This window comes from Streptomyces sp. AK02-01A, assembly GCF_033795305.1.
In the GTDB taxonomy this organism is placed as follows: domain Bacteria; phylum Actinomycetota; class Actinomycetes; order Streptomycetales; family Streptomycetaceae; genus Streptomyces.
Genome location: NZ_JARBAE010000001.1, coordinates 1 through 229,966 on the forward strand (window position 1 = coordinate 1; position 229,966 = coordinate 229,966).

The window sequence follows — 229,966 nt, forward strand, 5'->3', positions numbered from 1 at the left end:
ACTGGGTTGATAGGCCAGATGTGGAAGACCGGTAACGGTTGAAGCTGACTGGTACTAATAGGCCGAGGGCTTGTCCTCAGTTGCTCGCGTCCACTGTGTTAGTTCTGAAGTAACGAACGGCTGTGTTGTTGTCCGGTGTTCGATATTTTCATAGTGTTTCGGTGGTCATTGCGTGAGGGAAACGCCCGGTTACATTCCGAACCCGGAAGCTAAGCCTCACAGCGCCGATGGTACTGCAGGGGGGACCCTGTGGGAGAGTAGGACGCTGCCGAACAATTGTTGTGGGAATGCCCTGTGCCTTTAGGTACAGGGCATTCCTGCGTTCAAGGCCAATTTACGAGTGCCTTTGCGGTGTGGGCGGTCCGCATCTCTGCCGACTGCCCACACCGCTCCGTCTCAGAGGCGGCCCGCGGCCTTCAGGGCGAGATACGCGTCGGCGAGAGCCGGAGCCAGTTTGTCCGGGGTGGCGTCCACGACGGTGACGCCATAACGCTGCAACTGTTCCGCCGTACGGCGGCGCTGGACCTGTGCCTGTGTGCCGGCGGCAGCCTCGTAGACCGCGTCCACTGTGCCCCGGCCCGCGCTCATCTTCTCGATGTGGGGATCGGCGACCGAGGCGACCACGACCGTATGCCGTTGAGTGAGCTGGGAGAGGACCGGCAGGAGCCCTTCCTCAATGGGCGCTGTGTCGAGGCTCGTGATCAGCACGATCAGCGAACGACGCGGTGCGCTCCTCAGCACGGCCGAGCTGAGCCCGCGAGCGTCCGTTTCCACGAGCTCGGGCTCAAGCGGTGTCAGCGCGTTCACGACTGCGGGCAGCACATCTCCTGCGGAGCGGCCCTGCACCTGCGCACGCGTTCGGCGGTCATAGGCAAGGAGGCCCACGCGGTCGCCCGCGCGTGAGGCGAGCGCGGTGAGGAGAAGCGTGGCGTCCATGGCCGCATCGAGGCGAGGTACGTCGCCCACCCGGCCGGCCGAGGTGCGGCCGGTGTCGAGCACGACGAGGATGTGCCGGTCGCGCTCGGGCCGCCAGGTCCGTACAGCGACCGTCTGCCGCCGTGCGGTCGCCCGCCAGTCGATGGACCGGGTGTCGTCCCCGGGCACATAGGCGCGGAGGCTGTCGAACTCGGTGCCCTCGCCGCGTGTGAGCACACTGGTACGACCGTCCAGCTCCCGCAGCCGAGCGAGTCTGGACGGCAGGTGTTTGCGGCTCGTGAAGGGCGGCAGCACGCGGACGGTCCACGGAACCTCATGGTTGCCCTGGCGGGATATCAGGCCCATCGGCCCGAACGAGCGAACAGTGACGAGTTCCGCGTGCCGGTCGCCGCGGCGCGTGGGGCGGAGAAACGTGGTGAGCCGTCGGCGTTCACCCGGCGGGACCGTCAGCGTGTGGCGGGACGCGGACTGTTCGGAACCGGCGAGCCAGCTACTCGGTGGCCACGCGTCGCGAAGATGTGCGCGAAGACGGCGGCCCGATGGGTTGGTGACGGTGAGATGGACCTCTGCGCCTTCGCCGAGTCGAACTGACGTATCACCACTTCGGGTGAATCGGAGCGTTCGCACTGGTGCGGCGAGGGCGTAGTCGCACAGAATTGCTATCGAGAGCGGTGCGTTGACGGCGAGGATGCCCGCCCAGCTAGGTGCCAGGACGCCGACGGGGAGAGAGCCGAGGGCGGCGAGGAGAGCGGTTCGTCCGGTGAGGGCCACGGTTCACCGTCTCATCGGGGGACGGGGACATGGGCGAGGATCGCGGTGATGACGGAGTCGGCGGTGACTCCCTCCATTTCGGCCTCGGGCCGGAGCTGGACGCGATGACGGAGCGTGGGAAGGGCCAGGGCCTTCACATCGTCCGGGATGACATAGTCACGGCCGGTGAGCCAGGCCCAGGCGCGTGCGGTGGAGAGCAGGGCGGTGGCGCCTCGTGGGGAGACGCCCAGTGCGAGTGAGGGGGATTCACGAGTGGCACGGCAGATATCGACGATGTAGCCCGCTATCTCGGGCGAGACAGCGGTCTTGGCCACCGCGGCGCGAGCCGCGTCCAGGTCGGCGGGCCCGGCGACGGGTCGCACCCCTGCGGCTTGGAGGTCACGCGGATTGAAGCCTTCCGCGTGGCGGTTCAGGACGTTGATCTCGTCATCGCGGGTGGGGAGCGGGACGGTCAGTTTGAGGAGGAAGCGGTCGAGCTGGGCCTCGGGGAGAGGGTAGGTGCCTTCGTATTCGACCGGGTTCTGGGTGGCCGCGACCAAGAATGGATCGGGCAGTGAGCGCGGCGTGCCATCTACCGTGACCTGGCGTTCTTCCATCGCTTCCAGAAGTGCCGACTGGGTCTTGGGCGGCGTGCGGTTGATCTCGTCTGCGATCAGCAGATTGGTGAAAACAGGACCGGGCTGAAAGGAGAACTCTGCGGTTCGGGCGTCGTAGACAAGGGACCCGGTGATGTCGCCCGGCATCAGATCAGGAGTGAACTGGACACGCTTCGTGTCGAGTTCGAGGGACGCGGCGAGTGCCCGGACGAGAAGGGTCTTCGCGACGCCGGGGACTCCTTCCAGGAGGACATGGCCGCGGCAGAGAAGAGCGACGACAAGCCCGGTGACGGCGGGGTCCTGGCCGACCACCGCCTTCGCGATCTCGGTGCGCAGGGCCTCCAGGGAAGCGCGGGCGCTGTCCGAGCTCTCAGCGGTCTCTGTGGTCGGGGCACTCATGAGGTGCGTACCTCTCTTTCGAGGGCGTCGAGTTGGTCCGCCAGGCGGAGGAGAGCGGTGTCGCCGGCCGGGGCCGGGCCGAAGAGCAGAGTACGGAGGTCGAGAGTGGTGTCCGGGAGCCGGGCCGATACGGCGGAGACCAGGGCTTCCGGGGAGTGGGCGTCGGCAGCGGAGACGCCCAGGAGGGGAGCGAGGCGGTCGCGGGTCGCCGAGCGCAGGACCGCGGCGGCGCGATCCCTGGCGTTCGCCCTGCGGTAGAGGCGTGCGCGGCCCTCCGTGGACTCCGAGGCCCGGATGGCGACGGGGAGTTGTTCGGCCACGAGCGGGCCCAGCCTGCGGGCACGCCAGGCGGCGGCCAGCACCGCGGCGAGGAAGAGCTGGAAGGTGCCCCAGAGCCAGCCGGAAGGGATCAGATCCAGGAAGCCGCTGCCGCTGTCGTCGCCGCTGCCTCCGGAGGCAGCGGCATCACCGAGTGAAGGGAGGTACCAGACGAGATGGGGCCGGGATCCGAGGAGTTGCAGGGCGAGCGACGCGTTGCCCCGTTTGTCGAGGCGGTCGTTGTAGAGGAGATCAGGAGAGCCGAGCAGCACCGTGTCACCGGCGTCTGTGTCCGTGTCCGTGTCCGTGCCGGTATTGGTGCCGGCGATTCTGAGCAGGGTCGGCAGACCGTCACTCATGTAGCAGCCGTCGGCGTCGGGCGAGGTGGTGAGATAGCGCTCACCGCCGATGTCGACCGTGCCCGCGCGGCCGGCGGCGGGCAGCGAACAGCCGGGAGCACGGGCGGAGACCGGTGCCGGGGTGTTCGTACGCACGCCGGGGGCCAGGAGATCGACGGAGGGCGGTCCGGCGCCGAGCAGCACGGTGCGTCCTCCGGTGGCCGCCGTCGCGTCGCGCAGGGACCGCTGTTGGTCGCGGGTCAGCAGGTCGGGGTTGGTGACCAGCAGCGTGGTGTCCGGGCCGGTGGTGGCCGTGGCCTCGGTCAGCGTGGTCGCGACATCGATGGAGACCCCGCTGTCCTTGAGCAGTTCGGCGGTGGCGCGGCTGCCGAAACGGTCGGCGGAGCGCGGGTCGAGCCGGCCGTGCTGGTCGCCGGAGCGCAGAGCGGCCATCGCGGTTCCCGCTGCCAGAAGAATCACGAGCGCGAGGAGGAGTCCGCGGCCACGGGTCCAGATCTGACGGACGCCTGGGGAGACCGAGGTGGAGCTGGTCGTGGCGTTCACTCGGCCGTTCCTCCGGCCGTGGCGCTGAGCCGCGACCTCGCCTGTTCCAGGTCGAGGTCGAGTGCGCGCAGACGGAGATATGTCTGCTGGTCGGTGGTGCGGCCTCCGTATGTGACGTCGTCGAACTCCCTGGCGGCCGTGCGAAGCCGGTCCGCCTGGGCGGGAAGCTGGCGCCCGGCTTCGGAGGCGGCCTCGTCCGCGGTGCGGCCCGGGCGCGGGACGAGCAGGACCCGTTTCTCCAGGGAGCGGACGATGGCACGCATCCGCTCCTGGACGGCTTCGTTCCAGCGGCCGGCGGCCGCGTGTGTTTCGGCGGTGGCGCGGTGTTCCGCGGCGCTCTGGGGTCCGTCGTCGAACAGCGAGCCGCCCGCGCTGCCGGGTACGCGGCGAGGGGTCCCGAGACGCCAGAAGAGCGCGGCGAAAAGGGCCATGACGATCAGTGCGATGACGACAAGACCGAGTGGACCGCCCGGGGCGGCGCCGGAAAGGGAGTCGAAGACCTTGCCGATCCACTCCCAGAAGCTGTCGAGTGCGCGTTGGAGGAGATTCGGGTCGTTCTCGTGGTACATCGGCTTGGACAGCTCCCGCTCCGCCGCCTCACGGGCGGGGAGACGGGGAGTGTCCACCGGTACGTCGTCGCTTGCGCCGAGCATCAGCCGTGCTGTTGTCACGCCCCCCGTGATGAACACCGCGTCAGTCCCTGGAGGCGTCGGGGCCCGACCGGTCGGAGCCGTAGCCGGGAACACCGGCGGCCCGTGCCAGTTCGAGGTCGAGGGCCTCGCGACGGATGCGCTGGTCCACATAGAGGAGGACGGTCACCCCGGCGGAGATCGGGTAGGTGAGCGCGGAAGCGATCACCGTGCCGATGCCGGTGATGATCAGCGAGGGCCATCCGAAGTCCGGGCCGGTGTTCGAGATCAGGCCGCTGAGGCCGTCACTGTCGACCGCTGCGGCGACGATGGCGAACGGCACCGCGATGACCATGGAGACCAGGAAGGTCAGCAGCATCGTCAGGGCCAGCACGCCGAAGGTGCGCCACCAGGCGCCGTTCACGAGCTTGGCGGAGCGGCGGATGGACGCCAGCACACCCTGCCGTTCCAGCATGAGGGCCGGCGAGGCCAGGCTGAAGCGGACCATCAGCCAGACGATGACGACGAATGCCGCGAGCCCGCCGAGCAGGGAGAGCGCGACTCCCGCGGCGGACCCCAGCACAAGGCCGGGGACGATGCCGACGGCCATGACGGCGGCGCTCATCAGCGGCAGCAGCAAGGTCAGGCCCAGAAGCTGGGGGAGGCGGGGCCGGGCCTCGGCCCAGGCCTCCGAGAGAGTGACGGTGCGTCCCAGCACGGAGCGGCTGACGACCACGGTGAGTACCGCTGTGGTGAAGAGGGTGCCGATCAGTGTGATGGCCAGCGACGGCGCCAGGCCCAGAAGGCTCGACTGGGCCGCGTCCCCGGCCTGCCGCAGGGCCTCCGACGGGCTCGCGTTGGGATCGGCCTCCACCGGCTCGGGAAGGAGATAGCGCTGGACGAGTATGTCGCCGATCTGCGAGACCACGGCGACGGCGATGGTGACGCCCAGCACCGTGCGCCAGTGGGCGCGCAGGGTGGACACCGCTCCGTCGAGGATCTCCAGTCCACCGAGAGGACGGAGCGGGATCACCCCGGGCTTGGCCGCGGGCGGACGGCCCCAGCCTCCGCCCTGTCCACCGCCGCCCTGGGCGGGACCACCACCGCCCCAGCCCGGTGCGGGCCTGGGCGTGGCGGGGCCCGCGCCAGGAGCGCTGGGCGGCGACCACTGTCCGGGCGGCGGCTGGGCGCTGGACCACTTGGAAGGAGAGCCGGTGTCGTCGGCTGGTTCGGCGGGCCTGGGCACGGTGGCGTCCTGGCCGTCGGACGGGGCGGATCCGGGCGAGGCCCAGCCCGGAGTGTCGTTCACGGTCGTCCACCTCGTGGATTGGTTGGGGATCCGGCTCGGCGAGCCGGCGCTTCAGCGGCGCCTGTCCGCGAAGCAGAGCGGCGGTCCGGCAGCCATCGTGCCACGGGTGGCGTCCTGGTGGACCGGGGACCGTATGCCCTTGTCGCGGTCGTGCTCACCTTCTTTGTCGGTGGCGCAGCGGGCAGACTGGGCGGATGGCTGATCAGTACGCACAAAACGCGGTCGGCGCAGAGCCGTCCATGCTCCCGTCACTTCGCTGGGACGAGCCTCCGGAGGGGCCCGTACTGGTGCTTCTCGACCAGACGCGCCTTCCGGTGGAGGAAGCCGAGCTGGTCTGCACGGATGTGCCCGCTCTGGTGGGGGCGATCCGGACGCTGGCGGTGCGTGGGGCGCCGCTGCTGGGTCTCGCGGGCGCCTACGGCGTGGCCCTGGCCGCGGTGCGGGGCTATGACGTGGAGGATGCGGCGGAGCAGCTCGCACAGGCGAGGCCCACCGCGGTGAACCTCGGGTACGGGGTGCGGCGGGCACGTGACGCGTACCGCTCCGCGGTCGACAAGGGAGCGGATCTGGAGCAGGCGGCCGCCGCGGCGCTCGCCGAAGCCAGAGAGCTGCACCGGGAGGATGCCGAGGCCAGCACGCGGATGGCGGCGATGGGGCTCGCGCTCCTGGACGAACTGCTGCCGGGTGGCGGGCACCGGATCTTGACGCACTGCAATACCGGAGCACTCGTCTCGGGTGGCGAGGGCACGGCGTTCGCCGTGGCGTTGTCGGCCCACAGGGCCGGCCGGCTGCGGCGCCTGTGGGTGGACGAGACACGTCCGCTCCTGCAGGGCGCCCGGCTGACGGCGTATGAGGCGGCCCGCAGTGGGATGGCGTACACATTGCTCACGGACAACGCGGCCGGCTCCCTCTTCGCGGCGGGAGAGGTGGACGCCGTCCTGATCGGGGCGGACCGGATCGCCGCCGACGGCTCGGTGGCGAACAAGGTCGGAAGCTATCCGCTTGCCGTGCTGGCCAAGTACCACCATGTGCCGTTCGTCGTGGTCGCCCCCACCACGACGATCGATCTCGAATGCCCGGACGGTGCGTCGATCGAGGTGGAGCAGCGGCCCGGTCAGGAGGTGACGGAGTTCACGGCGCCGCGGTCGGCGGTTGCGGGAGTGGACGGTGGCGGCGGGATACTGGTGGCGCCGCTGGGAACGCAGGCGTACAACCCGGCCTTCGACATCACGCCTCCGGAACTGGTGACGGCCATCGTCACCGAGAACGGCGCGCTGTCTCCGGTCACCGGGGACGGAATCGCGGAGCTGTGTGCCAGGACACGCCAGGCAACGACAGCCCGTGGGACGACGTCGAGCTGAGCGACGGACGCGGCCACTGTCTGCGCTGACACGTGGAAGAGGGGCCGTGTGACGCCGCTGGGTCGAGGCCGGCTCTGCCGGGTCTCGTCCTGTTCCTCCTCGCCGCCGTCGGCCTCACGTAGGTGGCAGCCGTTCTGTCCGGCCCCGCAGACGATGAGACCGACTCGGAGGGAGACCGTGAGCACGACCCGAAGCACGATGAAGAGTTGGGCGTCCACCGCTCTCGATGTCATCGCGGATGTGTCGGTCGGCTACGCGGGAGGAGCAGCGCCGAGCTGAGCCCAGCGGTGTGCTCGCGTGCGCCGCCAGGGGCCGAACCGGGGCCATAGGGCTTCGACAAGGTCGAGAGCCGTCCAACTGACCTGCGGACGATGGGTCTCTGAGGTCCTGTCAGGAGAACGGCGACCGGCGGGTGCGTTTCGCTACGAGGGCACACGGAGCGGTGTGCCCCGGTCCGGATGCCTCTGAGGACATCGGGAGGGCCGATCTCCGTCGTGCCGATCCCGGAGTCCACCACCGGGCCGTCCAGGACAGGACCCGGCGGACGGGCCGGGTCTCAGAGTCCGGAAGTGCCCGCTGCTCCACTACGGTGTGGGAGCGACGGGAGGCGGGACGGGGACGGGACGGCGCTGTGACAGCCGGCCGGGGCCCGGATCGATGGTGACGGGTTGGACATCAGTGGTTGACATCAACGGCAGCGGACGACAGCGGTCAGTGACGGGCATCGGCACATCGCCGCCGGTCGGTGAGCTGGGTCACGCATGTCTACTCAACGGAAATGAAAATGGGATGATGTCGGTATGAAGGGACGCGTCCTTGTCGTCGATGACGACACCGCACTGGCCGAGATGCTCGGCATTGTGCTGCGTGGTGAAGGGTTCGAGCCGTCGTTCGTAGCTGACGGTGACAAGGCGCTTGCCGCCTTCCGTGAGGCGAAGCCGGATCTGGTGCTGCTGGATCTCATGCTGCCCGGCCGGGACGGCATCGAGGTGTGCAGGCTCATCAGGGCTGAGTCCGGAGTGCCCATCGTCATGCTCACGGCCAAGAGCGACACGGTTGATGTGGTGGTCGGGCTGGAATCCGGGGCCGACGACTACATCGTCAAGCCGTTCAAGCCCAAGGAGCTGGTGGCCCGGATCAGGGCGCGGCTGCGGCGGTCGGAGGAGCCTGCGCCTGAGCAACTGGCCATAGGCGATCTGGTCATCGACGTGGCGGGTCACTCGGTGAAGCGGGACGGGCAGTCGATCGCCCTGACGCCGCTGGAGTTCGACCTGCTGGTCGCGCTGGCCCGTAAGCCGTGGCAGGTGTTCACCCGTGAGGTGCTCCTGGAGCAGGTCTGGGGCTACCGCCACGCGGCGGACACCCGGCTGGTCAATGTCCATGTTCAGCGGCTGCGCTCCAAGGTCGAGAAGGACCCCGAGCGGCCGGAGATCGTGGTGACCGTCCGGGGTGTCGGCTACAAGGCGGGACCGAGCTGAGATGGCCGGTGGCAGCGCTGCTCCGAAACCCGGGGAGCCGGGAGTCCGTGCGGAGCGGGCTGCCGGGCCGGGCCATGCGTTCTGGAGGTTCGGCCGGCTGTTCCGGGGCGACCGGCTGCTCCAGGACGGTTCGCCGGGCGGACCGGTGCTGCGGCTCCTGGTGCGCTGGGTGAGGCGTCCGCTGCTGCCGGCCGTCCGGCTGTGGCGGCGGAACATCCAGCTCAGGGTTGTCGCCGGCACGCTGCTGATGTCGCTCGGAGTGGTGCTGCTGCTCGGCTTCGTCGTCATCGGCCAGGTGCGCAACGGTCTGCTCGAAGCCAAGGAGAAGGCGGCTCAGAGCCAGGCGGCGGGCGGCTTCACCGTCGCGAAGGAGAAGGCCGACGCGACGGCGGCGCCCGGCGGCCGGGAGGACGACGGCGCGAGCGGCAGGCCGGGCAGGAACTCCGTCAACTGGCGGTCCGACCTCGTCGAACAGCTCGCCAGCGGCGGTCCCGGTGCCTTCAATGTGGTGGCGCTGAGTCCCGACTCGGAGGACGCCGCCTCCACCAGCCGTGCTCCCCGGGTCTCGGGCGGAGTCGACCTGGCCAGCGTTCCCGCCGATCTGCGGTCCGCGCTCGCGCAGGGCACCGGGCCCTTCGAGACATACGCCCAGATCACCTACACCGGTGCCACGGACGACCGGGAGTCGGAGCCGGGGCTGATCGTCGGCAAGCGGCTGAATGACGTCGACGGCAACGCGTACGAGCTCTACTACCTCTTCCCGCTGACCCAGGAGGAGCAGTCGCTCAACCTGGTCAAGGGGACTCTCGCCACGGCCGGGCTCTTTGTGGTCGTTCTGCTCGGAGCCATCGCCTGGCTGGTGGTGCGCCAGGTCGTCACGCCCGTGCGGATGGCCGCGGGGATTGCCGAGCGGCTCTCCACCGGACGCCTTCAGGAGCGGATGAAGGTCACCGGTGAGGACGACATCGCCCGCCTCGGTGAGGCATTCAACAAGATGGCGCAGAATCTGCAGCTCAAGATCCAGCAGTTGGAGGAGCTCTCCAGGATGCAGCGGCGCTTCGTCTCGGACGTGTCGCACGAGCTGCGCACCCCGCTGACGACCGTACGGATGGCCGCCGACGTCATCCATGAGGCGCGCGGTGACTTCGATCCTGTGACGGCGCGCTCTGCCGAACTGCTCGGGGACCAGCTCGACCGCTTCGAGTCGCTTCTTTCCGACCTGCTGGAAATCAGCCGGTTCGACGCGGGCGCGGCGGCGCTGGAGGCCGAGCCGATAGATCTCCGTGAGGTCGTACGCCGGGTCATCGGCGGCGCCGAACCGCTGGCCGAGCGCAAGGGCAGCCGGATCCGTGTCCTCGGGGACGAACAGCCCGTCGTCGCGGAGGCCGATGCCCGCCGGGTCGAGCGGGTGCTGCGCAATCTGGTCGTCAATGCCGTCGAACACGGCGAGGGCAGGGATGTCGTCGTCCGGATGGGTGTGGCGGGCGGGGCTGTCGCGGTCGCCGTGCGGGACTACGGCGTGGGCCTCAAGCCCGGAGAGGCCACGCGGGTCTTCAACCGTTTCTGGCGCGCCGATCCGGCTCGGGCCCGCACCACGGGAGGCACCGGACTCGGCCTGTCGATCGCCGTCGAGGACGCGCGGCTGCACGGCGGCTGGCTGCAGGCGTGGGGTGAGCCCGGAGGCGGCTCGCAGTTCAGGCTGACGCTGCCGCGCACGGCGGACGAGGCGTTGCGCGGCTCGCCCATACCGCTGGAGCCCGAGGACTCCCGGCGCAACCGCGAGCGGGCCGGCGCCCAGGAGCTCAAGGAGAGCGCGCACCGGCTGGCGAGCGTGCCGGTCCAGTCGCGGGTGGACCGGTCGGCGCTGCCGGTGCCTTCCCTGCTGCCTGTGCCGCCCCGTACGACGGCCGCGGTCGACCCGGCGGCGCTGCCGGGCAGCGGGGCCCGCGTGGTGGCGTATCCGCCGGGCGAGCGTCCCGTGGAGGACGAGTCCGATGACTCCGCACTACAGGTTCCGCCGGAGCGGGAGGACACGATTCGTGGGCGCTGACCGCAGTCGGTACGGCCGGAGAAGCGCGGTGAGGGTTCCGGTCGTGCTCGGGACGCTCGCTTTGCTGCTGGCGGGATGCGCGTCGATCCCGGACAGTGGTGATGTGGAGCCGGTGAAGGCGTCGGCGCCCGGCGAGTCGCAGGTACGGGTGTATGCCGTGCCGCCCAGGGACAAGGCGGAGCCCGACGAGATCGTGGACGGCTTCCTTGAGGCCATGACCAGCGACGATCCCGACTTCACGATGGCCAGGAAGTATCTGACGAAGCAGGCGGCGCGGAACTGGCAGCCGGAGGCCGGTACGACCGTGCTGCGCGCCGCGCCCGACCCGGCGGGGCCCAAGGAGCCGTCCGGCACCGACAGCACCAGCCTGACGTATCCGCTGTACGGCGACCGGATCGCGGACGTGGATTCCTCGCATGCCTATGAGTGGCTCGCGCCGACCAAGTACAACGGCCGTATCCGGCTGGTACGGCAGAACAGCGGCGGCTCGGAAGGCAAGGAATGGCGCATAGACAGCCTGCCGCAGGGCCTGGTGCTCGGTGAGTCGGATTTCCAGCGCAACTACCGGCCCGTAAATAAGTACTACTTCGCCTCCGGTGAGAACTGGCTGGTCGCGGATCCTGTGTACATCCGCCAGCGAATAGATCCGACGACCCGGATGGACCCGGTCACACAGGCGGTCAAGGTGCTGCTCGACGGGCCGACGAGCTGGTTGAAGCCGGTGGTCGACTCGCCTTTCCCCGCCGGTACGGCTCTTCAGAAGGGCACGACGTCGCTGGAGTTCGACGACCGGAACGCGCTGAAGGTGCCGCTGAACGACAAGGCGTCCAAGGCGGGACGTCCGCAGTGCCGGAGGATGGCGGCGCAGTTGCTCTTCACACTGCGGGGTCTGACGGCCACGCCGGTCGGTCAGGTCGAGCTGCTGGCGGACGGTTCCTCGCTCTGTGTGCTGAGTGGTGACCAGGCCGAGGAGTTCGCGCCCGACCGCACCACGGGCCGTCCCGACAATCCTTACTTCGTCGATGACAAGGGACGGCTGTCGCTGCTGGATGCCTCCGGTGACGGAGCCGTCGACCGGACGCGTGTCATCGGACCGTTCGGCGACGGCGGTGTGAAGCTCGGCGCGGTCGCGGTGGCCCGTGACGAGAAACACGCGGCGGGAGTCACGGACGACGCCCGCGCACTGTATGTGTCGTCCATCCTCTCGGACAGTGAGCTGGGCGACGAGCTCCTGTCGAGTCACGGCGGCCGGCCCGAGGACAGGCTGTCCGCGCCGAGCTGGGACGGACGTGGTGATCTGTGGGTCGCCGACCGCGATCCCGCGAAGGCGCGCCTGCTGTGGTTCGAGGAAGGCGCGGGCACTCCGCGGGAGGTTCCGGTCGAGGGGCTCGGCAGCGCGCGTATCGAGGCGCTGCGGGTGTCGGCGGACGGAGTGCGGATCGCGCTGCTGCTGACGGAGAAGGGGCGGACCACCTTGCAGATCGGACGGGTGGAGCGGCATGGCCCGGCGTCCGATCCGACGGTGTCCGTGGTGCAACTTCGGTCGGCGGCTCCGCAGATGGAGACGGTGACCGCGGTGTCGTGGGCCGGGCCGAGCCGGCTGGTGGTGGTCGGCAAGGAAAAGGGCGGTGTGCAGCAGGTGCGCTATCTGCAGACCGACGGCTCGACCTCGGCGGCCGGTGTGCTGCCCGGCCTGAACCAGGTGACGGGTATCGCGGCGGCGGACGACGACCGGCAGCCGCTGGTGGCTGATTCCGAGGACGCCGGGATCGTACGGCTGCCCACCGGAGCGAACTGGCAGACCCTGGTGAAGGTGGGCTCGTCGCCCGTCTATCCCGGCTGACGGATACGCGCCCCGCCCGGATCGCTTCGGCGACGTACCGGGATCACTCCGGATCACTCCGGTGGCCGGTGCCCGGCCGTGCCGGGCGTCGCGGAGCGGGCGTGACTTCTGAAACACGCCCGAGTTGTCCACAGGGGTGGCCGGGCGCCCCGGACGTTGGCACAGTGTGTCCCATGCGGGGGTGGTGGCGGGAGATCACCGGCCTGGTGCTGCCGGTCGCCTGTGGCGGCTGCGGCAGTCCCAGGACGCCTTTGTGCGAGGACTGCGGGCGGGCGCTGTACGGGACGTGGCCGTGCCGGGTGCGGCCGGCGCCCGAGCCGGTGGGGCTGCCGGCGGTCCATGCCGCGGCGCCGTACGAGGACGCCGTACGGGCGGTGCTGCTGGCGCACAAGGAGCGTGGCGCGCTCGGCCTGGCGGGGCCGCTGGGCCGGGCCCTGGCCGGAGCGGTACGGGCCGCAGCGCCGCCGGGCACGGGCGTGGGCCCGCTGCTGCTGGTGCCGGTGCCGTCCACGCGGCGCGCGGTCGCGGCGCGCGGACATGACGCCGGCCGCAGGATCGCGCTGGCCGCCGCCGCGGAACTGCGTCGTACGGGCCGGTCCTGCCGGGTGCTGCCGCTGTTGCGGCAGCGGCGCGCGGTGGCGGATCAGTCGGGACTGGGCGCCCGCCAGAGGCAGGCGAATCTGACCGGGGCGCTGGAGGTGCCGGTCGGCGGCGCGCGGCTGCTGGAGGGCGGCCGGGTGGTGCTGGTCGACGACCTCATGACGACCGGCGCCTCGCTGGTGGAGGCGGCGCGGGCACTCCGTGCCGCCGTGGGACCGGGCATTCCCGGGTTCGTACAGATGAGCGCGGCGGTTGTCGCCGCGCCTCCTCTCTCTTTCGAAATAAACCGGAACTGACTTGGATCTTTCGGCGTTGCGGGTAAAGAGGGAAGAAAAACAGCCGAAGAGAGGTACGTGCGGGTAGCGGGTGCCGACACCGGTCCGGGGGAGCTATGTTCGGTTGTAAGGAATGGCCGAAGCCATGACTGACGGAATGAAGCGCTGTGCCTCGGCGGTTTTCGGAACCTTCGAAATTTGTGGGAGTGAGGACCTTGTCGACGGGGGAGGAGAGGTGAAAGTCGCCAAGTCCGAGGCTCCTGTGACTACTGGGGTCTGGTGCAACAGGGAGTAACTCCGCAGCGAGGCGGAGTGATCCGGGAACGGAGTTCTGCGTGGACATCGTCGTCAAGGGCCGCAAGACAGAGGTGCCCGAGCGGTTCCGCAAGCACGTGGCCGAGAAGCTGAAGCTGGACAAGATCCAGAAGCTCGACGGCAAGGTGATCAGCCTCGACGTCGAGGTGTCCAAGGAGCCCAACCCTCGACAGGCCGACCGGTGCGACCGGGTGGAGATCACGCTCCACTCCCGTGGCCCCGTGATCCGCGCGGAGGCGGCCGCGGCCGATCCGTACGCGGCACTCGACCTGGCCACCGGCAAGTTGGAGGCGCGGCTGCGCAAGCAGCACGAGAAGCGTTACAACAGGCGTGGCCTCGGGCGTCTGTCGGCGTCCGAGGTACCCGACGCCGTTCCTGGTGTGGCCCAGTTGAACGCGAACGGCGAGACCGCGGCGGAGGAAGCCGCCGCCGCCGTCCCCACTACGATGATCGGCTCGCTGGAGGTGCAGGGCGAGGGACCGCTGGTGGTCCGGGAGAAGAACCATGTCGCCGCACCGATGACCCTCGACCAGGCGCTCTACGAGATGGAACTGGTCGGGCACGACTTCTATCTGTTCATCGACTCCGACACGAAGGAAGCCAGCGTCGTCTACCGGCGCCACGCCTACGACTACGGCGTGATCCACCTCAGGACGGATCCACTGGCCGGTTCGGAAGCGGGCGGCGCCGGCGGCGCCCTCGGCGGCTGATCACAGGCCGGTACACGGCCGGGACGGCTGAGAGCCGTGCTTCGGTGGTGCCCCTGAGCGCCCTCCGCGCCCTCGGGGGCACCACTGTGCGAGCGCAAGGATCACCGCTCCGGCGCCCGGCATGAAATCATGGCGTCGCAAGCCAACAGGTGGTCTGCGAACTGCGGTTGGCCGGCTCTGATGACCTCGGGCCATGGCCTTCAGGGGGAGGAACGATGGCGGACAGCTTCGGGCCGGTGCAGAACCGGAACGATGCCGACGACCGGGTCGGCGGCTCCGGACCCGATGCCGACGCGGAACGGAACGGCTCCGGCAAGGAGCCGATCCGGGTCCTTGTGGTGGACGATCACGCGCTCTTCCGCAGAGGTCTGGAGATCGTCCTCGCCCAGGAGGAGGACATCCAGGTCGTCGGTGAGGCCGGCGACGGAGCGGAGGCCGTCGACAAGGCCGCCGATCTGCTGCCGGACATCGTGCTGATGGATGTCCGGATGCCCAAGCGCGGCGGTATCGAAGCCTGCACCTCCATCAAGGAGGTGGCCCCGAGTGCCAAGATCATCATGCTGACGATCAGCGATGAGGAGGCCGATCTCTACGACGCGATCAAGGCGGGCGCGACGGGCTATCTCCTCAAGGAGATTTCCACCGACGAGGTCGCCACCGCCATTCGCGCGGTGGCCGACGGCCAGTCACAGATCAGCCCGTCCATGGCATCGAAGCTGCTGACCGAGTTCAAGTCGATGATTCAGCGCACCGACGAGCGCAGACTTGTTCCGGCGCCGCGCCTGACGGACCGTGAGCTGGAAGTCCTCAAACTGGTCGCCACGGGAATGAACAACCGCGATATCGCGAAGGAGTTGTTCATCTCGGAGAACACCGTGAAGAACCATGTACGCAACATCCTGGAGAAGCTGCAACTGCACTCCAGGATGGAGGCCGTGGTCTATGCGATGCGGGAGAAGATTCTCGAAATCCGCTGACGGCCCGGCAGTTCCTCGCCTTCGGCGGTCGCCGCCGGGCCTCGGTGTCCGGCTCTCGGCCTCCGGTCCCGCTCTTCGGCAGGAGTCGCGGCCCCGGCGCGCCCGCTCAGACGGCGGCCAGCGCCGCCGTCAGCGGACCGCGCAGCTCCGGTGCGTCGACCCGCTCCACCCGGACGTCGGAGCAGCCGACCCACTCCGCCGCTTCCCAGAGCGCCTTGGCCATGGGAAGTACGGCCTTCGGAGTGTCCAGCGACACCTGCTTGGCCACCAGGGTCTTGCCCTCGCGCGCCGGATCGACCCGCCCCAGCAGCCTGCCGCCGGAGAGCAGCGGCATCGCGAAGTAGCCGTACACCCGCTTCGGCTTCGGCACATAGGCCTCCAGACGGTGAGTGAAGCCGAAGATCCGCTCGGTGCGGGCCCGCTCCCAGACGAGGGAGTCGAACGGCGACAGCAGCGTCGTACGGTGCCGTCCGCGCGGCTCCGTCGCCAGTGCCTCCGGATCGGCCCAGGCGGGCTTTCCCCATCCCGCGACCGTCACCGGGACCAGTCCCGAGTCCGCGATCACGGCGTCGACCTGCTCGCCCTTGAGGCGGTGGTAGTCGGCGATATCGGCGCGCGTGCCGACGCCGAGGGACTGGCCCGCGAGCCGTACGAGCCGGCGCAGGCACTCCGTGTCGTCCAGGTCGTCGTGGAGGAGATCGTCCGGAACGGCCCGCTCCGCGAGGTCGTAGACCCGCTTCCAGCTCCGCCGCCCGGTGCACACGACCTCGCCGTACATCAGCGCGCGCTCGACGGCGACCTTCGCCTCGGACCAGTCCCACCACGGGCCGCCGTTCTTGGCGCCGCCCAGTTCCGTCGCGGTCAGCGGGCCCTCCGTACGGAGCTGCCGGAGCACCGCGTCGTACGCGCCGGCCGGCAGAGCGTGGTACCACTTCGGGTGCGCGCGGTAGGCGCGGCGGCGGAAGGCGAAGTGCGGCCACTCCTCGATGGGCAGGACACAGGCCGCGTGGGACCAGTATTCGAAGGCGTGCGGCCGGGCCTGCGCCGCGCCGTCCGGCGCCGGGGTCCAGTAGGCGTCCTCGACGGTCTTGCGCCCGACGGCGCCCAGTCGCGCGTACGGGATCAGCTCGTGCGACCGGGCCAGCACCGAGATCGTGTCGAGCTGTACGGCGCCGAGATGGCGCAGCACGCCCCGGACGCCACCGCGCCGGTCCGGGGCGCCGAGGAATCCTTGAGCGCGCAGGGCTATGCGGCGGGCCTCGTCGGCGGACAGCTCTGCGGTGGCGGGCGGCACAGTCGTCATGGACCGCACGATAGACCGCGGCACCGACAACCGGTCCGGCGGATCAGCCCCGTGCGGGCAGATACGGGTGGGCGCCCGGCAGCCCGAGATCGGACGGCAGCAGCCCGCCGATCCAGCAGTCGCGGAGGGTGCCCTTGTTGAGCAGCCCTCCGCGCAGGACGCCCTCCACCACCGCGCCGGCCTTCTCCGCGACCGCGCGTGAGGCGGTGTTGCCGACCTCGGCACGCCACTCCAGCCGTACCGCGTCCAGTGCCGTGAAGGCGAAGTGCGCCAGCGCCGTCATGGCCTCGGCCATATAGCCGCGGCCCCGGTGCTCCTTGGCGGTCCAGAAGCCGACCTCCCAGGTGCCCGAGCGAGGATGGTGCAGGCTGATGGCGGCGACCACCGGGCCGCCGTCGCGCGGCTGCACGGCGAAGGTGTACTCCGTGTCGTTCCGCCAGCCGTCGGGGACCAGCCGTCCGGTGAAGTCCTCCGCGTGCCGGCGTTCGTACGGCGACGGGATCGTCGTCCAGCGCTGGATGTCGGGATCCTGGCAGACGGCGTACACGAGATCGGTGTCGTCCGCCGTGAAGGCGCGCAGCCGCAGGCGCTCCGTCGTGAGAGTGAGAGGTTCCATGGACGGATTCTGCTGAGCGGAAGCCGGGCGACACGAATGCTTTTCGCACCTCACCGGCACCTTCCGCGCGGTCCGCGCGTTCTCTTTCCGGGTGACGGCAGGCCTGCGTGACGGCGGCCCTCCCGGCGCGGGCGGGTCCTCGCTTACGATGGCCGTTGCGGTGGGGCCCGCCTGCCGTGCCCGCGCCCGTGTCCGTACCACGACCCACGTGCCAGGCCCGACCGGCAAGGAGACCAGCCTCAGTGTCCGTCTTCAACAAGCTCATGCGTGCAGGCGAAGGCAAGATCCTGCGCAAACTGCACCGCATCGCGGACCAGGTCAACTCCATCGAAGAGGATTTCGTGACCCTCTCCGACGCCGAGTTGCGGGCGCTCACCGACGAGTACAAAGAGCGCTACGCCGACGGTGAGAGCCTGGACGACCTGCTCCCCGAGGCCTTCGCGACTGTCCGCGAGGCGGCCAAGCGCGTCCTTGGCCAGCGCCACTACGACGTCCAGCTCATGGGCGGCGCCGCGCTGCACCTCGGCTATGTCGCCGAGATGAAGACCGGCGAGGGCAAGACCCTCGTCGGCACGCTGCCCGCCTATCTCAACGCGCTGTCCGGCAAGGGTGTCCACCTGATCACGGTGAACGACTACCTGGCCGAGCGCGACTCCGACATGATGGGCCGCGTCCACAAGTTCCTGGGCCTCGAAGTCGGCTGCATCCTGGCCAATATGTCGCCCGCGCAGCGCCGTGAGCAGTACGCCTGCGACATCACGTACGGCACGAACAACGAGTTCGGCTTCGACTATCTGCGCGACAACATGGCGTGGTCCCAGGAAGAGCTGGTCCAGCGCGGTCACAACTACGCCATCGTCGACGAGGTCGACTCGATCCTTGTCGACGAGGCCCGTACGCCGCTGATCATCTCCGGCCCCGCCGACCAGGCCACGAAGTGGTACGGCGACTTCGCCAAGCTGGTCACGCGGCTCACCAGGGGCGAGGCCGGCAACCCGCTCAAGGGCATCGAGGAGACCGGCGACTACGAGGTCGACGAGAAGAAGCGCACCGTCGCCATCCATGAGCCCGGTGTCGCGAAGGTCGAGGACTGGCTGGGCATCGACAACCTCTACGAGTCGGTGAACACGCCGCTCGTCGGTTATCTGAACAACGCGATCAAGGCCAAGGAACTCTTCAAGAACGACAAGGACTATGTCGTCATCGACGGCGAAGTCATGATCGTCGACGAGCACACCGGCCGTATCCTCGCGGGCCGCCGCTACAACGAGGGCATGCACCAGGCGATCGAGGCGAAGGAAGGGGTGGACATCAAGGACGAGAACCAGACCCTCGCCACGATCACCCTGCAGAACTTCTTCCGCCTCTACGGCAAGCTGTCCGGTATGACCGGTACGGCCATGACCGAGGCCGCCGAGTTCCACCAGATCTACAAGCTGGGCGTCGTGCCGATCCCGACGAACCGGCCGATGGTCCGCATGGACCAGTCCGACCTGATCTACCGCACCGAGGTCGCCAAGTTCGCCGCGGTCGTCGACGACATCGCGGAGAAGCACGAGAAGGGTCAGCCGATCCTGGTCGGCACCACCTCGGTCGAGAAGTCCGAGTACCTCTCGCAGCAGCTCAGCAAGCGCGGTGTGCAGCACGAGGTGCTCAACGCCAAGCAGCACGACCGGGAGGCGACGATCGTCGCGCAGGCCGGCCGCAAGGGCGCCGTCACCGTCGCCACGAACATGGCCGGCCGTGGTACGGACATCAAGCTCGGCGGCAACCCCGACGACCTGGCGGAGGCGGAGCTGCGGCAGCGCGGCCTGGACCCCGTCGAGCATGTCGAGGAGTGGGCGGCGGCGCTGCCGGCCGCGCTGGAGAAGGCCGAGCAGGCGGTCAAGGCCGAGTTCGAAGAGGTCAAGGACCTCGGCGGGCTCTATGTCCTGGGCACCGAGCGGCACGAGTCGCGCCGTATCGACAACCAGCTCCGTGGCCGTTCCGGACGTCAGGGCGACCCGGGCGAGTCCCGCTTCTATCTGTCTCTGGGCGACGACCTGATGCGGCTGTTCAAGGCGCAGATGGTCGAGCGCGTGATGTCGATGGCCAATGTGCCGGACGACGTACCGATCGAGAACAAGATGGTGACGCGCGCCATCGCGTCGGCCCAGTCGCAGGTCGAGCAGCAGAACTTCGAGGCGCGTAAGAACGTCCTGAAGTACGACGAGGTCCTCAACCGGCAGCGTGAGGTCATCTACGGCGAGCGCCGCCGGGTCCTGGAGGGCGAGGACCTGCATGAGCAGGTGCGCCACTTCATGGACGACACGATCGACGCGTACATCCAGGCGGAGACCGTCGAGGGCTTCGCCGAGGAGTGGGACCTGGACCGGCTGTGGAGCGCGTTCAAGCAGCTCTACCCGGTGAAGGCCACCGTCGATGAGCTGGAGGAGGCGGCCGGCGACCGTGCCGGGATCACCGCCGAGTTCATCGCGGAGTCCATCAAGGACGACATCCACGAGCAGTACGAGGACCGGGAGAAGCAGCTCGGCTCGGACATCATGCGTGAGCTGGAGCGGCGCGTGGTGCTGTCCGTCCTGGACCGCAAGTGGCGCGAGCACCTCTACGAGATGGACTACCTCCAGGAGGGCATCGGCCTCCGCGCGATGGCGCAGAAGGACCCGCTGGTCGAGTACCAGCGCGAGGGCTTCGACATGTTCAACGCCATGATGGAGGGCATCAAGGAGGAGTCCGTCGGCTATCTGTTCAACCTGGAGGTCCAGGTCGAGCAGCAGGTCGAGGAGGTCCCGGTGCAGGACGCGGCCGAGCGCACGTCGCTGGCGAAGGAGGACGCGGTGCCCGCGGGCAGCGGCCGTCCGGAGATCCGGGCCAAGGGGCTCGACGCTCCGCAGCGCCCGGACCGGCTGCACTTCTCCGCTCCCACGGTGGACGGCGAGGGCGGCATCGTGGAAGGTGACTTCCAGAACGCGGACGGGCCGACGCGCTCCACTTCGGACGGGCTGACGCGCGCCGAGCGCCGCAAGGCGCAGAAGGGCGGCAACAGCGGCCGTCGCCGCAAGAAGTAGCGGCAGGACCGCCCGGCCGCCCGGTCGGAACGACCGGGAAGCCGGGCCGGTGACAGGGCCTGACGGGCCGGGGCGCGCGCACTCGCTGTGTGCGCCCCGGCCCGTCCTCGCGTCTCGGATGTCCTGAATATCCCGGATGTCCTGGCTCAGGCGCCGGCCGGAGTCCGTTCGCCGCCGAGCTCGACCGCGGCGCACCGCCAGCGCAGATCGGCGCCCTGTTCCAGCCGGAAGGCCATCGCGCGCACCTGGTCGCCCGCGGCGATGCTGGCGGACGCCTCGACGGCTCCGGGACGTGGCTGGAAGCCGCGGCAGGTGCGGACGACGGGACGTACGCCCCGTGTTCTGAGCGGAGTGCCCGGTGCGAGCCGGACGAGCTGCTCGTACGCCTCACCGACGGTCTGGCCGAGCATCCAGTGCACCGGGCGGTCGCCGCTGAGGACGGCGAGCAGGCGCTCCGCGAAGAGTTCGTGCGGCGGGATGTACGGTCGCCGCGGCGGACGGGCGGCGCCCGGACGGCGCTGGTCGCGCCGGCCCGGAGGCCGTGGCGCGGCGGCCGTCCTGGAACCGGCGACGACCCTGGCCGCCGAGCGGTCCGCGGCGCCGGTGTCGGACGTGGTGCCGACGGACTTGGTGCGGCCGGACATGGTGCGGTCGGACATGGTGCGGCCGGAGGTGGTGGTTCCGGCCGTGCTGGTCATCTCTGTGGTGCTCACGCAGATCGCCCCCGTTCTGCCCGCCCGGCTCGGATACCGGGCGGTAACTTTTGTTGGGGTTCTTCTACGGGGCTCGGGGGGAGCGCCGCAAGCGGGTCCGCCGACGGAGCGCGGGCCCGCTGAATCACCTATCCGAGTGGTCCACGGGCCGTCGCCGGGCCCGGCGACGGGTCGGTGCGCGGTTCTCGGTGGACGTCCGAGCGCCCGTGAGCGTCACTCCGAAGAGGGACTCCCGCACGTATCCTTAGGTGCTCCTCCGACTACGAAAGCGGCCAGCTCATGCGCGTCTACGTCCCCCTGACCCTCCCTGGTCTCGCCGAGGCGCACAAGGCGGGCGAGCTGGGACCAGGCCCGCTGACCGCGTACGCGGTGACCCCCGGACTGCGCGAGTGGTACGTCTCCGACGACATCGAGGAGCTGGAGTACGCGGCCCTCAGCCGGGCCGCGGCCGGCTCGCTCCGGCTGCTCGCGGCGGATCCGGGCGCGGCCCGCCGCCGGGTGGTCGTCGCGGTCGACGTGCCCGACCGGGAAGCGGTGTCGGACCCGGACCGCGGGCTGGACGCGGGCGCGCTGGGTGAGGTGCGGATCGCCTCGGCGGTCGCGCTGGCGAAGGCGGCGGCGGTGCATGTCGACTCCGACGACGCCGACGAGGACGTCTCGGCCGCGGCGGCGGCGCTCGGGGCGGCGGACCACGGCGACGACGACGCGCAGTTCACGGTGGACGGCGCGGAGGACCACGAGCTGCTCTGGTACGGCGTCCAGGAGATCCCGAACCTCATCGGCCTCGGCTGACGGACGCGCTGAGGGAGTCGGCGAACTCCGCTGTCAGACCCGGCCGGTACCGTGTTTTTCCATGGGGAAGCAGAACATGCATCTGGTCTGGGACTGGAACGGCACCATCCTCGACGACATCGAGGCGGTCATCGGCGCGACGAACGCGGCCTTCGCCGAGATCGGTCTTGAGCCGGTCACGCTGGAGCGGTACCGCGAGCTGTACTGCGTGCCGATCCCGGTCTTCTACGAGCGGCTGATGGGCCGCCTGCCGAGCGACTCGGAGTGGGCCGTCATGGACGCGTCCTTCCACCGGCACTACACGGAGCGGCGCCTGGCGTGCGGGCTGACCGAAGGCGTCAAGGAGCTGCTGGCGCAGTGGCAGCTCGCGGGCCGCAGCCAGTCGCTGCTGAGCATGTACGGGCACGAGGAGCTGGTGCCGGTCGTGCGCGGTTACGGCATCGAGAGCCACTTCATCCGGGTCGACGGGCGCACGGGGCCGTCCGGCGGCAGCAAGGCGCTGCACATGGAGCGGCATCTGGCCGCGCTGGCCTCGGTGGGCGCGATATCCGCCGAGCACACGGTGGTGATCGGTGACGCGGTCGACGACGCGGTGGCGGCGGCGCACGTCGGGGCGCGCGCCGTGCTGTACACCGGTGGCTCGCACAGCCGGGCCAGCCTGGAGGCGGTGGGCGTCCCGGTGGTCGACACCCTCGCGGAAGCGGTCGGCCTGGCGCAGAGCCTGACGCCCTGATCGGCACGGCGGCCGGCCGCGGCACGCGCGCTCAGATCACCGGCGCCTTCGCCCGCAGCACCGTCAGGAATTCGCGCATCCAGGCCGGGTGGTCCGGCCAGCCACGGGAGGAGACGAGGGTGCCGTCCACCACCACCTCCGCGTCGTGGAAGGTGGCGCCCGCCGACTGCATGTCGAGTTCCAGGGCCGGATAGGCGGTGACCCGGCGTCCGGCGAGTTCGCCGATCGCTGCCGTGAGCAAGGGGCCGTGACAGATCTGGGCGACCGGTTTGTCTCCGTCGAAGAAGGACTTGATGATCTTGCGGAGTTCCGGGTCGCCCCGCAGATACTCGGGAGCGCGTCCGCCCGGGATGACCACGGCGACGTACTGGTTCGGGTCGACCTCGGAGAAGGCCAGATCGGCGGGACACGTATAACCGGGCTTCTCGGTGTACGTGTCGAAGCCGGGCTCGACGTCATGGACCACGAACTGGAGCTTTTTGCGGCTAGGAGCGGCGATGTCGACCTCGTATCCCTCCTCAAGCAGGCGCTGGTACGGGTAGAGGACTTCGAGGGATTCGGCGGCGTCGCCGGTGACGATCAGAACCTTGGCTGCCATGACTGCTCCCGGGAAAGAAAGACGTATCGATCTGTCCACCTGTCGACCAGTGTCGTCCCGGTCGGCGTGCCCCGGCGAGGCCGTGTCTGCCATGAGTGTCGGAGCGGGCTCTCTGTCGCTGTCCAGAGTGTCAAACTTGAGCCCCCGCTTTTGTACACATACGGCTCATGACGGCTCCCCGGTGGAGGGCGATAGCCTTGGGCGGTGATCAGCGCGATATGCCGTGGGGGCAGCGAAGCCCCCGGCCTGCGCCCGGAGCGCCACAGCGCCCGGGCGACCGATGATCCTCACTGTCCGGTCGGACCGTCAAAATTGGCCGATAACGCCCCGGACATCTCTCATCGCGGCATAACGTCGATCCCGACCGGAAACCTCGCGTCGTGGCGTTGTACCGCTTCCTTCACCTACGTCACGCAACGGCGCGCGACAGGAGCCAGAGGACATGCAGACCAAGCTGGACGAAGCCAAGGCCGAGCTGCTCGAACAGGCGGCCCGGGTCGCTGAGAACAGCCCGGCGGGAGGAACCGGGGGGCTCGGGGCCAGTCCCCGCAAGGACGAGGCCTCGGCCGGGACCGGCCGAGAGGAGCGTCCGGACCGGGACACTCTTCTGGCGTACCTCCAGCGCTACTACCTCCACACGGCTGCCGAGGACCTGGCCGACCGCGATCCGGTCGATGTCGTCGGCGCGTCGCTCTCCCACTACCGGCTGGCCGCGAACCGTCCCCAGGGGACGGCCAACGTACGCGTCCACACTCCGACCGTGGAGGAGAACGGCTGGACGTCCAGCCACTCCGTGGTCGAGGTCGTCACCGACGACATGCCCTTCCTGGTCGACTCCGTCACCAATGAGCTGTCCCGCCAGAGCCGCGGTATCCACGCGGTGATCCATCCGCAGATCGTCGTGCGGCGTGATCTCACCGGCAAGCTGATCGAGGTGCTGCCCGAAGGCGCCGCGGACCGGCCGCACGACGCGCTCACCGAGTCCTGGATCCATGTCGAGATCGACCGCGAGACCGACCGCGAAGATCTCCAGCAGATCACCTCCCACCTGCGGCGCGTCCTGTCCGACGTCCGCGAGACGGTGGAGGACTGGGAGAAGATGCGCGACCGCGCGCTGCGCATCGCCGAGGAACTGCCCAGCGAGCCGACCGCCGACGACCTGACCACCCAGGAACGCGAAGAGGCACGCGAGCTGCTGCGCTGGCTCGCCGCCGACCACTTCACGTTTCTCGGCTACCGCGAGTATCAGCTCACGGACAGCGACTCGCTGTGCGCCGTGCCCGGCACCGGCCTGGGCGTCCTGCGCTCCGACCCGAAGCACAGTGAGGACGACGACCATCCGGTCAGTCCCTCCTTCAGCCGGCTGACCGCCGACGCCCGCGCCAAGGCCCGTGAGCACAAGCTGCTCGTCCTCACCAAGGCCAACAGCCGCTCCACCGTCCACCGGCCCAGCTATCTCGACTATGTCGGCGTGAAGAAGTTCGACGACAAGGGCAATGTCGTCGGAGAGCGGCGCTTCCTGGGGCTCTTCTCCTCGGCCGCGTACACCGAGTCCGTACGCCGGGTCCCGGTGATCCGCCGCAAGGTCGCCGAGGTCCTGAACGGCGCGGGCTTCTCGCCCAACAGCCACGACGGCCGCGATCTGCTGCAGATCCTGGAGACCTACCCGCGCGACGAGCTGTTCCAGACGCCCATCGACCAGCTCCGCTCGATCGCCACCAGCGTGCTGTACCTCCAGGAGCGCCGGCGGCTGCGGCTCTATCTCCGCCAGGACGAGTACGGCCGCTACTACTCCGCGCTCGTCTATCTGCCGCGCGACCGCTACACCACCGGTGTCCGGCTGCGGCTGATCGACATCCTCAGGGAAGAGCTCGGCGGATCGAGCGTCGACTTCACGGCCTGGAACACAGAATCGATTCTCTCCCGCATCCACTTCGTCGTGCGGGTCCCGTCGGGCACCGAGCTGGCCGAGCTCACCGACGAGGACGTGGACCGGATCGAGGCCCGGCTCGTCGAGGCCGCCCGCTCCTGGGCCGACGCCTTCGGTGAGGCGCTGAACGCCGAGTGTGGCGAGGAGCGCGCCGCCGGGCTGCTGCGCCATTACGGCAACGCCTTCCCCGAGGGCTACAAGGCCGACCACAACCCGCGCGCGGCCGTCGCGGACCTGGTCCATCTGGAGGCGCTCAGCACCGCCGGAAAGGATTTCTCGCTCTCCCTGTACGAGCCGGTCGGCGCGGGTCCCGGCGAGCGGCGCTTCAAGATCTACCGCTCCGGCGAGCAGGTCTCCCTCTCCGCCGTGCTCCCCGTCCTCCAGCGGCTCGGTGTCGAGGTGGTCGACGAGCGTCCGTACGAGCTGCGCTGCGCCGACCGCACGCACGCCTGGATCTACGACTTCGGTCTGCGCATGCCGCTCGGCGGCGCGGACGGCGACTATCTCGCCGACGACGCCCGAGAGCGCTTCCAGGACGCCTTCGCCGCCGTCTGGACCGGCGCCGCGGAGAACGACGGCTTCAACTCCCTGGTCCTGCGGGCCGGTCTGAACTGGCGGCAGGCGATGGTGCTGCGCGCGTACGCGAAGTACCTGCGCCAGTCGGGATCGACCTTCAGCCAGGACTACATGGAGGCCACCCTCCGTACAAACGTCCACACCACCCGGCTGCTGGTCTCCCTCTTCGAGGCCCGGATGTCGCCGGACCGCCAGAGCGCCGGCACGGAGCTGACGGACGGTCTGCTGGAGGAGCTGGACGGCGCCCTCGACCAGGTCGCGAGCCTCGACGAGGACCGGATCCTCAGGTCCTTCCTCACCCTCATCAAGGCCACCCTCCGGACGAACTTCTTCCAGAGCGCCGGCGTGGCCAACGGCCCGACGACCGGCGTCAGACCGCACAGCTATGTGTCGATGAAGTTCGACCCGCAGGCCATCCCGGACCTGCCCGCGCCGCGTCCCGCGTACGAGATCTGGGTCTACTCGCCGCGCGTCGAGGGCGTGCATCTGCGCTTCGGCAAGGTCGCGCGCGGCGGGCTGCGCTGGTCCGACCGGCGTGAGGACTTCCGTACGGAGATCCTCGGCCTGGTCAAGGCGCAGATGGTGAAGAACACCGTGATCGTGCCGGTCGGTGCCAAGGGCGGCTTCGTCGCCAAGCAGCTTCCGGATCCGGCCGCGGACCGGGACGCCTGGCTCGCCGAGGGCATCGCCTCGTACAAGATCTTCATCTCGGCGCTGCTCGACATCACGGACAACCTGGTCGGCGGCGAGGTCGTCCCGCCCGCCGATGTGGTGCGCCACGACGAGGACGACACCTATCTGGTCGTCGCCGCCGACAAGGGCACCGCGAGCTTCTCCGACATCGCCAACGAGGTCGCGGTCGCCTACAACTTCTGGCTGGGCGACGCCTTCGCCTCCGGCGGCAGCGCGGGCTACGACCACAAGGGCATGGGCATCACGGCCCGCGGCGCCTGGGAGTCCGTCGAGCGGCACTTCCGCGAACTCGGCCACAACACCCAGGCCCAGGACTTCACGGTCGTCGGTGTCGGCGACATGTCCGGTGACGTCTTCGGCAACGGCATGCTGCTCTCCGAGCACATCCGGCTGGTCGCGGCCTTCGACCACCGGCACATCTTCCTCGACCCGCACCCGGACGCGGCCACCTCGTACGCAGAGCGCCGCCGCCTGTTCGAGCTGCCGCGCTCCTCCTGGGCCGACTACGACAAGCGGCTGCTGTCGGCGGGCGGCGGGATCCATCCGCGTACCGCCAAGTCCATCCCCGTCAACACACATGTCCGCGAGGCTCTCGGAATCGCGCCCGGTGTCACCAAGCTGACGCCGGCCGAGCTGATGAAGGCGATCCTCGGTGCCCCGGTGGACCTGCTGTGGAACGGCGGCATCGGCACCTATGTCAAGGCGTCCACCGAGTCGAACGCGGACGTCGGCGACAAGGCCAACGACGCGATCCGCGTCAACGGCGAGGACCTGCGGGCCAAGGTCGTCGGCGAAGGCGGAAACCTGGGTCTGACCCAGCTCGGCCGTATCGAGTTCGCCCGGCGCGGCGCCGGTGGCGAGGGCGGCAAGGTCAACACCGACGCCATCGACAACAGCGCGGGCGTGGACACCTCCGACCACGAGGTGAACATCAAGGTCCTGCTCAACGGCCTGGTCTCGGACGGCGACATGACCGTCAAGCAGCGCAACAAGCTGCTCGCCGCGATGACCGACGAGGTCGGCGCGCTGGTGCTGCGCAACAACTACGCGCAGAACACCGCGCTCGCCAACGCCGGAGCCCAGTCGCCCTCACTGCTCCACGCCCACCAGCGGTTCCTGCGCCGTCTGGTGCGGGACGGAGACCTCGACCGCGCGCTGGAGTTCCTGCCGACCGACCGGCAGATCCGCGAACTGCTCAGTGCCGGCAAGGGCCTCTCCCAGCCCGAGGTCGCGGTGCTGCTCGCCTACACCAAGATCACGGTGGCGGACGAGCTGATCCACACCGCTCTGCCGGACGATCCGTATCTGCGCAAGCTGCTGCACGCGTACTTCCCCGAACCGCTGCGGGAGCAGTTCGCCGAGCAGATCGACGCGCACGCGCTGCGCCGCGAGATCATTACGACGGTGCTGGTCAACGACACGGTGAACACCGGCGGTTCGACCTTCCTGCACCGGCTGCGCGAGGAGACCGGCGCCTCGGTCGAGGAGATCGTGCGGGCGCAGACCGCGGCCCGCGAGATCTTCGGTCTGAATGCCGTCTGGGACGCCGTCGAGGCGCTGGACAACAAGGTCGATGCCGCCGTCCAGACCCGGATCCGGCTGCACTCGCGCCGGCTGGTCGAGCGCGGTACCCGCTGGCTGCTGGGCAACCGGCCGCAGCCACTGGAGATCGCCGGGACCATCGCGTTCTTCGCGGCCGGTGTGGAGCGGGTCTGGGCGCAGCTTCCCACCATGCTGCGCGGCTCGGAGCTGGCCTGGTACCGGCGCATCCTGGACGAGCTGACGGAGGCCGGCGTGCCGGAGGAGCTCGCTCTGCGGGTCGCCGGCTTCTCGTCCGCCTTCCCGACGCTGGACATCGTGGCGACCGCGGACCGTACGGGCCAGGACCCGCTGTCCGTCGCCGAGGTGTACTACGACCTCGGCGACCGGCTGCGGATCACCCAGCTCATGGACCGGATCCTGGAGCTGCCGCGGGCCGACCGCTGGCAGTCCATGGCCCGCGCCTCCATCCGCGAGGATCTGTACGCGGCGCACGCGGGCCTGACCGCGGACGTCCTGTCCGTCGGCAACGGCAGTTCGACGCCCGAGGAACGCTTCGAGGCGTGGGAGCAGAAGAACGGCGCGATCCTCAGCCGGTCGCGCTCCACGCTGGAGGAGATCCAGGGCTCGGACGCCTTCGACCTGGCGAATCTGTCGGTCGCGATGCGGACCATGCGGACGCTGCTGCGCACGCACAGCTGACGGCGGTCCGTGCGGGCGGCCGATCGCTGACCGCCGCGACGGACCGAAGTGGCGCCCGGCTCACCGCCGGGCGCCACTTTCCGTGCTGCTTCTCCGCGTTGCCGGCCGTGCGGAGCGCCGTCCCTACTTCTTCTTGTGGGTGAACGCGTCGTACGCCGCGACGACCTCCGCCGCCGGACCGTCCATCCGCAGCGTCCCCGACTCCAGCCAGAGCGCGCGGTCGCAGGTCTCGGTGATGGTCTTGTCGCTGTGGCTGACGAGGAAGACCGTGCCGGCCTCCTCGCGCAGCTCCGCGATGCGTTCCCGGCTGCGCCGCTGGAACTTCGCGTCGCCGGTGGACAGCGCCTCGTCGATCAGCAGGACGTCATGGCTCTTGGCGGCGGCGATCGAGAACCTCAGCCTGGCGCCCATGCCCGAGGAGTACGTCCGCATCGGCAGCGAGATGAAGTCGCCCTTCTCGTTGATCCCGGAGAATTCCACGATGCCGTCGTACCGGCTGCGGACCTGCTCGCGTGACATGCCCATGGCGAGTCCGCCGAGAATGACATTGCGCTCGCCGGTCAGATCGCTCATCAGCGCCGCGTTGACCCCGAGGAGCGAGGGCTGTCCCCGGGTGAAGATCTTGCCCTGGCCGACAGGCAGCAGTCCGGCGATCGCCTTGAGCAGCGTCGACTTGCCGGATCCATTGGAGCCGATGAGTCCGATCGCCTCGCCCTTGTACGCGGCGAAACTGACGCCCTTCACGGCGTGCACCTCGCGTACTCCGGGCGCCGCCCGCCGCGAGACGATCCTGCTCAGCGCGGAGGTGGCGCTGCCCTTGCCGCCGCGCGTGCCATGGACCTTGTAGGTGATGTGGACACCGTCGACGACGACGGTGGGGATCGGCTCAGCCACGTCCGTACTCCTCCTCGGCCTTCCAGAAGAACAGGAATCCACCGGCGCCGACGAGCACCGCCCAGCCGAGCGCGACGGCCCAGACATGCGGCGGGAGCCGGTCGGCGGTGAAACTGTCGATGAGCGCGAAACGCATCAGGTCGATGTAGACGGCCGCCGGATTGCACTCCAGGGCCACCGCCACGAAACGCGGCAGCCGGTCGCCGGAGACCACCTTGTCGACGCTCCACATCACGCCGGACATATACATCCAGGTACGCAGGATGAACGGAGTGAGCTGGGCGATGTCCGGCGTCTTGGCGGCCAGTCTCGCCACGATCATCGAGAGTCCGGTGCTGAACAGCGCCTGGAGCGTCAGCGCCGGCACCGCCAGCAGCCAGCTCACGCCGGGGTACTGGCCGAAACAGACCAGGATCACGGCCAGCGCGCCCATGGAGAAGAGCAGTTGCTGGAGCTGCTGGAGAGCGAGTGCGATCGGCAGCGCGGCGCGCGGGAAGTGCAGGGCCCGTACGAGACCGAGGTTGCCGGAGATCGCGCGGGTGCCGGCGGTGACGGAGCTGGAGGTGAAGGTCCAGATGAAGACGCCCGTCACCAGGAACGGGACGAAGTCCGGGACGCCGTCCTTGGTGCGCAGCAGGACGCCGAAGATGAAGTAATAGACCGTCGCGTTGAGCAGCGGAGTCATGATCTGCCAGATCTGGCCGAGCTTCGCCTGGCTGTACTGAGCGGTCAGCCGGGCGGTCGCGAAGGCGGTGATGAAGTGCCGTCGTGACCAGAGCCGGCGGACATATTCGAGCAGTCCTGGGCGGGCTCCGCTCACGGTCAGGCCGTGCCGGGCGGCGAGAGCGCTCAGGCCGGTCTCCCGGTCCTGGCCGGTGTTCCCGTCCGGACCCGGCGTAGCAGGTGCCGGTGCGGGCGCCGCCTGCTGAGCGGCGGGTGTGATCGTCTGGCTCACGGAGATGTCCTCTTCGGAGAGTGCGCCGGGACAGCACTGACGACGGAACGGGTCCGTATCGTCGCAACGACGAGAGTAGGGTGGTTCCACGTCGCAACGCAACCGTCTCGTCGCCACGCCGCCGTGACGCTATGCTGGCTGCCGATGACCACGGACCCGCGCACCTCACGCCGCGTTCCCGCCGGAGCCGCGGTGCTCCGGGAGGACGTGACCGACGCCATTCGCGCCGCCGTCTTCGAGGAGCTGGCCGCGGTCGGCTTCGCACGGATGTCCATCGAGGGCATCGCGCGCCGGGCCGGAGTCGGCAAGACCGCCGTCTACCGGCGCTGGAAGTCCAAGCTGGCGCTCGTCCTCGACCTGCTGTCCGCGTTTGCCGCGCAGGGACTGCCCGCTCCCGCCACCGGTTCGCTGTACGGCGATGTCCGCGCCCTGCTCGAAGTGGCCTCGCACGCCCTGCGCCATCCGGTGGCCTCGCAGGTCATCCCGGATCTGCTGGTGGAGTCGGCCCGCAATCCGGAAATCTCCGAAGCGATCAAGGCGGCCCTGCTGGACGGACAGCAGGGCATCGCGGCCGTGATCGTCCGCGAGGCGGTCCAGCGCGGCGAGCTGCCCGAGGGCACGGATCCCGACCGCGCGCTGGACCTGATCATCGGACCGCTCTACTGGCGGCTGGTCGTCGTGCGCGGCGCACTGCCCAAGGGCTATCTCGACGAGCTGGCCGCCTCGGCGGTCGCCGCGCTGAGCCACGGCTGACCGTCCGGCCACGGCCGCCGCGACGGACACCCGCGGCGGTGCTCAGGGAGCCGGCGGCGCCGGGCTGCGTTCCTCCTGCGGCAGCGGCAGCGGCACACCGCCCTGCTCGCCGAGGAACACATGGCGTACGACACGCTCCGCCGCCCGCCCGTCGTCGTACGGACAGAAGCGCGCCCGGAACGCCGTCCGCAGCCGGGCGGAGCGCGAGCCGCGCCAGTGGCCCAGCGCGAAGGTGTCGATCAGTTCCTCCTGGGTGTGCGTGACCGGGCCCGGCGGACAGGACCGCAGATCGAAGTAGGTGCCCTGGGCCGCCTCGGCCGCCTCCTGGTCGTCGCAGTGGACGACGATCGGCCGGTCCAGATTGGCGTAGTCGAACATCAGCGACGAGAAGTCCGTGATCAGAGCGTCGGAGGCCAGACAGAGAGTCTCGGTGGACGGATGACCGGACACATCGAGGACGCGCGGATGGGGCGGATACGGCACCTGCGTCCCGTACGCGTGACGGGCCCGGCTCAGCAGGACGAAGCGCGGACCCAGTGACTGGACCACCCGCTCCAGGTCGAGTGGCTGGTGCGGCGAGTGGCGGTAGTCACGGTTCGCCGGTGCGTACAGGACGGCGGTGAAGCCCTCCGGAATGCCCAGCGAGCGCCGCAGCCGCGCCACATCCCCGGCCGTGGCCCGCTGGAAGATGTCATTGCGCGGATGGCCGTACTCCAGTGTCGTACCGGCCGAGGGATAGGCCTTCTCCTGGACGAGTGTGGAGTGGCGGTTGGCCGACAGGGAGTAGTCCCACCGGTCGGCGTCGGCGAGCAGCCGGCCGGCGTCCGTGTCGCCCGCCGCCTCAGGACGGTCCGGCAGCTCGATGTCCGGTGACCGGAGCGGCGTCCCGTAGTGCGTCTGGAGCAGGATCTGCCGGCGGCGCTTGACCAGCCGGCGGTCGAAGTCGGCGTTGCTGACGAGGTACTTGGCGCGGGCGATCGCGGTCCAGTAGGCGAAGGTGCCGGGCCGCAGCCGACGAGTGCCGATCGGGACGCTGTGCTGATGCGCGGCGTGACTGATCCAGGCGGTGCGCAGGCGCGGAGCGAGCTCACGCACCTTGCGCTCGATGGCGGCCGGGTCGCTGGTGTAGCCGCGGTGGCCGAAGGCCGCGAAGACCGCGTGGTCGGCGCGGACCGGAAGCCGTCGCTGGACGGCGTAGTGGAGCCGGAGCACACCGGACCGCACGGCCCGCAGCAGCGTGGCGGCGACCCGGCCCGAGCGCTCGCGCAGCAGACGGGACGTCCGCAGGACATGGTGTGTACGGTGCGCGCCGAGCCGCAGCAGCCGGTGTCCGCGCCGGCTCCTGGACCGGCCGGCGGCGCCCGGCGCGCGGTAGCGGCGGTGGTGCGCGCGCGCCCGGCGGAAGAACTCGGCGCGGCTGCCGCGCGACACCGGGCCGTCCGTGGCGACGAGGGCCGCGAGGTGGTCGAGCATGCGCCGGTGCAGCACCGGGCGCCAGCGGTCCAGCGCGGGCCGCTCGTCGACGAAGGCGAAGACCCGGTCGTACTGGTCGAAGAGATCCATGTGCCCGCGATCGGTCGGCGAGAGACCGGGCCGCCGCTGCTGATGGTGCGTACAGACCCGGTCCAGCGTGGTGATCGACTCGGCGGTCATCAGCACCGGATAGGTCCAGGCGGTGTCCGTGTGGTGTCCGGACGGGAAGGTGAGGCCCTGGCGCTCGACGAACTCCCGGCGGTACGCCTTGTTCGAGGCCGTGATCAGGTACGTCAGCAGGTTCGGCCGGTCGCTGAGCTGGAAGGAGGCGGGGCCGTCCTCGGCGAGCGGCGCGGCGAAGGTGTTCCGTACGGTCTCGCCCGACCAGTACGTACGGTCGAAGTCGTAGACCAGGACATCCGGGCCGCCCGTCTCCTTGAGCCGGTCCGCGAGCGACTGGAGCGCGCCCGGCACGAAGGTGCCGTCGCCGTCGAGGAAGACCACGTAGTCGCCGGTGGCCCGGGCGAGTCCGGCGTTGCGGGCCGGACCGAGCCCGGAGTTCTCGCGGAGATGGACGGCGGTGACCCGCTGCTCGTGGGCGGCGAATTCGTCGGCGACGGCACCGCAGCCGTCCGGCGAACAGTCGTCCACCACGATGAGTTCGAGATCGTCGTAGGTCTGGGTCAGTACCGAGCGCAGGCAGTCCGTCAGATACGCCTGGACGTTGTACGCGGTGACGATGACGCTGAACCGGGGCATGGCCCGGGAACGGCCGGTGGAGTGACCTGGTTACGCCGGACGTGGCGTACGGGGGATCCGCGGCGCGTTCGCGCAGGCCGCGACGGGACGGACAGCGCGGCGGAGGAGGACCGGCCGCGCCGCGACCGGTCCTCCCGCTCCGGCGCTACTTGACCGCGCCCGCCATCACACCCGTCACGAACTGGCGCTGGAAGGCGAAGAACACCACCAGCGGGATCACCATCGACACGAACGCGCCCGGCGCCAGGACATCGATGTTGTTGCCGAACTGCCGTACCTGCTGCTGGAGCGCCACGGTGATCGGCGGATTCTCGGAGTCCGCGAAGATCAGCGCGACCAGCATGTCGTTCCAGACCCAGAGGAACTGGAAGATGCCGAGCGAGGCGATCGCGGGACCGCCGAGCGGCATCACGACCCGCGTGAACAGCCGTATCTCGCCTGCCCCGTCGAGCCTGGCCGCCTCCAGCAGCTCTCTCGGGATCTCCGCGAAGAAATTCCGCAACAGGAAGATCGCGAACGGCAGACCGAAGGCGACATGGAAGATGACCACGCCGAAGGTCGTCTCGAAGATGCCGACGGCGCCGAACAGCTTCGACACTGGGACCAGCGCGACCTGCACCGGAACCACCAGCAGTCCGACGACCACCAGGAACCACCAGTCGCGGCCCGGGAAGTCCATCCAGGCGAAGGCGTATCCGGCCAGCGAGCCGATCACCACGACCAGGACCGTCGCCGGGACGGTGATCAGGACGGTGGAGAGCAGTGAGTTGGTGATCGTGTCGTTGTCGAGGAGCCGCGTGTAGTTCTCGGTGGTGAGCCGCGCGGGCGCGGTGAAGACCTGCCACCAGCCGCTCGCGCTGATGTCCTGGGAGTCGCGCAGTGAGGAGAACAGCAGTCCGATCGTCGGCATCAGCCAGAACAGGCCGACCAGGATCAGGAAGACGCGCATCGCGCCGCCGCCCGCGCGGGCCGCGATCCGGCCCGCGAGGGACTGTTCCGCCTTGACCGCACCGTCGTTCATGGTCATCGGCGAGTCTCCCTTCGCATGCGCCGGACGTTGAAGAGCATCACCGGGATCACCAGCAGAAGCAGCAGTACGGCGATGGCGCTGCCGACGCCGAGATCCGCGTCGGTGCCGAACGACGAGCGGTAGAGCTGGAGCGCCAGCACATTCGCGTCGTCCTGCGACGAACCGGGCGCGATGATGAAGACCAGGTCGAAGATCTTCAGCACATTGATCATCAGCGTGACCATCACGACCGCGAGAACCGGTGCCAGCAGCGGCACCGTGATCCGGCGGAACACCTGCCACTCGTTGGCGCCGTCCACCCGGGCGGCCTCCAGCAGCTCTCGCGGCACGCTCGCCAGACCGGCCGCGATCAGCACCATCGCGAACCCGGCCCACATCCACAGATAGCTGCCGATGATGGCCGGTGTGACCAGCGAGGGGCCGAGCCAGTCGACACCGTTGTACGGCTCTCTGAAGTTGGCCGCGCCGAGCCTGAGCTGCGCGCCGTCGGCCGCCTCGGGCAGGCTGAACGTACCGTCGGCGCCGGCGGTCGCGGTGGCGACGACCTCGCCGCCCTTGACCGCCTCCACCTTGATGCCCTTGAGGCCGAGCTCCTCGGCGTCGATGACATTGGGTTTGCCGCCGCCGCCTCGCGTGAAGTCCAGCCAGGCCGTGCCGGTGATCCGGCCGTCCTCGGTCTTCGCGGCCCTGGCCGGCCGCGCGTCGGACGGCATCTTGGCGGGCGCGACACCCACCAGCGGAAGCTGGACCTCCGTGCCCGCGCGCACCGGCTCCTTGGTGAGGAAGGCGCCGCCGCCGGCGGCCCTGAGCGGATGCACCGGCAGCGGATGGGCCTTGGGAAAGCCGGCCGACTCGTTGAACGTGTCGTGCACGCCCACCCAGACCGCGTTGGCGACACCACGCTCCGGGTCCTGTTCGTACACCAGCCGGAAGATGATGCCCGAGGCGAGCATCGAGATCGCCATCGGCATGAAGACGATCAGCTTGAAGGCTGTGCCCCAGCGCACCCGTTCGGTGAGCACCGCGAAGATCAGGCCGAGCGCCGTGGCGACGGTGGGCGCCACCACCACCCAGATCGCGTTGTTCTCGACGGCGGTGAGGATGGTGTCGTCGGTGAATATCTCCACGTAGTTGCCGAGTCCGGCGAAGCCGTCACCGGACTTGTCGAAGAAGGACCGGTAGACCGAGAACCCGATCGGGTAGACCACGAGCGCGCCCAGCAGCACCAGCGCGGGCAGCAGGAAGCCGGCCGCGACGAGTTTACGTGTGCCTGTCACGCTCTTGCGTTTGTCCCTGACGGGAGGCACCGGCGCGGTGCCTCCCGTGGCCGCCGACGTCATCGCGTCAGCTCTGGTACGCCTTGGCCGCGGCCGACTCCAGCTCCCGCTGGGCCCCCGCGACGTCCTTCGGGTTCTTCAGGAAGTCCTGGAGCGTCTTCCACTCGCCCTTGCCGGGCGTACCGCCGAACGACTGCGGCATCTGGTCCGACATGTCGAAGCGGAAGTCGTCGCCCGCGGCGATCAGCGCCTTGGCGATGTCACGCTGGACGTCGTTCGGATAGGCGGCGGGGTCCAGGGACTTGTTCGGCGAGACGAAGCCGCCCGCCTCCGCCCAGATCTTCGCCGCGTCGACGGACGCCAGGAAGGTCAGCAGCGCCTGCGCGCCCTTGGTGTCCTTCAGCGCCACGGCCGCGTCGCCGCCCGTCACCACCGGCGAGTCGCTGCCGACCGCAGGGAACGGGAAGACCTTGGCGTCCGTACCGATCTTGGCCTCGGTCTGCGCGATATTGACACCGACGAAGTCGCCTTCGAAGACCATCGCTCCCTTGGGCTGGTCACCACCGGTGAAGGTCTGGGTGACGGACGCCGGGAACTCCGTCTGGAGCGCGCCGTCCGCGCCGCCGGAGATCAGGGCCGGCTTGCCGAAGAGCTGGCCGAGTGTGGTCAGCGCGTCCCGGACCGAGCCGTCGGTCCACTTGATCTCGTGCTGGGCGAGCTGGTCGTACTTCTCCGTGCCCGCCTGGGAGAGATAGATGTTCTCGAACCAGTCGGTGAGGGTCCAGCCGTCCGCGCCGCCGACCGAGACCGGCGTGACGCCGGAGGCCGAGATCGTCTCGGCCGTCGTCAGGAAGTCCTGCCAGGTCTTCGGGACGGTGGCGCCGGCGTTCTCGAAAGCGGCGTTGTTGTACCAGACCAGCGACTTGTTGGCCGCCTTGAAATACACGCCGTACTGCGTGCCGTCCACCGCTCCGAGGTCCTGCCAGCCCTTGCCGTAGTTCTTCGCGAGCTGGGCCTTGGCCTCGGCTCCGGCCGGCTTGGCCCACTTCTTCTCGACGGCCTGCTGGATCGCGCCGACCTGCGGAAGCATCGCCACATCCGGCGGACTGCCACCGGCGATCTTCGTCCCGAGGAAGTTGACGATCGGGTCCTGCGCGGGGACGAAGGTGACCGTCGCTCCGGTGCGCTTCTCGAACTCCGTGAGGACCTTGGTGAAGTTCTCCTGCTCTGGACCGGTCCAGACGGCCGCGACCTCGATCTTCTCGCCGTTCAGCTTGGGCAGTTGGACACCGGCCGCGGGCTCCTTGCTCGCCGTGGTGTCCGAGCCCTTGCCGTCGTCCGAGTCGCCACCGCAGCCGGTGAGTGCCACGGCTCCGGCGGCGACGATGGCCACGGCCGCCCTGCGCGTGCCGAGCGCCGTCCGGCGGACATCAAGAACCCCACGATTTTTGCGAGTTGTGCGCATCACTGCCCCGTCTCTCCCGTGTGCGTACGGATCTACGCATGCGGCACGGCGTCGCCGCCGTGACGTGGCGGCGTCGCTGTCGTCCCGTGCGCACAGTCCTACGCCGCGTGACCGGAGGCCGCAATACCGCGCCAGGTGTCAACTCGTCGATCGTGATGGCCTCGTGACGTGGCGCGACGGACGTAAAGGACCTTCAGGGGTGAGCAGGCGTCAGCGGTGCGACCGGTACGGCGTCGACCGAACGCGCGGCCCGCTCCAGCGCGCTGGCGAGCAGCGCCAGATCCGTCGGGCCGTTGCCGAGCTCCCGGACCGGACGGCGGGCGGGCGGATCACCCATCCGCTCCCACTCCAGCGGCACCACCGTGGGCCGCAGGGTCGCCGTACGCGGAATACGGCCCGTCACCCGGCCGCCCTGGAACGGCGTGACCCGGCCGTCCGGATGACCCAGCCGCCCCCGGCCGGGAGCCGGATCGTCCGGAGCGGGAGCGACGGGCGGCGCGTCCAGCACCACCCGCAGCCGCGCGGCCTGCGCCAGCTCCGTGTCGACCGTGCGGTCGGGCCGGGCCGAGGTCGCCACGAGATGCACGCCCAGGCGCTCGCCCTCCCGGGCCACCGCCTCCAGCGCCCGTACGACGGAACCGGCCGCGGGCCGCCCGGGGCTGCCGAGCGCGGGCGCCACCAGGGCGTCGAAGTCGTCCACGAGGACGACGAGGCGAGGCAGCGCCGCGGCTCCGGTACGGGCGGCGGTGGCACGGAGCCGGAGCGTGCCGCCGGCGGGCGTCTCCGCCTCGCCGAGCTGCCCGGCCCGCCGCCCGCCCGGCTGGTCACCGCCGAGTCCCTCGCCGCGGAGGTGATCGTTACGGAGCTGGTCGGTGCGCGACTCGCCGCGCCGGCCCGCCCGTTGCTCCGCGGCGCTCGCCGTGCGCTGGCCGATCATCCGCTCCGACACCTCCTGCCGGCTGTGCCACTCGGTGAAGTCCAGCCGTCCCAGGAACTCGGCCCGCCGCTTCAGCTCCGCGCCCAGCGCCTGCGCGAACTCCCGCATCCTGACCGGGTCGGAAGCGATCAAATGCTCGGTGACATGCGGCAGTTCCGTACACACGGACAGCCCTTCACCGCGCTCGCCGCCGGCGCCGTCGACCAGCAGCAGTCCCAGCGCGTCGGGCCGCACCGCGGCCGCCAGCGAGGCGGCGACGGACCGGAGCAGCTCCGTACGGCCGCTGCCCGCGGGTCCCTCGATCAGCAGATGCGGTCCCTCGTCCGTCAGATCGACGCTCATCGGGCCACGCGGCCCGGCGCCGAGGACCGCCGTGCAGTGTCCGGTGCGGTCGGCCGCCGACGCCCAACGGGCCATCAGGGACGCCGGAGTGGCGCGGGCCAGCCCCAACTCGTCCAGCAGCCTGGACGATTGCGGCAACGCGGTGACGGGCCGCCCCGGGCTGCTCCCGGCCGCCGTGCGCAGCGGCGCCAGCGCCCGTCCGAAACGCTCCGCCCAGGCGGCCGAGACCGCGTCCACGACGGCGACCGTGCCATGCCCGGAGGGCTGTCCCACCGCCGTCCGCAGCAGCCGCAGCGCGGTGGCGACATCGCCGCTCAGCAGCGCGACCGCGCCGCACTCGCGGAATGGCAGCGACGCGGCGCACGCCGCCTCGTACGTCGCCGCGACCGGGGACAGCGCGGAGGCGGCCGGGGTCTCGGCGAGACAGAGCAGATGGATGCCGGCGGCGGCGCCGGCGGCGGCCAGCCGCGCGGTCGTCTCACGCAGCGCGGCCGTACCGGGATCGCCGTCGACGATCACCACGGTGTACGGCCCCGGGTGGTGTGCGGCGGCCTCCGCGACCAGCCCCGCACCGGCCGAGGCCCAGCCCGGGCCCAGCGGCCCGTCGTCCAGCCTGCGGGTCAGCTCGGCGGTCCTGGCGGCGGACTGCTCCCGGTCGTACGCCAGCAGCAGCCGGCAGTCCTGGCCATGGGCCGGCCGCACCTGCGGCAGCCAGCCGAGCCAGCCCCAGTCCTGTCTGCGCTGCTCCAGGCTTCTCGCCCGGTCCGAGCTGATCAGCACGATCTCCAGATCGGCGGGCGAGTGCAGCGCGGCGAGCTGGGCGACGACCGATCTCGCCAGACCGGTCAGCCGCTCCCTGGGACCGGCCAGCCCCAGCGAACCAGCCTCGCGCAGCGCGACGGTGACCGGCGCGCACGGCAGCGGTCCCGCCTCGTCGGAGGCCGGCCGGTCCGCCGTGCCCAGCCGGACGACGAGCGTCTCCGCGTGGCGGTTGTCGCGCTCCCACAGCCTGGGACCGGGACCGAGCGCGGTCAGCAGCACCTCGGCCGGATCGGGCCAGGTCTCCGGGCGGGCGGCGCGTCCCGTCCCGGCGGGACCCGGCGCGCCGGCGACGGCCTCCGGGACGTCCTCGCCACGGCCTCCGGCGAGCCGCCGAGCCCAGGCTCCTATGCCGCGGCGCCGGCCGGCCGCGTCCAGCGGCTCGCTCTCGCGGGCGGCTGTCTCCTGCCGGTGCGAGCCGGAGGTCCTGCTGTGCGGCTGTGCGCCGTCGTCGGCCGGTCCGCCGCCCGTGTGCGGCTGGGCCTCGTCCGCCGGGCCGGGCGCGGTGGCCCTGCTGTGCGTCCCGCCGCCGCTGTCCAAGGAGCCCGCCGCGGACCCGCGGACGCCGTAGTGCGTGTCGGCGGCGCGCGGATCCGGCACCCGTGGCGGACTGCCCGGGGTGCTGCTGCCGTACTGGAGCCCCGGCGTCCGCGGGCCCTGGGCCGCCCGGCTCTCCGCGTCGACGGCACCACGGGCGCCGGAGGCCGAACCGCCGTGCGTCGGAGCGGGCTCGCGTGCGTACCGCGGTCCGGCCGGGCCGTGTCCTGAGCCGCCCGCGCCCGTCGCGGGATCCGCCGCCTCCCGGTGCTGGGCGCCGGTCTCGGCCGGATACGGGAGCGGTGCCGCGCCGGGCCTGCCGATCCGCAGATGGCCCTCGCCGTCCGGAGCCGTCGGCAGCGCCGGAGCCCGGTCGCCCACGGTGAGCCGCAGCGCGGACTCACCGAGCCGCAGCAGCGCGCCGGGGAGCAGCGGGACCGGCCGCTCGCCGACCGGGACGCCGTCCAGCACCGTGCCGTTCGTCGAGCCGAGGTCCGCGACCGAGACCCGGCCGTCCTCGGTGACCGTCACCGCGCAGTGCAGCCGCGAGACGTCCGGGTCGTCCAGCGGCACATCCGCCTCGGCCGAGCGGCCGATCCTGATCTGCCCGCCGTGCAGCAGATGGACACCGCCCGCGTCAGGTCCCGCGACCACCTGGAGCCGCGCCGGCGCGTCCTCGGCCGGAGCGTCGTCCTCGCCCGGCACCTGGAGGGAGAGCACCGCACCGTCGATCAGCGGCGGTTCGCCCAGGGCGCAGCGCTGCGCGTCGAGCCGCTCCCGGCCGGCGTACAGGACGACGGAGCCCGAGGCGTCGGAGCCGGAGACGGCGGTGGCGAGGCCCGACGCGACGGCGGCCAGCGCCGTCCCGGGCGGAGCGGTGACGAGCACGTCGCACACGCGCCCGGCGCCATGGCCGCTGCGCGGCGCGAGGACGGTCAGCCGGATCTGCATCGCCGTCAGCGGTCCCTTCATGCGCGCGGTGCCCGGCGGGGGAACTGCCCTGCGACGCCCCCCACCACACACGGACGCGTCGTCCGGTACAGGTCGGCACGGGCGGTGCGATTCCCCACTCCACACCTCGCGTGCTGGGGGCATCCTCGCACCTGCCACCGACAACACGCCCGGGGGCCAGCGAGAAGTGATCTTGAATGGTCGGCTGTGCGCCTAAAAATGCCCGATTGGGTACTACTTCCAGGTGACTTGGGGCCGTCGGTACGGTCTCCGGCGGCGCCGTCCGGCAACCGCCGGCGGGACGCGGACGTCCTTCTTCCGAACTGGTTCCTTACCGGTTCCTTCCGAACCACGCCGCGGTGGGAGCGGAAGATGACCGCCCGGTGATCCGTTCGGCCGGTCCACGGCCGGTCTACAGTTGGTCGGAAACCCGGCGGGCCGGACCATCACCCGGCGGGCCCGGGATCTTCAGGAGAAACCGACCAGCAGGGAGCGCATGACGTGCGGCCGGTAGGCAGCAAATACCTGCTTGAGGAGCCGCTCGGACGCGGCGCCACGGGCACCGTCTGGCGAGCCCGCCAGCGCGAGACCGCGGGAGCCGAGGCGGCCGTGCCCGGCCAGCCCGGCGAGACCGTCGCGATCAAGGTCCTCAAGGAGGAGCTGGCGAACGACGCGGACGTGGTGATGCGCTTCCTGCGAGAGCGCTCCGTACTGCTCCGCCTCACCCACCCCAATATCGTCCGCACCCGCGACCTGGTCGTCGAGGGTGATCTCCTCGCGCTCGTCATGGATCTTGTCGACGGTCCGGACCTGCACCGCTATCTGCGCGACAACGGTCCGTTCAGCCCGGTCGCGGCGGCCCTGCTGACCGCCCAGATCGCGGACGCGCTCGCCGCCAGCCACGCCGACGGTGTCGTACACCGGGACCTCAAGCCCGCCAACGTCCTGCTGAAGAACGACGGCGAGCGGCTGTATCCGATGCTCACGGACTTCGGCATAGCGCGCCTGGCGGACTCTCCGGGCCTGACCCGTACGCATGAATTCGTCGGCACTCCCGCCTATGTGGCGCCGGAGTCCGCCGACGGCCGTCCGCAGACCTCCGCCGTGGACATCTACGGCGCCGGCATCCTGCTGTACGAGCTGGTCACGGGACGGCCGCCGTTCGCCGGCGCGACGGCCCTGGAGGTGCTCCACCGCCATCTCAGCGAGGAGCCCCGCCGTCCCACCACCGTGCCCGAGCCGCTGTGGACGGTCATAGAGCGCTGCCTGCGCAAGGACCCGGCCCAGCGGCCCAGCGCCCAGAACCTCGCCCGCGCCCTGCGGACCGTCGCGGCCGGTGTCGGCGTGCACTCCACGCCCGCCCAGGTCGACGCCGCGCTGGCCGTCGGCGCGCTGCTCGCGCCCGACCCGGATCCCGCGCCGGTGCCCGACACGCCGGGCGCCTCCGACCCGACCCAGGTCCTGCCGAGCAACGCCGCCTCCTACGACCCCAACGCGGCCACCAGCGTCATGCCCTCCACCGGACCCGCCGCGTACGGCGGTCCCGGCGCGGGCGCCGCCGATCCGACCGCGGTCATGCCGCCCGTACAGCCGCGTCCCGACGGTCCGCCGGAGCCCGAGGGCCCGCATCCGTGGCAGGGCCAGTTGCAGGCCGCGCGCGACCGCAACGAGCAGACCCAGGTGCAGTACCTGGACCCGAGCCAGGACCCGCTGCGCCGCCGTCCACAGCGGCCCGGCGCTCCTCAGCAGCAGCCGCCCGTACCGCAGCGGCCTCAGCAGCAGCGCTACGCGCCGCCGCCTCAGCAGCAGCAACAGCAGCAGTACGCGCCACCGCCCCAGCAGCAGTACGCGCCGCCACCGCAGCAGCAGTACGCGCCGCCACCGCAGCAGCGGTACGCGCCACCGCAGCCGGCGCCTCAGCCACCCGCGCCCCGTGAGCCGCGCCCGCCCAGGCAGCGCGGCGCCAACCCGATGCGCATCCCGGGCCTCGGCTGTCTGAAGGGCTGTCTGTTCACGCTCGTGCTGCTCTTTGTCGCGGGCTGGCTCGTCTGGGAGCTGACGCCGCTCCAGGGCTGGGTCGCACAGGGCCAGAGCTACTGGTCCGCGATAGGCGATGTGATCTCGAAGGTCACGGACTGGTTCTCGGAGCTGGGCGGCTCGGGCTCGGGCTCGGGCTCCGGCAACGGCTGACGGTCCGGGGCGGGATCCTCCGGACATCGCCGAGGCGCTCGCGCGGCCGGTCCCGTGCCGCGCGGCGCCTCGCGCTCTCCGTCGGCTTTTTCCTCCGTTTTTCCTCCGCCATTTCGCCCGAGGGAGTGGGGCCGGCGCCGATCGTGGCGCGGAGCACCTCGATTCCCGCGTACTTTGATGGGCAACGCCAGCCGCTGAGGGAGCAGTCTTGGCACGGAATATCGGCAGCCGGTACACCGCCCATCAGATCCTGGGACGGGGCAGCGCGGGCACGGTGTGGCTCGGTGAGGGGCCCGAGGGCCCGGTCGCCATCAAGCTCTTGCGTGAGGACCTCGCGTCCGACCAGGAGCTCGTCGGACGCTTCGTCCAGGAGCGCACCGCCCTGCTCGGTCTCGACCATCCCCGGGTGGTCGCCGTCCGCGATCTCGTCGTGGACGGCAACGACCTGGCGCTCGTCATGGAACTGGTGCGCGGCACGGATCTGCGCACCCGGCTCGACCGCGAGCGCAGGCTCGCGCCGGAGGCGGCGGTCGCGATCGTCGCCGATGTCGCCGACGGTCTCGCGGCGGCGCACGCCGCCGGGATCGTCCACCGCGACGTCAAGCCCGAGAACATCCTGCTCGACATGGAGGGCCCGCTCGGGCCCGGCGGCGCGCATCCCGCGCTGCTCACCGACTTCGGTGTCGCCAAGCTGATCGACACACCGCGGCGCACCAAGGCGACCAGGATCATCGGCACCCCGGACTATCTGGCGCCCGAGATCGTCGAGGGCCTGCCGCCGCGCGCGGCCGTCGACATCTACGCGCTGGCCACCGTCCTGTACGAGCTGCTGGCCGGCTTCACGCCGTTCGGCGGCGGTCATCCCGGGGCCGTGCTGCGGCGCCATGTCACCGAGACCGTCGTCCCGCTGCCCGGCATCCCCGAGGAGCTGTGGCAGCTTCTCGTCCAGTGCCTGGCGAAGGCACCGGCCTCCCGGCTGCGCGCCTCCGAGCTGGCGGCCCGGCTGCGCGAACAGCTTCCGCTGCTCGCGGGCATGCCTCCGCTGGACGTGGACGAGCCCGACGCGGAGCCCGCCGAGCAGACGTACGAGGAACCGCGGCCGGCCGAGGCCGAGCGGCCACGCCGCCGCGGCGCGGTACCGCTGGTCCCCGGCGCGGCTCCCGACTCCAACCGGGACACCCATACGAGCATGCGCGTCCCCGGCCCGGACGAGCTGGCGGGCGGTGCCCGGGGCACGGCCCGCGCGCCTCGCTCACCGGGCCAGCGCCGGCCCGGCTCGGCCCGCCACAAGGCCGAGGCCGTCCGCAAGCGCCGTATCACCCTGGGCGCGGTGACGGTCCTGCTGCTCGCGGCCGTGGGTGTCGGCGGCTGGCTGGTCACCAGCGGTGACGGCGAGGACGGAGCTCCGCAGGACTCCAAGCGGACGACGTCACCGGTGCCGTAGCGCTGTCACCGGTGCCGTAGCGCGGTCACCGGTGCCTGGCGCGGCTCCGGGAAACGCGTACGGGCACGGCGGCGGTTCATCACGGCTCGGACAGCGGGGGACGGGTTCCGGCGCTCAGCCGTTACGCTGGTCCCGTGGCAGTCGTCGATGTATCCGAAGAGCTGAAGTCCCTCTCCTCGACCATGGGGTCGATCGAGGCCGTCCTGGACCTCGACAGGCTGAGGGCGGAGATCGCCGTGCTGGAGGAGCAGGCCGCGGTCCCGTCCCTCTGGGACGACCCGGAGGCGGCGCAGAAGATCACCAGCAAGCTTTCGCATCTGCAGGCCGAGGTCCGCAAGACCGAGGCGCTGCGCGGGCGCATCGACGACCTGGAAGTGCTCTTCGAGCTGGCCGACGCCGAGGACGACGCGGACACGCGCGCCGAGGCCGAGTCGGAGCTGGAGTCGGTGCGCAAGGCGCTGGACGAGATGGAGGTCCGCACGCTCCTCTCCGGCGAGTACGACGAGCGTGAGGCGCTCGTCAACATCCGCGCCGAGGCGGGCGGCGTCGACGCCGCGGACTTCGCCGAGCAGCTCCAGCGCATGTATCTGCGCTGGGCCGAGCGGCACGGCTACGGGACCGAGGTCTACGAGACGTCGTACGCGGAGGAGGCCGGCATCAAGTCGACCACCTTCGTCGTCAAGACGCCGTACGCCTACGGCACGCTCTCCGTGGAACAGGGCACTCACCGCCTGGTCCGTATCTCACCCTTCGACAACCAGGGACGCCGCCAGACCTCCTTCGCGGGCGTCGAGGTGCTTCCGGTCGTCGAGTCCAGCGACCATGTCGAGATCGACGAGTCCGAACTGCGCGTGGACGTCTACCGCGCGTCGGGCCCCGGCGGCCAGGGCGTCAACACCACGGACTCCGCGGTCCGGATCACCCACATCCCGACCGGCATCGTCGTCTCCTGTCAGAACGAACGCTCCCAGATCCAGAACAAGGCGAGCGCCATGAACGTCCTCCAGGCGAAGCTGCTGGAACGCCGCCGCCAGGAGGAGCAGGCCAGGATGGACGCGCTCAAGGGCGACGGCGGCAACTCCTGGGGAAACCAGATGCGTTCGTACGTCCTTCATCCTTACCAGATGGTCAAGGATCTGCGGACGGACTTCGAAGTGGGTAATCCGCAGGGTGTACTTGACGGCGAGATCGACGGTTTCCTGGAAGCCGGGATTCGCTGGCGCAAGCAGCAGGACAAGTAATCTCGCGCTTTGTCGACAAGCTGAGCTTTGTCGACAAGCTCACAGGATAACCAGCGAACTGCCGCCTACCGGGCGGCAGTTCGCGTTTATGTCACAGTTGCAACCGCACGCGCCGGACAACTGGCTCGATTCCGGTCATCGCGCGCGCAACGTCCTTGACGCGTATATGAAAACTGGGAAAGCTGGCGCGTGGCATGCGTATTTCTGGGGCGCGTGTGACCGGGGGCGGAGCACACGGACCCCCATGGCCGCTGCCCCGGACGCTGCACCAATGACGAATGAGCTACTGGGGGTAGCAGGCAGATGACCAAAAAGACGCGGATCCGCGTAGCGCGCATAGCGGCCGGTGCGGTGATCGCCGCGGGTGCTTCGCTGACCGTCGCGGGCGCCGCACAGGCCGTCGATATCGGCGTCAACATGCAGCTTGGCGACGGTGGCGCCGTTGGTGACGACGGCGGCACCACCGAGGGTGGCACGCAGGGCACCACCGACGGTGCCGATGGCGGCAACACGACCGTCGGCACGACCGAGGGCACCTCCACCGGCACCTCGGAAGGCACGTCCGAGGGCACCTCGGAGGGCACCTCGACCGGTACGTCCGAGGGCACGTCGGAGGGCACCTCCACCGGCACCTCGGAGGGCACGTCCGAGGGCACCTCCACCGGTACGTCCGAGGGCACCTCGGCGGGCACGTCCACCGGCACGTCCACCGGTACCTCGGCGGGCACGTCCACCGGTACCTCGGCGGGCACGTCCACCGGTACCTCGGCGGGCACCTCGACCGGTACGTCCACGGGCACCTCCGCGGGCACCTCGACCGGTACGTCCGAGGGCACGTCCACCGGCACCTCCGCCGGTACGTCGGCCGGCACCTCGGAAGGTACGTCCAAGGGCACCTCGGAGGGCGCCTCCACGGGCACCTCCGGCAGCGACGGCGGTACCGGTACCTGCACCGTCGACCTCGACGGCGCCGAGTGCGCCGACAACACCGACACCGACAGCGCCGGCTCCCAGCCGGTGCAGCAGGGTGAGGCCAAGGAGGAGCTGGCGGAGACCGGCGCCGCCGAGACCACATTCCTGCTGATCGGTGCCGCGACCATGATCGCCGGTGGCATCGGCTTCCGGATGCTGCCGCGTCTCGTCGGCGGTGGCCGTACCGTCGCCTGATCAAGGGCGCGCGCTCCACGTAGGACATGATCTACGGCGTGTACACCGCCGTACGTCATGGACAGAAGGGCCCGGACGCTCCATGAGCGTCCGGGCTCTTCGGCGTACGGACGGGATCGCGCCGGTATTACGCGGTCTGGTGGGCCGCCACCAGCGCCACCGCAGCCACCAGCACTATCAGCAGCGTCAGCAGAGCCACCGGGCTCAGGCCTCCCAGGGGGCCCTGCTGCTGCAGGCGCTCCCGGTTGGCACGGCACACACGGCACCTGCCCTCGCTGACGGGCCCCGCGCAGTTGGCGCACACCAATCGGTCGTAGGTCATGCGCTTTCCTCCTCACCGCGCGGCGGAGCCGCAACCAGTGTCTCTCCGCTCAACGCTCGGGGGAACACGACCGTTCCCCCCTCCACTGTGCCAGTTCCCGGACGTTTCGGCGCGGCCGACGGCGTTCCGTACGGCCCGGCACGAGTGGCGGCCACCTCGCATCCGTGATAATTCGCCCAAGCCCGGCCACAACCCCGGTCGCGAACTGCGCGCGCGGACCCGGTTCGCGTAAGGTCACGCAGACCTACTCCCGGCCGACCGTGGTGCATCCCGTGATCCGATTCGACAATGTCTCCAAGACCTACCCGAAACAGAACCGTCCCGCGCTGCGCGACGTTTCCCTGGAAATCGAGAAAGGGGAGTTCGTCTTCCTGGTCGGCTCGTCCGGTTCCGGAAAGTCGACCTTCCTGAGACTGCTCCTCCGCGAGGAACGCACCAGCCACGGCATGGTGCATGTCCTCGGCAAGGACCTCGCGCGCCTGTCCAACTGGAAGGTGCCGCAGATGCGGCGCCAGCTCGGCACGGTCTTCCAGGACTTCCGGCTGCTGCCGAACAAGACCGTCGCGGAGAACGTGGCCTTCGCGCAAGAGGTCATCGGCAGGTCCCGCGGCGAGATCCGCAAGTCCGTCCCGCAGGTCCTCGATCTTGTCGGCCTCGCCGGCAAGGAGGACCGGATGCCCGGTGAGCTGTCCGGTGGTGAGCAGCAGCGTGTCGCGATCGCACGGGCCTTCGTCAACCGCCCCATGCTGCTGATCGCGGACGAGCCGACCGGCAACCTCGACCCGCAGACCTCCGTGGGCATCATGAAGCTGCTGGACCGCATCAACCGCACCGGCACCACCGTCGTGATGGCGACCCACGACCAGAACATCGTCGACCAGATGCGCAAGCGCGTGATCGAGCTCGAAAAGGGCCGTCTGGTGCGCGACCAGGCACGCGGCGTCTACGGCTACCAGCACTGAGCATCGAAAGCTGAAAGGACGCCATGCGCGCCCAGTTCGTCCTGTCGGAGATCGGCGTCGGTCTCCGCCGTAATCTCACGATGACCTTCGCCGTCATCGTCTCCGTGGCCCTCTCGCTCGCCCTGTTCGGCGGTGCGCTGCTCATGCGCGAGCAGGTCAGCACGATGAAGGACTACTGGTACGACAAGGTCAATGTCTCCATCTTCCTCTGCAACAAGAACGACGCGACGACCACGCCCAAGTGCGCCAAGGGTGCGGTCACCAGCGAGCAGGAGAAGCAGATCGAGGCCGATCTGAAGAAGATGGACAGCGTCGAGACCGTCCACCACGAGACGGCCGACGAGGCGTTCAAGCACTACCGGGAGCAGTACGGCGACACTCCCATCGCGCCCGCGATCACACCGGACCAGATGCAGGAGTCCTTCCGCGTCAAGCTGAAGGACCCGGAGAAATACCAGGTCGTGGCCACCGCTTTCGCCGGCCGGGACGGCGTCCAGTCCGTCCAGGACCAGCGGAACATCCTGCAGAACCTCTTCGACCTGATGAACGGCATGAATGTCGCCGCGCTCGGTGTGATGGCGCTGATGCTGGTCATCGCGCTGATGCTGATCGTGAACACCGTCCGCGTATCGGCGTTCAGCCGGCGCCGGGAGACCGGGATCATGCGGCTCGTCGGCGCCTCCAGCTTCTATATCCAGATGCCGTTCATCATGGAGGCGGCGTTCGCCGGGCTGATCGGCGGCGTGGTCGCCTCCGGGATGCTGATCTTCGGGCGCTATTTCCTGATCGACCACGGTCTTGAGCTGTCGAAGAAGATGGAACTGGTCAATTTCATCGGCTGGGACGCGGTGCTCGCCAAGCTTCCGCTGGTGATCGCCATCGGGCTGCTGATGCCGGCCGTGGCCGCTTTCATCGCGCTGCGCAAGTACCTCAGGGTGTGACAAGCACCCCTGGCGGTGTATGGCCAAGCACCGCTGCGTCGCCGGGGGTTGTCCTAGACTCAACGCCATGTCGGGCTCCGGGTCACACCAGGCGCCCCGCGGCTGCCGCCGCGGGGCGGTCCTGACATTGGTCTTCGTGGGTGTGCTCGCCACGGCCTCGGCGACGGACTCACTGCCGGGCACAGACGACAACTCGGCCCGGGTGCCGGTGCGTTCCGTGGCCTCGACGGTCGACAGCGACGATGTCGCCAGAGCCGCCGCCGAGGCCATGGCCGACGGCAAGTCCGGTACGGAGGCGGCCGAGGAGGTCGTCAGCCGCAGCGGTGACCGCTGGGGCGCGGTCTACGACAAGAGCGAGTTCGAGGAGTTCGAGCAGGCCCTCGACGGCGAGTACACCGGTGTCGGGCTGTGGGCGCGGCGCGGCGCGGGCGGGCTGATAGAGGTGACCCGGGTGCAGCCCGGCGGTCCCGCGCGGAAGGCCGGTGTCCGGCCCGGTGACACCATCCGGGACATCGACGCCGAGAGCGTCGCCGGGCTGCCGGTCACCGAGGTCATGGCGCTGCTGCGCGGTGGCACCGGAAGCGCCGGCGCCGGTGTCGCCGGGTCGACCGTTGTGCTGGGACTGGAGCGGGACGGGCGCAGATGGACGCGCGGCCTGCGCCGTGCCCGGCTCGCCACCGAGTCCGTCACGGTCGACACGATCAAGGGCGGCACGCTGCGGATCAAGGTCGGCGCGTTCACGAAGGGAACGGGCAAGCGGGTCAGGGACGCGGTCCTGGACGCCCCGGCCGGCGCCGGTGTTCTGCTCGATCTGCGCGGCAACGGCGGCGGACTGGTCGCCGAGGCGGTGACGGCCGCCTCCGCCTTCCTCGACGGCGGTCTGGTCGCCACGTACGACATAAGAGGCGAGCAGCGCGCCCTGTACGCGGATCCCGGCGGTGACACCGACCGGCCGGTGGTGGTGCTGGTCGACGGCGGCACGATGAGCGCCGCCGAGCTGGTCACGGGCGCGCTTCAGGACCGCGGCCGGTCCATCACGGTCGGCTCGCGCACCTTTGGCAAGGGTTCGGTCCAGATGCCGAGCCGGCTGCCCGACGGCTCCGTCGCCGAGCTGACCGTCGGCCACTACCGCACACCGGCCGGCCATGGTGTGGACGGCCGGGGCGTCACTCCGGATCTGCTGGTCAGTGAGCGCGCGCAGCAGCGGGCGGAGACGGTGCTGAGCGGCCTCGGCGGCGCACGGTAAAGAAGTTGCGCCGGGGTGCGAAAATGGCGGGACTATGGCTAAGGAAACAGGGCGCAAACTGATCGCGCAGAACAAGAAGGCGCGGCACGATTACCACATTCTCGACACCTATGAGTGCGGTCTCGTACTGACTGGCACCGAGGTGAAGTCCCTGCGCCAGGGACGGGCCTCGCTGGTGGACGGCTTCGTCCAGATCGACGGGCACGAGGCGTGGCTGCACAACGTGCATGTGCCGGAGTACACGCAGGGGACATGGACCAATCACTCCGCCCGGCGCAAGCGCAAGCTGCTGATGCACCGTGTCGAGATCGACAAGCTGGAGTCCAAGTCCGGCGAGACGGGTCACACGATCGTGCCGCTGGCCCTGTACTTCAAGGACGGCCGGGCCAAGGTCGAGATCGCGCTGGCGAAGGGCAAGAAGGAGTTCGACAAGCGGCAGACGCTGCGGGAGAAGCAGGACCGGCGTGAGACGGACCGGGCGATCTCGGCGGCGAAGCGGCGGCAGCGGGCCTGACCCGGCCGCCCGCTCCGGTGGAATAGGCTGGCATCGTCCCGCGTTGGTCACGTAGGATGGGAAGGCACGCCACAGCGGGTGCGCGCTCGAAATGAGCACCTTGAAAAATCAACATGGGGATGATCGGTTTCGACAGCGGATGTCGAAGCAGGGGAAGCGAGCCGAGGAAGCGGCAATGATCTCGTAAACCATATGTCGCAAACAATAATCGCCACTTCTAAGCGCGATTCCTCCGCCTTCGCCCTCGCTGCCTAATTAGCAGCTAGCGAAGACTCTGCGGAGTGTCAGCCCGGGGCTGTTCCCGACCCGGATCCTGGCATCAACTAGGGAACTAAACCTCTGAGCCCGGTCACGGGACACAGAGGGAAACCAAACAGTGACTGAGCCCGTCGGAGACTTGTCCGTGTGATCTCCGGGGCCGAGAAAATCGCAGCGGACTGCGCTCGGAGAAGCCCTGATTCTGCACCGTTGGACGCGGGTTCGATTCCCGCCATCTCCACAATTCCCATGTGAGGCCGAGGCCCCGCTGCCCTACCGGCAGCGGGGCCTCAGTCGTGCCCGGCCCGGCGAGCGCCACGAACAGCGCGACGGCCGAGACGCCGGGCGGCGCCGACGATCATGATCACGGTGCTCGGGCCGAACCTCCGCGCCGGGAGCCGGGCGAGGAGATTTCCGGCGGTGGAGGCGCGTGCGCCGGAGATATCGCGTGCGCCGGGGATATCGGGAAGAGGACTCCGGCGCGGTGCCAGGACCAGGGTGTGGCCCGTGACGGTCAGCAGCGGTGTTTCGGATGACTGCGGCATGGCTCTACCGTCGCGGTGTCTCGGCCTCCGGTCCAACACCTGTTCCATGGCCATTCACGCATCTGTGTTGTTGAATGCGGCGTGCCCCGAGACATCGACCCCCGGCTGCTCCGCTCCTTCGTCGCGACGGCCGAAGAGCTGCATTTCACCCGCGCCGCCGCCCGGCTCCATGTCGCCCAGCAGGCCCTCAGCCGTGACATCCGGCGGCTGGAGCGGGAGCTGGGAGCCGACCTCTTCGTACGGACCACCCGGCAGGTGACGCTGACGGCCGACGGCGAGCGGCTGCTGCCGTACGCCCGGCGGATCCTGGCGGCCCAGGACGAACTGCTGGCCGCCTGTGCCGACGCGACCCGGCCCCTGCTCGTCGACCTCAACACCGAGGGCATGGTCTCCGGCCGGGTGCTGGCCCGGGCCCGCGAACTGGCACCTGCCTGCGAGCTGATGGCCCGCTTCCAGAGTGGCCTCACGGGCGCCGCGGCCGAGATCCTGGCCGGACGTCTCGATGTCTCATTCGGCTACTTCGAGGGCCTCGACCCCGGCCTGCGCTCCGGGCTCTCCCGCCAACTGGTGCGCTACGAGCCGATGGCCGTACTGCTTCCGCACGACCATCCGCTGGCCTCCCGGGCCGAGGTGACGCTCGACGAACTGGCCGGCGAGAGCGTGTACGCCGGAGCGGGCAACCCCGGGACCCTGGAATGGACGGAACTGGCGCGGCGGCTCTTCGCCGGACGTCCCATCGAGATCGCACCGCCCGCGCCCATGGCGGTGGGAGCCGAGGACTTCCGGCGAGTGATGGTGAAGCACCGCAGACCCGTGCTCACCGTGGTGGATTTCCCGGTGATGCCGGGCACGGTGCTGCGTCCACTGGTCGACCCCGTACCGCTGTCACCACTGTCGCTGGTGTGGCGCAAGGGGCTGAATCATCCTGGAGTCCAAGCCCTGCGGGCCGCCGCGGCCGGACTCGCCAAGGAGGAGGGCCGGCCGGGCCGTTCACGCGGCGCCGGTGTCATATCACCGTCACCGGTTTGATGCACAGCATCCTCTGAAGAAGAACTCGGCCGACACCGGCGTGCGCTACATTCATGGTCCGGGTGCGGTGTGGTAGGGGGGTGCTCGGTTCGGGTGGGGGCCCGGCCGACAGATATCCGGCCAGCCTTGTGTGCGCCCAAGACGGTCAGTGGGGGATGTGCGTACCGCAGTGAACAATTGGCGAGAAGACGCCCAGAACGGGCGTATGCATGAGCCGAGTGATATAACCGTCGAGCTTGACGGCCTGGGCCGTCAGCTTTCCGAGCTGCCCGCGGGAACCCGCTCCGCGCAGGAGTCAGGCCCTGCGCAGGAAGGCGGACCGGAGGGCGCCGACGGTCCGGTGTTCGTGGACGCCAGCGGCCGCCGGAGCAAGAAGTTCCGCCGGGCCGGCTGGGTCGTGGCCATCGCCTGCGCCTGTTACGCGGTAACCGTGGTGGCCGCGCTGATGGGCGGCAGTTCCAGCGCGCCCTGGCTCCAGATACCGTTCGCGGACAAGCAGAAGCCGGGCGCCGACACCGTACGGATCCAGCCCAGCGCCACGGTCGGCGCGTCCGCAGGGACGACGCCCGGCGCACCGGCGGTCGGGTCCACGCCCACGGACTCCAACGGCGAGACCCTTCCCGCGTCCTCGGCCAGCGCCACCACGGGCGCGCCCGGGAAGCCGGATCCGGGCACGTCGAATTCGGCGCAGCCGCCCAAGACTTCGACCGGCGGGGCCGGCGGCAACGTACCCAACCCCGGGACCTCGTCGGCACCGGCGGGCAATCCGGGCGACGACCCGGCGACCACGGGCGGATCCGGTGGCGAGCCGCCGTCGGAGCCGCCGGTCGAGTCGAGCCCTCCGCCCGTCGAGGAGAGCCCCAGCGGCGACCCCGCCGCACAGCAAGGCGGCCAGCAGCTTGCCGCGGAAGGCGCACACTAGATGACTTCCTCCGCCCGACGCGCCCGCGACCGGAAGAGCGAGCGCGTCAGACGGCGCAGACTGCCCATGCGCTATCTGCTGCCCTCGCTCATCCTGGTCGCGCTGCTCGCCATGCTGATGCTGCGTGGCTATGTGCACAGCGAGATCCTCGCGGACCACCGCGTCCGTCCTCCGGCCGCCACCGATCAGGTGCCCGAGCGGATCCTGGAAGGCGGCCCGGTCATCGACGCGCGGGGCACGGCCGCCGCCAGGTCGCTGAACATCCCGGACCACAAGCTCGTCCTGACCTTCGACGACGGGCCCGACCCGGTGTGGACGCCGAAGGTCCTCGACAAGCTCAAGGAATACGACGCCCACGGCGTCTTCTTCGTCACCGGCACGATGGCCTCCCGCTATCCGGCTCTGGTGAAGCGGATGGTGGACGAGGGCCACGAGGTCGGCCTGCACACCTTCAACCATCCCGACCTCTCGTACCAGTCCAGGTCCCGGATCGACTGGGAGCTGTCGCAGAACCAGCTCGCGCTCGCGGGCGCGGCCGGCATCCGGACGTCGCTCTTCCGGCCGCCGTACTCGTCGTTCGCCGACGCCATGGACAACAAGTCCTGGCCGGTGGCCCAGTACATCGGCAGCCTCGGCTACATCACGGTGCTCGACAGCACCGACAGCGAGGACTGGAAGCGTCCCGGCGTCGGTGTGATCAGCCGCAACGCCTCACCGAAGGATCCCAAAGGCGCGATCGTGCTGATGCACGACTCCGGTGGCGACCGCTCGCAGACCGTCGCGGCGCTGGGCCACTTCCTGCCGAAGATGCAGGACAAGGGATACGAGTTCACCAATCTCACCGAGGCACTCGGCGCTCCCAGCGCGCACACTCCGGTCGCCGGAGCGAACCTCTGGAAGGGCAAGGCATGGGTCGCCGCCGTCGCCCTCTCGGACAGTGTCACCGATGTCCTGGTCATCGGGCTCTCCGTGATCGGCGTCCTGGTCTTCGTACGGTTCGGCCTGATGCTGCTGCTCTCCTTCGCGCACGCGCGCACGGTGCGCCGCCGCGGCTTCCACTGGGGCCCGCCCGTCACCGAACCGGTGACCGTGCTGGTGCCCGCCTACAACGAACGCGAGTGCATAGCCAACACGGTGCGCTCGCTGATGGCCGGCGACCATCCCATCGAGGTCATCGTCATCGACGACGGCTCGACCGACGGGACCGCGGACATCGTCGAGGAACTGTGGCTGCCGGACGTCCATGTCGTACGCCAGCCGAACTCCGGCAAGCCCGCCGCTCTCAACAACGGCATCGCGCACGCCAGCCACGATCTCGTCGTGATGATGGACGGCGACACCGTCTTCGAGCCGTCCACCGTGCGTGAACTCGTACAGCCCTTCGGTGATCCGCGCGTCGGCGCCGTCGCGGGCAACGCCAAGGTCGGCAACCGCGACACCCTTATCGGGGCCTGGCAGCACATCGAGTATGTGATGGGCTTCAACCTCGACCGCCGTATGTACGACGTGCTGGGCTGCATGCCCACCATCCCCGGTGCGGTCGGCGCCTTCCGGCGCCAGGCGCTGGAGCGGGTCGGCGGAATGAGCGAGGACACCCTCGCCGAGGACACCGACATCACCATGGCCCTGCACCGCGACGGCTGGCGCGTGGTCTACGCCGAGCGCGCCCGCGCCTGGACCGAGGCACCGGAGTCCGTGCAGCAGCTCTGGTCCCAGCGCTACCGCTGGTCCTACGGCACGATGCAGGCGATCTGGAAGCACCGCCGCGCGGTCATCGAAGGAGGTCCCTCAGGCCGCTTCGGCCGCGTCGGGCTGCCGCTGGTCTCGCTCTTCATGGTGCTGTTCCCGCTGCTGGCTCCGCTGATCGACGTATTCCTGCTGTACGGCCTTGTCTTCGGCCCGACGCAGAAGACCGTCGCGGCCTGGCTCGGCGTCCTGCTCATCCAGGCCGTCTGCGCCGCGTACGCCTTCCGGCTCGACCGCGAACGTATGACACATCTGATCTCACTGCCTCTCCAGCAGATCCTGTACCGGCAGCTCATGTATGTGGTGCTGCTCCAGTCCTGGATCACCGCGCTCACCGGCGGCCGGCTGCGCTGGCAGAAGCTGCGCCGTACCGGCGTGGTCGAGGCGCCCGGCTCGATCCCGGCGCAGCGCGGGCGCGGCAACGACCGGAGGCCCGTGGCATGAGCACGCACTCCCTTGACACCGGGAACGCCTCCCGCGCCGGACACAAGGCGGCGCCCGGAGCGGTGGTGCCGGGCGGCGCTCCCTCCGGTGCTGAGGCCGAGACGCCCGCCAGGCCCGGCCGTGACCGCTATCTCGATCTGCTGCGCGCCGTCGCGCTGGTCCGTGTCGTCGTCTTCCATATCTTCGGCTGGGCCTGGCTGACCATTCTCTTTCCGTCCATGGGCGTGATGTTCGCGCTGGCCGGCTCGCTGATGGCGCGCTCGCTCTCGAAGCGGACGCCGTGGAGTGTGATCCGCGGCCGGCTGAGGCGGCTGCTGCCTCCGATGTGGGCGTTCGCGCTGATCATCGTGCCGCTGATGTTCGTGATGGGCTGGAAGCCGGCCAGGGAGGAGGGGCTCTGGGGGCTGATCAAGCTGGCCAACTACCTCTTCCCGGTGGGCGCTCCGCCGTATCCGTTCGAGAGCGGTGACGCGGGCGGTCTGTTCGACCAGTCCTGGGCGGACCAGGCCGCGGGCCCGCTCTGGTACATCCGCGCGTACCTCTGGTTCGTCCTCGCCTCGCCGCTGCTGCTCTGGGCGTTCCGCAAGGTGCCGTGGGCGACGCTGGCCTTTCCCGTCGCGCTGACCGCCGTCATCGGCACGGGCGTGGTGGAGATTCCCGGCGAGACCGGGCTCGCGTTGACCGATTTCGCGGTCTACGGCGCCTGCTGGGTGCTCGGCTTCGCGCACAACGACGGGCTGTTCCAGAAGATCCCGCGCTATGTCACCGTCTCGCTGGCCGCCTTCACGATGGCCTTCGGACTGTGGTGGGCCTCCGGCCATCTCGGCCCGGAGGGCTGGAACTTCGACGAGATCCCGCTGGCCGAGGCGACCTGGTCGCTGGGCTTCGTCGCGATCCTGCTCCAGTACTCGCCGTCCTGGCGGGAACTCCCGGGCAGACTCGCGCAGTTCGACTCGGTGATCACTCTCGCCAACAACCGTGCCGTGACGATCTATCTCTGGCACAACCTGTTGATAATGGCGACGGTCCCGATCATCGACCAGTTCTGGAGCATCCCGGGCATAGACGCCTTCTCCGCCGAACTGGACGCGGCGTACCCGGCTCTGACGCTGGTCCTCATCTGGCCACTGCTCGCGCTGATGATCCTCGGCATGGGCTGGGTCGAGGACGTCGCGGCCAAACGCCGGCCGCGCCTGTGGCCGAACGGCTCCACGTCCGCCGGTGCCGGTGCGGAGTCCGGCGCCGGGCCCGCACCGTCCGGAGGCGCGCACCGGCGCTGAGGCGACGGGACGGCGCCGCGAGTGCGTGCGGTGACGCGGCCCGTCGGCCCGGCCGTTACTCGTGTACGGCCGGGCCGGATCACGCGGCCTGTCTCACCGCCGCCGGTGCACGGCAGTCCCGGCACTTGCCGGGCCGTTCGGCGCGGAAGGGCCGGTCGCACTTCGGGCATTCCTGAAGTGGGACGGTCACCGCGGTGGGCGCCGGTGGCGGCAGGTTGGTGAGGCGGTAGGCCAGCAGGCCGGGAGCGCTGCGGAGGCGGCCGGAGGGGAGATCCTCCGTCAGCGCCCTGGCGATGTCTTGCGGGGACGAGCCCTGTGACAGCCAGTCGGCCACCATCGGGCCGAGGCGCGTCAGATCGCGCCTGGTGAGAGCCAGGCGGGCGTCACGCTCGCGAAGTGAGGCCAGCACGCCGGTAGCCGCGGCCGGAGCCTGTGCGACCGGTTCCGGAGGTGTCGGGGCCGTGAGCTCGGAAGGCGCGTGCGGCGGGTCGGGCTCGGCACCCGGGGCGTCGTACAGCAAGGTGCGTGTCACGATCCGGCCGCCGGGCCCGCGCTCGACGCGTCGCTCCAGCCAGCCCTCTTCCTCAAGCTCGTTGAGGGCGCGGGAGATACGGTCGCGGCCCTCGGCGAAGTGCTCGCAGAGCGTGCTGACGCGGATGGGCGCGCCGTCCGGGAGGGACAGGATGTACGCGGCGACACCGACGGTGACCGCGCTGCCGGGGCGCTGTACGAGCCGGTTCGAAAGGACCGTGAAGTTCTCGGTGTGACGCGTCCGGATATGGATGACGCCGGAGGTGGGCGCGTTAAAGTTGGACTCAGCCATTGGGAAGGTGTTCTCTTCCTGATCGGTCAGGCCCTCGGCGGTGTTGTGAGCACCGGCGGGGGCCATTTACGTATGCGGCAATCGTCGCTGAGCGTAACCCCTTCCCGGCCACATATGCGCCCAAGTCACCCGATGGGGTGAGGATTTGAGGTTTGGGAGAGGAGGAGAGAGTTCTTTACCGGGTTCTTTGGGAAGGGTGCCGGTCCTCCGGCGGCCGGGTTTTCGGCACCTGGAGCGGCGCTGCCGAGGGTCTGAAATCCCGCATCCGGCGCGAACTGCGGTGATGGCCTGGAGTAATGCTTGGGCCAGCGGTCGTGTGGTCCTGAGCCGGTGTCCCGGCGGTGGCCGGCCGCGCGGCGGCTCACAGTCGGCCGCCGCCACGGGTGAGAGCAAGGTTGCGTCGCGGTCACCTTGGGGCACGGCGGCGAAACGCGGCGTCCCTACGGTCGGGCAGCACCATTCGATTCCCGTCCGTGGAGGCGCGATGACTGCCCCGACCACCACCGTCGCAGCACACACAAGGGGCCGCTGGATCGAGCGGTGGGATCCGGAGGACGAGGTGTTCTGGGAGCGGACGGGAGAGCGGATCGCGCGGCGCAATCTGCTCTGGTCCGTCTTCTCCGAGCACATCGGATTCTCGATCTGGACGCTGTGGTCGGTCATGGTCCTGTTCATGGGGCCCGAGTACGGCGTCGATCCGGCCGGGAAGTTCTTTCTGATCGGCATGGCCACCCTGGTCGGCGCGATCGCGCGAGTGCCGTACACCTTCGCCGTCGCGCGGTTCGGCGGGCGGAACTGGACGGTGTTCAGCGCGCTGACGCTGCTTCTGCCGACGGGCGCCGCGTACGCCGTGATGGAGCCGGGCACCTCCTACACGACCTTTATGGTCGTCTCCGCGCTCACCGGCGTCGGCGGCGGGAACTTCGCCTCCTCGATGACCAACATCAACTCCTTCTTCCCGCTGCGGCGCAAGGGCTGGGCGCTCGGGCTCAACGCGGGCGGCGGGAACATCGGAGTGCCCGTGGTGCAGCTCGTCGGGCTGTTGGTGATCGGGACGGCGGGCGCGGCGCAGCCACGGATCGTGCTGGGCGTCTACATACCGCTGATCGTGGCCGCCGCCGTGTGCGCGGCGCTGTTCATGGACAATCTGGCGCCGGTGCGAAACGACGCCGGTGCGGCGCGGGAAGCCGTACGGGACCGGCACACCTGGATCATGTCCGTGCTGTACACCGGCACCTTCGGGTCGTTCATCGGATACAGCTTCGCCTTCGGTCTGGTGCTCCAGACGCAGTTCGGGCGCACACCGTTGCAGGCCGCCTCGCTGACGTTCATCGGGCCGCTGCTCGGCTCGCTGATACGGCCGGTCGGCGGCCGGCTCGCCGACCAGTACGGCGGCGCCCGCATCACGCTGTGGAACTTCGCCGCGATGGCCGTCGCGACCGCCGTCGTGGTCCTCGCCTCCATGACCGGGTCGCTGGCCGTCTTCCTCACCGGATTCGTCGCGCTGTTCCTGCTGACCGGACTCGGCAACGGGTCGACGTACAAGATGATCCCCGGCATCTTCCACGCGAAGGCGGTGGCGAAGGGCATGACCGGTGAGGCGGCCGCGGCGTACGGACGCAGGCTGTCCGGGGCCTCGATGGGCCTGATCGGAGCCGTCGGGGCGCTCGGCGGGCTCGCGATCAATCTCGCGTTCCGGCAGTCCTTCGAAAGCGCGGGCACCGGCACCGCGGCGTTCGTCGCGTTCCTGGTCTTCTACGCGGGCTGCTCCGCGCTGACCTGGGCGGTATACCTTCGAAAGGAGGCGCCCGGCGCCATGGCGGCGCAGACGGAGCCCAGGCTCGGTTTCGCGAAGGTCTGAGCCCGGAGCCCGGAGCCGTACGTAACGGCGGGGAAACGCCGGTGAACCGGGCCTGTCACGCGCCCTTGGGAGGCTCGGTCGCCGTATCCGTAACCGACGCCATCCGTAGCAGCGAGCGGGACGAGGGAGCGATGCACGACCGACAGCACGGACCTCTCGCCGGATTCACCATCGGGGTCACGGCCGCCCGGCGGGCCGACGAGCTCGGCACGCTGCTCCAGCGCCGGGGCGGCGCCGTCGTACACGCTCCGGCGTTGCGGATCGTGCAGCTCGCGGACGACGCCGAGCTGCTCTCGGCCACCAAGGAGCTGATCGACCTGGTGCCCGATGTGGTCGTGGCGACGACGGCGATAGGTTTCCGCGGCTGGGTGGAGGCCGCCGACGGCTGGGGCCACGGCGAGGAACTCCTCGCCTGTCTGCGCGGCGTGGAGCTGCTGGCGCGCGGCCCCAAGGTGAAGGGCGCCATACGGGCCGCCGGGCTCGTCGAGGCGTGGTCGCCGAGCTCCGAATCGATGGCGGAGGTCCTTGACCGGCTTCTCGGCGAGGGAGTGGAGGGACGCCGGGTGGCGGTCCAGCTTCATGGCGAACCACTGCCCGGGTTCGTGGAGTCGCTGAGGGCCGGCGGCGCCGATGTGGTCGTCGTACCGGTGTACCGGTGGATGCCTCCGGAGGACCTTGCTCCGGTCGACCGGCTCATCGACGCCACCGTCGCGCGCGCCGTGGACGCGGTCACCTTCACCAGCGCGCCGGCGGCGGCGTCGCTGCTGTCGCGCGCGGAGACCAGAGGACAGCTCCCGGAGCTGCTCGCCGCGCTCCATCACGATGTACTGGCGGCCTGCGTCGGGCCCGTCACCGCGCTGCCGCTCCAGGCACAGGGCATAGACACCGTCCAGCCGGAGCGCTTCCGGCTCGGGCCGCTCGTCCAGGTGCTCTGCGCGGAGCTGCCGGCGCGCGCCCGGACACTGCCGGTGGCGGGCCACCGGATGGAGATCCGGGGCCACGCGGTCCTGGTGGACGACGATCTGCGGCCGGTGCCGCCGGCCGGGATGTCGCTGCTGAAGGCGCTGGCCCGCAGGCCGGGCTGGGTGGTGTCCCGGGCGGAGCTGCTGCGGACGCTCCCGGGAGCGGGCCGCGACGAGCACGCGGTGGAGACGGCGATGGCACGGCTGCGGACCGCTCTGGGCGCTCCCAAACTGATCCATACGGTCGTGAAGCGCGGCTATCGGCTGGCGCTGGACCCGGCAGCCGACACGAAGTACGGGGCTGTGTGACCACGGGAGACGTCCGGTGTCTCAGCTCTGACGGCGGCGGCCCGCCGAGCACGCCGTGATCGGCGCGCTACGGGCGGGCCGTCCGCTTCATGGCTTGGTGACCGACCGCTTCAGTCCGACCTGCCGGACGCCGGTGGGTCCGGGCTGCGGTGGCACGAGCGCGGCTTCGCCGCGAGGAGCGGCGGCCGCCTCCATGTCGCCGGTCCGCCGGGCGACCAGGTGCCGGAGGCGTCCCAGCGAGAGGAAGAAGCGGTCCGGGAGGAACGCGGCGTCCGCGATGATCATCGCGCCCGAGAAGAGCGGCAGTCCCATCAGCACGGCGATGCTGATGTGCATGCCCAGCAGCGCCGCCAGGACGGGATACTTGAGCCTGCCGAACAGGACGAAGGGGAAGGCGACCTGCAACAGCACGGTCACATAGCCGACGACGGCGAGCAGCATCGTGTACTCGTCCACCAGGACGGACAGCTCGGGCCAGGGCCGGAACAGACCGAGATTCAGTACGAAGTGGAGCGCGGTCCCACTGCCCCAGGAGCTTCCCTGCACCTTGTACAGGCCGGCGGAGCCGTAGAGGATGCAGACCTGAGCGGCGATGACGAGCATGCCGCAGTTGTGCAGCGCCGTGGCCAACGTCTCCCGCGCGTACCGGAGTTGCGGCGGAAGCCCGTGGTGGTCCCGGCCGGTCGGCCACTTCGGCGCCCGGTCCCTGGACGCGCGGATCCTGGCTCTGCGGGCGTCGAGCGACCACCGCCGGCCGCAGGCGGTGAGGACCAGATAGACGGACATGAGGAGGATGAGGTTGTCTCCGCCGTCCGTCATGAAGATCGACCTGGCGTGGAACGACGCCACCACGGCCGCGAACAGCACGGACATCGCTCTGGTCCGCCAGCCCAGCGTGAACAGCACGGCGGTGACGAGGGCTCCCGTGTAACAGACCTCGAAGTAGGCCCTGCTGTCGGACAGCGTGAGGACGCTGACCCAGCCTGTCTGATCGAACAGTTCCTTCGCCAGCGCCGGCGTCCATGGTGAACCCGGACCCCAGATCTGGTCGCGGTGAGGGAACTCGCGCAGCAGGAAGGCGAGATACAGCAGGCCGTAGCCGATGCGCAGCACCGCCGCCGCGTACAGGGACACCGGCCGCTCGGTCAGTACGCCGGAGAGCGCGCCGGCCCGGTCGAGGAGCCGCCGGGCCGGGTTCGCGTCGGCCTCCTGGCCGGTGCGCGGTCCGGGTGCGGATGCCATGGGCGCTTCTTTCTCAGTTCCCATCGGAGGTCACCTTCCACCAGGGGAGCAAGCGGGTGTCGACCGGCGCCGGCGCGGTCCTGGCCGCCGGCCTGGGGCCGTCCGCCGAGGGAGCGGTGACGATGGGCAGAGTGATCACCCGGAGCTGGATGGACTCGAACGGGCCGCCTCGATGGGCGGAGACCCGGTCCGCCGCGATATTGCGCAGATACTTCTGGATCATGGCCGCGCGGTCCGAGTGCGGCTGGTCGTCGCCGCCGTGCAGTTCGAGATAGGTCGTCCAGGCCCGGCGCAGCATGTTCTGCGAGGTGTGGCTCGGGAACGGATTGTGCTCGACCGCTGAGGTGTCCACGGCGTTCAGCTCGAACCAGGGGCTCACCTGTACGGTGCCGTCCGGAGCGGTGTGCGCGGTGCGCGCGGAGATCTGCCGGTTGATCGACTCCGGGTCCGGCGCGAACAGTCGCCAATTCTGCTCGAACAGAGGATAGATCCATGTACTGAGCTGTCGTTCGAACTGCCGCGAGACGGAATTCGCCGGAGCCACATGCAGAAACACCAGAAGCACATGGACCAGAGAAGCCGCCAGACACAGCACGACGGCGACTCCCAGTCCCGCCTTCAGCGGGCCGGCCAACTTCGGAGGCCCGTGGGCCACATGCGATTCTCCGGACGATCGCGGTGTGGCCGGGCCGGCACCGGTCCGCTCCCTGTCTTTCACTTCCGCTGATTCGACACCACCCGGCATAGCCCCGCCCTGCTTTCCCAACTCGGTTTCCTGCATTCGCATGTGTGGTTTCCTCGTCGGCGGCGCGCGGCGGAAATCGAAGACGATCCGCCGCGCGCCGCTTGTCCCGCTCGTATGTATCGGTGAATGCCTCAGGCACTCGGACCGGCCTTGGAGGGCACCCGTACAACGTCACCAGGACGTCATGGATACGTGGCACGAACAGGAATGACACTTCGAGCCGCGAAGGGCTCTCCGTCCATCGGTTTTTTCCGGTGCGCTGCTCAAGGGCTGTCCCGTAATTTCCGGCGGGCGCGCGACGACACCTACGGCGCCTCGCCGCGTTGTCGGAAGATGACGGGACGGTCCTCAGCTGTTGTAGCTGACCTGTGAGAGGGACGGGCCGCGGTATTCCTCGGCCTTCCCGTAGCCGTGGTGCTGGCCGAGGCCGGGCTTGTGGCCGTAGTGGGGCTTTTTGCCGTAGCCGTGGTGCTGGCCGTAGTGGGGCTTTTTGCCGTAGCCGTGGTGCTGGCCGTAGCCGGGCTTCTTGCCGTAGCCCTGGTGCTCGCCGTAGCCGGGCTTCGGGCCGTAGCCCTGGTGGTGGCCGTAGCCGGGCTTGTGGTGGTGCTTGGGGGGCTTGTGGTGGTGGTGCTTGCCGGGCTTGTGGTGGCCGCCGTTGCCGCCGGTGGTCGTGGTGGCGCCCGTGGTGCCCGCGACGACTCCGCCGGAGATGTTGCCGGCCGTGCCGCCGGTCGTGAGGCCGCCGAGCAGACCGCCCAGAAGGCCGCCGCTGGTGGTGCCGCCCGTGGTCACACCGGCTGTGGTCCCGGAGGTGGTGGCACCGGTCGTGGCACCGGTCGTGACGCCGGTGGTGGTGCCGGTGGTGGCACCGGTCGTGGTGCCGGTCGTGGCGCCGGTGGTCGTGCCAGTGGTGGTTCCGGTCGTGGTGCCAGTGGTCGTTCCGGTGGTCGTTCCCGTGGTCGTGCCGGTCGTGGTGCCGGTGGTGGTGGAGGCGCACGACGGGCGGGTGATCCTGTTGGTGTCCAGCGTCACCGAGCCGTTACGGGCCAGCGCGCGGCCGTCGATGCTCGCTCCCGTGGTGACGGTGATCGAGGTCAGCGCGAGGATGTTGCCCACGAACACGGAGTCGGTGCCCAGCGTGGCCGAACTCCCGACCTCCCAGAACACATTGCACGGTGAGGCGCCGTTGACCAGGAGCACCTGGCTGGCGGAGGCCGTCGTCAGAGCCGAACCGACCTGGAACACCCAGACGGCGTTGGGATCACCCTGAGCGTCCAGGGTGAGGGTGCCGGTGAGTCCCAGCGCCGACGCGGAGGTGTAGACGCCGGGGACGAGCGTCAGGCCGCCGGCGTCCGGCGGGAGGGCGGCGTCGGTGGCCTGTCCTGCGGCGTTGTTGAACGCCGTGGTGAGGTCGGTCTGCGCCTGGAGAGCCACCGCGTCCGCGGAATGCTGAACGCCGATCACCAGTCCCGGAGGAAATCCGGTGATCGAGCTTCCCGGACTCACACCGAGATCTCCGGTGATCACGGAAGGACCGGTATTGGTGACCGACTGACCGGCCAGCACAGCGAAACTGTCCGCCGTACCCAGAGGAACAGGTGTGGCGATGGCATTCGCTCGTGTCGACGTCGCGGCGACCACGGTGGCGGCGAGCAGCACGGTGAGTGCGGTTCCCATCCAGGTCGACATGGTGCTCCGTAGCGTGACGACAGGGGTGTCAAGTGTCATCGAGAGGCCAACTCCTGTGGTAGACGGGGATTTATCGGGCAGTTCCCGGAGTGCTGAGGATCGTCGATTTCTGTCGTTTGCATATAACGCCGTCCCGTGCTCCACGATGCGGTGCATACGAGTGATTCGACGAAATCGCCATTCGCATTCAGGTGAAACAATCGCGTATACCAGTGGGCTTATTGATGGCCCGTCATGCCGCGCCGAGGCAACGTGGTGGATCGTTATGGGATTCGGTGGAAGTCCGTTCGTGCCGGCATGGCGGTCGTGAGCAAAAGGGACCGGGTTCGGCGGACGGTGCGCCGGACCCGGCCGGCGCGTACGCCGCTCCGGCCCGGGCTGAAACGCGCGCTGCCGCGCGGAGTTGAGGCGGCGGAGCGGTAAGAAGGACGGGACGGGACGTCCGTCCGACGCGATCACCGCGCGCCGCGCGGGCTTTCGCCGTACGAGGCCACGGGCGCATGGGCGCCTCGGCCGGTACCGGCCCGGCCTCACGCGCACCGGCTCCGAGGGTTCCCGGGGCACTCCGGGGGCAGGCACTCTGAGGAGGACGGCACCTACCGGTGAACCCGAGGCGGTGACAGGCACATGACGGCGGGCATGGGCTCGTACGACTGGCGGTTCGACGCCGGGCGCGTCTGCCTGGATCTGGTGGCCACGGGAGAGCCGGCCGGCAGAGGTACGGAACCGCTCGACGGCGCCGTGCCGCTCGGCCGGTGGCTGGTCGGAGCCGGGCTGGTACCGGAAGGGACCGCGCTCGCCGGAGTCGACGCCCGCTGGATGCGCTCCTTCGCCGAACTGCGCGACGGCGTCGGACAGCTCGTACGCGCCGAGATCGACGGCCGGGACGCGTCCGCCGCGCTGGCGCGGGTCAACGAGCTGGCCGCCGGAGCGCCGCCCGGGATCAGGGCCGTACGCGACGAGGACGGCCGACTCGTACGCGCGCTGAGCACCGAGCCCGGCTGCGACGCTCTGCTGGCGGCCGTGGCCAGGGACGCGGTGGATCTGCTCACCGACCCGGCCGCGCGGGCCCGGCTGCGGCAGTGCGAGGGAGAGACCTGCCGCCGTGTGTATCTGGACACATCGCGCGGACGGCGGCGCCGCTGGTGCTCCAGCGACGTGTGCGGCAATCGCGAGCGGGTCGCCAGACACCGCCGCCGCGCGGCCCTGGCCCGGCCCTGAGACGCGGCCCTGAGACCCGAACCTGAGACCGACGCCCGGCACCGGGCCTCCGGCCCCGGCACCGGCATCCCGCGCCGGGGCCGGTATGGTCCGGTCGGGGCACGCCGTCTCCCGCGCTGGATCTCCACGCGGCGGGTGAGCGCCGTAAAAGATCTTGAAAGTTCTTCTCCGCCCGTTGAACGTCCCTGGGCGGCCTTCCGTAGTGATGGGGGACAAGCAGTCATGAAGGTCTCGACCGGGAGGTTCAGGTGCGCAAGGATGCGGCGGTGGCCGATGACCGTCCTCACCGGGCCCGACACCGGAGCAAGGGACCGCGCGGCAGCCTCTCCGTCCCTGACGAAGAGCTGATGCGAGGCCTTTACCGGGAACACGCCGGACCGCTGCTCGCCTATGTACTGCGTCTCGTCGCGGGCGACCGCCAGCGGGCCGAGGACGTGGTGCAGGAGACGCTCATCCGTGCCTGGAAGAACGCCGGTCAGCTCAACCAGGCGACCGGCTCTGTCCGACCCTGGCTGGTGACGGTCGCCCGGCGTATCGTCATCGACGGTCACCGCAGCCGGCAGGCCCGGCCGCAGGAGGTCGACCCGTCGCCGCTGGAGGTCATGCCCGCGGAGGACGAGATCGACAAGGCGTTGTGGCTTATGACGCTCTCTGATGCGCTCGATGATTTGACCCCTGCCCACAGGGAAGCGCTCGTAGAGACGTATTTCAAGGGACGCACGGTCAATGAGGCGGCCGAGGAGCTCGGCATACCCAGCGGCACCGTGCGTTCACGGGTGTTCTACGCACTGCGTTCGATGAAGCTCGCGTTGGAGGAGAGGGGGGTCTCGGCATGACCACGCACGAGCAGTACGGACTGGGCGACGAAAGTACCGTGCATGATGCCGTCGGCGCGTATGTCCTCGGCATTCTCGACGATGCCGAAGCCACCGCCTTCGAGGCGCATCTCGCCGACTGCCGGCTCTGCGCCTTCCATCTTGAGGAATTCTCCGGGATGGAGCCGATGCTGGCCATGCTGGCGGACATCCCGGGCGATCCGGGCTTCGGCGATCCGGACCCGCTCGACAACGTCCGTCCCTTCGCCTCGCCGATGGTGCCGCCGGCCGCCTCGCCGTTGGTGCCGCCGCCGGCGGTCTCCGTACAGCCCGGCCCGCAGCTCCTGGACCGGCTGGTCGACGAGGTCGCCGCCAAGCGCGCCAAGCGCAGGCGCCGTGGGATGTATCTCGTCGCGGCCGCCGCGGCGCTGATCATCGGCGGACCGGTGGCGACGGTCGTCGCCACCTCGGGCGACGGCGGCGCGGACCGTCAGTCGGTGGCCGCCGACCCGCATCCCACCAGCCCGGCCGAGGACGCCTTCTTCAACCACATGACGGACAAGGTCCGGGCCACGGACGCCGCCACCAAGGTCACCGCGACCGTGGGGATGGAGTCCAAGGGCTGGGGCACGCACACCGTCCTGGAGCTGAAGAACGTCAAGGGCCCGCTCAAGTGCAGCCTGATCGCCGTCTCCAAGACCGGCGAGGAGGAGGTCGTCACCTCCTGGGCGGTACCCGCCTGGGGGTACGGCATCGCCGACAGCGCGCACGAGTCCGCCAAGAAGCCGCTCTATGTGCACGGAGGTACGGCCATGGGGAGCAAGGACATCGATCACTTTGAGGTGCGTACGTTCGACGGCAAGCGACTGGTAGAGGTTCGCGCCTGACATACCCGTCCCCTTCGCGTACGGTTGACGGCTGCCCGACGCACGTCATGAAGGGGGCCTCGGTGGCCGCGCAGGATGCCGCTGTTGAAACCGCTGGACCCGCCGTCGATCCCGTACGCGACACGGGGCACGACTCCGTACGCGCCCGTGAGATCGGCGTCGAACAGGATCATCTGGACCAGGTGTACGGCCGTCTTGAGGAGAAGATCCACGAGGCGGAGTTCCTGATGAACGACGCCGCCAAACGGGGGCAGGTCGGCACGCCGGGGGCTCTCGCGGAGCGGGACGCCCAGGTCTTCCGGGCCGGGATCCATCTCAACCGGCTGAACAACGAGTTCGAGGACTTCCTCTTCGGGCGGATCGATCTGCTGCCCGGAAAGGACGGCAAGAAGGGCCCGGACGGCGCCTACACCTCGGTCGAACCGGCCGACGACGCCATCAGGACCGACGGCACGGCCGATATCGCGGAGACGCTGCACATCGGCCGGATCGGGGTCCTGGACTCCGACTACTCGCCGCTGGTCATCGACTGGCGCGCACCGGCCGCCGCGCCGTTCTACCGCGCCACGCCCGTCGATCCCGGCCGGGTCGTACGCCGTCGGGTCATCCGCTCCAAGGGCCGCAAGGTCCTCGGAGTCGAGGACGATCTGATGCGCCCGGAGCTGACCGCGTCCCTGGACGGCGCCGCGCTGGCCGTCATCGGCGACGGCGCGCTGATGGCCGCGCTCGGCCAGGCCCGCAGCCACACCATGAGGGACATCGTTTCTTCGATCCAGGCCGAACAGGATCTGGTGATCCGGGCGCCCGCCGCCTCCGTCACCGAGGTCTCGGGCGGGCCGGGCACGGGCAAGACCGCGGTCGCGCTGCACCGGGCCGCCTATCTGCTCTACCAGGACCGGCGGCGGTACGCGGGCGGCATCCTGGTCGTCTCGCCGACACCGCTGCTCGTCGCGTACACCGAGGGCGTGCTGCCCTCGCTGGGCGAGGAGGGACAGGTCGCGATCCGCGCGGTGGGTTCGCTGGTGGACGGAGCGGAGGCCACGGCGTACGACGAACCGGCCGTGGCCCGTGTCAAGGGCTCCGCGCGGATGCTGAAGGTGCTGCGCAAGGCGTCCAGGGGCGCGCTGGAGGTCTCACCGGCGGTCCAGGCCCGGCGCGGCGGACCGGGCGGCGCCGACGACCGGACGGGCCAGCTCGCCTTCGGCGACGACGAGCCCGTCGCGGCCGTACGGACCGACCGGCTCCGGGTCGTCGCCTTCGGCCGCAGGCTGGAGCTGGAGGCCGATGAGCTGAACCGCATCCGGCAGTCCGTCCTCGGCGGCACCGCGCCTGTCAACCTGCTGCGCCCGAGGGCCCGCAGGCTCCTGCTGGACGCCCTCTGGTCGAAGTCCGGCGCCGCCGCGCGGGCCGGTGAGTATGTGTCGAAGGGCGACGCCGAGCTGGCCGCGGAGCTGCGTGGCGGCTTCGACGACGACATCACGTCCGAGGACAGCTTCCAGGCTTTCCTGGACGCCTGGTGGCCCGAGCTGACCCCGCGCGGAGTGCTCGCCGCGATGGCCGACGAACGGCGCCTGGGCCGCTGGTCCCGCCGCGTACTCAACCAGGGCGAGATCCGGCGTCTGGCGCGTTCGCTCAGGCGGCTGGGCGCCGAAGGCAAGGGTCCGCTCTCGGTGCACGACGTGGCGCTCCTCGACGAGTTGGAGACGCTGCTCGGCTCGCCGCCGCGGCCGAGGAAGCGGCGTGAGTTCGATCCGCTGGACCAGCTCACCGGTCTGGAGGAGCTGATGCCGGGCCGCGAGGAGTCGCAGCGCGAGCGGGCCGAACGGCTGGCCGCGGAGCGCACCGAGTACGCGCATGTCATCGTCGACGAGGCGCAGGATCTGACGCCCATGCAGTGGCGGATGGTCGGCCGTCGCGGCCGGCACGCCACCTGGACGGTCGTCGGGGACGCGGCGCAGTCGTCCTGGTCGGACCCGGACGAGGCGGCCGAGGCGCGCGACGAGGCGCTCGGCGCCCGGCCGCGCCGCCGCTTCACTCTGACCGTGAACTACCGCAATCCGGCGGAGATCGCCGAACTGGCGGCGAAGGTGCTGGCCCTGGCCATGCCCGGCATGGAGTCTCCGGCAGCCGTGCGCTCCACCGGCGTACGGCCGCGCTTCGGCGTCGTACGGGACGGCGATCTCGCCGGTGCCGTCCGGGCGGAGGCGCGGCGCCTGCTGGAGCGCGTGGACGGCACGGTCGGTGTCGTCGTCGCCATGAACCGGCGTGAGCAGGCGGCGCGCTGGCTGGCCGGACTCGGCGAACGAGTGGTGGCGCTGGGCAGTCTGGAGGCCAAGGGCCTGGAGTACGACGCGACGGTCGTGGTCTCTCCGGCGGAAATCGCCGACGAGTCGCCGGCCGGCCTGCGTGTGCTGTACGTGGCGCTGACCCGCGCGACGCAGCAGCTCACGGTGGTCTCGACGGCGCGGGACGAGCCGGACGCGGAAGGAGTACCGGACTTGCTGCGGGATTGATTCCGAGTCAACTCGCGATGCGGGAATCGCTTGCCGGAGTGGTTTGTTAGCCTGGTGTCGGCACCGGCTCGATCCAAGCCCCCGGGCCCAACCTTAGTCGCTTCGAGCGACCACTTGCCGCGAGGCGAGCATGGCGGGCCGGTGCCACCTTCACCTACGGAAGCAGGTCCCTGCCGGAGTTCCGGCAGGGACCTGCTTCCGTGTGTATGACCGGTATGCCCACGCGTGGCCGCCGCCGACCTCTCCCGCATGGCGGAAAACACTTTCCCGGGACGGGGCCCCTTACCTTCTACCCGCCGGTAGGTGCGACCATCGGATTGCGCCGCCGGGGCATGTGCCGGGCGGCGTGGCAATGAGGCTAGGGAAAGAAGAGGAACACGGTCATGGCAACGGCGCCGAGCGTCTCGTATTCGATGACGGTCAGACTGGAGGTGCCCGCGAGCGGGACCGCGGTCTCCCAGCTCACCACGGCCGTCGAGTCCTCCGGCGGCTCCGTCACCGGCCTCGACGTGACCGCCTCCGGCCACGAGAAACTGCGGATCGACGTCACGATCGCCGCGACCTCCACCGGGCACGCGGAGGAGATCGTCGAGCAGTTGCGCGGGATCGAGGGCGTCGTCCTCGGCAAGGTCTCCGACCGTACGTTCCTGATGCACCTCGGCGGCAAGATCGAGATGCAGTCCAAGCACCCCATCCGCAACCGTGACGATCTCTCGATGATCTACACCCCGGGTGTGGCCCGGGTCTGCATGGCCATCGCGGAGAACCCGGAGGACGCCCGCCGGCTGACCATCAAGCGCAACTCCGTCGCGGTCGTGACGGACGGCTCCGCCGTGCTGGGCCTCGGCAACATCGGCCCCAAGGCGGCGCTGCCGGTGATGGAGGGCAAGGCGGCCCTGTTCAAGCGGTTCGCCGGGATCGACGCCTGGCCGCTCTGCCTGGACACCCAGGACACCGACGCCATCGTCGAGATCGTCAAGGCGATCGCGCCCGGCTTCGCCGGCATCAACCTGGAGGACATCTCCGCGCCCCGCTGCTTCGAGATCGAGGCGCGGCTGCGTGAGGCCCTGGACATCCCGGTCTTCCACGACGACCAGCACGGCACCGCGATCGTGGTGCTGGCGGCCCTCACCAACGCGCTGCGCGTGGTGGGCAAGGCCATCGGGGACGTACGCATCGTGATGTCCGGCGCGGGCGCCGCCGGCACGGCCATCCTCAAGCTGCTGATCGCGGCCGGTGTGAAGCACGCCGTCGTCGCCGACATCCAGGGTGTGGTGCACGCGGGCCGCGAGGACCTGGTGGAGGCCACTCCTGAGTCGCCGCTGCGCTGGATCGCCGACAACACCAACCCCGAGGGTGTCACCGGCACGCTCAAGGAGGCCGTGGTCGACGCGGACGTCTTCATCGGCGTCTCCGCGCCGAACGTGCTGGACGGCGCCGATGTCGCCGCCATGGCCGACGGGGCGATCGTCTTCGCGCTCGCGAACCCGGACCCCGAGGTCGACCCGGCGATCGCCCGTGAGACGGCCGCGGTCGTGGCCACCGGCCGCTCCGACTTCCCCAACCAGATCAATAACGTGCTGGTCTTTCCCGGCGTTTTCCGCGGTCTGCTGGACGCCCAGTCCCGTACGGTCAACACTGAGATGATGCTGGCCGCGGCGACAGCCCTCGCGGACGTGGTCACCGAGGACGAGCTGAACCCGAACTACATCGTCCCCTCGGTCTTCAACGACAAGGTCGCCGGCGCGGTGGCAGGCGCGGTGCGCAACGCCGCCAAGGCGGCGGGCGTGACCGTGACAGCGGTTACGTCCGCTTGACGCCCGGCGCGTCGCGATTCGCCGGGCCCCGCGGCCCCATCTAGGGTGGCGGACCATGAGCCCGCCGCTCCAGGGAGGTTTTCAGGGCCTCCGGCGGGTTCAAGGGCTTCAACGACTCCAGGGGCTCCGAGGCTCCAGGGAGTCTTCACAGGGTCGACGGAACGTCACGACGACGAGGCACTGGCGCTTTTCGTGTGACTCCGGAGAGTGCCGGATTGGCTTTCCCGCCGCTGGTGGGGGCAGGATGCGTATTCGGGCGCGAGGGTCTGTCAGCAGACCCGGGTCCGGGGACTGTCCGAGGGCCCTGGCAGCATCGGCTTCGATCTCACGCCTTACAGGCAAGAAGAACACGGGAGTAACAACATGAACCGCAGTGAGCTGGTGGCCGCCCTGGCCGACCGCGCCGAGGTGACCCGCAAGGACGCCGACGCCGTGCTGGCCGCTCTCGCCGAGACGGTAGGCGAGGTCGTCGCCAAGGGCGACGAGAAGGTCACCATCCCCGGCTTCCTGACCTTCGAGCGCACCCACCGTGCCGCTCGCACCGCTCGTAACCCGCAGACCGGCGACCCGATCCAGATCCCGGCCGGTTACAGCGTGAAGGTCTCCGCGGGCTCCAAGCTCAAGGAAGCCGCCAAGGGCAAGTAACACCCATTAGGCAACGCACAGGGGCGGCCACCCGGACAGGGTGGCCGCCCCTGTGTGCGTCCCGGGCCGTCCCGGGCCGTCCCGGGCCGTCCCGGGACGCTGATGGCCCCACTCCGTCGAGCGGGGCCATCAGCGTCCCGGAGCCGGCGTCACCGGCGCCGGCGGTGTCAGACGAGCGCGCCGCCCGGCAGCTCGACCTTCGCGCCCAGCTCGATGAGCTTGTCCATGAAGTTCTCGTAGCCGCGGTTGATCAGATCGATGCCGTGGACCCGGGACGTGCCCTGCGCCGCCAGCGCCGCGATCAGATACGAGAAGCCGCCGCGCAGATCGGGGATGACCAGATCCGCGCCCTGCAGCTTCGTCGGGCCCGACACGACCGCGGAGTGCAGGAAGTTGCGCTGGCCGAAGCGGCAGTCCGAGCCGCCCAGGCACTCCCGGTAGAGCTGGATGTGCGCGCCCATCTGGTTCAGCGCGGAGGTGAATCCGAGCCGGGACTCGTACACCGTCTCGTGCACGATGGACAGGCCCGAGGCCTGTGTCAGGGCCACCACCAGCGGCTGCTGCCAGTCGGTCTGGAAGCCGGGATGGACGTCCGTCTCCAGCGCGATGGCGTTGAGCGAGCCGCCCGGGTGCCAGAAGCGGATGCCCTCGTCGTCGATCTCGAAGGCGCCGCCGACCTTGCGATAGGTGTTGAGGAAGGTCATCATCGACCGCTGCTGCGCGCCGCGGACATAGATGTTGCCCTCGGTGGCGAGCGCCGCCGACGCCCAGGAGGCGGCCTCCAGCCGGTCCGGGATCGCCCGGTGCGTATAGCCGTCGAGCTGGTCGACACCGGTGATCCGGATCGTCCGGTCGGTGTCCATGGAGATGATCGCGCCCATCTTCTGCAGTACGCAGATGAGGTCCTCGATCTCCGGCTCCACCGCGGCGTTCGACAGCTCGGTGACGCCCTCGGCCAGCACGGCCGTCAGCAGCACCTGCTCCGTCGAGCCGACCGACGGATACGGCAGCCGGATCTTGGTGCCGCGCAGCCGCTGCGGGGCCTCCAGATACTGGCCGTCGGCCCGCTTCTCGATCGTCGCGCCGAACTGGCGCAGCACGTCGAAGTGGAAGTCGATCGGCCGGCCGCCGATGTCACAGCCGCCCAGACCCGGGATGAAGGCGTGGCCGAGGCGGTGCAGCAGCGGTCCGCAGAAGAGGATCGGGATGCGCGACGAGCCCGCGTGGGCATCGATGTCGGCGACATTGGCACTCTCGACATGGGTCGGGTCGAGGATCAGCTCGCCCGGCTCGTCGCCGGGACGGACGGTCACTCCGTGAAGCTGGAGGAGTCCGCGTACGACGCGCACATCGCGGATGTCCGGCACATTGCGCAGCCGACTGGGGCCGCTGCCGAGCAGCGCGGCGACCATGGCCTTCGGCACCAGGTTCTTCGCGCCGCGGACGCGGATCTCGCCTTCCAGCGGGGTCCCACCGTGGACAAGCATTACATCGTCTGTGCCGGTCATGAATCTCGCGTTCCGGAGTGGGCGGGAAGGTGGCCAAGGAAAGGGTAAGGGGCGAGAGCCCCTGTCCCGTAGGGCCTGGGCGGCCTCCGGCGCATAATGAAACCGGCATAACACGTACCGTTCCGCCGCGCTCGCGGAGGGTCACCGGCCGCGATTCCGGACGGCCGCGCGCCGGCGCCGCCGCCGTACGCCCTGAGCTGCGCGCACAGGCACTGCGCCGTGCGTGCCCCGCGGAGACCGAATATGCGGGATCATGTCTCGCATGACCGAGGTGTCCTCGCTCACAGGGCGGCTGCTTGTCGCCACACCGGCCCTCACCGACCCGAATTTCGACCGCGCGGTGGTCCTCCTGCTCGATCACGACGAGGAGGGTTCCCTCGGTGTGGTCCTCAACAGGCCCACGCCGGTGGGTGTTGGCGACATCCTGGCGTCGTGGGGCGAGCTGGCGGGCGAGCCCGGTGTGGTCTTCCAGGGCGGTCCGGTCTCGCTCGACTCGGCGCTCGGCCTCGCCGTCATCCCGGGCGCGGAGGGCCCGCTCGGCTGGCGCAGGGTGCACGGCGCGATAGGACTCGTCGATCTGGAGATGCCTCCCGAGCTGCTGGCACGGGCGCTCGGCTCGCTGCGGATCTTCGCCGGCTACGCGGGCTGGGGCCCGGGACAACTGGAGGACGAGTTGAGCGAAGGCGCCTGGTACGTGGTCGAGTCGGAGCCGGGTGACGTGTCGTGTCCGCGGCCGGAGAGCCTGTGGCGGGCGGTGCTGCGGCGGCAGCGCGGCGAGCTGGCCATGATCGCCACGTATCCCGACGACCCGTCGCTCAACTGACCGTTCGGCCGATCGCGCGGCGGATCGTTCAACAGACCTGCCGGCCGTCCCTCCGGCCGCTTCCGCGCGGGCCGTTCACGGCGTGTCGGAGCGATGCGTGAGCGTATGGCTCCGGAGTGCATGGACCCGGGGACTCCGCGTCGCGGCGCGCGTGGGTACCCTTGGCGCTTATGAGCACTCTTGAGCCCGAGCGCGGGGCAGGTACGGGCACCCTCGTGGAGCCGACACCACAGGTGTCGAACGGCGACGGTGACCACGAGCGCTTCGCCCACTACGTCCAGAAGGACAAGATCATGGCGAGTGCCCTCGACGGCACTCCCGTGGTGGCACTGTGCGGGAAGGTCTGGGTACCGGGGCGCGACCCCAAGAAGTATCCGGTCTGCCCGATGTGCAAGGAGATCTACGAGTCCATGGGCCCCGGCGGGGACAAGGACAAGGGCGGCAAGGACAAGAGCGAGAAGTAGCGGCTGGTCCTCCTCCATGGCTGACGGCCCCCGGGACGCGCGTACGCGCGCCCCGGGGGCCGTTCGCGTTGCACAGGGTGCTTCTCGGAGGCTCCTGGGGTCACAGAGTGGTTGAGACCACTTGTCGACGTGTTCCGGACACGCTTAATCTCCTGCGAGTTGTGCAGCACGGAACGCTCGTTGCGTATGTTGCAACGCCGACCTGTAGGGATCCCGGATGAAGCTTTCAGCCCGAATTGCGGCTCCGGTCGCGGCACTTGCGCTCGCCGGCCTCACCGCCACCGCCTGCGCTCCGCAGACCTCCGACAACAGCGCGTCGAAGGACGAGAAGAGCGGCACGCTGCGCGTATGGCTCTTCCAGGAAGTCAACAACAAGCCCAAGGAGCAGGTCGTCGACGCCGCCGTCGCCGCCTTCCGCGAGCAGCACGACGGCGCGAAGGTCGAGATCGAGTACATCCCGGTCGAGACCCGCGCCCAGCGCATCAAGGCCGCGTTCAACGACCCGAAGAGCGCGCCGGATCTGATCGAGTACGGCAACACGGACACCGCCGGATACGTCAAGGACGGCGGACTCGCCGATGTCACCGCGGAGTTCGACGCCTGGGACGAGGCCAAGGACACCGATCCGACGGCCAGGCAGTCCGTCACGGTGGACGGCAAGATCTACGGAGCGCCGCTGTTCGTCGGCGTCCGGGCGCTGTACTACCGCACCGATGTCTTCGATGACCTGGGCATCAAGGCTCCCAAGTCGCAGGCCGAGCTGATCTCCACCGCCAAGAAGATCCACCAGGCGAAGCCGGACCTGTACGGGCTCGCGGTCGGCGGTGCCTACACCTATGGCGCCATGCCGTTCCTCTGGGCGAACGGCGGTGAACTGGCCGAGGAGAGCGGCGGCACCTACCGGGCCGCCGTCAACAGCCCGGCCGCGCGCAAGGGCATCGAGGCGTACACCTCCCTCTTCGGCGACGACAACTGTCCGGCCGCCAAGTGCGCCTCGATGGGCGGCAACGCGACGGTCACCGCGTTCGCCTCCGGGAAGGCCGCGATGGCGATCGGCGGCGACTTCAGCCACCAGGCCGTCGAGGCCGGTTCGGTGAAGGGCAAGTACGCGGTCGTGCCGCTGCCGGGCGTCACGGCCGGCTCGGTCGCGCCGGCCTTCGCCGGCGGCAACAACATCGGTGTGCTCAAGAGCAGTTCGCACCGCACACTCGCCGTGGACCTGATGAAGTCGTTCACCGGCAAGGACACCCAGGCCAAACTGTTCGACGCGATGGGCTTCCTGCCCACGTACACCGACGTGCTGGCCGCCTCGGCGAAGAAGGAGCCGTTCATCGAGCCCTTCGTGAAGACCCTGGGCGCGGGCGCCAAGTTCGTCCCGGCGTCGCCGGGCTGGGCGCAGATCGACTCCTCGCTGATCCTGCCGACGATGTTCCAGGAGATCGTCAGCGGCCGTAAGGACGTCGCCACGGCGTCGGACGACGCGGCGAAGAAGATGGACGCGGCGTTCACGTCCGCGGGCTGAGAGCCATGACGAACAACACCGGAGCCCGGCGGGACGGCGCCGCGCCCGCCTCCGGCCGTACGGCCACCTCCGGCCGCCGCGTCCTCCTCTCCGCCCGGCCGGGCGGAGGCGGCGACGCGGCGTCCGGCGCCGGAACGGCCATGGACCCGAAGCGGCCCGGACGCGCCTCCCGCCACGCTCCCCGGCGGGCCGGGCAGGCCGGCTGGACGCCCTGGCTCTATCTCGTGCCCGCCCTTGTCGTCCTCGGCGGGCTGCTGGTCTATCCGATCTACCAACTCGGCCTGATCTCCTTTCTGGAGTACACCCAGGCCCAGGTCAGCGGCGGGCAGCCGACCACCTTCCAGGGCTTCGGCAACTACGCCGCGCTCTTCGGCGACAGCCAGTTCTGGCAGGTGCTGCTCGCGACCGTGCTGTTCGCCGCGGCGTGCGTCGTCGCCACGCTCGCGGTGGGCTGCGCGCTCGCCGTACTGCTGACGCGGATCCGGGCGGTGCCGCGCCTCGCGCTGATGCTCGCCGCGCTCGGTGCCTGGGCCACTCCGGCGATCACCGGCTCCACGGTCTGGGTCTTTCTCTTCGACCCGGACTACGGACCGGTCAACCGGCTGCTCGGGCTCGGTGACTTCTCCTGGACGTACGGCCGGTACAGCGCCTTCGCGCTCGTCCTGTTCGAAGTGGTCTGGTGCTCCTTCCCGTTCGTCATGGTGACCGTCTACGCGGGAATCAAGGCCATCCCGGCCGAGGTGCTGGAGGCGGCCTCGCTCGACGGCGCCTCGCAGTGGCGCGTCTGGCGGTCCGTCACCGCGCCGATGCTCAGACCGATCCTGGTGGTCGTCACCATCCAGTCCATCATCTGGGACTTCAAGGTCTTCACACAGATCTATGTGATGACGAACGGCGGCGGAATCGCCGGGCAGAATCTCGTACTCAATGTGTACGCCTATCAGAAAGCCTTCGCGTCCTCGCAGTACAGCCTGGGCTCGGCCATTGGCGTGGTCATGCTGCTGATTCTGCTGGCGGTCACGCTCGTCTATCTGCGCCTGATCCGACGCCGGGGAGAAGAACTGTGAACCTGCTCGGTATTCGCCGTCCGTGGCGGCTGGCCGCCGAGGCATCGGCCCTCGTCATCGCCGTGATCGTGGCCTTCCCGCTGTACTGGATGGTGGTTTCCGCGGTCAAACCGGCGGGCGAGATCCAGTCCACGGATCCGCGACCCTGGACCCTCTCGCCGTCACTCGACTCCTTCCGCCGGGTCTTCGAACAGCAGGAATTCGGCCGGTACTTCCTCAACAGCCTGCTGGTCGCCGGCTCGGTCGTGATCGCCTCCGCGCTCATCGCCTTTCTCGCGGCGACGGCGGTGACCCGCTTCCGCTTCCGGTTCCGTACGACCCTGCTCATCATGTTCCTGGTCGCGCAGATGGTGCCGGTCGAGGCGCTGACCATCCCGCTGTTCTTCCTGATGCGCGACGCGGGACTGCTCAATACGCTCGGCTCGCTGGTCCTGCCGCATCTCGCGTTCTCGCTGCCCTTCGCGGTATGGATGCTGCGGGGATTCGTGAAGGCGGTCCCGGAGGCGCTGGAGGAGGCCGCGTACATCGACGGCGCGAGCCGCACCCGCTTCCTGTGGCAGATCCTCTTTCCGCTGGTCCTTCCCGGGCTGGTCGCGACGAGTGTCTTCTCCTTCATCTCGACCTGGAACGACTTCCTCTTCGCGAAGTCCTTCATCATCAGCGACACCTCCCAGTCGACCCTTCCCATGGCGCTGCTCGTCTTCTTCAAACCGGACGAGAACGACTGGGGCGGGATCATGGCCGCCTCTACCGTGATGACCGTTCCGGTGCTGGTTTTCTTCGTGCTCGTACAGCGACGCCTGGTCTCCGGACTCGGCGGCGCGGTGAAGGACTGATGGTTATGACCTTTACGGATCTCATTCCGGCCGCGCGGGCCGCCGAGTGGAATACCGCCGCCCGTTTCACCCTCGACGCCAGGACGCGTATCGACGCGCGGCCGGGCACCGAGCACGTGGCCCGCTGGCTGCGCGGCACCGTCGGCGCGGCCACCGGCCTGCCTCTCGCCGACGGCGACAGCGGCCCGCACCGGATCGTGCTCAGCGTCAGCCCGGGCGTCGCGGAAGAGCTGGGCGCGGAGGGCTACCGGCTCGCCGTGACCGGCGGCGAGCCGGCCGTGACCATCGAGGGCGGCGGCGCGGCCGGTGTCTTCTGGGGCGCGCAGACGCTGCGTCAACTGCTCGGCCCGGAAGCCTTCCGGCGCGCGCCGCTCACTCAGGACCGCGACTGGCACCTTCCCGTGGGCACGCTCCAGGACCGGCCCCGCTTCGGCTGGCGGGGACTGATGCTCGACGTGGCACGCCACTTCATGCCCAAGGACGGTGTCCTGCGCTATCTGGACCTGCTCGCCGCCCACAAGCTGAATGTCTTCCACTTCCATCTCACCGACGACCAGGGCTGGCGCGTCGAGATCAAGCGCCATCCGAGGCTGACGGAAGTCGGATCCTGGCGCTCGCGCACCAAATGGGGCCACCGCGCCTCCGGGCTGTGGGACGAGAAGCCGCACGGTGGTTACTACACACAGGACGACATCCGCGAGATCGTCGCGTACGCCGCCGAGCGGCATATCACCGTCGTCCCCGAAATCGATGTCCCGGGCCATTCGCAGGCGGCCATCGCCGCATATCCGGAACTCGGCAATACCGATGTCATCGACACGTCCTCCCTCACCGTCTGGGACACCTGGGGCATCAACCCGAACGTACTCGCGCCCACTGACAACACCCTGCGCTTCTACGAGGACGTCTTCGAGGAACTCCTCGCGCTCTTCCCGTCCACATTCATCCATATCGGCGGCGACGAGTGCCTCAAGGACCAGTGGCGGGAGTCGCCGGCCGCGCAGGCCTTGATGCGGCAGCGCGGACTGGCCGACGAGAACGAGCTCCAGTCCTGGTTCATCAGGCACTTCGACACCTGGCTCACCGCGCGCGGCCGGCGCCTCATCGGCTGGGACGAGATCCTCGAAGGCGGCCTCGCGCCGGGAGCCGCCGTCTCGTCATGGCGCGGATACGCGGGCGGGATCGCCGCCGCCAGAGCCGGCCACGACGTCGTCATGTGTCCCGAGCAGCAGGTGTATCTGGACCACCGCCAGGCGGCCGGCGAGGACGAGCCGATGCCCATCGGATATGTCCGCACCCTGGAGGACGTCTACCGCTTCGAGCCCGTACCGGCGCAGCTCACCGAGGACGAGGCGGCCCATGTCCTGGGCACGCAGGCCAATGTGTGGACCGAGGTGATGCAGGACAGCTCCCGCGTCGATTACCAGGTCTTCCCACGGCTGGCGGCCTTCGCCGAGGTCGCCTGGTCGGCGCTGCCCGCACCGGCCGACCGCGACTTCGCCGGTTTCGAGCAGCGAATGGACCGGCACTACCGGCGCCTTGACGCTCTCGGTGTGGCGTACCGGCCGCCCGGTGGTCCGTTGCCATGGCAGCGCCGTCCGGGCCCCGACGGAACCTCCGCCGGTCTCGGACGCCCGATCGAGGGCACGCCCCCGAACGTGTGAGCCCGGCGGGAGGTGCGGGTCCTCCGGCCGGCTCCCTGGCACCGTGGTGGTCCGTCTGGATAAGTCGTACAACGACCGCCGAAGGGAGGCATTCCGCATGTGCCGGTGAAGAGGTGTGAAACCGGACCTTCTTCCTGGTCGGGGACGGATCCGTCCTTCGTGGACCCTCGCGCCGACCGGCCCGGAAGATGTGCCAGAGTTGCCACGTCCGGGCTGTGAGCACGTACGGTACGGCAACACAGGCGGGACAGCCGGGACACCGGAAAGGGGCAGCTGGGTTGACCACGCACGCACCGCAGACGGCGCAGTCCGTGACGCTGCCGGCCTCGCTCGACGAGGCCGTGGCGGCGCTCGGCGCGATGCCCGCCGCCGTTCCCGTCGCGGGTGGAACCGATCTGATGGCCGCCGTCAACAAAGGGCAGCTACGGCCCGCCGGGCTCGTCGGCCTCGGCCGGATCAGCGAGCTGCGCGGCTGGCACTACCAGGACGGTCACGCCCTCCTCGGCGCCGGCCTCACGCACGCGCGCATGGGCAGACCCGACTTCGCGGCCCTCATCCCCGCGCTCGCCGCGTCCGCGCGTGCGGCCGGGCCGCCGCAGATCCGTAACGCCGGCACACTCGGCGGCAATATCGCCACCGCGGCCCCGACCGGCGACGCCCTGCCCGTGCTGGCCGCGCTCGAAGCCGACCTGGTCATCGCGGGCCCCGACGGCGCCCGCCGGGAGATCCCGGTCTCGCACCTGCTGGCCGGCCGGGAGATGCTGGCACCCGCCGAACTGATCGGCTTCGTCCGCGTGCCGCTGCTGCACGCGCCGCAGGTCTTCGTGAAGGCGACAGGACGGACCGGCCCCGGCCGCGCCACCGCCTCCGTGGCCATCGTGCTCGATCCGGCCCGGCGCGGAGTGCGCTGCGCGGTCGGCGCCATCGCGCCGATGCCGCTGCGCCCGCTGGAGGCCGAACGCTGGATCGCCTCGCTGATCGACTGGGACGGCGCGCGAGGACTCACGGCGGAGGCGCTCGCCGCCTTCGGCGAGTATGTCGCCGCGGCCTGTATCCCGGACCCGGCGCCGCCGGCCGGCGGCGGAGAGGCCCCGCCGCTGGCGCCGGCCGTACTGCATCTGCGGCGCACCGTCGCCGCGCTGGCCCGACGGGCACTGGGGAGGGCGCTGTCGTGACCACCGACGAGAATCCAGGTTCCGGTCCCGGAGCGTCGCGGGGACCGGGCGGATGGCAGCCGATCCCGCAGGGCGGCGAGTACGACGGTGAGTCCACCGCGTTCGTACAACTGCCTCCGGAGGACACCACGGACGCGCCGCTGGCCGCGCCCGGACACGGATATGTGCCGCCGCAGATCGTGCCGCTGACGCCGGCCGATCCCGCGCCGGGCGGTCCGCCGGTGACGGGCGGCTGGGCGGCGGCGCCATCCGGAGCCGGGCCGGACGGCACGCACTGGCCGCCCGCCCACCAAGGTGGTGGGCAGCCGGAGCCCGTCTACGACCAGGGCGGCTACGACTCCGGGCAGTCGGGCCAGTGGCATTACGGCGAGAGCGGAGAGACCGGCACGGCAGCCGGGACCGGCTCCGGCGACGCGGGATTCGGCGAGCGGAACGGCGGCGTGGGCGGTTCCTCCGAGCTGACCGGCCAGTGGACCATCCCGGTCGCGCAGGGCGATCTGCCGGACGAATCGGGCGAGTACAGCACCTCGATGCCGGCCTCCCAGTGGAACGGCGGCGCGCCGCCCGCGACCCTGCCGGGCGGCGCTCCCGCGCCCTGGGCCACGGAGCCGGTTTCCGAGGAGACTCCGGCACCGGACGACACCGCCGGCCAGGAAATCCCGGACAGCGCCGAGGCCCCGCTCCCGGGCGACACACCCGGCGGCTGGGACCACGAGACAACGGCCCACGGACCGCTCGGCGAACTCGGACCGCTCGGCGAACCCGGGCCGCTCGGTGAACCCGGGCCGCTCGGTGAACCCGGGCCGCCTGCCGAGGCCGGTGCCGCGAGCGAACCGGCCGCCGAGGCCGACGCCGTACCGGAACCGGAACCCGAGCCGGAACCCGAACCCGCGCCGCTCACCAGCAGCAGCGACAGCGCGGAACACCCGTCGGGCTCCTACGTCCTGCGGGTCAATGGCGCCGACCGGCCCGTCACCGACGCCTGGATCGGTGAGTCCCTGCTGTACGTGCTGCGCGAGCGCCTCGGTCTCGCCGGCGCCAAGGACGGCTGCTCACAGGGCGAGTGCGGCGCGTGCAACGTCCAGGTCGACGGACGGCTCGTCGCCTCCTGTCTGGTGCCGGCGGCCACGGCGGCCGGTTCCGAGGTCCGTACGGTCGAGGGCCTGGCCGCCGACGGTGAGCCCTCGGACGTCCAGCGCGCGCTGGCGAAGTGCGGGGCGGTGCAGTGCGGTTTCTGCATCCCCGGCATGGCCATGACCGTCCATGACCTCCTGGAGGGCAACCACGCTCCCAGCGAGCTGGAGACCCGCCAGGCGCTCTGCGGCAACCTCTGCCGCTGCTCCGGCTACCGGGGCGTACTCGACGCGGTGAGCGAAGTCGTCGCCGGACGGAAGGCGAGCGCGGAGGCCGCGGCCGCCGCGTCCGAGGAAGCCCGAATCCCGCACCAGGCACCCCCAGGGGCCGGCAGCGCCCAGCCCCCGCACTCGCCCGACGGAGGCATGGCGTGAGCAACGACGAGGCCGGGACTCCCGCGCTCGACGGCCCTCAGCAGGAGCCGCCCGCGCACGGCCTCGGCGCCTCCCTGCCTCCGGCGAACGCACGCGCGAAGACCGAGGGCACCTTCCCGTACGCCGCCGATCTCTGGGCCGAGGGCCTGCTGTGGGCGGCGATCCTGCGTTCTCCGCATCCGCACGCCAGGATCGTCTCGATCGACACGTCGGCCGCCGCCGGGATGCCGGGCGTACGGGCCGTCGTCACACACGAGGACGTCCTGGGCGACTCCGCCTACGGCCGCCGGGTCGCCGACCGTCCCGTCTTCGCCTCCGAGGTCGTACGCCATCACGGCGAGGCGATCGCCGCCGTCGCCGCCGACCATCCCGACACGGCCCGGCTCGCCGCCGCCGCCATCGCCGTCGAGTACGAGGTCCTCGACCCGGTCACGGACCCGGAGAAGGCCTTCGCCGCCGAACCGCTGCACCCCGACGGCAATCTGATCCGTCACATCCCGCTGCGCTACGGCGACCCGGAGATCGCCGGGGAGGTGATCGTGGAAGGGCTGTACCGCATCGGCCGCCAGGACCCGGCTCCCATCGGCGCCGAAGCCGGCCTCGCCGTGCCCAGACCCGACGGCGGCGTCGAGATCTACACCGGCTCCACCGACCCGCACACCGACCGCGATCTGGCCGCCGCCTGCTTCGGCCTGGACCCGGAGCGGGTCAAGGTGGTCGTCACCGGAGTCCCCGGCGCCACCGGCGACCGCGAGGACCCGGGCTTCCAGATCCCGCTCGGCCTGCTCGCGCTGCGCACCGGCTGCCCGGTCAAACTGGCCGCGACCCGCGAGGAGTCCTTCCTCGGCCACGCACACCGGCATCCGACGCTGCTGCGCTACCGCCACCACGCGGACGCCGAGGGACATCTCGTCAAGGTCGAGGCCCAGATCCTGCTGGACGCGGGCGCGTACGCGGACGACTCGTCCGAGTCCCTCGCGGCGGCGGTCGCCTTCGCCTGCGGTCCGTATGTCGTCCCGCACGCCTTCGTCGAGGGCTGGGCCGTACGCACCAACAACCCGCCCTCCGGCCATGTCCGCGGCGAGGGCGCGATGCAGGTGTGCGCGGCGTACGAGGGCCAGATGGACAAACTGGCCGCGAAGCTCGGCATCGAGCCCGCCGAACTCCGCCTGCGCAACGTCCTCGCCACCGGCGACCTCCTGCCCACCGGCCAGACGGTGACCTGCCCGGCGCCGGTGGCCGAACTCCTGCGGTCCGTAAGGGACTTCCCGCTGCCCGCGCTGCCCAAGGACACTCCGGAGGCGGCCTGGCTGCTGCCCGGCGGACCGGAGGGCGCGGGCGAGCCCGGCGCGGTACGACGCGGAGTCGGCTACGCCGTGGGCATGGTCCATATGCTCGGCGCCGAGGGCGCGGACGAGGTCTCCACCGCCACCGTCAAGGTCCATGACGGCGTGGCGACGGTCATCTGCGCGGCGGTGGAAACCGGCCAGGGTTTCGCCACGCTCGCGCGCCAGATCGTGCAGGAGACGCTGGGCATAGAGGAGGTCCATGTCGCCTCGGTCGACACCGACCAGCCTCCGGCCGGCCCGGCCGCCCACGGCCGCCACACCTGGGTCTCGGGCGGCGCGGTCGAGCGGGCGGCGAAGATGGTCCGTACGCAGTTGCTGCAGCCGCTGGCCCACAAGTTCGGGATGTCCACCGAGCTGCTCCAGATCACGGACGGCAAGATCACCTCGTACGACGGTGTGCTGTCCACCACCGTCACGGAGGCGATGGACGGCAAGGAACTCTGGGCGACGGCCCAGTGCCGGCCTCATCCCACCGAGCCGCTCGACGCGTCCGGACAGGGCGACGCCTTCGTCGGCCTGGCCTTCTGCGCGATCCGCGCGGTCGTCGACGTGGACATCGAGCTCGGCTCGATCCGGGTCGTCGAGATGGCCGTGGCCCAGGACGTCGGCCGTGTCCTCAATCCGGCGCAGCTCGCCACCCGGATCGAGGCGGGCGTCACGCAGGGCATCGGCGCCGCGCTCACGGAGAATCTCCGCACCAACCACGGCCTGGTCCGCCGCCCCGATCTGACGGGCTACGCCCTTCCGACGTCCCTGGACGCACCGGACATTCGCATCGTCAAACTCGTCGAGGAACGCGACGTGGTGGCGCCCTTCGGCGCCAAGCCGGTGAGCGCGGTCCCGGTGGTCGTGTCTCCGGCGGCGGTGGCCTCAGCGGTGCGTTCGGCCACGGGCCGTCCCGTCAGCCGTCTCCCGATCCGTCCCCAGGCGGCGGTGGCCACGCCCAATTCGTAGTGGCGGGAACCCCGTTGCGGCTGCAAGCCTGGGGTGCGCGGTGTCACAGGTGCTGGCTATGGTGATCTGTGCAGTCGTGCGCACAACGGGGAGGAAGCTGTGGCGGAGGACGACGGGACGGGGCGACCGGTGTATCCGGTCCTGCCCGCCGCGAGTTCGGGGAGTGGCGGCAAGGATCTGGATGTTGACGCCGCGGAACTGATCAAGTTCAAGAACAGGGTCGACGGGCTGCTGACCAAGCTCGACAACTCGGCCGCGGCACCGACAAGGATGGCCGACGGCGCGGTCCCCGAAGGGGATCTCGGTACGAATTTCAGCGAAGCCACGGTGCTTCACTCGGCCCATGTGCGCGTCCATCAGGAGCTGCGGAACCTCTCCAAGGGGCTGGCAGGCCAGATCGAGGCGCTGGGTATCGCTGTCGACGGTTCCCGCAAGGGATACGAGAACATCGACGACGACATCAAGCGGCGAATGCAGCGCATCAGTCATGACGCGCGGCGGGACTGGGATCGCCGCGTTGCGGAAGACCGCGAGAAGTACGGGGAATCCACTCCCACGGACGGGCCGCCTACGGAGAGCGGGAGTGACGTCTCGCGTGGCGCGTCCTGACACAGGCAGTCGCAGGACCACGGGGAAACGGGGAAAAGGGTGCTGAGTCATGACTGACACGGGTTCGGGCGGGGGATTCTTCTCGCTGCCGATCTTCGGCGCACTGTTCGGGACCACCGACTTCGAGTCGCACACGCATCAGGAAATGCTGGGGATGCTGGCCGCGGCGAATCCGGACACGCTCAAGGACCACGCGGACCAACTGACCGATGCCGCCAAGACGATCAATGACATCGGTGAGGACCTCAAGACCTACATCACGTCGGTGCCCTGGGAGGGCGAGGCGGGCAAGGCGCTTGAGGCATGGGGTGAGCAGACCTGGAAGGCCACGCTGAAGCTGGGGGAGTACAGCGCGATCGGCGGTACGTGGATGGGCAACGCGGCGCAGACTCTCCGCGAGGTCAAGGCCAATCTGCCGAAGATGGACGCGGCCGCGCAGGACAATCTCGAAGCGGCGATGAAGTACCACAACGACCCGGACTCGATGTCGATCGCCCGGGACGCGAGGTCCAAGCTCAATGAGGACCATGCCGAGGCTGTGCAGCAGATGAACAAGCTCGCGCAGTCGTACTCGTTCTCGTCGTTCGTGATCGGTGCGGTGGATCCGCCGACGTTTCCGCCGCCGCCTGAGAGCTTCGTTCCGCAGGGGAAGATCTACGACTCCTCGGCCGAATCCTGGTCCAGTAGAGGCAACGGCGGAGGCGGTGCCACCGGCAACGGTTACACCGAGTCCGGGCACCAGGTTTCGAAGGAGACCCGGAATAACCCGCCGGCGGTGACGCAGCCCCAGCCGCAACTGTCGACGCACAGCCCGGACCGGCCCGTACACATGGAGATCGACGGCGTGGCCACCTTGCCGCCGACTCAACTGCCACCGGCCACCACGCCGAACGGCGCTCCGCCGACCGGCCGTCCCGACGGTACGGTCCTGCCTCCGGTCGGGATGATTCCGCCCGTGACCGCCGGCGGCTCCGGTGCGCCGGTAGCCGGAGGAGGCCGCCCGGCCGGTTTCGTACGGCCTCCGGCGCCGTCCGGGCAGGGCCTGTCCGGTGGCGGCCCGGCCGGGCGGATGCCCCGCGACAGCGGGATCGTCGGCGGTCGGCCGGTCCCGCAGAACTCCGGACGTCCCGCCGGAGGTCTTCCGCGCGGCACGGTGGTCGGCGGTGAGGGAACCACCGGCCGTCCTCCGATGACGGGCGGCAGGGCCGGAGGCCCGATGGGCGGCCCCGGTGGCGGCCAGGGCATCGCGGGCGGCCGGCGTCTCGCGGGCGAGACCGGCGGACCGGTGGGCGGCCGGGGCCAGCAGCCCGGAGCGGCCGGTGCCCGTCCCTTCACTCCGGGCGGTTCCGGACTTGTCCGAGGCGGCGCCGGTTCCGGGCAGGCCGGGCGTGGCGGCATGATGCCGCCGTCCAATCGTTCGGCGCGCCGCCGTCGTGAGGACGAGAACGGAGAACGGCCGGACTATCTGACCGAGGACGAAGAGACCTGGCAGCAGGGCAGCCGCCGCATCGTGCCGCCCGTGATCGACTGAGCCCCGTACGGATTCGGTGAGAAGGAAGTTCATGCGTAGCAAGGGCATTCGGGTGAGCCGGTTCCAACGGGTCGGTTCAGCCGTCCTCGGGCTGCTGTTGGCGGGTGTGGCGGCCACACCCGCTCACGCGGAGACCGTCCGCTCCAGGCAGTGGCATCTCGACACTCTGCGAGCCGACGAGCTGTGGAAGTCCAGCACCGGTGAGGGTGTCACGGTCGCGGTCATCGACTCAGGCGTAGAGCCGGTGCCGGACCTTGAGGGGCAGGTGCTCAAGGGCAAGGACCTCTCGGTGAAGCCGGGCGATGAGCGTGAGGACCTCAGCGAGCACGGCACCGGCATCGCGGCGATGATCGCCGGTACGGGTGACAGCCATGGTGGGGACGGGGCTTTCGGACTTGCTCCGGGTGCCAAGATCCTTCCTGTCCGGATTGACTTCGGAGCCGGTGAGAGAGGCGACGCCAATATGGCCGCCGCGATCCGCTTCGCGGCCGATTCGGACGCGAAGATCCTCAACATTTCCGTCGCGGGACTGTACGAGGGCCGGTCGTTGCGGGAGGCGGTGACCTACGCCCTGGACAAGGGCAAGTTGATATTCGCCGGTGTGGGCAATGACGGGCAAAACGGAAACGCCGTGATGTATCCCGCGGCCACGCGCGGCGTCGTCGGTGTGGCGGCGGTCGACAGGGACATCAGCGGTACCAAGGAGTCACAGCGCGGCCCGCAGGTGGATCTGGCGGCGCCGGGCGTCGACATCATCTCCGCCTGCAGTGGTGAGACCGGTCTCTGCAAGAGTCACGGCACCAGTGACGCGTCAGCCCTCGCCTCCGCCTCCGCCGCGCTGATCTGGGCCAAGTATCCGGACTGGACCAACAACCAGGTCCTGCGCGTCATGCTCAACACGGCCGGCGGCCCCACCAGCGGTGCCCAGCGGAACGACTCCATCGGATACGGCTTTGTCCGGCCTCGGATCGCCCTCAAGACCCCCGGCGATCCCGGGCCCGCCGATGAGTATCCGCTGCCCGACTTCGCGGCGGCCGCACCCAAGTCGCCCGCGCCAGTAGCCTCCGAACCCGCCAAGGGCACCGAGGACGACGGCAAGAACGCGCGGCAGCCCGCTGCCGCCGCACCTGACGACGGCAGCGGCCCGGGTCTCTGGATCGCGCTCGGTGTCGGCGCGGCCGTCCTCATCGGCACCGCGGTGGCGGTCCCGCTCGTCCGCTCACGCCGCCGTGCCGCCGCACAGGCTCACCAGCCGCCGGTTCCTGCCTTCGCGCCGTACCAGCAACAGCCGCATCAGCAACAGCCGTACCAGCAGCCGCAGTACCCGCAGCAGCCCTATGGCCCGCCGCAGTCCGGCCAGGGACCGAATCAGTCCTACGGGCCGCCGCCGGGGCCCGGCCATTCGGGCTGACCGAGTCTCGGCCCTTGGCCGCTTCCCTACATCTCGGCTTTCGCATCGGGGGAAACATGTCGTTCGACGACGAATGGGCAACAGCCCGGACCAGCGCCACAGCCAATGTCAGCACGCGGCTGAATCAAGTCCCGGGTGATCCCGGCGGCGGCGGGAGCAGTGTGGACCTGAGCGTCAACCAGGACAAGCTCGGGAGTATCGGCAGCGCGGCGTACGAGCTCTACGACAGGCTGACGGCCGATGGAAACCACGCGCGCGCCAGCACGTCCGACGCCGCGACCATGCTGACGGTCAGCGGCTTTCTGACGGGAGCCGCGATGAGGACGGTCCACGACACCTGGAATTCACAGCTTCAGACGTTGCTCGACGCGTGCGCGAACATCTCCAACCACCTTGACTACAGCGCCGCGTCGCACGCCAAGGAAGAAGAGAAGATTCAGGCCGCCCTCGCGGCATCCCGGATAAACGAGTACTTCAAGTAACGGCGGGGACGGCTGTGCTGAGCTTCAATGATGTCTATCTGGCTCCGCTGGACAAGCTGAAATCCGCGGCGGACGACTGGTCGGCGATGACCGCCAAGCTGGAAAAGCTTGCCGAGGACGCTCATTCCACGATGGCGGCGAAGGCCAGGGACGAGTACTGGCGTGGGGTGAACGCCGATGTGACAAAGCCGTTCGTCGACAAAACAGCCAAGGAGTTCGACGACGCGGCGAAGGCGGCCAAGGGGATCAAGCTGATCCTTGAGGACGGATACGCGGCTTTCAAGAAGGCGAAGGACGACCTCAGGAAAATAGCGGAGACGGAAGCGCCGGCCCAGGGGCTCATTGTCACCGCGCACGGGAAGGTCGAAGCCTCGTATCCCCTCCAGAACGACCAGGGCGCACGGCACGATCCGGACTACAGCGACCTTCTCCGGCAGCAGAACGCCAAGATCGACGCGATGCAGCGACGCATCGACGCCGTCGTGGAGACCTGCGACGACGCCGACGTGTCGACGTCCAACGCGCTCAAGGCCAATATCACCGGCGATCAGCACAACTTCAGCCCGCCCACGTACAGCAGCCTCGACGCCGAAGAGGCGCACCGCGCCATCGACCTGGCGAACAAGGGCCGCGACCTCACGCACACCGAGCTTCAGCAGCTCAATGAGCTGCTGAAGGACAACCACGCGTCACGCGAGTTCTCCAGGGCGTTCTACGACGGCCTGGGCCCGAAGAAGTCTCTGGAGTTCTTCGGGCAATTGGCCACGGACACCTACGACTATGCGAAGCTCGACAAGGAACGCCTCAAGGACGTTCAGGAGTTGCAGAAGAACCTGGGTCTCAACCTGGCCACCGCCACCAGCCCCACCGGCGACAACGACAGGTGGAGCCAGAAGTGGTCCGATGACATGCGGAAGCTCGGCACCGAGCGAATTCCGCTGACCAGGAACGACATGAACGCGCCGTACGGATACCAGCTCCTCGGCGGGATCATGCGGTACGGGAATTACGACCCGAAGTTCCTGAACCCGATCGCCGAGCATGTGGTTCAGTTGCATCAGAAGGACCCGTACATGTTCGCCGACTCGAAGTCGATGGGCGGCTGGCAGAAGAACCTCTTCAATCCCTCCGGAGTGAACGGTTCCGGTTATGACCCGGTCGTCAGCATGCTGGAGGCGCTCGGGCACAGTCCGGAAGCGTCGAAGCAGTTCTTCTGGGCGGAGCCCACGGCGTACAACGAGGATGGCACGGTCCGCACGGGTGCCACGGCGGACCTGGGCAAGGACAAGGATGGCGGCCTCATCGAGAACTACCTCGACTACTTCGGTAACGAGGACTACGAGGCGTTCCCCGACATCGACGGGCACAACCCCGACGACGCGGCGAAGTCCGTGGCGTACATGCCGGACGCACTGGGCCATGCCCTGGAGTCCGCGACGCTCGGGTATCCCTGGGACACGCCGGATCCCCATGCCGTCCGGGACGAGAAAAACGCCGCGATCATGCTGGACGTCGTCGAGAAATACGGACAGGACGCCGGTCTGCTCAAGCATCAGGAGGCGCTGGCGGACAGCATGGGCAACATGGGTGCCGGCTATATCGACGACATCAACTGGGCGTTGGAGGAGAACGACCCCGGAAGCATCTTCGCGCCGGACAAGAATCCGTCCGGACACGCCGAGTTGGGGCGGGACGACGCTCGCCGGTTTCTCAGCGCTCTGGGCCAGCATCCTGATGCGTACGCCTCCGTCACCACCGCCGAGCGGATCTACACCACCAGCATGCTGGAGGCTCAGGTCGGACCGGACGGAAAGATTGATCAGGGCGCGGCACGGGCGGCCGTGGGCATCGGCGCCGAGGTGCAGGGAATGCTCGACCAGTCGCGCGCCGATCAGGTCGAGGCGGAGGGCCTGAAGAAACACGAGGACTACGAGAAGGCGCAGGAGCAGCGTTCCGCCTGGGTCGAATTCGGGACGACCTCGGCGGTCGCCGCCGGTGTCGCGTTCCTGCCGGCCACGGCCGCCGCGGCCGGAGCGGCGGCCATTCTGGTTCCTCTCGCCGTGGACACCGGCAGTGGAGCTCTGGAGCAGATCGCCGGCCAGGTCATCGGAGACTGGTCGGACAACGCGATCGACGAGAGCAAAGAGAAGATCGATGAGTTGACCCGAGCAGAGAAGACGACCGTTTTCAAGGCCGGTGAGCACAGTGCGGAGTCGCCCATGAAGCACTTCCGTGACCAGTACGGCATCGATATGAACAGCGACTTCGGCAGGGATCTGAAGGAGTCCGTGGACCTCGGTTACGCGAAGGGCAATGACCGGGAGAACCAGCAGGGAAATGATCCCGAGACCGGCTGAGACAAGAGAAAGAGTGAGATCTGTGAGGATACGGAACACCGCGCGGACCGCGGGATTCGTGCTGGCCCTCGGCCTTGGTGTCTCGGCGTGCGGTAGCGGTGACGAGGACGAGGGGCCGCGCTTCGTCGGTGCCGAAAAGGTGTGTGATTCCGTGTTCTCCGGCGATGTGGCGGCTGCCTTGGAGACCGCGATCGGCGATACCACGTTCCTCGCGAACGGCGATGGCGCGCTCGACAGAACGGCCACTGCGGTCAAGGATTTCTACGCGGACGGCCAGGACGTCAATCGCGGCCAGAAGTTCTGCTCGGTCAATGGCAAGAAGAGAGGCTCCGGAGGCATGGACATCAGTTTCGGCCTCTACAAGCAGGAGGACGCGTTGAGCGAGGGCCACTCCGCGAGCCAGCGGCCCTACGATCTCGGGAAGCGAGCCCTGGCCGGAACCAAGAATTCTTCGCTCTATTTCGAGTGTGTGAGTCCCAGGCTGGACGGCTCTGACAAGGAGGCGGCGCGCGTTCTGGGTGGTCTGCGTTACTCGGACCGTGAGCTGGAAGGAACCCGTGCCGAGCAGGAGGCCAACCTCACTGTTCTGCACGCGGCTTCGTTGGCGCTGGCGAAAAAGCTGGAGTGCGAGAACAACGGAGGGCTGCCGACGAAGGTGGTGCTTCAGCCGAAGTAGCCGTCCGCCGGGTCGGTGCCCGGGCGGAGCGGCCACGTCATCTCGACTCGAATCGAGGCGCGAGGCGACCACCGAGGCGCCTCTGCCCCGCGGTGACCGCCTTGAGGAACCAGCGGTGACAGCCTTTAGGAAGTCGGGAGGCCGAAGAGGATGACCGCGAGGAGGATCGCTGCGGGAATGACGAGAGCAACGGCTAGTCCTGCCAGGCATCCGAGCTTCGTCAGCCTGGCGCTCGTTCTCGCGTAGTCGTCATTCTTCTGCACGACTTCATCCAACCGTTTCGCCCAGCGTCTTCGCTACGGGTCCCACGGCACTCGGCCGGGCCGGCCGCGGTGAACATCCACCACCGCTGCCTCGATCGTGCCCTGGCCAGGGAGGTAGCGGACCTGACCGCAGACGGACCGCGCTGCCCGTATCCCCTGACTCAGGGATGCTGGAGGCCGTGACCGGAATCGAACCGGCGTAACTCGCTTTGCAGGCGAGTCCCTCAACCACTCGGGCACACGGCCGTGCCTCTCACTGTTCATGACAGTAGGCGGGCGCCGGACGGGGCTCAAGGCTCAGGGATGTCACGCAACGCGACTGCCACACTCCGTTCATGGTGCGGCGCCCGGTCGGGCCCGGCGCGGCAGGCCGCGGCGTACGACCAAGGGACGAGTCCGGTTCGGTCGTACGACAGGGCCCAAAGGTCGCTTTGGCCCTTACCCTGTGGCCATGACCGCCCTGGAGCCAGGCGACGCCGATGTCGCCCCCGCCGACATGTCCGCCGTGACACCGCTGCCCGCCATATCCGGTAAAGCGGCGGCCCCGGTCCTCGGCCAGGGCGGTGACCGCGCGGCGGACGGCGCTCCGGGCCCGGGCGGTGGCCACGATCAGCCGGGCCCGGGCGGTGGCCATGACCAGGCCGTTGAGCCGGATCGCGGCGGCGGCGTGCTGGGACCGGTCCATCGCGCCCTCAGCATCGGCATCGTCTCCGTCGTCCTGCTCATCGCCTTCGAGGCGACCGCCGTCGGCACCGCGATGCCGGTGGCCGCGCGCGAGCTGCACGGTATTCCGCTGTACGCCTTCGCCTTTTCGGCCTACTTCACCACCAGCCTTTTCGCGATGGTGCTCTCCGGCCAGTGGGCCGACCGCAGCGGACCGCTCGCGCCGCTCGCCGCCGGCATCAGCGCCTTCGCCGTCGGGCTGCTGGTCGCCGGTACGGCCGGCACGATGTGGCTGTTCATCATCGGCCGTGCCGTCCAGGGCCTGGGTGGCGGACTGGTCATCGTCGCGCTGTACGTCGTCGTCAGCCGCGCCTATCCGGAGAGGCTGCGCCCCGCGATCATGGCCGCGTTCGCCGCGAGCTGGGTGATTCCCTCCGTCGTCGGGCCGCTCGCCTCCGGCACCGTCACCGAACATCTCGGCTGGCGCTGGGTCTTCATCGGCATCCCGGTCCTCGTGGTGGTGCCGCTGGCGCTCGCTCTGCCCGCGATACGGCGGATGGCGTCGGGACCCGCCGACCCCTCGGCTCCCGTCGCGGCCTTCGACCGGCGCAGGATCCGGCTGGCCCTCGGGATCTCGCTGGGTGCCGGGCTCCTTCAGTACGCGGGCCAGGATCTGCGCTGGCTCTCGCTCCTGCCGGCCGCGGCCGGCGCGGCCCTGCTCGTACCGGCCGTCCGCGGTCTGCTGCCCGGTGGCACCTGGCGGGCGGCCCGCGGACTGCCGTCCGTGGTACTGCTGCGCGGTGTCGCCGCCGGTGCCTTCATCGCGGCCGAGAGCTTCGTTCCGCTGATGCTGGTGACCCAGCGCGGGCTGTCGCCGACGATGGCCGGGCTGTCGCTCGCGGTCGGTGGCGCCACCTGGGCGCTCGGTTCGTACATACAGTCGAGACCGCGCATGGAACCGTACCGCGAGCGGCTGATGGCGGGCGGCATGGTGCTGGTCACCGCGGCCATCGCGACCGCGCCGAGTGTGCTGATCGAGTCCGTACCGGTATGGATCATTGGTATCGCCTGGGGCGTCGGCTGTCTCGGTATGGGCGCGGTGATCGCCTCGACAAGCGTGCTGCTGCTCAAACTCTCGGCGCCGGAGGAAGCCGGCGCGAACTCCGCCGCGCTCCAGATCTCCGACGGCCTCTCGAACGTGCTGCTGCTGGCGGCCGGCGGCGCGGCCTTCGCGGCGCTGGGCGGCGGCTCGGTGGGCGGTCATACCGCCGCGGGCGCCACGGGCTCGCATCCGGCGGCCTTCGCGGCGGTGTTCCTGCCGATGGCGGCGGTGGCGCTGGTGGGAGTGTGGGTGGCGACCCGGGTGCGGACGCGTGAGGCTTAGGCACGGACGCGCGAGGCTTAGGCACTGTCCATGTGACGCCGGTCGGCGTCCATGTGACTCCGGTCGCACCGGCGGTCCGGCCGCTGTTCGGACGAGGATCTTGTCCCGCCCCCGGTAGGGTGGCCCGGTTGTCGTACGTACCCCACGACCTGTCCCACGACCGAGCGCCCGAACCGGAGACCGTGACTACTACCGCCTCCTCCCACCACCTCTCACCCGCCTTCCCCGGCCGCGCCCCCTGGGGCACCGCCAACAAGCTGCGTGCCTGGCAGGAGGGTGCCCTCGGCAGATATCTCCAGGAGCAGCCCCGTGACTTCCTCGCCGTCGCCACCCCGGGCGCCGGCAAGACGACCTTCGCGCTGACACTCGCCTCCTGGCTGCTGCACCACCATGTCGTCCAGCAGGTGACCGTCGTCGCGCCGACCGAGCATCTCAAGAAGCAGTGGTCCGAGGCGGCCGAGCGGATAGGGATCAAGCTCGATCCGGACTACAGCGCAGGACCGCTGAGCAAGGAGTACGACGGCGTCGCCGTCACCTATGCCGGTGTCGGTGTGCGTCCGATGCTGCACCGCAACCGCTGCGAGCAGCGCAAGACCCTCGTCATCCTCGACGAGATCCACCACGCGGGCGACTCCAAGTCGTGGGGCGAGGCGTGCCTGGAGGCGTTCGAGCCCGCCACCCGGCGCCTCGCGCTGACCGGGACGCCCTTCAGGTCCGACACCAACCCCATTCCCTTCGTGGCGTACGAGGAAGGCAACGACGGCATCCGCCGCTCCGCCGCCGACTACACGTACGGATACGGAAGCGCTCTCGGCGACGGTGTCGTCCGGCCCGTCATCTTCCTGAGCTACAGCGGCAATATGCGCTGGCGCACCAAGGCCGGTGACGAGGTCGCGGCCCGGCTCGGCGAGCCCATGACCAAGGACGCGATCTCGCAGGCCTGGCGCACCGCGCTCGACCCGCGCGGCGACTGGATGCCGAACGTCCTGAGCGCCGCCGACCGGCGGCTCAGCGAGGTGCGCAAGGGCATTCCGGACGCCGGAGGACTGGTGATCGCGAGCGATCAGGACTCGGCGCGCGCGTACGCCAAACTCATCCGCGAGATCACCGGCACCAAGGCGACCGTCGTGCTCTCCGACGACACCGGTGCGTCCAAGCGGATCGACGAGTTCAGCGCGAGCGCCGACCGCTGGATGGTCGCGGTCCGGATGGTGTCGGAAGGCGTCGACGTACCGCGTCTCGCGGTCGGCGTGTACGCCACCACCATCTCGACGCCGCTCTTCTTCGCGCAGGCCGTCGGCCGCTTTGTGCGCTCCCGGCGGCGCGGCGAGACCGCGTCCGTCTTCCTTCCGACCATCCCGAATCTCCTCGGTTTCGCCGGCGAGATGGAGGTGGAGCGCGATCACGTCCTCGACAAGCCGAAGAAGGACGGCGACGAGGATCCCTACGCCGAGTCCGAGAAGGAGATGGCGGAGGCCGAGCGGGAACAGGACGAGGACACCGGAGAGCAGGACATGCTGCCCTTCGAGGCCCTGGAGTCCGACGCCGTCTTCGACCGGGTGCTGTACGACGGCGCCGAATTCGGCATGCAGGCGCACCCGGGCAGCGAGGAGGAGCAGGACTACCTCGGCATCCCCGGCCTGCTGGAGCCCGACCAGGTGCAGATGCTGCTGCAGAAGCGGCAGGCCCGGCAGATCGCGCACAGCCGTAAGAAGCCGGATGCCGAGGCCGATCTGCTGGAACTGCCGGCCGAACGGCGGCCGGTGGTCTCCCACAAGGAACTGCTGGGACTGCGTAAACAGCTCAACACGATGGTCGGCGCGTATGTGCACCAGAGCGGCAAGCCGCACGGTGTGATCCATACGGAGCTGCGCCGGGTGTGCGGCGGACCGCCGAGCGCCGAGGCGACGGCCGGACAGATCAGGGAGCGGATCGCGAAGGTCCAGGAGTGGGCCACCCGGATGAAGTGAGCCGGGCCCGGCCGGCGGTCGTTCGCGCGCGGCCGGGCTTCGCGTCCTACCCGGTTTCTCGTCCGTGGCCGCCGCCGGAGTGTCTGCGGCGGCCACTGCACCCTGCGGCGGCCACGGCGCCCTGCGGCGAGGCCGTCCGACATAGCGCCACTGTTCGTCCGAAGTCACCGTTCTGTTGGGCGTCGGGCCTGAAAAGGGACCAACTTCCTTTGTGTGACCGGATTCTGGACGAGGTCTTCCGCTGAGCGGAGCCGCTCGCTAATGTCCCGGCAAAGTACACGCTCCGTCGCAGCGCCGCAGCGGAGCGCAGCCGGTGTGCCATGGCCTGCCGGCGGCCTCTCTTTCTGTGCAGCCGATGGGACCGGTCTCGCAGTCTTGACGAGAACGCCGCCGTCACTCACTCCGAAGGAGAGGGCGTCGTGACCGCGGAGACCTCCCAGACGCTCGACCGGGGACTGCGTGTCCTCAAACTGCTCGCCGACACGGATCACGGCCTGACCGTCACCGAGTTGTCCAACAGACTTGGAGTCAACAGGACTGTCGTCTACCGGCTTCTCGCCACGCTCGAACAGCACGCGCTGGTCCGCCGGGACCTGGGCGGCCGCGCCAGGGTCGGCCTCGGCGTGCTGCGGCTGGGCCGCCAGGTGCATCCGCTAGTACGGGAAGCCGCCCTGCCCGCTCTGCGCTCGCTCGCCGAGGACATAGGTGCCACCGCGCATCTCACGCTCGTCGACGGAGCGGAGGCGCTGGCCGTGGCGGTCGTCGAGCCGACCTGGACCGACTACCACGTCGCCTACCGGGCCGGATTCCGCCATCCGCTCGACCGGGGCGCCGCCGGAAAGGCCATTCTCGCCGCGCGCCACAGCGGCCTCACCGAGCCGCGGTGCACGCTCACCCATGGCGAACTGGAGGCGGGCGCCAGCGGCGCTGCCGCCGCGCTGATCGGAGTGACCGGTGTCGAGGGCAGCGTGGGCGTGGTGATGCTCACGGACTCCGTGCCGGAACGAGTGGGCCCGCGCGTCGTCGACGCGGCCCGTGAGGTGGCCGACGCACTGCGCTGACGGACGGGCCGACGCACCGCGCTGACGGTACGGAGACGGGCGGTACGCAGTCGGGCGGTACGCGGACGGTACGGAGAGACGGACGGTACGGAGACATGGCACCGCACGGCCCGTACCGGCCCGCGCGAGCCCTCGGACGGAGCGCCGGACCGGCCTTTCCCGGCGGCCGATACATTGGCACGGTGTTCTCTCGTCTCTCGCGCCCCGGCGCCCTTGTGATCTGCGCGCTCCCGATCATCGTGCTGTTCCTCCTCGTCGGTGTGGCACCGCTGCCGTACGCCGTGGCGCAGCCCGGGCTGACGGCGAACGTCCTCGGGACCGACCAGGGCCGCGAGGTCATCACCATCCGCGGGGTGCCGGTCCGGGCGACCAAGGGCCAGCTCCGGCTGACGACGATCGAGGCGACCGGGCCGTCCGCCGATGTCGGCTTCGGCGATGTGGTCGACGGCTGGTTCCGCACCGACCGGGCCGTGCTGCCGCGCGAGGCGGTCTATCCGTCGGGACAGTCCGACCGGGAGATCGAGAAGCACAACGCCAGGGACATGGTCGAGTCGCAGGACTCCGCGACGCGGGCGGCCCTCGGCTTTCTGCGCAGGGATCCGAAGACGGTCGAGGTCCGCCTCCATCTCGCGGATGTCGGCGGACCCAGTGCCGGTCTGCTCTTCGCCCTGGGCATCGTCGACAAGCTCAACGGCGACGGCGCGGGCGGCGATCTGACCGGCGGCCGCACGATCGCCGGTACGGGCACGATCACCGGCGAGGGCGAGGTCGGCGCGGTCGGCGGAGTGGCCCTCAAGACTCAGGCGGCGGCCCGCGACGGCGCCACCGTCTTCCTGGTCCCGAAGGCGGAGTGCGCGGACGCCAAGGCCGAGCTTCCGAAGGGACTGCGGCTGGTACCCGTCACGACGCTGAAGGACGCGGTGTCGGCGCTCCGGGCGCTGGAGCACCGCGGCCGGGTGCCGAGCTGCTGACCGCCGAGCTGCTGACGCCAAGCCGCTGACGCCGCCGACGGCCTCCGGCGGCGGTCAGGCGAGCCGGGCCACTACCAGAGTTGCAAAGAGTCCGTTGCAACCTTTTATTTGCAACAAGACCTTTGCGACAGGCTCACAGCGACGGACACGTGGCCGCACACCCATGGCCGCACACCTATGGCGTCACTCCCGGCCCTCCTTGATGAACCCCTCCTTGATCAGCCATTTCTTCGCCACCTCGTGCGGTTCCCGTCCCGCCACATCCACCTGCGCGTTCAGCTCCCGCGCCACCGGCGTGTTCAGCCGCTTCGAGAGCGGATCCAGCAGCTTGGCGATGACCGGGTACTTCGCGTACGTCGCCGTATGCAGCTCCGGCGCCGCGTCGTAGACGGGAAAGAAGTGCCTGTCGTCGACGAGCGTGTCCAGCCGCAGCGCCTTGATCCGGCCGTCGGTCGTGTACACATCGCCCAGCAGACAGGCGCTGCCCTTCGAGACCTGCGTGTAGACGATCCCGGCGTCCACCTTCTTGATGTTGGCGGCGCGCAGCTTCATGCCGTACGCCTTCGCCATGCCGGTCAGTCCGTCGTCGCGGGAGGCGAACTCGTTGTCGACGCAGAGCGTCACCGCCGACGGGTCCCGCCTCGTCAGCGCGGCCACGTCGGAGAGCGTTCTGAGCCGGTACTTCCTGTTGTCGGCCCGGCTGATCGCGAGCGAGTAGGTGTTGTTCAGCGTCGACCTCGGCAGCCAGGTGACGCCGTTGGCCACATCCGCGTCCCGTACCGCCTGCCACTGCCGGCGCGGATCGGTGACCGGCTTCTCCTTGCCCAGATAGGTGATCCAGGCGGTACCGGTGTACTCGTACATCGCGTCGGCGTTTCCCTTGACGATCGCCTCTCGCGCGTTGATCGAGCCGGGCAGATTCGTCCGGTCCAGCACCTCCGCGCCGGCCGCCTTGAAGATCAGGCCGATCATCTCGCCGAGGATGATGTTCTCGCTGAAGTTCTTCGAAGTGACCGTCAGCGACGCGCCCTTCAGCGGCCGTCCGATGCCCAGCCGGCCCGGCACCACGTCGTCCACCATCGGCGAGCCGCTCTTCAGACCGCACCCGGCGAGGCCCGCCACGCCGATCAGCAGCGCCACGGCCGCCGACGCGACTCCTCGTACGCGACGCCTCGCGTGCCCGTCCCGCATCAGCCCTCCTCCAGTCCGCGCGGAGTGAGGATCAGCTCGACCAGGGAGGCCAGCCAGTCGACCATCAGCGCCAGCGCCACGGTCAGTACCGAGCCGATGACCAGGACCGGCATCCGCTGGGTCTGGATGCCCGAGCTGATGAGGTCGCCGAGACCACCGCCACCGCCGAAGGTCGCGAGCGTCGCCGTACCGACGTTGAGCACCAGCGCGGTCCGTACACCGGCCAGGATCAGCGGTACGCCCAGCGGCAGTTCGACCTTGGTGAGCGTGCCGGTCGCCGACATGCCGATGCCGCGCGACGCCTCCACCAGCTCCGGGTCGATGGCCCGCAGACCGGCCACCGTATTGGCCAGCACAGGCAGCACCGCGTAGATCACCATGCCGGTGATCGCCGTCGAAGGGCCGATGCCCAGCCAGATCACCAGCAGCGCCAGCAGTCCGATCGCGGGCGCCGCCTGGCCGGCGTTGGCCAGCGCGGTGACCGGTGTCGCGGCCCTGCTCAGCCCGGGCCTGGTCAGCGCGACACCCAGCGGGATCGCGATGATCAGCACCCAGAAGGTGGAGATCGCGGTGAGCTGGACGTGCTGCCACAGCCGCAGCGGCACATTGCCGCCGGAGAGGGAGTTCCTGGCGATCGAGTCCAGTCGGATGCCGCTGATCCACAGATAGGCCGCCAGCAGGACGAGGACGACCACGGCCGGTACGGTCACCAGCTTCCGCCAGGTGATCAGCCGCTGCCGTGGCGCGGGCGGTGGCGGCGCCTCCTCGTCCCGGGAGGCCGGGCCGCCGCCGTCGCGTTCGCCGGGCGGGCGGTCCGGCCGCGTCGAAGAGCTCATACGCCGGCGCCGCCCGGCTTCCGCTCCGTCCGTGGAGAGCTCGCTTCCGCCTGGTCGTGCTGGTGCTCCAAGGCGGCCAGCCGGTCGGCCTCCAGCATCTCGTGCACGGAGTTCATCAGGGTCTCCATGTCGACGACGCCGAGATACTCGCCGCGCCGTCCCGTCACCGCGACCCGCCCGGCGCTGTCGACGAGCACCGCCTCCAGCGCGTCCCGCAGCGTCGCGTCCTTGGTGACGGTGGAGCGCACCAACTGGCCGGCCCTGGCCAGCGATCCCTTGGCGCGCATCAGATCGCCGCGCCGCAGCCATTTGTACGGCCGGTTCCCGCGGTCCAGCATCAGCAGCTCGTTGTGCGGTCCCGTGCTGAGCGTGTCGAAGACCGACTGGAGCGGGTCCTCGACGGTCACGGTCGGGAACGCGGCCATCCCGACCTCCCGTACGCGCGTCAGATGGAGCCGCTTCAGGGCCGCTCCGGCTCCGACGAAGCCCGAGACGAAGTCGTCGGCCGGATTGGTGAGGATCGCCTCCGGGGTGTCGAACTGCGCGATGTGCGAGTGCTCGCGCAGCACCGCGATCCGGTCGCCGAGCTTGATCGCCTCGTCGAAGTCATGAGTGACGAAGACGATCGTCTTGCGCAGCTCGTGCTGAAGCCTGATCAGTTCGTCCTGGAGATGGCCGCGGGTGATGGGGTCGACGGCGCCGAACGGTTCGTCCATCAGCAGCACCGGTGGATCGGCGGCGAGCGCGCGGGCGACGCCGACGCGCTGCTGCTGTCCGCCGGAGAGCCCGCGCGGATAGCGGCCGTGGAACTCGCGCGGATCGAGGCCCACCAGTTCGAGCATCTCCTCGACCCGGTCCTTCACACGGGCCCTGGACCAGCCGGTCATCCTGGGCACGAGCGCGATGTTCTCCGCGACCGTCATGTGCGGGAAGAGGCCGGAGGACTGGATGGCGTAACCGATTCTGCGGCGCAGCCGCACCGGGTCGATGCCGGTGACGTCCTCGTCGCCGATCCTGATCCGCCCGGACGTCGGCTCGATCAGCCGGTTGATCATCCTGAGCGTGGTCGACTTGCCGCAGCCCGACGGGCCCACCAGGATCACCGTCTCACCGGGTCTGATCTCCAGGTTGACATGGTCCACGGCGGGCAGGGCCTGGCCCGGATAGCGTTTGGTGAGTCCCTCCAGCCGGATACCGGCGCCGGAGGCGGCCGGAGAGCCGGCCCGCTGTCCGGTCCCGGCCGGCCCATGGCTGCCGTGCGCCTCAGGTGTCCCGTGCGCCTCAGGTGTCTCAGGCACGGATGCTCCTCGGGATCGTCAGCCGGCCGAGCAGGAGGTACGCGGCATCGAAGAGCAGCGCGAGGACGACAACGCCGAGCGTGCCCGCCAGCACCTGGTTGAGCGCGTTGGCGCTGCCCAGTGAGGCGATGCCGCGGAAGATCTCATTGCCGAGCCCCGGCCCGGAGGCGTACGCGGCGACCGCGGCGATGCCCATCAGCATCTGCGTGGAGACCCTGATACCGGTGAGGATCGGCGGCCAGGCGAGCGGCAGTTCCACTCTGAGCATCCGGGCCGACCGCGACATCCCGATGCCGTTCGCCGCGTCGATGAGGGCCGGATCCACGCCGCGCAGCCCGACGACGGAGTTGCGCACGACGGGAAGCAGCCCGTAGAGCGTCAGCGTGATCACCGTGGGCGCCACTCCGAGGCCGACCAGCGGGATCAGCAGACCGATCGCGGCCAGCGAGGGAATGGTCAGCAGCGAGGCGGTGGAGAGGATCGCCAGATTTCCCGCCCAGGGACTGCGACAGGTGACGACACCGATGAGGACGCCGAGCGCGGTGGCGATCACCATGCACTGGAAGACGGCGCTGACATGCTGGAACGCGTCCGTGAGCAACTGCTGGTGCTGACTGCCGAGATACTCCCAGAAGCTCACACGCGTCCCCTCGATTCAGTACCGCGTGGATCGCTCCCGGTCGGACTCCCGGTCGGACTCCCGGCCGGGACCGCCGTCGGAGTCGGCCGCGGCCTGTTCCACCAGCGGGATGATCCGCAGTGGTACGGGGTTCTCCATGACGATCGCCGTAGAAGCCCGCACAATGCCATCAAAACCGACAACGCGGTCGATGACCCGCTGAAGATCGGCGTTGGAGCGTGCGACAAGCCGGCAGAGCATGTCGCCCTGGCCCGTGGTGGTGTGCAGCTCCAGCACTTCCGGCACGGTCGCCAAGTGCGCCCGTACGTCGACGCCTTGTCCCTGCTTGATCTCCAGCGTGGCGAAAGCCGTCACCGGATAGCCGAGAGCGGCCGGATCGACGGCCGGGCCGAATCCCCGGATGACTCCATTCGATTGAAGCCGGTCGAGCCGCGCCTGCACCGTCCCGCGCGCCACTCCGAGCCTGCGCGACGCCTCCAGCACTCCGATCCTGGGCTCCTGTGCCAGCAGCACGATCAGCCTGCCGTCGAGTCCGTCGATGGACATGGACCGCCCTCCTCATGGGCCTGACGCACGGGCCTGACGCACGGGCCTGACGCACGGGCCTGATCGTGCTGCTCCGCCCGGCCCGGCCCGTCCGGTTGGCTCAGCCGGGTGACGCCTTGGTCATCCTGTGCACATAGTCCTGTCATTCTCGCCATCCGCTGTGCAGGATGCCCAGCAAATTCGTGAACTGTTGCGCACCTTGTGGAACGGCGAGACGCTGAGCGCATGGCTGACACCTCGATGAACGCTGACACCTCGATGAACATCGACTCCGCTCCCGAGACCGCCCGTGAGGCCGATCCCTTCCCGGTCAAGGGCATGGACGCGGTGGTCTTCGCCGTGGGCAACGCCAAGCAGGCCGCGCACTACTACTCCACGGCCTTCGGCATGAAGCTCGTCGCCTATTCCGGACCGGAGAACGGCAGCCGCGAGACCGCCAGTTACGTCCTCACCAATGGCGCCGCCCGCTTTGTGTTCACCTCCGTGATCAAGCCGTCCTCCGCATGGGGCCGCTTCCTCACCGAGCATGTCGCCGAGCACGGCGACGGTGTCGTCGACCTCGCGATCGAGGTGCCGGACGCGCGTGCCGCGTACGCCTACGCCGTCGAGCACGGCGCCCGCTCCGTCCAGGAGCCCTACGAGATCAAGGACGAGCACGGCACGGTCGTGCTCGCCGCCATCGCCACCTACGGCGAGACCCGGCACACCCTGGTCGAGCGCTCCGGCTACGACGGCCCCTATCTGCCGGGCTTCAGCGCCGCGCGGCCGATCGTCGAGCCCGCCGCGAAGCGCACCTTCCAGGCCATCGACCACTGCGTGGGCAATGTCGAGCTCGGCAGGATGAACGAGTGGGTCGGCTTCTACAACAACGTCATGGGCTTCACCAATATGAAGGAGTTCGTGGGCGACGACATCGCCACCGAGTACTCCGCGCTCATGTCGAAGGTCGTCGCGGACGGCACCCTCAAGGTGAAGTTCCCGATCAACGAGCCCGCGATCGCCAAGAAGAAGTCGCAGATCGACGAGTATCTGGAGTTCTACGGCGGGGCCGGTGTCCAGCACATCGCGCTCGCCACGAACGACATCGTCGGTTCCGTACGGGCGATGCGGGACGCCGGTGTGCGGTTCCTCGACACGCCCGACTCGTACTACGACACCCTCGGCGAGTGGGCCGGCGAGACCCGGGTGCCGGTCGAGACGCTGCGCGAGCTGAAGATCCTGGTCGACCGCGACGAGGACGGCTATCTGCTGCAGATCTTCACCAAGCCCGTCCAGGACCGCCCGACGGTCTTCTTCGAAATGATCGAACGGCACGGTTCCATGGGCTTCGGCAAGGGCAACTTCAAGGCGCTCTTCGAGGCGATCGAGCGTGAGCAGGAGAAGCGCGGCAATCTCTGACGCGCGGGCCTGACTCGCGGATCGCACGCGGCCCCCACGGAAACTGACCCGTGGGGGCCGCACCACATCCGAGCGGGCCGTTCCATGCCGCGGCCCGCTCGGAGCACCGCTCATTCCCGGACGAGGGCTCCTGGCGCCTGAGCCGCCTGCGCGTGCTTGGCCGGTGCGCCCGGAAGCACCGGGTCCGCCTTCTTGGCCGGGGCCAGCGGATGCCGCGGCACCGGCTTCCCGGACGGTACGGTCCCGGAGCCCGGCCCGGATCCGGTCTCTCCTCCGCCGCTGCCGTACATGTCCCTCGGCCCGCCGCCGGACGGCTCACCCAGCGCGTCCAGCGCCTCCCGGGCCTTCGGCGCCATCAACGGTGAGAAGTACGGATTGGCGCGCAGCGCCTCACCGATATGGCGGCGGGCCGGACCGTACATCTCCAGCGAGCGCTCGATCTCTCCGAGGTGGTAGAGGAACAGCGCGCTTCCCGGGCTCTGGTCCGTCGCCTTCTTCGCGAACTTCAGCGCCTTCTCGCCCTCTCCCGCCCGGTACAGCGCCCATCCCAGCGCGTCCGCGACATCCATGCTCCGATGGCCGCGCTCCCACTCCGTCCTCATCCGCAGGACCGCCGCCTGCGGATCGGCGTGGTCGGCCTCGAACCGGGCGAGCACCAGCTCCTGGTTCACTCCGTCGCTCTGCGCCCGCTCGGCCCGCTCGGCCAGCGCCGCGTACTGGGTCTTCGCGTCTCCGTCCAGGCCCATCGACTCGCTCAGCTCACCGAGTTCCAGGGCGTATTCGGGCAGCGGCAGCTTCTCCAGCGCCGTCTGGTAGTCCTGGTACGCCTCGTCCGTCCGGCCCAGCGCGGCCAGCGCCCGCGCCCGGCCGACGAGCGAGGTGGGCTGGTCGTGCGTCGCCACCAGCGCCGAGTCGTAGTGGCGCAGCGCCTCCTGCGGCTCGCCACGCTCCCAGGCCAGCTCGCCCAGCGTGTGCAGCGCCTGCGCCCGCTCCACGGCAGATCCGGCGCGCGTCGACGCCTCCGTCGCCTTCACGACCGCGTCCTCACGCCAGCCGCGGTCGCGGTAGACGGCGGCGGTGCGCGTCAGCACCGGCGTGCCCGGCCGCAGCTTGTTCAGCTTGTGCACGGCCTTCCGGGCCGCCGCGTAGTCTCCGAGCCCGTTGTACGCGTCGATCAGCACCGGATACGCCGTCCACATCGTGGGGTTCTGTCGCACCACCGTCTCGCCCCACTCCTTGGCGGCGGCGAAGTCGTGCCGCGCGTTGGCGAGTGTGGCCATCCCGACCAGCGCCTCCAGGTTTCCGCGCTCGGCCGGCAGCACCGCCAGCGACTGCTGGAGCGCCTGGTCGGCCTTGGGGTAGTAAGCCGAATCCGCGGCGCGGATGCCGCGCTGCACATACGCGGAGCCGAGTACCGCCCAGGACTCCTCGTCCTTGGGATGCTTGCGCAACCAGCTCTCCCGGTCACGGATGAGTTCGGTCAGATCCACGAGCGAGGCCGGCGCGCCCGCGCCCACCGCGGCCATCGCCCGCTCCTTCGGGCCCGCGGGTGGGCCCTGGTCCTTGTCCGGGACGAACATCAGAGCGCACCCGACCAGCACAGCGCCCACTCCGGCCGCCAGCGCCGCCTTCTTGACCTGACTGCCCTGTTCTGTCTTCATGGCGTTCATAATGGTTACTGTGCGTCAATAGTAAGAACACACCCGGTTGTGGTTCCTGGCTCGCAGACGGGTTCACACCGATGGCCCCGAGTGCGAGTCTGGGATCATGGACGATCTCCTCGAACAGCTACGGACCGGGCTCCCCGCCGAAGCCCTGATCACCGATCCGGACGTGACGGCCTCCTACGCCCACGACATGGCGAGCTTCTGCGCGGCGGGCACGCCCGCGGTCGTCGTGCTGCCGCGTTCGGTCGAGCAGGTCCAGCATGTGATGCGGACCGCGACCGCGCTGCGTGTTCCCGTCGTCCCGCAGGGTGCCCGTACGGGACTGTCGGGCGCCGCGAACGCCTCGGACGGCTGCATCGTGCTGTCCCTGACGAAGATGAACCGGATCCTGGAGATCAACCCGGTCGACCGGATCGCGGTGGTCGAGCCCGGCGTCATCAACGCCACGCTCTCCCGCGCGGTCGGTGAGCGGGGTCTCAGCTATCCGCCGGACCCGTCGAGCTGGGAGATGTGCACCATCGGCGGAAACATCGGCACCGCGTCCGGCGGTCTGTGCTGCGTCAAGTACGGAGTCACCGCGGAGTACGTCCTCGGCCTGGACGTCGTCCTCGCCGACGGCCGGCTGCTCACCACCGGCCGCCGCACCGCCAAGGGTGTCGCCGGCTATGACCTGACCCGTCTCTTCGTGGGTTCCGAAGGCACTCTCGGCATCGTCGTCAAGGCGGTCCTCGCGCTCAAGCCACAGCCGCCTCAGCAGCTCGTCCTGGCCGCCGAGTTCGGCTCCGCGGCCGCCGCCTGCGACGCCGTCTGCCGCGTCATGGAGCGCGGGCACACGCCGTCGCTCCTCGAACTCATGGACCGTACGACCGTGCGTGCCGTCAACGCGATGGCGAACATGGGCCTGCCCGACACGACCGAGGCACTGCTGCTGGCGGCCTTCGACACTCCGGACCCGGCAGCCGACCTGGCCGCCGTCGGCCTGCTGTGCGAGGCGGCCGGCGCCACCGAGGTGGTCCTCGCCGACGACGCGGCCGAGTCCGAACTGCTGCTCCACGCACGCCGGTTGGCGCTCACCGCGCTGGAGGCCGTCAAGGGCACCACGATGGTCGACGACGTGTGCGTACCGCGCTCCCGGCTCGGCGACATGCTCGAAGGCGTGGAGCGCGTCGGCGAGAAGTACGGACTGACGATCGGCGTCTGCGCCCACGCCGGAGACGGCAACACCCATCCCACCGTCTGCTTCGACGCGACGGATCCCGACGAATCCCGGCGGGCCCGCGAGTCCTTCGACGAGATCATGGCGCTCGGTCTGGAGCTGGGCGGCACGATCACCGGCGAACACGGCGTCGGTGTGCTGAAACGGGAGTGGCTGTCGCGCGAGCTGGGCCCGGTGGGAATGGAGTTGCAGCGCGGCATCAAACAGACCTTCGACCCGCTCGGCCTGCTCAACCCCGGCAAGATCTTCTGAATGGCACGATCGGCTGAGCGTCCGCCGGGCCTCCGGTCCGATCCGCGAGAAAGGCCCTACACCTCACCGTCGTCGGTGGACTCGTCCGACGGCCACGGGCCTCCGAGCCAGGGATCGTCGACCGGAGCCGGCGCCAGCAGCGCGGCCAGTTCCTCGTCGATGCGGAGCCGTCCCGCCTCCGTGCCCGGGGGCACGATCCGCAGCGTCTGCTCCGCCCAGGCGAACACCGCGGCGCAGGGCGCCTCCAGCAGCGCGTCGCCGTCCGGCGAGGAGAGCGTCACACAGAGGACACCGCGCCCGTCGATCTTCGTGGGCCAGATCCGGACATCGCCGGTGCCGCACGGCCTGAACAGCCCCTCGATCAGCAGCTCCCGGGCGAAGGTCCAGTCGACCGCGTTGGCCGAGCCGATATGGAAGGTGATGTGCACGGCGTACGGATCGTCCGTGCGGTAGGTCAGCCGGGCCGGGACGGGGATGCCGCGCTCGGGCGACAGCACCAGATTCAGCTCCAGCTCGCGTTCCACCACGGTGTGCATGAGTGGCACTTCCTTTCCTGGCGAGGGGCCCGGCGGTTGGGGCCCTGTCAGACGAGAGGCCCAGGACCGCCATTCATGACGCGACTTCCGGCAACGACTTCTGACGACGGCTCCGCACGACGCGGGCCCGGAGGAGAGAGGACGGCGGCGGCCCGGCGCGGCGGTGGGCACAGGTGACCGACTCTTCGCATGTGCGGGCGAAAAAATCTCACCCCCACAGCCCTATGCTTCGCCTCGGCATCCTCGGCAAGCCGCTCCAATGCGGTCATTCTGTCGGTTGTCTTCTTCCGGGTCCTGTGTTCTTCGTTAATGTCTCCCTTGGACAAGCGGAGGTACGCGCCCGGTCGCTGCGGGACGTACGACGCATAGCCCGTGGATATGTCCAGCACCGTGACCCGGCCGCGCTTCCTTCGACCGCGCGCTCGGGGAATCATCGACGCTGGACGGCCGGGACAAGTCAAACGTGCGGTGAGTGAACGGAGTTGGGGTCAGTGGCTACTCCTCCTGGCGACGGCGGGAACGTACCCCGGGAAGGGTTCTATCCAGACCCGTCCATCCCTGGATATGTCCGGTACTGGAACGGCGCCGCCTGGGTGCCCGGCACAAGCCGGCCCGCGCCCGCCGACGGCGAGGCGTCTCCGGGCGGCGGACGGGCACCGGGCGCCCCGGCACCGGCCGCCGTCGAGGAGACGGGACCGGTCTTCCTCGACGAGGAGCCGCCCGGCGATTCCCGGCAGGAACCGGCGTCCGTATGGCAGGCCGACGTCTCGCGCCAGACCGGCTTCGGCGGCGAGCGCGACCACCGCGTCTCCTGGGGAGCGACGGCCGGCCAGGACCCTCGTGTGCCCGACCCGGCGTCCCCGCCCTCCGGCGCGGCCCGGGACATTCCCGCGCCCACGCCGGGCGATCCGACCGGCGGCGCGCTGCCCGGTGTACGCGCGCTGGGACCAGGCGCCGACGACGCCGGGCCGCTCACCGACGGCACGGTCGCGATCCGCGCCATGCGACGCGGCGTCAGGCCCGGCCGGCGGCCCGGCTCCGGCACGGACCGCCAGGACACCGGCCAGGACGCCGCCGGTACGAGCCGGCCGCCGGACCCGCGCGACGGCGCCCAGCCGTCCGTCGACAGCACCATGGCCATCCGCGCCCTGCGTGCCGCCCGGCGCGCCAAGGACGCCGACGCGGACGCCGACGCCGACGCCGAGGAGAGCCGTACGGGACAGGCCGACGGCACCATGGCGATCCGGGCCGTGACCCCGGGCGGTCCCGGCGTGGGCACCGTGCCCGCGCAGTCCCCGCCGCCGTCCGGCCAGGCCGGATCGCGTACGCCCGTCAGCTCCGGCGCCGGCGGCGGCGCCGCGTCCTGGGCCCAGCAGGCGCACCCGCTCGCCCGGCCGCTGCCGTCCGCCGGGGCCGAGCCGCCCGTCGTGCCCTGGAAGCCGCCGGTCGACGACCCGTTCCTGCGAGCCGCGCGGGCCCAGGCGGCGGCCAGGCCGGCCGGTCTCGGCAAGCGGCTCGTGGCGCGGCTCATCGACAGCCTTGTCCTGGGCGCGATCGTCGGCGCCGTCGCCGTCCCGCTCGTCTCCAGGGCCCGCACCCACATCGACGAGAAGGTCGAGGCGGCGAAGCAGACGGGTGAGACGGTCACCGTCTGGCTGCTGGACGGGACGACGGCGGGCTGTCTCGCCGGTGTCCTCGCGGCACTGCTTGTCGTCGGAGTGCTGTACGAGGCGCTGCCGACCGCCAAGTGGGGCCGCACGCTGGGCAAGAGACTGCTCGGTCTTGAGGTGCGGGACATCGAGTCGCACGAGGCTCCGGCCTTCGGCGCCGCGCTGCGCCGCTGGCTGGTCTACAGCGTGCTGGGCGTGCTGGTGGTGGGCGTCCTCAATGTGCTGTGGTGCCTGATCGACCGGCCGTGGCGGCAGTGCTGGCACGACAAGGCGGCCCGTACCTTCGTCGCGGGCTGAGGACCGGCCGGTCGAGGCCCGCTCCGGGCGGACCTGAGGGCCGGTCGAGAACGGCCGGAGGACGGCCGGACGGTCCTTCGGCCGTCCGGCGGGACCACCGGACGGCGCAACGGCGCTCCGCCGACCGGGGCCGTTCCCCCGAACGGCCGGTGAGCCGTTGCGGCTTCCGGCCCGGCGCGGTGCACTGCCCCCATGAGCAACGACCAGCCGCCGCCCGGCGAGCCGCCCGAGGACGACCCGTTCCTCAAGAAGCCGCGTCAGCCGCCGCCGTCCGAGGGCTCGGGTCCCGCGGGCTCGGACGGCTCGCCCTACGGCTCCTCGCCGGGCTCGCCGTACGGCTCTCCGTACGGCGGCGGCGACGGCCCTCCTCCGGGCGACGGCAACGCCTACGGCGGGAACCAGTACGGCGGCGCCGATCCCTTCGCCGGGATGCCGCCGCTCGCGCCCTTCGGCAAGCGGTTCACCGCGCGGGTGGCCGACGCTCTGATCATCTTCATCCCGTTGGCGATCCTGTCGCTGCTCGCCGGAAGCTGGGACTCGTCGGCGAACGGCGGCGGCGGATGGATCGATTTCACCGATCAGGTGAATACGGGCACGCAGTGGCTCTGGTCGCTCATCTCGGTCGTCGCCTATGTCGGCTACGACACCCTGATGACGAAGAAGTACGGACAGACCGTCGGCAAGCGCTGGATGAGGCTGCGGGTCGCGATGCTGAACAACGGCGCGATCCCGGACACCGGTGCCTCGTTGCTGCGCGCGGTGGTGCTCTGGGTGCCGGCGCTGGTCTGCTGCACCGTCCTCTGGTGGATCATCCTCATCGTGTCGATCCTGGTCAGCCGGCCGTACAAGCAGGGCTTGCACGACAAGGCCGCCAGGACCGTCGTCGTGTCAGCGGCGCAATGAGTGCTGGCCGACCCGGGCCTCGGCGCCGGCGTGACTGCGCGCGGCGGGTCCCCGGGACTCAGTGGCTTCACCGGACGCGCCGGACCGGTCGGCGCGGATCGCGCGCGCTGTCCCGGTCCTGCCGGGACGCGGCACGGTCAGCGCGACCAGAAGACCCAGAGCGAGCGCCGCCATTCCGATCACCGCGACACCGATGCCCGTGGTGGTGCGGGAGAGCAGCAGCATCGCGAGGGTCGAACAGACGACGGTGGCGCAACCGTAGGCGAGCTGTGCGGAAGTCGGACGCGGCATGGCGGTATCCGTCCCTCGGAGCATGGGCGTTGGGGGTGTCTCGCACGTAGGTCTCACTGTCAAGCGACTCTACGAGGGTGGATGCCCGTGCGGAACGGGCAGTAAGCGAGTCCTGACCCACGGTGCCGGTGCACAGGGGGCGCATTGAATCATTCACGTTAACAACCGGCTGAAAATGTGCGCCCGTTGTCCGATTTTCTCCACGTCCGGATACCGGAGGAGGTCCTTCGCATAATGCAGTTGACCGGCACAAGTCAAGGGCTGTCTTTTCTCCTTCAACTCCGGTCGAATGTCGTCACTTATGACGCGCATGCGCGCGCGGATCCCCATCTCGCGGTCCGCGGACCGCGTGCGCCGGGGAGGAAAAGCATCAAGTGAGCAGCAATCGACGGGCGAGAAGAATGTCCGCGGTGATCGTGGCCCTGGCCGCGACCGCCGCGACTGCCTCCGCCTTCACCACGGCACAGGCCGAGGACAACCCCGGATCCGGCCCCTCCGGCATCGAGCGCCGTGACCCGGCGCCCCAGAAGGGCCAGGTCGAACATGACCTGGAAGGCCCGTTCAGCAAGCAGCAGGCACAGCAGCGCGACGCGGCGCTCCAGCAGGTCATCTCCGGTGACGCCAAGCTGGAGAAGCGTGGCGCCTCGCAGGTCGTGAAGCTCGGCAACAAGAAGTACGTCGAGCTGGGCCGCGAGAAGACCGACAAGATCTTCACCATCCTTGTCGAGTTCGGCGACCAGGTCGACAGCACGACGACCTACGACCCGGACGGTGCCACCGGACCGCAGCCGCCCGTCCTGAAGTACGGCGGCGAGCCCGGCCCGCAGCACAACGAGATAGCCGAGCCCGACCGGAAGGTGGACAACTCCACCGCCTGGCAGGCCGACTACAACCAGCAGCACTTCCAGGACCTCTACTTCGGCGAGGGCAAGGACCGGAAGGGCCAGGAGAAGAACTCGCTGAAGACCTACTACGAGAAGACGTCCTCCGGGCGCTACTCGGTCGAGGGCGAGGTCTCGGACTGGGTCAAGGTCCCGTACAACGAGGCCCGTTACGGCTCGAACTACTGCGGCAGCTCCAACTGCGCCAACGTCTGGGACACGGTCCGCGACGGCGTCACCGCCTGGGCCGCGGACCAGAAGGCCCAGGGCAAGACGGACGCCGAGATCAAGGCGGACCTGGCGCTCTACGACCAGTGGGACCGTTACGACTTCGACGGCGACGGCGACTTCAACGAGCCCGACGGCTACATCGACCACTTCCAGATCGTCCACGCGGGCGAGGACGAGTCGGCCGGCGGCGGCGTCGAGGGCGAGAACGCCCTGTGGGCGCACCGCTGGTACGCGTACGGCACCGACGCGGGCAGCACCGGACCGGCCAACAACAAGTCCGGCGGCACGCAGATCGGCGACACCGGCATCTGGGTCGGCGACTACACCATGCAGCCGGAGAACGGCGGCCTGGGTGTCTTCGCCCACGAGTACGGCCACGACCTGGGTCTGCCGGACAACTACGACACCGCGGGCGGCGAGAACTCCACGGCGTTCTGGGACCTGATGTCGTCCGGTTCCTGGCTCGGCACCGGCAAGAACGAGATCGGCGACCTGCCGGGCGACATGTCCGCCTGGGACAAGCTGCAGCTCGGCTGGCTCAACTACGCCAAGGGCAAGGCGGCGAAGAACTCCACGCACAAGCTGGGTGTCTCCGCCTACAACACCAAGAACCCGCAGGCGCTCATCGTCGACCTGCCGGCGAAGACCAGCACCACCACCGTCGTGAAGCCCGCCGAGGGCTCCAAGCAGTGGTGGAGCGACATGGGTGACGACCTCAAGAACACCCTGACCCGTTCGGTCGACCTGACCGGCAAGTCCACGGCGGCGCTGGAGCTCCAGGGCTGGTGGGACATCGAGGCCGACTACGACTACCTGTACGCCGAGGTGTCGACGGACGGCGGCGCCAACTGGACGCCGCTCGAAGGTACGGCCGACGGCGCGGCGATCACTCGCGACGCCGCCGACAAGCCGGCGCTGACCGGTGTCTCGGGCGCGTACAAGAAGCTCGCCTACCCGCTGGACGCCTACGCGGGCAAGAAGGTCGACCTCCGCTTCCGTTACCAGACGGACGGCGGCGCGGGCGGCAAGGGCTTCGCCGCGGACGCGATCAGCGTGAACGCCGACGGCGCGCCGCTGTTCACCGACAACGCCGAGGGCGACGACGCGGGCTGGACCTCGAAGGGCTTCTCGCGCATCGGTGAGTCCTTCACCCAGGAGTACGCGCAGTACTACATCGCCGAGAACCGCCAGTACGTCTCGTACGACAAGACCCTTGAGGTCGGCCCGTACAACTTCGGCTTCACGGCGCCGAAGGACGACAAGGTCGAGCACTTCCCGTACCAGAACGGTCTGCTGGTCTGGCTGTGGGACACCTCGCAGAAGGACAACAACACCAGCGTGCACCCGGGCGAGGGCCTGATCCTGCCGGTGGACGCGCATGCCAAGACCCTGAAGTGGTCGGACGGCACGGTCATGCGCAACCGGATCCAGGCGTACGACTCGACGTTCTCCTGGTGGCCGACGAAGGGCCTGACGCTGCACAAGGCCGACAAGGCGACGCGCGTCCCGGCGCAGCTCGGCGCGCCCGCCTTCGACGACCGCAAGGGCACGTACTGGAGCAAGGACAACCCGCAGGGAAGTGTCAAGGTTCCTGACACCAACACCAAGATCACCATCATCGGTCAGCCGCTCGACGGCCAGACGCTGACGGTGCACGTGGGTCCCTCCGGTAGGTAACCACGAGTAATCCCAGCTCAAAACATGATCGGCCGTCGCCCTCTAGCGGGCGGCGGCCGATCGTGTTTAGGTGCGTCCTACGGATCTCTTATTGACATGACGTCTCACGGGGGAGATGAGGGACATGGCAGGTGGAGGCTTCAGCAAGCTCCCGAACGGCAGAGTGGTGGTGGCACTGACCCTGCCGAGCCCGGCCTCGGAAGGCGGCACGGTGCGTGTCCTGGTGTATGCGGCGAACCGCGCCCGCGCGCTGACCAGGCTGCGGAATCTGGGCCTGCGGGCGGTGTATCTCCGCGGCAACGCGGAGCCTCCGACACCGGACGAGATCACCGCGGTGCTGCACCATCCGGACGGGCTGCTCTGGCGCACCACGCCGGAGTGCCTGGACCAGCTCTGGCAGCCGATCCGAGCGCTGCTGCGGCCACAGATGAGGGCTGGGATACTGGAGGGGTCCGCGAGGCGTCCGGTGGGGCCGCCAGGGGCTCGGTGAGCGGAGTTGGTGCGCTCGTCGGTGTCAGACGACCGGCTTGCCGGTCAGTACGACACCCGCTCCGCGCAGCTCCTCCAGGGCGCGGTTCGTGGTCTCCACCGACACTCCGGCCGTCAGGTCGAGCAGCACATGGGTGGTGAAGCCCTGACGGACCGCGTCGAGCGCCGTCACGCGGACACAGACGTCCGTCGCGATGCCGACCACATCGACCTCGGTGACATGGCGCTGCCGCAGCCAGTCACCGAGCGGTACGCCGTTCTCGTCGACGCCCTCGAAGCCGCTGTACGCCGCCGAGTACGCGCCCTTGCTGAAGACCGCCTGGACCGCTCCGGAGGCGACGGCCGGAGCGAAATTGGGATGGAAGCCCACACCCTCCGTACCGGCGACACAGTGCGGCGGCCAGGTGTGCACATAGTCAGGGACGGCCGGGGACGGAGCGAAGTGGCCGCCCGGGTCGATGTGGTGGTCACGCGTGGCGACCACATGCCGGTAGCCCGCCGACGCCTGGCCGATCAGATCGGTGATCGCGGCCGCGACGTCCGCGCCTCCCGCCACCGCGAGGCTGCCGCCCTCGCAGAAGTCGTTCTGGACGTCGACGACGATCAGTGCGCGGTGCATGCGGTTGTCCTTCGGTGAGTGCGGGCGATGACGGGTGGTGCGGGCGGGCGTCATCCGGGGCGGGCCTGAGCGTAGAGACTCCGGCCGTCCCGGGCGAGGGGCACAGCACGGATACCCCTCGGCTGGGACTACGGGACGGCCCTCAGACGTACTCGGTCGGAATCACGGGCTCGCCCCGCGAGAGCTGTATCGCGGACATCGGCAGCCCGGCACGCGCCGCGATGTGCCGGTCGCGCACGGCGTCCAGCGGCTCGCGCGCGACGACGTCGCCGCCCTTCACGAGCTGCGCCAGGAGCTGCCGGTCGAGCAGCTCCGGCGGTACCGGACCCGTGCCGATCACCTCGGCCTCGGCGTACCCGTCCGCGTCCAGCCGCCGCGCCGCCCACTTGCGGCCGCCGATCGAGGTCTTCCCGCCGAGCGACTTCTTCGCGACCGGCTCCAGCGGAGCCCTCGGATCCGTGGACCGCGCCCGCGCGACGATCTTGTAGACCATGGAGCATGTCGGGTTCCCGCTGCCGGTGACGAGCTGCGTACCGACGCCGTACGCGTCCACCGGCGCGGCCGCCAGCGAGGCGATCGCGTACTCGTCCAGGTCCGAGGTCACCACGATCCTGGTGTTGACCGCGCCCAGCTCGTCGAGCTGCTGACGGACGCGGTGCGCGACCAGCAGCAGATCGCCGGAGTCGATACGGACCGCTCCGAGGCCGGGGCCGGCGATGTCCACGGCGGTCCGCACGGCCTCGGCCACGTCGTACGTGTCGACCAGCAGCGTCGTCCCGCGGCCGAGCGAGTCGACCTGCGCCTGGAAGGCGTCGCGCTCTCTGTCGTGCACCAGAGTGAAGGCGTGCGCGCTCGTCCCCACCGTCGGAATGCCGTAGCGGAACCCGGCCGCCAGGTCCGAGGTGGTGTCGAAGCCGCCGATGTACGCGGCGCGGGCCGCGGCGACCGCCGACAGCTCGTGCGTACGGCGCGCTCCCATCTCGATCAGTCCGCGTCCGCCCGCCGCCGCCGCCATCCGGGAGGCCGCGGCGGCGATGGCCGAGTCATGGTTGAGGATCGACAGGATCACGGTCTCCAGCAGCACGCACTCCGCGAAGGAGCCCTCGACGCGCAGGATCGGCGAGCCGGGGAAGTACACCTCGCCCTCCGGATAGCCCCAGATGTCCCCGCTGAAGCGGTAGGAGGCCAGCCAGGCGAGTGTCGCCTCGTCGACGATCTCGCGCTCCCGGAGAAAGGTCAGCACGTCGGCGTCGAAGCGGAAGTTCTCCACGGCGTCCAGGACGCGGCCGGTGCCCGCCACCACGCCGTAACGGCGTCCCTCCGGCAGCCGCCGGGTGAAGACCTCGAAGACGGAGCGGCGCTCGGCCGTGCCGGCCCGCAGGGCCGCCTGGAGCATGGTCAGCTCGTACTGGTCGGTGAAGAGCGCGGTGGACGGCACGCCCACCCGTCGCCCGACACCATCCTGCCGCGGAGGCGTTTCGCGCCCGTCGTCGTCGGGCAGCGCAGGGTCCGGAGTGTTCATACGAGGGATGCTACCTCCAATCTCGTCACATTGACGATTTCTAAGTGGCCGTTTGTGCGACAGGCCCTTCCGGGTGGCAGCATGGACCTCGTGAGGCCCTGAAGCCCGGAGCCTTGGAGCCCCGGGGCCTCGGCAGACCCCCCCGGCAGACCGGTACGCCCCGGCAGAGAAGAAGGTCGTCCCGAACCGTGAGTGTTGCTCCGACTGAGATCGAACGCCCCGAGTCGGCCGAGGAGACTTTCGCCGTCCCCGAACCCGATGTGCCCTGGGTGACGATCGTCCACAACGACCCGGTCAATCTCATGAGTTATGTGGCGTACGTCTTTCAGACCTATTTCGGCTACTCGAAGGACAAGGCACACAAACTGATGCTCGACGTTCACCACAAGGGCCGCGCCGTCGTCTCCAGCGGCAGCCGCGAGGAGATGGAGCGCGACGTGCAGGCGATGCACGGATTCGGACTGTGGGCGACCCTCTCGCAGGACCGCGGCTGATGGCCGGGAACTTCGAGGCGATCCCGGGCGGCGGAGCGGCCGTCGCGCTCGACGAGGTCGAGATCTCGATCCTGCGCTCGCTGGCCGTCCAGCTCCTGGAGCTGATCGGGCCGGGTGACGAGCCCGCGCAGGGCGAGGACCCGCTCGCCGCGCTCTTCGCCGAAGGCCCCACAGAACCGCCGGCCGACCCCGCGCTGGCCCGGCTCTTTCCCGACGCGTACGGCGACGAGGACGACGAACTACGCGAATTCTCCTCGGAGTTCAGGCGGTTCACGGAGAACGACCTGCGCGGCCGCAAGCGGGCGGACGGTCTGGCGGTCGTCCGCACACTGGACGCGCTCGCCTCGGCCGGCGAGGGCGGCGCCGTGCTCAAGCTGAGCCCCGACGACTGTCTGCACTGGCTCGGCGCCCTCAACGATCTGCGGCTGACCATCGGCACGCGCCTTGAGGTGACGGACGAGGACGAGGGCGGCGAGCTGTACCGGCTGCCGGACTCCGACCCGCGCAAGCCGATGGTGATGGCGTACCTCTGGCTCGGCGCGTTGCAGGAGACGCTGGTCGAGACGCTGATGCCGTGACGCCCTGGCGGCGGCCCGCGCGGCCTCCTCGGTACGCTCAAACGAGCCTCAATTCGGCGTAACGATCCCGTCACCGGCGCGGCGGCGTTTGCGGTTCCCGGGGAAATTTGTTCGCTTCTTCCTGTGGGCTGCGCCACAGCGCGGCCCGGGGCCGGGCCCTGCCGCCGTGATAGATCTTCACGATCCCCCGGGGACTCCACCCCTGTCCCCGGGGGAGCTGAGGCCGGCCACCGCCGGTAGCACTTCATCCATATCCGGGGGGAACCGGGAACTGGTCCTACCGCCGAGCACGGCGCGGACCGGCATGGAGAAAGGGCGTACCACCATGACCTCCGCGCAGGTCGACAAGGAGTACGGCGACAAGGGCGCCGAACGTGCCTCGACCGGACAGGGGACGGCCGCGGACGGCGCGGCCGGAGAGGGCTACGAGCGCGGGCTCGGCAGCCGTCAGGTCCAGATGATCGCCATTGGCGGCGCGATCGGCGTCGGCCTGTTCATGGGCGCCGGAGCGAACATCGCCAAGGCCGGCCCCAGCATCATCCTCATGTACGCCCTCGCCGGCGTCGTGATCTTCTTCATCATGCGGGCGCTCGGCGAACTGCTCCTCTACCGGCCGGTCTCGGGCTCCTTCGCGGAGTACGCCCGGGAGTTCCTCGGCCCGTTCTTCGGCTACGCCACGGGCTGGACGTACTGGCTGATGTGGGTCGTCACCGGCATGGCGGAGCTGACCGCCGCCGCGATCTACATCCACTTCTGGTTTCCGCCGATCCCGCAGTGGGTCAGCGCGCTGGTCTTCCTGGTGGTGCTCTTCGGCGTCAACCTGATCTCGGTGAAGATCTTCGGCGAGGTCGAGTTCTGGTTCTCGATGATCAAGGTCACCGCGATCATCGGCATGATCGTGATCGGTCTCGGAGTGCTCACTCTCGGCTTCTCCGACGCCGGTGACACCGCCGCGCCCGCCAACCTCTGGTCGCACGGCGGCGTCTTCCCGAACGGCATCGGCTCCAGCCTGATGACCCTCCAGGGCGTCATGTTCGCCTATCTCGCCGTCGAACTGGTCGGCGTCACCGCGGGCGAGTCCGAGAATCCGGAGAAGACCCTGCCCAAGGCCATCAACACGCTGCCCTGGCGCATCATCGTCTTCTATGTCGGCGCGCTGTCCGTCATCCTCGCGGTCGTCAGGTGGACCGAGTTCTCGGCCGGCAACAGCCCGTTCGTGCACGCCTTCGAGAAGATGGGCATTCCGCTCGCCGCGGGCATCGTCAACTTCGTCGTACTGACCGCCGCGCTCTCCTCCTGCAACTCCGGGATGTACTCCACCGGCCGGATGCTGCGCGACCTCGCCGCCAACAGCGAGGCGCCCAGGGCCTTCGGCAAGCTCAACTCCCGGAAGACACCGGCGCTCGGCATCACCGTCTCCGTCGCGCTGATGGGCATCGGCGTGGTCCTCAACTACGTCGTCCCGGAGAAGGCGTTCGGCTATGTCACCTCGGTGGCCACCGCGGCCGGTATCTGGACCTGGATGATGATTCTGGTCAGCCATATCCGCTACCGCCGCGGCGTGGACGCGGGCCGGCTGCCGGCCTCGTCCTTTCCCGCGCCGGGCGGCGCGGTGTTCAGCTGGGTCGCGGTGGCCTTCCTGGCCCTGGTCACCTGTCTGATCGCCTACGACAAGGACGCGCGGGTCTGTCTGTATGTGGCGGCGGTCTGGGCGCTGGGCCTGGCGGCCGGCTGGCAGTACCTGAAGCGGCGCGATCCGCGGATCACCGAGCGCGGCACGCCGGAGTACGCCTCCGCCAGGGACTGACCGCGCGCTCCGACGGCCCTCGGATCACTTCCCGGGGGCCGTCGCACCGTCCGAGGCACCGCCGTCGGCATCCGGCCCGCTCACCGTACGGTCGGCCGCCGGTCCGGCCCGTTTATATTTCCACCATGCTCACCATCACCCAGGCCCTGCACGACCAGATCGTCGCGCACGCGCGAGCCGACCATCCCGACGAGGCCTGCGGCGTGGTCGCGGGACCGGCCGGGACCGGCCGGCCGGAGCGCTTCATCCCCATGCTGAACGCCGCGCGCTCGCCCACCTTCTACGAGTTCGACTCGGCGGACCTGCTGAAGCTCTACCGGGACATGGACGACCGCGACGAAGAGCCGGTGATCATCTACCACTCGCACACCGCGACCGAGGCCTATCCGTCCCGTACGGACATCAGCTACGCCAACGAGCCGGGCGCCCACTACGTGCTGGTCTCCACGGCCGACACCGACGAGGCCGGCCCCTTCCAGTTCCGCTCGTACCGGATCGTTGAGGGCGAGGTCACCGAGGAGGACGTCGAGATCGTCTGACACACTGGGCGCCGAACCGAGGCGGCAGGACCCAGGAAGCCGGTGCGAAACCGGCGCGGTCCCGCCACTGTGACCAAGCCCAGCTTGGCAGCCAGGAACTGACCTGCCGCCCTTCTCCCACCAGCCAGGGGACGCGGAAATCCCCCGGAGGAGGCCCAGTCGTGTCAGCCATGTCCCGGCGCCGCCGTGCGCTCGCGCCCGCCCTCATATCCGCCGTACTGCTGCCGCTCACGCTCACCGCGTGCGGCGCCTCCACGGACGCGGACGGCGGGAAGCCCGCAGCCGCCGAGGCCGCTCCCGGCTTTCCGTACACCGTCACCAACTGCGGCGTGAAAACCACCTATCAGGCGCCGCCGAAGCGCGTGGTCACCATGAACCAGCACGTCACGGAGATCATGCTGGCGCTCGGGCTCCAGAAGTCGCTGGCCGGAACCGCCTATCTGGACGACAGGATCCTGCCCGCCTACGAGAAGGCGTACCGCGGCGTCCCTGTCCTCGCCAAGGAGTATCCCTCCAAGGAGAAGCTGCTCGCCGCCAACCCGGACTTCGTCTACGGCGGCTACGCCAGCGCCTTCGACGCCAAGGACGGCCGTGGCCGCGACGACCTCAGGGCCTCCGGCATCAACACCCGGCTCAATCTGGAGAACTGCGTCCCGGGCCGGACATCCATGGACGACGTCTACCGCGAGGTCGAGGAGGCCGGACGCACCTTCGGCGTCTCCGGCCGCGCCGAGAAGTGGATCGCGCGGGCCCGTACCACCGTCGCCGCCACCGGGACACGGCTGAAGGGCGTCGAGCCGCTCTCCGTCTTCGTCTACGACAGCGGTGACAAGACCGCCTTCACCGCGGGCGGCAAGGGCATCGGCAACGAACTGATCGAACGGGCCGGCGGCCGCAATGTCTTCGCCGGCCTCGACAAGTCCTTCGGCGACGCCACCTGGGAGCAGGTCGTCGCCCGCAAGCCCGAGGTCATCGTCATCTACGACTACGGCTCCACCACCGTCGCGCAGAAGAAGAAGCGGCTGCTGGACGATCCCGTCCTCAAGGACGTACCGGCGATCAGGAACCAGCGGTTCGCGGTCATGCCGCTCTCCGACGTCGTCCTCGGCGTACGCGCTCCGGACGCCATCGGACGGCTCGCCGCCCAGCTCCACCCGGAGACGGCGAAGTAAGCCGCCGTGAGCCGCGAGACACCGCCCGGCCACGGGCGGCTCCGCTACACCCTGCTGCTGACCTGCCTCGCCGTGGCCCTCGTGGCCGCCGTCGTGGCGGGCCTGGCCCTCGGCTCCGTACGGATCCCGCCCGGTCAGGTGATCACCGCTCTCACCGGCGGCGCGGAGCCGGGACCGTTCCGCACCATCGTGCTCGACGTACGGCTGCCGAGGGTGCTGCTCGGCGCGATCGTCGGCGCCGGGCTGGCCGTCGTGGGCACCGTCCTCCAGGCGCTCGTGCGCAACCGGCTCGCCGACCCGTTTCTCCTCGGCATCTCCTCCGGAGCCTCCACCGGCGCCGTGCTGGTCCTCGTCCTTGGCATCGGCGGCGGAGTGACCACCACCGTCGCCATGCCCGCCGCCGCCTTCGCCGGCTCGCTGGTCGCGCTGGCGCTGGTGTACGCGCTGGCCCGGCGCGGCTCCACGATGACCGGTGGCCGGCTCGTCCTCGCCGGAGTCGCCGTCTCGTACATCCTCTCGGCGCTCACCACGCTCGTGCTGGTCGTCTCCGCGCGGCCGGAACACTTCCAGGAGGCGCTCTACTGGACGCTGGGCGGCCTCGGCAGCGCCCGCTGGTCCACGCTGATCCTGCCCGCCGTCGTCCTCACCGCCGGGATCGGCCTGCTGATGGCACTGGCCAGACCGCTCGATCTGCTGCTGGTGGGCGAGGAGGGCGCGACCGTCCTCGGACTGGACACCGGGCGCTTCCGGGCCGCCGTCTTCGTACTCGCCTCCCTGGTCACCGGCGTGATGGTGGCCACCAGCGGCGCCGTCGGCTTCATCGGACTGCTTGTGCCGCACGCCGCGCGGATGGCCGTCGGCGCGACTCATCGCGTCCTGCTGCCGGTGGCGGCGCTGGGCGGAGCCGTCGTGCTGGTGATCGCCGATCTCGCGGCCCGTACCGTCGCCGCTCCGCAGGACATCCCCGTCGGCGTGCTCACCGCTCTCACCGGCGGACCGTTCTTCCTGTGGCTGATGCGCCGCCGTCCGGAAGGAGCGCCCGTATGAACGGCCCGGTCACCGCGGCCAGGCTCCGGATCGAGGGCCTGTCGTACGGGACGGGCGGACGCCGTCTCGTCGACGGCGCCGACCTGACCGCCGCTCCCGGCGAGACCGTCGGCCTCGTCGGTCCCAACGGCAGCGGCAAGACCACGCTGCTCCGCTGTGTGTACGGGACACTGCGTCCCACGCGTGGCCGTGCCCTGCTCGACGGCGACGACCTGCACACCATGACTCCCAAGGCGAGAGCGCGACGCGTCGCCACCGTCCCGCAGGACGGCCGGACGGACTTCGAGCTGACCGTCCGGGAAGTCGTCGCGATGGGCCGCTCTCCGCACAAACGCTTCTGGGAGCCCGACACGGCCGCCGACGAGGCCCTCGCCGCGGCGGCCCTCGAACGCGTCGGCATCGCCGCGCTCGCCGGACGCGCCTTCCCGTCGCTGTCCGGCGGCGAACGCCAGCGCGCGCTGGTCGCCCGCGCACTCGTCCAGCGGCCGTCCCTGCTCGTCCTCGACGAGCCGACCAACCACCTCGACATCCGCTACCAGCTCGACGTACTCAGCCTCGTCAGAGGATCGGGAACGACCAATCTGCTGGCCCTGCACGATCTGAATCTCGCCGCCTACTACTGCGACCGGATCTATGTCCTCCAGGCCGGCCGGATCGTCGCCTCCGGCACACCGCGCGAGGTCCTCACCGCCGAGCTGCTCCAGACCGTCTACGGAGTGAAGGCCGAGGTCAGCACGCATCCGGTGACCGGCGCCACCACGATCGTCTATCTGCCGCCGTCCGCCTGCTGAACACCAGCCGTCCGCCGTGCGAGATCACATGCGGGGCCGCGGACCGGGAATCGATACGATGACCGCATGGTTTTCCACGACGTGAGCGACAAGACGCCGAGCGGCCCGCTGCTCGTCGCGCGGCTGCACGTCGACCTGTGCCGTCTCGCCAGTGCCATCTGTCCCGACAGCGCCGCCGGCTGAACGCCGGTCCCGAGCGGGGCCTTCCGCATTCGCACCACCCCCTCGCGCGGGGGCCCGAGCCGCGCGCCCGTCACGCCATCTCCCGACAGGAGCCCACGCCATGGCCATCGAGGTCCGCATCCCGACCATCCTCCGCACCTACACCGACGGCGCCAAGGCGGTCGAGGGTACCGGTGACACGCTCTCCGAGCTCTTCGCCGACCTCGAAACGCGCCACGCCGGCATCCGGGAGCGGCTGGTCGACCCGGCCGCCGGCAACCAGCTCCGCCGCTTTGTGAACGTCTACCTCAACGACGAGGACGTCCGCTTCCTCGATGGCGTCTCCACCAAGCTGGCCGACGGCGACAGCGTCACCATCCTTCCGGCCGTGGCCGGCGGCGCTCTCGACATCCACTCGTCCTGATGCGGTACGACTCCCCGCTGGCGGCGGTCGGCAACACGCCACTGGTCCGGCTGCCGAGGCTGTCGCCGTCGGACGAGGTCCGGATCTGGGCCAAGCTGGAGGACCGCAATCCGACCGGCTCGGTCAAGGACCGTCCCGCACTGCACATGGTCGAACAGGCCGAGAAGGACGGACGGCTCACGCCGGGCTGCACGATCCTGGAGCCCACCAGCGGCAACACCGGGATCTCGCTCGCCATGGCGGCCAGGCTCAAGGGCTATCGCATCGTCTGCGTCATGCCGGAGAACACCTCCCAGGAGCGCCGCGACCTGCTCGCCATGTGGGGCGCGCGGATCATCTCGTCACCGGCGGCGGGCGGCTCCAACACGGCCGTACGGGTCGCCAAGGAGCTGGCGGCCGAGAATCCGTCCTGGGTGATGCTCTACCAGTACGGCAATCCCGACAACGCGGGCGCGCACTACGCCACCACCGGTCCCGAGATCCTCGCCGACCTGCCTTCCGTCACCCACTTCGTCGCCGGTCTCGGCACGACGGGCACGCTGATGGGCGTCGGCCGCTTCCTGCGGGAACAGAAGCCCGACATCAAGATCGTCGCCGCCGAGCCGCGCTACGACGACGTCGTCTACGGCCTGCGCAACCTCGACGAGGGCTTCGTACCGGAGCTGTACGACGAGACCGTGCTGACCACGCGCTTCTCCGTCGGCTCCGCCGACGCGGTCACCCGTACTCGTGAACTCCTCCAGCAGGAGGGCATCTTCGCGGGCGTCTCGACGGGCGCCGCGCTGCACGCGGCGATCGGCGTGGGCAAGAAGGCGGTCAAGGCCGGTGAGAGCGCCGATATCGTCTTCGTCGTCGCGGACGGCGGCTGGAAGTACCTCTCCACGGGCGTCTACACGGCGGCCACCACCGAAGAGGCGATCGAGACCCTGCACGGCCAGCTCTGGGCGTGAGCCTCAGCCCGTAAGCCCGCAGCCCGGGAGCGTGGCCTCTCCCGGGCCGGGCGGCAGGTGTCGGACAGGAGCGGTCCGTCCGGACCTTCAGCGGGACAGGTGACGGACCCGCTCCCACAGGACCGCGTCCGCCGTACCGACCCGACGGCGGAACTCCTTCAGCCGCACATCGCGCAGCTCGTCCGTCTCCAGAAAACTCTCGCGCCCTCGTGTGTCTCCCACCGCGCCCGGCGGCAGCGCGATCACGCCCGGCCGCTCGCCGTGGTTCTTCGTGGTGATCTTCGCGACGCGTACCGTCCCGCCGCGCACCGACAGCACCAGACACGGCCGGTCCTTCGACCCGGGACCGTCCTCGAACGGAACCGCCGCCCACCAGATCTCGCCCGGCCGCGGCTTTCCCCCCGGCGTCACGCGGCCGGTCGCCGGGCCGCCGGGCGGCCGGGTGCGTCCACCGGGCCGGCGCGGACTCCGGCCCCGTCCGTCCACCACAGAAGCGATCAGCGCGATCAGCGCCACCGCGGCCAGCGCGAGCCACCAGGTCGTGTCCATCTCCCGAAGGTACCGGCCCGCCGCGCCTGACGCGCCCCTCGCGCACTCCGGTCCCGGCCGCCGCGACACACGTACGACGGCCGCCTCACACTCCATCCGAACCGGTGACAGAGCAGGTGAGTTCGCACACAACGCAACGCGGTGAAGGAGCGACCGGCCGTTTCGCGCTTTAGGCTCGACAAACCGCACAACCCCCGTCGCCCCCCTTCCACGCCACGGAGGTTCACGCTCCATGAAGCTCACCGTCGTCGGCTGTTCGGGTTCGTTCCCCTCCGTGGGTTCGGCCTGCTCCAGCTACCTCGTAGAGGCCGACGGCTTCCGGCTGCTCCTCGACATGGGTAATGGCGCCCTTGGCGAGCTGCAGCGCCACTGTGGTCTTTACGACCTCGACGCCATCTTCCTCAGCCATCTCCACGCGGACCACTGCATCGACATGTGCGGGTACTTCGTCGCCCGCTACTACCGTTTTGACGGCGGCCGCTGCGGCACCATCCCGGTCTACGGACCCGAGGGCACCGAGCAGCGCCTGACCACCGCCTACGGAGACACGCCGACGGACAAGTCCATGAGCGAGGTCTTCGACTTCCACTCGCTGAAACCGGGCTCCTTCCACATCGGCCCGTTCTCCGTCCACACGGAGAAGGTCTCCCATCCCGTCGAGACCTTCGGCATACGGATCGAGCACGACGGCCGGTCGCTGACCTACTCGGGCGACACCGGAGTCTGCGAACCGCTGGTCGAGCTGGCCGAGGAGACCGACCTCTTCCTCTGCGAGGCGGCCTTCACCCACGGCAAGGAGGACATCCCGGGCCTCCACCTCAACGGCCGCGAGGCCGGCGCCCACGCCGCCCGCGCCCGGGTGCGCCGGCTCGTCCTCACCCACATCCCGCCCTGGACGGACGGCGAACGGAACCTGGCCGACGCCCGCGAGGTGTACGGAGGCCCGGCCGAACTGGCCTTCCCGGGCCGGGTGTACGAGATCTGACCGGCTGTCGGGACGCACGACGCGCGAAGCCCCCGCCTCATGGAGGCGGGGGCTTCGTCGGGCGGCGTTCGTGACCGGCGGTTACGCCTTGGTCAGGTCCTCGACCTCTTCCTCGGGCTCACGGCCCGGGGTGGTGAGGTTGAACTTGACGATGGCGAAGCGGAAGATCACGTAGTAGAGCGCCGCGAAGACCAGACCTATCGGAATGATCAGCCAGGGCCTGGTGTCGAGCTTCCAGTAGAGCGCGTAGTCGATGAGACCGGCGGAGAAGTTGAACCCGGCGTGGACGCCCAGCGCCCAGGTGACCGCGAGAGAGAGCGCCGTCAGCACCGCGTGGATCACGTACAGCAGCGGCGCGACGAACATGAACGAGAACTCGATCGGTTCGGTCACGCCGGTGACGAACGACGTCAGCGCCAGCGACAGCATCATGCCCAGGACGGCCTTGCGGCGCTCGGGACGAGCGGCGTGCGCCATGGCGAGCGCGGCGGCCGGAAGGCCGAACATCATGATCGGGAAAAAGCCGGACATGAACATGCCCGCGCTGGGGTCACCGGCCAGGAAGCGGCCGTAGTCGCCGTGGGCGACGACACCGGCGGCGTCGGTGAAGTCACCGAGCTGGAACCAGGCGACGGTGTTGACGAACTGGTGCATGCCGATGGGGATCAGGGCGCGGTTGATCGCGCCGAACAGACCGGCACCGAGGGCGTCCAGACCGGTGATCCACTCGCCGAAGTTGCTTATTCCGTCGCCGATCGGTTCCCAGACCAGGCCGAAGAACACACCCACGATCACGCCGACGAAGGCCATGATGATCGGCACCAGACGGCGGCCGTTGAAGAAGCCGAGCCAGTCGACGAGCTTCTTGCGGTGATAACGCTGCCACAGCACCGCGGACAGCAGACCCATGATGATGCCGCCGAGCACGCCCGGATCATTGAAGACCGCAGGTGTGTCGGCGCCCTTCGAGACGACCGCCTCAGTGACCGGGAACGCCTGGAGGACCTTCTGGTAGACAAGGAATCCGACCACGGCGGCGAGGGCCGTGGAGCCGTCGGCCTTCTTGGCGAAGCCGATGGCGACACCTACACAGAACAGAAGCGGCAGGGCGCCGGTGATCGCGCTGCCGGCGTTGTCGAAGACCGACGCGACCTTGTTCCAGCCGAGACCGTCGGGGCCGAAGACATCCTTCTGCCCCAAGCGGACCATGAGCCCCGCCGCCGGCAGCACGGCGATCGGCAGCTGCAGGCTGCGCCCGACCTTCTGCAGGCCCTGGAACACGCCGGAGCCCCGCTTTTTCGCGGGCGACGCCTGAGCGGTGGCCGTACTCATCAACTTCCTCCATTGGGCAAGGCGCCGCCAGGGGACAGGGAGAAAGGGGGGACGGCGGCGCCTCAGAAACACGGCGCGCGGCCGCGTGGTCTACACCATCCACTGGTGTAGACCAGTTGTAACATGGTGTGGCTGACGTAAGGAACCTGGTCATTCTGTGGTCTGGGTCATAGTCGGCACGGCGGCGGAAGCCCACCTTGAAGCCGCCACCGGGATCCGAGGGCCCGTCGAAGCGGCGGTCCGGCGCGCGGCGGAGATATCAACGGCCTTGCTACGCCTTGGTGTTCTGCGCTTCGCCTGCTTCTTCGAGCTCCTCGGGCTCGCGCCCCGGAGTCGGCAGGTCGAACGCGGTGATCGCGAGGCGGAAGATCACGTAATACACGACGGCGAAGCACAGGCCGATCGGGATGATCAGCCAGGGCCTGGTGTCGAGATGCCAGTTGACGACGTAGTCGATCAGGCCCGCCGAGAAGCTGAAGCCCGCGTGCACGCCGAGTGCCCAGGTGATCGCCATCGAGGCGCCGGTGAGCAGCGCGTGCGCGCCGTACAGCAGCGGCGCCGCGAACATGAAGGAGAACTCCAGAGGCTCGGTCACGCCGGTGACGAATGACGTGAGGGCGACGGAGAGCATCAGTCCGGTGACCCGCTTGCGGTGCTCGGGACGCGCGCAGTGCGCGATGGCGAGCGCGGCCGCCGGCAGGCCGAACATCATGACGGGAAAGAAGCCGGACATGAACTGGCCCGCCGACGGGTCACCGGCGAAGAACCGTGTCAGATCGCCCTGTACGACCGTGCCGTCCGGCTTTCTGTACTCGCCGGCCTGGAACCAGAAGAACGTGTTCAGGAACTGGTGCAGGCCCACGGGGATCAGCAGCCGGTTGGCGACGCCGAAGATGCCCGCTCCCCACGCGCCCAGATCGATGAGCCGCTTGGCGAACGCGGTCAGCGCGTCGCCCACCGGCCCCCACAGCAGACCGAAGAGCACGCCGAGGACGACACAGATGAAGGCCATCAGGATCGGCACCAGGCGACGGCCGTTGAAGAAGCCGAGCCAGTCGACCAGCCTCGTCCGGTGAAACCGCTGCCAGACGAGCGCCGTGAGCAGTCCGATCAGGATGCCGCCGAGTACGCCGGGGTTCTCCGGTGTGCCCTCGGGCCTCGCGCCGGTCACCGAGCCCGCCGTCGGGAAGGCGGCCAGGACGTTGTGATAGACGAGAAAGCCGACGACCGCGGCGAGCGCGGTGGAACCGTCCGCCTTTTTCGCGAAGCCGATCGCGACCCCGATACAGAAGAGCAGCGGCAGACCGAACGCGCCGTCCAGGACCGCGCCACCGCCCTGGCTGAACACCTTCGCCGTCTTGTCCCAGAAGGGTCCGTGCAGATACGCGGAGAAGAGATTGCCGAGACTGACCAGCAGTCCCGCGGCGGGCAGGACGGCGACCGGGAGCTGGAGGCTCCGTCCGACCTTCTGGAGGCCGGGAAACAGCCCTTTCCACCATCGCCTCTCCGGCGCCGGCTGCCGCGCTGCCGTGCTGTCGGCGCTCATCGACGTACTCCCGTTCTGCCGTCCTCCCGTTTCCCGTCCTCCCGTCCGGCACAGGCGGCTCTCTCCTGGTCCGGAACAGGCGACTCCGAGAAGCCGGCCAGGACTGGTGTAGACCAGTTGCGGTAGGCTTCCGAGAGCCGGCCGCGGGCATGGCTGCGCCGGTGACCGCCATCATTCGTTACGTGTCGATCACTCGCCCGTGAAGATGGTCCAACCGTGAGTTACCGTGACGAAACGGACCAGAGTTGGGCCGCAGCAGAGCTTTTTGAGAGTCAGGGAGAAAGACATGGCCACCAAGGCTGAGAAGATCGTCGCCGGGCTCGGCGGGCTCGACAACATCGAAGAGGTCGAGGGCTGCATCACCCGCCTCCGTACCGAAGTCGTCGACGCCTCCCTCGTCGACGAAGCCGCGCTCAAGGCCGCCGGAGCCCATGGCGTGGTCAAGATGGGCACCGCGATCCAGGTCGTCATCGGCACCGACGCCGACCCGATCGCCGCCGACATCGAAGACATGATGTGAAAGACCCCGGGAGCCGGGTCCGCCCTGTTCCTGAGCGCTTGGCGGCGCCGTCGACGGCCGGTGGCGCGCGGCCGTTCGCACGGCGGAGCCGGCTGTGCGCATACCACTGAGGGGCCTGATCCCACCATCGGAGCAGGCCCCTCACGCATGTCCGGATAGGCTCACGCCATGTCTCGAATCGACGGCCGCACCTCCGAACAGCTCCGTCCCGTCACCATCGAACGCGGATGGAGCAAGCACGCCGAGGGCTCCGTCCTCATTTCCTTCGGTGACACCAGAGTCTTCTGCACCGCCTCTGTCACCGAGGGCGTGCCCCGCTGGCGCAAGGGCAGCGGCGAAGGCTGGGTCACCGCCGAATACTCGATGCTGCCCCGCTCCACCAACACCCGTGGTGACCGGGAGTCCGTCCGCGGCAAGATCGGCGGCCGGACGCACGAGATCAGCCGCCTCATCGGCCGTTCCCTGCGCGCCGTCATCGACTACAAGGCCCTCGGTGAGAACACCGTCGTCCTCGACTGCGATGTCCTCCAGGCCGACGGCGGCACCCGTACCGCCGCCATCACCGGCGCGTATGTCGCGCTCGCCGACGCCGTCGCCTGGGCCCAGGGCAAGAAGATCGTCAAGGCCGGCCGCCGTCCGCTCACCGGGACCGTCGCCGCCGTCAGCGTCGGCATCGTCGACGGCGCTCCGCTCCTCGACCTCTGTTACGAGGAAGACGTGCGCGCCGAGACCGACATGAACGTCGTCTGCACCGGCGACGGCCGTTTTGTCGAGGTCCAGGGCACCGCGGAGGCCGAGCCCTTCGACCGCAAGGAGCTGAACGCGCTCCTCGACCTCGCCACCGCCGGCTGTGTCGATCTCGCCGCGCTTCAGCAGGCGGCTCTGGACGAGACGCTCGCCAGGTAAAGAAGCAACCAAGACGCGTCCTCGGCGCGTCTTTCACCGTACGGGCGCACGGGCCGAACCGTGCGCCCGTCCGTAGCTCCTGACCCGTCCGCAGCTCCCGGGAGGAACCGCTCCATGCCCGCGTTCGTACAGTCCGCGTCCGTCCGCCGCCGCCGCGTCACTCTCGCGCTCGCCGCCGCCGCACTGGCCCTGCCGCTCGCCGCCGGCTGCGGCGCCCTCGACAAGGCGCTGGACTGCGTGCAGACGGCCGACACCATCGTGAGCAGCGTCGGCAACCTCCAGCAGGCCGTCTCCAACGCCGGTGACAACCCGCTCCAGGTCAATCAGGCACTCGACGACATCGACAGCGAACTCGACAAGCTCCAGGACACGACGGACAACGCCGACCTCGGCAAGGCCGTCGACGATCTCGACAAGGCGCTGGACAACGTCCGTACGTCCATTGACGGCGGCGACGCCACCCCGGACCTCGCGCCCGTCACCGACGCCGCGTCGGAGATCGGTAAGGTCTGCGCGCCCTGAGCGACGGGCCGGGCTGGATCTCCGCGACGCGCGCGGGCCGATACTGGTGGCATGACGCGCCTGATCCTCGCCACCCGCAACGCCGGGAAAATCACCGAACTCAAGGCCATCCTCGCCGGCGCCGGTCTGCCGCACGACCTTGTCGGCGCGGACGCCTATCCCGACCTTCCCGACGTCAAGGAAACCGGCGTCACCTTCGCGGAGAACGCTCTCCTCAAGGCCCACGCGCTGGCCGACGCCACCGGCCTGCCCGCCGTGGCCGACGACTCGGGCCTCTGTGTCGACGTCCTCGGTGGCGCCCCGGGTATCTTCTCCGCCCGCTGGTCCGGCAGGCACGGCGATGACACCGCCAATCTTGAGCTGCTGCTGGCGCAGCTCGCCGACATCACCGCGCCTCACCGGGCCGCGCACTTCGCCTGCGCGGCGGCGCTCGCTCTCCCGGACGGCACGGAGAGAGTGGTGGAGGGCCGTCTTCGCGGCACCCTGCGCGACCGCCCGGCAGGCCGCGGAGGCTTCGGCTACGACCCGATCCTGCAGCCGGAGGGCGAGACGCGCACCTGCGCGGAGCTGTCGGCCGCGGAGAAGAACGCGATCAGCCACCGCGGCCAGGCGTTCCGCGCGCTGGTCCCGGTGGTCCGGGAGCTGCTGGGCTGACACCGGCCGCCGTACGCCGAAGGGCCGCCCCGCACGGGACGGCCCTTCGGTGATGGTGCGGCCGGTGGGACTCGAACCCACCTAGTCCAAAAGGACAAATCGGACCTAAACCGATCGCGTCAACCTGCTGCGCCACGGCCGCTCGCCCCAACCATGCTATCGGGCCGCCGACTCGCGGGGGAGCGGGCGTGCGACGGTGACATGACGGCGCCGGTGGGCGCTTCACCGGAGGTCGGCGCTCCGGCCCCGGGCCCGGACCAGTTCCGCCGCCTCCTCGTCCGTGCTGACCGAAGGCGGAGAGCCGGCCAGCGGCTTTCCGGCCGTTTCCGCCATCAGCAGCACCGCGACCACACCGACCAGCGCCGCCGCCATGGCGTAGTAGGCGGGCATCAGCTCGCTGCCGGTGAGGCCGATGAGCGCGGTGATCACCAGCGGAGTCGTGCCGCCGAAGAGAGACGCGGAGAGGTTGTAGCCCACCGAGAGCGAGCCGTACCGGACGCCGGTCGGGAAGAGCGCGGGCAGGGCGGCCGACATCGTGCCGAGCAGACAGACCAGGGACAGGCCCAGCATCAGCGTGCCCGCCGCGATCGCCGGGATGCTGCCCTGTTTGATCAGCAGAAACGCCGGCAGGGAGAGAACGAGGAAGCCGAGCATGCCCGCCATCAGCAGCGGCTTGCGGCCGAACCGGTCGCTGAGCCTGCCGACCTGGTTGATGACGAGCATCAGACAGACCATGACGCCCAGCAGGATCAGCAGACCATGGGTGTCGCTGTAACCCAGCTCGTCGGCGAGATAGGTGGGCATGTACGACAGGAGCATGTAGTCCGTGATGTTGTACGCGCCGACCAGGGCGACGCACAGGATCAGCGTCGGCCAGTACTGCCGGAAGATCGTCCCGAGACCGTTCTTGCCGCTGACGGCGGTGGTCCGTGCCGGGTCCGCCGTCTCGCGGGCGCGCGCGTTCTCCGACTCCAGCCGCTGGAAGGCCGGTGTCTCGTCGAGCCGCAGTCGCAGATACAGACCGGCCAGACCGAGCGGCCCGGCGACCAGGAACGGCACACGCCAGCCCCACGCGTCCATGGTGTCGGGACTGAGCCAGGCGATCAGCGCGGTGACCAGGCCCGCCGCGCCGACATATCCGGCGAGCGTGCCGAACTCCAGAAAGCTGCCGTAGTAGCCCCGGCGCCTGTCGGGAGCGTATTCCGCGATAAAGGTCGAGGCGCCCCCGTACTCGCCGCCGGTGGAGAAGCCCTGGACCAGCCGGAAGAAGATCAGCAGGACCGGTGCCCAGAAACCGATCGTGGCGTACGAGGGGATCAGGCCGATGGCGAAGGTGCCGATCGCCATCATGATCATCGTCAGAGCGAGGATTTTCTTGCGGCCGACCCTGTCACCCATCGGGCCGAAGACCATGCCGCCGACCGGCCGCACGAGAAAGGCGACGGCGAAGGTCGCGAAGGAGGCGAGAAGCTGGACCGTGGAGTTTCCCGACGGGAAGAAGACATGGCCGATGGTGACGGCCAGATAGCTGTAGATGCCGAAGTCGAACCACTCCATGGCATTGCCGAGGGCGGCGGCCTTCACGGCCCGCCTGACCGCGCGCTCGTCGGTGACGGTGATGTCGGACCGGCGCAGCCCCGGATTCTCGCGCGGGCCGGCGGTGCGGGAGCGGGCGTGATGGCGTCGGACCGCGGCGGGGTCGGCGCTGTCGTCGTGCTCCTGGCCGGCCATGGCGCGCGTCCTTTCCCTCGCGGAGACGGGGCGATCGGTCCGGGATGTTCCGGCACGGGCCAGGAATGCCTCCGCGCGGTCACGGCGGTCGTCAACCGGGGTCCCACGCGGGTGGGACCCCGGTCAGGCGCCCTCGGACCGGGAATCGCGCGGTGCCTCAGACACCCAGGTCTTTGATGATCTTGGCTACATGGCCGGTGGCCCGCACGTTGTACAGCGCGTGCTCGACCTTGCCGTCCTCGTCGACGACGATCGTCGAGCGGATCACGCCGGTCACGGTCTTGCCGTACATCTTCTTCTCGCCGAAGGCGCCATACGCCTCCAGCACGGCCTTGGACGGGTCGCTGACCAGTGTGACCTTGAGGCTCTCCTTCTCCCGGAACTTCGCGAGCTTCTCCGGCGCGTCCGGCGAGACGCCGATGACGTCGTAGCCGGCGCCGGCGAGCAGGTCGAGGTTGTCCGTGAAGTCGCAGGCCTGCTTCGTGCAGCCGGGGGTGAGCGCCGCGGGATAGAAGTAGACGATGACCTTGCGTCCCTTGTGGTCCGCGAGCGATACGTCGTTGCCGTCCGCGTCGGGCAGGGTGAAGGCGGGGGCGGTGTCGCCTGGGTTGAGTCGCTCGCTCATGGTTCTCCTCGGTGGAGGTCGGGTGTACGTGGCCGAGCGTAATCGGGGGTGCCGCCGGGTGCGGGCACGGCGAAGCTGACAGACTGTCGAGGAAGTACTGCTGAAGTACTGACGAAGGACTCACCGGACACGACGACGGAGGCAGCGCGGTGTCGGATTCCAGGACCCCGGCGCAGATCGAGGCGGACATCGTCCGCAGGCGCGGGCAGCTTGCCGAGACGCTCGACGAGATCGGGGTGCGAGTGCATCCGAAGACGATCATCGGCGACGCGAAGGCCCGGGTGGTCTCCCGCGTGGATCAGACGGCCGGGCGCGCGTTCGTGGCCGTCAACAGGACGGTGTCGGGCGTACGGGCGCAGTTCGTCGGAGTCGACGGCGGGCCACGACTGGAACGGCTCGTTCCGGTGGCGCTGCTCGCGGTCGGGGTCGCCGGACTGCTCGCGGTGTCGATGCGGCGGCGCAGGGAATGACGCGAGCCGCCCGCCGCGAGTGACCCCTGTGGCGGCCGGTGCGGCCATGGACAGGTAGGTTCTGGGGCGTGAGCGAGAACACCCACGACAAGTTGCCCATCCGGATGCTCCATGACCGTGTGCTGGTCAGGACGGACATCCCGGAGGGCGAGCGCCGCTCGTCCGGCGGCATCCTCATCCCCGCCACGGCGGCGGTCGGCCGTCGGCTGGCCTGGGCCGAAGTGGCGGCCGTGGGGCAGAACGTACGGACCGTGAAACCGGGTGACCGGGTGCTGTACGACCCTGAGGACCGCGCCGAGGTCGAGGTGCGCGGAGTGGCGTACGTGCTGATGCGGGAGCGCGATCTGCACGCGGTCGCGGCGGACCGTTTCGAGGGCTCCGAGGACTCCACGGGCCTCTATCTGTAACCGTCTTCCCGCAACCGTCCTCGCGCGGTGCGAAAGGCCTGGCCCCGAGAGGGACCAGGCCTTTCGTGGTCTGTCCGGCGCCGCGGTGCGGCCGGCGCCGGTGTCAGGTCACGGACGGATCACTGACGGAATGACCGGCCGGAACGGGAAGCCGAGGTCGTCGGCCATGGCGTTCTCGGCCCGGCCCGCCTTGCTCGTACCACCGTTGCCGCCTCCGGTGGCCGTACCGCCTCCGGGCTGTCCTGGCGACTCTTTGTGTGCCTCGTGGGGCCGGCCGCCGGTGGTGGTTCCGCCTGTCTTCTCGCGGGACCGGTCCTGCGAGGCGTCATGCGTACCTCCCCGGCGGTGTCCTTGCGGCCGGCCATCGGTGCCGGGCTCCTCCGCTTCCTGGTCCTGTGTCTCCAGTTCCTCCTCAGGTGGTGTCACATCCTCCACGCCCTCCTGCAGCCGCAGGTCGAACTCCTCCGGAACGGAGTCCTGGAGGGCGTCCGCCGTGTACTGGCCCCAGATCTCGGCCGGCGCCCCGCCGCCGTTGATCCTGTTCTGGCCCATGGCTCCGTACAGCGCCCTCTGCTGTGCGGTCACCGGGTCGGCGCCCATGATCGCGATCACCGTCGCCAGGTCCGGCGTGTAACCGGCGAACCAGGCGGCCTTGTCGTCCTCCGCCGTACCGGTCTTGCCCGCGGCCGGGCGGCCGACGGACTGGGCGGCGGTGCCTGTGCCGCCCTCGACGACGCTCTGCAGGATGGATGTGGTGGTGTCGGCGGCCTCACGGCTGATGGCCTGCTTGAACTTCCGCTTGGGCAGTTCGACGATGGTGCCGTTCTTGCTGATCTTTGTGACCAGCGTGTACATGCTGCGCTTGCCGTGGTTGGCCAGGGTCGCGTACGCCTCCGACATGTCCAGGACACTCGCGGTGGCCGGGCCGAGCGCGATGGAGGGCGACGCGGTCAGGTCCGGAGTGTTCCTGGGCAGGCCGAGCGCGACGGCGGTCTTTCTGACCGTGGCCGGGCCGACGTCCTGCGCCATTTGTGCGTAGACGGCGTTGACGGACTTGTCTGTGGCCGTACTGACGCTGATGGGACCGTACTTGACGTCGTCCTCGTTCGCCGGGGCGTAGCCGGTGGGCCCGTCCGGGCCTTCGACCATGCGCTCGTTGTCGCCGTCGTAGATGGTGTACGGAGTGATGGGCATGCCGCTCTGGGTCGCGGACTCGTGCTCGACGGCCGCGGCGAAGACGAACGGTTTGAAGGTGGAGCCGACCTGGTAGTCGCGGCGGGTGGCGTTGTTGACGTACTGCTTCGTGTAGTCGATCCCGCCGTACATGGCGACGACATGACCGGATTCCGGATGGACGGAGGCGCCGCCGACGCGGACGTTCCGGTCGGCCGCGCGGCTGTCGTCGAGCCGTGAGGTCACATGGTCCTCGACGGCGTCGGCGAGAGCGTCCTGCTTCTTTCTCTCCAGCGTGGTGGTGATCCGGTAGCCGCCGCCGGCCAGAGTGTTCTCGTCGAGGATGTTGTTGCTCGTGAGGTACTCCTGGACGGCCTGGACGACATAGCCGCGCTGTCCGGAAAGACCGACACTGGAGGGCCTGATCCCGCCCGGCTCCGGGAAGTCGATCGCGTCCCGGGCGGTCTCGCTGAGCCAGCCCTCCTTGACCATGCCGTCGAGCACGTAGTTCCAGCGGGCGAGGGCGGCCGCTTTGTTCTCGGTGTGCACGACGATGTCGAATTCGCTGGGAGCATTGAGCAGCGAGGCCAGATAGGCGCCCTCGGCCGTGCTGATGTCCCCGACGTCCTTGCCGTAGTAGGCCTGGGCGGCGGCCTGGATTCCGTAGGCGTTGCGGCCGAAGTAACTGGTGTTGAGATAGCCCTGGAGGATCTGCTCCTTACTCTGTTCGCGGTTCAGTTTGATCGCGATGAAGAATTCCTTGGCCTTGCGGATGACGGTCTGTTCCTGGCCGAGGTAGTAATTCTTCACATATTGCTGGGTGATGGTGGAACCGCCTTGCGTGCCCTTGCCCAGAACGGTGTTCCAGGCCGCGCGGACCATGCCTTGAGGGTCGATGGCCGGTTCGTAGTAGAAACCGCGGTCCTCGGCGGCGAGGACCGCCCGCTGTACGCCTTTGGGCACCTGGGAGAGCTGGATGTTCTCGCGGTTGATCTCGCCGTCGCGGGCGATCTGGGTGCCGTCCTCGTAGAGATACACATTGGACTGGGCGGTGGCCGCCGCGTTGGCACGGGGGATGTCGACGACCATGTAACCGGCGATGAATCCGCCGATGAGCGCCAGCGCGCCGAACAGAAACGCGCCCAGCACCATCCGCCAGGTCGGAAGGAACCTTCGCCGGCCCGTGCGCTCGGGATGTTTTCCGTGTTCTTTGTTTTTGTCGTCTTTGCGTTTCGCTTTCTTCGCCTTCTGCGTCTTCTCGGTCTGCTGCGTCGTCTGGGTCATGTTCGCGTTCTCGCCCCGCTCGCCCGGCGGACTGTGTGCGGGGCGGCCGGTGGCCGAGGGGTCCCGTGGGGCCCAGCCCTGCTGTGGCTCGTCGCTCATATGTTTGGAGACTCCTCGGCCGCGGCCGGTGCTTCACTCTCCGGCATAACGGTGTCGTATCAGGCGATTCGCCGCGTAGCCTCAAGAAACGCTGCGCGGCCCCATGAAACACGGCCAGAAGGGAAGAGAGCCGTCGGCTGCTCGGGCGAGTGCCGCCGGTCGGATATCCAGTCGCGACGATTGACCCTGGTGGGCTAAGGTCGTGCGCTTTGGTGCCGTGCGGTGAGAGGGGGCCCTGGTGCGGCTGTATCTGACGGTGGCCGCGGGCGGATTCCGGCGTTATGCCACGTACCGCGTTGCGACATTCGCAGGAGTGTTCACCAATACCGTTTTCGGCTTCATCGTGGCGTACACCTATACGGCTCTCTGGGACGAGCGGCCGCGGCTCGGTGGTTATGACCTCTCGCAGGCCGTGACCTATGTGTGGCTGGGCCAGGCGCTGCTGATGACCTGCGGCATGATGGGCGGCGGTTTCGAGGACGAGCTGATGGAGCGGATCCGTTCCGGCGCTGTCGCCGTCGACCTCTACCGGCCCGCCGACCTCCAGTTCTGGTGGATGGCCGGCGACCTGGGCCGGGCGGCCTTCCATCTGCTGGGTCGCGGGATCGTGCCGATGGTGCTCGGTGCGCTGGCCTTCGATCTGGCGCTGCCGGCGAATCCACTTGTCTGGGTGGCGTTCCTGATCTCCGTCATGCTCGGCGTCGTCGTCAGTTTCGCGATCCGGTTCCTGGTCGCGCTGTCCGCGTTCTGGCTGCTGGACGGTGCGGGAGCGGCGCAGATGGGGATGCTGGCGGGGATGTTCTTCTCCGGGCTGCTGCTGCCTCTCAATCTCTTCCCGGGACTGCTCGGCGAGGTGGCACGGGTGCTGCCCTGGTCGTCGCTGCTCCAGGTCCCGGCGGATGTCTTCCTCGGAAGACACACCGGCTGGGGACTGCTCGGCGCCTACGCCTTCCAGGCCGGCTGGGCCCTGGCTCTGCTGGCCACCGGCCGGCTGCTCCAGTCCGTGGCGACACGCAGGGTGGTGGTCCAGGGTGGCTGAGGACACGGCCGCGAAATCGTCCGGGAGCCAGAGGGGGAAACTTCCGGAACTCTGGATTCCGCGGGCATCCCGGCGCGCGGCGCTCCGGGACGGTCTGCGGGCGTACGGCCTCATCGTGGCGATGTGGACGCGGTCCACGATGGCGTACCGCGCCTCTTTCGCGATGACGGCGTTCGGGAACTTCGCGGCGACCGCCTTCGACTTCGTGGCGATCCTGCTGATGTTCTCTCATGTCGACTCGCTGGGCGGCTACTCGCTGCCGGAGGTGGCCTTTCTGTACGGGACGTCCGGCACCGCCTTCGGTCTGGCCGATCTGCTGATCGGGTCGATGGACCGGCTGGGCCGCCGGGTGCGCGACGGCACGCTGGACACGCTGCTGCTGCGGCCCGTGCCCGTACTGGCGCAGGTGGCCGCGGACCGGTTCGCGCCGCGGCGGCTCGGCCGGCTCCTCCAGGGGCTGCTCGTGCTGGTCTACGCGCTGCCGGCGCTGGACCTCGACTGGACACCGGTGCGGGTGCTGATCCTTCCGATGATGGTGGTCAGCGGTGCGGCGATCTTCGCGGCGGTGTTCGTGGCGGGCGCGGCGTTCCAGTTCTGGGCGCAGGACGCCTCCGAGGTGCAGAACTCGTTCACCTACGGCGGGACGACTCTGCTGCAGTATCCGCCGACGGTCTTCGCGAAGGACCTGGTGCGCGGAGTGACGTTCGTGGTGCCGCTGGCCTTCGTCAACTGGCTGCCGGCGCTGTATGTGCTGGGCCGCGAGGACCCGCTCGGGCTGCCGGACGCCGTCGCGTTCCTGCCGCCGGTGGTCGCGGTGGCGTGCTGCGCGCTGGCCGGAGTCGCGTGGCGGGCCGGATTGCGTTCGTACCGGAGTACGGGGAGCTGAGGAGGTGGAGCGTTCATGAGCACGGATGTCGCGGGATCAACGGATGGTTCGGACTTCATCGAACTGGACGGCATCGAGAAGGTGTTCGACGTGCGGCGCAGAGCGGGTCTGCTGCGCCGTGAGAAGCATCAGGTGCGGGCCGTCGACGGCATCAGCTTCCAGGTGGCGCGCGGAGAGATGGTCGGATACATCGGCCCGAACGGCGCCGGCAAGTCCACCACCATCAAGATGCTGACGGGCATTCTGACGCCGAGCGGCGGCCGGCTGCGGGTCGCGGGCATCGATCCGTCCCGTGAGCGTACGAGGCTGGCGCAGCGCATCGGCGTGGTCTTCGGACAGCGCACCACGCTCTGGTGGGATCTGCCGCTGATCGACTCGTACCGGCTGATGCACCGGATGTACCGCGTCCCGGACGCGCGGTTCCGGGTCAATCTGGAGCGCTGCGTCGAACTCCTCGATCTGAGCGAGCTGTTGGACGTACCCGTACGTCAGCTCTCGCTCGGCCAGCGGATGCGCGGCGATATCGCGGCGGCGCTGCTGCACGATCCCGAGGTGCTGTATCTGGACGAGCCGACCATCGGCCTCGATGTGATCTCCAAGGCGAAGGTCCGGGAGTTCCTGCGGGACCTGAACGCGGAGCGGGGCACGACGGTGCTGCTGACGACTCATGATCTGACCGATATCGAGCAGTTGTGCAAGCGGGTGATGGTCATTGACCATGGCAGGCTGCTGTACGACGGCGCGCTGGCCGGGCTGCACGAGGTGGGCGAGAGCGAGCGGACGCTCGTCGTCGACCTGGAGCGGGAACTCCCGCCGATCGAGGTGCCTGGCGCGCGGTCGGTGAAGGTGGAGGGGCCTCGGCAGTGGCTGGCCTTTCCGGCGGCGGACTCGGCGGCTCCGCTGGTGGCGCGGATCGCGGCCGAGTATCCGCTGGTGGATCTGTCGGTGCGGGAGCCGGACATCGAAGCCGTCATCGCCAAGATGTACGCCGATCGATCTGTTGTGTGACGTACGTCCCGTGCATACGGGGCAGCCCTTAGTCTGCTGCCATGACGAGTGAACGGCCTGAGATACGCGCCTCCGACGCCGAGCGGGACCGGGTCGCGGAGCGGCTGCGCGAGGCAGTGGCCGAGGGACGTCTCGACATGGAGGAGTTCGACGAGCGCCTGGAGGCCGCACTCAAGGCGCGCACCCATGGCGAGTTGGCGCCACTGATACGGGACCTGCCCGCGCCGGGCACCACCGCGGATGTGGCGCGGGTCCCGGAGACGGACGGAAGCGGCTACGCGGCGCGGACGGGCCGGGGCCACGCGACGTCCAAGGGCGCCTTCGCGTTCTGGGGCGGCTTCGAACGCAAGGGGACCTGGACGGTGGGCCGGCTGTTCACGGCGGTCGTCTTCCAGGCGGGCGGCGAGATCGATCTGCGCGAGGCGCGGTTCGAGGACCGTGATGTGGTGATCCGCTGCTTCACGGTGATGGGCGGTGTGCAGGTCGTCGTACCGCCCGACATGGACGTCCAGGTCAGAGGCTTCGGCCTGATGGGCGGCTTCGCCGAGACGGGCGAGGATGAAGGACGGATCAGTCCGGCTTCGCCTCGGGTGATCGTCACCGGCTTCGCGCTGATGGGCGGCGTCGGTGTGGAGCGCAAGCTCAGAGGAGCGGACAAGCGCCGCCTCAAGGAGGAGCGCAAGCGGGCGCGCCTGGAGAAGAAGGCGAACCGCGAGGAGCTGGACTGACGGGAGGCGCCGCGACCGCCGGCGCCCGGAGCCGTCCGGGACAGCCGCCTCCTGGTCAGAGCTGGGCGGCGGTCCTGCCCTCCAGAGCCCGGAGATCGATGGCCCGGCTCATCGCCCGGTAGCCCGCGTCGCTCGGATGCAGGGCGTCGCCGGAGTCGTACGCCGGCCTGAGCCGGTCGGGAGCGTACGGATCGCGCAGCGCCCGGTCGAAGTCCACGACGTCGTCATAGATCAGGCCCGACCGGATCTCCTCGTTGACCCGGTCGCGTACGGACTCGGTGACGGCGTCGTAGCCGCGGTGTCCGCCGAACGGCGCCAGCGTCGAGCCGATGACGCGCAGCCCGCGCTCGTGCGCCTGCCGTGTGAGCTCCCTGAGTCCGGCCGTGATCTTTTCCGGATCCCTCTCGCGGCCGCGCAGGATGTCATTTATGCCGAGGTCGATGATGACGGCCCTGACACCGGGCCGGTCGAGGACATCGCGTCCGAACCGGGAGATGCCGCTCGGGCCGTTGCCGATGAGCGCGGTGTCCGCCAGGACGCGGTTGCCGCTGATGCCCGCGTTGAGCACACCGGTGTGCCGGTCGCGCAGCCGGTCGGCGAGCCTGTCCGGCCAGCGGTGATTCGCTCCGGCGCGCGAACCCTGGCCGTCGGTGATCGAGTCGCCGAAGGCGACGACCGCACCGGCCGCCTCGCGATTGAGCACATCGACGGCGGTGACATAGCGCCAGGCGGTGGTCGGCTCGGTGTACGCGGTCCCACCGGGATCCAGCGCACGGTCGCCGTCGGCGAGATACGAGGTCTGGAACGCGCGCGGGTGGTACGTGACGGGGCCGCCGGACATCGGGGTGTACAGCGTGACCAGCAGATCGCCGTCGTACGGCACCCGCAGCGCCACCGGGTCACTGACGATCTGTCCGCCGGGCGGCACGGTCACATCGGTCCGCCCGCCGAAGGCCAGCTCCCGCATCGTCCCGGCGACGGCCTCGGCTCCACCGCCCTGCTCACCGACGCCGACCGAGCCATGGCCGATGAGCAGCGGGACACGGCTGAAGAGGTTGGAGAGAGTGATCCGGACACTCGTACCACCGATGCTGGTGTGCACGACGTTACGGATGGAACGCCCGGCGTGGCCCGTCGGAGCGCCTGGTTCGGCTCCGCCGGGAGCGGCGGACCAGGTGCCGGTCCAGCCGGCCGCCGAGGCGGGCGCCGCCGTGCCGACGGGCACCCGGGCCCGCGTGCGGGAGTCCGGTGAGCCGCCGGACCGCTCCGTGTCCGAGCCGGTGTCCAGCAGGCCGAGCCCGCCGATGATGGCGGCACACACCAGGGCCACCACTCCGACAAGCGCCCCGAGCAGGGCGAATCCGTGCCGTCTGGTCATAGCCCCCGTGTCCCCTCACACCTGTGTACAGAACACATCATCCGGCATCGCGCGGGAACTCGGCATCCGCGTCGGGAGTCCACCTAAGGGCTGGCCCATAATCCCCGGCGGACGCGCGGCGTCAGCTACGGCACCTCGCCGCGTTGTCGGAACGCCCCCATACACCCGGTATGGGGACGCCTCTCCGCCGTGCGATGCACCGCATCCGACGCCGCGCGCTGATCCACCAGGGATTACCGGACAGCCCTGAGGCGAGACAATGCGTACGAGTGGGCCGCGGGTGGATCTGAGGCACGACGCGTACGCAGACGGGTGGAGCGGATGGAACACACGAATCCGGAGAAAACGGCGAAGTCCGGTACCGGGGCCGGTGCGGACGCCGGGGAGCCGGGCTCTTCCGGTGTGTCCGGCCGGCGTTCGCCGCTGGCGTCGTTCTCGTACACCGCCGCCGACGAGGAGAAGCGGCGCGGCGTCCGCCGGATGAAGACCACCGCCACCGGTCTGCTGCTGCTCGTCGCCGTGATCTATGTGCTCGCGACCTGGGCGAAGGACTCCGGCGTCGGCGGCTGGCCCGGTTATGTCGCCGCGGCGGCCGAGGCCGGCATGGTGGGCGCGCTGGCCGACTGGTTCGCGGTCACGGCGCTCTTCCGGCGTCCGCTCGGCCTGCCCATCCCGCACACCGCGATCATCCCGAACAAGAAGGACCAGCTCGGCGCCTCGCTCGGCGCGTTCGTCGGAGAGAACTTCCTCTCCGCCGATGTCGTACGGGCTCGGCTGCGCGGCCTCGGCATCGGCGGCCGGCTCGGCGCCTGGCTGGCCGAACCCGACCATGCCGACCGGGTCACCGCCGAGCTGTCCACGGCGCTGCGCGGCGCGCTGACCGTCCTGCGGGACTCGGACGTCCAGGCGGTCGTCGGTGAGGCGATCACCCGCCGCGCGAACGCCGTCGAGATCGCTCCGGGCATCGGCAAGACCCTGGACAAGATCGTCTCCGACGGCGCACACCACCGGGCCGTCGACCTGATCTGCGCACGCGCGCACGACTGGCTGGTGGAGCACGGAGACTCGGTCGCGGACGCGATCCAGGGCGGGGCGCCCGGCTGGACGCCACGGTTCGTCGACCGCAAGGTCGGCGACCGCGTCTACAAGGAGCTGCTGCGCTTCGTCACGGAGATGCGCGACATGCCAGGCCATCCGGCGCGCGCCGCCATCGACCGCTTTCTGAGCGACTTCGCCACGGACCTCCAGTCGGACACCGAGACCCGGGCCCGGGTCGAACGTCTCAAGGGAGAGCTGCTGTCCCGCCCGGAGGTCCAGGACATCATCGCCTCGGCCTGGTCCTCCGTACGCGCCATGATCATGTCCGCCGCCGAGGACGACCGCAGCGAACTGCGCCTGCGGGCGCGCGCCTCACTGCTGTCACTGGGCAACAGACTCGCGACGGACGGCCGGTTGCAGGGCAAGCTGGAAGGCTGGATCGAGGACGCCGCCGCGTATGTCGTGTCCACGTACCGAGGCGAGATCACCTCGCTGATCTCGGACACGGTCGCGAGCTGGGACGCCGGCGACACATCCAAGAAGATCGAGGCGCACATCGGCCGTGACCTTCAATTCATCCGGATCAACGGCACGGTGGTGGGCGCCCTGGCCGGCCTGCTGATCTATACGGTCTCGCGCGCCCTGGGCGCGTAACGCGCCGTCGGAGCGGCCCATGACGGGCGGCGGCGTCCGTCGGCCACCGGCGGACGGCGCGAGTCGTGGCGCGCGCACGCGTTACAGCGGGCCCCAGCTTCGCGCGCGCTCCCTGAGTCTGCTGTGCACCAGGGCGAGGGACGGATTGGCGAGGCCGCCCGCGCGGATCGCCAGGTACAGGGTGTTCAGCGGAGGCGCTTCGGGCTGGTGCAGCATCTCGACCGAGCCCGCGGTGATGGCCGGATCGGCGAGATAGCGGGGAAGCACGGACACGCCCGCTCCCGCCACCACCGAGGCCAGTACGGCGCGCAGATCGGGCACCACGACCGAGACGGCGTTGGGCGGACGGCGGCCGAATTCGCTGCGCCAGTAGCGGCGGATGATCGGCAGCTCCTCGCCGTACGCGACGAGCGGCAGATGCGCCAGCGCCTTCACCGGCTCCTCGGCCAGCCGCGCGGCATCGACCGTACGCGCCAGGGCCGGCGGACCGACCAGCAGGAACTCCTCGTCGACAAACGGCGTCGCGACCAGATTCCTGGCCTCGGGACGGACGGCGGAGACCACCAGGTCGAGGCGTGCGTTCGCCAGCGCCGACAGCAGATCGTCCGCGAGCCCGAGAGTGATACGCAGCCGCAGTCCTCGGCTGGTCAGCGGAGCCAGCGCGGGCAGGACGCGGGCGGTCATCAGCTCACCGGCGCCGCCGATGTCCAGGCTGCCCAGATCGGCCGACCGGTCCTCGCCGGAGGCGAGCGCGTGCCGCAACTGGTCGAGCGGCATACCGACCCGCCGCGCCAGCTCGTCGCCTCGGGCGGTGGGGCGCACGCCTTGCCGGGAGCGTACGAACAGAGGACCGCCGAGCTGTTCCTCCAGCCGCGCGAGCCGGCCGCTCACCGCAGGCTGCGTCAGCCCAAGCCTGGCCGCGGCGGCGGTGATCGATCCGCACCGGTAGATCTCCAGGAAGGCCGACAGCAGATCGAGATCTCCCACGCAAGCCACCATCCATCACAGATTTTATGACCCGGAGAATCGTAGTGGATGAATTCTGATGACGTCCGCGGTTGTCACCACTGTCGCGGGAGAACCGCGGCCGGACGGTTGCCGGTGTTTGTCACCGACGCCGTACGGAACCGAGTAGGAAACAGAGGAACACGCGTCATGGCAAAGATCCTGATGGTCGTCTCCGGCGCCGACACGCTGACGCTGGCCGACGGCACGGCTCACCCCACCGGCTACTGGGCCGAGGAGGTCGCCGCCTCGCACGAGGTGCTGCGGGACGCCGGAGCGCAGGTCGACATCGCCACTCCGGGCGGAGTCCGGCCCACCGTCGACCCCATCAGCCTCGACGGGCGCGGTGGAGTGGAGGAGGCCGACGCGAAGCGGTTCCGCGCGTACCTCGACTCCATCGCGGACGCGCTGGCCGAGCCGCTGGTGCTCGCGGATGTCTCGGCGGCCGACTATGACGCCGTCTACATCCCCGGCGGCCACGGCCCGATGGCCGACCTCGCGCGCGACGCCGACCTCGGCCGGCTGCTCGACGAGACCGACCGCGACGGCCGGGTCATCGCCGCGCTCTGCCACGGCCCGGCGGCGCTGCTCAGCGCGGTGCGCGCGGACGGCGGCTTTGTCTTCGCCGGCCGTACACTCACCACCTTCACCGACGAGGAGGAGCACCAGGGCGGCCTTGGCGACGCCTCGCCGTACTTCGTCGAGGCGGAACTGCGCGAGCGTGGCGCGGTCATCGACGCGGGCCCGGCCTGGACGAGCAAGGTCGTCGTCGACGGCAATCTGATCAGCGGCCAGAACCCGCAGTCGAGCACGGACACGGCCCGCCAGGTCGTCGCGGCGCTGAAGATCTGACCGCGACGGGCGTACGGCACGGGCGCGCGGCCGGCCCGCCGTAGCGGCCCTGGCGCACTGCCGGAACCGGCCGGCCTCGTGGCTTCGGGCCTCGGGGGCGGCCGGTCTTGGTTTGGCTTCGGGCCTCGGGGGCGGCCGGTCTTGGTTTGGCTTCGGGCCTCGGGGGCGGCCGGTCTTGGTTTGGCTTCGAGCCTCGGGGACGGCCGGTCTCGGCCACCGGGTCGGTCAGGACCCGGTTGGACTCGGTGTGACCCGGTTCGGCCGGCTGTCAGGACTCGGTTCCTCAGGACTCGGTCCGGTCAGGACTCGGCCGGTCAGGACTCGGTCGGTCAGGACTCGGCCGGTCAGGACTCGGTCGGTCAGGACTCGGCCGGTCAGGACTCGGTCGGTCAGGACTCGGCCGGTCAGGACTCGGTCGGTCAGGACCCGGCTCGGCGGGTGACGGCCCAGGACGCGACCGCGACCCCGCCGGCCACCGCGAAGACGGCGGGCCAGGCCCCGACCTTCTTGGCGAGCGGGTGCGATCCGGCGAAGGCGGCGACATACGCGGCGCTCAGTCCGACCGCGGCCTTCGTCCCGCTGCTCCGCTGCCACTGGCGCGCGGCCACAGCGCCGGCGGCGGCCAGCGCGACTCCGCCGAGCGGCCGCTTCCTGGTCCACCGGGCGAGACCATAGCCACCGACGATCCCGCTCGCCGCCACGGCCGCTGCCGGAATCTCTGCCATCGCTGCCACCTCTGCCGTCTTCAACCGATCTGGACGTGATCGAGCCTAAGGGCTGTCCGCGCCACCGCAGGGGCCGCGCCGCGTTTGGAGGCCGCTCCGCGCGTCCCGTGCCATCCGCGTCCGCGCCACAACGCCGGCGCGACTGAGCGGGCACATCTGATGCCGGCGTCCCGTGAGCGTCTATTCTCAAAATTGCTCACAAATGCTCGCTCGGGGTGTAGGCTACGAGCATGAGCAGCAATATCCTCGTCGACGACACCACCCACGCCCAGATCACTCTTCTGGCCCGCGCCTGGAATGTGACGCCCGGGGAGGCCGTGCGCCGACTCGTCGAGCACTTCCAGCAGCCTTCCTCCGTCATCCAGCCCTCTGATGTCCCCGCGGGTCGGTATGTGGCCGTCCACGCCATCTACGACGGCGTGCGGGTTCCCGGCCTGTTTGATCCCACCACCCAGGCGCTCACGATCACCGAAGGCCCCGCCTCCGGCTCCTATCGCACTCCCAGCGGGGCAGCCGGCGCCGTACTGCAGGCTCTGAACCCACATGTGAAACCCAACCGCAACGGCTGGGGATTCTGGACGATTGACAGCAGCGGCGAGCTTCTGCAGACCCTGCGGCGACGCTAGAAAAAAATATCGCCGATTCTCCAAACTCACACTTGCTCACGTGACTGGTATCTGCTACTCTTGGTCGACTCTGGCGATGGTGCGTGCCGTCGCCGCCCGTACGGACAGGGGAGCCGCACTTGCACGACGACCGTGACCCACTGCTGAGCCAGCGCTCGGCCCTCGTTTTCCTGCTGGGCGCATGTGTGGGTATCGGGGCGACAGTTCTGGCTGCGTGGGGGGATGCCGGCCCGGCGACCGCCATGCTGACCGGCGGAGGCAGTTTCGGCGCCGGTGTCTACTTCTTCCACTCCATCATCGGCTGAGGCGCGCGAGCTCCCGTCAACGGCGCCGTGGGTGCGGGGACCGGCCTGCGGGCTCTCCGGGGTCGCGCTCCGGCGACGGCTCGTCCTGCCGGACCGGCGGCCGTGCTCTCCCAGGCTCTCTACGGCCATCCGGCCTGCCGGAATGCTCGCGGCGGAGGGGACACCGAGGATGGAGAGCGAGGCCGTATTCCTGGGCGGGCGGCTGTTACGGCGTGGAGAGCGGCCGTCCCGGCAAAGGCGGCAGCTCCGGCAAGGGCAAGGAGGGCCGTGTGCGAGCGATCGTCGTCAATGAGACGGGTCCCGCCGAAGTCCTGCGACTGGCGGACATCCCGGTGCCCCGGCCCGGTCCCGGTGAGATCACCATCGATGTCGACTACGCGGGCGTCGGCTTCGTGGACACGCTGCTGCGCGAAGGAATCCTGCCGATGCCACTGCCTTTCGTCCCGGGCATCGAAGTCACCGGGCGGGTCCGCGAGACCGGCCCTGGTGTCGAGGGCTGGAGCCTCGGCCGGCCGGTGGCCGCGCTCCTGAACGACTTCGGCCGCGCGGCGCGCGCCGGCGGCTACGCCGAAGTCGCCGTCGCCGCCGCGGACCTGGCGGTCCCTCTGCCCGAGGACGCCGACCTGGCTGCCATGGCGGCCGCTCTGTCCAATGGCGTCACCGCCTGGATGGCGCTGCACGACCTGGCACGTATCTGTCCCGGCGAGACCGTCCTGGTGCTCGGGGCGAGCGGCGGACTCGGCGGCATCACCGCGGGCCTGGCACGAGTCCTGGGCGCGGGCCGCGTCATCGGTGTACTGGGTTCGGACTCGGAGGCCAAACGGAACGCCGCGCTGGAGGCGGGCTGCACGGAAGTGATCACGGCCATGGAGCTGCCGGAGTCTCCGGGCGGGCTGGGCCTCGGACAGAGCCTTGGGCAGGGACTCGGACTGCGCCTTGGACAGGGCATCGATGTGGCCGTCGACCCGGTGGGCGGGCATCTCCGCAGCAAGGCCCTGGACGACCTCGCTCCGTTCGGCCGGCTGGTCATCCTGGGCGGCGCCAGCGGAGTCGACGAACCGCTGTCGGGCGACCTGATCTGGCAGGACACCAAGTCGGTCATGGGCCTGAACGTCGACGGCATCGCGCACCTGGCCCCGGCCCGAGTGGCGGACGCCGCGGCGGCGGTGGTCCAACTTGTCCACAGCGGCACCCTGCACCAGCCACCGCCCCACCTCCGCCCCTTGGCCCAAGCGGCCGAGGTCCACAGCGCGTTGAAGCACCGAGCGATCCCAGGAAAGACGGTCCTGACCCCGCACGCCCCGGCCTGACGCTCCCGCCGGCCTGCTTACGGCCGCAGCCGGCGCGACGGCGAGGGCCTCACTTCTCGTGGTCAGAGTCCAACGTGTCGTGGCCCAACGATGGTTCCACCGCCGCGAATCACTCAACCGGACTGCTGATGGCGCAGAGCGCGGGCCCAAGGCAGTTCAGTGGTCCCGGGCAGTTGAGCGTGTTGATCAAATTCGATCGGAAACCGCGCCGTCCTGTTCTAAATTTGTGCCATGGGCATACAAGATCTGCTTCGTGAGATTGCTACTACGTACGACGCGACAGCGGGGACGAAGCGGGATGTTAAGGGGCAGCTCGTCCTGCGTGCGGTCGCGAAGCGATCCGACCTACGACTCCCGCCGCCACTCTTCGCCAAGGGGTATGGGGGGCAGTCAACCGCTGCGGCGACGCCCTGGGTTGGCGTTTTCAATCCAGAGGTAAACAGTAACGCTGGGAAGGGGTTGTACCTGGCTTATATCTTTAGCGCGGATCTCCGGCAGGTGTGGCTGACGCTTCAGCAAGGAATTACGCATCTTGAGGACCGGCTCGGCAGAGGGGGAGCACGTCAAGAACACCTTCGGCGTCAGGCGACCAGGCTCCGTCGGGCAGTGGCTAATCGGCGAAGGAGTGGATGGGTGGATGAGCCTGAGTTGCGACACGAGGCTGATCGACCCAGGGCGTACGAAGCGGCTAGTGTTATCGCCCGCTCCTACAAACTATCCGATCTTCCTGTGGAGAGTATTCTCCGGGAAGATCTCGTTTATGCGGCAGGACTGCTAAAACGGGCGGATCTCGCGGACCGTCTGTGGTGGTCCGAGGATGGCCGCAGTCCGCTCGAAGTTAACTATGACCCTGATGGTCGTGTCGTAAACGAAGGTGATCCGCTTGCTGGATTTCACCCAAAGGATAGCTCTGACTACATCGCGAACATCATTGCCAGGCAACAGGTCAAGAAGCGCCATCATGAAGCGCTCATCGAGGACTTTGGCCTATATGTCGTGACACGTGGCTACATTCCGACCACTAGGTTGACGCATCCCAAGGATCTAGTGCTACACCGCCAGGACAATGAATCAGGTAACGGTGATGAATGGCTAGTGGAGGCGAAGGTTGTTCGCGCGGGAAATCCCACGGAGGCGGTACGGCAGGCCGTTGGTCAACTCTATGAATACAGTCACTTCTTGTATCACGAGCGCAAGCGTCGAGACCCGCATCTCATAGGTCTTTTCAGCGAGAATGTCGGCGTGTATTCAGGTTACTTGGAGCGGCGAGGAATCGCCTCAATTTGGTATTCCGGCGACGGATGGGATGGCTCACCCATGGCTGCCGATTGGGGAATGATTGGATAGAATTCTAGACTGCGGTTAATCGAGTAGAATTGATGAGGAGCTCTCCGCTAAGTCGGCGGTGACTCCTCCGGAAATCTATCAGCTCGCGCAGAAGATAGGGACGCGCCGGGGAGCCATCGTCCAGCGCGTCCGTCATCCAGGGTCTCCTCATCGGCATGTTCGATTTGTATTTCTAAGCGCTGTCCCGTAATCCCTGGTGGGTCAGCGCGCGGCGTCAGATGTGGTGGATCGTAAGGCGGAGGGGCGTCGCCATACTGGGTGTACGGGGGCGTTCCGACAACGCGGCGAGGTGCCGTAGCTGTCGTCGCGCGCCCGCCTGGGATTACGGGACAGCGCTTAGCAGCAGCCGCTGACATCCATGGGTGAGGGAACTGCAGAGAACCCGTTCTACGCCACCCCGTGGCACTCCCGGTACGCCTTGCCCGAGCCGCACCAGCAGGCCGCGTTGCGGGACGGGGGCCAGGGCGTGGCTCGGCCTCGGGCCGCGAGGGTGGTGGCGTACTGCGGGAGCAGGTTGGCATCGGAGGGAGTGGTGGCCTCCGAGGCGGCGAAGGCCTCGTACGAGGGGACGGTGCCCGTGACGATGCCCAGGTTGGGCGTGCCCGTGGAGGCGAGGTCGCGCAGGGACGCCTCCAGTTGGGTCAGGTGCGCCTCGTGCGAGGGATATTCGGTGGCCAGGGCCGGGTAGGCGGCGAGGAGTTCGCTCAGTTCCGGTTCCGGCCAGTGCAGCACCGCGACCGGGAACGGGCGGGACAGGGCCGTGCGGTAGGAGCCCAGTTCGGCGCGGAGGCGGGTGATCTCGGCCTGGAGTTCCGCCGGGTTGTCGGAGCCCAGGGCCCAGAGGCGCTTCGGGTCGTGGAGTTCGTCCAGCGAGACGTCCGCCTTGTGCAGGCGGTCGGCGAGGCCGTCCCGGGCGTCGTGGTCGCGGCCCAGCAGACGGCGGACGCGGTGGCGGCCGACGAGGAGGGACTGGATCGGATACGGGACCTCCTCGTCGGGTGAGAGGAGCAGATCCAGGGCCGTGGTGAAGGAGTCGTGGGCCGCTTCCAGCTCGTCGTGGGACTCCAGGGTCTCCGCCACGATCTCCCACGGCGCCGGGTCGAGCGGGGCCGCGGCGCGTACGCCGTCGATGATCGCGTGTGCCTCCGCCTCGTGGCCGTACTCCCAGAGGTTGGCCGCCTTCAGCGCCTTCACCAGATGAGGGCGTTCGGGCGAGGCCGCGAGGAGGGTGTCGTAGAGGCCGGTGGCGCGGTCGCGGGCGCCGGCCAGCTCCAGATGGGCCGCCGCCTGGAGAAGCAGCGGTTCGCGATCTTCCGGATACTGGGCCGCGGTGCGCAGCAGGCGCTCGGCTTCCGTGGTGTGGTCAGCAGGCATGTCGGGGCGCATGATGCACACCGTACTGCTGTACGGGGGCCCTGGCGGGGGGTTGCTGTGGCTCCGGAGCGTTACGGTCCGGACCGCCGAGGTGAGGGAGGCGCGGCCCGCTCCGTCTCCGCCGCGAGCGGTACAGCGACCGGTACCGACCGGTGAACCTCGCCCGCGGCGATCATGGGACAGACCTTAGGGTCCTGGTGTGTTCAGACACCGACCTCATCTGCTCTGGCTGCTGTTGCCCTTCGTACTGTTCCTGGTGGCGCCGCCCTGGGTGAACCGGGTGGAGCCCGTTGTCCTCGGCCTGCCGTTCCTCTCCCTGTGGCTGCTCGGCGCGACGCTGGTGACGCCGGCCGCGGTGTGGCTGGCGTACCGCGGAGACCGGCGGCTGTCGGCTCGGCGGCGGGAGGGCGCGAGATGAACGCGGCGGTCGCGACGACGATCTTCGGCGTCTTTATGGTCGGGACCGTCGCGCTCGGGCTGTTCGCGGTACGCGGACGCGGCGGCGGAGGCGGACTCGCCGAGTGGTCGGTGGGCGGGCGCAGTCTCGGCGCCGTCTTCATCTGGGTGCTGATGGCGGGAGAGAGCTACACCAGTTTCAGCTATCTGGGTGCGGCCGGCTGGGGCTACAACTATGGCGCTCCCGTGCTCTATGTGGTCGCCTATATGTCCTGCGGCTACGCCGTCGGCTATGTCGTCGGACCCATGTTGTGGAGCTACGCACGGCGCCACAATCTTGTGGGCATTACGGATATGGTCGCCCACCGCTTCGGCCGGCCCTGGCTCGGCGCCCTGGTGGCGTTGCTCGCGACCGTCTTTCTGCTGCCGTACATCCAGCTCCAGATCACCGGCATGGGTGTGGTCGTCTCGACCATCTCGTACGGTGCGATAAGCCTCAACTGGGGATATTTCATTTCCTTCGCGGTGACCACTGGATTTGTGGTGGTGAGCGGTCTGCGAGGCAGTGCCTGGGTGTCGGTGCTCAAGGACGTACTGGTGATCGGGACCCTGGGATTCCTGGCCGTCTATGTGCCGCTGCACTACTTCGACGGCTACGGGCCGCTGCTCGACCGGCTGGTGGCGGAGAAGCGCGAGTGGCTCACGCTCCCGGGCCATGGCGGCAGTGGCCTCGGCGGCGCGTGGTTCGTCACCACCTCGCTGCTGAACGCGCTGACGGTCGTCATCTTCCCGACCACCGTCGCCGGGTATCTGGGCGCGCGCAACGCCGACGCGCTGCGCCGCAACGCGATCTGGCTGCCCGCCTACAACGTGCTGCTCTTCGTGCCGATGGTGCTGGGCCTGGCGGCGCTCTTCGTCGTCCCGGGCCTGGCCGGCGCCGATTCGAACCTCGCGCTCTTCAAGCTGGTCGTCGACTCGCTTCCCGCCTGGGCGGTCGGGATCATCGGGGTCGCCGCGGCGCTCTCCTCGATTGTGCCGATGGCCGTGTTCATGCTGGTGATCGGGACGATGTGGGGCCGTAGCGTGCTCTCGCTCGTGCCGCGCTGGAAGGCACGGCAGAAGGGCGCCGCGCAGGTGGTGGTCGTCGCCGCCGGCACGGTCGCGCTGATACTGACGTACGCCGCGCCGAACACCCTCGTACGGCTCTCCCTCATCTCGTACGAAGGCATGGCGCAGCTCCTTCCCCTGCTGCTGCTCGGTCTGGTGTGGCGGCGGCTCACTCTGGCCGGCGGGCTGAGCGGGCTCGCGGTGGGAGTGGGTGTGGTGTGCGCGCTGGTCTTCACCGGACGCGACCCGGTGTGGGGCATAAACGCCGGGATCGTCGCGCTCGGCGCGAATCTGGTGGTGGCGCTGGCGGTGACCTACGCGGGACCGGCCGACCGGGACACCAGGCCGGACGGAGACGTACTGGCCCGCGATCCGCTCCTCGACGGTGTGCCCGACGGCGCCGACCGGCCCGATGGTGACTGGCCCGACGGCGCCGACCGGCCCGACAGTGACCGGCCCGACAGTGACCCGCTCATGGCGGATCCGGTGAGCGGCGATCCGGTGAGCGGCGATCCGGTAGGCGGCGATTCCGTCGGTGACGATCCGGTGGGCGGTGTCCGCTCGACGAAGGTCTGATCCGTCGCCGGCCTCGCTCCGGGCCACCTCCCGCCGCCTGCCGCGTCCATGACCCCTACGGCCGCCGGAGGCCGATCGTGTATAACGGTTGAAGTGGCTTTTGCCATACAGAAGCGTCGGCAGCCAGAAGCGTCGGCAGCCACCAGAAGCGTCGGCAGCCACCAGAAGCGTCGGCAGCCACCAGAAGTGCCGGCAGCCACCAGAAGTGCCGGCAGCCACCAGAAGCGCCGGCAGCGCCACGGTACGCGCCTGCGGCACCGGACGAGCGAGGAACGACAGCGACAGGAGGAGCAGACCATGGTCCGCAGCGCGCTGCGCCTGCTGCGCCCGGTCGGGCTGCTGCTCTTCCTTCTCACCGAAGTCCTGCTGATCGACGCGGGCAGCCTTTCCGCCGCCGTCGCGCTCGCCGCCACCGCCGCCGCGGGCTCCGCACTCGGCGTCTGCGCCGTCATCAGCGCGCGCTCCGTGCCCGCCGTGCCGCACCACCGGGTGCGGACGGCCATCCGCGACCGCGAGCAGCGCACCGCCTTCCTGCCTCAGCGAGATCCGGACGCGTCGGGCCGCACCAGGCCCCGAGCGCCAGGCCGTCGGCTGCCGACGGCCGCGTAGGGGCACGCCTCTTCGTTCCCGGAGCCTCGTACTCCGTACGTCCGGTTCTCCGTACCTCACACGGGTCGTCACGCCGAGCTGTCTCCCGCCGCGCTCGCGGCGCGGGCCGGCGGTTTCCGCCGCCGTGTCCCTCGCGTCCGCCGCGGCCAATCCGGCACGACGAGACCTCCGGAGGGCTCACCATGTCCGTTTTCGCCAATCTGGTCGGAAACCTCGCAGACCTGCTCCAGCCGCTGTTCCACACCGGTGCCGCAGCCGCGGCGATCATCCTCTTCACCGCCTGCGTACGGCTCGCGATCCATCCGCTCTCCCGGGCGTCGGCCCGTGGCCAGAAGGCCCGTACCAGGCTGGCGCCGCAGATCGCCGAACTGCGCAAGAAGCACGCCAAGAACCCGGAGCGCATGAAGAAGGCGCTGATGGAGCTGCACGCCGAGGAGAAGGTCTCGCCGTTGTCGGGCTGCCTGCCGAGCCTGCTGCAGATGCCCGCCTTCTTTCTGATGTACCACCTGTTCTCCAGCCGGCAGATCGGCGGCGAGCAGAACCAGCTTCTCGGCCACTCCCTGTTCGCCGCACCGCTCGGTGAGCGCTGGACGGACGCGCTCGCGCACGGCGGCGTGTTCGGTGGCGCGGGGCTGGTGTACGTGGCTCTCTTTGCGATCGTCGCCGGCGTCGCCACCTTCAACTTCCAGCGCACGAAGCGGCAGCTCGCGGCGGCGCCCGCGATGCCCGCGGGCCCGGACGGACAGCAGATGCCGGGCATGGGCGCGATGACGAAGATGATGCCGCTGCTCTCCTTCGCCACGCTTTTCACCGTCGCCGTGGTGCCGCTGGCGGCCGCGCTGTACGTGGTGACCAGCACGACCTGGACGGCGGCCGAGCGCTACTTCCTCTACCGGGACCTGCCGGTCGCCGGCGTGCTGGCCGCCGCCTGACGATCCAGGAAGTGAACGGGACTTGCAGAGTGATCCGATGTCTTGGAGGATCGCCAAGGCTCCCGATGGCCGTGCCCATCGGCCGGCCCACGCTCGATCCAGAGGGAGACAGAGACCATGAAGCTGCTGCGTGTCGGTACGGCGGGGTCGGAACGCCCCGCTCTTCTTGACGAGGACGGGGTGACCGTCCGGGACCTGTCCGGGCTGGTCAGAGACATCGACGGCGATCTGCTCGCCGATGATGCGGCCCTCGACCGGATCAGGGCGGCCGCCGTCGCCGGTGAGCTGCCCGTACTCGACGGAGCCGCGTCCCGGATCGGCCCGCCGCTCGGCCGGATCGGCAAAATCGTATGTATCGGTCTGAACTACCACGATCACGCGACGGAGACCGGCGCGGAGATTCCGACCGAGCCGATCATTTTCTTTAAGGCGCCGGACACAGTGGTCGGACCTGAGGACACCGTTCTGGTGCCGAGGAACAGCCGTAAGACGGACTGGGAGGTCGAGCTCGCGGTGGTCATCGGGCGCACCGCCCGCTATCTGGATTCGGCGGCGGACGGACTGGCGCATGTCGGCGGATACGCCGTCTCGCACGATGTCTCCGAGCGGGAGTTCCAGATCGAGCGCGGCGGCACCTGGGACAAGGGCAAGAACTGCGAGACGTTCAACCCGCTGGGCCCGTGGCTGGTGACGGCCGACGAGGTGCCGGACCCCCAGGCACTGTCGTTGAAGCTGAAGGTCAACGGCGAGGTCAAGCAGGACGGTACGACCGCCGACCAGATCTTCGGTGTCGGTGAGCTCGTGCGGTACGTCAGCCAGTTCATGACGCTGTATCCGGGCGATGTCATCAACACCGGTACACCGGCGGGTGTGGCGCTGGGCCAGCCGGAGCCGAAGCCCTATCTGCGGGCCGGAGACGTGGTGGAGCTGGAGATCGCGGGACTCGGCGCACAGCGCCAGGAGTTCAAGGACGCGTAGCGGCTGCCACCGGCGCGCCGCCGGTAGGTGTGACGCGTGGGTCGGGTGGTACGGCCGTCGTCCGTACCACCCGGCCCGTGGCGTCAGCCGCGCAGTCGCTCCAGCGCCTCGACCACCATCGCGTGGTCCTCGGCCTGCGGAAGTCCCGAGACCGTGACCGTACCGATGACTCCCGCGCCTTCCACCGCGATCGGGAACGAGCCGCCGTGGGCCGCGTACACATCGGGATCCAGCCGCGAGGAGTCCTCGAAGGTGGTGCCCTTGGCGCGGAAGCGGCTGCCGACCAGGAACGAACTCTCGCCGTACCGCTCCACGACCCGCCGCTTACGGTCGATCCAGGCGTCGTTGTCCGCCGACGAGCCGGGCAGCGCGCAGTGGAAGAGCTGCTGCGCGCCACGGCGGATGTCGATCGCCACCGGCGCCTGCCGCTCGCGCGCCAGCTCGACCAGCAGACCGCCCAGCGTCCACGCGTCGGCGTAGCTGAAGTGGCTCAGGACCAACCGAGCTTCCTGCGCTTCGAGTTCGGCCACACTGACCGCCGGGCCGCTCATGCCTGGACCTCCAGAGTGACCGTGCGGCCTTCGCGCGCCGAGAGCCGCGCCGCCTCCAGGACATCGAGGGCCGCCGCGGCCTCGTGCGCCGTCACCGGCGGTGCGGTGCCCTCGCGCAGTGCGGTGGCGATGCCCGCGTAGTAGGCGGGATAGTCGCCGGGCTCCGTCTCCACCGGGCTGCCGCCGCCTGTCAGCGGTGACTCGCCCGCGCCGATCCGGCCCCACAGCGACTCCGGCTCCACGCCCCAGCGCGCTTCCGTGCCGGGCCGCTTGCCTTCGCGCAGATCGGCCTCCTGTGGATCCAGGCCGTACTTCACATAGCCCGCCGCCGAGCCCAGCACGCGGAAGCGCGGGCCGAGCTGCGCGGTGGTGGCGCTGGCGTAGAGATGGGAGCGGACGCCGTTCGCGTGCGTGATCGCGACAAAGGTGTCGTCGTCGGTCTCGGCGCCGGGACGGCGTACGTCGGCCTCCGCGTAGACCTGTACCGCCGGGCCGAACAGCACCAGCGCCTGGTCGACGACATGGCTGCCGAGGTCGTACAGCAGCCCGCCGATCTCCTCCGCCGCGCCCGACTCGCGCCAGCCGCCCTTGAGCTGTGGACGCCAGCGCTCGAAGCGGGACTCGAAGCGCTGTACGTCGCCGAGCCGGCCGGTCTCGATGAGGCGGGCGAGAGTGAGGAAGTCGTTGTCCCAGCGGCGGTTCTGGAAGACGGAGAGCAGCAGCCCGCGCGCCTCGGCGAGCGCGGCCAGCTCGCGCGCCTCGGCGGCGCCGCCCGCGAGAGGCTTGTCCACGACCACCGGCAGACCGGCCTTGAGCGCGGCCGTGGCGATCGGGACATGTGTCTTGTTCGGTGAGGCGATGACGATCAGGTCGAGCTCACCGGCCCGCTCCCACAGCTCGTCCGGCGAGGCCGCGAACCGTACGTCCGGGAACTCGGCCCTCGCCTGCTCCCGGCGCTCCGGGTCGGACGTCACGACCGTGTCGAGAGCGAGGCCCTCGGTGGCGGCGATCAGCGGAGCGTGGAAGACGGAGCCCGCGAGGCCGTAGCCCACGAGTCCGACGCGCGGAGAGGTGCCGGTATCAGTCATACGTCCACTTAAGCAACGCTGTTGCCAAAGTGCAAGAGCGGTGGAGAATGGCGGATATGGCGGATGTGAACAGGAGCAACGGAGGGCAGGCGCGCCGAGCGGCTCACGCGGGTGCCAATCTGCCGGTGCTGCGCGGCCACAACGCGGCGCTCGTGCTCGATCTGCTGCGTACGGCGGGTGAGGGCGGCATCAGCCGGCTGGAGCTCGCCGAGCGCACCGGGCTCACGCCGCAGGCGGTCAGCAAGATCACGGCCCGGCTGCGGACGGAGGGGCTGGCGGCGGAGGCCGGCCGCCGTGCCTCCACGGGCGGCAAGCCCAGGACGGTGCTCCGGCTGGTCCCGTCGGCCGCGCACGCCGTGGGCCTGCATCTCGACCGCGACGAGCTGACGGCGGTCCTGGTGGACCTGGCCGGCACGCCGGTCGCCGTACGGAGCGTGCCGCTCGACCTCGGCACCGGGACCGAGCGGGTCGTGGAGGCGGCGGCGGCGCAGGTGGCGGCGGTGCGCGCGGCGGCGGTGACGACGGCCCAGGTGCGCACGGCCGAGGTGCGCACGGCCGGTGCGGTACGGCCGGACACGGCGTCGGGCGCCGGCGGTCTTCTCGGCGTCGGCGTCGCGATGCCGGGCCCGCTCGACCACGCCACCGGTGTGCCGCGGCGGGTCACCGGCTTTCCGCGGTGGGACGGCTTCCCGCTGCGTGATGTCCTCGCCGACCGCCTCGGTCTGCCCGTCGTACTGGACAAGGACACCAACGCCGCCGCGCTCGGCCTCTCCCTGCGCGACCCCGGCGACTCCTTCGCGTATCTCCATCTCGGTACGGGCCTGGGAGCCGGACTCGTCCTCGGCGGCGTCCTTCACCGCGGCGAGCGCACCGGAGCGGGCGAGTTCGGCCACCAGGTCATCCAGCTCGACGGGCCCGGGTGCGACTGCGGCAACCGCGGCTGTGTCGAGGCGCTCTGTCTGGCGGCCGTCGCCCGTGGCGATCTGGCGGAGGCGGCGCGGGTGCTCGGCACCGGAGCCGCGAACCTCGTCGGCCTGCTCGACATCGACCGTGTGCTGCTCGGCGGACGGACGATCACCGCGAACGAGGAGTGTTTTGTACGAGGAGTGGGCGCCGTGGTCGCCGGACGCGCGCCGGGCGCGGTCATCCCGGTGACCGTGGCCGGCGGCGGCGCGCACACGGTCGCGGAGGGAGCGGCGCAACTGGTCCTGGCGCCGGTGTTCGGCCACCGCCGGGGCCCGGAGCTGGCATGACGCGCCGGCCGGACGGCCGGGGCCGGTGACCGGGCTGATCAACTGGTCCGAGGTGCGGGCCGATCGGCGGTGCCGGGCGGTCGCCCAACTCGGCCAACTCGGCTAATAGGGTGTATTCATCCGATTTTTAGGCCATTCGAGTTCATAGTCCCCTGCGACGGCCGTCCACGCGTGCCAGTGTCGTGACTCTGGTGCGGCTCTTCGGCTCCACCGGAGAACACCCTCACCGCTTCCGCGATCAGCAAAGGCCAAGCGAACCATGCGACTTCGTCATGCTCTGGTGATCGGAGCCACCGCGGTCACGACATTGGCTCCGGTGGTGCTGCCCGCCGCGCCGTCGCTCGCGCGGGCGTCGGCGGCCCAGATGTCGCCCGCGACATCCGTACCCGAGGCCGTACCCGAGGCCGTGGCCGTCCGCCGGCAGGCGCGCGCCGCCGACGCCGGACGCACGGCTCTGTCCGGGCCGGTGCCGGGCGCTCAGGGCCGGCCGAAGTGCGGCAAGACGTCCGCCCGTGGCTTTCCGATCGAGACCCGTATCCATGGCGGCCCCGCCGCCTATCGGCCCGGAGGCGAGGCCGGGAACTGGTATCTCGATCTCACCAACACCGGCGCCGAGGCCTGCTCCGACATTCATCCCGTCGTCGTCCTCACCGACCGGGACCGGGTGCTCGGCACCTCCCAGGTGAAGCTGGAGATCTCGGACGACGAACGGCGCTGGCGGACGATGTCGCTGGAGAAGTCCGACGAAGACGAGGTCATCGGTGTTCTCGACGACGGCTCGCCGGGTTTCGCCGTACCGGCGGGCCGGACCGTCACCGTCCGCGCGCGGCTCGCCTTCGCGCCGGGAACGCGCTCCAACGAGATCGTGGTCAGCGCCGCGACCGTACAGCGCCGTGGTGACGACGGCGACTGGGTCGGCGTGTCCAACGACTACCGTTTCGCCGTCGACGGCGAGAGCAAGAACGGCGGCGCCGGAGGCGGCCCTCGCACCAGCGCGCCCTCCGCCTCTCCCTCGGCGACCGCCGGCCCGGCCCCGGCCGAACGGTCCGCTCCGACGGAGTCGGGCACGCCTGACGCCGCGTCGGCCCTGCCCGGCGCCGCCGGGACACCGGGCGACCTGGGCAGCGCCACACCGACGCCCACCGGCGCTCCCGCCGCCGACGGCACCGGCGCCGACAGCACCGCCGCAGAGCCCGCCGCCGAGCGATCCGGCGCCGCCGAGGAGCCGGCCGCCGAGGAACTGGCCGAGGAGGAACCGCTCGACGAGGAACCGGCCGAGGAGAAGCCGGCCGCCGCGGAACCCGGTGACGTTCCCAAGCCACGCGCCGTCGAGCGCGCCTCCGACGACACGACGTCACGCGCCGCCAAGCCGCGCGAGCTCGCCCGCACCGGCTTCGGCGACCTCATGGGCCGGTCGGCCGCCGCCGGATTCCTGGTCGCCGCCGGTGCCGCGCTGTTCATGGGCGTACGGCGGCTGCGCGGCAGGCGCCACTGAGCGCCGCCGCCGGACCAGCCGCGGCGGCCCATGTCGCTCTGCCGCCACCGGAGTTGAGCGAAGCCGACGGCCGCCCGGCGAGCGGTGAGCCGTCCGTACGGTGCGAGACCCTCCGAGGTGGTGACACCTCGGAGGGTCTCCGGCGCCCGGTGGACGGCTCTGCCGCCCGCCGGGCGCCCTGGTTAGGCTGGGCGTGTCCGGCCTGACCGCATGGTGTCGGGCGGATCCGGACAGCGGATTATTGGCCACCGCAGAGCGGAGAACAGTCCAGTGGCAGAGCGCAAGCCGATCGAATCGTGGCTCACCGACATGGACGGTGTCCTCATTCACGAAGGGGTTCCGATCCCCGGCGCCGCCGAGTTCATCAAGCGACTGCGGGAGTCGGGCAAGCCCTTTCTCGTCCTTACCAACAATTCCATCTACACACCGCGCGATCTACAGGCCCGGCTGGCCAGGATGGGTCTCGACGTACCTGTGGAGAACATCTGGACCTCGGCGCTCGCCACCGCCAAGTTCCTGGAGGACCAGCGGCCCGGCGGTACGGCGTATGTCATCGGCGAGGCCGGGCTGACCACCGCCCTGCATGACATCGGCTACATCCTCACCGACCACGAGCCGGACTATGTGGTGCTCGGCGAGACCCGTACGTACAGCTTCGAGAGCCTGACCAGAGCGATCCGGCTGATCAACGGCGGCGCGCGGTTCATCTGCACCAACCCCGACGAGACCGGCCCCTCGACGGAGGGCCCGCTGCCCGCCACCGGCGCGGTGGCCGCGCTGATCACCAAGGCGACCGGCCGGGATCCGTACTTCGCGGGCAAGCCGAACCCGCTGATGATGCGGACCGGACTCAACGCCATCGGCGCGCACTCCGAGACCAGCGCGATGATCGGTGACCGCATGGACACCGATGTGCTGGCCGGTCTGGAGGCCGGGATGGAGACCATCCTGGTGCTGACCGGCGTGACGGGAGAGGCCGATATCGACCGCTATCCGTTCCGTCCCTCCACGGTCGTTGACTCGATCGCCGATCTTGTGGACCGCGTCTGAGCACGTCAGAGCGGCGTACGGGTCAGTAATCGGTCTCTGCGGATGCGAGAACCGGTGGCGCGAGTGAGTCTCTTGTTATCAGGAGGTTCACGATGCGTACAGGTTTGCTCGCACTCCGTGCCGCAGGGGCGGCTGCCGTCCTCGTGGCCGCGCCTGTCCTCGGCCTTGGCGCCGCCCACGCGCAGGCCCGTGAATCCGCGCGGGGCCCGGTCGCTCCGGTCGCCGTGGCTCACGACGACGCGGCCGGGATCCAGGCCAGTGGCTGCGAGAGTTCGCCGATCCTGGCCTCGTCCCAGGCCCTCGCCGGCGAGCCGCGGCCTTCGGGCCGGGACAGGAAAAGCGACGGCGACGGAGGCCGGGATGCGGCACCGTCCCGGGACACGAGAAACAGGTCGTCCGCCGTCGCGGGCAACCATGGAATCAACGTCAGATGCGACGGACAGGGACACGGCCGGGGTCGCGGCCGGTCCGGCTCGGGCGACGCCCGGGTCCTTCACCATGGCCGTCCGACACCGTTCGCGCCGGTACGGGCCGGTGGCGGCGGTGCGGCGACGCTCGCCGCGGACCGGAAAGCCGACGTCGAGGAGACCGGCCCCGGCATTCCGCAGGCCGTGATCGGCCTCGTCCTGGCGAGTGTGGCCGCCGTCGCCGTGGCCCTGCGCAGCGCACGGCGCCAGCGCAGGGCCCCACGGGACTCGGACTGACATGTTCTCGTTCTCGGGGAAACGGCACGGCGTCACGGGCAGCGGCAGGCTGCTCACCGGCGTGGCCTGGGCCGTACTGCTGCTCGGGCTGTCGCTGTGGGGCCGCGGCGGAGTCGAGGGCTCCGCCCGTTTGTCGGCGCCCACCACCGGCGATGTGGCGGCCGTCGGCCGGCCGCCGGGCGTGGCTCTGCCACCGGCCAGGGCTCCGCTGAAGCCGGCCGAGCCGCGGCGGGTGGAAGTGCCGTCGATAGGGATCGAGGCGCCCGTCGTGGTCCGCGGGCTCGATGGCACCGGTGCGGTCGCGCCGCCGCCGTCCGCGACGCCGCACGCGGTGGGCTGGTACGGCGGCGGTGTCCAGCCGGGCTCCGCGGGCACCGCGCTCTTTGTCGGCCATGTCGACACCGAGACCAGACCGGCCGTCTTCTACGGACTGAGCGGCGCCCGGCCCGGCGGCAAGGTCCGGGTGAGCAGGACCGACGGCTCGGTCGCGGAATTCACCATCAACGATGTCCAGGTCGTCAGCCGGGACCGGTTCGACGCGGAGAAGGTCTACGGGACCCGGGAGAACTCCCGCGCGGAGCTGCGGCTGATCACCTCCGGCGGCACCTTCGACCGGGAGTCCCGCGCCTACACGGCGAATGTGGTGGTGTCGGCGTATCTGACCGGCGTGACCGAGTCACGCGCCGGCTGACCACGCGCCGCCAGGGCCTGTGTCTGTCCAGCGCCTCCGCGTATCCAGGGCCTCCGTGTATCCAGCGCCTACGCGTACGGCTTGTTGTGGACTGACGTGTACGGGCTGATCGAAGCGGCCGGGACCGGCGGAAGAGCGCCGGTCCCGGCCGCTTCCGCCGCGGCGGCCCAGTGGCCCGGCCGAGTGTCCGCCGGATGACTCCGGTGTCCCAAGTCGCCACGGGCCCAGGGCCGTTCGGGACCTCGGCCGGCCGCTCTCCCGGAGCCGTCCGAGATGAGTCAGGTGTCTTCGTCCGAACGAGCGAAGCCCCCTCACCTGGAGTGAGGGGGCTTCGACTGTGCGTGCGCCGCCAGGGACTCGAACCCCGGACCCGCTGATTAAGAGTCAGCTGCTCTAACCAACTGAGCTAGCGGCGCCTGCTGACCTGGAGAACTCTACCCGATCGGTATGAGTGGTCCCCACCATTCGATGAGCGTTGCGGCCTGTCGGATTGTCCTTTCTTACCGTTGATCCGTCAAAATGTGATTTGCCCGGACAGTTGGGACGTCGGCGCCGTGCGGCCGCGTCGGAAGATCTTGTTGAGTGTGGAGAGGATCACATGGCCGTCCCGGTCTTCGAGGAGTACGAGCCCGCTCTCGACTGCCCCTGCGCCGGATGCGCCGAGCAGCGGCGCGATCTGGCCCGAGGGCTTCCGGTACGGGCCGGCGGCCACCCGGCGGCGCACGGCGCACGGCGGGCGCTGGTCCTGGTCACCGCCGCGGGTGTCGCTCTGGGCGCGACGGCCGCGGCCGCGGATCTGGCGCGGGCCGAGAATCCGCCGTCCGGTCCGGCCGGTCCACTGAGCGGTCCGGCGCGTACGGACGCGGCGGCCTTCGATCCGGAGCCGGTGAACCCGCAGGGCGGCGTCGGTCCGCTGCACGGCCGGCCTCTGCCGGGCCCGCCCGGCTCCGGATACCGCCCGCCGGCGCTGCGCAAGTCCACCCGGGCCGACATCATCAACCGCGCCAAGCGCTGGGTGGACGCGCGGGTGCCGTACAGCATGGACAGGTACTGGTACGACGGATACCGCCAGGACTGCTCCGGCTATGTCTCGATGGCCTGGAATCTCGGCGGCAACGAGTGGACGGGCAGCCTCGCGGAGTTCGGTGTGCGGGTCGAGTGGGACGATCTTGAGCCGGGCGACATCCTTCTTTTCCACAATCCGTCCGACCCGAACCGGGGCTCGCACGTCACGATCTTCGGCGGCTGGACGGAGTACACGCACTCCTACTACATGGCGTACGAGCAGACGCAGACGCACACCCGGATGCAGCCCACACCGCTGGCGTACTGGAGCAACTCCCGCCACTACGAGGCGTACCGCTACCGGGAGCTGACCGGCGGAGGCGTCGACAGCGAGCCGGTCACCGACGGTGTGGACGCCGGAACCGGTACGGCGGCCTCGCCGGAGTTTCCTGGTGCCTCGGCCTTCGGGACCGGCGCCAACAACGCCTACGTCACCCGGCTCGGCGAGATGCTGACGCGGCGCGGCGGCGCCGGCTTCTACCGCCAGGGACCGGGGCCACGCTGGGGTGAGGCGGACCGGCGGGCCACTCAGGCGTTCCAGCTCGCGCAGGGCTGGCGGGGCTCGGCGGCGGACGGGCTGCCGGGACAGCAGACCTGGCGGTATCTGGTGAACGGTCTCGGCAAGGACATCAAGGGTGCGCCGGTGCCCGTGTCCGTGCCCACGGACACCGGTGGCACGGCGGAGGCGTCGGTGTTCCCGGGCTCCGGATACTTCCGGCCGGGCCAGTCCAACTCGTATGTCGCGCGGCTCGGCAGACAGCTCATGAGAAAGGGCTTCGGCAGGCACTACCTCTCCGGGCCGGGCCCGCGCTGGACCGAGGCCGACCGGCGCAATGTCGAGGCATTCCAGCGGGCGCAGGGCTGGCGGGGAACCGCGGCCGACGGATATCCGGGCCCGCAGACCTGGCGGCGACTCTTCGCATGACGGAGGCAAGGATGACGACACCGACCTCGCGACCGAACGACGACGGGACACCGCGGCGGGACGCGCCGGAGGTACCGCCGGAGCCGGTCACGGCCGACCACGCGTACGCGCCTCCGGCCCTCCCGTCCACCGCGCCCGACGCGCTGCCGGCGCCGGGCGAGTACGGGCCGCGGGCACCGGGTCCGGTCGCGGAGCCGGGTGCGTCCGGCCCGGTCCGGGACCTGTCCGGTTCGTCCTGGACCGGTGAGGAGCCGCCCGTCGGTCCCGCGCGGGTGTTCTCCGGCAGGCAGACACCGGTGCGGGCCGCTTCCGGCCGGGAGAGCGCGGAATCGGCGCCGGTGGCGGGTGATACGGCGACGGCCGGGCCGGCGCCTGCGGACCCGGGTCATGAGATGCCCGGCGAGGACGCGCTTTCGGACGTCGGACCGGATGCCGGACCGGAGACACCGGCGGCCATGGACGGCCAGAGCGAGGACGAGCATGCGGAGCGGTCCGCGCGCGCCGTCTTCGGCGCCGCGATGATGGGACCGTCCGGCAGGCCGCACCGGGAGACGCGAGCGCCGGAGACGGAGACGGAGACAGAGACGGAGGCGGCTCCGGCGGACCGGGACGGCGCGGCGGCGTCCGGACCTCAGCCGCCGGATCAGGACAGCGGGACGGCCGGTGGCGGCGACGACGAGCACACCGATCCCGGTGGCGCGGCGCCGGTCTTCGCCGTCGATGACGCCTCCGTGCCGGAGGACGCCGCCGACACGGGATCGGAGACCGCGGGCCGGGACGCTTTCGTACGGGCGGACATCGCGGCCTCCGCGCATACGGGAGGCACGGGAGGCACGGGAGAGCCTCCTCGGTGGACTCCGCTCATCGTCGGCGAGAACACCCAGGAGATCCCGGTCCATCTCCTCTTCCGCGACGAGGCCGAGGCGCTGGAGGACGCCGGGGGCCCCGTCAGACCGGCCCCGGCCGGGCGGCGATGGGGCACCGGAGAGCAGCCTCGGATCCGGCGCGCGGCGGCGCCCGCCGGATCGTCGCGCGCGGCTCCGCCCGGTGACCCCAGGCTGGCCGAGCGGCCCGGGCCCGCACTGCCCGGCTGGGCCGTAGTGATCGTCGGCCTCGGGGCGCTTCTGGTGTGCGTGGCGGCGGTGTGGTGGATCGGGGCCGTGCCCGACATGGTGACCAAGGTGCTGGGGCTGCCGTCGAATCCGTACCACGGCATCGGGATCGGACAGTGGGCGCTGCTCTCCTTCGGCGTGATCATCACGTTCTTCACCTTCGGCGGGCTCGGCCGTGGGCGGGTCGGCCAGGCATGGGTGCTGACGCTCTTCGGCGACTACCGGGGCAGTGTGCGCCGTACGGGACTGCTCTGGGTCAGTCCGCTGCTTGTGCGCCGCAAGGTGGATGTGCGGCTGCGCCACTGGCGCAGTGAGCCGATGCCGGCCGTCGACTCGAACGGCACGGAGCTGCGCGTGGTCGTCCTGGTGGTCTGGCGGGTGCGGGACACCGTACGCGCGGCCCTCGGCGTCGAGAACCACGAGGAGTATCTGCGTCAGCAGGTGGAGGCGGCGATGGCGCGGGTGCTCTCGCAACTGCCCACCGACGCCTTCCACGAGGAGGCGCCGACCCTGCGCAACGCCGAGGCGGTCGGTGACGCGCTGACCCGGATGCTGTCGGCGGAGTGCCGTCCCATCGGCGTGGACGTCTTCTCGGCGCAGCCGACGCGGATCGAGTACGCGCCGGAGATCGCCGCGGCGATGCAGCGCAGCCGGATCGCCGCCATCGACGCCAAGCACCGGGACGGAGTGCTGACCGCCGTGGTGGACGCGGTGGACGACACGGTGAACCGGCTGACGTCCCGTGGACTTGTCGAGCTGGACGACTATGAGCGCAAGGCACTGGTCAAGGACCTCACCGTCGCCTTCTACACCGGCAGGCAGGGACCCGGCGAGAGATTGTGATTGGTCTGGACCGCGCTTGTTATGGACACGGTCAAGTTCCGTTAATACTCTAGGACTTGGTCTAGACCGCAGATTGACAAAGCGGCGGATTGCTCTCCCTGCACGCGTGCAGTACGGCTCACCGAACTCCCCACGTTCTCTGGAGCGAAGCATGCGAAAGAAGATTGGCGCGGCCGTGGTCGGCCTCGCGGTCGCGGGCGTTTCCCTGCTCGCCACCGGCAGCGCAAGCAGCCATGGCTACACCGACACCCCCATCAGCCGTCAGAAGCTCTGTGCCAACGGCACGGTGACCAACTGCGGCAACATCCAGTGGGAGCCGCAGAGCGTCGAGGGGCCCAAGGGCTTCCCGGCGGCGGGTCCCGCCGACGGCAAGATCTGCTCGGGCGGCAACAGCCAGTTCGCGCAGCTCGACGACCAGCGCGGCGGCTCCTGGCCCACCACCAAGCTCAACGGTGGCCAGAACTACACCTTCCGCTGGCAGTTCACCGCCCGGCATGCCACGACCGACTTCAAGTACTACGTCACCAAGAACGGCTGGAACCCGTCCCAGCCGCTCACTCGCGCGGCCCTGGACTCCCAGCCGTTCCTGACGGTGCCGTACAACAACCAGCAGCCGCCGGCCACGCTTTCGCACTCAGGCGTTCTGCCGTCGAAGTCGGGCCGGCACATGATCGTGGCGGTCTGGACGATCGCGGACACGGCGAACGCGTTCTACTCGTGCTCGGACGTGCAGTTCTGACGTCCGGTCCGTGTGCCAGGACCTGTTGGTCCGGTTCTGGTATCTCTCGCTGGCCCCGTCATGACGGCCGGTCAGTGATCGCCTGAACCTCGGGGAGCGCGGCGCCAGGGGCCCGCGCTCCCCGAGCTGTGTCTCCCGCCGACTCCGCCGGGCCAACAGTGGCGCTTCGGCCGGAGCGGATCGGTCAACTGCGGACAGACCCGTCACTGGCCCGTCAACTGCCTTCTCGGGAACGGGTGTTCGGCGTCGCAGGGGTTTGCTGACGCCGGGATTTGGGGGACGATTCCCGCGGTGGTCATCGCGCGTAGACCCGTGCGACAGCCGTGCCGCTCACTCTGATGGCGCTCCGTGCCACTGGGCAGGGAGCGACTCCCCCCATTCCTGTCGGAGGTATTCCGCAATGCGCAGACGTCTGGCACTTCCGCTCGCCGCGGCCATACTCGCCCTGCCCGCAGCGCTTCTGACGGCCACTCAGGCCTCGGCGGCGCCGGCCGACAAGCCGCAGGTCCTCAGCGGCTTCACCCAGGAGTCCGCCGCCAGCTACAACTCCTGGGTCGCGGCCCGTGGAAACCAGGGCTCCTGGTCGGCCTACGGCTTCGACTGGTCCACGGACTACTGCTCGACCTCGCCGGACAACCCCTTCGGCTTCCCGTTCCAGACTCCGTGTGCCCGCCATGACTTCGGCTACCGCAACTACAAGGCGGCCGGCACGTTCAGCGCCAACAAGGCACGGATCGACTCCGCCTTCTACGCGGACCTGAAGCGGGTGTGCTCGGCGTACTCGGGCGCGACGAAGGCGTCCTGTGACGCCACGGCGTGGACGTACTACCACGCGGTCGACATCTTCGGCCTGACCGCCGCGGTGGACGGCAAGAAGTCCGTCGTCTGAGACCGGCTCCACCAGCACCGGCTCCATCAGCACGCGCCTCGCACACACCGGCTCCACCAGCACGCGATCCACGCGCGGCCGCTCCGTATGTCCGGAGAAACGAGCAGGGGCTCCTCGCTTCCGCGAGGAGCCCCTGCCTTGTCTGTGCGCCGCCAGGGACTCGAACCCCGGACCCGCTGATTAAGAGCTCGCTGGTCGGCGGTCCGGGGTGTGTCGCGCCGACTCGGCCCGCTCGATTGGCATTGTGAACATACAGCTATGACCGGTGAAAGTGGATGAATCATCCGCAGAGGGCGAACTGAGTTGCAGGACAATCCTTAGCCCGGCTACGAAGACCGGGTCATCGCGCACCTCGCACGGCGGCCCCACCCCACCCGCCCATCGCACACTTGACAGGACGACATGAGAGGCTCCCACCCCAAGGAGAACCCGGCCGAGGAGATTCCGACAGCGGAGATCCCCCGTCTTCTGCTGCGCATGATCCCAGGATCCGCCGACCCCATTGCCGAGATGTTCCACCAACCTGCGGAAGCGGCTGTCCTGACCGAGGACGCGGCCGTGATGCTGTACGAACTGCTGGCCGGATGCTTCACCACGCCGGTACTGATGCCGCAACTGGAGAGCGACAGCCCGGACACCGAGCTGCTCACCCGGTGCTGGGACTTTGTGGAACGCATCGTGGCCCACTCCTCGCAGCACGTCAGGGGAGCTGTCTACTTCGAGGTCCTCGAACAACTCCTGAACGCCGAGGGCCTGGTGGAAGCGGCCTGGCCCTACATGAAGGAGCGGACCCGGGCGCGCACCCTGAAGATGCTGGACACCTTCGCCGTCTATGTGCCCGGGATCAATCGGCGTTAAAGGATGTCCTGTAACTGCTCCGAGTGCCCCCAGCCGCCTCGGTGACCCTGCCGACTCGATCCAAGGCGGTCTTCGTTAGGCCATGGTGTGGACCCGCGAGCGAATTTACGTCCGGCAGCAGGCAGGGGAGCGGCCCTCGCCGGTCATGGTGTGGGACCGGCGCCGTCAGTGGAAACAGCGCATCGCGGCCGGACCGAAATGGATCGGCACCAGGCTCCTCTTCACCAACGACGACGGCACCCCTCTGCACCCGGCCTGGGTCACCGTCCAGTTCAAGCAGCTCGTTCGCGAGGCCGAACTCCCGCCTCCGCCTCCACGACCTGCGTCACGGCGCCGCGACCCACGCCCTCTCGGCCGGCGTCGACGTCAAGGTCGTCCAGGACATGCTCGGTCACTCCTCCTCGACCCTGACCCGGGACACGTACACGAGCGTGGTCGACGAGGTGAAACACCACGCCGCGGGCGCCGTCGCCCGGATCTTCCTGGCCGCCGGCCTCCAGCAGCCCCCACACCGCGACCGCCGACAGCGGCGATAACTCCTCGCCGGACCGACCACCACGCCGGGCACCCCTGTGAGGCAGGGGCGCCCGGCGCACCTCCACGCACCAGCGCTTCCCGTCTGTCCTCCATATGATCGCGTCGTTACGGAACCAGTAGGGCCCCGCCCGAGCGGCCCTGCCGCCCACTCCGCCCCGGTCGATGAGGCCAATGGGCCCGGAAACCCCCGACCAGCTAACGCGTCCACCGACGCATCTCCGGCACACGGACCCGTATCAGCCCCATACGCGATCTTGAAACGCGAAAGGGCGTCCTCGGAAACCGAGAACGCCCAGGTCAGCGACATGATCGCGAGTGCGCCGCCAGGGACTCGAACCCCGGACCCGCTGATTAAGAGTCAGCTGCTCTAACCAACTGAGCTAGCGGCGCCTGCCGACTCGAAAATAATACCCGGTGCTCCGGGATGCTCCGGACCAGGCCCGCCGCTGGTTCAGATCGTCAGCGAGAGCGCCACCGGCGCCGCGCCGCGGTTCAGCGTGTCCGCCGCCGAGCGCAGCCGGTGAGCGTGCTCGACCGGGAGCGAGAGCGCGAGGCAGCCCATCGCGGAGCCGGCCGTCAGCGGCACCGCGGCGCAGACCGTGCCCACCGCGTACTCCTGGAGGTCGAGCACCGGCACCGTCGGCGGCTGGCTGTCCAGCCGGGAGAACAGCAGGCGCTCGCTGGTGATCGTCCGGGAGGTGAAGCGGGCGATCTTGTGACGGGACATGTGGTCCCGGCGGCCGTTCTGGTCCAACTGGACCAGCAGGCACTTGCCGATCGCGCTGGCGTGGCCCGTGGAGCGGAAGTCCACCCACTCATGGACCGCGGGCGTGTGCGGACCGTCGGCGACCTGCGTGACCTTGATCTCGCCGTCGATGTACCGGCTGATGTAGACGGCGGCGCCGACGGAGTCGCGCAGCTCGGTGAGGGTCTCCCTGAGCTTCGCCTCGACGGCCTGCTGCCGGGCGGCGCCGGAGCCGAGCAGAAGCAGGAGCGAGTCGCCGATCGCGTACGCGCCGTCCGTGATCTGCTGGACATATCCCTCGCGCCGCAGCATCGACAGCAGCGGAGCGAGATGTCCGGCCGGCAGTCCCGTCTCGCGGGTGATCTGGAGGTCGGTCACACCGCCGCCGTACTTGGAGACGGCCTCCAGGACGCGGAGCACGCTGTGCACCGAGTGGAACGGCACGGTCGGTTCCGGCTTCAGCACCACGGTTCCCCCTAGCAGGTTGTGACCGCAAGCTCACGCACCACGATAGCCGTCAAGAGCCCGTCTCGGGGCTGCGGTTGACGACACGGAAGGCCCGGTCCAGGGCCATACGCTGGACCGCACCACCGTGGCATATGCCACTGGCACACTTAATCGGCAGAGTGACAGGTCAGAGCACCGCGCCAAGGAATTCGCGCGTGCGTTCGTGTTCCGGAGCGGAAAAGATTCTCTCCGGCGGACCGGACTCGATGACCTTGCCGGAGTCGAACATCAGGACGTCGTCCGAGATGTCCCGGGCGAAGTTCATCTCGTGGGTGACACAGAGCATGGTGATGTCCGTGGTGCGGGCGATGTCCCGCAGTACGTCCAGCACTCCGGCGACCAGCTCGGGGTCCAGCGCCGAGGTGACTTCGTCCAGCAGCAGCACCTTGGGCCGCATCGCCAGCGCCCGGGCTATCGCCACCCGCTGCTGCTGGCCGCCCGAGAGCTGGGTCGGCTTGGCCGCGCAGCGGTCGCCGAGGCCGACCAGGTCGAGCAGCTCACGGCCGCGCTGCTCGGCCTCGTCCTTGCTCAGGCCGAGCACCCGGACAGGCGCCTCGGTGACATTGCGCAGGACGTTCATATTGGGAAAGAGGTTGAACTGCTGGAACACCATGCCGATCTGCTTGCGCACCTCGCGCACCCGCTTCTCGGCGGCGGGAAAGAGCTGCTCGCCGTTGACCGTGATGGTGCCCTCGTCCGGCCGCACCAGCGTCATCAGCAGCCGCAGGATCGTCGTCTTGCCGGAGCCGGACGGGCCGATCAGGGTGACGTGCCTGCCCGGCCGTACCGAGAAACAGAGATCGTCCAGGACGGTGTTCGCGCCGAACCGCTTTGTCACCTTGTCGAAGCGGATCAGTTCGGTCGACTCACCGGCCGCGGCGCCGGTGGTGGTAGCGGCGGTTTCGGCGATAGGGCTGTCAGCGGACAAGACGACGCTCCAGGGCTCGCATGAGAAGAGAAGCCGGGTAGGCGATGAGGATGAAGGCGACACCGACCACGGTCAGCGGCTCGGTGTACTGGAAGGTGGACGCGCTCTCCAGCCGGGACTGCTGGAGGATCTCCAGCACGCTGATCCCGGCGAGCAGCGGAGTGTCCTTCAGCATGGAGATGACGTAGTTGCCCAGCGCGGGCACGATCCGGCGGATCGCCTGCGGAAGGATCACCACCTGCCAGGTCCGGCCGGCCGGAAGGCTGAGCGCCTTGGCCGCCTCCCACTGCCCGGCCGGCACCGCGTCGATGCCCGCCCGGTACACCTGCGCGGTGTACGTCGAGTAGTGCAGACCGATCGCGATCGTCCCGGTCGTCAGCCCGGAGAACTGCACTCCCCACTCCGGCAGCACAAAGAAAAAGAAGAAGAGCTGCACCAGCAGTGGCGTGTTCCGGATGAACTCGGTGACGACCTGGACCGGCCAGCGGACCAGGCGCGTCGGCGACCGGAATCCGATCGCCCAGACCAGGCCGAGCGTGAAGGAGAGGAGCGAGCCGAGCACCAGCACCCGGAGGGTGAGAAGCAGGCCGTCCCAGAAGCGTGGCATGAAGTCCGCGACGGCGGACCAGTCCCAATTGTTCACCGGGCACCTCCCGTGGCCGCGGCGACGCCGATCCCGGCCTTGGTCCTGCGCTCAAGCGCGCGCATACCGCGGGCCAGGACGAACGCGATCACGAAGTAGATCACCAGCGTCACCGAATAGATCCGCGCGCTGTCCTGAGTGGCCAGACGCACCAGATACGCGGCGAACGACACATCGGCCACGCCGAGCAGCGAGACCAGCGCCGTGCCCTTCAGCAGCTCGATGAGGAGATTGCTGAACGGCGGGATCATCTCGGGCACCGCCTGCGGCAGCAGGATCAGCCGCATGCGCTGCCACGGCGTGAAGTTCAGAGCGACACCGGCCTCGCGCTGCGCCGGTGCGACGGAGTTCAGCGCGCCGCGCACGACCTCGGCGCCGTACGCGCCGTACGACAGGCCCAGTGCCAGCACGGCGGCCCACATCGGCACGAGCGCCCAGCCGAACAGGCCCGGCATCACGAAGAAGAGCCAGAACATCAGCACCAGCGCCGAGGTGCCACGGAAGACCTCGGTGTAGAAGCCCGCGACAAAACGCACGAGACGCGAGCGATGAGTGCGGGCCATGCCCACGGCGAAGGCCACGGCGGTGGCCAGAGCGGCGCTGTAGAAGGTGAGCTGAAGAGTGATCCAGATGCCGGGCAGCACCCAGTTGGTCCAGAGGCCGGCCGTCATGCGCACAGCTCCTCTGCGGTCAGTGTGGTCATCTCCGACTCGGTGAAGCCGAACGGCTTGAGCAGGCGGAACAGCTCACCGCTCCGCTTCATCCGGCGGATCTCGACGTTGAAGGCGTCACGGAGGCCGGTGTCGGTCGGACGGAAGGCGAAGCCGCCGCCGTCGATCACCTTCTCGCCGTCGACGAGCGGCGCGAACGGCTCTGTCGCCTCGGCCTTCCGGCTCTTCTTCACCACGTCACGGCCGGTGAGCGCGGTCCCGGCGAATACGTCGACCCGGCCGGACTCGACGGCGTTCAGGCCCGCCACCGGGTCCTGGAGAATGACGATCTCCTTCTCCGGGATTCCGGCGGCCATCGCGTAGTCGATCTCCGCGTAGCCCGTGCCCGTGGCGATCTTCGCCTTGGCCTTCACCACGTCCTGGTACGAGGTGAGTCCCTTGGGATTGCCCTTGCGCACGATGAACGAGTCGAGCATCTGGTATTCGGGATCGGCGAAGATGACCTGGGCGCAGCGCTCCTTGTTGATGTACATCCCGGCCGAGACGACATCGAACTGCTGTGAGTTGAGGCCGGGGATCAGCGAGGAGAAGTCGGTCGCCACCGGCTGTACGTTGCCGATGCCCAGCCGCTTGAAGATCACCTTGGCGAGTTCCACGGCCTCGCCGGTGAAGTCGCCCTGGTCATTGATGTATCCGTACGGCGCCTCGCCGGCGATGCCGAGCCGCACCGTGCGCTGCGACATCAGCCGGGCGAGGGTGTCACCGGTGGGAACACGGCCACAGCCCGTGGCGCCAAGAGCCCCCGCGGCGCCCAGTGCCGCCGTGCCCAGCAGAAGTGAGCGGCGGCCTATGAGTCGTTTTGTTGTTCTTTCTTTGTTCTGCGGTGGTGGTGGAGCCATGGGCGCGCGGCTACCCGAGTCCAATCGGGTCATGCACATCATTTTCAGACGATCATGCGTCCTTGACTCGGCGGATCAGATGAGGACCATGAGGGGATGACCGACCGATTCGTAACTGTGTCGCTCGACAAGCGCGGAGTGCGGTGCACCGCGAAACTCCTGGACGACCGGGCTCCGGTCACCTGCGCGGCGGTGTGGGAGGCGCTGCCGCTGGGCTCGGACGTCTATCACGCCAAGTACGCGCGCAATGAGATCTACGCGCTCTTTCCGGCCTTCGCCGCCGAGGAGCCGCCGCTGGAGAATCCGACCGTGACTCCCATCCCCGGCGATCTCTGCTATTTCACCTTCTCCGACACCGAGCTGGGCACGTCCTCCTACGGTTATGACGAGAAGGCCGTGCGCGGCCGCCGTACCGTCGTGGACCTCGCTCTCTTCTACGAGCGCAACAATCTCCTGATCAACGGCGACATGGGCTGGATCCCCGGCATCGTCTGGGGCACGGTCGTGGAGGGTCTCGACGCGATGGCCGAGGCATGCCAGGACCTGTGGCGAGCGGGGGCCGTCGGCGAGACGCTCAGCTTCCGCCGGGCCTGACGGCGCCGGCCGCTCAGCGTCCGGCGGGCGCCGGGACGCGCGCCGCGCCCGACTCGTACAGCGCGTGCGCCGCGCGCAGCACCAGCGAGTCCGCGTGCCGGGCCGCGACGAGCTGGACACCGATCGGCAGTCCGTCCTCGTCGACGCCGCACGGCACGGTCGCGGCGGGCTGCTGCGTCAGATTGAAGGGATAGGTGAACGGCGTCCATCCCGTCCAGCGGTGCAGGCCCGAGCCCTTGGGCGTCTCGCGGCCCGCCTCGAACGCGGTGATCGGCAGCGTCGGTGTGACCAGCAGGTCGTACGACGTGTGGAAACGGCCCAGGCGCCGGCCCAGCTCCATCCGGGCGTCCACCGCGGCCAGATAGTCCAGTGCGCTGTAGCCGGCACCGGCCTCGCAGATCTCCCGCAGTCCCGGATCGAGCAGCTCCCGCTGGGCCGGGCCGAAGGGCTCCACCAGCCGGGCCGCACCGCTGAACCACAGGGTGTGGAAGGCGTCCACCGGATCCGCGATGTCCGGATCGGCCTCCTCGATGTACGCGCCCAGCTCCGCGAGCCGGCTCACCGCGTCCCGTACGGCCGAGGCGACCGCCGGGCGCACCGCGACCTGGCCGCCGAAGGACGGCGAGTAGGCGATCCGCAGGCCCTTGACGCCGTCCGTCAGCGAGTCGCTCACCGGCGGCGCCGGCGGGAGCTGCGACCAGTCCCGCGGATCCTGGCCGCTGATCACATCCAGGAGCAGCGCGGCGTCCGCCGCGTCCCGCGTCATCGGCCCGCCGTGCGCGAGCGTGCCGAAGGGGCTGGACGGATAGAGCGGCACCCTGCCGTAGGTCGGCTTGAGGCCGAAGATCCCGCAGAAGGAGGCCGGGATACGGACCGAGCCGCCGCCGTCCGTGCCGAGGGAGAGCGGAGCCGCGCCCAGTGCCACCGCCGCCGCGCTGCCGCCGCTGGACCCGCCCGCGGTGCGCGACAGGTCGTACGGATTGCGTGTCACTCCGGTCAGCGGCGAGTCCGTGACGCCCTTCCAGCCGAATTCGGGAGTCGTCGTCTTTCCGACGAGGACCGCGCCGTGCTCACGCAGCCGCGCCACCGCCGGCGCGTCCACGTCCCAGACTCCCTCGACCGCCACGGCCCTGGAGCCGCGCAGGGTCGGCGCGCCGCGTTGCAGGAAGATGTCCTTCACCGAGACCGGCACGCCGTCCAGCAGTCCCCGTGGTTCCTTTCTGCTCCAGCGTCCGGCCGACGCCTCCGCCCGGGCGAGCGCCTCCTCGGCGTTCACCCGGACAAAGGCGTTGACGAGCGGCTGCACCATCTCGATCCGTTCCAGCACGGCGCGGGTCACGTCGACGGGCGAGAAATCACCTTTCTCGTAGCCGGACAGGAGCTGCCGAGCGGTCAGGTCGGTCAGGAACGTGGGATCAGTCATGCATGGGGACGTACCCACGTTTCTTGTCCACCACGTTCGGCAAGGGCTTTCCGGCGGCCCAAAGTTCATACAAGTCGACGAATTGTGCCGCCAGCCGGTCGCGCCAGCCGACCGTGTCCCCGCTCATGTGCGGTGACACGATCAGCCCGGGGACGTCCCACAGCGGGCTCTCCGGAGCGAGGGGCTCCTGCTCGAAGACATCGAGGGCCGCGCCCGCGATCCACCGCCTGGACACCGCGGCCACCAGATCGTGCTCGACGACAAGCTGGCCGCGGCCCACATTGATGAAGTGGGCGGAGGGCTGCATCAGCCCGAAGAGCCGCGCGTCGAACATCCCGCGTGTCGCGTCCGTGAGCGGCGCCGCGCAGATCACCCAGTCCGCGAGGGTCAGCAGCCGGTCGAGCTGGTCGGCGCCGTGCACGCCGGGACGTGCCGTACGGCCGGTGACGGCCACCGTCACACCGAGCGCCCGCAGCGTGGTGGCGACGGCGCGGCCGATCGGGCCCGCGCCGACCACGGTCGCCCGGCTGCCGGCGACCCGCAGGCCCTCGCGATGGCGCCAGCGGCGCTGACGCTGCAGCTCCAGCGTCCCGGTGAGATCCTTCGCCATGGCCAGCACCAGCGCCGCCACATATTCGGCGATGGGTTCCTCGAAAATGCCGCGGGCATTGGTGACGACCGTGTCGGAGGCGATCAGCTCGGGACACAGCAGCCGGTCCACACCCGCGCTGGCGGTGTGCACCCAGCGGGGCCGCGGGCCGTCGCCGGGCCAGGCGTTCCGTACCGCGTCGGAGGTGAAGTCCCAGGCCAGCAGCGCGTCGGCGGACGGGAGTTCGGCGGCGAGGCTGTCTTCGTCCGCGTAGCGGATCCGGGCCCGGCCCGTCAGCCGGCCGAGCCGCGGCGGCGGATCCGCCTCCAGGACGAGAAGTGTCGGTGCTGGCATGAGGAGGAGCCCTTCTGACGGGGCGGGTGTGGCGGTGTGCGTCAGCCGAGCCGGTGGTGGTGAGGTATTTCCCGGAGGAAAATTCCGTGCAACGTCTGAGATGTACGGATTGACCACGCTCGCACCTGGCTCCTACCGTCGTCAATAACAGGCTAAGGGGGCCCGTCTTGCAAGTCTCCTTTCTGGGTGGACCGCAGCCGCAGCGTGGAGTCGGCGTAGTCGCCCCTTTTGATTTCGCACTCGATCGTGAGTTGTGGCGCTGGGTGCCCGACGACATTTCGTTGCGCGTGACCAGGACGCCATACGTGCCGGTCGAGGTCTCTCTGGACCTCGCCCGGCTGGTGAGCGAGCACGAAACACTCGGCGAAGCGGTCAGAGCGCTCGGGGCGTCCGAGCCCGAGGTCATCGCGTATGCCTGCACCTCGGGCAGTTTTGTCGGCGGCCCGGCCGGCGAGCGGGCCATGTGCGAGGCGATGACCCGGGCCGGTGAGGTCCCGTCGCTCACCACCTCCGGCGCGCTGGTCGAGGCGCTGGCGGAACTGGGCGCGAGCCGGATCGCGCTGGTCACGCCCTATACCGAGTCCGTCACCCAGTCGCTGGAGGAGTACCTCGGCGAAGTCGGGGTAACGGTCACTGGTCGCGCTTTTCTGGGGCTGACCCGGCACATCTGGAAGGTGCCGTACCGCTCGGTCGTGGACATGGCGCGGCAGGCCGTCGTCGGGGCGGCCGACGCGCTCTTCATCAGCTGCACGAATCTGCCGACGTACGACGCGATTCCGCAGCTTGAGGCCGAGCTGAGGATGCCGGTGCTGTCCGCCAACCAGGTCACCATGTGGGCGGCGCTGCGAAGGCTCGGCGCGCAGGCCGTCGGCCCGTACCAGGCGCTGCTCAACCCGCCTCCGGCGCAGGCGGTCGTGCCGGCTCCGCCGGCACCTCCGGTCCAGCCGGTGGAGGCCATGCCGCCGGTGGCACCGGTCGGACCGTTCCCGCCGGTGCAGGCGCTGGCGGCGGAACCGGTGCCGGAAGATCAGGAAGGCTGGACATGACGACCGTCGGACTCCTCTATCCCGGATATTCCGCGGAGGACGACTACCCGCGCATGGAGATGCTGCTCGGCAGCGACATCAGACTGCCCGTCTTCCACACCGACATCGGCGAGGACGCGCACCGCGTCGACGCGCTGCTGCGGATGGGCGCGGCGGAGCGGCTCGCCGCGGGCGTGGAGGAGCTCCGGCTGGCCGGCGCCGAGTCCGTGGTCTGGGCCTGCACCAGCGGCAGCTTCATCTACGGCTGGGAGGGCGCGCACGAGCAGACGCGCGGGCTGGCCTCGTCGGCCGGGCTGCCGGCGTCGAGCACGTCGTTCGCCTTCGCTCACGCCGTGAGGGAGCTGGGCGCCGAGCGGGTCGCCGTCGCCGCCACCTATCCGGAGGATGTCACCGAGTACTTCACCGCTTTTCTGAAGGCGGCCGGCATCGAGGTCGTCTCCGACCGCGCCGGCGGGATCATCACGGCGGCCGAGGTCGGGACCTGGGATCGGGAGCGGGTACTCGCGCTGGCCCGCGCGGGAGACCATCCGGACGCGGAGGTCGTGCTGATGCCGGACACGGCCCTCCATACGGCGGCGTATCTGCCGGAGCTGGAGGAGGCGCTGGGCAAGCCGGTGCTCACGGCGAACCAGGTGACGGTCTGGGAAGGACTGCGGCTGGCGGAGCGCCGGGCGTGGGCGCCGAAGCTGGGCACGCTGTTCGCGAGCCGGGAGTAGCCGGGCCGGTACAGCGGGCTCCCGGGCACGGCGGGCTCGGTGTGACGGGCTCGATGCGACGGACTCGGTACGGGCTGAGTACGACTTCCCGGTACGCCGGAATACGGCGAACCGGGAATAAACGGAGAGCGCCTCCTGTTGATGCTGTTTCGTACAGTTTTCACGCGCGGGAGGATTGACCAGTGGACGACGCGAGCCGGGACACACAGGACGCGATTCCAGGTACGACGGACGCGGTCCGAGGCGCGGCGGCCGGCACGGCACCCGTACCGCTGTCCGTGCTGGACCTCGTCACCGTGGGCAGCGGCTCCACCGCCACCCGGGCCCTGGAGACGAGCGTCGCACTGGCGCGGCTCGCCGAGCGAAGGGGTTACCACCGGCACTGGGTCGCCGAGCACCACTCCATGCCGGGGGTCGCGTCGTCCTCACCGGCGGTGATCCTCGCGCATCTCGCCGCGCACACCGAGCGCATCCGCCTCGGCTCGGGCGGTGTGATGCTGCCCAACCACGCTCCGCTGGTGATCGCCGAGCAGTTCGGCACCCTGGAGGCGCTCGCTCCGGGCCGTGTCGACCTGGGCCTGGGCCGCGCTCCCGGTACCGACGGAGCGACGGCCGCCGCGCTGCGCCGTACGGACCGGCTGAACGAAGGCGCGGACGACTTCCCGCAACAGCTCGCGGAGCTGACCCGCTTCCTGGACGACGACTTCCCGGACGGCCATCCGTACGCGCGGATCCACGCCGTCCCCGGCCCGGTCCAGGGGCCCACCGGACGTCCGCCGGTGTGGCTGCTGGGCTCGTCCGGCTTCAGCGCGCGGCTGGCCGGAGTGCTCGGCCTGCCGTTCGCCTTCGCTCACCACTTCTCGGCGCAGAACACCATCCCGGCGCTGGACCTCTATCGCGAGTCGTTCCGGCCCTCGGCGGTCCTCGACGCACCGTACGCGCTGATCGGCGTCGCGGCCCTCGCCAGCGACGAGGAGCGCGAGGCCCGCCGCCAGGTGCTGAGCGGCGCGCTCTCGATGGTCCGTCTGCGCACCGGCCGCCCGGGACTCGTCCCCACGCCGGAAGAGGCCGAGGCGTACCAGTACAGCTCGATGGAGCAGGAGTTCGTGAACACCTGGCTCGCGAACATCGTCCATGGCACGCCGGACGCGGTCCGTGAGGGCCTCAACGACCTTCAGAAGCGCACCGGCGCCGACGAGTTGATGATCACGGCCAACGCCCATGGCGGCGAGGCGCGGCTGCGCAGCTACGAACTGATCGCGGACGCGTACGGCCTGCCGGCCGTCTGACGGCCGCCTGGCACCGGCACCTGATTGTCAGTGGTGGCTCGTAGCGTGAAGGCAGTTGGACGCGGTGCGAACGGATGCCGCGTCCTCCCTGGGGAGGGGTCTGCCATGCCGCGTGCCACGACATATCTGGAGCTGTCGCAGGACGGCGCCGGGGCGCACAAGTTCTACGAGGTGACCGTGGAGGGGACGGTCGTCTCGGTGCGTTACGGACGGATCGGCGCGAGCGGTCAGTCGGGCACCTCGACCTTCCCGACCGAGGCCAAGGCGCGGGCCGCCGCGGCGAAGAAGATCGGCGAGAAGGTCCGCAAGGGATACGCCCCGGCGATCCAGGGACAGCGCGCGGCGCGGGCGGTGACGCGTCGGCAGGCCACGTCGGTGCCGTCCACGGCCCGCGCCGTCGCACCGGTGCTGTGGCGGTTCCGCACGGGCTCCGCGGCCTTCGGGATCCATATCGACGAGGACCGCTGCTGGGTGGGCAACCAGGCGGGCGACGTCTACACGCTCAGCCACGGCGGTGACGTGCTGGCGCGCTACGCGCTGCCGGACGGCGTCAAGTGCCTGGTGGCGGACGACTTCTGGATATACGCGGGCTGTGACGACGGCAAGGTGTACGACCTGTCGTCGAAGCTGCCGTTCGCGGCGTACGACATCGCGGCGGACGTCGACATCTTCTGGCTGGACATCCGCGAGGGAGTGCTGAACGTGTCGGACCGCGACGGCGGCCTGACGGTCATCGACCACGAGGACGAATACCAGTGGGCACGCAGGTCCCAGGGTGGGCACGGCTGGATGGTGCGGGCCGACGACCGGGCGGTCTACCACGGGCACCAGCGCGGTGTGACGGCGTACGAGCCCGGCGGCGCGGGAGAGCTGTGGCACACGCCGACGGCGGGCGGCGTGCTGTTCGGCTGGCAGGAGGACGAGTCGGTGTACGCGGGTACCGGCCGCCATGTCGTACAACGCCTGTCCAAGGCCACGGGCTCGGTCGAGGCGACGTACCGCGCCGACACCGCCGTGTACTCGTGCGCGACCGCACCGGGCGGGCGCTTCGTCTTCGCGGGCGACAGCGCCTCGTCGGTCTACTGCTTCGCGGCGGACGGCACACGGCTGTGGAAGCTGGGCACGGGCAGCGGCTCGGCGCTGTCCATGCAGTATCTCGACGAGAAGCTGTACATGGTCACCACGGACGGCTCCCTGGTGTGTGTCGACGCGAGCGCCGCCGGTATCGCCGCCGCCCAGCAGGGCACGATCCCGGTCACGGTGGACGTCAAGTCGGCCGCCGCGCTGCCGACTTACACTCCGGCGGCGACGGTGCGGACGGTCTCGTCGGCGTCGGTACCGGCCGGCGGAGTGGTCGTGGAGTGTGTGCGGGACGGCGGCCGGCTACGGGTCCACGTGGTCTCGGACGGCTTCGAACCCTCATGGAATGTGCAGTTCCCGCGCGGCATGCGGGAGCCGGGCACCCGCTATGTCGTCGAAGCCCTGCATCCGGCCCAGGCCGGCTTCTACCGGGTCCGCGGCGAGATCAGGCGCCTGATCTGAGGAGTTGTATGTCAGGACCGTGGCGCGGTGGCGGCGATCATCTCCGCGATCCGCTCCGGCGCCACCGGGCGGGAGAACAGCCAGCCCTGTCCGGTGTCGCAGCCGATCCGCTGGAGCCGGGCCGCCTGACCCGAGGTCTCCACGCACTCCGCCGTGACCGTCAGTCCCAGCCGGTGCGCGAGCTGGACCAGGGCCTCGACGATCGTCTCGTCGGCCGGGCTCGGATGGACGCCGTCGTCGTACCGGAAGCCACGGACGAACGAGCCGTCCAGCTTGAGGACGGAGACCGGCAGCCTGCTGAGGTAGGCGAGGTTCGAATAGCCGGTCCCGAAGTCGTCGATGGCGATCCGCACGCCCATGTCGCTCAGTGCCTGGAGCGCCTGAAGAGGCCGGCCCGCCGATCCCATCACCGCGGACTCCGTCAGCTCCAGTTGCAGTAGCTGCGGGGCCAGCCCGGTCTCCGCGAGGATCTCGGCGACATCGGTGACCAGATCGGAGTCCCAGACCTGGCGTACGGCGACATTCACGCTGACGAAGAGCGGCCGCACACGAGGATGGTCCCGCTGCCACTGGCGCGCCTGGCGGCAGGCCGTGTGCAGCACCCACCGGCCGAGCTGCACGATCGAGCCGTCCTCCTCGGCGATCCCGATGAACCGATTGGGCGAGAGGGTGCCGAACTGCGGATGATTCCAGCGGACCAGCGCCTCCACGCCTCGTACGACGCCGTCGGCCATTCCCACCAGCGGCTGGTACTGGAGTACGAACTCGTCGTCCTCGATGGCCGGACGCAGCGCCGAGGTGAGCGCCTGGCGGGTCATCCGATGGGCGTTGCGCTCCGGGTCGAACAGGGTCCAGCGGGCCTTGCCGTCGGCCTTCGCCCAGTACAGCGTGGTGTCGGCGGCCTGCATCAGACCGGTCGGAGTGGTGCCTGCCACGGCTCGCTCCACGACGCCGATCGAGGCCGAGACCGAGAGTCGCTGTCCGGCCAGATCAAAGGGAAGCTGGAGCGTGGTGAGCACCGACCGCGCGAGATCGGCGAGTTGTTCCGTGCCGGTGGAGTCCTCGACAAGGATCGCGAACTCGTCACCGCCGAGCCGGGCCACCAGATGACCGCCGCTGCGCGTGTAGCCGTCGTGGTCGGCGCACTCGGTGAGCCGGGTGGCGACGGCGGCCAGCAGCCGGTCGCCGGTGCGATGGCCGAGGGTGTCGTTGACGGCCTTGAATCCGTCCAGATCCAGATAGCACAGGCCGATCCGGCCGGTGCCGCCGTGGCCGTACGACCGGCCGTCGTGGCCGCGGGCTCCGGTATCGCCGAGCGGCCCGCCCTCGGAGTACACCGCGCTCCCGCCGCCGTACGGCCTGCCCTTGCCGAACGGCCCGCCGCCGTTGTACGGCGAAGCGTCCAGCGCCGAGGTGAGCCGCTCGAAGAAGAGCGTGCGGTTGGGCAGCCGGGTCACCGGATCGTGCATCTGAAGATGGCGCAGCCGCGCCTGCAGCTCGCGCCGGTCGCTGATGTCCGCGATCGACAGCAGCACACTGCGGCTCTCAGGTACGGGCGAGACATTGACCTCGGCCCAGAGAGCGCGCCCGTCCGGGTGTTTGAGGCGGCGGGTGCAGCGCAGGCGTGCGCGCCGGCCTTCCAGCACCTCGCGGTAGGCGTGCCAGGTGCGGATGTCCGAGGCGAGGTCGACGAGATCGGCGGCGGTCTGTTCGAACAGCGTGCCGGGCTCGGTGCCGAGCAGCTCGGCCAGCGCGTCATTGGCGCTGATGACGGTGCCGTGGTGGTCGAGAACGGCCATGGCGAGATGGGCGGTCTGGAAGACGCCGCGGTAGTCGCGGTGCCCGGCGGCGGCCCGGGCGACGCTTTCGGCGGCGGCCCGGTCGGCGCTATGACGCTCCGTGACCGGTGGCCGTACGGTGCCTGACGCCGCGACGGCCGCGGGGCGCGGTCCTTCGGAGGTTCCGCTCACGGCTCGCTCCCGCGGTGCAGTCGTGTCGTACAGGGGTGGTCGCGACGGTTGGCCAGGGAAAGTGTGCCGATCATAGAGGCAGGCCGGGCGGCCGTTCCAGCTCCTGGGTGGGGAACGGGATCGCGGGAGGCCAGGAGATGTCGCCAGACGATCGTTTCTGCACGTGGGTGGCCCTGCACGACTGTGATGTGACCAGTTGTGACTTTCTGTAAGTCACCGGGGTGTCGGGCTTCTCACCCGTGTGGGGCAGTGGAACAGGGCGTACCACCTTAAAACAGCACAAGGTGGGTGAGGTGTCCCGCATTCCGCAGCCGGAGGTCTATGTGGAGCCTCAGCAGCCACCCGGGGGAGTGGAACGGCCTCGCCTGCGCAGCACAGCGGCCGCCTTCACCTCCCTCATGGCGCTCGCCGCCACGTCCCTGGTCGCAGGGCCCACCGTGGCCGCGGCCCCGGAGGGCCCGTGCGCCCTGCCTCGTACTCCCGCCCATCACTCCCTCGGCCTCGACACCTGGAACGCCTCCTATCCGCGTCCGGACCACGCACTCGACGCGGTCATGATCTTTCTGTCCTTCCCGGACTCCAGACCGCTGACCAGTCCGGCGGAGCTCGCGGCCGACCACTTCCCGGCCACCAGCGGCTTCTACGAGCGGGCGTCGTACGGCAAGTTCAGGCTGCGCGCGCACTCCGAGCCGCGGTGGCTCGAAATGCCGTACGCCTCCACCGCGTACGGGATAAGGCGTGACTGGGACCCCAAGCGGCGCAAGGCGTATATGCGGGACGCGCTGAGCGTCGCCGATCCGCTGGTGGACTTCTCCCAGTACGACGTCGTCTATCTGGTCGCCGACCCGGATGCGCCCGGCGTGGACTCGGACGCCACGAAGGTGGTGAATTTCGACCGGCCGCTGCGAGCGGACAAGACGGATATCAGCCGTGTCGTCACCGTCTTCGAGCGGCATCCGCCGGACCGGAATGTCCTGGCGCACGAGACCGGGCATGTCTTCGACCTTCCGGACCTCTATCACCGGCCCGTGGACGGCAAGGGAGACTGGGACACCTATGTCGGCGACTGGGATGTGATGGGCAGTCAGTTCGGACTGGCGCCCGACCTCTTCGGCTGGCACAAGTGGAAGCTGGGATGGCTGGACCGGCGGCAGGTGCGCTGTGTGGCGCCGTCCGGCACGAGTCTGCTCACGCTGGAGCCGATCGCCGCCGAGCAGGCCGTCGGCGGGAGCGCCGGGACAAGGCTCGCCGTGGTGCGGACCGGCAAGAACACCTCGCTGGCCATCGAGGCGCGCGGTGCGACCGGCAACGACGGCCACACGTGCACCGAAGGAGTGCTGATCTACCGGGTGCGGAGCGAGGCGGCGTCCGGCCGCGGCCCGGTCGAGGTGGTGGACACCCATCCGCGCAGCGAGGCCTGCTGGGAGCAGTCGGTGTATCCGCCGCTGGCGGACGCGCCGCTGGGGATCGGTGAGACCTTTACGGTGCCGGGCGAGCGGACGCGGGTGGAAGTGGCGGACCGCACACCGACGGGCGCCTGGACGGTCAAGATCACCACAGGTGCGTAGCCGACGGGACGCGGATACAGAAGGAAGGGCCTCTCGCTGTCGCGAGAGGCCCTTCCTTTGTCTGTGCGCCGCCAGGGACTCGAACCCCGGACCCGCTGATTAAGAGTCAGCTGCTCTAACCAACTGAGCTAGCGGCGCCTGCTGACGTCGTAGACCTTAGCACCCGCATCGTGGCGAGGAAAAATCGATATTCGGGTGAAGGAGGAGGCCGGGGCGGTGCGAGCGCCGGAGCCGGCCGAGTGTTGCCCGCGCGTTTCCTTCGTTGATCTTTCGCAAGATCTCTGTCCCGATGAGTGATCGCTGGCTACTGTCCAGGCGTTCCCACAGGTTTTCGACGCTAGGAAGACCCATTGAGACAGAGATATCCCGGCAGACACCGACTGCTGGCTATCGGAGCGGCTCTGGCGGTGCTGACGGCGACCCCGTCGGCCTTCGCGATCGGCCGCGACACCACCGCACATCCTGACAACGTTGCCAAACCGGACACCGCTGCCGGATCCGGCGCTCGGACCGTCACCCTGCTGACGGGTGACCGTGTGACGGTCACGCCGGGCGGCGGCGGCCCTGACACCGTCACCGTGGAGGGCCCGAACGGCCGCCGCGCCGACGCGCGCATCACCACACAGGGCGGTGACACCTATGTCTATCCGTCGGCCACGGACGCGTATGTGGCGGCCGGCCTGCTGGACACGAACCTCTTCAATGTCACCCGGCTGATCGCTGACGGCTATGACGACGCCCGCGCCGACGGCATACCGATGATCTTCAGCTATGGCTCGAAGTCCCGCCGGATGTCCGCGGCCGCCTCCCTGCCCGACGGCGCGAGCGAGGTCCGCGCGCTCACCAGCATCGACAGCACCGCGCTGGTCGCGGACCACAGCCGCGCCGAAGGATTCTGGTCGGCGCTGACCGCTCCGGCGGGCGGCGCGGCCTCCCGCGCGAAAGACTCCAGGCCCGCGCTCACCGGCGGGATAGCGAAGATCTGGCTGGACGGCAAGGTGCGGGCCGACCTCGCGGACAGCACCGCGCAGATCGGCGCGCCGGAGGTGTGGGCCCGAGGCAACACCGGCAAGGGCGTCGACGTGGCCGTACTCGACACCGGCTACGACACCGGACACCCGGACCTGGCCGCCGCCGTCACCTCGTCCGCCACCTTCGTGCCGGACGAGGACATCACCGACCATGTCGGCCACGGCACCCATGTGGCCTCCACCATCGCCGGCGACGGCGCCGCGTCCGGCGGCAAGGAGCGGGGCGTCGCTCCCGGCGTGAACCTGCATGTGGGCAAGGTCCTGGACAACGGCGGCAGCGGGCAGAACTCATGGATCATCAGCGGCATGGAATGGGCCGCCCGGGACGCCAGGGCCCGCGTCGTCAGCATGAGCCTCGGCTCCAGCGAGGCATCCGACGGCACCGACCCGCTGAGCCAGGCGGTCAACGAGCTCAGTGAGGAGACCGGCACGCTCTTCACCATCGCCGCGGGCAACTCCGGTCCCGGCAACTACACCGTCGCGTCACCCGGAGCCGCCACCGACGCCCTCACGGTCGGCGCGGTGGACTCCCAGGACGCCTCAGCCGACTTCTCCAGCCGTGGGCCACGGCTGCGTGACGACGCGATCAAGCCGGAGATCACCGCGCCCGGTGTGGACATCCTCGCGGCGCGCTCTCAGTACTACTCGTCCGGAAGCGGCTCGTATACGACGATGAGCGGCACCTCCATGGCGACTCCGCATGTCGCCGGTGTCGCCGCGCTGGTCGCCGCGCAGCATCCCGACTGGACGGGTGACCGGATCAAGGACGCCCTGGTCAGCACCGCCGCTCCGACTCCCGCGAACCCGGTCGAGGCCGGAGGCAACGGGCGGGTGGACGCCGCCGCGGCCACCACGGCGACGGTCTTCGCCGACGGAACCGCCGACTTCGGCATCCACTCACCGGACGCCGAGTCCGGTGCCGGGGCCGACCGGAATGTCGACAGGACCGTGGAGTGGCGCAATGACGGCCCCACCGCCGTCACCGTGGACCTCGCCGTCGACGCGCCCGGCGCGCCGAGCGGTGTGTTCACGCTCGCGGACCGGCAGCTCGTCGTCCCCGCCGGCGGTACGGCCGCCACCACCGTGACGGCGCACCTCGACCGGGCTCCCGACGGCAACCGCTACTCCGGCGGGATCACCGCCACGGCCGGCGGCACCTCGCTCACCAGGACCCTGCTGTCCGTCAGCACCCGCGAGGAGGACCACCATCTGCGGGCGCGCATCACCGACGACCGCGGTGTCCCGGTCAGTGTTCTGGTCATCTACCAGCGCCAGGGCGACGAGTACTCCATGTCCGCCTACAGCCAGGGCGGCGTCTTCGACGCCATCGTGCCGTCCGGCACCTACACCGTCTGGACCTGGGTGGTGGTCGAGGGCACTCATGGTGAGTCCTCGGCGGGCCTGGCACTGCTGAGCGCTCCCAGCGTCGAGGTCGTGACGAAGGACGCCGAGGTGGTGCTGGACGGCACCAAGGTCCGGCAGACCCGACTCGTGACACCCAGGAAGAGCACGGACAGCGACATCCGCGTCGACTTCAGCCGGTCCTTCGCCGATGGCTCGCCGGCGGCCACCGAGGCTCATACGGTCGGCGACGGTTTCGACAGCCTCTGGGCCCTGCCGACGGCGAAGCCCGCCTCGGGCGATCTGGTCTACACGGCCCGCTGGCGGATGCAGCAGCCGCTGCTCAGCCTCACCTCCGGCGGCCAGGACTTCGACGATCTCTGGATCCAGCCGGGATCCGCGCGTCAGCCCGACGGCGACCGCACCCTGGACGCGGTCTACGCGGGCGACGGCATGGCGGACGACTACGCCTCTGTGGACGCCAAGGGCAAGGTGTCCGTGATCCATTACGTACCGGTCGGTGAGGACGACGACGAGGACGCGCCGTCACCCAGCGACGCACAGGTCAAGGCGGCCGAGAAGGCCGGTGTCGCGCTGCTGGTGATGGTCAACGACCTCAACGGACGGCTCTACGAACCGCTCCGCCGGACTCCGATCACCGTCGTGGGCTTGACCCGGACCGAGGGCGAGAAGCTCATCGCGCGCATCGAGGCGAGCAGGACCGGGTCCGTCCCGGCGCGTCTGGTCACTCACGCGAAGTCGGAGTACCTCTACGACCTGGTGCATTCGTGGCAGGGCAAGATCCCGCAGGACCTCGCGTACGCGCCGAAGGAGAAGCAGCTCGCCCGGGTCGACGTCGGTTTCCGTAACGACCCGGCGCTGGAGGTCGACGAGTTCCGCTACGACATCCAGCCGTACCTCGGTGTGAAGATCGGCGGCCCTCGGCTCCTGCTCGCCGGCGGTCAGCGGACCGACTGGGTCACCGCGGACCGGAACGTCGCCTGGATGGAGGAGGCCAGTGCCGGCATCCAGTCGTTCCAGTTCTCCGACCTGGTCGGCTATCCGGCCGGGAAGACCACGGATGTCCAGTGGTTCGGTCCCGTGGAGCGGCCGCGTATCAACAGGAGCCAGCCGGTGCCGCAGCGTACGGGTGACTCCGTCATGGTCACCGTCCCGGGCTTCGGCGACAGCGGCCACGCCGGCACTGTCGGTCCCGGCACCACCTCCCAGGAGACGGAGCTGTATCGCGGCGACACCCTGGTCGCCGGGACACCGGGCTATGTGCTGGCCGCCGACGTCCCGGCGGGCAAGGGCGACTACCGCCTGGTGACCACCACCGAGCGCACCGAGGGATATCCCTATTCGACCGCCACCCGGACCGAATGGGGCTTCACCTCGGCGACTCCCAGGGAAGGCGTGACACAGCAGCTTCCGCTGGTGCAGATCGACTACGGCGTCACGACCGGACAGGACGGCACCGCCGACCGCGAGGCGGCGTTCCTGGTCACTCCCTCGCACATCCCGGGAGTGTCGAACGCGGCGGTGCGCACCGACAAGGTGGAGCTGTCGTACGACGACGGCAAGACCTGGCGGAAGGCGACGCTGAGCAGCTCCGCCAAGGGCGCTCTCACGCACCTGGACGCTCCGGCGCGGGCGGAGTTCGTGTCCGTACGGGTCCACGCCTCCGACGCCCGGGGCAACACCGTGACGCAGACCATCACGCGCGCTTTCGGTCTGGGCTGACGGCACACTCTCAGGGCGCGTCCTGAGAGTCACCGTCCTGAGAGTCACCGGTCAGGAGCACGACTGGGGCAGCCGGTCCGCGTGGCCGGCTGCCCTGGGCAGTGGTACGGCTCCGGCTCCGGCCCGGGTGGCCCGCGCCGTCGCGCGGGCCACCCGCACACAGGCCCAGAGCAGGACCTCGGGCCCCGGCAGCCACGGATGGCGGGTGTCGGGCGCGACCAGCCAGCGCGGCGCCGAAGACGCGCCGGGGACGAGCGGCGGTACGGTCACCGCGTCACCGGCGCCGTGGCAGAACAGCGGCGGTACGGCCGCGGCCCGTCCGCCGGATCCCGGCCCGCCCCACTCCTCCCAGGACAGCAGGGACGGCAGCCGCTGGGCGGTGCCGGGCGCGGCGAAGAGCAGGACCCGGCCGCGACAGGCGGCGACCGGACCCGATCCCGGCCCTTCCGACCACAGGCGGTTCAGCATGAGGCGGCCGAAGATCGCCGGAGCGTTCACGACGTCGAAGACGGAGCCGCAGGGGAGTACGGCGGGGGCGGTCGGGCGGGTGTGCCAGCGGGAGAGCGTCGAGCGAGGAAACGGTCCTGCGGAGGCGAGCCAGTCCGCGCCGGCCGAGGTGACCTGCGCGGTCTGATGACGGGCCTCGTCGCGGAGGAGGCCGAGGATGTCGGAGCGGCGCTCTTCGTCGGTCATGCCGGAACTCAGGGGGGATTCATTTCTTGGCCATGCGCTCATGACGGTCAGGTCTACCGGGAGTAACGGGCCCGTTCCCGAGAGTTCGCGGAAATCGGGACAGGGCCGTACGAAGAGCGGTACGGTGCGCCTCGGCATATGCCACACGGCTGGTGCCGGGTACGCCGGTGAGCGGCCGCGCCGCCACCGGCGGCGGCGTGCCGGACCGGGCCGTCGGCGTTACTGCCCGGCCAGGCCGTCGCCGCGCAGCAGATCCCGGCCGAACTCGACCATCTTCTCGGCGTAGTCCTCGGTCCACTCCGCACGCTGTGCGATGTCCGCGGTCGTGAGCCGGTCGAAGCGGCGCGGATCGGCGAGCTGGGCGGCGGCGATCGCCTGGAACTCGACGGCCCGGTCGGTCGCGGCCCGGAAGGCGAGCGTCAGCTCGGTGGCCCTGGCCAGCAGCTCCGCGGGGTCGACGAGGGACTCCAGGTCGAAGAAGTGCTCGGGGTCGGCGACCGCCTCCGAGGGCTCGAAGAGCAGTGGCGCTGGTCGCAGCCGCCGCTCGCTCCGCTCGGGATCCGCCATTACGTTCCTCCTGCTCGTGCGTGTACGGGCCGTTGGGCCACCGTCCATTCTCCCGCCCGCCGCAAGTGGGCCTTCGAGCGGCCCGCGGCACTCCGCGCGCGCGGGTCCCACGCCGGCCCGCCGGCCGGCTCCGGAGGAGGTGACGCGGAGCCGGCCGGCGCGTCTTCGCTCCGGTGTTCCGGCCCAGCCGCACAGCGGTTCGTCATCCACCAGCACAGCGGTTCGCGATTTCGTCATTGCCTATTCTGTGAGACGCGACCACGACACGGACTTCACCGACGAGTCGGCTCAACAGCGGCAAGCAACTTCCACAAGATTCCATCCGCGCCCTGAACAGCTTCAGCGCAAGAACGGTATTCCGCTTCGGTCAGCAAGGTGGTGTGCGCTGCCGGGTTTCGGTATTGACGGGTCAGCGTCCGGACCCTCGGTGCGAAACCGTCTGCGGCGAACAGCCAATCGGACCGAGGCCATCGCAGGATGAGAGATCGCAATATGGAAGCGAGTGGACTGTTTGCGGATCGCGGTGATCTGGCCACCGCTTCCACGAAATGAGCGAAAGCTCCAAGCTCAATAGGATTTCCCCCCTTGCAGAACCGGGCCATGCGACTGAAATCTCTGTCTGCGAGATCGATCGCGAGATCCCGGCCCGAAGCGGCGTCACGCAATGGCTCACCGATCAATCGACCGGTCTCCAATTCGACGGCCTTGCACAGGCCAATGATGGCAGCCGACCAGTCAAGTTCGGTGGCCATCTTCAGTGCGAATCCGTCAGCGACAGCTTCTGCGGTCGCCAGCATCGTCAGCGCGGAAGATGACAGTAGAGCGAACCGGGAGTCGCGAGCGATGAGAGCGGAACGCGCTTGCTCAACCTCAGCTTCCCTGGCCAGCCCCTGAAGAAGTCTCATGAGCTCGGCATGACGTTCGGAGTCGCCGAGATCGCCGGCCTTGATTTCCCAGATGGAGAGCAGTCGACCGTAGCAAGCGTTACACAGCAGGAGATCCCATTTATCATGGATCGCCACCGCAAGCTTTGATGTTTTGTCTTTTCCGCATCTGCGGCAAGTGAATGTTGTCGCTGCTGCGAGACGATACTGATGCAGAGGGCCTCGCTGAGGATATTTCTTGATCACCTCGAATCGGAATGGCACTCTTCCGTCATGGTCGTTTCCCATGGGCCCTCCCCGCGCATCCATGATCAGGCGCAACTGTAGCCTTCGCGCCGATCGCCTGTTGGCTCTACTGGGCCACGCGGGCGGCGAACAGCGAATAGGGCGGATCTCGGATCAACTTGTCCGGACAGGCGGCTCCGGTGGACCTCTTCCGCGATCACCAGCAGGTCGGGCTTCACGGACGCCAGCTCACGCGGTGTTCCGAGAGCTGGGCCAGCACCGAGTGGTTCGCCTCCCAGCCGTCCGGGAACTTCACCGTGACTCCGAGCTGGACCGGTTCCGTCGACGGATGCTCGTCGAGCAGCTCCGCCACGCCCGCGCGGCACACCACGACACAGGCGTGCCGGTGCCGGGAGGTGAGCACACACAGCCGGCCCGTCTCCAGATGGAACGCCGTCGCGTCGGGCCGGCCCGAGAGCGGGTGGAGCACCACCGTGACATCGAACTCGCGGCCCTGCAGGCGGTTCGCGGTGTCCACGGCGACTCCGCTCACGCCCAGCTCCGCGAGGGCCGCGCGGACCGCCGCCGCCTGGTCGCGGTGGGCCGTGCCGACCGCGATCCGGTCGGCCGTCAGCGGCACCGGCTCCGGAGACCGCTCGCTGACGGCCACACCACCGCGGTCCAGCGCTCTGCGGACGACCAGCGCCACGGCCCGTACCGCCTCGGGATCCGTCCTGGGCGTACGGCGGGCGGGCAGCTCCAGCAGGCCCCAGCCCGACTCGGCGGCCTCGTCCAGCACCCGGTCCGGTCCCGATCCGCCGGACGCGACGCCGAACGTGAGCCGGCGGTCGCCGGGACCGGTACCGCTGCGGAACCGGGTGTACGGATAGAACGCGTCCGACACCAGCGGCGCCGCCGACGCGGGCAGCCGCCAGGAGACCGGCAGCCGGTGCTGGGGCAGCTCGGGGTTGTGCGCGAGGAGCGTGGAGACCGCGCTCGCGGACGGGTCGTACGACAGGCCCGCCCACTGGTCCGCGCCCACCACGCTGAACGGGTCGAGCTGGCCGGGATCGCCGACGAACAGCGCGCGTTCGAAGAGGCCGGCGACGGCGAGCAGCGCGTCCGAGCGCATCTGGTACGCCTCGTCGACAATGGCGTGCCGCCAGGGCTCCACACCCCGCACATGCGCCCATTTCGCGGCCGTGGAGATGACGACGTCGAGGCCCGCCAGATCGGCGGCCTTCGCCGACTTCCGGACGTTCGGCAGCTTGTCCAGCGCCTTGTCGTACGGATCGGGGTCATTGCTGTGCAGCCGGCCGACCGGCAGCCCGGGATCCTTCTCGGCGAGCCGCGCGACCAGGTCGTCCACCTGGGCGTTGGTCTGCGCGACGACCATCAACGGCCGTCCGGCGGCGGCCAGTTCCCGCGCGGCCCGTACGACGAGCGTCGATTTGCCGGCGCCGGGCGGTGAGTCGACGACAACGCCCCGGTGGGCACCGTGGAGTGTGTCGCGCAGGATCGCGTCGGTGGCGCGAGCGGCCTCGGCGCCAGGATCGAAGGCACCGGCACCGAAGGCACCGGCACCGAAGGCACCGGCATCGAAGGCACCGGCATCGAAGGCACCGGCATCGAAGGCACCAGGGCCGAAGGCACCAGGGCCGGAGGCACCGGCGCCGGAGGCACCGGGACGCGACGGAGCGGCTCCGGACGCGGTCTGTTCGGAAGCGGCGGACGCGGTCATCGGGCGGCTCCGGGAGAGGACGGTGGTGCCGGACGGGTGCGGCTCACAGGAAGTCCTCCTCGGTCACCGGGTCAGGACCGCTCGCCGGGCCCGTGGCAGGCTCCGCGACAACGGCCTGATCCTCCGCGCCCGGAGGGCCGCCATGGGTCCAGGGTGTCTCTTCCGGATCCGGCAAGGCGGGACCACCTCGCTGGTCGTGCTCGAAGAGGGTCCAGGCGATACGGTCGCCCTTCTCCGGTACGGAACCGGGCGCCGGCTCCTTGCTCCGGCCCATGCGGTCGGTCAGCCGCAGCAGCAGGGCCTCCTCGGCGCCGTCGGCGCCCGGGATGTGCCGCACGAACTCGGCCGACTGCGGCCTGCCGTCCAGCGAGCGGTACACCTTCGTGCGCTCGTCGAGATGCGGACGGTCGTCGGTGCGCACGGTGACCAGCGGGCGCGGGCTCGGCCGTTTGCTCTCGCTGTAGGCCATCACCACCTCCGTGACCTCGCCGAGGAACGCCTCGCCGGACAGCCTGCGGCCCGCGAGCACCAGCGGGTCGTCGAGGGCCTCCTGCGCCTCCAGTTGTCCCTGTGCCGTCTCGCGCGAGGCGAGCTTCTGCGCGGCGGTCACCGCGTCGTCCCGCCGGGGCTGCGGCGGCTCACCGGCGCGGACACGGTCCCGATGGCCGGTGAACGACCAGCGGTCGCGCGTCCAGCGGTCCGCCACCCTGGCTCCCTCCGGCAACTCCCGCAGCAGATCGAGGCCGCGCCACACCGCGTCCCAGGTGGGCCGCAGCACATCGGCGAGCAGCGCCCGGATCTCCTGCTCGGCGGCGGTCAGCCGGGCCAGCCGCTCCTCCGCCTCCGGCCCGTCCTCGGCCGCGGCGAGCGCCTGACGCGCCCGGTCGTACCGTTCGATCGCGGGAGCGAGCAGCCTGTTGTCGAACGCCGGATCCGTCGCCGGACCGGCCGGCGGGCACACCAACTGGCCGCCACGGTCCCGCTCCAGCTCCGCCCGGAGCGCGGCCTCGGCGCCCGAGGAGCCGTCCCGCGGATCGATCCAGGCGAGCAGCGCGCCGAGATGCTGGTCCTCCAGGCTGGACTGACCGGTCGCCCAGTGGCGGTTCAGTACATCGGTCGTCGCGAGCAGCAGCGAGGAGCCGGGCACCCGCGCCCGCTCGCCGAAGTGCGTCAGCCAGCGGCCGAGCAGCGGGACGCGCGGCGGCGCGGGATAGGGCGCGTCCGGGTCCTCCTCGGCGGTCCGCCGGAACCGCATCGACCGTCCCAGCAGCCGTACGAAATCGATACCGGGCCGGCTCGGCACGATCAACTGCGGCGCGTCCACGCAGAGTTCGACCTCGACCTTGACCCGCTTACCGGTCTCCGGGTCGGTCTCGCTCCGTTCGGCGGGCTCGATGACATCGGCGTACGCGTCCAGATACGGCAGCACGGCCTCCGCCAGCTCACCGAGGAACGCGAACCGGAGATCGCGGTCGCGCGGCTGCGCGACGGTCAGCAGCCGAGGCGCGTCCCGGTCCGTCCCCACAAGCGCGCCGAGCGGAGCGCCCGCCTCGCCCGAGGTGGTGAGCGGCACCAGCACAAGCGGCCGGTCGGAGATCCGGCGGTGCCGGACGGTGGCCAGCGGCTGGGCCCGGCCGCTCGCCATGGCCTCCAGCCGGGCGAGCGTATTGATCAGCGACATCAGTGCTCGCCCTCCGCGCCGTCCCTGCCCGGCCTGCCGTCCGGCGCCGGAACTCCGGCCGGTGGCACCGCCGTCCCGCCGCCGGAGGCCACGGCCCGGACACTCCGGACATCCGGCGGGCCCGCGCCCCGCCAGTGCCTCCGCGCGCAGCTCCGCCGCCCTCCGCAGGGCCGCGACCGTCGGGTCCGCCGGATCTCCGGCCTCGCCGTGAGCCGCCGCCAGGACGGCGTCGACCGTGGTCAGCGCGCCCAGTTCGCCGCGTACGCTCCGGCCGAGCGCCTCCACAGCGCCCGCGGCGCGCGTCCGGGACCGGCAGTGGAAGGCCAGCTCGCAGGCGGCCAGGCACTCGGGAGCGTAGGCAGCCGAGACCGATTCGACCGCCGCCGTCAGCTCCTCGCCCGAGCACCGCTCCATGTCGAAGGTCGTGCCCTCGGGCAGGGCCGCCGCGATGTCCTCGATCCGTGTCAGCCGGGTGAGCTGACGGCGCGTCACCGAGAGCTGTTTGCGTACGTCGACGACGGACGCGGCCGGCAGATTGGAGAAGTCCTTCGGACAGACCAGCAGCACGCGGTCGCTCACCGCCGCGCCCGGCGTGCGGGCCGCGACCCGCTCCAGCGCCAGTACGTACACAGCCGCCTGCCGCGCCGCCGCGCCCACCTTCGCCGCGTCGGCGGAGCCGTCGATCATCGGGAAGGACTTGATCTCCACGACCGTCCACCGGCCGTCGGGCCGCACCACCACCGCGTCCGGCTCCAGATAGGCCGGCGAGCCCGCCACCTCCAGGACGAACAGCGGATGGTCCAGCAGCGCCCAGGCTCCCGCCTCCGTCGCCTCGCGCAGCGCCAGCGCCGTACGCGCGGTGCGGCCCTCCGGACCGGCCGCCGACAGATCGGGGACGAGGACCTCACCGGCGACGGGCGCCGGAGCCTGTCCGCCGAGCCGGTCGTACAGCAGCCGCAGCAGTTCCGTACCGCCGTCGGCCTTCACTCTGGCCTCGAAGGCGTTTCCCCGCATGAAGGCGAACTGCGACTGGCCGAACGGAGCGGGAGAGCCGAGCGCCGTCGCGAGCGCCGCCTTGTCGACACCGGCGCCGTCGAGCAGAGCGCGCCGCCGGCAGCCCGGGTTGGCCGCGAGCGCGGCCAGCGCGCGGGCGTCGAGCGGGTGCGGCACGACGGCCGGCCCGCGCAGCTCAGCGAGCCGTCGCCGGAGTGTCGTCGGCGGAGGAGGTGCTGGTACGGGTCCGCTGCCCAGGGAATCGCTCACCCGCGGAAGTCTCGCACCCGCTGCTGACAATCGGGGACGGCCGGGGCGCCGGTGAGGTGCGGGACGGCACCGCGAGGCCGGCCGCCGCCTGCCGTATCCGGTCGGCGGCGCGCAGCGCGGGCCTGGTCATCAGCGCGCCGGCGGCCATCACGGCGGCGCCCGCGACCGCGTCCAGGAAGTAGTGGTTCGCCGTGCCCATCACCACCACGGTGATCACCAGCGGATAGGCCAGGCCCAGCCATCTCACCAGCGGCGTACGCGCGTGCCGCCACAGCATCACGCCGCACCACAGCGCCCAGCCGACATGCAGGCTCGGCATCGCCGCGTACTGGTTGGTCATCCCGCCCAGTCCGCGCGGCGCGCTCGCCTCCGCGCCCCACCAGCCGTACGAGCTGTACTGGGCCATCGTGTCGACGAAGCCGTGACCCGCCTCCAGCAGCCGCGGCGGGCAGGTGGGCAGCAGCGTGAAGCCGATCAGGCCCAGCAGAGTGGCGAGCATCAGCCAGGTGCGGGCGGCGCGGTAGCCGGCGGGACGTCGGCGGAAGACCCAGACGAGGACGGCCGGAGTGACCACGTAGTGGAGCGAGGCATAGGCGAAGTCGGCGGGTATGCCGAGGGCCGGAGTGCTGGTGAAGAGCCGGTTGAGCGGGTGTTCGGCGTTGAGGAAGAGCGCCTTCTCTATTCGCAGGATCGCCAGCCCGTGGTCGACGGCCGCCGGTACATCGCCGCGCGCCAGCAGCCGGCCGCCCGAATACGCGGCGTACACCATGACGATGAGCGTCAGCTCCGCCCACCACTGAGGCCGGTGGCGCGACCTGTCTGTCGCGCTGGAGCTGTGCGGCATTCGGGCAGTCTCCATCCTGTGTTCACGCGGCTTTCGGCCCGGAGTCAACCGTACGGTGTACGTGGTTGAGCCCTCGGGCGGGTGTACCCCCGAAATCGCCTTTGACAACATGCACCTCCCGCCTCACAGAGGGACGCCGATATCCCCCTGCGGGTTGCCCTGCGTTCAGGTACGCGATGATGGAACGGCACCCGTTGTGAACCTCAGGGAGAGCCCTCATGGCACCGCGCATCCTGCTCGCCCGGCACGGCCAGACGGCCTGGTCGCTGTCCGGCCGGCACACCGGCAGGACGGACATTCCGCTGCTCGACGAGGGCCGCCGCGGCGCGAAGCTGCTCGGCGAACGGCTGCACCGGGAGCCCTGGTCGGGGCTGGCCGGCGCCGAGATCCGCACCAGTCCGCTGGTCCGCGCGAGCGAGACCTGCGAGCTCGCCGGCTTCGGTGACCGGGCCGAGGAGTGGGACGCGCTGATGGAGTTCGACTACGGCGCGTACGAGGGCATGACCCCGGCGGAGATCAAGGCCGGCCGTCCCGACTGGTTCATATGGCGCGACGGTGTGCCGGACGGCGAGATCCTGGCCGAGGTCTCCGCGCGCGCGGACGAGGTCATCGCCTGGGCGCGCTCGGCCGACCGCGACGTACTGCTCTTCGCGCACGGCCACATCCTGCGCGCGATCGGCGCGCGCTGGCTGGGCGAGGACATCTCCTTCGCGGCCCGCGTCCGGCTCGATCCGACCTCGGTGTCGGTGCTGAGCTGGGCGTACGGCATGCCGGCGATCGAGGTCTGGAACGACACGGGACATCTCGTGTCCTGACGTCCCGTGTGCCGTGGCGGTGCGGAGCCGTCCCGCTCGGGCGGCTCAGGTCCGGGGATCCGTCGAGGTGTGGCGGTCCAGGAACGCTCCCACCTCCGGCAGCCGCCGCTGCGGCAGCAGGACCCGGGCCGCCGCCGCGAGCCGCGCGTGGATACGCGAGGACTGGACCTGGTCCAGCAGGTCGAGCACCTGCTGGCCCGCCGCCGCGGCCTCGTCGGGCCGGCCCGCGTGGGCCAGGTCGGTGGCCAGCTCCGCCCGGTAGAGAGCGAGATTGCGGGCGAAGTGCGGATCCTGGAGAACCGTCGCCCGGTACGCGTGACGGGCCGCCCGGGACCAGTCGCCCAGCGCCGCGTGGCACAGCGCCTCCTGCGCCTCCAGCTCCGGCTCGCCGAAGAAGGACATCCACTCGGGATCCGCCTCCGAGGCGCCCTGCTCGAAGAGGCTGTGCGCCTGGGACAGGGCCTGCTCGCAGCCCGTACGGTCGCCGAGCCCGGCCCAGCCGGCCGCCTCCCGCAGAGCGAGCAGCGACAGCAGCCGGGCCGAGAAGAGCTGCCTGGCCGCGCGCCGGCCGGCCTGCGCGGCGCGCACCGCCTCCCGGTAGCGGCCGGAATCCCGCGCCAGGAACGACGTATTGCAGAAGGCGTGGGCCTCCAGCGCCGGATCGCCCGCGACCCGCGCGGTCGCCAGTGCCTCCGCGTAGTGCGACCGCGCGTCGTCGAAACGGCCGGAGTCGTGCGCGAGCCAGCCCACCGAGATCGACAGCTCGCCCGCGCCGGAGTGCAGCCGCTCGGCGGTCGACCTGCGGGTGGGCGTGCCCGTGTCGAGCAGCGCGTACGCGGCGCGCAGCGGCTGAGCTGCTCCGCGGTAGAGCCCGTCGGCGCCGTGCCGGTCGTCGAGCAGCCGGATCCGCCGCACCGCCTCTTCGACGGCGCGCACTTCGGCCTCGCCGACCCGTCGCGGCGCGGGCACGGCCGCGGCGGGCGTACCGCCGAGACCGAGGGAGACGGTCGCCACCATGGTGGGCCCGCCGGTCATGAACGCGCGACGCTGCACGTCGCTCTCCTCGCTGGTGTCGCTGTGGTTCTTGACGGAAGCCGGTGGGGAGGCCGGGGTCGGGGCTGCTGGGGACGGGGCCGGGAAGGCGGCAGGTGTGCCGGGCGTGGGCCGCGCCGCCCGGCCGCGTACGTCTTCGCGCGCCGAGAAGCCCAGGTCCACCAAGGTCCGGCCGGGGAACATATGAAGGAAGACCCGTTCATACGCGTAGTTGGGACAGCGGATCTCGCCCGCCTCCACCCGTCCGATGTAACGTGCGTCGCAGGCGACCTGTTCACCGATCTCCCGCGCGGCCCTGCGTACGGCGGCGGCGAACTCCCCCGGCGAGCGCTGTGCGCGCAGCCGACGGAAGGCGAGGTTGGGAACCGTCCGAGACGACGCCATGACCGAGCCCTCTCTTGGTGCGGCCGGTGTTACCGCCGGTCGTCCGGCGGTGCCCGACTCCGGTGGATCCGGCGGAGCAAGAACGTACCGGTTGTGATGGGGTGCACACGCTCGGTTTGGCTACATAACGGATATCTCACCCACGATCTGCCATGAACTGCCATCCTTTGCGGCGGCGTGCCGCCGTAGCTGTTGACGCCTTTCCGCGTTGAACCATGCGCAGACGCTCAATGTGTCCGCGCTCGACGAGGAGGGATTCCCTTGTTGCAGTTGGAGGTCGGTATGGAGACCAGCGGTGGCTCTCGGACGACTGTTCGGCACGCGGCCGACCAGGAGTTCAGCGCTCCGCCAGGCGACGCCGGAGAAGCCCCCGACCTGGTGACGGTTCCGGCCCGGCAAGGGCTCGAAGCGGTGGACATCCTGCGGCGCGGCGCCATGCCGGTGGTGGGTCCCGTGCTCCACGACGGTTCCTGCGACACCCTCGGCTTTCTGGTCCCGCCGGGCACGGCGGAGGAGTGGGACATGCCCGGCAGCGCCTGTACGCGGACGAACGGCCGCGGCCTGCGGCCGCCCGCCGGTGCGCCCGGCTCCGGCTCGGCCTGGCTGCTGCCGCCGGACGACACGGGCCCGGTCACGGATCCGGCGGTGCTGCGGGAGGCGCTGGGCGAGGCGGCGCGGATGATCGAGGCGGCCGACCGATGCCGGTAGTCCGACGCGGATGGACCGGCGGCCGATAATGGCCGGGTGGCAAAGAACAGACGAGGCTCGCGGAGCGCGGCCGAGGCCGTGGCCGAGAACGTCGACAGCGGAATCGCCGAGCTGATACCGGACCGCGAGCGGCCCCGGGCCTGGACGCTGCTGCTCGACGGCGCTCCGCAGTCGCATGTCGACCTCGACGACCCCGGCCATCTGTCCTTCGCGTACCAGCGCAGACTCGGCCATGTCGTCGATCTCGTGGCGCCCGCGCACCAGCCGCTGCGAGTGGTGCACCTCGGCGGCGGTGCCTTCACCCTCGCCCGCTACATCGCCGCCGGCCGCCCGCGCTCCACCCAGCAGATCGTCGAACTGGACGCGGCCCTCGTCCAGTTCGTCCGTAAGCGGCTCCCGCTGGACCCCGGCGCACGCATCCGGGTCCGCTCGGCCGACGCCCGCGAGGGTCTCGCCAGGATGCCCGACGGATGGGCGGACCTGGTGATCGCCGATGTGTTCAGCGGCGCCCGCACTCCGGCGCATCTCACCAGCGCCGAGTTTCTGACGGACGTACGCCGGGTCCTGCGACCGGACGGCTGCTATGTCGCGAATCTGGCCGACGGCCCGCCGCTCGGCCATCTGCGCGGCCAGATCGCCACCGCGGCGGCCGCCTTCGCGCGACTCGCGCTCGCCGCCGATCCCACCGTGCTGCGCGGCCGCCGCTTCGGCAACGCCGTACTCCTCGCCTCCGACCGTGAACTGCCCGTCGCCGAACTGACCCGCAGGGTCGCGGGCGATCCGCACCCGGGACGGGTGGAACACGGCCGGTCGCTGGCCGACTTCACCGGCGGCGCGCTCCCGGTCACCGACGCGAACGCCAAGCCGTCGCCACCGCCTCCGGCCGACGCCTTCACATAGGCCCGTCCGGTCCGGACAGCTCAGCGGTCGTCGAACTGCACCATCGGCGGATGGTCGTTCCAGGTGCAGAACACCGAGACCTCCCGGCCGTTCCGGGTGAAGGTCACCCGGATCCAGGTCGGTTGCGTCCACGCCTGCATCTGCCAGCCCGCGTCCGGCGTCGCCGAGACCAGCTCCGCCGTGTCCGCGCCGATGTCGAAGACGACCCGGCCGCCGTCGACCGTGTAGCTCCGCACCTGGCCGGTGGCGGCGGGCGGTGTGCTCCTGGCCGGGCTCCGCTCCGGCTTCGCGGCCGGCCGCGAAGCCGCCGGACGGTGGCTTTCGCCCGGCGAAGCCGTCGAGGCGGACGGGCTCGGCTTCGCGGACGGGCTCGGTGGCCGCTGGGTCGAGGAGGCGACGGGCATCACGCGCTGCGCCGACGAGCCGTCCGCCGGGAGCGGAAGCGCGCGCGGCGGGTCGTACGCCGTCCCGGCCATGACGGTGTGGACACCCCACCAGGACAGCGTGACGGCGGCGCCGGTGGCGAGTGACCACGCCATGGCATGTACGAGTCCTCTGCGCATCGGGGCCATAGTGCACCACGTCCGCCACACCTGTCCCGCGAGTCTCCGCAGACGCGAGGACCGGACAGGACCCGGGAGACCGGCCTTCTCCGGCGCCCGGATGGCGTACGGTGCCGCCCATGCCCAGTGTGCTCGTGGTCGAGGACGACCAGTTCGTGCGGTCCGCACTCATCAGGCACCTGACCGACGCCTCCCACACCGTACGGAGCGTCGGCACCGCGCTGGAGGCGCTGCGCGAGGTGGCCCATTTCCGGTTCGACGTGGTCATACTCGATCTCGGTCTGCCCGATCTCGACGGCGCGGAGGCGCTGAAGATGCTGCGCGGCATCACCGACGTACCGGTGATCATCGCCACCGCGCGGGACGACGAGACCGAGATCGTACGGCTGCTCAACGACGGCGCGGACGACTACCTCACCAAGCCGTTCTCGGTGGAGCATCTCTCGGCCAGGATGGCGGCCGTCCTGCGCCGCTCGCGCGCCACCTCCGACGAGGCGGCGTCGCCGCGCGTGATCCGGGTCGGCGGCCTCTCCATCGACCCGCTGCGCCGTCAGGCGGAACTGGACGGCAGGCAACTGGACCTGACGCGGCGTGAGTTCGACCTGCTGACCTTTCTCGCCGGGCGCCCCGGCGTGGTCGTACCGCGCAAGGAGCTGCTCGCCGAGGTCTGGCAGCAGTCGTACGGCGACGACCAGACCATCGACGTCCATCTGTCCTGGCTGCGCCGCAAGCTGGGAGAGACGGCGGCCAGACCGCGCTATCTGCACACCCTGCGGGGCGTCGGCGTGAAGCTGGAGCCGCCCGCATGAGATGGGCCCTGGTCAAAGTGGCCCTGGCCGTCACCGTGATGGTCGTGGTGGCCTTCGCCGTACCGCTGGGACTGGTCGTCAAGGAGATGGCCAGGGACCGGGCCTTCTCGAACGCCGAACGGCAGGCCGCCGCCATCGGCCCGACCCTCTCCATCACCACCGAGCGCGGCGAGCTGGAGCGGGCCATCGCCTCCACTCAGGCCGGCGCCGCGGGCCGGATGGCCGTCCATGTCCCGCCCGTCGACGAGGTGGACGGCCGGCCGCTGGAGATCGGTACGCGCCGGGCCGCCGGGAAGGACCTGCGGACCGTCCAGCGGCTGGGCCGGGCCTCCATCACCCAGGTCACCGGCGGCTTCGCGCTGCTCCAGCCGACCGCGATCGGCTCCGGCCGGCCTCTCGGCACGCCGCAGATCGCGATCGTCGAGGTGTATGTCCCGGACGACGAGGTGTCCAACGGGATCACCACCGCCTGGCTGGTGCTCGCCGGAGTGGGCCTCGCGCTGGTCGTGGGCTCGGTCGCCGTCGCCGACCGGCTGGGACTGCGGATGGTCGAGCCCGCGCGGCGGCTCGCGTACGCCGCGCACGCGCTGGGCGAGGGCAAGCTGGGCGTGCGCGTCCCGGAGGAGGGACCGCCCGAGCTGCGGTCGGCGGCGATCGCCTTCAACTCCATGGCCGACCAGGTCGTACAGCTCCTCGCCAATGAGCGCGAGCTCGCGGCCGACCTCTCGCACCGGCTGCGCACACCGCTCACCGTCCTGCGTCTCAACGCGGCCTCGCTGGGAGAGGGCCCGGCCGCCGACCAGACCAGGGCCGCCGTCGCTCAGTTGGAGCGGGAGGTCGACACCATCATCCGCACCGCCAGACAGGTCAAGTCGCAGGTATCGCCGGGACCGGCCGGCGGCTGCGATGTGTCCGAAGTCGTCCGCGAGCGGATGGACTTCTGGTCGGCGCTGGCGGAGGACGAGGGCCGTACGGTACGGCTCGCGGGCGTCGGCAGGCCCGTACGCATCCCGGTCGGCAGGGCCGAACTGGCCGCCGCGCTCGACGCGTTGCTCGGCAATGTCTTCCGCCACACACCGGAGGGCACGGCCTTCTCCGTCGATGTGCACAACGGCGAGGACGCCGTGATCGTCCTGGTCTCGGACGCGGGCCCCGGTATCGCCGATCCGCAGGCCGCGCTCGTGCGGGGCAACAGCGGGAGCCGGGAGGGCTCGACCGGGCTGGGTCTGGACATCGTGCGCGCAGTCGCGGAGTCGACGGGCGGCGATGTACGGATCGGACGCTCGGTGCTCGGCGGTACCGAGGTACGCATCTGGATCGGGCTCGGCGGATGGCGCTCGCCGGGCGGTCCCGGCGGCCACCGGCTGGGCCGGCGCAAGCGCGGCGCGGCAGGACGCGGAGCCGCTGCCGAGGCCCGTGTGCGGAGCTGAGGCCGGGCCATGAGGTCTGAACCTTTCGTCCGGCCGATGCGCTCCTTAAGCGCACCCTAAGAACCTCGACGGCCGCCCGGAACAGTCCGTTTGTCCGAAGGGCGGCGGCTAGCGTACTGCCGCGTCCCCGTATTCACCCGTCACCTCCGACTCGCGCACCATCGCACGCACCATGGCTTCGGCACCCGCGAGCCCCCAGCAGTCCCCGTCGCGGGAGCCGCCACCCCCACAGGCTGCCCCCACCAGCCGCCACGCGCCGTCCCGGCCGGTTCACTCCCCACCCGGCCGGGGCGCGCGCGACACCGGTCTCCCGTCATGCGCCGCACCGGCGGTGAGAGCGCTCAGCCCTTGACCGCGCCCTGCATGATGCCGCCGACGACCTGTCTGCCGAAGACCACGAAGGCCAGCAGCAGCGGCAGCGTGCCCAGCAGCGCACCTGCCATGATCACCGACTGGTCGGGGACATAACCGCGGCCGAGACCGGTCAGCGCCACCTGCACGGTCGGATTGCCGTTCTGGGTCAGGGCGATGATCGGCCAGAAGAAGTCGTTCCAGGCCATCACGAAGGTCAGCATTCCCAGCACCGCCATCGCGGGCCGCGCGGCGGGCAGGACGACATGCCACATGACGCGCCAACTGTTCGCACCGTCCACCCTGGCCGCCTCGATCAGCTCGGTGGGCAGCGCCTGCGCGAGGTACTGCCGCATGAAGAACACGCCGAAGGCGCTGACCAGAGTGGGCAGGATGACGGACTGGAGCCGGTCGGTCCAGGACAGCTCGGCGATCATCATGTACAGCGGTACGACACTGAGCTGCGGCGGCACCATCATCGTGCCGATCACCAGCAACAGCAGCGGATTCCGGAACCGGAAACGCAGCTTGGCGAAGGCGAAGCCGGCGAGCGTCGAGAAGAGGACCGTGCCGGCCGCGACGGTCCCGGCGACCACCGTCGTATTGAGCAGGGCCGTACCGAGGTTGGCGTCGGTCCAGGCGATCTCCAGATTCCTGAGGAGATTGCCGCCGAACCAGAACGGCGGAGGAGTCCGGGCGAGCCTGCTGTTGCTCCGGGAAGCCGCCACGGCCGTCCACACCAGCGGGAACAGCGAGCCCGCGGTGAACAGGACCAGTACGGCACAGGTGAACCGGCCGCCGTACGACTGCCGGCCCGCGCCACGCCGAGCGCCACGCGCGACCGTCTCCGGAGTCGCCGTCATATCTCTCCCAACGAACCTCACAGGCCTCACGGACCTCGCGGACCTCATGGGCTTCATGAGCTCTTGCGCAGACGGCGCGCGACGGCCCAGTTCACCGCGCCGACGACCAGCAGGATCAGAAACATCGACCAGGCGATCGCCGAGGCCCGGCCGAGATGCAGATTCACCCAGCCCTGCTCGTACAGATAGAGCCCGAGCGTCTGGAACTGATGGTTCGCGCCACCCGTCGCGCCCGCGCCGCTGTTGAACAGCAGTGGTTCGCCGAAGAGTTGCGTCGCGCCGATCGTCGAGACCACACAGGTGAACAGAATCGTCGGCCGCAGCGAAGGCACGGTCACATGGATGAACTGCCGCAGTCGCGAAGCGCCGTCCAGCGCCGCCGACTCGTACAGATCGTCGGGAATGGCCTGCATCGCCGCCAGATAGATCAGCGCGTTGTAGCCGGTCCACCGCCAGACGACGATGGTGGAGACCGCGAGCCGTGAGGTCCAGGCGCCGTTCTGCCAGTCGACCGGATCCAGACCGAGCAGCCCCAGCGCCCAGTTGATCATCCCGTAGTCGCGGCCGAAGAGCAGGACGAAGACAAGCGTCGCGGCGGCCACCGAGGTCGCGTACGGCGTCAGCACCGCGACCCGGAAGAACATCGAGCCGCGCAGCCGGTAGTGGAGCAGATGCGCGATGCCCAGCGCGATCGCCAACTGCGGCACGGTGGACATCAGCCCGATGATGACGGTGTTCCTCAGCGCGTTCCAGAAGAAGTCGTCGCTCAGCAGCCGGGAGAAGTTCCGGAGACCCACCCACTCCATCTCGGTCGGCGCGGTCAGCTCCACCCGGTGCAGCGCCGCCCAGCCGGTGTAGAGCAGCGGGAAGAGCCCGAAGGCCAGGAAGAAGACGAAGAACGGCGCGACGAAGGCGTACGGGCTCCATCGCACATCGCGGCGGTAGCGCCGGCTGCGCCGCTCCCGGCGGCGTTCCTCCGCCGTCTTTCCGGCGGGCTTCCGGCCGGCCGTCGTCAGCGGTGCCGGGACCGCGCCTTCCTCCTCGGAGGGCGCGGCGGCGGGCGCGTCGCTGGCCATCGGTCAGTGGTCCAGCGCGTTGTCGATCGCCTTGACCGCGGCGTTCCAGCCGTCCTTGGACGAGGTGCCGTTCTGGTCGACCTGGAGCATGCCGACATCGGCCAGGTTCTGAGCGATGATCAGGTCCTTCGGCCCGACGATCTGGACCGGTACTCCTTCGGCGGCCCGCGAGAAGATCGCGCCGATCGGCGCGTCGCCGAAGTACGGATGTGTGGCGCCGGACACCGCGGGCAGCGCGTACGCGGCCCGGGAGCTGGGAAAGCTGCCGCGTTTCGCGAAGAGCGCGGCCTGCTGCTCGGGCGCGGTCAGCCAGGCGGCGAGCCTGGCCGCCTCCTTCTTGTGCCTGCCCGCCTCGGGCACCACCAGGAAGGAGCCGCCCCAGTTGCCGGGCCTGGGCGCGGCGGCCACGTCCCATTTGCCTCTGCCCGCCGCGCCGGCCTTGTCCTGGATATAGCCGAGCATCCACGCCGGGCAGGAGACGGTGGCGAAGGTGGCGTTCGCGTATCCCTGGTCCCAGGCCGGTGTGAACTGCTGGAGCCTGGCGGTCAGACCCGCGCCCGCGAACCGCGCGGCGGTGTCCCAGGACCGCCGCACGGCCGGACTGGTCTTGTAGACGACCTTGCCGTCCTTGTCGTAGAAACGGCTCGCGCCGCTGCCGCTCATGGCGCTCAGCACGCCGCTCGCCGAGTCCACGAAGGCCGTTCCGGCCGGGGCCTTGGCCTGGTACCGCCGTCCGGCGGCCAGATACTTCCGCCAGTCGCCCGCCCAGAGCCTGCCGACCGCCTCGCGGCCGGTGGGCAGACCGGCCTTGGCGAAGAGATCCTTGCGGTAGCAGACGGCCTGCGGTCCGATGTCGGTGCCGAGACCTGTGGTCTTGCCGTCTCTGCTGGTGGCCTGCGACCACTTCCAGGGCAGAAAACTGTCCCGCCGTACGCCGTCGGCCCGGCCCAGGTCCACCAGCTTGTCCGACTGAGTGGCGGTGATCTCGGCGATATTGCCGACCTCGACGGCCTGGATGTCCGCGAGTCCGCTGCCGCTGCCGAGATGGGTGAGGAGCTGCGGATAGTAGTTCTCGTTGCGTTCGATGGAGGTCTGCTTGATGACGATGTCCTTGTGGAGCCTCATGTACTGCTCGTAGAGCCCGGCCTCCTTCAGGCCGAAGGCACCGAAGACGCCGACGGTGAGCGTGGTCCTTCCGCCGCTGCCGGAGGCTCCGTCGCCGTCCTCTCCGCAGCCGGCCAGCACACCGGCGCCGAGCGCGGCGACGGCCGGCAGGACCACCACGCGGAGGGACACGCGGGTCACTGAACGCATTACGTCCTCTCCTCGGGCCTGTCCGGCCGGCCGCTCCGGCACGCCGCCGGGCGTGGCCGGCAACGCGCGGGTCAGGCATGGCCAGTACGGTGGGAGCGCTCCCATGCGGCTTGAAGAGTCGTCCGTGCTCCGGAGAGTGTCAAGGAACCGGGCGGCAGAATATGACTCGTTTATCCGTTTGTCGGAGTATGCCCTGGTATTCAGCGATCCGGGAGCACCCCGGAACGGGGTGTCTGTCGTCCGATGTCTAATGTTGTCCGGTATCGGGCGAGGAGGTACAGATGACATCCGATACGGCGCGCCGGCGCGGCGGCGGGCTGCCCACGCTCGAAGAGGTGGCGGCCCGCGCCGGAGTCGGCCGGGGCACGGTCTCCCGGGTGATCAACGGCTCGCCGCGGGTCAGCGCGCGGGCCAGAGCCGCGGTGGAGGCGGCCGTCGCCGAGCTGGGATACGTACCGAACCCGGCGGCCCGCGCGCTCGCCGCCAACCGCGCGGACGCGGTCGCTCTCGTGGTGCCCGAGCCCGAGGCGCGGTTCTTCGCCGAGCCGTACTTCTCGGACATCGTCCACGGGATCGGCGAGACGCTCGCCGACAGCGGGATGCAACTGCTGCTCACCTTCGCGGGCAACGACCGCGAGCGCGGCCGGCTCGCGCGATATCTGGCCTCGCACCGCACCGACGGCGTGCTGATCGTGGCGGCACACGCCGGCGATCCGCTGCCGGAACTGCTGGGCGGGCTCGGCATACCGACCGTCATCAGCGGTCGCAGATCGGCCGACGAGCCGCTGCCCTCCGTCGACTCGGACAACGCCGAGGGCGCGCGCGGCGCCGTGGCCCATCTGCATTCGCGAGGCCGTCGCACCGTCGCGACCATCACCGGCGGCCTGGAGGTGTACGGCGCGGCCTGCCGCCTCGACGGCTACCGCCGGGCCCGTGCCGAAGCGGGCCTCGCTCCCGATGAGCGGCTCACGGCCGTGGCCGACTTCACCGAGGAAGGCGGTCGCCGCGCCATGCGCGATCTGCTGGCCCGCAGACCCGGTCTGGACGCGGTTTTCGCGGCGTCCGACGTGATGGCCGCCGGCGCCCGCCAGGCCCTCCGCGCGGCGGGCCGCCGTGTACCGGACGATGTGGCGCTGGTCGGCTTCGACGACTCGGCGATAGCCCGCCACATGGATCCGCCGCTGACCAGCGTCCGTCAGCCGATACAGGAGATGGGCCGCGCGATGGCCGGCCTGGTCCTGTCGGAGATCGCGGCCCGCCAGGAACGGTCCACTCACGAGCCGCACCAGATCGTGCTTCCGACGCAACTGGTGATACGGGACTCGTCCTGAGGGAACCGCCGCACCGGATCGTCCATGTACGTCCACGTACGTCCACGTACGTCCACGTACGTCAAGTATGAGAACGATCCTCCGCCTTGCGACGCACCGCACCGGACGACCCGGGCTGATCCACGAAGATCGACCGGACAGCACCTCGCTGCCGGGATCGGCTGGCCGGCCTGCTGACCGGGCTGGCCGACGCTCGTCAGGAGGTAGAGGTCGAACTCATCGAGCTGCTCGCCCTGGTCGGCTGACTCGCGCGCGGTGATCATGGCCGCGCCATGGCAGGCGCGCCGGCCAACTACGGCCCACGGACGGCCATGGAACACCGGCATGGAGCGCGGCCGGTGTTCCCGTTGTGTTCCCAAGGTCTCGGGCATGAAGAAGGGCTGACCCGTTTTACCAGGTCAGCCCTTGATCGTTCAGGGTGAGTAACGGGACTCGAACCCGCGACATCCTGGACCACAACCAGGTGCTCTACCAGCTGAGCTATACCCACCATGACCGGTCTTTTCCCTGACCGGCCGAGAAAAAGTGTACAGGGTCCGCGAGGGTGCTCGCGCCGGTATTGATACGGCGCTGACCGGGGCCCGGCCCGGGGCCAGGGCCTCTCCTGTGCGTCGTGCCGGGCTCGCGGGCCCTGGCACCTGCCTCGCCGCGTTCCACGGCGCCGGCCCCCGCTCCCTGGTCCGGCCTGATCTCAACCGAAAGAGCCTGGGAACGGCGGCACCCGGGACGTTGTCCCGGGCCTCGGCCCGGTCTCACTCCGGGAGCAGCACGTGCTTCGCGGCGATCTGTTTGGCCGTGTCCGAGTCCGGGCCGGGCTGCGGCACGAAGACCGCCTCGCGGTAGTAGCGCAGCTCCGCGATGGATTCGCGGATATCGGCGAGCGCGCGGTGGTTGCCGCTCTTCGCCGGACTGTTGAAGTAGGCCCGGGGATACCAGCGGCGGGCCAGCTCCTTGACCGAGGAGACATCGACGATCCGGTAATGGAGGTAGCCCTCCAGAGTCGGCATGTCGCGGAACAGGAAGCCGCGGTCGGTGCCGACCGAGTTCCCGCAGAGCGGCGCCTTGCCGGGTTCCTTGACGTGCTGGCGTACATACGCCAGGACCTGTTCCTCGGCGGCGGCCAGCGTGGTGCCGCCCGCCAGCTCGTCGAGGAGACCCGAGGTGGTGTGCATCTGCCGCACCACCTCGGGCATGGTCTCCAGCGCCGCGTCCGGCGGGCGGATCACGATGTCCACCCCTTCACCGAGCACATTCAGTTCCGAGTCGGTGACCAGCGCGGCCACCTCGATGAGTGCGTCGTCCGCCAACGAGAGCCCGGTCATCTCGCAGTCGATCCACACCATGCGATCGTTCATGCGCCTTACCCTACGGGGCGCTCCGCTGGCCGGGCAGACTCGGACGGCCCGGACTTGCCGCGTACACGTCCGAACCTGGTTTGCCGTGCTCGGGCAGCGCCGACGAGGCCGCTGCCTGACCGGGAGAGCCCGCGGCCGCGGCGGCCCGCCTGGACTGCGCGGACGCCTGGGCGGGCACGACCGGCTCCATGACTCCCGGAGGCATGGAATCGCCCTGCGGGCGGCGGGCCCGGTAGGCGGACCGATAGGCCGCGGGAGAGGATCCGAGCTGTCGCCTGAAGTGGCCGCGCAGCGCCACGGGAGAGCGGAAGCCGCAGCGGCCCGCGACCTCGTCGACCGAGTAGTCGGAGGTCTCCAGCAGCCGCTGCGCCTGCAGCACCCGCTGGGTGATCAGCCACTGCAACGGCGCGCTCCCGGTGAGCGAGCGGAACCGCCGGTCGAAGGTGCGACGGCTCATGTACGCACGGGCCGCGAGCGTCTCCACGTCGAACTGCTCGTGCAGATGCTCCAGCGCCCAGGCCACGACCTCGGCAAGCGGGTCGGAGCCGATTTCCTCTGGTAAAGACCTGTCCAGATAGCGTTCCTGACCGCCACTGCGCCGCGGCGGTACGACCAGCCGGCGGGCGAGCGCTCCTGCGGCCTCCGCACCGTGGTCCGTTCGGACTATATGCAGACACAGATCGATTCCGGCCGCCGTGCCCGCCGAGGTGAGCACATCGCCGTCATCGACGAACAACTCCCTCGGGTCCACATGGACGGACGGATAGCGCTTGGCGAGGGTCGGTGCGTACATCCAGTGTGTGGTGGCCGGCCGGCCGTCCAGCAGACCGGCCGCCGCCAGCACGAACGCGCCGGTGCACAGACCGACGATCCTCGCGCCCTCCTCATGGGCGCGGCGCAGCGCGTCCAGTGCCTCCGGCGGCGGCGGTGAGGTGATCGACCGCCAGGCCGGTACGACCACCGTGCCGGCCCTGCTGATCGCCTCCAGGCCGTACGGCGCGCTGAGTTCGAGACCGCCGGTGGTCCGCAGCGGTCCGTCCTCACCGGCGCAGACGAGCAGGCGGTAGCGGGGAACCCCGGCGTCCTGGCGGTCGATTCCGAACACGGAGAGCGGGATGGAGCTCTCGAAGATGGGGCCGCCGCTGAAGAGCAGCACAGCGACGACTTCCCGGCGGCGGCGCCCGGCAAGCTTTCGTGCTGACTCCGGTGCGGTAGTGGAGTCCTGGCTCATGGTGCTAAGCCCCCCTCGGTGTTCGCGTCTCCCCGTTCTTGTCGGGCCTCTCGCTCCTGCACGATTCCCCTCGGTTTTGCACGGGTCCCCAGCCTTCGATACTCATGATCGAATCTACTGTGTCCCGTGGTGCCGGCGTGACAAGTTCTCCATCCGCCGCTATGTCGACAAGGCAACTTGGCGCGAAGCATTCGATCACGAAGCGTTCCACTCGGGAGCCGAGAGTGGAAGTGGGCCTCACGCGCATGGCCCGTCCCCGTAGGGTGCGGAGGACCGGGGCGGTCCTTTCTTCCCTGGTGGCAAGGGGGTTGGCAGGCCATTTCGCCAAGGGTGCGACCCGCGTCAGAAGTTGGCTGAAAAGCGATGGGTGCGTCTGTGCGAAGCTCTTAATCTCCCGGCGCACCACTCTCGCGCACGCGTGAGCCGCGTCGCGCTCCCCGGCCACTTCTGGAGCACCGGTTCACGAATGTTCCGTTCGTTCGGCGCGTCCGGGCCGCCGTCGCGCGCGGTCGTGAGCCGCCGCGCCCGGACCGGCGCGGCGGCAGCCGGCGGACCGCCGTCACGGCGCCCGCGTCCTCCGGCGGCGCTTCCCGGGGCCACGGCCGCGCCGAGGAACGCGCCGTACACCGAGAGAACCACGGGGACCAGCGGACAACTGAACGCCGTCCACCGGAGCACCTGCCCCGTCGGCTCCGCGGCAATCCGGACGGCGGGCCCGGCGGGCGCCGGGAAGGACCGGCGCCGCGCCGCCCGGTGTCCTCGCCGCGTCGCGTCCGCAGGGGCCCGAGCGGTCGGTGATGCGGGCACGGGAGCTCCCAGGAGGCGGCGGCGGGACCGACGGCCAACGAGGAGCGGAACCTTCCGGTCACTTCGCCGGACCGCTGTAGATGCCATCCGGCATTGCCATCCGGGGCGGCCTCGTGCATGCTCCCTGGAACGCCGTGTGTGGGGCGGCCGGCACTGGGCATGAGAAGAGTGTCGCCGTACCCTTCGGGGTAAGGGGTTGGGAAGATGATTCCCGGACACAGCCCCGCCGCCACGCCACTTGTCGCTCCTTCTCAAGAGGACTTCCTTCGCCGAGACATCCATGGCCGGTCACGAAATCCCTGAACCCGCTGACCGCAAGCAGGTAGCCGACCCGCTGTCGGGCCTGCAAGCGGCGGAACAGACGCGCGCTTCCTGCGATCCCGCCTTCCAGCACGGGGTGGTCGTCGGCTTCGACGGCTCCACCTCCAGTGAGCGGGCACTCGCCTACGCCATCGGCATGGCCCGGCGCCTTGGCTCCGGCCTGATTATCGTCCATGTCGCCAACCGACTACCAACCACGGTCTGGGCCGGGTGTGAACCTCCGGTCTTCGTGGATGTCCCGGACCATCGCACCGAGGTGCTCGGGCTCGAACTGGCCTGTGCGGACTACCTCACCGAAGTGCCGTGGATCCTGGTCGAGCGTGGCGGCGACATCTGCCATGAACTCGAAGAGGTCGGCCAGGAGTACTCGGCCGACGCGATCGTCGTCGGTTCGACGCACGGCATCGTGGGCCGGATCTTCGGCTCGGTGGCGGGACGGCTCGCGCGCCGGGCGCAGCGGCCCGTCGTGGTGATTCCCTGACGACGCGGTGATCCAGGGCCGTCCGTCCCGGAGGACGGACGGCCCTGGACCGCCTCGACGGCTCAGGCACGAACCGCGCGTGCCGGAGCGTCAGTTGAGGTGCACGACGGGCCTCAGCGGGCCGTTGGTGACGTACCGTCCGCGCGGGCGGCGAACTCCGCGCGGATCCGGTCCTCGGGCTCTCCTGCCGCGAGCAGGGACCACAGCAGGAGGCGCGCCTTGCGTGCGTCGAGCCAGCCGGCCGAGACCGCGCCGCGCCGCAGCAGATCCTGTTCCGAGCCGGTGAAGCCGTAGGTGTCGCTGAGCACCGAGCCGGATCCCGTCCTGCTGGCGAGCACCACCGGTGCCTTCTCCACCGCCTCGGACACCACCGACGCCATCGCGGCGGACACATGACCGGCGCCGAAAGCGGAGATCACGATCCCGTCGAAATGGGCGCCGAGGGCCAGGCGGAGCAGCTCGCCGTCGTCGCCGAAGAACGTTTCGAGCAGCGCGACTCTCGGGTGGCCGCCGTCGCGTGGCGGAGGGACCGGTGGCTGCCGGAGCGGCAGCGCGGCGTAGCGGACGGACCGCTCGTGGATCCTGGCGAGCGGTCCGAACGGCCGGGAGGCGAAGGCGTCGAGCGCGGTCGTGTCGTACTTGCGTACTCGCGCGGCGGCGTGCACCTCGTCGTTCAGCACGGTCAGCACGCCCAGGCCGCGCGAGCGCGCGGCGGTCGCGGTGAGTACGGCCGCCAGCAGATTCGCGGGCCCGTCGGCGCCGGGCTGCCGAGGCGGCCGCATGGCTCCGGTGACCACCAGCGGCTCCGGCCTGTCCCAGTGCAGGTCCAGGAAGTAGCCGGTCTCCTCCAGCGTGTCCGTGCCCTGTACGAGGACGACCCCGTCCGCACCGTCCGCCACCGCCCGGCGTGACCAGTCGAGCGCCTGGAGCAGATCGCCGAAGCCGAGCGAGGCTCCGGGCTTGCTGAAGAGAGTCTCGGCGCGGATGTCCGCGACGTGTGCCAGCTCAGGGACGGACGCCGTCAGGTCCCGCGCGGTCAGGGACGGTGTCAGTCCTCGTGGCCCGTCGGCCGCCGTCATGGTGATCGTCCCGCCCAGAGAGGCGATGGCCACAAGAGACTCCGGCATGGCTCACTCTCCGTTGCTGGACGCTTGACAGTTTGCATTTTATAGGATGTAGGAAGTCGACGAGGATTGACCCGAGTGAATTCGAGGCGGCGTCGTGGCCACTGCACAGATTGGTCGCCAGAGCCTGCCACCTGCCAATGGCCCACGGCTGACCAGGACAGTGGCCCTGGTCGGTCTGCTCGTACTCGCGCTCTCGTATGTCGTCAATGCGATGGACCGGCAGGTGTTCTCCGTTCTGCTGCCTGGTATCCGCGACGAGTTCGGTTTCTCGCTGGCTCAGGGCGGACTGCTCGCGACGATCTTTACGCTGGGGATAGGTGTCGCCGGAGTGCCGACCGGATATCTGCTCGACCGCCTCTCACGAAAGTCGGTCATTCTGCTCGGCATCGCGATCTATTCGCTCTTCACGATCCTGACCACGGTCGCCACGGGCTTTCCCGACATGCTCGCCTACCGCGCGTTGTCCGGCGTGGGGGAAGCGATGCAGAACGGCGCGCTGTTCGCCGCTGTCGGCGCCTACTTCTTCGCCAACCGCGCGATGGCACTCGGCACGCTCAACTGTGCCTACGGTGTCGGCGGATTCCTTGGACCGCTGCTCGGCTCGAAACTCGCGGACGGCGGCAGCGCCTGGCGGACACCGTTCTGGACGTTCGGCCTGATCGGTCTCGTATTCATCGGGATCATCGCGCTGGTGATCCGTAAGTCGTTCACAGAACGGAAAGAGACCGTGGTGCGGGAAGGGCCGCGTCTCGATGTCGATCACGTACCTGTACGGCTGTACAACCGCAACGTCCTGCTGCTCGGACTGACCGCCGTCGTGGTGGGCATATCCATGTACGGCTACATCGGCCTGTATCCCACCTTTCTCGAAAGCCGGCTGGGATTCAGCAATGGACAGGCCGCGCTGGCGGCGAGCATGTTCGGCCTCGGCGCGGTGCTCGGCATACCGGCCGGCTGGCTCGGTGACCGCCTCAACCAGCGGGCCGTCATGATCGTCGCCGCGCTGGCCGGCTGTGTCGTCGGCTATCTGCTGTTCAACGGGCCGACCACACCGGGTCCGCAGTACGCGCTCTCGATCGCGGAGGGCGCGATCGCCAGCGGCTTCCTGTTCGTCAACATCTATTCGGCGATGCAGCGCGCCGTCCGGCCGCACATGATCGGCCGGGTCTCCGGTCTGTTCGTCGCCACCTTCTACCTCCCGGCCGCGTTCTCGGGATATCTGTTCTCCGCGTTTGTGGCCGGCACCGGATGGGGCGGCGCGGGCCTCTGGGAGCTGACGGTGCTGCCGCTGGCCGGTGTGGTCGCTCTGTTCTTCGTCAACACCCGGAAACTGGCCCGCACCACTCCGTCCGGCGGTGCGTCCGGGAGAGATTCTCTCAGCGACGCGGAAGGAAGCTGACATATGAGCGGAACAGCAGGGCCACGCCGGTGGAGAGAACAACGCTGGATCATCGACTCCGTACTGCGCACCGACGGGCTGGAATGGGACCAGCCGAGAGTCGCCTACACTCTGCGGCCCATGGGACCGGACGCCGCTCCGGACTTCCAGGTGGCCCGGTCGCGCATTCATAAGTTCGCCGATCTCGTCCCTGTCTTCACCGAGCTCGCCCAGCGCCGCGAGAGGCTCGGAGCGGAGGCCGCGAAAACACGGCGTCCGGTGGCGTCCCGTGAGCATTTCTTTTACGCCGCACTGCTCTACGCGACCGCGGAATGGCCCATCTGGGAGGACAGCGCGCTGCTGGTCGGTCTGGACGACCGCAAGAACGCCTGCTACACGTCCTATGCGCGGCTGGCCGACCATCATGTCGAACGCGTCGACATTCCCTTCGGAGACGGTCACCTTCCCGCGTGGTTCCATCTGCCGCGCGGCTATCAGGACGGCCCGCTGCACACCGTGCTCTCCTGCGGAGGCATGGACGCGCCGAAGGAACTCAATGTCAGCCTCTACGGCGACAAATTCCTGGAGCGCGGATTCGCGGTGCTGGCATTCGACGGGCCGGGACAGGGAGAGGCGCCGATCCGTGGCGTCAAATTCACACCGGAGGCATGGGTGGCGGCAGGCGCGGCGCTGCTCTCCTGGTGTGAGCGTCGCGTCGAGGTCGATTCCGAGCGCGTGGTGGGTTTCGGACTGTCCTTCGGCTCGTACTGGATGACACAGATCGCCGCGACCCAGCCGGGACTGCGAGGCAGCGCGGTCGGTCTGGTCTGCCACGAACCGGGCGCGCACACGCTCTTCGAGACGGCTTCGCCCTCCTTCAAGGCCCGCTTCATGTGGATGGCGGGACTGGAGGACGACGAGGCCACCTTCGACCGCATGGCCGAGGACATCGACCTGGGTCCGCTGATAACCGGCATGCGCGCGCCTTGGCTGATCGTCGCCGGTGACGAGGACGAACTCTCGCCGGTCGAGTACAGCTTCGACCTGGCCGCGCGATGTCCGGCGCCCGCGCCGATGCTCGTCTACCAGCGGGGACGACACGCGCTGTCACCGCCCACCTCGTCGGTGGCCCTCGGCCCCAACTGGCTGACCTACGCGGCCGACTGGCTTCTCGACCGGGTCAACGGGCTGCCGGCCGAGGAGTACATCGACCTGGTGCTGCCGTCCGGCCGGCTGGAGCGAAGGCCCCATCCGAAGGAGACCGCGCGGACCGGCCGCCCGGAGGAGAACCGGACATGAGCGTCTCCGTCAGAGAACCGGCCGTGCCCTGCCCGTCCTCGGCGCTGCCGCGAGAGCGGATGGCCCACACCACCAACGAACGGCTCTTCGGAGGGATCGGAGAAGAACGACATGCCTGACACATTGCCACTGCGCATCGACGGCAAGGACGTCCCGGCGGCGGACGGCGCCACCTTCGCGGTGCACAACCCGGCCACCGGCGACCACCTCTTCGACGTGGCGCACGCCAACGCGGCGGACGTCGACGCGGCCGTCACCGCCGCGAAGACCGCCTTCGAGGACCGGCGCTGGCAGGGCATGCGAGCCCGGGACCGGGCCCGCGTACTGAACCGGGCGGCCGCCGAACTGGACCACCGCATCGACGAGTTCGCCCGCCTGGAGACCCTGCAGATCGGCCGGCCGCTGCGGGAGATGCGCGCGCAGCTCAGCCGGCTGCCCGAATGGCTGGAGTACTTCGGCGCCGTCGCGCACTCGGCGGAGGGAACCGTCCCGGACTTCGGCGAGGGCTATCTCAATGTCGTCCACCGTGTCCCGCTCGGCGTCGCCGGGCTGATCACACCGTGGAACCATCCGCTGCTCATCACGATGAAGAAGCTCTCCGCCGGGCTCGCGGCCGGCAACTCGCTGGTCATCAAGCCCAGCGAGCTCGGACCCGCCGTGCCGGTCGCGCTGGCCGGACTGCTTGAGGAGGCCGGTGTACCGGCCGGAGTGATCAATGTGGTCACCGGGCTTGGCCCGACCACCGGACGGTTCCTGTCCGAGCATCCCGGTCTGGCCAGACTCGACATCACCGGAGGGACGGAGACGGGCCGGGTCGTCGCCGGCAACGCGGGCCGCTCGCTGATTCCGGTCACGGCGGAACTGGGCGGCAAGGCTCCGGTGATCGTCTTCGACGACACGGAGATCGAACAGGCGGTGGCGGGCGCGATGTTCGCCTCGTTCATCGCCACCGGCCAGACCTGCGTACAGGGCGCGCGGCTGCTCGTACAGCGCACGGTGTACGAGCGGTTCGTGCACCGGTTCGTCGAACGCACCAGGTCGCTGCGGCTCGGTGACCCGCTGGCCGCTCGCACCCAGGTCGGGCCGCTGGTGTCGCGCGCCCAGCGGGACAAGACCGCCGCCGCCGTCGACCGGGCGCGGGAGCAGGGCGCCACGGTGCTCTGCGGCGGGCGCGTCCCGGAAGGCGCCGTGTTCGACCGGGGCTGGTTCTACGAACCGACCGTCGTCGCCGGCGTCACGCCCGACCACGAGCTCTGGTACGACGAGGTGTTCGGCCCGGTCACCGTGGTCGTACCGTTCGACGACGAGGCCGACGCGACGGCGAAGGCCAACGACTGTCCGTTCGGCCTCGCCGCGTCGGTCTGGACCGCCGACGCCGGCCGGGCGCTGCGGGTCACCGACCGGCTCGACATCGGGATCATCTGGGTCAACGACCATCACCGGATCGATCCCAGCTCGCCGTGGGGCGGCACCAAGGACAGCGGAATCGGCTCGGAGAACGGCCTGGACGCGTACCGGGCGTACACCAGGGCCAAGAGCGTGATCATCAACTCCTCGGGCCGGCCGTTCGACTGGTACGCCACCGCGGAGGATCTGCGCTACTCCTGAGGAGAGTGACGAGACCATGCCCGACATGGAACTGCTGGTCACCGGCGGCACGGTGGTCACTCCGCTGGGCCGCCGCCGAGCGAATGTCGGTGTACGGGACGGCCGGATCGGCTATGTGGGCCAGGACCGGCCCTCCGCCGCGGATCGCGTCGACGCCACCGGCCTGCTGGTGCTTCCCGGCGGAGTCGACACCCACGTACACCTGATGGACCCGGGCAGCACCGACCGGGAGGACTTCCCGGCCGGGACCTCGGCCGCCGCGGCCTCCGGTGTCACCACGATCATCGAACACAGCCATGGGACGCCGGTCAGAACCTCCGGCGACCTCCGGGACAAGCGCGATTACCTGCGCGGGCGCTCCCATGTGGACTATGGCCTCGCCGCGCACGCGTGGCCCGGCCAGGCGTCCGCCGTGCCCGGCCTGTGGGCGGACGGAGTGGCGTTCTTCAAGGTCTTCACGGCCTCCACGCACGGCGTGCCGGGACACGGCGCGGGCGCGCTGAAGGAGCATCTGACAGGGACCGCGCTGTGCGGTGGCGTGACCCTGCTGCACTGCGAGGACGAATCACTCGTCGACACGGCGGAGAAGCTGCTCAGGGCCGAGGGCCGCACCGACGGCGGGCTGCTGCCGCAGTGGCGCGGCCGCGACGCCGAACTGGTCGCGGCGGCCGTCGCGGCGCTGCTCGTACGGCGGACCGGCGCGCGCGCCACGATCGCGCATGTCAGCCATCCGGAAGTGGCCGAGTATGTGGCGCGTGAACGGGCCGGTGGCGCGCGGCTGGCCGCCGAGAGCTGCCCGCAGTACTTCCTGCTCCGCGAGAGCGAGGTCCTGGAAGAGGGCGCACTGCGCAAGTTCACTCCGCCGGCGCGGATGCGCGGCGACGACGAGGAACAGGAGATGTGGGCGCTGCTGCGGCAGGGCACGCTGACGCACATGTCCACCGACCACGCGCCGTCGACGCTGAGGCAGAAACGGGCCGGTGACATCTGGGACGTTCCCTTCGGCCTGCCAGGACTCGACACCACGATGGCGCTGCTGCTCGACGCGGCGGCGCGCGGGCACCTCGCGTACGAGGACGTCACACGGGTCTACAGCGAGGCGCCCGCGCGGATCTACGGGCTCTGGCCGCGCAAGGGACGGCTCGCCGCCGGAGCCGACGCCGACCTGGCGCTGGTGGATCCGGACGCCGAACGGACGCTGCGCGACGAGGACATGCTCTCCAAGGCCGGCTGGACGCCGTTTCACGGCCGCCGGGTGCGCGGCAGGGTCGTCCGCACCTATCTGCGCGGCCGGCTGATCGCGGAAGAGGGCAAGCCGTCCGGCGAGGGCGAGCGGGCCGGTGAGTTCGTACCCGGCGCAGGCGGGCACTGAGTGCGTCGCGGCTCTGATCCACCGTCAATTCCCGGTGATCCGAGGCGAGTCAGCGAATTTTCCGGCGCTCAGAGGTGGGTTGTGCGCTTGTGAAGGGTACATAAAGGTCGCTGGGACACAGCACCTTCGCACTCCATGAAGGGAGCCCGCCGTGGACAACGACGTCTCCGCGGGAAGCGCTTTTTCGGCCTCCGTGCTCGGTCATCTCGCTCTCGGCCTCACTCTGCTCGCATTCGGAATCGGCCACACCGGCGTCCTCGACGGTGTGACGGCGGCCGACGCCGTCACGCTCGCGCTGTATGTCGGCGGCATCGGGCTCTTCATCGCCGGACTGCTCGAATTCCGGGCGGGCCACTCGTTCACCGGTACGGCCTTCGCGGCCCTCGGCGCCTTCTGGTTCACCTGGGGCACCGGAGCCGGCCAGCAGGTCACCGCGGAAGCGGCCGGATCCTTTCTGATCCTGTGGGCGCTGCTGGCGCTGAGCCTGACGGTCGGGGCCACCGGCGCGGGGCCGTTCGTCCAGGGCACCTACGCACTGCTCGGCGTCGCGCTGGTACTGCTCGCGGTCGGGCAGTTCGCCGACAGCTCGGGGATCACCAAGGTGGGCGGCTGGTTCGCCGTCGTGGCGGGCGTCGCCTCCTGGTACGGAGCGACGGCCGCGCTCGCCCACTGGCCGGCCACGCTGCCCGGCCGCCGTGCCGCAGGCCGGAATGTGACGGCCACCGGCTAGGCCCTCAGGGCTTTCCGGTTGGCCTCGTCCACCACGGGTGTCAGGACCCGGTCCACCACGGGTGTCAGGACCCGGGCGGCCTCGGGTCGGCGTACGTGGGCGGCGCCGGCCCTTCCGGAGAGCGCCTCCAGTGCGGCAGGTGGCCCGCGCTGGAGGCGCTCTCGCCGTGCATGGAATCCGCGAATCCGCAGGCTTACGGGACAGCCGCGGGCCATGGCACAGCCTTACTCGACCGTGACGGACTTCGCGAGGTTACGGGGCTTGTCGATGTCCCGGCCCAGCGCGAGCGCCGTGTGGTACGCCAGTAGCTGGAGCGGAATGCCCAGCAGGATCGGGTCCAGCTCGGTCTCGTTCTTCGGTACGACGATGGTGTGGTCGGCCTTCTCCTGCGGCTGGTGCGCCACCGCCAGGATCCGGCCACTGCGGGCCTTGATCTCCTCCATCGCCGCGCGGTTCTTCTCCAGCAGATCGTCGTCCGGCACGATCGCGACCGTCGGCATCGCCGGCTCGATGAGCGCGAGCGGACCGTGCTTCAGCTCGGAAGCCGGATATGCCTCGGCATGAATGTACGAGACCTCCTTGAGCTTGAGCGAGGCCTCACGGGCGACGGGATAGCCGCGCACCCGGCCGATGAACATCATCGACTTGGCCTGCGCGTACTCCCCGGCCAGCTTCGCGATGCCGTCCTCCGTCGCCAGGATCTCGGCGATCTGCGCGGGCAGCCTGCGCAGCCCGTCGATGATCCGCTTGCCGTCGGCGACGGACAGATCGCGGATCCGGCCGAGATGCAGCGCGAGCAGCGCGAACGAGACCACGGTGTTGGTGAAGCACTTGGTGGAGACCACGCAGACCTCCGGGCCCGCGTGCACATACACGCCGCCGTCGGTCTCCCGCGCGATCGCCGAGCCGACGACATTCACCACGCCCAGCACGCGCGCGCCCTTGCGCTTCAGCTCCTGCACGGCGGCCAGCACGTCGTATGTCTCGCCGGACTGCGACACCGCGACATAGAGGGTGTCGGGGTCCACGACCGGATTGCGGTAGCGGAACTCGGAGGCGGGCTCCGCGTCCGCCGGGATCCGCGCCAGCTCCTCGATGAGCTGCGCGCCGATCATGCCGGCGTGGTACGAGGTGCCACAGCCGAGGATCTTGATCCGGCGCACGCCGCGCGCCTCCCGTGCGTCCAGATTGAGGCCGCCGAGATGCACGGTGGAGAACCGGTCGTCGATCCGGCCGCGCAGCACCCGGTCCACGGCCTCCGGCTGCTCCGAGATCTCCTTGTGCATATAGGTGTCGTGGCCGCCCATGTCGTACGACTCGGCCTCCCACTCCACGGTGGTCGGCGTGGCCGAGGTGCGCGAGCCCTCGGTCGTGTACGTACGGAAGTCGTCGGCCTTGAGCGTGGCCATCTCGCCGTCTTCGAGCGTCACGACCTGGCGGGTGTGGGACACCAGCGCGGCGACGTCGGAGGCGACGAACATCTCCTTCTCGCCGATACCGAGGACGACCGGCGAGCCATTGCGGGCGACGACGATTCGGTCCGCGAAGTCGGCGTGCAGCACGGCGATGCCGTAGGTGCCCTCGATGAGCTGGAGCGCCTGGCGGACCTTCTCCTCCAGCGTCGGTGCCTGGGAGCGGGCGATGAGATGGGTCATCACCTCGGTGTCGGTCTCGGAGAGGAACACCACGCCGTCCGCCTCCAGCTTGACGCGCAGCTCGGAGGCGTTGTCGATGATGCCGTTGTGGACGATCGCGACCTTGCCCTCCGGGTCGAGATGCGGATGCGCGTTCTCGTCGCTCGGCGCGCCGTGGGTGGCCCAGCGGGTGTGGGCGATGCCGGTGGTGCCGGCGAAACGCTTGGGAACCCGGGCCTCCAGCTCGCGGACCCGGCCCTTGGCCTTGACCATCTTCAGCGTGGCCGCCTTGCCCGCGCCCGGCTTGCCGGTGATGACGATCCCGGCGGAGTCGTAGCCCCGGTACTCCAGCCGCTGCAAGCCCTCAAGCAGCAGTGGAGCGACATCCCGCTTTCCGATGTATCCGACGATTCCGCACATACGGTCTCTGTCCCTCCTGTTTTACGGGTCCGTACCGGCCGGTCCGGCCGCGCACGAGTCGGTCGCCGACGAGTCAGCCGTAGACGATGCGGCGCAACTGCCGGAGGGAGAGCTCCGGAGGTGCCACCGCGCGATGCGGCAGCTCGGCCGCGATCCGCTCGAAGATCTCCGCGTTGGTGTCTCCACCGGACTGCATCTCCCGGTGGCGGCGGCGGACGAACTCCTCGGTCGTCTCGTCGAAATACGCCAGCACGTCGAGCACCACCCGGGCGGCCTCACCGCGCTGGAGCGCGGTGCTGCGCACGAGATGGTCGATGAGATCGTCGTAGGACGGTCGGCGTTCGAGCACTCGTTGATATTGCGGGGCCAGTAGCGGTCTTCGCAAGAAATCTGCCCGAAATCGGGCAGGGATCGTCGATATCAAGAGCCAAAAGAGGGAAAGTCGTGCTCGAAAAGTTCCGCGATGAAGAACTGAGCGCGACGGCGGGCGCTCGACGGCGGGTGCTCGAAGGCGGATGTGGTGCTCGACGATGGAACGCTTCTTCCGTCAAGAGGGCGGAAATTGGTCTACACCTTGACCGCCGGTGGGGCGCACGGGTCCCATGGGAGTGCTCGGTCGCTCGGCACCACAAGTGAGAACCCGTCGAAGGGACACCCTTGTGAGACAGCACAGATCGTTTCCCCGCCTGTTCGGTTCGCTGCTGCTCGTCGTGGCGGCAGGCGTCTCCAGTGTCGGAGCCGCGCCGGAACGCGTCCGCCCGGCGCCCGCCCATGATGTGAAGGCCCGCCCGCTCGGGCAGGTCGTGCCCGCGCCGGCGCGGGTGCGGCCGGGCGGATCGCCGTACGCCATCACCGCGAGCACCCGGATCAGGGTCGACGCCTCGCGCGCGGACTCGCGCGAGGCGCGGCGGATCGGTTCCTATCTGGCCGGTCTGCTGCGGCCCTCCACCGGTTACGCGCTGCCGGTCACCGAGGGCCATGGCGACGGCGGTATCCGGCTGCGGCTCGGCTCGTCCGACCGGAGCCTGGGCGAGGAGGGCTACCGGCTGGAGTCCGGACGCGGCGGTGTCACCCTCACCGCCCGCGAGCCCGCCGGGCTCTTCCACGGCGTCCAGACGCTGCGGCAGTTGCTGCCCGCCTCGGTGGAGGAGCGGAGCAGACAGCGCGGGCCCTGGACGATCGCGGGCGGCACCATCACCGACACTCCTCGGTACGCCTACCGGGGAGCGATGCTGGATGTCTCACGGCACTTCATGACGGTCAGTCAGGTGAAGCTCTATATAGACCAGTTGGCGCTTTACAAGATCAACAAGCTGCATCTGCACCTCTCCGACGACCAGGGATGGCGGATCGCGGTCGACTCCTGGCCGCGGCTGGCGGCCTACGGCGGATCCACTCAGGTCGGCGGCGGTCCCGGCGGGTACTACACCAAGGCCCAGTACCGCGATCTGGTGAGCTACGCGGCGTCGCGCCAGTTGGAGGTCATCCCGGAGATCGATCTGCCGGGCCACACCAACGCCGCTCTCGCCTCCTACGCCGAGCTGAACTGCGACGGAGTCGCGCCTCCGCTCTACACGGGCACGTCGGTCGGCTTCAGCTCACTGTGCGCGGGCAAGGAGGTGACGTACGACTTCGTGGACGACGTGGTCCGTGAACTGGCCGCGCTCACTCCCGGCAAGTACCTCCACATCGGCGGCGACGAGGCGCACTCCACCAGCCATGAGGACTATGTGGCCTTCATGGACCGCGCGCAGGCCATTGTGCGGAAGTACGGGAAGACCGTGGTCGGCTGGCACCAGCTCACCGGGGCCACGCCGGTGAAGGGCGCCGTCGCCCAGTACTGGGGCTATGACGAGACGGGCGCCGACGAGCGTCTGCGGGTCGCGGCGGCGACGAAGGCGGGCACCCGGCTGGTGCTCTCTCCGGCGGACCGGGTCTATCTCGACATGAAGTACGACCGGAACACCGTGCTGGGGCAGGCATGGGCCGGTTACACCGAGGTCGACCGCGCGTACGACTGGAACCCGGCGACCTATCTCGCCGACGCGGGCGTGGCCGAGGACGCGGTGCTCGGTGTCGAGGCGCCGCTGTGGACCGAGACCATCGTGACGAGCGACCAGCTCGAATCCATGGCCTTCCCGCGGCTGCCGGGCGTCGCGGAGCTCGGCTGGTCGCCGGCGGCCACGCACGACTGGAACACCTACAAGTCGCGGCTGGCGGCGCAGGGACCGCGGATGACGGCGCTCGGGATCGACTACTACCGCTCGCCGCTGGTGCCCTGGCCGGCCGGCTGACACAGGGCGACACCTGGTGAGGCGACGGGCGCGGGAGGTTCCATGGAGCCTCCCGCGCCTCTCGGCGTGGCAGTTCCGCCAGGCCGGCCCGGTCGAGGCACTTCCGTCAGGCGACCTTCTTGGCCTTTTCGATGGCCGCGGCAAGATCGTCCAGGATCGGTGCGCACTTGTCGTACGAGAAGATCGGCTCGGTGACGCGCGGGACGACCTGGCCCGCCTTGACCGCGGGCAACCGGGCCCAGGTCGGCTTCGAGCCCAGCGCGGCGGGCTGGAGCGCCGAGGAGCGGTTGTCCATCATGATGATGTCGGCGTCGTACTTGCCGGCGTTCTCCCAGCTCAGCTCCTCGAAGAAGCCCTGCGCGTTCACCTTGGGCTCGATGAACTTCACGCCGAGCTGCTGGAAGTAGAGCGTGTCGGCGGACATCTTCGCGAGTGAGACATAGAAGAGGTCCTGGCTGGCCGAGGCGACCAGCACCTTGATCTCCGGCTTTGACTTGGCCGCCTGGCGCAGCCGCTCCGCGGCCTTCTCGAAGCGCGCCTTGGCGTCCGTCACCTTCGGTGACCCGAGATCGGCGCCGAGCGATTCGGCCAGCTCCGCATGGCGCCGGATCGCCTGCGGGATGGTGGTCTCCGCCGCCCACAGGGCCACGCTCGGGGCCAGCTCAAGGATCTTGTCCTTGGACTGCTCGGGCACGTACCAGAGTTCGCCCTTCAGCCACTGCGCGGTGACGAGCAGCTCGGGACTGAGCGCGGCGTACTTCTCGACATTGAACTCGCCCCAGACATTGCCGAGTATCTCGACCTTGTCGATGTCGAGGTCGCCGGCCTGGACGTCGGGCCTGCCGTCCTTCGTCTTGGTCGGGCCGAAGACGCCCTTCACCGCGATGCCGTAGTCGTGCAGCGCGGCGGCCGTGCCGGTGAAGGCGACGATGTTCTTGGGGACGGCGTCGGCCTTCGCGGTCTGGCCGCGGTCGTCCTTGAAGGACCACGGGCCCGGCTTCGCGGCGTCCGTGTCCGTGGCCGAGCCGTCCTTCGCGTCACTGTCACCGCAGGCGGCGAGCACGGCGCCGAGTCCGACGGCGCCACCGGCGGCGAGGAGACCGCGACGGGAGAGAGGGAGAGTTCGGGCGTGGGGCATGGCGGATCCGCTTCCGTACGTTCGATGAGGTGAGCAAGGTTAGCCTAGCCTTACTAACTTTCCGCTACGGAGGCGGGCCGGACGGGCCCTGTGCGCGCCGGTCGCCGAAGCGGGCCTGGTGGCGACCGCGCGGGCCCGTAAGACCCACCCGCCTCGCTCGCAGCCTTCCGCTCCGGCCGTCGCGATGATCGACCGGACCGGCCTCAGCCCGTCAGGCCCAGTTCCCGTGCGATCAGCATCCGCTGGACCTCGCTGGTGCCCTCACCGATCTCCAGGATCTTGGAGTCGCGCCACATCCTGGCCACCGGATACTCGTTCATAAAGCCGTAGCCGCCATGGATCTGAGTGGCCTCACGGGCGTTGTCCACCGCGATCGTCGACGAGTACAGCTTCGCCAGCGCCGCCTCCTTCTTGAACGGTTCGCCGTGAGTGAGCCGGGAGGCCGCGTCCCGCCAGCCGATCCTCGCCATATGGGCGCGCATCTCCATGTCGGCGATCTTGAACTGGATCGCCTGGTTGTCGCCGATCGGCCGTCCGAAGGCGTGCCTCTCCTTCGCGTACGCCACCGACTCGTCCACACAGCCCTGGGCCAGGCCCGTCGCCAGCGCGGAGATCGCGATACGGCCCTCGTCGAGGATGCGCAGGAACTGGGCGTAGCCGCGTCCCTCCTCGCCGAGCAGATTCGCCAGCGGGACCCGTACGTCCGAGAAGGAGAGCTCGCGGGTGTCCGACGCGTTCCAGCCGACCTTGGAGTACGGTGCGGCGACCGTGAAGCCGGGAGTGCCGGACGGGACGATGATCGAGGAGATCTCCGGCCGCCCGCCGGAGGAATCGGACGCCGCCTTGCGGCCGGTCACGGCCGTGACCGTGACCAGGCCCGTGATGTCCGTCCCGGAGTTGGTGATGAAGCACTTCGTGCCGTTGATCACCCACTCGTCGCCGTCCCGCACGGCGGTGGTGCGGGTGCCGCCGGCGTCCGAACCGCAGTCGGGCTCGGTCAGGCCGAACGCGCCGAGCAGCTCGCCCGAGCAGAGCCGGGGCAGCCACTCCCGCTTCTGCTCCTCCGTACCGAAGCGGTAGACGGGCATGGCACCCAGCGAGACCCCCGCCTCCAAGGTGATCGCCACCGAGGAGTCCACCCGGGCCAGCTCTTCGAGGGCGATACCGAGCGCGAGATAGTCGCCGCCCATACCGCCGTACTCCTCCGGGAAGGGCAGGCCGAACAGGCCCATCCGGCCCATCTCACGGACGATCTCGTACGGGAACTCGTGCCGCTCGTAGAAGTCCCCGATCTTGGGCGCGACGACATCGCGGGCGAACTCCGCGACGGTGCGGCGCAGTTCTTCGTGCTCGGCGGAGAGCCGGTGGTCCAGGGACATGGCGGAGGTCACTCCTTGTGGGAGAGGGCTCGGACGGTACGGGAAGGGCTGGGGCGGCCCAGCCGTTCGGCCAGCCAGACGCTGGTGGCGGTGAGCCGGCCGAGATCGACGCCGGTTTCCACACCGAGGCCGTTGAGCATCCACACGAGGTCTTCGGTGGCGAGGTTTCCGGTGGCGCTCCTCGCGTACGGGCAGCCGCCGAGGCCGCCGGCGGAGGCGTCCACGGTGGTCACTCCGTGCTGGAGCGCGGCGAGGGTGTTGGCGAGGGCCTGGCCGTAGGTGTCGTGGAAGTGCACGCCGATGGCATTGGTCGGCACGCCTTCCTCGTTCAGCTCGGCGAGCAGGGTCTGCACATGTCCGGGCGTGGCGACGCCGATGGTGTCGCCGAGGCTCAGCTCGTCACAGCCCAGATCCATCAGAGCCTTGGCGACGCGGACGACCTGGTGGACCGGGACGGGTCCTTCCCAGGGGTCGCCGAAGCACATGGAGAGATAGCCGCGGACATGGATCTTGTTGTCGCGGGCCCTGGCGACGACCGGCTCGAACATGGCGAGTGACTCGTCCACCGTCCGGTTGAGATTGGCCTTGGCGAACGACTCGGTGGCGCTGCCGAACACGGCGATACGGCGAGCGCCGAGAGCGATGGCGCGGTCGAGCCCGCGGGCGTTCGGCACGAGGACGGGAAGGTCCGCCTCCACTCCGTCCAGCATCGGGAACAGCGCCTCGGCGTCGGCCAGTTGCGGCACCCATTTCGGGTGTACGAAGCTGGTGGCCTCGATGGTGGTCAGTCCGGCGCCGGCGAGCCGGTGGATGAACTCCGCCTTGGTCTCGGTCGGTACGACGGTCCGCTCGTTCTGCAGCCCGTCGCGCGCGCCCACTTCATGGATACGGACCCGGGGCGGCAGGCCCTGCGCGGGCACGGCCATGGGCAGTCCGTCGGTCATGACGCCTCCTGAGCGGTCTCCCGGACGGTCTCCGGGCCGGTCTCCGGACGGGTCTCCCGGGCGGTGTCCGGACGGGTCTCCCGGGCGGTGTCCGCCGGGGCGACGACCGCCAGTATCTGGTCCATGGCGACGGTGGAACCAGGCGTCACATCCAGCTCGGTGACGGTGCCGTCGTGCGGCGCGGAGATGACGTGCTCCATCTTCATCGCCTCGACGACCAGCAGGCTCTGACCGGCCGTCACCTTGTCTCCCTTGGCCACCTTGACCACGGTGACGGTCCCCGGCATGGGCGCGGTCAGCGAGTCCACGCCGGTCAGGCCGGCGGCGCCGAGCAGAGCGGCCTCGACCGGGTCGTGGTCCTGTACGTTCCAGCTCTCGCCGTCCCTGCCGAGCCAGGTACCGGCCCGGTGGAAGGTGTGCGTCACACCGTCCACGGTGACCGTGACACGGGTGGGCTCCACACGGAACCGGTCCCGCCGCCGCACTTCCCGCGTCACCGGTTCGTGTCCCGCCACCCGCAGCGGATGCCGTACGGCGACGGGCTCGCCGCCGAGGCGCCAGCCGCTCGGTACGGAGAACGGGTCCAGCCAGCCCGCCGCGAGAGGCGGCCGGAGCTCCGCCTGGCGGACCGCGGCCGCCGCCGCGTAGACCTCGGCCGGGACCGCGTCGTCCAGCAGGCCCGCCGCCTCGCGCTCGACCAGGCCCGTGTCCAGCTCGCCCGCGATCACCGCCGGATGGGCCAGCAGACGGCGGAGGAAGCCGGCGTTCGTCGGGACTCCGAGCGTGACCGTCTCCGCGAGAG

The 229,966-nt window shown here is 69.9% G+C and carries 193 protein-coding genes, 6 tRNA genes, 2 rRNA genes, 1 other RNA gene, 1 pseudogene and 1 riboswitch (1 of these 204 cut by a window edge); of the genes and pseudogenes, 124 read left to right on the forward strand and 79 right to left on the reverse strand.

All coding sequences use genetic code 11. The features are described from left to right. Window positions 1-78, forward strand: a 23S ribosomal RNA gene (locus PV679_RS00005); the annotation flags it as partial. A 79-nt stretch (window positions 79-157) separates the two neighbouring features. Continuing rightward, window positions 158-274 (forward strand): 5S ribosomal RNA (rrf, locus tag PV679_RS00010). A 122-nt stretch (window positions 275-396) separates the two neighbouring features. Here the strand turns inward: rrf and PV679_RS00015 are convergent. From PV679_RS00015 to PV679_RS00035, 5 genes are read right to left on the reverse strand one after another with little or no spacing between them, the layout of a single operon-like run. After that, window positions 397-1,707, reverse strand: a complete 1,311-nt coding sequence (locus tag PV679_RS00015) for a DUF58 domain-containing protein (RefSeq protein ID WP_319678064.1) — start codon at window positions 1,705-1,707, stop codon at window positions 397-399. 11 nt (window positions 1,708-1,718) lie between these two features. Further along, window positions 1,719-2,702, reverse strand: a complete 984-nt coding sequence (locus PV679_RS00020) for a MoxR family ATPase (RefSeq protein ID WP_319678065.1) — start codon at window positions 2,700-2,702, stop codon at window positions 1,719-1,721. Then, window positions 2,699-3,922 carry a DUF4350 domain-containing protein gene (locus PV679_RS00025; RefSeq protein ID WP_319678066.1) on the reverse strand — a complete coding sequence of 408 codons (1,224 nt, stop codon included), beginning with the start codon at window positions 3,920-3,922 and terminating at the stop codon, window positions 2,699-2,701. The genes PV679_RS00020 and PV679_RS00025 overlap by 4 nt, the downstream gene beginning before the upstream one ends. Further along, window positions 3,919-4,611 (reverse strand): DUF4129 domain-containing protein, encoded by a 693-nt coding sequence (locus tag PV679_RS00030; RefSeq protein ID WP_319678067.1) that lies wholly within the window; start codon window positions 4,609-4,611, stop codon window positions 3,919-3,921. The genes PV679_RS00025 and PV679_RS00030 overlap by 4 nt, the downstream gene beginning before the upstream one ends. Before the next feature lie 4 nt (window positions 4,612-4,615). Next, on the reverse strand, window positions 4,616-5,860 hold the full coding sequence (locus PV679_RS00035; protein ID WP_319678068.1) for a glycerophosphoryl diester phosphodiesterase membrane domain-containing protein: 1,245 nt from the start codon (window positions 5,858-5,860) through the stop codon (window positions 4,616-4,618). Window positions 5,861-6,054: 194 nt separating this feature from the next. On the opposite strand from PV679_RS00035, the gene mtnA reads away from it, so the two are divergent. The 7 genes from mtnA to PV679_RS00070 all read left to right on the forward strand — a co-directional run bounded on the left by mtnA (window position 6,055) and on the right by PV679_RS00070 (window position 15,469). Next, complete coding sequence (gene mtnA / locus PV679_RS00040; protein ID WP_319678069.1) at window positions 6,055-7,221, forward strand: S-methyl-5-thioribose-1-phosphate isomerase; 1,167 nt, start codon at window positions 6,055-6,057, stop codon at window positions 7,219-7,221. A gap of 800 nt (window positions 7,222-8,021) precedes the next feature. After that, on the forward strand, window positions 8,022-8,699 hold the full coding sequence (gene mtrA, locus PV679_RS00045) for a two-component system response regulator MtrA (protein WP_009333493.1): 678 nt from the start codon (window positions 8,022-8,024) through the stop codon (window positions 8,697-8,699). Window position 8,700: 1 nt separating this feature from the next. Next, window positions 8,701-10,749, forward strand: coding sequence for an MtrAB system histidine kinase MtrB (gene mtrB / locus PV679_RS00050; RefSeq protein ID WP_319678070.1), 2,049 nt, complete (start codon window positions 8,701-8,703; stop codon window positions 10,747-10,749). Next, window positions 10,739-12,592, forward strand: coding sequence for an LpqB family beta-propeller domain-containing protein (locus tag PV679_RS00055; protein ID WP_319678071.1), 1,854 nt, complete (start codon window positions 10,739-10,741; stop codon window positions 12,590-12,592). Before mtrB ends, PV679_RS00055 begins: the two co-directional genes overlap by 11 nt. Window positions 12,593-12,765: 173 nt before the next feature. After that, complete coding sequence (locus PV679_RS00060; protein ID WP_319678072.1) at window positions 12,766-13,488, forward strand: phosphoribosyltransferase family protein; 723 nt, start codon at window positions 12,766-12,768, stop codon at window positions 13,486-13,488. Between the two features lie 314 nt (window positions 13,489-13,802). Further along, the gene (hpf, locus tag PV679_RS00065; RefSeq protein ID WP_319678073.1) at window positions 13,803-14,492 is read left to right on the forward strand and encodes a ribosome hibernation-promoting factor, HPF/YfiA family; all 690 of its coding nucleotides are present in this window, start codon (window positions 13,803-13,805) and stop codon (window positions 14,490-14,492) included. A gap of 215 nt (window positions 14,493-14,707) precedes the next feature. Continuing rightward, window positions 14,708-15,469 carry a response regulator transcription factor gene (locus PV679_RS00070; protein ID WP_319678074.1) on the forward strand — a complete coding sequence of 254 codons (762 nt, stop codon included), beginning with the start codon at window positions 14,708-14,710 and terminating at the stop codon, window positions 15,467-15,469. A 106-nt stretch (window positions 15,470-15,575) separates the two neighbouring features. On the opposite strand, the gene PV679_RS00075 is transcribed toward PV679_RS00070, so the two are convergent. Together PV679_RS00075 and PV679_RS00080 are read right to left on the reverse strand one after the other, a co-directional pair. Continuing rightward, entirely contained in the window at window positions 15,576-16,772 is a 1,197-nt protein-coding gene (locus tag PV679_RS00075; protein ID WP_319678075.1) for a winged helix-turn-helix domain-containing protein, read from the reverse strand. A 43-nt stretch (window positions 16,773-16,815) separates the two neighbouring features. Then, the gene (locus tag PV679_RS00080; protein WP_319678076.1) at window positions 16,816-17,388 is read right to left on the reverse strand and encodes a GNAT family N-acetyltransferase; all 573 of its coding nucleotides are present in this window, start codon (window positions 17,386-17,388) and stop codon (window positions 16,816-16,818) included. A 242-nt stretch (window positions 17,389-17,630) separates the two neighbouring features. On the opposite strand from PV679_RS00080, the gene secA reads away from it, so the two are divergent. After that, window positions 17,631-20,456, forward strand: a complete 2,826-nt coding sequence (gene secA, locus PV679_RS00085; protein WP_319678077.1) for a preprotein translocase subunit SecA — start codon at window positions 17,631-17,633, stop codon at window positions 20,454-20,456. 146 nt (window positions 20,457-20,602) lie between these two features. Here secA and PV679_RS00090 read toward each other — a convergent pair. Beyond that, window positions 20,603-20,998 (reverse strand): annotated as a pseudogene (locus tag PV679_RS00090) (Rv3235 family protein); the annotation flags it as partial. 450 nt (window positions 20,999-21,448) lie between these two features. On the opposite strand from PV679_RS00090, the gene PV679_RS00095 reads away from it, so the two are divergent. Both PV679_RS00095 and PV679_RS00100 read left to right on the forward strand, forming a co-directional pair. Further along, window positions 21,449-21,961, forward strand: coding sequence for a DUF6912 family protein (locus tag PV679_RS00095; protein ID WP_319678078.1), 513 nt, complete (start codon window positions 21,449-21,451; stop codon window positions 21,959-21,961). 61 nt (window positions 21,962-22,022) lie between these two features. Then, window positions 22,023-22,694 carry an HAD family hydrolase gene (locus PV679_RS00100; protein WP_319678079.1) on the forward strand — a complete coding sequence of 224 codons (672 nt, stop codon included), beginning with the start codon at window positions 22,023-22,025 and terminating at the stop codon, window positions 22,692-22,694. 31 nt (window positions 22,695-22,725) lie between these two features. Here the strand turns inward: PV679_RS00100 and PV679_RS00105 are convergent, their stop codons facing one another. Continuing rightward, a complete protein-coding gene (locus tag PV679_RS00105) occupies window positions 22,726-23,292 on the reverse strand; it encodes a DJ-1/PfpI family protein (protein ID WP_319678080.1) in 567 nt (188 codons plus the stop codon). A gap of 442 nt (window positions 23,293-23,734) precedes the next feature. On the opposite strand from PV679_RS00105, the gene PV679_RS00110 reads away from it, so the two are divergent. Then, window positions 23,735-28,732, forward strand: coding sequence for an NAD-glutamate dehydrogenase (locus tag PV679_RS00110; protein ID WP_319678081.1), 4,998 nt, complete (start codon window positions 23,735-23,737; stop codon window positions 28,730-28,732). Window positions 28,733-28,855: 123 nt separating this feature from the next. Here PV679_RS00110 and PV679_RS00115 read toward each other — a convergent pair whose 3' ends face one another. Continuing rightward, complete coding sequence (locus tag PV679_RS00115) at window positions 28,856-29,626, reverse strand: ABC transporter ATP-binding protein (protein WP_319678082.1); 771 nt, start codon at window positions 29,624-29,626, stop codon at window positions 28,856-28,858. Next, window positions 29,619-30,581 (reverse strand): ABC transporter permease, encoded by a 963-nt coding sequence (locus PV679_RS00120; RefSeq protein ID WP_416069621.1) that lies wholly within the window; start codon window positions 30,579-30,581, stop codon window positions 29,619-29,621. Before PV679_RS00120 ends, PV679_RS00115 begins: the two co-directional genes overlap by 8 nt. Before the next feature lie 144 nt (window positions 30,582-30,725). Here PV679_RS00120 and PV679_RS00125 point away from each other — a divergent pair, with 144 nt between their 5' ends. Continuing rightward, window positions 30,726-31,334: a TetR/AcrR family transcriptional regulator gene (locus PV679_RS00125; RefSeq protein WP_319678083.1), complete on the forward strand. Its 609-nt coding sequence runs from the start codon at window positions 30,726-30,728 to the stop codon at window positions 31,332-31,334. Window positions 31,335-31,376: 42 nt separating this feature from the next. Here the strand turns inward: PV679_RS00125 and PV679_RS00130 are convergent, their stop codons facing one another. From PV679_RS00130 to PV679_RS00150, 5 genes are all read right to left on the reverse strand, one after another. After that, window positions 31,377-33,566 carry a bifunctional glycosyltransferase family 2 protein/CDP-glycerol:glycerophosphate glycerophosphotransferase gene (locus tag PV679_RS00130; protein ID WP_319678084.1) on the reverse strand — a complete coding sequence of 730 codons (2,190 nt, stop codon included), beginning with the start codon at window positions 33,564-33,566 and terminating at the stop codon, window positions 31,377-31,379. A 145-nt stretch (window positions 33,567-33,711) separates the two neighbouring features. Further along, on the reverse strand, window positions 33,712-34,593 hold the full coding sequence (locus PV679_RS00135) for a carbohydrate ABC transporter permease (protein ID WP_319678085.1): 882 nt from the start codon (window positions 34,591-34,593) through the stop codon (window positions 33,712-33,714). Continuing rightward, the gene (locus PV679_RS00140) at window positions 34,590-35,936 is read right to left on the reverse strand and encodes a sugar ABC transporter permease (protein ID WP_319678086.1); all 1,347 of its coding nucleotides are present in this window, start codon (window positions 35,934-35,936) and stop codon (window positions 34,590-34,592) included. The genes PV679_RS00135 and PV679_RS00140 overlap by 4 nt, the downstream gene beginning before the upstream one ends. A gap of 4 nt (window positions 35,937-35,940) precedes the next feature. Then, window positions 35,941-37,338 (reverse strand): ABC transporter substrate-binding protein, encoded by a 1,398-nt coding sequence (locus PV679_RS00145; RefSeq protein WP_319678087.1) that lies wholly within the window; start codon window positions 37,336-37,338, stop codon window positions 35,941-35,943. 193 nt (window positions 37,339-37,531) lie between these two features. Beyond that, window positions 37,532-40,924 carry an FtsK/SpoIIIE domain-containing protein gene (locus PV679_RS00150; RefSeq protein ID WP_319678488.1) on the reverse strand — a complete coding sequence of 1,131 codons (3,393 nt, stop codon included), beginning with the start codon at window positions 40,922-40,924 and terminating at the stop codon, window positions 37,532-37,534. A 501-nt stretch (window positions 40,925-41,425) separates the two neighbouring features. On the opposite strand from PV679_RS00150, the gene PV679_RS00155 reads away from it, so the two are divergent. The 4 genes from PV679_RS00155 to PV679_RS00170 all read left to right on the forward strand — a co-directional run bounded on the left by PV679_RS00155 (window position 41,426) and on the right by PV679_RS00170 (window position 46,966). Next, entirely contained in the window at window positions 41,426-43,114 is a 1,689-nt protein-coding gene (locus PV679_RS00155) for a serine/threonine-protein kinase (RefSeq protein ID WP_319678088.1), read from the forward strand. Between the two features lie 208 nt (window positions 43,115-43,322). Next, a complete protein-coding gene (locus PV679_RS00160; RefSeq protein ID WP_319678089.1) occupies window positions 43,323-44,558 on the forward strand; it encodes a protein kinase domain-containing protein in 1,236 nt (411 codons plus the stop codon). A 134-nt stretch (window positions 44,559-44,692) separates the two neighbouring features. Continuing rightward, window positions 44,693-45,799 (forward strand): peptide chain release factor 2, encoded by a 1,107-nt coding sequence (gene prfB / locus PV679_RS00165; protein ID WP_319678090.1) that lies wholly within the window; start codon window positions 44,693-44,695, stop codon window positions 45,797-45,799. Window positions 45,800-46,102: 303 nt separating this feature from the next. After that, window positions 46,103-46,966, forward strand: coding sequence for a hypothetical protein (locus PV679_RS00170; protein ID WP_319678091.1), 864 nt, complete (start codon window positions 46,103-46,105; stop codon window positions 46,964-46,966). Between the two features lie 127 nt (window positions 46,967-47,093). On the opposite strand, the gene PV679_RS00175 is transcribed toward PV679_RS00170, so the two are convergent. After that, window positions 47,094-47,288, reverse strand: a complete 195-nt coding sequence (locus PV679_RS00175) for a hypothetical protein (protein ID WP_319678092.1) — start codon at window positions 47,286-47,288, stop codon at window positions 47,094-47,096. A 272-nt stretch (window positions 47,289-47,560) separates the two neighbouring features. Between PV679_RS00175 and ftsE the strand changes: the two genes are divergently transcribed. The 5 genes from ftsE (at window position 47,561) to ssrA (ending at window position 51,453) form a co-directional block, all read left to right on the forward strand. Beyond that, complete coding sequence (gene ftsE / locus PV679_RS00180; RefSeq protein WP_319678093.1) at window positions 47,561-48,250, forward strand: cell division ATP-binding protein FtsE; 690 nt, start codon at window positions 47,561-47,563, stop codon at window positions 48,248-48,250. A gap of 23 nt (window positions 48,251-48,273) precedes the next feature. Beyond that, window positions 48,274-49,191, forward strand: coding sequence for a permease-like cell division protein FtsX (ftsX, locus tag PV679_RS00185; protein WP_319678094.1), 918 nt, complete (start codon window positions 48,274-48,276; stop codon window positions 49,189-49,191). Window positions 49,192-49,258: 67 nt separating this feature from the next. Then, complete coding sequence (locus tag PV679_RS00190) at window positions 49,259-50,437, forward strand: S41 family peptidase (protein WP_319678095.1); 1,179 nt, start codon at window positions 49,259-49,261, stop codon at window positions 50,435-50,437. 34 nt (window positions 50,438-50,471) lie between these two features. Then, window positions 50,472-50,951, forward strand: coding sequence for an SsrA-binding protein SmpB (gene smpB, locus PV679_RS00195; RefSeq protein WP_319678096.1), 480 nt, complete (start codon window positions 50,472-50,474; stop codon window positions 50,949-50,951). Between the two features lie 115 nt (window positions 50,952-51,066). Continuing rightward, window positions 51,067-51,453, forward strand: a transfer-messenger RNA (tmRNA) gene (gene ssrA, locus PV679_RS00200). 46 nt (window positions 51,454-51,499) lie between these two features. Here ssrA and PV679_RS00205 read toward each other — a convergent pair. Next, a complete protein-coding gene (locus PV679_RS00205; RefSeq protein ID WP_319678097.1) occupies window positions 51,500-51,754 on the reverse strand; it encodes a hypothetical protein in 255 nt (84 codons plus the stop codon). An 81-nt stretch (window positions 51,755-51,835) separates the two neighbouring features. Between PV679_RS00205 and PV679_RS00210 the strand changes: the two genes are divergently transcribed. The 4 genes from PV679_RS00210 (at window position 51,836) to PV679_RS00225 (ending at window position 57,175) form a co-directional block, all read left to right on the forward strand. Continuing rightward, complete coding sequence (locus tag PV679_RS00210) at window positions 51,836-52,783, forward strand: LysR family transcriptional regulator (protein ID WP_319678098.1); 948 nt, start codon at window positions 51,836-51,838, stop codon at window positions 52,781-52,783. A gap of 205 nt (window positions 52,784-52,988) precedes the next feature. Then, entirely contained in the window at window positions 52,989-53,705 is a 717-nt protein-coding gene (locus PV679_RS00215; RefSeq protein WP_319678099.1) for a hypothetical protein, read from the forward strand. Further along, a complete protein-coding gene (locus PV679_RS00220; RefSeq protein WP_319678100.1) occupies window positions 53,706-55,895 on the forward strand; it encodes a bifunctional polysaccharide deacetylase/glycosyltransferase family 2 protein in 2,190 nt (729 codons plus the stop codon). It abuts the gene before it with no gap. Next, window positions 55,892-57,175, forward strand: coding sequence for an acyltransferase (locus PV679_RS00225; protein ID WP_319678101.1), 1,284 nt, complete (start codon window positions 55,892-55,894; stop codon window positions 57,173-57,175). Before PV679_RS00220 ends, PV679_RS00225 begins: the two co-directional genes overlap by 4 nt. 79 nt (window positions 57,176-57,254) lie before the next feature. Here the strand turns inward: PV679_RS00225 and PV679_RS00230 are convergent, their stop codons facing one another. Beyond that, window positions 57,255-57,998 (reverse strand): hypothetical protein, encoded by a 744-nt coding sequence (locus tag PV679_RS00230; protein ID WP_319678102.1) that lies wholly within the window; start codon window positions 57,996-57,998, stop codon window positions 57,255-57,257. 484 nt (window positions 57,999-58,482) lie between these two features. Here PV679_RS00230 and PV679_RS00235 point away from each other — a divergent pair, with 484 nt between their 5' ends. Next, on the forward strand, window positions 58,483-59,859 hold the full coding sequence (locus PV679_RS00235) for a nitrate/nitrite transporter (protein WP_319678103.1): 1,377 nt from the start codon (window positions 58,483-58,485) through the stop codon (window positions 59,857-59,859). 131 nt (window positions 59,860-59,990) lie between these two features. Beyond that, on the forward strand, window positions 59,991-61,130 hold the full coding sequence (locus PV679_RS00240) for a uroporphyrinogen-III synthase (RefSeq protein WP_319678105.1): 1,140 nt from the start codon (window positions 59,991-59,993) through the stop codon (window positions 61,128-61,130). Window positions 61,131-61,217: 87 nt separating this feature from the next. On the opposite strand, the gene PV679_RS00245 is transcribed toward PV679_RS00240, so the two are convergent. From PV679_RS00245 to PV679_RS00255, 3 genes are all read right to left on the reverse strand, one after another. After that, window positions 61,218-62,372 (reverse strand): HTTM domain-containing protein, encoded by a 1,155-nt coding sequence (locus PV679_RS00245; protein WP_319678106.1) that lies wholly within the window; start codon window positions 62,370-62,372, stop codon window positions 61,218-61,220. A 13-nt stretch (window positions 62,373-62,385) separates the two neighbouring features. After that, window positions 62,386-63,027 (reverse strand): DUF5819 family protein, encoded by a 642-nt coding sequence (locus PV679_RS00250; protein WP_319678107.1) that lies wholly within the window; start codon window positions 63,025-63,027, stop codon window positions 62,386-62,388. 438 nt (window positions 63,028-63,465) lie between these two features. After that, the gene (locus PV679_RS00255; protein WP_319678108.1) at window positions 63,466-64,845 is read right to left on the reverse strand and encodes an ice-binding family protein; all 1,380 of its coding nucleotides are present in this window, start codon (window positions 64,843-64,845) and stop codon (window positions 63,466-63,468) included. 588 nt (window positions 64,846-65,433) lie between these two features. Between PV679_RS00255 and PV679_RS00260 the strand changes: the two genes are divergently transcribed. The 6 genes from PV679_RS00260 to PV679_RS00285 all read left to right on the forward strand — a co-directional run bounded on the left by PV679_RS00260 (window position 65,434) and on the right by PV679_RS00285 (window position 72,704). Further along, the gene (locus PV679_RS00260; protein ID WP_319678109.1) at window positions 65,434-66,027 is read left to right on the forward strand and encodes a CGNR zinc finger domain-containing protein; all 594 of its coding nucleotides are present in this window, start codon (window positions 65,434-65,436) and stop codon (window positions 66,025-66,027) included. Between the two features lie 248 nt (window positions 66,028-66,275). Then, window positions 66,276-66,863 (forward strand): sigma-70 family RNA polymerase sigma factor, encoded by a 588-nt coding sequence (locus PV679_RS00265; protein WP_319678110.1) that lies wholly within the window; start codon window positions 66,276-66,278, stop codon window positions 66,861-66,863. After that, window positions 66,860-67,729 (forward strand): zf-HC2 domain-containing protein, encoded by an 870-nt coding sequence (locus PV679_RS00270; RefSeq protein ID WP_319678111.1) that lies wholly within the window; start codon window positions 66,860-66,862, stop codon window positions 67,727-67,729. Before PV679_RS00265 ends, PV679_RS00270 begins: the two co-directional genes overlap by 4 nt. Before the next feature lie 62 nt (window positions 67,730-67,791). Next, entirely contained in the window at window positions 67,792-70,242 is a 2,451-nt protein-coding gene (locus tag PV679_RS00275; RefSeq protein ID WP_416069622.1) for a HelD family protein, read from the forward strand. Window positions 70,243-70,625: 383 nt separating this feature from the next. Then, window positions 70,626-72,059, forward strand: coding sequence for an NAD-dependent malic enzyme (locus PV679_RS00280; protein ID WP_319678113.1), 1,434 nt, complete (start codon window positions 70,626-70,628; stop codon window positions 72,057-72,059). Window positions 72,060-72,422: 363 nt separating this feature from the next. After that, the gene (locus PV679_RS00285) at window positions 72,423-72,704 is read left to right on the forward strand and encodes an HU family DNA-binding protein (protein ID WP_004571953.1); all 282 of its coding nucleotides are present in this window, start codon (window positions 72,423-72,425) and stop codon (window positions 72,702-72,704) included. A 167-nt stretch (window positions 72,705-72,871) separates the two neighbouring features. Here PV679_RS00285 and murA read toward each other — a convergent pair whose 3' ends face one another. Next, window positions 72,872-74,212 carry a UDP-N-acetylglucosamine 1-carboxyvinyltransferase gene (murA, locus tag PV679_RS00290; protein WP_319678114.1) on the reverse strand — a complete coding sequence of 447 codons (1,341 nt, stop codon included), beginning with the start codon at window positions 74,210-74,212 and terminating at the stop codon, window positions 72,872-72,874. 262 nt (window positions 74,213-74,474) lie between these two features. Here murA and PV679_RS00295 point away from each other — a divergent pair, with 262 nt between their 5' ends. The 15 genes from PV679_RS00295 to PV679_RS00365 all read left to right on the forward strand — a co-directional run bounded on the left by PV679_RS00295 (window position 74,475) and on the right by PV679_RS00365 (window position 92,640). Further along, a complete protein-coding gene (locus tag PV679_RS00295) occupies window positions 74,475-75,035 on the forward strand; it encodes a YqgE/AlgH family protein (protein ID WP_319678115.1) in 561 nt (186 codons plus the stop codon). Window positions 75,036-75,205: 170 nt separating this feature from the next. Beyond that, entirely contained in the window at window positions 75,206-75,499 is a 294-nt protein-coding gene (locus PV679_RS00300; RefSeq protein ID WP_319678116.1) for a DUF3039 domain-containing protein, read from the forward strand. Between the two features lie 217 nt (window positions 75,500-75,716). After that, entirely contained in the window at window positions 75,717-77,021 is a 1,305-nt protein-coding gene (locus tag PV679_RS00305) for an extracellular solute-binding protein (protein WP_319678117.1), read from the forward strand. Between the two features lie 140 nt (window positions 77,022-77,161). After that, a complete protein-coding gene (locus tag PV679_RS00310; RefSeq protein WP_319678489.1) occupies window positions 77,162-78,088 on the forward strand; it encodes a sugar ABC transporter permease in 927 nt (308 codons plus the stop codon). Window positions 78,089-78,090: 2 nt separating this feature from the next. Next, window positions 78,091-78,924 (forward strand): carbohydrate ABC transporter permease, encoded by an 834-nt coding sequence (locus PV679_RS00315; RefSeq protein WP_319678490.1) that lies wholly within the window; start codon window positions 78,091-78,093, stop codon window positions 78,922-78,924. A 5-nt stretch (window positions 78,925-78,929) separates the two neighbouring features. Further along, entirely contained in the window at window positions 78,930-80,588 is a 1,659-nt protein-coding gene (locus PV679_RS00320; RefSeq protein ID WP_319678118.1) for a beta-N-acetylhexosaminidase, read from the forward strand. 278 nt (window positions 80,589-80,866) lie between these two features. Further along, on the forward strand, window positions 80,867-81,763 hold the full coding sequence (locus tag PV679_RS00325) for an FAD binding domain-containing protein (protein ID WP_319678119.1): 897 nt from the start codon (window positions 80,867-80,869) through the stop codon (window positions 81,761-81,763). Then, window positions 81,760-83,271, forward strand: a complete 1,512-nt coding sequence (locus tag PV679_RS00330; protein ID WP_319678120.1) for a 2Fe-2S iron-sulfur cluster-binding protein — start codon at window positions 81,760-81,762, stop codon at window positions 83,269-83,271. The genes PV679_RS00325 and PV679_RS00330 overlap by 4 nt, the downstream gene beginning before the upstream one ends. Beyond that, window positions 83,268-85,574 carry a xanthine dehydrogenase family protein molybdopterin-binding subunit gene (locus PV679_RS00335; RefSeq protein ID WP_319678121.1) on the forward strand — a complete coding sequence of 769 codons (2,307 nt, stop codon included), beginning with the start codon at window positions 83,268-83,270 and terminating at the stop codon, window positions 85,572-85,574. Before PV679_RS00330 ends, PV679_RS00335 begins: the two co-directional genes overlap by 4 nt. A 99-nt stretch (window positions 85,575-85,673) precedes the next feature. Further along, complete coding sequence (locus PV679_RS00340; RefSeq protein ID WP_319678122.1) at window positions 85,674-86,183, forward strand: hypothetical protein; 510 nt, start codon at window positions 85,674-85,676, stop codon at window positions 86,181-86,183. Between the two features lie 49 nt (window positions 86,184-86,232). Next, the gene (locus PV679_RS00345) at window positions 86,233-87,714 is read left to right on the forward strand and encodes a hypothetical protein (protein ID WP_319678123.1); all 1,482 of its coding nucleotides are present in this window, start codon (window positions 86,233-86,235) and stop codon (window positions 87,712-87,714) included. A gap of 31 nt (window positions 87,715-87,745) precedes the next feature. Continuing rightward, a complete protein-coding gene (gene mycP / locus PV679_RS00350; protein WP_319678124.1) occupies window positions 87,746-89,125 on the forward strand; it encodes a type VII secretion-associated serine protease mycosin in 1,380 nt (459 codons plus the stop codon). Between the two features lie 56 nt (window positions 89,126-89,181). Then, a complete protein-coding gene (locus PV679_RS00355) occupies window positions 89,182-89,607 on the forward strand; it encodes a hypothetical protein (protein WP_319678125.1) in 426 nt (141 codons plus the stop codon). A 14-nt stretch (window positions 89,608-89,621) separates the two neighbouring features. After that, entirely contained in the window at window positions 89,622-91,964 is a 2,343-nt protein-coding gene (locus PV679_RS00360; RefSeq protein ID WP_319678126.1) for a hypothetical protein, read from the forward strand. Between the two features lie 58 nt (window positions 91,965-92,022). Continuing rightward, complete coding sequence (locus PV679_RS00365; protein ID WP_319678127.1) at window positions 92,023-92,640, forward strand: hypothetical protein; 618 nt, start codon at window positions 92,023-92,025, stop codon at window positions 92,638-92,640. Window positions 92,641-93,074: 434 nt separating this feature from the next. On the opposite strand, the gene PV679_RS00370 is transcribed toward PV679_RS00365, so the two are convergent. Continuing rightward, window positions 93,075-93,149 (reverse strand) — tRNA-Cys (locus PV679_RS00370). 205 nt (window positions 93,150-93,354) lie between these two features. Between PV679_RS00370 and PV679_RS00375 the strand changes: the two genes are divergently transcribed. The 4 genes from PV679_RS00375 (at window position 93,355) to PV679_RS00390 (ending at window position 98,952) form a co-directional block, all read left to right on the forward strand. Further along, window positions 93,355-94,950 carry an MFS transporter gene (locus PV679_RS00375; RefSeq protein ID WP_319678128.1) on the forward strand — a complete coding sequence of 532 codons (1,596 nt, stop codon included), beginning with the start codon at window positions 93,355-93,357 and terminating at the stop codon, window positions 94,948-94,950. 182 nt (window positions 94,951-95,132) lie between these two features. Continuing rightward, window positions 95,133-96,920, forward strand: a complete 1,788-nt coding sequence (locus tag PV679_RS00380; RefSeq protein WP_319678491.1) for a DEAD/DEAH box helicase — start codon at window positions 95,133-95,135, stop codon at window positions 96,918-96,920. 419 nt (window positions 96,921-97,339) lie between these two features. Continuing rightward, on the forward strand, window positions 97,340-97,981 hold the full coding sequence (locus PV679_RS00385; RefSeq protein ID WP_319678129.1) for an IclR family transcriptional regulator: 642 nt from the start codon (window positions 97,340-97,342) through the stop codon (window positions 97,979-97,981). Between the two features lie 182 nt (window positions 97,982-98,163). Beyond that, complete coding sequence (locus PV679_RS00390; protein WP_319678130.1) at window positions 98,164-98,952, forward strand: S16 family serine protease; 789 nt, start codon at window positions 98,164-98,166, stop codon at window positions 98,950-98,952. 183 nt (window positions 98,953-99,135) lie between these two features. Here the strand turns inward: PV679_RS00390 and PV679_RS00395 are convergent, their stop codons facing one another. The 5 genes from PV679_RS00395 to PV679_RS00415 are packed head-to-tail and all read right to left on the reverse strand — an operon-like array spanning window position 99,136 to window position 103,463. Continuing rightward, complete coding sequence (locus PV679_RS00395) at window positions 99,136-100,143, reverse strand: glycine betaine ABC transporter substrate-binding protein (protein WP_416069623.1); 1,008 nt, start codon at window positions 100,141-100,143, stop codon at window positions 99,136-99,138. Next, a complete protein-coding gene (locus tag PV679_RS00400; RefSeq protein ID WP_319678131.1) occupies window positions 100,143-100,979 on the reverse strand; it encodes an ABC transporter permease in 837 nt (278 codons plus the stop codon). The genes PV679_RS00395 and PV679_RS00400 overlap by 1 nt, the downstream gene beginning before the upstream one ends. Continuing rightward, window positions 100,976-102,277, reverse strand: a complete 1,302-nt coding sequence (locus PV679_RS00405; protein WP_416069624.1) for an ATP-binding cassette domain-containing protein — start codon at window positions 102,275-102,277, stop codon at window positions 100,976-100,978. Before PV679_RS00405 ends, PV679_RS00400 begins: the two co-directional genes overlap by 4 nt. Beyond that, window positions 102,270-102,917, reverse strand: a complete 648-nt coding sequence (locus PV679_RS00410; protein ID WP_319678132.1) for an ABC transporter permease — start codon at window positions 102,915-102,917, stop codon at window positions 102,270-102,272. Before PV679_RS00410 ends, PV679_RS00405 begins: the two co-directional genes overlap by 8 nt. A gap of 15 nt (window positions 102,918-102,932) precedes the next feature. After that, on the reverse strand, window positions 102,933-103,463 hold the full coding sequence (locus PV679_RS00415) for an Lrp/AsnC family transcriptional regulator (RefSeq protein WP_319678133.1): 531 nt from the start codon (window positions 103,461-103,463) through the stop codon (window positions 102,933-102,935). Window positions 103,464-103,721: 258 nt separating this feature from the next. Between PV679_RS00415 and hppD the strand changes: the two genes are divergently transcribed. Beyond that, window positions 103,722-104,861: a 4-hydroxyphenylpyruvate dioxygenase gene (gene hppD, locus PV679_RS00420; protein WP_319678494.1), complete on the forward strand. Its 1,140-nt coding sequence runs from the start codon at window positions 103,722-103,724 to the stop codon at window positions 104,859-104,861. 110 nt (window positions 104,862-104,971) lie between these two features. Here hppD and PV679_RS00425 read toward each other — a convergent pair whose 3' ends face one another. After that, window positions 104,972-106,522, reverse strand: coding sequence for a tetratricopeptide repeat protein (locus PV679_RS00425; RefSeq protein WP_319678134.1), 1,551 nt, complete (start codon window positions 106,520-106,522; stop codon window positions 104,972-104,974). Window positions 106,523-106,628: 106 nt separating this feature from the next. Here PV679_RS00425 and PV679_RS00430 point away from each other — a divergent pair, with 106 nt between their 5' ends. Continuing rightward, on the forward strand, window positions 106,629-107,996 hold the full coding sequence (locus PV679_RS00430) for an FAD-binding oxidoreductase (RefSeq protein ID WP_319678135.1): 1,368 nt from the start codon (window positions 106,629-106,631) through the stop codon (window positions 107,994-107,996). 56 nt (window positions 107,997-108,052) lie between these two features. Here PV679_RS00430 and PV679_RS00435 read toward each other — a convergent pair whose 3' ends face one another. Then, on the reverse strand, window positions 108,053-108,532 hold the full coding sequence (locus PV679_RS00435; protein WP_319678136.1) for an SsgA family sporulation/cell division regulator: 480 nt from the start codon (window positions 108,530-108,532) through the stop codon (window positions 108,053-108,055). Between the two features lie 491 nt (window positions 108,533-109,023). Between PV679_RS00435 and PV679_RS00440 the strand changes: the two genes are divergently transcribed. Together PV679_RS00440 and PV679_RS00445 are read left to right on the forward strand one after the other, a co-directional pair. Beyond that, window positions 109,024-110,499 (forward strand): RDD family protein, encoded by a 1,476-nt coding sequence (locus PV679_RS00440; protein ID WP_319678137.1) that lies wholly within the window; start codon window positions 109,024-109,026, stop codon window positions 110,497-110,499. A gap of 192 nt (window positions 110,500-110,691) precedes the next feature. Beyond that, window positions 110,692-111,402, forward strand: a complete 711-nt coding sequence (locus tag PV679_RS00445; RefSeq protein ID WP_319678138.1) for an RDD family protein — start codon at window positions 110,692-110,694, stop codon at window positions 111,400-111,402. Here PV679_RS00445 and PV679_RS00450 read toward each other — a convergent pair. Beyond that, window positions 111,388-111,693 (reverse strand): hypothetical protein, encoded by a 306-nt coding sequence (locus PV679_RS00450; protein ID WP_319678139.1) that lies wholly within the window; start codon window positions 111,691-111,693, stop codon window positions 111,388-111,390. The genes PV679_RS00445 and PV679_RS00450 overlap by 15 nt on opposite strands. A 374-nt stretch (window positions 111,694-112,067) precedes the next feature. Between PV679_RS00450 and PV679_RS00455 the strand changes: the two genes are divergently transcribed. Both PV679_RS00455 and PV679_RS00460 read left to right on the forward strand, forming a co-directional pair. After that, window positions 112,068-114,482: an immune inhibitor A domain-containing protein gene (locus PV679_RS00455; RefSeq protein ID WP_319678140.1), complete on the forward strand. Its 2,415-nt coding sequence runs from the start codon at window positions 112,068-112,070 to the stop codon at window positions 114,480-114,482. Between the two features lie 124 nt (window positions 114,483-114,606). Then, entirely contained in the window at window positions 114,607-114,972 is a 366-nt protein-coding gene (locus PV679_RS00460) for a hypothetical protein (RefSeq protein WP_319678141.1), read from the forward strand. 24 nt (window positions 114,973-114,996) lie between these two features. Here PV679_RS00460 and PV679_RS00465 read toward each other — a convergent pair whose 3' ends face one another. Beyond that, entirely contained in the window at window positions 114,997-115,590 is a 594-nt protein-coding gene (locus tag PV679_RS00465) for an isochorismatase family protein (protein WP_319678142.1), read from the reverse strand. 142 nt (window positions 115,591-115,732) lie between these two features. After that, a complete protein-coding gene (locus tag PV679_RS00470; protein WP_416069635.1) occupies window positions 115,733-116,986 on the reverse strand; it encodes a nicotinate phosphoribosyltransferase in 1,254 nt (417 codons plus the stop codon). 314 nt (window positions 116,987-117,300) lie between these two features. Between PV679_RS00470 and clpS the strand changes: the two genes are divergently transcribed. The 10 genes from clpS (at window position 117,301) to PV679_RS00520 (ending at window position 125,076) form a co-directional block, all read left to right on the forward strand. Then, window positions 117,301-117,606 carry an ATP-dependent Clp protease adapter ClpS gene (clpS, locus tag PV679_RS00475; protein ID WP_319678143.1) on the forward strand — a complete coding sequence of 102 codons (306 nt, stop codon included), beginning with the start codon at window positions 117,301-117,303 and terminating at the stop codon, window positions 117,604-117,606. Beyond that, window positions 117,606-118,184, forward strand: a complete 579-nt coding sequence (locus PV679_RS00480; RefSeq protein ID WP_319678144.1) for a DUF2017 domain-containing protein — start codon at window positions 117,606-117,608, stop codon at window positions 118,182-118,184. The genes clpS and PV679_RS00480 overlap by 1 nt, the downstream gene beginning before the upstream one ends. Window positions 118,185-118,509: 325 nt before the next feature. Beyond that, on the forward strand, window positions 118,510-119,991 hold the full coding sequence (locus PV679_RS00485; RefSeq protein WP_319678145.1) for an amino acid permease: 1,482 nt from the start codon (window positions 118,510-118,512) through the stop codon (window positions 119,989-119,991). Window positions 119,992-120,116: 125 nt separating this feature from the next. Continuing rightward, window positions 120,117-120,530: a M67 family metallopeptidase gene (locus PV679_RS00490; protein ID WP_319678146.1), complete on the forward strand. Its 414-nt coding sequence runs from the start codon at window positions 120,117-120,119 to the stop codon at window positions 120,528-120,530. Next, window positions 120,520-120,652: riboswitch (cobalamin riboswitch) on the forward strand. Its footprint overlaps the gene before it by 11 nt. A gap of 48 nt (window positions 120,653-120,700) precedes the next feature. Then, window positions 120,701-121,702 (forward strand): ABC transporter substrate-binding protein, encoded by a 1,002-nt coding sequence (locus PV679_RS00495; RefSeq protein WP_319678496.1) that lies wholly within the window; start codon window positions 120,701-120,703, stop codon window positions 121,700-121,702. A 6-nt stretch (window positions 121,703-121,708) separates the two neighbouring features. Then, window positions 121,709-122,749 (forward strand): iron ABC transporter permease, encoded by a 1,041-nt coding sequence (locus tag PV679_RS00500; RefSeq protein ID WP_319678147.1) that lies wholly within the window; start codon window positions 121,709-121,711, stop codon window positions 122,747-122,749. Next, window positions 122,746-123,540 (forward strand): ABC transporter ATP-binding protein, encoded by a 795-nt coding sequence (locus tag PV679_RS00505; protein ID WP_319678148.1) that lies wholly within the window; start codon window positions 122,746-122,748, stop codon window positions 123,538-123,540. The genes PV679_RS00500 and PV679_RS00505 overlap by 4 nt, the downstream gene beginning before the upstream one ends. Window positions 123,541-123,606: 66 nt before the next feature. Next, on the forward strand, window positions 123,607-123,723 hold the full coding sequence (locus PV679_RS00510; protein ID WP_319678149.1) for a putative leader peptide: 117 nt from the start codon (window positions 123,607-123,609) through the stop codon (window positions 123,721-123,723). A gap of 100 nt (window positions 123,724-123,823) precedes the next feature. Further along, window positions 123,824-124,126, forward strand: a complete 303-nt coding sequence (locus PV679_RS00515; protein WP_319678150.1) for a MoaD/ThiS family protein — start codon at window positions 123,824-123,826, stop codon at window positions 124,124-124,126. Then, entirely contained in the window at window positions 124,126-125,076 is a 951-nt protein-coding gene (locus tag PV679_RS00520; RefSeq protein WP_319678151.1) for a cysteine synthase, read from the forward strand. The genes PV679_RS00515 and PV679_RS00520 overlap by 1 nt, the downstream gene beginning before the upstream one ends. A gap of 87 nt (window positions 125,077-125,163) precedes the next feature. On the opposite strand, the gene PV679_RS00525 is transcribed toward PV679_RS00520, so the two are convergent. Next, window positions 125,164-125,625, reverse strand: coding sequence for a type II toxin-antitoxin system PemK/MazF family toxin (locus PV679_RS00525; protein ID WP_319678152.1), 462 nt, complete (start codon window positions 125,623-125,625; stop codon window positions 125,164-125,166). A gap of 232 nt (window positions 125,626-125,857) precedes the next feature. Between PV679_RS00525 and PV679_RS00530 the strand changes: the two genes are divergently transcribed. Then, the gene (locus PV679_RS00530) at window positions 125,858-126,610 is read left to right on the forward strand and encodes an MBL fold metallo-hydrolase (RefSeq protein WP_319678153.1); all 753 of its coding nucleotides are present in this window, start codon (window positions 125,858-125,860) and stop codon (window positions 126,608-126,610) included. An 81-nt stretch (window positions 126,611-126,691) separates the two neighbouring features. On the opposite strand, the gene PV679_RS00535 is transcribed toward PV679_RS00530, so the two are convergent. Then, a complete protein-coding gene (locus tag PV679_RS00535) occupies window positions 126,692-127,942 on the reverse strand; it encodes a PTS transporter subunit EIIC (protein ID WP_319678154.1) in 1,251 nt (416 codons plus the stop codon). 271 nt (window positions 127,943-128,213) lie between these two features. After that, window positions 128,214-129,488, reverse strand: a complete 1,275-nt coding sequence (locus PV679_RS00540; protein ID WP_319678155.1) for a PTS transporter subunit EIIC — start codon at window positions 129,486-129,488, stop codon at window positions 128,214-128,216. Between the two features lie 286 nt (window positions 129,489-129,774). Here PV679_RS00540 and PV679_RS00545 point away from each other — a divergent pair, with 286 nt between their 5' ends. The 4 genes from PV679_RS00545 (at window position 129,775) to rdgB (ending at window position 132,090) form a co-directional block, all read left to right on the forward strand. Then, window positions 129,775-130,008 carry a PTS glucose/sucrose transporter subunit IIB gene (locus PV679_RS00545; RefSeq protein WP_319678156.1) on the forward strand — a complete coding sequence of 78 codons (234 nt, stop codon included), beginning with the start codon at window positions 129,775-129,777 and terminating at the stop codon, window positions 130,006-130,008. 168 nt (window positions 130,009-130,176) lie between these two features. Beyond that, window positions 130,177-130,914: a ribonuclease PH gene (gene rph / locus PV679_RS00550; protein WP_319678157.1), complete on the forward strand. Its 738-nt coding sequence runs from the start codon at window positions 130,177-130,179 to the stop codon at window positions 130,912-130,914. Window positions 130,915-131,028: 114 nt separating this feature from the next. Continuing rightward, window positions 131,029-131,436, forward strand: coding sequence for a hypothetical protein (locus tag PV679_RS00555; RefSeq protein ID WP_319678158.1), 408 nt, complete (start codon window positions 131,029-131,031; stop codon window positions 131,434-131,436). Window positions 131,437-131,487: 51 nt separating this feature from the next. After that, window positions 131,488-132,090: an RdgB/HAM1 family non-canonical purine NTP pyrophosphatase gene (gene rdgB, locus PV679_RS00560; RefSeq protein WP_319678159.1), complete on the forward strand. Its 603-nt coding sequence runs from the start codon at window positions 131,488-131,490 to the stop codon at window positions 132,088-132,090. Window positions 132,091-132,143: 53 nt separating this feature from the next. Here rdgB and PV679_RS00565 read toward each other — a convergent pair. The 3 genes from PV679_RS00565 to bcp form a co-directional block, all read right to left on the reverse strand. Further along, window positions 132,144-132,232, reverse strand: a tRNA-Leu gene (locus PV679_RS00565). A gap of 80 nt (window positions 132,233-132,312) precedes the next feature. Then, window positions 132,313-133,821, reverse strand: a complete 1,509-nt coding sequence (locus PV679_RS00570; protein WP_319678160.1) for an MFS transporter — start codon at window positions 133,819-133,821, stop codon at window positions 132,313-132,315. Window positions 133,822-133,978: 157 nt separating this feature from the next. Continuing rightward, window positions 133,979-134,446 carry a thioredoxin-dependent thiol peroxidase gene (bcp, locus tag PV679_RS00575; protein WP_319678161.1) on the reverse strand — a complete coding sequence of 156 codons (468 nt, stop codon included), beginning with the start codon at window positions 134,444-134,446 and terminating at the stop codon, window positions 133,979-133,981. Between the two features lie 149 nt (window positions 134,447-134,595). Here bcp and PV679_RS00580 point away from each other — a divergent pair, with 149 nt between their 5' ends. Both PV679_RS00580 and PV679_RS00585 read left to right on the forward strand, forming a co-directional pair. Then, window positions 134,596-134,916: a DUF3618 domain-containing protein gene (locus PV679_RS00580; protein ID WP_319678162.1), complete on the forward strand. Its 321-nt coding sequence runs from the start codon at window positions 134,596-134,598 to the stop codon at window positions 134,914-134,916. A 104-nt stretch (window positions 134,917-135,020) separates the two neighbouring features. Then, on the forward strand, window positions 135,021-135,323 hold the full coding sequence (locus tag PV679_RS00585) for a GroES family chaperonin (protein ID WP_319678497.1): 303 nt from the start codon (window positions 135,021-135,023) through the stop codon (window positions 135,321-135,323). Window positions 135,324-135,431: 108 nt separating this feature from the next. Here PV679_RS00585 and PV679_RS00590 read toward each other — a convergent pair whose 3' ends face one another. Continuing rightward, on the reverse strand, window positions 135,432-137,879 hold the full coding sequence (locus PV679_RS00590) for a transglycosylase domain-containing protein (protein WP_319678163.1): 2,448 nt from the start codon (window positions 137,877-137,879) through the stop codon (window positions 135,432-135,434). 238 nt (window positions 137,880-138,117) lie between these two features. Here PV679_RS00590 and PV679_RS00595 point away from each other — a divergent pair, with 238 nt between their 5' ends. From PV679_RS00595 to PV679_RS00610, 4 genes are read left to right on the forward strand one after another with little or no spacing between them, the layout of a single operon-like run. Next, a complete protein-coding gene (locus PV679_RS00595) occupies window positions 138,118-138,918 on the forward strand; it encodes an ABC transporter permease (RefSeq protein ID WP_319678164.1) in 801 nt (266 codons plus the stop codon). After that, complete coding sequence (locus PV679_RS00600; protein WP_319678165.1) at window positions 138,911-139,804, forward strand: ABC transporter permease; 894 nt, start codon at window positions 138,911-138,913, stop codon at window positions 139,802-139,804. Before PV679_RS00595 ends, PV679_RS00600 begins: the two co-directional genes overlap by 8 nt. Before the next feature lie 15 nt (window positions 139,805-139,819). Beyond that, the gene (locus PV679_RS00605) at window positions 139,820-140,812 is read left to right on the forward strand and encodes an ATP-binding cassette domain-containing protein (RefSeq protein WP_319678166.1); all 993 of its coding nucleotides are present in this window, start codon (window positions 139,820-139,822) and stop codon (window positions 140,810-140,812) included. Between the two features lie 41 nt (window positions 140,813-140,853). Continuing rightward, window positions 140,854-141,540, forward strand: coding sequence for a DUF1707 domain-containing protein (locus PV679_RS00610; RefSeq protein WP_319678167.1), 687 nt, complete (start codon window positions 140,854-140,856; stop codon window positions 141,538-141,540). Between the two features lie 55 nt (window positions 141,541-141,595). On the opposite strand, the gene PV679_RS00615 is transcribed toward PV679_RS00610, so the two are convergent. Further along, window positions 141,596-142,918, reverse strand: coding sequence for an SGNH/GDSL hydrolase family protein (locus tag PV679_RS00615; protein ID WP_319678168.1), 1,323 nt, complete (start codon window positions 142,916-142,918; stop codon window positions 141,596-141,598). Window positions 142,919-143,239: 321 nt separating this feature from the next. On the opposite strand from PV679_RS00615, the gene PV679_RS00620 reads away from it, so the two are divergent. Next, window positions 143,240-144,610 (forward strand): DUF445 domain-containing protein, encoded by a 1,371-nt coding sequence (locus PV679_RS00620; protein WP_319678169.1) that lies wholly within the window; start codon window positions 143,240-143,242, stop codon window positions 144,608-144,610. Window positions 144,611-144,691: 81 nt separating this feature from the next. On the opposite strand, the gene PV679_RS00625 is transcribed toward PV679_RS00620, so the two are convergent. Continuing rightward, the gene (locus tag PV679_RS00625; protein ID WP_319678170.1) at window positions 144,692-145,609 is read right to left on the reverse strand and encodes a LysR family transcriptional regulator; all 918 of its coding nucleotides are present in this window, start codon (window positions 145,607-145,609) and stop codon (window positions 144,692-144,694) included. A 156-nt stretch (window positions 145,610-145,765) separates the two neighbouring features. Between PV679_RS00625 and PV679_RS00630 the strand changes: the two genes are divergently transcribed. Continuing rightward, complete coding sequence (locus PV679_RS00630; RefSeq protein WP_319678171.1) at window positions 145,766-146,467, forward strand: type 1 glutamine amidotransferase domain-containing protein; 702 nt, start codon at window positions 145,766-145,768, stop codon at window positions 146,465-146,467. Between the two features lie 419 nt (window positions 146,468-146,886). Here the strand turns inward: PV679_RS00630 and PV679_RS00635 are convergent, their stop codons facing one another. Next, the gene (locus PV679_RS00635) at window positions 146,887-147,192 is read right to left on the reverse strand and encodes a hypothetical protein (protein WP_319678172.1); all 306 of its coding nucleotides are present in this window, start codon (window positions 147,190-147,192) and stop codon (window positions 146,887-146,889) included. 230 nt (window positions 147,193-147,422) lie between these two features. Here PV679_RS00635 and PV679_RS00640 point away from each other — a divergent pair, with 230 nt between their 5' ends. The 4 genes from PV679_RS00640 to PV679_RS00655 all read left to right on the forward strand — a co-directional run bounded on the left by PV679_RS00640 (window position 147,423) and on the right by PV679_RS00655 (window position 150,780). Beyond that, window positions 147,423-147,818, forward strand: coding sequence for a hypothetical protein (locus PV679_RS00640; RefSeq protein ID WP_319678173.1), 396 nt, complete (start codon window positions 147,423-147,425; stop codon window positions 147,816-147,818). A gap of 119 nt (window positions 147,819-147,937) precedes the next feature. Continuing rightward, complete coding sequence (locus PV679_RS00645; protein ID WP_319678174.1) at window positions 147,938-148,123, forward strand: hypothetical protein; 186 nt, start codon at window positions 147,938-147,940, stop codon at window positions 148,121-148,123. A gap of 269 nt (window positions 148,124-148,392) precedes the next feature. Further along, complete coding sequence (locus PV679_RS00650) at window positions 148,393-149,433, forward strand: quinone oxidoreductase family protein (RefSeq protein WP_319678175.1); 1,041 nt, start codon at window positions 148,393-148,395, stop codon at window positions 149,431-149,433. A 231-nt stretch (window positions 149,434-149,664) separates the two neighbouring features. Continuing rightward, complete coding sequence (locus PV679_RS00655) at window positions 149,665-150,780, forward strand: MrcB family domain-containing protein (RefSeq protein ID WP_319678176.1); 1,116 nt, start codon at window positions 149,665-149,667, stop codon at window positions 150,778-150,780. A gap of 387 nt (window positions 150,781-151,167) precedes the next feature. Here the strand turns inward: PV679_RS00655 and PV679_RS00660 are convergent, their stop codons facing one another. Next, window positions 151,168-152,166 carry an SEC-C domain-containing protein gene (locus tag PV679_RS00660; protein ID WP_319678177.1) on the reverse strand — a complete coding sequence of 333 codons (999 nt, stop codon included), beginning with the start codon at window positions 152,164-152,166 and terminating at the stop codon, window positions 151,168-151,170. A 187-nt stretch (window positions 152,167-152,353) separates the two neighbouring features. On the opposite strand from PV679_RS00660, the gene PV679_RS00665 reads away from it, so the two are divergent. The 5 genes from PV679_RS00665 (at window position 152,354) to PV679_RS00685 (ending at window position 156,752) form a co-directional block, all read left to right on the forward strand. Next, window positions 152,354-152,572: a DUF3311 domain-containing protein gene (locus PV679_RS00665; protein ID WP_319678178.1), complete on the forward strand. Its 219-nt coding sequence runs from the start codon at window positions 152,354-152,356 to the stop codon at window positions 152,570-152,572. Beyond that, the gene (locus tag PV679_RS00670) at window positions 152,569-154,233 is read left to right on the forward strand and encodes a sodium:solute symporter family protein (protein ID WP_319678179.1); all 1,665 of its coding nucleotides are present in this window, start codon (window positions 152,569-152,571) and stop codon (window positions 154,231-154,233) included. Before PV679_RS00665 ends, PV679_RS00670 begins: the two co-directional genes overlap by 4 nt. 297 nt (window positions 154,234-154,530) lie before the next feature. Further along, complete coding sequence (locus tag PV679_RS00675) at window positions 154,531-154,842, forward strand: DUF6412 domain-containing protein (protein WP_319678180.1); 312 nt, start codon at window positions 154,531-154,533, stop codon at window positions 154,840-154,842. A gap of 182 nt (window positions 154,843-155,024) precedes the next feature. Beyond that, the gene (locus PV679_RS00680) at window positions 155,025-155,774 is read left to right on the forward strand and encodes a YidC/Oxa1 family membrane protein insertase (protein WP_319678181.1); all 750 of its coding nucleotides are present in this window, start codon (window positions 155,025-155,027) and stop codon (window positions 155,772-155,774) included. Window positions 155,775-155,891: 117 nt separating this feature from the next. Further along, window positions 155,892-156,752 (forward strand): fumarylacetoacetate hydrolase family protein, encoded by an 861-nt coding sequence (locus PV679_RS00685; RefSeq protein WP_319678182.1) that lies wholly within the window; start codon window positions 155,892-155,894, stop codon window positions 156,750-156,752. A gap of 83 nt (window positions 156,753-156,835) precedes the next feature. On the opposite strand, the gene PV679_RS00690 is transcribed toward PV679_RS00685, so the two are convergent. Then, window positions 156,836-157,303, reverse strand: coding sequence for a heme-degrading domain-containing protein (locus PV679_RS00690; RefSeq protein ID WP_319678183.1), 468 nt, complete (start codon window positions 157,301-157,303; stop codon window positions 156,836-156,838). Next, entirely contained in the window at window positions 157,300-158,391 is a 1,092-nt protein-coding gene (locus PV679_RS00695; protein ID WP_319678184.1) for a Gfo/Idh/MocA family oxidoreductase, read from the reverse strand. The genes PV679_RS00690 and PV679_RS00695 overlap by 4 nt, the downstream gene beginning before the upstream one ends. A gap of 56 nt (window positions 158,392-158,447) precedes the next feature. On the opposite strand from PV679_RS00695, the gene PV679_RS00700 reads away from it, so the two are divergent. The 5 genes from PV679_RS00700 to PV679_RS00720 all read left to right on the forward strand — a co-directional run bounded on the left by PV679_RS00700 (window position 158,448) and on the right by PV679_RS00720 (window position 163,584). Then, a complete protein-coding gene (locus tag PV679_RS00700; RefSeq protein ID WP_319678185.1) occupies window positions 158,448-159,644 on the forward strand; it encodes an ROK family transcriptional regulator in 1,197 nt (398 codons plus the stop codon). 259 nt (window positions 159,645-159,903) lie between these two features. Next, on the forward strand, window positions 159,904-161,139 hold the full coding sequence (locus tag PV679_RS00705) for a hypothetical protein (protein WP_319678186.1): 1,236 nt from the start codon (window positions 159,904-159,906) through the stop codon (window positions 161,137-161,139). Between the two features lie 270 nt (window positions 161,140-161,409). Further along, entirely contained in the window at window positions 161,410-162,189 is a 780-nt protein-coding gene (locus PV679_RS00710) for an HAD-IIA family hydrolase (RefSeq protein WP_319678187.1), read from the forward strand. A gap of 92 nt (window positions 162,190-162,281) precedes the next feature. Next, on the forward strand, window positions 162,282-162,893 hold the full coding sequence (locus PV679_RS00715) for a hypothetical protein (protein ID WP_319678188.1): 612 nt from the start codon (window positions 162,282-162,284) through the stop codon (window positions 162,891-162,893). Window position 162,894: 1 nt separating this feature from the next. Continuing rightward, a complete protein-coding gene (locus PV679_RS00720) occupies window positions 162,895-163,584 on the forward strand; it encodes a class F sortase (protein WP_319678189.1) in 690 nt (229 codons plus the stop codon). 342 nt (window positions 163,585-163,926) lie between these two features. On the opposite strand, the gene PV679_RS00725 is transcribed toward PV679_RS00720, so the two are convergent. Beyond that, window positions 163,927-164,000, reverse strand: a tRNA-Lys gene (locus PV679_RS00725). A 182-nt stretch (window positions 164,001-164,182) separates the two neighbouring features. On the opposite strand from PV679_RS00725, the gene PV679_RS00730 reads away from it, so the two are divergent. The 6 genes from PV679_RS00730 to PV679_RS36100 all read left to right on the forward strand — a co-directional run bounded on the left by PV679_RS00730 (window position 164,183) and on the right by PV679_RS36100 (window position 170,551). Continuing rightward, window positions 164,183-165,574 (forward strand): peptidoglycan-binding protein, encoded by a 1,392-nt coding sequence (locus PV679_RS00730; protein WP_319678190.1) that lies wholly within the window; start codon window positions 164,183-164,185, stop codon window positions 165,572-165,574. Window positions 165,575-165,585: 11 nt separating this feature from the next. Next, window positions 165,586-167,529 (forward strand): SPFH domain-containing protein, encoded by a 1,944-nt coding sequence (locus PV679_RS00735; protein ID WP_319678191.1) that lies wholly within the window; start codon window positions 165,586-165,588, stop codon window positions 167,527-167,529. 151 nt (window positions 167,530-167,680) lie between these two features. After that, window positions 167,681-168,268 (forward strand): lytic polysaccharide monooxygenase, encoded by a 588-nt coding sequence (locus PV679_RS00740; RefSeq protein ID WP_319678192.1) that lies wholly within the window; start codon window positions 167,681-167,683, stop codon window positions 168,266-168,268. Between the two features lie 400 nt (window positions 168,269-168,668). Further along, on the forward strand, window positions 168,669-169,157 hold the full coding sequence (locus PV679_RS00745; RefSeq protein ID WP_319678193.1) for a phospholipase: 489 nt from the start codon (window positions 168,669-168,671) through the stop codon (window positions 169,155-169,157). Between the two features lie 402 nt (window positions 169,158-169,559). Continuing rightward, on the forward strand, window positions 169,560-170,015 hold the full coding sequence (locus PV679_RS00750; protein WP_319678194.1) for a hypothetical protein: 456 nt from the start codon (window positions 169,560-169,562) through the stop codon (window positions 170,013-170,015). Between the two features lie 41 nt (window positions 170,016-170,056). Continuing rightward, window positions 170,057-170,551: a tyrosine-type recombinase/integrase gene (locus PV679_RS36100; RefSeq protein WP_416069625.1), complete on the forward strand. Its 495-nt coding sequence runs from the start codon at window positions 170,057-170,059 to the stop codon at window positions 170,549-170,551. A 317-nt stretch (window positions 170,552-170,868) separates the two neighbouring features. Here the strand turns inward: PV679_RS36100 and PV679_RS00760 are convergent. The 6 genes from PV679_RS00760 to ehuB form a co-directional block, all read right to left on the reverse strand. Next, window positions 170,869-170,942: transfer RNA gene (locus tag PV679_RS00760), tRNA-Lys, on the reverse strand. A gap of 61 nt (window positions 170,943-171,003) precedes the next feature. Beyond that, on the reverse strand, window positions 171,004-171,765 hold the full coding sequence (locus PV679_RS00765; RefSeq protein WP_319678196.1) for an IclR family transcriptional regulator domain-containing protein: 762 nt from the start codon (window positions 171,763-171,765) through the stop codon (window positions 171,004-171,006). A 166-nt stretch (window positions 171,766-171,931) separates the two neighbouring features. Further along, window positions 171,932-172,714 carry an amino acid ABC transporter ATP-binding protein gene (locus tag PV679_RS00770; protein WP_319678498.1) on the reverse strand — a complete coding sequence of 261 codons (783 nt, stop codon included), beginning with the start codon at window positions 172,712-172,714 and terminating at the stop codon, window positions 171,932-171,934. A 7-nt stretch (window positions 172,715-172,721) separates the two neighbouring features. Then, on the reverse strand, window positions 172,722-173,339 hold the full coding sequence (gene ehuD, locus PV679_RS00775; protein WP_319678499.1) for an ectoine/hydroxyectoine ABC transporter permease subunit EhuD: 618 nt from the start codon (window positions 173,337-173,339) through the stop codon (window positions 172,722-172,724). A gap of 32 nt (window positions 173,340-173,371) precedes the next feature. Then, the gene (ehuC, locus tag PV679_RS00780; protein ID WP_319678197.1) at window positions 173,372-174,046 is read right to left on the reverse strand and encodes an ectoine/hydroxyectoine ABC transporter permease subunit EhuC; all 675 of its coding nucleotides are present in this window, start codon (window positions 174,044-174,046) and stop codon (window positions 173,372-173,374) included. Beyond that, a complete protein-coding gene (ehuB, locus tag PV679_RS00785; RefSeq protein ID WP_319678500.1) occupies window positions 174,043-174,945 on the reverse strand; it encodes an ectoine/hydroxyectoine ABC transporter substrate-binding protein EhuB in 903 nt (300 codons plus the stop codon). The genes ehuC and ehuB overlap by 4 nt, the downstream gene beginning before the upstream one ends. 96 nt (window positions 174,946-175,041) lie before the next feature. Between ehuB and PV679_RS00790 the strand changes: the two genes are divergently transcribed. Further along, window positions 175,042-175,539 (forward strand): DUF3830 family protein, encoded by a 498-nt coding sequence (locus PV679_RS00790; protein ID WP_319678198.1) that lies wholly within the window; start codon window positions 175,042-175,044, stop codon window positions 175,537-175,539. Between the two features lie 13 nt (window positions 175,540-175,552). Here PV679_RS00790 and PV679_RS00795 read toward each other — a convergent pair whose 3' ends face one another. Together PV679_RS00795 and PV679_RS00800 are read right to left on the reverse strand one after the other, a co-directional pair. Continuing rightward, window positions 175,553-176,962: an amidase gene (locus PV679_RS00795; RefSeq protein WP_319678199.1), complete on the reverse strand. Its 1,410-nt coding sequence runs from the start codon at window positions 176,960-176,962 to the stop codon at window positions 175,553-175,555. Then, a complete protein-coding gene (locus PV679_RS00800) occupies window positions 176,955-177,905 on the reverse strand; it encodes a D-2-hydroxyacid dehydrogenase (protein ID WP_319678200.1) in 951 nt (316 codons plus the stop codon). Before PV679_RS00800 ends, PV679_RS00795 begins: the two co-directional genes overlap by 8 nt. A 167-nt stretch (window positions 177,906-178,072) precedes the next feature. Between PV679_RS00800 and PV679_RS00805 the strand changes: the two genes are divergently transcribed. The 4 genes from PV679_RS00805 (at window position 178,073) to PV679_RS00820 (ending at window position 182,498) form a co-directional block, all read left to right on the forward strand. After that, window positions 178,073-178,951 carry a decarboxylase gene (locus PV679_RS00805; protein ID WP_319678201.1) on the forward strand — a complete coding sequence of 293 codons (879 nt, stop codon included), beginning with the start codon at window positions 178,073-178,075 and terminating at the stop codon, window positions 178,949-178,951. Then, entirely contained in the window at window positions 178,948-179,667 is a 720-nt protein-coding gene (locus PV679_RS00810) for a decarboxylase (protein ID WP_319678202.1), read from the forward strand. Before PV679_RS00805 ends, PV679_RS00810 begins: the two co-directional genes overlap by 4 nt. Before the next feature lie 182 nt (window positions 179,668-179,849). Beyond that, on the forward strand, window positions 179,850-180,956 hold the full coding sequence (locus tag PV679_RS00815) for an LLM class flavin-dependent oxidoreductase (RefSeq protein ID WP_416069626.1): 1,107 nt from the start codon (window positions 179,850-179,852) through the stop codon (window positions 180,954-180,956). A 105-nt stretch (window positions 180,957-181,061) separates the two neighbouring features. Continuing rightward, the gene (locus PV679_RS00820) at window positions 181,062-182,498 is read left to right on the forward strand and encodes a WGR domain-containing protein (RefSeq protein ID WP_319678203.1); all 1,437 of its coding nucleotides are present in this window, start codon (window positions 181,062-181,064) and stop codon (window positions 182,496-182,498) included. Window positions 182,499-182,509: 11 nt separating this feature from the next. On the opposite strand, the gene PV679_RS00825 is transcribed toward PV679_RS00820, so the two are convergent. Further along, window positions 182,510-184,468 carry a putative bifunctional diguanylate cyclase/phosphodiesterase gene (locus PV679_RS00825; protein WP_319678204.1) on the reverse strand — a complete coding sequence of 653 codons (1,959 nt, stop codon included), beginning with the start codon at window positions 184,466-184,468 and terminating at the stop codon, window positions 182,510-182,512. Between the two features lie 293 nt (window positions 184,469-184,761). On the opposite strand from PV679_RS00825, the gene PV679_RS00830 reads away from it, so the two are divergent. Beyond that, entirely contained in the window at window positions 184,762-186,036 is a 1,275-nt protein-coding gene (locus tag PV679_RS00830) for a M6 family metalloprotease domain-containing protein (protein WP_416069627.1), read from the forward strand. Between the two features lie 64 nt (window positions 186,037-186,100). Here the strand turns inward: PV679_RS00830 and PV679_RS00835 are convergent. Further along, a tRNA-Lys gene (locus tag PV679_RS00835) sits at window positions 186,101-186,174 on the reverse strand. A 212-nt stretch (window positions 186,175-186,386) separates the two neighbouring features. Between PV679_RS00835 and PV679_RS00840 the strand changes: the two genes are divergently transcribed. Next, the gene (locus PV679_RS00840; RefSeq protein ID WP_319678205.1) at window positions 186,387-190,151 is read left to right on the forward strand and encodes a S8 family serine peptidase; all 3,765 of its coding nucleotides are present in this window, start codon (window positions 186,387-186,389) and stop codon (window positions 190,149-190,151) included. A gap of 51 nt (window positions 190,152-190,202) precedes the next feature. Here the strand turns inward: PV679_RS00840 and PV679_RS00845 are convergent, their stop codons facing one another. The 6 genes from PV679_RS00845 to PV679_RS00870 all read right to left on the reverse strand — a co-directional run bounded on the left by PV679_RS00845 (window position 190,203) and on the right by PV679_RS00870 (window position 198,049). Further along, entirely contained in the window at window positions 190,203-190,886 is a 684-nt protein-coding gene (locus PV679_RS00845) for a hypothetical protein (protein WP_319678206.1), read from the reverse strand. 177 nt (window positions 190,887-191,063) lie between these two features. After that, window positions 191,064-191,411: a hypothetical protein gene (locus tag PV679_RS00850; RefSeq protein ID WP_319678207.1), complete on the reverse strand. Its 348-nt coding sequence runs from the start codon at window positions 191,409-191,411 to the stop codon at window positions 191,064-191,066. Window positions 191,412-191,683: 272 nt separating this feature from the next. After that, window positions 191,684-192,583, reverse strand: a complete 900-nt coding sequence (locus PV679_RS00855; protein WP_319678208.1) for a hypothetical protein — start codon at window positions 192,581-192,583, stop codon at window positions 191,684-191,686. A gap of 172 nt (window positions 192,584-192,755) precedes the next feature. Next, on the reverse strand, window positions 192,756-194,261 hold the full coding sequence (locus PV679_RS00860) for an AAA domain-containing protein (protein ID WP_319678209.1): 1,506 nt from the start codon (window positions 194,259-194,261) through the stop codon (window positions 192,756-192,758). A 43-nt stretch (window positions 194,262-194,304) separates the two neighbouring features. Further along, window positions 194,305-195,942: a hypothetical protein gene (locus PV679_RS00865; RefSeq protein WP_319678503.1), complete on the reverse strand. Its 1,638-nt coding sequence runs from the start codon at window positions 195,940-195,942 to the stop codon at window positions 194,305-194,307. A 1,189-nt stretch (window positions 195,943-197,131) separates the two neighbouring features. Beyond that, window positions 197,132-198,049, reverse strand: coding sequence for a phosphatase PAP2 family protein (locus PV679_RS00870; protein WP_319678210.1), 918 nt, complete (start codon window positions 198,047-198,049; stop codon window positions 197,132-197,134). A 218-nt stretch (window positions 198,050-198,267) separates the two neighbouring features. Here PV679_RS00870 and PV679_RS00875 point away from each other — a divergent pair, with 218 nt between their 5' ends. Continuing rightward, window positions 198,268-198,864, forward strand: coding sequence for a histidine phosphatase family protein (locus PV679_RS00875; protein ID WP_319678211.1), 597 nt, complete (start codon window positions 198,268-198,270; stop codon window positions 198,862-198,864). Window positions 198,865-198,909: 45 nt separating this feature from the next. On the opposite strand, the gene PV679_RS00880 is transcribed toward PV679_RS00875, so the two are convergent. Next, window positions 198,910-200,301, reverse strand: coding sequence for a tetratricopeptide repeat protein (locus PV679_RS00880; protein WP_319678212.1), 1,392 nt, complete (start codon window positions 200,299-200,301; stop codon window positions 198,910-198,912). A 282-nt stretch (window positions 200,302-200,583) separates the two neighbouring features. Here PV679_RS00880 and PV679_RS00885 point away from each other — a divergent pair, with 282 nt between their 5' ends. Continuing rightward, window positions 200,584-201,009, forward strand: a complete 426-nt coding sequence (locus tag PV679_RS00885) for a hypothetical protein (protein WP_319678504.1) — start codon at window positions 200,584-200,586, stop codon at window positions 201,007-201,009. A 36-nt stretch (window positions 201,010-201,045) separates the two neighbouring features. Beyond that, window positions 201,046-201,909 (forward strand): fused MFS/spermidine synthase, encoded by an 864-nt coding sequence (locus PV679_RS00890; RefSeq protein ID WP_319678213.1) that lies wholly within the window; start codon window positions 201,046-201,048, stop codon window positions 201,907-201,909. Window positions 201,910-201,929: 20 nt separating this feature from the next. Here the strand turns inward: PV679_RS00890 and PV679_RS00895 are convergent, their stop codons facing one another. After that, entirely contained in the window at window positions 201,930-202,448 is a 519-nt protein-coding gene (locus PV679_RS00895) for a hypothetical protein (RefSeq protein WP_319678214.1), read from the reverse strand. Between the two features lie 143 nt (window positions 202,449-202,591). Between PV679_RS00895 and PV679_RS00900 the strand changes: the two genes are divergently transcribed. Further along, window positions 202,592-203,281: a response regulator transcription factor gene (locus PV679_RS00900; RefSeq protein ID WP_319678215.1), complete on the forward strand. Its 690-nt coding sequence runs from the start codon at window positions 202,592-202,594 to the stop codon at window positions 203,279-203,281. Further along, window positions 203,278-204,711 carry a HAMP domain-containing sensor histidine kinase gene (locus tag PV679_RS00905; protein ID WP_319678216.1) on the forward strand — a complete coding sequence of 478 codons (1,434 nt, stop codon included), beginning with the start codon at window positions 203,278-203,280 and terminating at the stop codon, window positions 204,709-204,711. The genes PV679_RS00900 and PV679_RS00905 overlap by 4 nt, the downstream gene beginning before the upstream one ends. Window positions 204,712-205,052: 341 nt before the next feature. On the opposite strand, the gene PV679_RS00910 is transcribed toward PV679_RS00905, so the two are convergent. Genes PV679_RS00910 through PV679_RS00920 form a run of 3 tightly spaced genes read right to left on the reverse strand, consistent with a single transcriptional unit; the run spans window position 205,053 to window position 208,315 of the window. Next, window positions 205,053-205,925: a carbohydrate ABC transporter permease gene (locus PV679_RS00910; protein WP_319678217.1), complete on the reverse strand. Its 873-nt coding sequence runs from the start codon at window positions 205,923-205,925 to the stop codon at window positions 205,053-205,055. A gap of 53 nt (window positions 205,926-205,978) precedes the next feature. After that, a complete protein-coding gene (locus PV679_RS00915; RefSeq protein ID WP_319678218.1) occupies window positions 205,979-207,001 on the reverse strand; it encodes a sugar ABC transporter permease in 1,023 nt (340 codons plus the stop codon). Between the two features lie 3 nt (window positions 207,002-207,004). Further along, window positions 207,005-208,315: an ABC transporter substrate-binding protein gene (locus tag PV679_RS00920; protein ID WP_319678219.1), complete on the reverse strand. Its 1,311-nt coding sequence runs from the start codon at window positions 208,313-208,315 to the stop codon at window positions 207,005-207,007. Window positions 208,316-208,596: 281 nt separating this feature from the next. Between PV679_RS00920 and PV679_RS00925 the strand changes: the two genes are divergently transcribed. Beyond that, complete coding sequence (locus PV679_RS00925; protein WP_319678220.1) at window positions 208,597-209,646, forward strand: LacI family DNA-binding transcriptional regulator; 1,050 nt, start codon at window positions 208,597-208,599, stop codon at window positions 209,644-209,646. 417 nt (window positions 209,647-210,063) lie between these two features. On the opposite strand, the gene PV679_RS00930 is transcribed toward PV679_RS00925, so the two are convergent. The 3 genes from PV679_RS00930 to PV679_RS00940 all read right to left on the reverse strand — a co-directional run bounded on the left by PV679_RS00930 (window position 210,064) and on the right by PV679_RS00940 (window position 212,232). Then, a tRNA-His gene (locus PV679_RS00930) sits at window positions 210,064-210,136 on the reverse strand. Between the two features lie 262 nt (window positions 210,137-210,398). Continuing rightward, window positions 210,399-211,001 (reverse strand): oligoribonuclease, encoded by a 603-nt coding sequence (gene orn, locus PV679_RS00935; protein WP_319678221.1) that lies wholly within the window; start codon window positions 210,999-211,001, stop codon window positions 210,399-210,401. A 10-nt stretch (window positions 211,002-211,011) separates the two neighbouring features. Next, window positions 211,012-212,232 carry a GlxA family transcriptional regulator gene (locus tag PV679_RS00940; RefSeq protein WP_319678222.1) on the reverse strand — a complete coding sequence of 407 codons (1,221 nt, stop codon included), beginning with the start codon at window positions 212,230-212,232 and terminating at the stop codon, window positions 211,012-211,014. A 1,087-nt stretch (window positions 212,233-213,319) separates the two neighbouring features. On the opposite strand from PV679_RS00940, the gene PV679_RS00945 reads away from it, so the two are divergent. Beyond that, entirely contained in the window at window positions 213,320-213,841 is a 522-nt protein-coding gene (locus PV679_RS00945) for a universal stress protein (protein WP_319678223.1), read from the forward strand. 113 nt (window positions 213,842-213,954) lie between these two features. Here PV679_RS00945 and PV679_RS00950 read toward each other — a convergent pair whose 3' ends face one another. Next, window positions 213,955-214,968 (reverse strand): asparaginase, encoded by a 1,014-nt coding sequence (locus tag PV679_RS00950; RefSeq protein ID WP_319678224.1) that lies wholly within the window; start codon window positions 214,966-214,968, stop codon window positions 213,955-213,957. A 94-nt stretch (window positions 214,969-215,062) separates the two neighbouring features. On the opposite strand from PV679_RS00950, the gene PV679_RS00955 reads away from it, so the two are divergent. The 6 genes from PV679_RS00955 (at window position 215,063) to PV679_RS00980 (ending at window position 221,355) form a co-directional block, all read left to right on the forward strand. After that, window positions 215,063-216,367: an MFS transporter gene (locus PV679_RS00955; RefSeq protein WP_319678225.1), complete on the forward strand. Its 1,305-nt coding sequence runs from the start codon at window positions 215,063-215,065 to the stop codon at window positions 216,365-216,367. A gap of 3 nt (window positions 216,368-216,370) precedes the next feature. Further along, the gene (locus tag PV679_RS00960; protein ID WP_319678226.1) at window positions 216,371-217,645 is read left to right on the forward strand and encodes an alpha/beta hydrolase family protein; all 1,275 of its coding nucleotides are present in this window, start codon (window positions 216,371-216,373) and stop codon (window positions 217,643-217,645) included. After that, on the forward strand, window positions 217,642-217,764 hold the full coding sequence (locus PV679_RS00965; protein ID WP_319678227.1) for a hypothetical protein: 123 nt from the start codon (window positions 217,642-217,644) through the stop codon (window positions 217,762-217,764). Before PV679_RS00960 ends, PV679_RS00965 begins: the two co-directional genes overlap by 4 nt. Continuing rightward, window positions 217,757-219,253 (forward strand): aldehyde dehydrogenase family protein, encoded by a 1,497-nt coding sequence (locus tag PV679_RS00970; RefSeq protein WP_319678228.1) that lies wholly within the window; start codon window positions 217,757-217,759, stop codon window positions 219,251-219,253. Before PV679_RS00965 ends, PV679_RS00970 begins: the two co-directional genes overlap by 8 nt. A gap of 16 nt (window positions 219,254-219,269) precedes the next feature. Continuing rightward, window positions 219,270-220,625, forward strand: a complete 1,356-nt coding sequence (locus PV679_RS00975; protein ID WP_319678229.1) for a dihydroorotase family protein — start codon at window positions 219,270-219,272, stop codon at window positions 220,623-220,625. Between the two features lie 151 nt (window positions 220,626-220,776). Further along, window positions 220,777-221,355, forward strand: a complete 579-nt coding sequence (locus tag PV679_RS00980; RefSeq protein WP_319678230.1) for an acetate uptake transporter — start codon at window positions 220,777-220,779, stop codon at window positions 221,353-221,355. A gap of 224 nt (window positions 221,356-221,579) precedes the next feature. On the opposite strand, the gene glmS is transcribed toward PV679_RS00980, so the two are convergent. Next, window positions 221,580-223,409: a glutamine--fructose-6-phosphate transaminase (isomerizing) gene (glmS, locus tag PV679_RS00985; protein WP_319678231.1), complete on the reverse strand. Its 1,830-nt coding sequence runs from the start codon at window positions 223,407-223,409 to the stop codon at window positions 221,580-221,582. 73 nt (window positions 223,410-223,482) lie between these two features. Further along, a complete protein-coding gene (locus PV679_RS00990; RefSeq protein WP_319678232.1) occupies window positions 223,483-223,758 on the reverse strand; it encodes a hypothetical protein in 276 nt (91 codons plus the stop codon). Window positions 223,759-224,011: 253 nt separating this feature from the next. Between PV679_RS00990 and PV679_RS00995 the strand changes: the two genes are divergently transcribed. Continuing rightward, window positions 224,012-225,703 carry a beta-N-acetylhexosaminidase gene (locus tag PV679_RS00995; RefSeq protein ID WP_416069628.1) on the forward strand — a complete coding sequence of 564 codons (1,692 nt, stop codon included), beginning with the start codon at window positions 224,012-224,014 and terminating at the stop codon, window positions 225,701-225,703. A 106-nt stretch (window positions 225,704-225,809) separates the two neighbouring features. Here the strand turns inward: PV679_RS00995 and PV679_RS01000 are convergent, their stop codons facing one another. The 4 genes from PV679_RS01000 to PV679_RS01015 all read right to left on the reverse strand — a co-directional run. Beyond that, window positions 225,810-226,841, reverse strand: a complete 1,032-nt coding sequence (locus PV679_RS01000) for an ABC transporter substrate-binding protein (RefSeq protein ID WP_319678234.1) — start codon at window positions 226,839-226,841, stop codon at window positions 225,810-225,812. 203 nt (window positions 226,842-227,044) lie between these two features. Continuing rightward, on the reverse strand, window positions 227,045-228,220 hold the full coding sequence (locus PV679_RS01005) for an acyl-CoA dehydrogenase family protein (RefSeq protein WP_319678235.1): 1,176 nt from the start codon (window positions 228,218-228,220) through the stop codon (window positions 227,045-227,047). An 8-nt stretch (window positions 228,221-228,228) separates the two neighbouring features. Further along, complete coding sequence (locus PV679_RS01010) at window positions 228,229-229,164, reverse strand: hydroxymethylglutaryl-CoA lyase (protein WP_319678236.1); 936 nt, start codon at window positions 229,162-229,164, stop codon at window positions 228,229-228,231. Beyond that, window positions 229,161-229,966: the 3' end of a biotin carboxylase N-terminal domain-containing protein gene (locus tag PV679_RS01015; protein ID WP_319678237.1), read on the reverse strand. It continues 1,222 nt past the right edge of the window; 806 of the gene's 2,028 nt are visible here — the last part of the coding sequence; the start codon falls outside the window, past its right edge; the stop codon is at window positions 229,161-229,163. The genes PV679_RS01010 and PV679_RS01015 overlap by 4 nt, the downstream gene beginning before the upstream one ends.

Excerpts from the sequence above, each read along its gene's own strand:
- PV679_RS00020 (WP_319678065.1), bottom strand. The coding sequence starts at position 2,702 with ATGAGTGCCCCGACCACAGAGACCGCTGAGAGCTCGGACAGCGCCCGC.
- mtnA (WP_319678069.1), top strand. The coding sequence starts at position 6,055 with ATGGCTGATCAGTACGCACAAAACGCGGTCGGCGCAGAGCCGTCCATG.
- mtrA (WP_009333493.1), top strand. The coding sequence starts at position 8,022 with ATGAAGGGACGCGTCCTTGTCGTCGATGACGACACCGCACTGGCCGAG.
- mtrB (WP_319678070.1), top strand. The coding sequence starts at position 8,701 with ATGGCCGGTGGCAGCGCTGCTCCGAAACCCGGGGAGCCGGGAGTCCGT.
- PV679_RS00060 (WP_319678072.1), top strand. The coding sequence starts at position 12,766 with ATGCGGGGGTGGTGGCGGGAGATCACCGGCCTGGTGCTGCCGGTCGCC.
- PV679_RS00070 (WP_319678074.1), top strand. The coding sequence starts at position 14,708 with ATGGCGGACAGCTTCGGGCCGGTGCAGAACCGGAACGATGCCGACGAC.
- PV679_RS00075 (WP_319678075.1), bottom strand. The coding sequence starts at position 16,772 with ATGACGACTGTGCCGCCCGCCACCGCAGAGCTGTCCGCCGACGAGGCC.
- PV679_RS00080 (WP_319678076.1), bottom strand. The coding sequence starts at position 17,388 with ATGGAACCTCTCACTCTCACGACGGAGCGCCTGCGGCTGCGCGCCTTC.
- PV679_RS00095 (WP_319678078.1), top strand. The coding sequence starts at position 21,449 with ATGCGCGTCTACGTCCCCCTGACCCTCCCTGGTCTCGCCGAGGCGCAC.
- PV679_RS00100 (WP_319678079.1), top strand. The coding sequence starts at position 22,023 with ATGGGGAAGCAGAACATGCATCTGGTCTGGGACTGGAACGGCACCATC.
- PV679_RS00105 (WP_319678080.1), bottom strand. The coding sequence starts at position 23,292 with ATGGCAGCCAAGGTTCTGATCGTCACCGGCGACGCCGCCGAATCCCTC.
- PV679_RS00110 (WP_319678081.1), top strand. The coding sequence starts at position 23,735 with ATGCAGACCAAGCTGGACGAAGCCAAGGCCGAGCTGCTCGAACAGGCG.
- PV679_RS00125 (WP_319678083.1), top strand. The coding sequence starts at position 30,726 with ATGACCACGGACCCGCGCACCTCACGCCGCGTTCCCGCCGGAGCCGCG.
- PV679_RS00130 (WP_319678084.1), bottom strand. The coding sequence starts at position 33,566 with ATGCCCCGGTTCAGCGTCATCGTCACCGCGTACAACGTCCAGGCGTAT.
- PV679_RS00135 (WP_319678085.1), bottom strand. The coding sequence starts at position 34,593 with ATGACCATGAACGACGGTGCGGTCAAGGCGGAACAGTCCCTCGCGGGC.
- PV679_RS00140 (WP_319678086.1), bottom strand. The coding sequence starts at position 35,936 with ATGACGTCGGCGGCCACGGGAGGCACCGCGCCGGTGCCTCCCGTCAGG.
- PV679_RS00145 (WP_319678087.1), bottom strand. The coding sequence starts at position 37,338 with ATGCGCACAACTCGCAAAAATCGTGGGGTTCTTGATGTCCGCCGGACG.
- PV679_RS00150 (WP_319678488.1), bottom strand. The coding sequence starts at position 40,924 with ATGCAGATCCGGCTGACCGTCCTCGCGCCGCGCAGCGGCCATGGCGCC.
- PV679_RS00170 (WP_319678091.1), top strand. The coding sequence starts at position 46,103 with ATGACCAAAAAGACGCGGATCCGCGTAGCGCGCATAGCGGCCGGTGCG.
- PV679_RS00175 (WP_319678092.1), bottom strand. The coding sequence starts at position 47,288 with ATGACCTACGACCGATTGGTGTGCGCCAACTGCGCGGGGCCCGTCAGC.
- ftsX (WP_319678094.1), top strand. The coding sequence starts at position 48,274 with ATGCGCGCCCAGTTCGTCCTGTCGGAGATCGGCGTCGGTCTCCGCCGT.
- PV679_RS00190 (WP_319678095.1), top strand. The coding sequence starts at position 49,259 with ATGTCGGGCTCCGGGTCACACCAGGCGCCCCGCGGCTGCCGCCGCGGG.
- smpB (WP_319678096.1), top strand. The coding sequence starts at position 50,472 with ATGGCTAAGGAAACAGGGCGCAAACTGATCGCGCAGAACAAGAAGGCG.
- PV679_RS00205 (WP_319678097.1), bottom strand. The coding sequence starts at position 51,754 with ATGCCGCAGTCATCCGAAACACCGCTGCTGACCGTCACGGGCCACACC.
- PV679_RS00215 (WP_319678099.1), top strand. The coding sequence starts at position 52,989 with ATGCATGAGCCGAGTGATATAACCGTCGAGCTTGACGGCCTGGGCCGT.
- PV679_RS00220 (WP_319678100.1), top strand. The coding sequence starts at position 53,706 with ATGACTTCCTCCGCCCGACGCGCCCGCGACCGGAAGAGCGAGCGCGTC.
- PV679_RS00225 (WP_319678101.1), top strand. The coding sequence starts at position 55,892 with ATGAGCACGCACTCCCTTGACACCGGGAACGCCTCCCGCGCCGGACAC.
- PV679_RS00230 (WP_319678102.1), bottom strand. The coding sequence starts at position 57,998 with ATGGCTGAGTCCAACTTTAACGCGCCCACCTCCGGCGTCATCCATATC.
- PV679_RS00235 (WP_319678103.1), top strand. The coding sequence starts at position 58,483 with ATGACTGCCCCGACCACCACCGTCGCAGCACACACAAGGGGCCGCTGG.
- PV679_RS00240 (WP_319678105.1), top strand. The coding sequence starts at position 59,991 with ATGCACGACCGACAGCACGGACCTCTCGCCGGATTCACCATCGGGGTC.
- PV679_RS00245 (WP_319678106.1), bottom strand. The coding sequence starts at position 62,372 with ATGGCATCCGCACCCGGACCGCGCACCGGCCAGGAGGCCGACGCGAAC.
- PV679_RS00255 (WP_319678108.1), bottom strand. The coding sequence starts at position 64,845 with ATGACACTTGACACCCCTGTCGTCACGCTACGGAGCACCATGTCGACC.
- PV679_RS00260 (WP_319678109.1), top strand. The coding sequence starts at position 65,434 with ATGACGGCGGGCATGGGCTCGTACGACTGGCGGTTCGACGCCGGGCGC.
- PV679_RS00270 (WP_319678111.1), top strand. The coding sequence starts at position 66,860 with ATGACCACGCACGAGCAGTACGGACTGGGCGACGAAAGTACCGTGCAT.
- PV679_RS00280 (WP_319678113.1), top strand. The coding sequence starts at position 70,626 with ATGGCAACGGCGCCGAGCGTCTCGTATTCGATGACGGTCAGACTGGAG.
- PV679_RS00285 (WP_004571953.1), top strand. The coding sequence starts at position 72,423 with ATGAACCGCAGTGAGCTGGTGGCCGCCCTGGCCGACCGCGCCGAGGTG.
- murA (WP_319678114.1), bottom strand. The coding sequence starts at position 74,212 with ATGACCGGCACAGACGATGTAATGCTTGTCCACGGTGGGACCCCGCTG.
- PV679_RS00295 (WP_319678115.1), top strand. The coding sequence starts at position 74,475 with ATGACCGAGGTGTCCTCGCTCACAGGGCGGCTGCTTGTCGCCACACCG.
- PV679_RS00300 (WP_319678116.1), top strand. The coding sequence starts at position 75,206 with ATGAGCACTCTTGAGCCCGAGCGCGGGGCAGGTACGGGCACCCTCGTG.
- PV679_RS00305 (WP_319678117.1), top strand. The coding sequence starts at position 75,717 with ATGAAGCTTTCAGCCCGAATTGCGGCTCCGGTCGCGGCACTTGCGCTC.
- PV679_RS00310 (WP_319678489.1), top strand. The coding sequence starts at position 77,162 with ATGGACCCGAAGCGGCCCGGACGCGCCTCCCGCCACGCTCCCCGGCGG.
- PV679_RS00320 (WP_319678118.1), top strand. The coding sequence starts at position 78,930 with ATGACCTTTACGGATCTCATTCCGGCCGCGCGGGCCGCCGAGTGGAAT.
- PV679_RS00345 (WP_319678123.1), top strand. The coding sequence starts at position 86,233 with ATGACTGACACGGGTTCGGGCGGGGGATTCTTCTCGCTGCCGATCTTC.
- mycP (WP_319678124.1), top strand. The coding sequence starts at position 87,746 with ATGCGTAGCAAGGGCATTCGGGTGAGCCGGTTCCAACGGGTCGGTTCA.
- PV679_RS00355 (WP_319678125.1), top strand. The coding sequence starts at position 89,182 with ATGTCGTTCGACGACGAATGGGCAACAGCCCGGACCAGCGCCACAGCC.
- PV679_RS00375 (WP_319678128.1), top strand. The coding sequence starts at position 93,355 with ATGACCGCCCTGGAGCCAGGCGACGCCGATGTCGCCCCCGCCGACATG.
- PV679_RS00395 (WP_416069623.1), bottom strand. The coding sequence starts at position 100,143 with ATGCGGGACGGGCACGCGAGGCGTCGCGTACGAGGAGTCGCGTCGGCG.
- PV679_RS00400 (WP_319678131.1), bottom strand. The coding sequence starts at position 100,979 with ATGAGCTCTTCGACGCGGCCGGACCGCCCGCCCGGCGAACGCGACGGC.
- PV679_RS00415 (WP_319678133.1), bottom strand. The coding sequence starts at position 103,463 with ATGTCCATCGACGGACTCGACGGCAGGCTGATCGTGCTGCTGGCACAG.
- hppD (WP_319678494.1), top strand. The coding sequence starts at position 103,722 with ATGAACATCGACTCCGCTCCCGAGACCGCCCGTGAGGCCGATCCCTTC.
- PV679_RS00425 (WP_319678134.1), bottom strand. The coding sequence starts at position 106,522 with ATGAAGACAGAACAGGGCAGTCAGGTCAAGAAGGCGGCGCTGGCGGCC.
- PV679_RS00430 (WP_319678135.1), top strand. The coding sequence starts at position 106,629 with ATGGACGATCTCCTCGAACAGCTACGGACCGGGCTCCCCGCCGAAGCC.
- PV679_RS00435 (WP_319678136.1), bottom strand. The coding sequence starts at position 108,532 with ATGCACACCGTGGTGGAACGCGAGCTGGAGCTGAATCTGGTGCTGTCG.
- PV679_RS00445 (WP_319678138.1), top strand. The coding sequence starts at position 110,692 with ATGAGCAACGACCAGCCGCCGCCCGGCGAGCCGCCCGAGGACGACCCG.
- PV679_RS00450 (WP_319678139.1), bottom strand. The coding sequence starts at position 111,693 with ATGCCGCGTCCGACTTCCGCACAGCTCGCCTACGGTTGCGCCACCGTC.
- PV679_RS00460 (WP_319678141.1), top strand. The coding sequence starts at position 114,607 with ATGGCAGGTGGAGGCTTCAGCAAGCTCCCGAACGGCAGAGTGGTGGTG.
- PV679_RS00465 (WP_319678142.1), bottom strand. The coding sequence starts at position 115,590 with ATGCACCGCGCACTGATCGTCGTCGACGTCCAGAACGACTTCTGCGAG.
- PV679_RS00470 (WP_416069635.1), bottom strand. The coding sequence starts at position 116,986 with ATGCTCCAGGCGGCCCTGCGGGCCGGCACGGCCGAGCGCCGCTCCGTC.
- PV679_RS00480 (WP_319678144.1), top strand. The coding sequence starts at position 117,606 with ATGGCCGGGAACTTCGAGGCGATCCCGGGCGGCGGAGCGGCCGTCGCG.
- PV679_RS00485 (WP_319678145.1), top strand. The coding sequence starts at position 118,510 with ATGACCTCCGCGCAGGTCGACAAGGAGTACGGCGACAAGGGCGCCGAA.
- PV679_RS00490 (WP_319678146.1), top strand. The coding sequence starts at position 120,117 with ATGCTCACCATCACCCAGGCCCTGCACGACCAGATCGTCGCGCACGCG.
- PV679_RS00495 (WP_319678496.1), top strand. The coding sequence starts at position 120,701 with ATGTCCCGGCGCCGCCGTGCGCTCGCGCCCGCCCTCATATCCGCCGTA.
- PV679_RS00505 (WP_319678148.1), top strand. The coding sequence starts at position 122,746 with ATGAACGGCCCGGTCACCGCGGCCAGGCTCCGGATCGAGGGCCTGTCG.
- PV679_RS00510 (WP_319678149.1), top strand. The coding sequence starts at position 123,607 with ATGGTTTTCCACGACGTGAGCGACAAGACGCCGAGCGGCCCGCTGCTC.
- PV679_RS00515 (WP_319678150.1), top strand. The coding sequence starts at position 123,824 with ATGGCCATCGAGGTCCGCATCCCGACCATCCTCCGCACCTACACCGAC.
- PV679_RS00520 (WP_319678151.1), top strand. The coding sequence starts at position 124,126 with ATGCGGTACGACTCCCCGCTGGCGGCGGTCGGCAACACGCCACTGGTC.
- PV679_RS00525 (WP_319678152.1), bottom strand. The coding sequence starts at position 125,625 with ATGGACACGACCTGGTGGCTCGCGCTGGCCGCGGTGGCGCTGATCGCG.
- PV679_RS00530 (WP_319678153.1), top strand. The coding sequence starts at position 125,858 with ATGAAGCTCACCGTCGTCGGCTGTTCGGGTTCGTTCCCCTCCGTGGGT.
- PV679_RS00535 (WP_319678154.1), bottom strand. The coding sequence starts at position 127,942 with ATGAGTACGGCCACCGCTCAGGCGTCGCCCGCGAAAAAGCGGGGCTCC.
- PV679_RS00540 (WP_319678155.1), bottom strand. The coding sequence starts at position 129,488 with ATGAGCGCCGACAGCACGGCAGCGCGGCAGCCGGCGCCGGAGAGGCGA.
- PV679_RS00545 (WP_319678156.1), top strand. The coding sequence starts at position 129,775 with ATGGCCACCAAGGCTGAGAAGATCGTCGCCGGGCTCGGCGGGCTCGAC.
- rph (WP_319678157.1), top strand. The coding sequence starts at position 130,177 with ATGTCTCGAATCGACGGCCGCACCTCCGAACAGCTCCGTCCCGTCACC.
- PV679_RS00555 (WP_319678158.1), top strand. The coding sequence starts at position 131,029 with ATGCCCGCGTTCGTACAGTCCGCGTCCGTCCGCCGCCGCCGCGTCACT.
- rdgB (WP_319678159.1), top strand. The coding sequence starts at position 131,488 with ATGACGCGCCTGATCCTCGCCACCCGCAACGCCGGGAAAATCACCGAA.
- PV679_RS00570 (WP_319678160.1), bottom strand. The coding sequence starts at position 133,821 with ATGGCCGGCCAGGAGCACGACGACAGCGCCGACCCCGCCGCGGTCCGA.
- bcp (WP_319678161.1), bottom strand. The coding sequence starts at position 134,446 with ATGAGCGAGCGACTCAACCCAGGCGACACCGCCCCCGCCTTCACCCTG.
- PV679_RS00585 (WP_319678497.1), top strand. The coding sequence starts at position 135,021 with ATGCTCCATGACCGTGTGCTGGTCAGGACGGACATCCCGGAGGGCGAG.
- PV679_RS00590 (WP_319678163.1), bottom strand. The coding sequence starts at position 137,879 with ATGAGCGACGAGCCACAGCAGGGCTGGGCCCCACGGGACCCCTCGGCC.
- PV679_RS00605 (WP_319678166.1), top strand. The coding sequence starts at position 139,820 with ATGAGCACGGATGTCGCGGGATCAACGGATGGTTCGGACTTCATCGAA.
- PV679_RS00610 (WP_319678167.1), top strand. The coding sequence starts at position 140,854 with ATGACGAGTGAACGGCCTGAGATACGCGCCTCCGACGCCGAGCGGGAC.
- PV679_RS00615 (WP_319678168.1), bottom strand. The coding sequence starts at position 142,918 with ATGACCAGACGGCACGGATTCGCCCTGCTCGGGGCGCTTGTCGGAGTG.
- PV679_RS00620 (WP_319678169.1), top strand. The coding sequence starts at position 143,240 with ATGGAACACACGAATCCGGAGAAAACGGCGAAGTCCGGTACCGGGGCC.
- PV679_RS00625 (WP_319678170.1), bottom strand. The coding sequence starts at position 145,609 with ATGGTGGCTTGCGTGGGAGATCTCGATCTGCTGTCGGCCTTCCTGGAG.
- PV679_RS00630 (WP_319678171.1), top strand. The coding sequence starts at position 145,766 with ATGGCAAAGATCCTGATGGTCGTCTCCGGCGCCGACACGCTGACGCTG.
- PV679_RS00635 (WP_319678172.1), bottom strand. The coding sequence starts at position 147,192 with ATGGCAGAGATTCCGGCAGCGGCCGTGGCGGCGAGCGGGATCGTCGGT.
- PV679_RS00640 (WP_319678173.1), top strand. The coding sequence starts at position 147,423 with ATGAGCAGCAATATCCTCGTCGACGACACCACCCACGCCCAGATCACT.
- PV679_RS00655 (WP_319678176.1), top strand. The coding sequence starts at position 149,665 with ATGGGCATACAAGATCTGCTTCGTGAGATTGCTACTACGTACGACGCG.
- PV679_RS00660 (WP_319678177.1), bottom strand. The coding sequence starts at position 152,166 with ATGCGCCCCGACATGCCTGCTGACCACACCACGGAAGCCGAGCGCCTG.
- PV679_RS00670 (WP_319678179.1), top strand. The coding sequence starts at position 152,569 with ATGAACGCGGCGGTCGCGACGACGATCTTCGGCGTCTTTATGGTCGGG.
- PV679_RS00675 (WP_319678180.1), top strand. The coding sequence starts at position 154,531 with ATGGTCCGCAGCGCGCTGCGCCTGCTGCGCCCGGTCGGGCTGCTGCTC.
- PV679_RS00680 (WP_319678181.1), top strand. The coding sequence starts at position 155,025 with ATGTCCGTTTTCGCCAATCTGGTCGGAAACCTCGCAGACCTGCTCCAG.
- PV679_RS00685 (WP_319678182.1), top strand. The coding sequence starts at position 155,892 with ATGAAGCTGCTGCGTGTCGGTACGGCGGGGTCGGAACGCCCCGCTCTT.
- PV679_RS00690 (WP_319678183.1), bottom strand. The coding sequence starts at position 157,303 with ATGAGCGGCCCGGCGGTCAGTGTGGCCGAACTCGAAGCGCAGGAAGCT.
- PV679_RS00695 (WP_319678184.1), bottom strand. The coding sequence starts at position 158,391 with ATGACTGATACCGGCACCTCTCCGCGCGTCGGACTCGTGGGCTACGGC.
- PV679_RS00700 (WP_319678185.1), top strand. The coding sequence starts at position 158,448 with ATGGCGGATGTGAACAGGAGCAACGGAGGGCAGGCGCGCCGAGCGGCT.
- PV679_RS00705 (WP_319678186.1), top strand. The coding sequence starts at position 159,904 with ATGCGACTTCGTCATGCTCTGGTGATCGGAGCCACCGCGGTCACGACA.
- PV679_RS00715 (WP_319678188.1), top strand. The coding sequence starts at position 162,282 with ATGCGTACAGGTTTGCTCGCACTCCGTGCCGCAGGGGCGGCTGCCGTC.
- PV679_RS00720 (WP_319678189.1), top strand. The coding sequence starts at position 162,895 with ATGTTCTCGTTCTCGGGGAAACGGCACGGCGTCACGGGCAGCGGCAGG.
- PV679_RS00730 (WP_319678190.1), top strand. The coding sequence starts at position 164,183 with ATGGCCGTCCCGGTCTTCGAGGAGTACGAGCCCGCTCTCGACTGCCCC.
- PV679_RS00735 (WP_319678191.1), top strand. The coding sequence starts at position 165,586 with ATGACGACACCGACCTCGCGACCGAACGACGACGGGACACCGCGGCGG.
- PV679_RS00740 (WP_319678192.1), top strand. The coding sequence starts at position 167,681 with ATGCGAAAGAAGATTGGCGCGGCCGTGGTCGGCCTCGCGGTCGCGGGC.
- PV679_RS00745 (WP_319678193.1), top strand. The coding sequence starts at position 168,669 with ATGCGCAGACGTCTGGCACTTCCGCTCGCCGCGGCCATACTCGCCCTG.
- PV679_RS00750 (WP_319678194.1), top strand. The coding sequence starts at position 169,560 with ATGAGAGGCTCCCACCCCAAGGAGAACCCGGCCGAGGAGATTCCGACA.
- ehuD (WP_319678499.1), bottom strand. The coding sequence starts at position 173,339 with ATGCCACGCTTCTGGGACGGCCTGCTTCTCACCCTCCGGGTGCTGGTG.
- ehuC (WP_319678197.1), bottom strand. The coding sequence starts at position 174,046 with ATGACGGCCGGCCTCTGGACCAACTGGGTGCTGCCCGGCATCTGGATC.
- ehuB (WP_319678500.1), bottom strand. The coding sequence starts at position 174,945 with ATGGCTCCACCACCACCGCAGAACAAAGAAAGAACAACAAAACGACTC.
- PV679_RS00790 (WP_319678198.1), top strand. The coding sequence starts at position 175,042 with ATGACCGACCGATTCGTAACTGTGTCGCTCGACAAGCGCGGAGTGCGG.
- PV679_RS00795 (WP_319678199.1), bottom strand. The coding sequence starts at position 176,962 with ATGACTGATCCCACGTTCCTGACCGACCTGACCGCTCGGCAGCTCCTG.
- PV679_RS00800 (WP_319678200.1), bottom strand. The coding sequence starts at position 177,905 with ATGCCAGCACCGACACTTCTCGTCCTGGAGGCGGATCCGCCGCCGCGG.
- PV679_RS00810 (WP_319678202.1), top strand. The coding sequence starts at position 178,948 with ATGACGACCGTCGGACTCCTCTATCCCGGATATTCCGCGGAGGACGAC.
- PV679_RS00820 (WP_319678203.1), top strand. The coding sequence starts at position 181,062 with ATGCCGCGTGCCACGACATATCTGGAGCTGTCGCAGGACGGCGCCGGG.
- PV679_RS00845 (WP_319678206.1), bottom strand. The coding sequence starts at position 190,886 with ATGAGCGCATGGCCAAGAAATGAATCCCCCCTGAGTTCCGGCATGACC.
- PV679_RS00850 (WP_319678207.1), bottom strand. The coding sequence starts at position 191,411 with ATGGCGGATCCCGAGCGGAGCGAGCGGCGGCTGCGACCAGCGCCACTG.
- PV679_RS00855 (WP_319678208.1), bottom strand. The coding sequence starts at position 192,583 with ATGGGAAACGACCATGACGGAAGAGTGCCATTCCGATTCGAGGTGATC.
- PV679_RS00860 (WP_319678209.1), bottom strand. The coding sequence starts at position 194,261 with ATGACCGCGTCCGCCGCTTCCGAACAGACCGCGTCCGGAGCCGCTCCG.
- PV679_RS00865 (WP_319678503.1), bottom strand. The coding sequence starts at position 195,942 with ATGTCGCTGATCAATACGCTCGCCCGGCTGGAGGCCATGGCGAGCGGC.
- PV679_RS00870 (WP_319678210.1), bottom strand. The coding sequence starts at position 198,049 with ATGCCGCACAGCTCCAGCGCGACAGACAGGTCGCGCCACCGGCCTCAG.
- PV679_RS00875 (WP_319678211.1), top strand. The coding sequence starts at position 198,268 with ATGGCACCGCGCATCCTGCTCGCCCGGCACGGCCAGACGGCCTGGTCG.
- PV679_RS00880 (WP_319678212.1), bottom strand. The coding sequence starts at position 200,301 with ATGGCGTCGTCTCGGACGGTTCCCAACCTCGCCTTCCGTCGGCTGCGC.
- PV679_RS00885 (WP_319678504.1), top strand. The coding sequence starts at position 200,584 with ATGGAGACCAGCGGTGGCTCTCGGACGACTGTTCGGCACGCGGCCGAC.
- PV679_RS00895 (WP_319678214.1), bottom strand. The coding sequence starts at position 202,448 with ATGGCGTGGTCACTCGCCACCGGCGCCGCCGTCACGCTGTCCTGGTGG.
- PV679_RS00900 (WP_319678215.1), top strand. The coding sequence starts at position 202,592 with ATGCCCAGTGTGCTCGTGGTCGAGGACGACCAGTTCGTGCGGTCCGCA.
- PV679_RS00905 (WP_319678216.1), top strand. The coding sequence starts at position 203,278 with ATGAGATGGGCCCTGGTCAAAGTGGCCCTGGCCGTCACCGTGATGGTC.
- PV679_RS00910 (WP_319678217.1), bottom strand. The coding sequence starts at position 205,925 with ATGACGGCGACTCCGGAGACGGTCGCGCGTGGCGCTCGGCGTGGCGCG.
- PV679_RS00915 (WP_319678218.1), bottom strand. The coding sequence starts at position 207,001 with ATGGCCAGCGACGCGCCCGCCGCCGCGCCCTCCGAGGAGGAAGGCGCG.
- PV679_RS00920 (WP_319678219.1), bottom strand. The coding sequence starts at position 208,315 with ATGCGTTCAGTGACCCGCGTGTCCCTCCGCGTGGTGGTCCTGCCGGCC.
- PV679_RS00925 (WP_319678220.1), top strand. The coding sequence starts at position 208,597 with ATGACATCCGATACGGCGCGCCGGCGCGGCGGCGGGCTGCCCACGCTC.
- orn (WP_319678221.1), bottom strand. The coding sequence starts at position 211,001 with ATGAACGATCGCATGGTGTGGATCGACTGCGAGATGACCGGGCTCTCG.
- PV679_RS00940 (WP_319678222.1), bottom strand. The coding sequence starts at position 212,232 with ATGAGCCAGGACTCCACTACCGCACCGGAGTCAGCACGAAAGCTTGCC.
- PV679_RS00945 (WP_319678223.1), top strand. The coding sequence starts at position 213,320 with ATGGCCGGTCACGAAATCCCTGAACCCGCTGACCGCAAGCAGGTAGCC.
- PV679_RS00950 (WP_319678224.1), bottom strand. The coding sequence starts at position 214,968 with ATGCCGGAGTCTCTTGTGGCCATCGCCTCTCTGGGCGGGACGATCACC.
- PV679_RS00960 (WP_319678226.1), top strand. The coding sequence starts at position 216,371 with ATGAGCGGAACAGCAGGGCCACGCCGGTGGAGAGAACAACGCTGGATC.
- PV679_RS00965 (WP_319678227.1), top strand. The coding sequence starts at position 217,642 with ATGAGCGTCTCCGTCAGAGAACCGGCCGTGCCCTGCCCGTCCTCGGCG.
- PV679_RS00970 (WP_319678228.1), top strand. The coding sequence starts at position 217,757 with ATGCCTGACACATTGCCACTGCGCATCGACGGCAAGGACGTCCCGGCG.
- PV679_RS00975 (WP_319678229.1), top strand. The coding sequence starts at position 219,270 with ATGCCCGACATGGAACTGCTGGTCACCGGCGGCACGGTGGTCACTCCG.
- glmS (WP_319678231.1), bottom strand. The coding sequence starts at position 223,409 with ATGTGCGGAATCGTCGGATACATCGGAAAGCGGGATGTCGCTCCACTG.
- PV679_RS00995 (WP_416069628.1), top strand. The coding sequence starts at position 224,012 with ATGGGAGTGCTCGGTCGCTCGGCACCACAAGTGAGAACCCGTCGAAGG.
- PV679_RS01000 (WP_319678234.1), bottom strand. The coding sequence starts at position 226,841 with ATGCCCCACGCCCGAACTCTCCCTCTCTCCCGTCGCGGTCTCCTCGCC.
- PV679_RS01005 (WP_319678235.1), bottom strand. The coding sequence starts at position 228,220 with ATGTCCCTGGACCACCGGCTCTCCGCCGAGCACGAAGAACTGCGCCGC.
- PV679_RS01010 (WP_319678236.1), bottom strand. The coding sequence starts at position 229,164 with ATGACCGACGGACTGCCCATGGCCGTGCCCGCGCAGGGCCTGCCGCCC.